This window comes from Streptomyces sp. NPDC001381, from assembly GCF_042895685.1.
Lineage (GTDB): Bacteria > Actinomycetota > Actinomycetes > Streptomycetales > Streptomycetaceae > Streptomyces.
Genome location: NZ_JBIAWO010000001.1, coordinates 1,159,997 through 1,388,177, shown reverse-complemented (window position 1 = coordinate 1,388,177; position 228,181 = coordinate 1,159,997). Strand labels below are relative to the sequence as shown.

The 228,181-nt window shown below is 72.0% G+C and carries 196 protein-coding genes, 2 tRNA genes and 4 pseudogenes (1 of these 202 only partly in view); 90 read left to right on the top strand and 112 right to left on the bottom strand.

What is annotated here, in order from left to right; translation table 11 throughout:
• Positions 1–153: the 5' portion of a phosphatase PAP2 family protein gene (locus tag ACFY2L_RS06125; protein WP_390660115.1), read on the bottom strand. The gene continues 849 nt to the left of window position 1, outside the view; the window shows 153 of its 1,002 coding nt (coding positions 1–153); the start codon lies at positions 151–153; its stop codon lies off the left edge, out of view.
• Positions 154–377: 224 nt separating this feature from the next.
• Here ACFY2L_RS06125 and ACFY2L_RS06120 point away from each other — a divergent pair, with 224 nt between their 5' ends.
• Positions 378–974, top strand: a complete 597-nt coding sequence (locus ACFY2L_RS06120; RefSeq protein ID WP_390660114.1) for a histidine phosphatase family protein — start codon at positions 378–380, stop codon at positions 972–974.
• Between the two features lie 240 nt (positions 975–1,214).
• On the opposite strand, the gene ACFY2L_RS06115 is transcribed toward ACFY2L_RS06120, so the two are convergent.
• Complete coding sequence (locus tag ACFY2L_RS06115) at positions 1,215–2,711, bottom strand: hypothetical protein (RefSeq protein ID WP_390821602.1); 1,497 nt, start codon at positions 2,709–2,711, stop codon at positions 1,215–1,217.
• Positions 2,712–2,977: 266 nt separating this feature from the next.
• Here ACFY2L_RS06115 and ACFY2L_RS06110 point away from each other — a divergent pair, with 266 nt between their 5' ends.
• Both ACFY2L_RS06110 and ACFY2L_RS06105 read left to right on the top strand, forming a co-directional pair.
• Positions 2,978–3,382 carry a hypothetical protein gene (locus tag ACFY2L_RS06110; protein ID WP_390821600.1) on the top strand — a complete coding sequence of 135 codons (405 nt, stop codon included), beginning with the start codon at positions 2,978–2,980 and terminating at the stop codon, positions 3,380–3,382.
• Positions 3,383–3,475: 93 nt separating this feature from the next.
• On the top strand, positions 3,476–4,348 hold the full coding sequence (locus ACFY2L_RS06105) for a spermidine synthase (RefSeq protein WP_390660111.1): 873 nt from the start codon (positions 3,476–3,478) through the stop codon (positions 4,346–4,348).
• Positions 4,349–4,456: 108 nt separating this feature from the next.
• Here the strand turns inward: ACFY2L_RS06105 and ACFY2L_RS06100 are convergent, their stop codons facing one another.
• Entirely contained in the window at positions 4,457–4,963 is a 507-nt protein-coding gene (locus ACFY2L_RS06100) for a hypothetical protein (RefSeq protein ID WP_390821599.1), read from the bottom strand.
• A gap of 121 nt (positions 4,964–5,084) precedes the next feature.
• On the opposite strand from ACFY2L_RS06100, the gene ACFY2L_RS06095 reads away from it, so the two are divergent.
• The 9 genes from ACFY2L_RS06095 (at position 5,085) to ACFY2L_RS06055 (ending at position 16,790) form a co-directional block, all read left to right on the top strand.
• Positions 5,085–5,792, top strand: coding sequence for a response regulator transcription factor (locus tag ACFY2L_RS06095; protein WP_390660109.1), 708 nt, complete (start codon positions 5,085–5,087; stop codon positions 5,790–5,792).
• Positions 5,789–7,159 (top strand): ATP-binding protein, encoded by a 1,371-nt coding sequence (locus ACFY2L_RS06090; RefSeq protein WP_390821598.1) that lies wholly within the window; start codon positions 5,789–5,791, stop codon positions 7,157–7,159. The genes ACFY2L_RS06095 and ACFY2L_RS06090 overlap by 4 nt, the downstream gene beginning before the upstream one ends.
• A 235-nt stretch (positions 7,160–7,394) precedes the next feature.
• The gene (locus tag ACFY2L_RS06085; protein WP_390821597.1) at positions 7,395–8,867 is read left to right on the top strand and encodes a cellulose binding domain-containing protein; all 1,473 of its coding nucleotides are present in this window, start codon (positions 7,395–7,397) and stop codon (positions 8,865–8,867) included.
• A gap of 207 nt (positions 8,868–9,074) precedes the next feature.
• Complete coding sequence (locus ACFY2L_RS06080) at positions 9,075–10,391, top strand: ABC transporter substrate-binding protein (protein ID WP_390660106.1); 1,317 nt, start codon at positions 9,075–9,077, stop codon at positions 10,389–10,391.
• 20 nt (positions 10,392–10,411) lie between these two features.
• Positions 10,412–11,389, top strand: a complete 978-nt coding sequence (locus ACFY2L_RS06075; RefSeq protein ID WP_390660105.1) for a carbohydrate ABC transporter permease — start codon at positions 10,412–10,414, stop codon at positions 11,387–11,389.
• On the top strand, positions 11,386–12,270 hold the full coding sequence (locus ACFY2L_RS06070) for a carbohydrate ABC transporter permease (RefSeq protein WP_390660104.1): 885 nt from the start codon (positions 11,386–11,388) through the stop codon (positions 12,268–12,270). The genes ACFY2L_RS06075 and ACFY2L_RS06070 overlap by 4 nt, the downstream gene beginning before the upstream one ends.
• A gap of 26 nt (positions 12,271–12,296) precedes the next feature.
• Positions 12,297–13,607 carry a glycoside hydrolase family 36 protein gene (locus tag ACFY2L_RS06065; RefSeq protein ID WP_390660103.1) on the top strand — a complete coding sequence of 437 codons (1,311 nt, stop codon included), beginning with the start codon at positions 12,297–12,299 and terminating at the stop codon, positions 13,605–13,607.
• Entirely contained in the window at positions 13,607–15,622 is a 2,016-nt protein-coding gene (locus tag ACFY2L_RS06060; protein ID WP_390821596.1) for a beta-galactosidase, read from the top strand. Before ACFY2L_RS06065 ends, ACFY2L_RS06060 begins: the two co-directional genes overlap by 1 nt.
• Before the next feature lie 88 nt (positions 15,623–15,710).
• Positions 15,711–16,790: a hypothetical protein gene (locus tag ACFY2L_RS06055; RefSeq protein WP_390660101.1), complete on the top strand. Its 1,080-nt coding sequence runs from the start codon at positions 15,711–15,713 to the stop codon at positions 16,788–16,790.
• 84 nt (positions 16,791–16,874) lie between these two features.
• On the opposite strand, the gene ACFY2L_RS06050 is transcribed toward ACFY2L_RS06055, so the two are convergent.
• From ACFY2L_RS06050 to ACFY2L_RS06035, 4 genes are all read right to left on the bottom strand, one after another.
• Positions 16,875–18,323, bottom strand: coding sequence for a GH1 family beta-glucosidase (locus ACFY2L_RS06050; RefSeq protein ID WP_390660100.1), 1,449 nt, complete (start codon positions 18,321–18,323; stop codon positions 16,875–16,877).
• A 129-nt stretch (positions 18,324–18,452) separates the two neighbouring features.
• Positions 18,453–19,364: a carbohydrate ABC transporter permease gene (locus ACFY2L_RS06045; RefSeq protein ID WP_390660099.1), complete on the bottom strand. Its 912-nt coding sequence runs from the start codon at positions 19,362–19,364 to the stop codon at positions 18,453–18,455.
• Between the two features lie 11 nt (positions 19,365–19,375).
• Entirely contained in the window at positions 19,376–20,386 is a 1,011-nt protein-coding gene (locus ACFY2L_RS06040) for a carbohydrate ABC transporter permease (RefSeq protein WP_390660279.1), read from the bottom strand.
• A gap of 5 nt (positions 20,387–20,391) precedes the next feature.
• Complete coding sequence (locus ACFY2L_RS06035) at positions 20,392–21,720, bottom strand: ABC transporter substrate-binding protein (protein WP_390660098.1); 1,329 nt, start codon at positions 21,718–21,720, stop codon at positions 20,392–20,394.
• 348 nt (positions 21,721–22,068) lie between these two features.
• On the opposite strand from ACFY2L_RS06035, the gene ACFY2L_RS06030 reads away from it, so the two are divergent.
• The gene (locus ACFY2L_RS06030) at positions 22,069–23,124 is read left to right on the top strand and encodes a LacI family DNA-binding transcriptional regulator (protein WP_390660097.1); all 1,056 of its coding nucleotides are present in this window, start codon (positions 22,069–22,071) and stop codon (positions 23,122–23,124) included.
• A gap of 65 nt (positions 23,125–23,189) precedes the next feature.
• Here the strand turns inward: ACFY2L_RS06030 and ACFY2L_RS06025 are convergent, their stop codons facing one another.
• From ACFY2L_RS06025 to ACFY2L_RS06005, 5 genes are all read right to left on the bottom strand, one after another.
• Positions 23,190–23,690 carry a GNAT family N-acetyltransferase gene (locus tag ACFY2L_RS06025; RefSeq protein ID WP_390821595.1) on the bottom strand — a complete coding sequence of 167 codons (501 nt, stop codon included), beginning with the start codon at positions 23,688–23,690 and terminating at the stop codon, positions 23,190–23,192.
• A 74-nt stretch (positions 23,691–23,764) separates the two neighbouring features.
• Positions 23,765–23,837 (bottom strand) — tRNA-His (locus ACFY2L_RS06020).
• 120 nt (positions 23,838–23,957) lie between these two features.
• Positions 23,958–24,560, bottom strand: coding sequence for an oligoribonuclease (gene orn / locus ACFY2L_RS06015; RefSeq protein ID WP_390660095.1), 603 nt, complete (start codon positions 24,558–24,560; stop codon positions 23,958–23,960).
• A 928-nt stretch (positions 24,561–25,488) separates the two neighbouring features.
• On the bottom strand, positions 25,489–26,727 hold the full coding sequence (locus ACFY2L_RS06010; protein WP_390660094.1) for a helix-turn-helix domain-containing protein: 1,239 nt from the start codon (positions 26,725–26,727) through the stop codon (positions 25,489–25,491).
• A 377-nt stretch (positions 26,728–27,104) separates the two neighbouring features.
• Positions 27,105–27,434, bottom strand: coding sequence for a hypothetical protein (locus ACFY2L_RS06005; protein ID WP_390821594.1), 330 nt, complete (start codon positions 27,432–27,434; stop codon positions 27,105–27,107).
• Positions 27,435–27,780: 346 nt separating this feature from the next.
• On the opposite strand from ACFY2L_RS06005, the gene ACFY2L_RS06000 reads away from it, so the two are divergent.
• Together ACFY2L_RS06000 and ACFY2L_RS05995 are read left to right on the top strand one after the other, a co-directional pair.
• Complete coding sequence (locus ACFY2L_RS06000; RefSeq protein ID WP_390660092.1) at positions 27,781–28,308, top strand: universal stress protein; 528 nt, start codon at positions 27,781–27,783, stop codon at positions 28,306–28,308.
• Between the two features lie 235 nt (positions 28,309–28,543).
• Complete coding sequence (locus ACFY2L_RS05995) at positions 28,544–29,107, top strand: GPR1/FUN34/YaaH family transporter (RefSeq protein ID WP_390660091.1); 564 nt, start codon at positions 28,544–28,546, stop codon at positions 29,105–29,107.
• Positions 29,108–29,246: 139 nt separating this feature from the next.
• On the opposite strand, the gene glmS is transcribed toward ACFY2L_RS05995, so the two are convergent.
• Positions 29,247–31,064 carry a glutamine--fructose-6-phosphate transaminase (isomerizing) gene (gene glmS / locus ACFY2L_RS05990; RefSeq protein ID WP_390660090.1) on the bottom strand — a complete coding sequence of 606 codons (1,818 nt, stop codon included), beginning with the start codon at positions 31,062–31,064 and terminating at the stop codon, positions 29,247–29,249.
• A gap of 24 nt (positions 31,065–31,088) precedes the next feature.
• The gene (locus ACFY2L_RS05985) at positions 31,089–31,346 is read right to left on the bottom strand and encodes a hypothetical protein (protein ID WP_390660278.1); all 258 of its coding nucleotides are present in this window, start codon (positions 31,344–31,346) and stop codon (positions 31,089–31,091) included.
• A gap of 186 nt (positions 31,347–31,532) precedes the next feature.
• On the opposite strand from ACFY2L_RS05985, the gene ACFY2L_RS05980 reads away from it, so the two are divergent.
• On the top strand, positions 31,533–33,095 hold the full coding sequence (locus ACFY2L_RS05980; protein ID WP_390660089.1) for a fibronectin type III domain-containing protein: 1,563 nt from the start codon (positions 31,533–31,535) through the stop codon (positions 33,093–33,095).
• A gap of 38 nt (positions 33,096–33,133) precedes the next feature.
• Here ACFY2L_RS05980 and ACFY2L_RS05975 read toward each other — a convergent pair whose 3' ends face one another.
• From ACFY2L_RS05975 to ACFY2L_RS05925, 11 genes and pseudogenes are all read right to left on the bottom strand, one after another.
• The gene (locus ACFY2L_RS05975; protein WP_390821593.1) at positions 33,134–34,021 is read right to left on the bottom strand and encodes a DUF4429 domain-containing protein; all 888 of its coding nucleotides are present in this window, start codon (positions 34,019–34,021) and stop codon (positions 33,134–33,136) included.
• Positions 34,022–34,138: 117 nt separating this feature from the next.
• The gene (locus tag ACFY2L_RS05970; RefSeq protein WP_390821592.1) at positions 34,139–35,908 is read right to left on the bottom strand and encodes an IucA/IucC family protein; all 1,770 of its coding nucleotides are present in this window, start codon (positions 35,906–35,908) and stop codon (positions 34,139–34,141) included.
• Entirely contained in the window at positions 35,905–36,435 is a 531-nt protein-coding gene (locus tag ACFY2L_RS05965; RefSeq protein ID WP_390821591.1) for a GNAT family N-acetyltransferase, read from the bottom strand. Before ACFY2L_RS05965 ends, ACFY2L_RS05970 begins: the two co-directional genes overlap by 4 nt.
• Positions 36,432–37,718 (bottom strand): lysine N(6)-hydroxylase/L-ornithine N(5)-oxygenase family protein, encoded by a 1,287-nt coding sequence (locus ACFY2L_RS05960; protein ID WP_390660085.1) that lies wholly within the window; start codon positions 37,716–37,718, stop codon positions 36,432–36,434. Before ACFY2L_RS05960 ends, ACFY2L_RS05965 begins: the two co-directional genes overlap by 4 nt.
• Entirely contained in the window at positions 37,702–39,144 is a 1,443-nt protein-coding gene (gene desA / locus ACFY2L_RS05955) for a lysine decarboxylase DesA (RefSeq protein WP_390821590.1), read from the bottom strand. The genes ACFY2L_RS05960 and desA overlap by 17 nt, the downstream gene beginning before the upstream one ends.
• Before the next feature lie 131 nt (positions 39,145–39,275).
• Positions 39,276–40,120 (bottom strand): annotated as a pseudogene (locus ACFY2L_RS05950) (siderophore-interacting protein).
• A 132-nt stretch (positions 40,121–40,252) separates the two neighbouring features.
• Entirely contained in the window at positions 40,253–41,302 is a 1,050-nt protein-coding gene (locus ACFY2L_RS05945; protein ID WP_390821589.1) for an ABC transporter substrate-binding protein, read from the bottom strand.
• A 191-nt stretch (positions 41,303–41,493) separates the two neighbouring features.
• Positions 41,494–42,654: an acyl-CoA dehydrogenase family protein gene (locus ACFY2L_RS05940; protein WP_390660081.1), complete on the bottom strand. Its 1,161-nt coding sequence runs from the start codon at positions 42,652–42,654 to the stop codon at positions 41,494–41,496.
• A gap of 6 nt (positions 42,655–42,660) precedes the next feature.
• Positions 42,661–43,581, bottom strand: coding sequence for a hydroxymethylglutaryl-CoA lyase (locus tag ACFY2L_RS05935; RefSeq protein WP_390660277.1), 921 nt, complete (start codon positions 43,579–43,581; stop codon positions 42,661–42,663).
• Positions 43,582–43,589: 8 nt separating this feature from the next.
• Positions 43,590–45,653 (bottom strand): acetyl/propionyl/methylcrotonyl-CoA carboxylase subunit alpha, encoded by a 2,064-nt coding sequence (locus ACFY2L_RS05930; protein ID WP_390660080.1) that lies wholly within the window; start codon positions 45,651–45,653, stop codon positions 43,590–43,592.
• A 14-nt stretch (positions 45,654–45,667) separates the two neighbouring features.
• Entirely contained in the window at positions 45,668–47,284 is a 1,617-nt protein-coding gene (locus tag ACFY2L_RS05925) for a carboxyl transferase domain-containing protein (protein ID WP_390660079.1), read from the bottom strand.
• A 96-nt stretch (positions 47,285–47,380) separates the two neighbouring features.
• Here ACFY2L_RS05925 and ACFY2L_RS05920 point away from each other — a divergent pair, with 96 nt between their 5' ends.
• From ACFY2L_RS05920 to ACFY2L_RS05910, 3 genes are all read left to right on the top strand, one after another.
• Positions 47,381–47,995: a TetR/AcrR family transcriptional regulator gene (locus ACFY2L_RS05920; protein ID WP_390660078.1), complete on the top strand. Its 615-nt coding sequence runs from the start codon at positions 47,381–47,383 to the stop codon at positions 47,993–47,995.
• A gap of 119 nt (positions 47,996–48,114) precedes the next feature.
• A complete protein-coding gene (locus ACFY2L_RS05915) occupies positions 48,115–49,272 on the top strand; it encodes an acyl-CoA dehydrogenase family protein (protein WP_390660276.1) in 1,158 nt (385 codons plus the stop codon).
• 36 nt (positions 49,273–49,308) lie between these two features.
• Entirely contained in the window at positions 49,309–50,190 is an 882-nt protein-coding gene (locus ACFY2L_RS05910) for an acyl-CoA thioesterase (RefSeq protein ID WP_390660077.1), read from the top strand.
• A 20-nt stretch (positions 50,191–50,210) separates the two neighbouring features.
• Here the strand turns inward: ACFY2L_RS05910 and ACFY2L_RS05905 are convergent, their stop codons facing one another.
• Together ACFY2L_RS05905 and ACFY2L_RS05900 are read right to left on the bottom strand one after the other, a co-directional pair.
• The gene (locus tag ACFY2L_RS05905) at positions 50,211–50,999 is read right to left on the bottom strand and encodes a phosphatase (protein WP_390660076.1); all 789 of its coding nucleotides are present in this window, start codon (positions 50,997–50,999) and stop codon (positions 50,211–50,213) included.
• Positions 51,000–51,061: 62 nt separating this feature from the next.
• Positions 51,062–53,041 carry a helix-turn-helix domain-containing protein gene (locus tag ACFY2L_RS05900; protein WP_390821588.1) on the bottom strand — a complete coding sequence of 660 codons (1,980 nt, stop codon included), beginning with the start codon at positions 53,039–53,041 and terminating at the stop codon, positions 51,062–51,064.
• 165 nt (positions 53,042–53,206) lie between these two features.
• Between ACFY2L_RS05900 and speB the strand changes: the two genes are divergently transcribed.
• Genes speB through ACFY2L_RS05885 form a run of 3 tightly spaced genes read left to right on the top strand, consistent with a single transcriptional unit; the run spans position 53,207 to position 56,732 of the window.
• Positions 53,207–54,175: an agmatinase gene (speB, locus tag ACFY2L_RS05895; protein WP_390660074.1), complete on the top strand. Its 969-nt coding sequence runs from the start codon at positions 53,207–53,209 to the stop codon at positions 54,173–54,175.
• Complete coding sequence (locus tag ACFY2L_RS05890; RefSeq protein ID WP_390821587.1) at positions 54,172–55,857, top strand: thiamine pyrophosphate-binding protein; 1,686 nt, start codon at positions 54,172–54,174, stop codon at positions 55,855–55,857. Before speB ends, ACFY2L_RS05890 begins: the two co-directional genes overlap by 4 nt.
• Before the next feature lie 14 nt (positions 55,858–55,871).
• Entirely contained in the window at positions 55,872–56,732 is an 861-nt protein-coding gene (locus ACFY2L_RS05885) for a GNAT family N-acetyltransferase (protein ID WP_390821586.1), read from the top strand.
• A 118-nt stretch (positions 56,733–56,850) separates the two neighbouring features.
• Here ACFY2L_RS05885 and ACFY2L_RS05880 read toward each other — a convergent pair whose 3' ends face one another.
• The 4 genes from ACFY2L_RS05880 to ACFY2L_RS05865 all read right to left on the bottom strand — a co-directional run bounded on the left by ACFY2L_RS05880 (position 56,851) and on the right by ACFY2L_RS05865 (position 61,561).
• Positions 56,851–57,201, bottom strand: a complete 351-nt coding sequence (locus ACFY2L_RS05880; RefSeq protein ID WP_390660071.1) for a peptidase inhibitor family I36 protein — start codon at positions 57,199–57,201, stop codon at positions 56,851–56,853.
• Between the two features lie 332 nt (positions 57,202–57,533).
• Positions 57,534–58,139 carry a hypothetical protein gene (locus ACFY2L_RS05875; protein ID WP_390660070.1) on the bottom strand — a complete coding sequence of 202 codons (606 nt, stop codon included), beginning with the start codon at positions 58,137–58,139 and terminating at the stop codon, positions 57,534–57,536.
• Positions 58,140–58,289: 150 nt separating this feature from the next.
• Positions 58,290–59,096 (bottom strand): endonuclease I family protein, encoded by an 807-nt coding sequence (locus ACFY2L_RS05870; RefSeq protein ID WP_390660069.1) that lies wholly within the window; start codon positions 59,094–59,096, stop codon positions 58,290–58,292.
• Between the two features lie 191 nt (positions 59,097–59,287).
• The gene (locus tag ACFY2L_RS05865; protein WP_390821585.1) at positions 59,288–61,561 is read right to left on the bottom strand and encodes a glycosyltransferase family 39 protein; all 2,274 of its coding nucleotides are present in this window, start codon (positions 61,559–61,561) and stop codon (positions 59,288–59,290) included.
• Positions 61,562–61,954: 393 nt separating this feature from the next.
• Here ACFY2L_RS05865 and ACFY2L_RS05860 point away from each other — a divergent pair, with 393 nt between their 5' ends.
• The 4 genes from ACFY2L_RS05860 (at position 61,955) to ACFY2L_RS05845 (ending at position 68,223) form a co-directional block, all read left to right on the top strand.
• Positions 61,955–62,809, top strand: a complete 855-nt coding sequence (locus tag ACFY2L_RS05860) for a serine hydrolase (protein WP_390660067.1) — start codon at positions 61,955–61,957, stop codon at positions 62,807–62,809.
• Between the two features lie 70 nt (positions 62,810–62,879).
• The gene (locus ACFY2L_RS05855) at positions 62,880–63,905 is read left to right on the top strand and encodes an esterase-like activity of phytase family protein (RefSeq protein ID WP_390821584.1); all 1,026 of its coding nucleotides are present in this window, start codon (positions 62,880–62,882) and stop codon (positions 63,903–63,905) included.
• Positions 63,906–64,000: 95 nt separating this feature from the next.
• Entirely contained in the window at positions 64,001–67,720 is a 3,720-nt protein-coding gene (locus tag ACFY2L_RS05850; RefSeq protein WP_390821583.1) for an ABC transporter ATP-binding protein, read from the top strand.
• A 95-nt stretch (positions 67,721–67,815) separates the two neighbouring features.
• The gene (locus ACFY2L_RS05845) at positions 67,816–68,223 is read left to right on the top strand and encodes a hypothetical protein (RefSeq protein ID WP_390660064.1); all 408 of its coding nucleotides are present in this window, start codon (positions 67,816–67,818) and stop codon (positions 68,221–68,223) included.
• Positions 68,224–68,808: 585 nt separating this feature from the next.
• Here ACFY2L_RS05845 and ACFY2L_RS05840 read toward each other — a convergent pair.
• The 4 genes from ACFY2L_RS05840 to ACFY2L_RS05825 all read right to left on the bottom strand — a co-directional run bounded on the left by ACFY2L_RS05840 (position 68,809) and on the right by ACFY2L_RS05825 (position 74,029).
• Complete coding sequence (locus ACFY2L_RS05840) at positions 68,809–69,429, bottom strand: hypothetical protein (RefSeq protein ID WP_390660063.1); 621 nt, start codon at positions 69,427–69,429, stop codon at positions 68,809–68,811.
• A gap of 457 nt (positions 69,430–69,886) precedes the next feature.
• The gene (locus tag ACFY2L_RS05835; protein WP_390821582.1) at positions 69,887–71,671 is read right to left on the bottom strand and encodes a glycoside hydrolase family 3 protein; all 1,785 of its coding nucleotides are present in this window, start codon (positions 71,669–71,671) and stop codon (positions 69,887–69,889) included.
• 432 nt (positions 71,672–72,103) lie between these two features.
• Positions 72,104–72,985 carry a haloalkane dehalogenase gene (locus ACFY2L_RS05830; RefSeq protein WP_390821581.1) on the bottom strand — a complete coding sequence of 294 codons (882 nt, stop codon included), beginning with the start codon at positions 72,983–72,985 and terminating at the stop codon, positions 72,104–72,106.
• 132 nt (positions 72,986–73,117) lie between these two features.
• Positions 73,118–74,029, bottom strand: a complete 912-nt coding sequence (locus tag ACFY2L_RS05825) for a LysR family transcriptional regulator (RefSeq protein WP_390660060.1) — start codon at positions 74,027–74,029, stop codon at positions 73,118–73,120.
• A 110-nt stretch (positions 74,030–74,139) separates the two neighbouring features.
• On the opposite strand from ACFY2L_RS05825, the gene ACFY2L_RS05820 reads away from it, so the two are divergent.
• From ACFY2L_RS05820 to ACFY2L_RS05810, 3 genes are all read left to right on the top strand, one after another.
• Positions 74,140–75,132 carry an EamA family transporter gene (locus ACFY2L_RS05820; protein WP_390821580.1) on the top strand — a complete coding sequence of 331 codons (993 nt, stop codon included), beginning with the start codon at positions 74,140–74,142 and terminating at the stop codon, positions 75,130–75,132.
• Between the two features lie 516 nt (positions 75,133–75,648).
• A complete protein-coding gene (gene aroA, locus ACFY2L_RS05815) occupies positions 75,649–76,884 on the top strand; it encodes a 3-phosphoshikimate 1-carboxyvinyltransferase (protein WP_390821579.1) in 1,236 nt (411 codons plus the stop codon).
• Entirely contained in the window at positions 76,881–77,516 is a 636-nt protein-coding gene (locus ACFY2L_RS05810; protein ID WP_390660057.1) for a GNAT family N-acetyltransferase, read from the top strand. The genes aroA and ACFY2L_RS05810 overlap by 4 nt, the downstream gene beginning before the upstream one ends.
• A gap of 206 nt (positions 77,517–77,722) precedes the next feature.
• Here ACFY2L_RS05810 and ACFY2L_RS05805 read toward each other — a convergent pair whose 3' ends face one another.
• The gene (locus ACFY2L_RS05805; protein ID WP_390660055.1) at positions 77,723–78,661 is read right to left on the bottom strand and encodes a LysR family transcriptional regulator; all 939 of its coding nucleotides are present in this window, start codon (positions 78,659–78,661) and stop codon (positions 77,723–77,725) included.
• Positions 78,662–78,711: 50 nt separating this feature from the next.
• Here ACFY2L_RS05805 and ACFY2L_RS05800 point away from each other — a divergent pair, with 50 nt between their 5' ends.
• Positions 78,712–79,308, top strand: coding sequence for an RBBP9/YdeN family alpha/beta hydrolase (locus tag ACFY2L_RS05800; RefSeq protein WP_390660054.1), 597 nt, complete (start codon positions 78,712–78,714; stop codon positions 79,306–79,308).
• Between the two features lie 39 nt (positions 79,309–79,347).
• On the opposite strand, the gene ACFY2L_RS05795 is transcribed toward ACFY2L_RS05800, so the two are convergent.
• Positions 79,348–80,148, bottom strand: coding sequence for a sugar phosphate isomerase/epimerase family protein (locus ACFY2L_RS05795; RefSeq protein ID WP_390660053.1), 801 nt, complete (start codon positions 80,146–80,148; stop codon positions 79,348–79,350).
• 265 nt (positions 80,149–80,413) lie between these two features.
• Complete coding sequence (locus tag ACFY2L_RS05790; RefSeq protein WP_390660052.1) at positions 80,414–81,460, bottom strand: LacI family DNA-binding transcriptional regulator; 1,047 nt, start codon at positions 81,458–81,460, stop codon at positions 80,414–80,416.
• 298 nt (positions 81,461–81,758) lie between these two features.
• Between ACFY2L_RS05790 and ACFY2L_RS05785 the strand changes: the two genes are divergently transcribed.
• The 5 genes from ACFY2L_RS05785 to ACFY2L_RS05765 all read left to right on the top strand — a co-directional run bounded on the left by ACFY2L_RS05785 (position 81,759) and on the right by ACFY2L_RS05765 (position 87,570).
• A complete protein-coding gene (locus ACFY2L_RS05785; protein ID WP_390821577.1) occupies positions 81,759–82,910 on the top strand; it encodes a Gfo/Idh/MocA family protein in 1,152 nt (383 codons plus the stop codon).
• Positions 82,907–84,061: a dihydrodipicolinate synthase family protein gene (locus ACFY2L_RS05780; protein WP_390821576.1), complete on the top strand. Its 1,155-nt coding sequence runs from the start codon at positions 82,907–82,909 to the stop codon at positions 84,059–84,061. The genes ACFY2L_RS05785 and ACFY2L_RS05780 overlap by 4 nt, the downstream gene beginning before the upstream one ends.
• A 32-nt stretch (positions 84,062–84,093) precedes the next feature.
• The gene (locus tag ACFY2L_RS05775; RefSeq protein ID WP_390660275.1) at positions 84,094–84,891 is read left to right on the top strand and encodes a sugar phosphate isomerase/epimerase family protein; all 798 of its coding nucleotides are present in this window, start codon (positions 84,094–84,096) and stop codon (positions 84,889–84,891) included.
• A 200-nt stretch (positions 84,892–85,091) separates the two neighbouring features.
• Positions 85,092–86,108 (top strand): hypothetical protein, encoded by a 1,017-nt coding sequence (locus ACFY2L_RS05770; protein WP_390660049.1) that lies wholly within the window; start codon positions 85,092–85,094, stop codon positions 86,106–86,108.
• 55 nt (positions 86,109–86,163) lie between these two features.
• Positions 86,164–87,570 carry a DUF6177 family protein gene (locus ACFY2L_RS05765; protein WP_390821575.1) on the top strand — a complete coding sequence of 469 codons (1,407 nt, stop codon included), beginning with the start codon at positions 86,164–86,166 and terminating at the stop codon, positions 87,568–87,570.
• A gap of 145 nt (positions 87,571–87,715) precedes the next feature.
• Here the strand turns inward: ACFY2L_RS05765 and ACFY2L_RS05760 are convergent, their stop codons facing one another.
• The 3 genes from ACFY2L_RS05760 to ACFY2L_RS05750 all read right to left on the bottom strand — a co-directional run bounded on the left by ACFY2L_RS05760 (position 87,716) and on the right by ACFY2L_RS05750 (position 89,992).
• Positions 87,716–89,386, bottom strand: a complete 1,671-nt coding sequence (locus ACFY2L_RS05760) for a DUF6895 family protein (protein WP_390821574.1) — start codon at positions 89,384–89,386, stop codon at positions 87,716–87,718.
• A gap of 34 nt (positions 89,387–89,420) precedes the next feature.
• Complete coding sequence (locus tag ACFY2L_RS05755) at positions 89,421–89,627, bottom strand: hypothetical protein (protein WP_390660046.1); 207 nt, start codon at positions 89,625–89,627, stop codon at positions 89,421–89,423.
• Between the two features lie 164 nt (positions 89,628–89,791).
• Positions 89,792–89,992, bottom strand: a complete 201-nt coding sequence (locus ACFY2L_RS05750) for a hypothetical protein (RefSeq protein WP_390821573.1) — start codon at positions 89,990–89,992, stop codon at positions 89,792–89,794.
• A 113-nt stretch (positions 89,993–90,105) separates the two neighbouring features.
• On the opposite strand from ACFY2L_RS05750, the pseudogene ACFY2L_RS05745 reads away from it, so the two are divergent.
• Positions 90,106–90,150, top strand: a pseudogene (locus ACFY2L_RS05745) (hypothetical protein); the annotation flags it as partial.
• 308 nt (positions 90,151–90,458) lie between these two features.
• On the opposite strand, the gene rbsD reads toward ACFY2L_RS05745, so the two are convergent.
• The 5 genes from rbsD to ACFY2L_RS05720 all read right to left on the bottom strand — a co-directional run bounded on the left by rbsD (position 90,459) and on the right by ACFY2L_RS05720 (position 96,439).
• Entirely contained in the window at positions 90,459–90,848 is a 390-nt protein-coding gene (gene rbsD, locus ACFY2L_RS05740; protein WP_390660043.1) for a D-ribose pyranase, read from the bottom strand.
• Positions 90,845–91,819 (bottom strand): ribokinase, encoded by a 975-nt coding sequence (locus tag ACFY2L_RS05735; RefSeq protein ID WP_390821572.1) that lies wholly within the window; start codon positions 91,817–91,819, stop codon positions 90,845–90,847. Before ACFY2L_RS05735 ends, rbsD begins: the two co-directional genes overlap by 4 nt.
• A gap of 105 nt (positions 91,820–91,924) precedes the next feature.
• Positions 91,925–93,877 (bottom strand): substrate-binding domain-containing protein, encoded by a 1,953-nt coding sequence (locus ACFY2L_RS05730; RefSeq protein WP_390821571.1) that lies wholly within the window; start codon positions 93,875–93,877, stop codon positions 91,925–91,927.
• Entirely contained in the window at positions 93,867–95,408 is a 1,542-nt protein-coding gene (locus tag ACFY2L_RS05725; RefSeq protein ID WP_390821570.1) for a sugar ABC transporter ATP-binding protein, read from the bottom strand. The genes ACFY2L_RS05730 and ACFY2L_RS05725 overlap by 11 nt, the downstream gene beginning before the upstream one ends.
• Entirely contained in the window at positions 95,405–96,439 is a 1,035-nt protein-coding gene (locus ACFY2L_RS05720) for a LacI family DNA-binding transcriptional regulator (protein WP_390660039.1), read from the bottom strand. Before ACFY2L_RS05720 ends, ACFY2L_RS05725 begins: the two co-directional genes overlap by 4 nt.
• 212 nt (positions 96,440–96,651) lie before the next feature.
• On the opposite strand from ACFY2L_RS05720, the gene ACFY2L_RS05715 reads away from it, so the two are divergent.
• The 3 genes from ACFY2L_RS05715 to ACFY2L_RS05705 all read left to right on the top strand — a co-directional run bounded on the left by ACFY2L_RS05715 (position 96,652) and on the right by ACFY2L_RS05705 (position 100,843).
• The gene (locus ACFY2L_RS05715; RefSeq protein ID WP_390660038.1) at positions 96,652–96,975 is read left to right on the top strand and encodes a hypothetical protein; all 324 of its coding nucleotides are present in this window, start codon (positions 96,652–96,654) and stop codon (positions 96,973–96,975) included.
• Positions 96,976–97,066: 91 nt separating this feature from the next.
• A complete protein-coding gene (locus tag ACFY2L_RS05710) occupies positions 97,067–99,322 on the top strand; it encodes an ATP-dependent RecD-like DNA helicase (protein ID WP_390660037.1) in 2,256 nt (751 codons plus the stop codon).
• 231 nt (positions 99,323–99,553) lie between these two features.
• Positions 99,554–100,843: a citrate synthase gene (locus tag ACFY2L_RS05705; protein ID WP_390660036.1), complete on the top strand. Its 1,290-nt coding sequence runs from the start codon at positions 99,554–99,556 to the stop codon at positions 100,841–100,843.
• Between the two features lie 624 nt (positions 100,844–101,467).
• On the opposite strand, the gene ACFY2L_RS05700 is transcribed toward ACFY2L_RS05705, so the two are convergent.
• From ACFY2L_RS05700 to ACFY2L_RS05685, 4 genes are all read right to left on the bottom strand, one after another.
• A complete protein-coding gene (locus tag ACFY2L_RS05700; RefSeq protein WP_390821569.1) occupies positions 101,468–103,711 on the bottom strand; it encodes a heavy metal translocating P-type ATPase in 2,244 nt (747 codons plus the stop codon).
• 19 nt (positions 103,712–103,730) lie between these two features.
• Positions 103,731–103,970 carry a heavy-metal-associated domain-containing protein gene (locus ACFY2L_RS05695; RefSeq protein WP_390660034.1) on the bottom strand — a complete coding sequence of 80 codons (240 nt, stop codon included), beginning with the start codon at positions 103,968–103,970 and terminating at the stop codon, positions 103,731–103,733.
• 72 nt (positions 103,971–104,042) lie between these two features.
• Positions 104,043–104,993, bottom strand: a complete 951-nt coding sequence (locus tag ACFY2L_RS05690; protein WP_390821568.1) for a PrsW family glutamic-type intramembrane protease — start codon at positions 104,991–104,993, stop codon at positions 104,043–104,045.
• Between the two features lie 212 nt (positions 104,994–105,205).
• Entirely contained in the window at positions 105,206–105,865 is a 660-nt protein-coding gene (locus ACFY2L_RS05685; RefSeq protein WP_390821567.1) for a TetR/AcrR family transcriptional regulator, read from the bottom strand.
• A gap of 141 nt (positions 105,866–106,006) precedes the next feature.
• On the opposite strand from ACFY2L_RS05685, the gene ACFY2L_RS05680 reads away from it, so the two are divergent.
• Together ACFY2L_RS05680 and ACFY2L_RS05675 are read left to right on the top strand one after the other, a co-directional pair.
• Positions 106,007–108,349: an MMPL family transporter gene (locus ACFY2L_RS05680; protein ID WP_390821566.1), complete on the top strand. Its 2,343-nt coding sequence runs from the start codon at positions 106,007–106,009 to the stop codon at positions 108,347–108,349.
• Complete coding sequence (locus ACFY2L_RS05675; RefSeq protein WP_390821565.1) at positions 108,309–109,352, top strand: zinc-dependent alcohol dehydrogenase family protein; 1,044 nt, start codon at positions 108,309–108,311, stop codon at positions 109,350–109,352. The genes ACFY2L_RS05680 and ACFY2L_RS05675 overlap by 41 nt, the downstream gene beginning before the upstream one ends.
• Positions 109,353–109,424: 72 nt before the next feature.
• On the opposite strand, the gene ACFY2L_RS05670 is transcribed toward ACFY2L_RS05675, so the two are convergent.
• From ACFY2L_RS05670 to ACFY2L_RS05660, 3 genes are all read right to left on the bottom strand, one after another.
• Positions 109,425–109,625 carry a helix-turn-helix transcriptional regulator gene (locus tag ACFY2L_RS05670; RefSeq protein WP_390660029.1) on the bottom strand — a complete coding sequence of 67 codons (201 nt, stop codon included), beginning with the start codon at positions 109,623–109,625 and terminating at the stop codon, positions 109,425–109,427.
• Positions 109,626–109,982: 357 nt separating this feature from the next.
• On the bottom strand, positions 109,983–110,816 hold the full coding sequence (locus ACFY2L_RS05665) for a helix-turn-helix domain-containing protein (RefSeq protein WP_390821706.1): 834 nt from the start codon (positions 110,814–110,816) through the stop codon (positions 109,983–109,985).
• Positions 110,817–111,079: 263 nt separating this feature from the next.
• Positions 111,080–111,997, bottom strand: coding sequence for a sugar phosphate isomerase/epimerase family protein (locus ACFY2L_RS05660; protein ID WP_390660028.1), 918 nt, complete (start codon positions 111,995–111,997; stop codon positions 111,080–111,082).
• Positions 111,998–112,198: 201 nt separating this feature from the next.
• Here ACFY2L_RS05660 and iolC point away from each other — a divergent pair, with 201 nt between their 5' ends.
• The 6 genes from iolC to ACFY2L_RS05630 all read left to right on the top strand — a co-directional run bounded on the left by iolC (position 112,199) and on the right by ACFY2L_RS05630 (position 119,934).
• Positions 112,199–113,149 (top strand): 5-dehydro-2-deoxygluconokinase, encoded by a 951-nt coding sequence (gene iolC, locus ACFY2L_RS05655; protein ID WP_390821564.1) that lies wholly within the window; start codon positions 112,199–112,201, stop codon positions 113,147–113,149.
• On the top strand, positions 113,146–114,027 hold the full coding sequence (locus ACFY2L_RS05650) for a deoxyribose-phosphate aldolase (protein WP_390821563.1): 882 nt from the start codon (positions 113,146–113,148) through the stop codon (positions 114,025–114,027). The genes iolC and ACFY2L_RS05650 overlap by 4 nt, the downstream gene beginning before the upstream one ends.
• Before the next feature lie 7 nt (positions 114,028–114,034).
• Positions 114,035–114,847 carry a 5-deoxy-glucuronate isomerase gene (gene iolB, locus ACFY2L_RS05645; protein WP_390821562.1) on the top strand — a complete coding sequence of 271 codons (813 nt, stop codon included), beginning with the start codon at positions 114,035–114,037 and terminating at the stop codon, positions 114,845–114,847.
• The gene (gene iolD / locus ACFY2L_RS05640) at positions 114,844–116,721 is read left to right on the top strand and encodes a 3D-(3,5/4)-trihydroxycyclohexane-1,2-dione acylhydrolase (decyclizing) (RefSeq protein WP_390821561.1); all 1,878 of its coding nucleotides are present in this window, start codon (positions 114,844–114,846) and stop codon (positions 116,719–116,721) included. The genes iolB and iolD overlap by 4 nt, the downstream gene beginning before the upstream one ends.
• A gap of 14 nt (positions 116,722–116,735) precedes the next feature.
• Complete coding sequence (gene mmsA, locus ACFY2L_RS05635; RefSeq protein WP_390660023.1) at positions 116,736–118,238, top strand: CoA-acylating methylmalonate-semialdehyde dehydrogenase; 1,503 nt, start codon at positions 116,736–116,738, stop codon at positions 118,236–118,238.
• A gap of 298 nt (positions 118,239–118,536) precedes the next feature.
• A complete protein-coding gene (locus tag ACFY2L_RS05630; RefSeq protein WP_390660022.1) occupies positions 118,537–119,934 on the top strand; it encodes an APC family permease in 1,398 nt (465 codons plus the stop codon).
• Between the two features lies 1 nt (position 119,935).
• Here ACFY2L_RS05630 and ACFY2L_RS05625 read toward each other — a convergent pair whose 3' ends face one another.
• The 3 genes and pseudogenes from ACFY2L_RS05625 to ACFY2L_RS05615 form a co-directional block, all read right to left on the bottom strand.
• Positions 119,936–120,763 (bottom strand): aminoglycoside N(3)-acetyltransferase, encoded by an 828-nt coding sequence (locus tag ACFY2L_RS05625; RefSeq protein WP_390660021.1) that lies wholly within the window; start codon positions 120,761–120,763, stop codon positions 119,936–119,938.
• Positions 120,764–120,791: 28 nt separating this feature from the next.
• Positions 120,792–121,952 (bottom strand): annotated as a pseudogene (locus ACFY2L_RS05620) (FxsB family cyclophane-forming radical SAM/SPASM peptide maturase); the annotation flags it as partial.
• Positions 121,953–122,041: 89 nt separating this feature from the next.
• Positions 122,042–122,797 (bottom strand): hypothetical protein, encoded by a 756-nt coding sequence (locus ACFY2L_RS05615; protein ID WP_390821560.1) that lies wholly within the window; start codon positions 122,795–122,797, stop codon positions 122,042–122,044.
• A 214-nt stretch (positions 122,798–123,011) separates the two neighbouring features.
• Between ACFY2L_RS05615 and ACFY2L_RS05610 the strand changes: the two genes are divergently transcribed.
• From ACFY2L_RS05610 to ACFY2L_RS05595, 4 genes are all read left to right on the top strand, one after another.
• A complete protein-coding gene (locus tag ACFY2L_RS05610) occupies positions 123,012–125,651 on the top strand; it encodes an alpha/beta fold hydrolase (RefSeq protein WP_390821559.1) in 2,640 nt (879 codons plus the stop codon).
• Complete coding sequence (locus ACFY2L_RS05605; protein ID WP_390660018.1) at positions 125,648–126,502, top strand: ABC transporter permease; 855 nt, start codon at positions 125,648–125,650, stop codon at positions 126,500–126,502. The genes ACFY2L_RS05610 and ACFY2L_RS05605 overlap by 4 nt, the downstream gene beginning before the upstream one ends.
• Before the next feature lie 141 nt (positions 126,503–126,643).
• Complete coding sequence (locus ACFY2L_RS05600) at positions 126,644–128,170, top strand: von Willebrand factor type A domain-containing protein (RefSeq protein WP_390821558.1); 1,527 nt, start codon at positions 126,644–126,646, stop codon at positions 128,168–128,170.
• Between the two features lie 110 nt (positions 128,171–128,280).
• On the top strand, positions 128,281–130,200 hold the full coding sequence (locus ACFY2L_RS05595) for an AMP-dependent synthetase/ligase (RefSeq protein WP_390821557.1): 1,920 nt from the start codon (positions 128,281–128,283) through the stop codon (positions 130,198–130,200).
• A gap of 67 nt (positions 130,201–130,267) precedes the next feature.
• On the opposite strand, the gene ACFY2L_RS05590 is transcribed toward ACFY2L_RS05595, so the two are convergent.
• The gene (locus ACFY2L_RS05590; RefSeq protein ID WP_390660015.1) at positions 130,268–130,672 is read right to left on the bottom strand and encodes a rodlin; all 405 of its coding nucleotides are present in this window, start codon (positions 130,670–130,672) and stop codon (positions 130,268–130,270) included.
• Positions 130,673–130,868: 196 nt separating this feature from the next.
• A complete protein-coding gene (locus tag ACFY2L_RS05585) occupies positions 130,869–131,276 on the bottom strand; it encodes a rodlin (RefSeq protein ID WP_390660014.1) in 408 nt (135 codons plus the stop codon).
• 294 nt (positions 131,277–131,570) lie between these two features.
• Here ACFY2L_RS05585 and ACFY2L_RS05580 point away from each other — a divergent pair, with 294 nt between their 5' ends.
• A complete protein-coding gene (locus ACFY2L_RS05580) occupies positions 131,571–131,822 on the top strand; it encodes a chaplin (RefSeq protein WP_390660013.1) in 252 nt (83 codons plus the stop codon).
• Positions 131,823–131,929: 107 nt separating this feature from the next.
• Positions 131,930–132,772: a hypothetical protein gene (locus tag ACFY2L_RS05575; protein WP_390821556.1), complete on the top strand. Its 843-nt coding sequence runs from the start codon at positions 131,930–131,932 to the stop codon at positions 132,770–132,772.
• A 51-nt stretch (positions 132,773–132,823) separates the two neighbouring features.
• Here the strand turns inward: ACFY2L_RS05575 and ACFY2L_RS05570 are convergent, their stop codons facing one another.
• A complete protein-coding gene (locus ACFY2L_RS05570; RefSeq protein ID WP_390660011.1) occupies positions 132,824–134,110 on the bottom strand; it encodes an ATP-grasp domain-containing protein in 1,287 nt (428 codons plus the stop codon).
• 172 nt (positions 134,111–134,282) lie between these two features.
• Between ACFY2L_RS05570 and ACFY2L_RS05565 the strand changes: the two genes are divergently transcribed.
• Complete coding sequence (locus tag ACFY2L_RS05565) at positions 134,283–135,809, top strand: glycosyl hydrolase (protein WP_390821555.1); 1,527 nt, start codon at positions 134,283–134,285, stop codon at positions 135,807–135,809.
• A 28-nt stretch (positions 135,810–135,837) separates the two neighbouring features.
• Here ACFY2L_RS05565 and ACFY2L_RS05560 read toward each other — a convergent pair whose 3' ends face one another.
• From ACFY2L_RS05560 to ACFY2L_RS05525, 8 genes and pseudogenes are all read right to left on the bottom strand, one after another.
• Complete coding sequence (locus ACFY2L_RS05560) at positions 135,838–136,953, bottom strand: GNAT family N-acetyltransferase (protein ID WP_390660009.1); 1,116 nt, start codon at positions 136,951–136,953, stop codon at positions 135,838–135,840.
• On the bottom strand, positions 136,950–137,594 hold the full coding sequence (locus ACFY2L_RS05555; protein WP_390821554.1) for a lipopolysaccharide biosynthesis protein: 645 nt from the start codon (positions 137,592–137,594) through the stop codon (positions 136,950–136,952). Before ACFY2L_RS05555 ends, ACFY2L_RS05560 begins: the two co-directional genes overlap by 4 nt.
• The gene (locus tag ACFY2L_RS05550) at positions 137,591–138,799 is read right to left on the bottom strand and encodes a glycosyltransferase (protein ID WP_390821553.1); all 1,209 of its coding nucleotides are present in this window, start codon (positions 138,797–138,799) and stop codon (positions 137,591–137,593) included. The genes ACFY2L_RS05555 and ACFY2L_RS05550 overlap by 4 nt, the downstream gene beginning before the upstream one ends.
• Entirely contained in the window at positions 138,796–139,527 is a 732-nt protein-coding gene (locus ACFY2L_RS05545) for a polysaccharide deacetylase family protein (protein WP_390821552.1), read from the bottom strand. Before ACFY2L_RS05545 ends, ACFY2L_RS05550 begins: the two co-directional genes overlap by 4 nt.
• Positions 139,514–141,202: a murein biosynthesis integral membrane protein MurJ gene (gene murJ, locus ACFY2L_RS05540; protein WP_390821551.1), complete on the bottom strand. Its 1,689-nt coding sequence runs from the start codon at positions 141,200–141,202 to the stop codon at positions 139,514–139,516. The genes ACFY2L_RS05545 and murJ overlap by 14 nt, the downstream gene beginning before the upstream one ends.
• Before the next feature lie 641 nt (positions 141,203–141,843).
• Positions 141,844–143,157, bottom strand: a pseudogene (locus ACFY2L_RS05535) (O-antigen ligase family protein); the annotation flags it as partial.
• Positions 143,158–143,165: 8 nt separating this feature from the next.
• Positions 143,166–144,596: an exopolysaccharide biosynthesis polyprenyl glycosylphosphotransferase gene (locus ACFY2L_RS05530; protein WP_390821550.1), complete on the bottom strand. Its 1,431-nt coding sequence runs from the start codon at positions 144,594–144,596 to the stop codon at positions 143,166–143,168.
• On the bottom strand, positions 144,593–145,768 hold the full coding sequence (locus ACFY2L_RS05525) for a glycosyltransferase (RefSeq protein WP_390821549.1): 1,176 nt from the start codon (positions 145,766–145,768) through the stop codon (positions 144,593–144,595). The genes ACFY2L_RS05530 and ACFY2L_RS05525 overlap by 4 nt, the downstream gene beginning before the upstream one ends.
• A gap of 450 nt (positions 145,769–146,218) precedes the next feature.
• Between ACFY2L_RS05525 and ACFY2L_RS05520 the strand changes: the two genes are divergently transcribed.
• The 7 genes from ACFY2L_RS05520 (at position 146,219) to ACFY2L_RS05490 (ending at position 150,614) form a co-directional block, all read left to right on the top strand.
• The gene (locus tag ACFY2L_RS05520) at positions 146,219–146,458 is read left to right on the top strand and encodes a chaplin (RefSeq protein WP_390660002.1); all 240 of its coding nucleotides are present in this window, start codon (positions 146,219–146,221) and stop codon (positions 146,456–146,458) included.
• Positions 146,459–146,654: 196 nt separating this feature from the next.
• Positions 146,655–147,443, top strand: coding sequence for a hypothetical protein (locus ACFY2L_RS05515; RefSeq protein WP_390821548.1), 789 nt, complete (start codon positions 146,655–146,657; stop codon positions 147,441–147,443).
• Between the two features lie 159 nt (positions 147,444–147,602).
• Positions 147,603–147,893, top strand: coding sequence for a hypothetical protein (locus ACFY2L_RS05510; protein ID WP_390660000.1), 291 nt, complete (start codon positions 147,603–147,605; stop codon positions 147,891–147,893).
• Between the two features lie 157 nt (positions 147,894–148,050).
• Positions 148,051–148,554, top strand: a complete 504-nt coding sequence (locus ACFY2L_RS05505) for a DUF5949 family protein (RefSeq protein WP_390659999.1) — start codon at positions 148,051–148,053, stop codon at positions 148,552–148,554.
• 5 nt (positions 148,555–148,559) lie between these two features.
• Complete coding sequence (locus tag ACFY2L_RS05500; protein ID WP_390821547.1) at positions 148,560–149,168, top strand: vitamin K epoxide reductase family protein; 609 nt, start codon at positions 148,560–148,562, stop codon at positions 149,166–149,168.
• Positions 149,169–149,290: 122 nt separating this feature from the next.
• Positions 149,291–149,764, top strand: coding sequence for a tyrosinase cofactor (locus ACFY2L_RS05495; RefSeq protein WP_390659997.1), 474 nt, complete (start codon positions 149,291–149,293; stop codon positions 149,762–149,764).
• Positions 149,748–150,614, top strand: a complete 867-nt coding sequence (locus tag ACFY2L_RS05490; RefSeq protein ID WP_390659996.1) for a tyrosinase family protein — start codon at positions 149,748–149,750, stop codon at positions 150,612–150,614. Before ACFY2L_RS05495 ends, ACFY2L_RS05490 begins: the two co-directional genes overlap by 17 nt.
• Before the next feature lie 117 nt (positions 150,615–150,731).
• Here the strand turns inward: ACFY2L_RS05490 and ACFY2L_RS05485 are convergent, their stop codons facing one another.
• The 4 genes from ACFY2L_RS05485 to ACFY2L_RS05470 form a co-directional block, all read right to left on the bottom strand.
• The gene (locus ACFY2L_RS05485) at positions 150,732–151,049 is read right to left on the bottom strand and encodes a chaplin (protein WP_390659995.1); all 318 of its coding nucleotides are present in this window, start codon (positions 151,047–151,049) and stop codon (positions 150,732–150,734) included.
• 152 nt (positions 151,050–151,201) lie between these two features.
• Positions 151,202–151,477, bottom strand: a complete 276-nt coding sequence (locus ACFY2L_RS05480; protein WP_390659994.1) for an acyl carrier protein — start codon at positions 151,475–151,477, stop codon at positions 151,202–151,204.
• On the bottom strand, positions 151,474–152,547 hold the full coding sequence (locus ACFY2L_RS05475) for an HAD-IIIC family phosphatase (protein WP_390821546.1): 1,074 nt from the start codon (positions 152,545–152,547) through the stop codon (positions 151,474–151,476). The genes ACFY2L_RS05480 and ACFY2L_RS05475 overlap by 4 nt, the downstream gene beginning before the upstream one ends.
• The gene (locus ACFY2L_RS05470) at positions 152,544–154,445 is read right to left on the bottom strand and encodes a GNAT family N-acetyltransferase (protein ID WP_390821545.1); all 1,902 of its coding nucleotides are present in this window, start codon (positions 154,443–154,445) and stop codon (positions 152,544–152,546) included. The genes ACFY2L_RS05475 and ACFY2L_RS05470 overlap by 4 nt, the downstream gene beginning before the upstream one ends.
• A 404-nt stretch (positions 154,446–154,849) precedes the next feature.
• Here ACFY2L_RS05470 and ACFY2L_RS05465 point away from each other — a divergent pair, with 404 nt between their 5' ends.
• Together ACFY2L_RS05465 and ACFY2L_RS05460 are read left to right on the top strand one after the other, a co-directional pair.
• Positions 154,850–155,230: an S-adenosylmethionine decarboxylase family protein gene (locus ACFY2L_RS05465; protein WP_133911411.1), complete on the top strand. Its 381-nt coding sequence runs from the start codon at positions 154,850–154,852 to the stop codon at positions 155,228–155,230.
• Between the two features lie 32 nt (positions 155,231–155,262).
• Positions 155,263–156,006 (top strand): 4'-phosphopantetheinyl transferase family protein, encoded by a 744-nt coding sequence (locus ACFY2L_RS05460; protein ID WP_390821544.1) that lies wholly within the window; start codon positions 155,263–155,265, stop codon positions 156,004–156,006.
• 109 nt (positions 156,007–156,115) lie between these two features.
• On the opposite strand, the gene ACFY2L_RS05455 is transcribed toward ACFY2L_RS05460, so the two are convergent.
• From ACFY2L_RS05455 to ACFY2L_RS05445, 3 genes are all read right to left on the bottom strand, one after another.
• A complete protein-coding gene (locus ACFY2L_RS05455) occupies positions 156,116–156,976 on the bottom strand; it encodes a hypothetical protein (RefSeq protein WP_390821543.1) in 861 nt (286 codons plus the stop codon).
• A 755-nt stretch (positions 156,977–157,731) separates the two neighbouring features.
• Positions 157,732–158,265: a TerD family protein gene (locus ACFY2L_RS05450; RefSeq protein ID WP_390821542.1), complete on the bottom strand. Its 534-nt coding sequence runs from the start codon at positions 158,263–158,265 to the stop codon at positions 157,732–157,734.
• Positions 158,266–158,428: 163 nt separating this feature from the next.
• Positions 158,429–158,501 (bottom strand) — tRNA-Arg (locus ACFY2L_RS05445).
• A gap of 320 nt (positions 158,502–158,821) precedes the next feature.
• Here ACFY2L_RS05445 and ACFY2L_RS05440 point away from each other — a divergent pair.
• The 6 genes from ACFY2L_RS05440 (at position 158,822) to ACFY2L_RS05415 (ending at position 165,618) form a co-directional block, all read left to right on the top strand.
• Positions 158,822–160,429 carry a dynamin family protein gene (locus tag ACFY2L_RS05440; RefSeq protein WP_390659988.1) on the top strand — a complete coding sequence of 536 codons (1,608 nt, stop codon included), beginning with the start codon at positions 158,822–158,824 and terminating at the stop codon, positions 160,427–160,429.
• A 3-nt stretch (positions 160,430–160,432) separates the two neighbouring features.
• Positions 160,433–162,541: a GTPase gene (locus ACFY2L_RS05435; protein WP_390821541.1), complete on the top strand. Its 2,109-nt coding sequence runs from the start codon at positions 160,433–160,435 to the stop codon at positions 162,539–162,541.
• 172 nt (positions 162,542–162,713) lie between these two features.
• On the top strand, positions 162,714–163,199 hold the full coding sequence (locus ACFY2L_RS05430) for a single-stranded DNA-binding protein (RefSeq protein ID WP_390821540.1): 486 nt from the start codon (positions 162,714–162,716) through the stop codon (positions 163,197–163,199).
• A gap of 274 nt (positions 163,200–163,473) precedes the next feature.
• Positions 163,474–164,889: a TQXA domain-containing protein gene (locus tag ACFY2L_RS05425; RefSeq protein WP_390821539.1), complete on the top strand. Its 1,416-nt coding sequence runs from the start codon at positions 163,474–163,476 to the stop codon at positions 164,887–164,889.
• Between the two features lie 55 nt (positions 164,890–164,944).
• The gene (locus tag ACFY2L_RS05420; protein WP_390659984.1) at positions 164,945–165,208 is read left to right on the top strand and encodes a CopG family transcriptional regulator; all 264 of its coding nucleotides are present in this window, start codon (positions 164,945–164,947) and stop codon (positions 165,206–165,208) included.
• A complete protein-coding gene (locus ACFY2L_RS05415) occupies positions 165,205–165,618 on the top strand; it encodes a DNA-binding protein (protein ID WP_390821538.1) in 414 nt (137 codons plus the stop codon). The genes ACFY2L_RS05420 and ACFY2L_RS05415 overlap by 4 nt, the downstream gene beginning before the upstream one ends.
• Positions 165,619–165,793: 175 nt before the next feature.
• Here ACFY2L_RS05415 and ACFY2L_RS05410 read toward each other — a convergent pair whose 3' ends face one another.
• The 10 genes from ACFY2L_RS05410 to ACFY2L_RS05365 form a co-directional block, all read right to left on the bottom strand.
• Positions 165,794–167,074: a tyrosine-type recombinase/integrase gene (locus ACFY2L_RS05410; RefSeq protein WP_390821537.1), complete on the bottom strand. Its 1,281-nt coding sequence runs from the start codon at positions 167,072–167,074 to the stop codon at positions 165,794–165,796.
• Entirely contained in the window at positions 167,074–167,313 is a 240-nt protein-coding gene (locus tag ACFY2L_RS05405) for a helix-turn-helix transcriptional regulator (RefSeq protein WP_390659981.1), read from the bottom strand. The genes ACFY2L_RS05410 and ACFY2L_RS05405 overlap by 1 nt, the downstream gene beginning before the upstream one ends.
• Complete coding sequence (locus tag ACFY2L_RS05400; RefSeq protein ID WP_390821536.1) at positions 167,306–168,727, bottom strand: replication initiator; 1,422 nt, start codon at positions 168,725–168,727, stop codon at positions 167,306–167,308. The genes ACFY2L_RS05405 and ACFY2L_RS05400 overlap by 8 nt, the downstream gene beginning before the upstream one ends.
• Before the next feature lie 25 nt (positions 168,728–168,752).
• Positions 168,753–169,001, bottom strand: coding sequence for a SpdD protein (locus ACFY2L_RS05395; RefSeq protein ID WP_390821535.1), 249 nt, complete (start codon positions 168,999–169,001; stop codon positions 168,753–168,755).
• A 23-nt stretch (positions 169,002–169,024) separates the two neighbouring features.
• Positions 169,025–169,219 (bottom strand): hypothetical protein, encoded by a 195-nt coding sequence (locus ACFY2L_RS05390; RefSeq protein WP_037684464.1) that lies wholly within the window; start codon positions 169,217–169,219, stop codon positions 169,025–169,027.
• A 16-nt stretch (positions 169,220–169,235) separates the two neighbouring features.
• Positions 169,236–169,427 carry a mobile element transfer protein gene (locus tag ACFY2L_RS05385; RefSeq protein WP_390821534.1) on the bottom strand — a complete coding sequence of 64 codons (192 nt, stop codon included), beginning with the start codon at positions 169,425–169,427 and terminating at the stop codon, positions 169,236–169,238.
• An 11-nt stretch (positions 169,428–169,438) separates the two neighbouring features.
• Entirely contained in the window at positions 169,439–170,059 is a 621-nt protein-coding gene (locus tag ACFY2L_RS05380; protein ID WP_390821533.1) for a DUF2637 domain-containing protein, read from the bottom strand.
• 83 nt (positions 170,060–170,142) lie between these two features.
• Positions 170,143–171,519: an FtsK/SpoIIIE domain-containing protein gene (locus ACFY2L_RS05375; protein WP_390821532.1), complete on the bottom strand. Its 1,377-nt coding sequence runs from the start codon at positions 171,517–171,519 to the stop codon at positions 170,143–170,145.
• Positions 171,519–171,875 carry a hypothetical protein gene (locus ACFY2L_RS05370; RefSeq protein WP_390659976.1) on the bottom strand — a complete coding sequence of 119 codons (357 nt, stop codon included), beginning with the start codon at positions 171,873–171,875 and terminating at the stop codon, positions 171,519–171,521. Before ACFY2L_RS05370 ends, ACFY2L_RS05375 begins: the two co-directional genes overlap by 1 nt.
• A 170-nt stretch (positions 171,876–172,045) precedes the next feature.
• Positions 172,046–172,837: a GntR family transcriptional regulator gene (locus ACFY2L_RS05365; protein WP_390821531.1), complete on the bottom strand. Its 792-nt coding sequence runs from the start codon at positions 172,835–172,837 to the stop codon at positions 172,046–172,048.
• A gap of 109 nt (positions 172,838–172,946) precedes the next feature.
• Here ACFY2L_RS05365 and ACFY2L_RS05360 point away from each other — a divergent pair, with 109 nt between their 5' ends.
• From ACFY2L_RS05360 to ACFY2L_RS05335, 6 genes are all read left to right on the top strand, one after another.
• Positions 172,947–173,354 carry an NUDIX hydrolase gene (locus ACFY2L_RS05360; RefSeq protein ID WP_390821705.1) on the top strand — a complete coding sequence of 136 codons (408 nt, stop codon included), beginning with the start codon at positions 172,947–172,949 and terminating at the stop codon, positions 173,352–173,354.
• 46 nt (positions 173,355–173,400) lie between these two features.
• Positions 173,401–173,829: an ATP-binding protein gene (locus ACFY2L_RS05355; RefSeq protein WP_390821704.1), complete on the top strand. Its 429-nt coding sequence runs from the start codon at positions 173,401–173,403 to the stop codon at positions 173,827–173,829.
• On the top strand, positions 173,823–174,206 hold the full coding sequence (locus ACFY2L_RS05350) for a hypothetical protein (protein WP_390821530.1): 384 nt from the start codon (positions 173,823–173,825) through the stop codon (positions 174,204–174,206). Before ACFY2L_RS05355 ends, ACFY2L_RS05350 begins: the two co-directional genes overlap by 7 nt.
• A gap of 1,275 nt (positions 174,207–175,481) precedes the next feature.
• The gene (locus ACFY2L_RS05345; protein ID WP_390821529.1) at positions 175,482–176,063 is read left to right on the top strand and encodes a type II toxin-antitoxin system VapC family toxin; all 582 of its coding nucleotides are present in this window, start codon (positions 175,482–175,484) and stop codon (positions 176,061–176,063) included.
• Between the two features lie 150 nt (positions 176,064–176,213).
• On the top strand, positions 176,214–176,471 hold the full coding sequence (locus ACFY2L_RS05340; RefSeq protein ID WP_390821528.1) for a hypothetical protein: 258 nt from the start codon (positions 176,214–176,216) through the stop codon (positions 176,469–176,471).
• A 143-nt stretch (positions 176,472–176,614) separates the two neighbouring features.
• Entirely contained in the window at positions 176,615–177,592 is a 978-nt protein-coding gene (locus tag ACFY2L_RS05335; RefSeq protein ID WP_390821527.1) for a hypothetical protein, read from the top strand.
• Positions 177,593–177,660: 68 nt separating this feature from the next.
• Here the strand turns inward: ACFY2L_RS05335 and ACFY2L_RS05330 are convergent, their stop codons facing one another.
• Both ACFY2L_RS05330 and ACFY2L_RS05325 read right to left on the bottom strand, forming a co-directional pair.
• Positions 177,661–177,975 (bottom strand): hypothetical protein, encoded by a 315-nt coding sequence (locus ACFY2L_RS05330; protein WP_390821526.1) that lies wholly within the window; start codon positions 177,973–177,975, stop codon positions 177,661–177,663.
• Between the two features lie 615 nt (positions 177,976–178,590).
• Positions 178,591–179,160: a hypothetical protein gene (locus tag ACFY2L_RS05325; RefSeq protein ID WP_390821525.1), complete on the bottom strand. Its 570-nt coding sequence runs from the start codon at positions 179,158–179,160 to the stop codon at positions 178,591–178,593.
• Positions 179,161–179,640: 480 nt separating this feature from the next.
• Between ACFY2L_RS05325 and ACFY2L_RS05320 the strand changes: the two genes are divergently transcribed.
• The 4 genes from ACFY2L_RS05320 (at position 179,641) to ACFY2L_RS05305 (ending at position 183,224) form a co-directional block, all read left to right on the top strand.
• Complete coding sequence (locus ACFY2L_RS05320) at positions 179,641–180,189, top strand: transposase (RefSeq protein ID WP_390821703.1); 549 nt, start codon at positions 179,641–179,643, stop codon at positions 180,187–180,189.
• A 261-nt stretch (positions 180,190–180,450) separates the two neighbouring features.
• Positions 180,451–182,115: an energy-dependent translational throttle protein EttA gene (gene ettA / locus ACFY2L_RS05315; RefSeq protein ID WP_390659970.1), complete on the top strand. Its 1,665-nt coding sequence runs from the start codon at positions 180,451–180,453 to the stop codon at positions 182,113–182,115.
• A gap of 6 nt (positions 182,116–182,121) precedes the next feature.
• The gene (locus tag ACFY2L_RS05310; RefSeq protein WP_390659969.1) at positions 182,122–182,532 is read left to right on the top strand and encodes an acyl-CoA thioesterase; all 411 of its coding nucleotides are present in this window, start codon (positions 182,122–182,124) and stop codon (positions 182,530–182,532) included.
• Complete coding sequence (locus ACFY2L_RS05305; RefSeq protein ID WP_390821524.1) at positions 182,529–183,224, top strand: hypothetical protein; 696 nt, start codon at positions 182,529–182,531, stop codon at positions 183,222–183,224. Before ACFY2L_RS05310 ends, ACFY2L_RS05305 begins: the two co-directional genes overlap by 4 nt.
• 112 nt (positions 183,225–183,336) lie before the next feature.
• Here ACFY2L_RS05305 and ACFY2L_RS05300 read toward each other — a convergent pair whose 3' ends face one another.
• Positions 183,337–183,741, bottom strand: a complete 405-nt coding sequence (locus ACFY2L_RS05300; protein WP_390659967.1) for a globin — start codon at positions 183,739–183,741, stop codon at positions 183,337–183,339.
• Positions 183,742–183,854: 113 nt separating this feature from the next.
• Here ACFY2L_RS05300 and ACFY2L_RS05295 point away from each other — a divergent pair, with 113 nt between their 5' ends.
• A complete protein-coding gene (locus ACFY2L_RS05295) occupies positions 183,855–184,865 on the top strand; it encodes a methyltransferase domain-containing protein (RefSeq protein WP_390821523.1) in 1,011 nt (336 codons plus the stop codon).
• A 29-nt stretch (positions 184,866–184,894) separates the two neighbouring features.
• On the opposite strand, the gene ACFY2L_RS05290 is transcribed toward ACFY2L_RS05295, so the two are convergent.
• The 15 genes from ACFY2L_RS05290 to ACFY2L_RS05220 form a co-directional block, all read right to left on the bottom strand.
• Positions 184,895–186,676: an FHA domain-containing protein gene (locus ACFY2L_RS05290; RefSeq protein WP_390821522.1), complete on the bottom strand. Its 1,782-nt coding sequence runs from the start codon at positions 186,674–186,676 to the stop codon at positions 184,895–184,897.
• A gap of 41 nt (positions 186,677–186,717) precedes the next feature.
• Positions 186,718–188,064 carry a VWA domain-containing protein gene (locus ACFY2L_RS05285; RefSeq protein WP_390821521.1) on the bottom strand — a complete coding sequence of 449 codons (1,347 nt, stop codon included), beginning with the start codon at positions 188,062–188,064 and terminating at the stop codon, positions 186,718–186,720.
• 84 nt (positions 188,065–188,148) lie between these two features.
• Positions 188,149–189,459, bottom strand: a complete 1,311-nt coding sequence (locus ACFY2L_RS05280; protein ID WP_390659963.1) for a PP2C family serine/threonine-protein phosphatase — start codon at positions 189,457–189,459, stop codon at positions 188,149–188,151.
• Positions 189,460–191,973 carry a tetratricopeptide repeat protein gene (locus ACFY2L_RS05275; protein WP_390821520.1) on the bottom strand — a complete coding sequence of 838 codons (2,514 nt, stop codon included), beginning with the start codon at positions 191,971–191,973 and terminating at the stop codon, positions 189,460–189,462.
• Between the two features lie 2 nt (positions 191,974–191,975).
• Entirely contained in the window at positions 191,976–193,301 is a 1,326-nt protein-coding gene (locus ACFY2L_RS05270; protein WP_390821519.1) for a hypothetical protein, read from the bottom strand.
• 57 nt (positions 193,302–193,358) lie between these two features.
• The gene (locus tag ACFY2L_RS05265; protein ID WP_390659960.1) at positions 193,359–194,390 is read right to left on the bottom strand and encodes a glutamate ABC transporter substrate-binding protein; all 1,032 of its coding nucleotides are present in this window, start codon (positions 194,388–194,390) and stop codon (positions 193,359–193,361) included.
• A gap of 14 nt (positions 194,391–194,404) precedes the next feature.
• Positions 194,405–195,766: a hypothetical protein gene (locus ACFY2L_RS05260; RefSeq protein WP_390821518.1), complete on the bottom strand. Its 1,362-nt coding sequence runs from the start codon at positions 195,764–195,766 to the stop codon at positions 194,405–194,407.
• A 167-nt stretch (positions 195,767–195,933) separates the two neighbouring features.
• Complete coding sequence (locus ACFY2L_RS05255; protein ID WP_390659958.1) at positions 195,934–196,908, bottom strand: N-acetylglucosamine kinase; 975 nt, start codon at positions 196,906–196,908, stop codon at positions 195,934–195,936.
• Complete coding sequence (locus tag ACFY2L_RS05250; protein ID WP_390821517.1) at positions 196,899–198,164, bottom strand: 6-phospho-beta-glucosidase; 1,266 nt, start codon at positions 198,162–198,164, stop codon at positions 196,899–196,901. Before ACFY2L_RS05250 ends, ACFY2L_RS05255 begins: the two co-directional genes overlap by 10 nt.
• 6 nt (positions 198,165–198,170) lie before the next feature.
• Positions 198,171–199,064: a carbohydrate ABC transporter permease gene (locus ACFY2L_RS05245; RefSeq protein ID WP_390659956.1), complete on the bottom strand. Its 894-nt coding sequence runs from the start codon at positions 199,062–199,064 to the stop codon at positions 198,171–198,173.
• 1 nt (position 199,065) lies between these two features.
• On the bottom strand, positions 199,066–200,007 hold the full coding sequence (locus tag ACFY2L_RS05240) for a carbohydrate ABC transporter permease (RefSeq protein WP_390821516.1): 942 nt from the start codon (positions 200,005–200,007) through the stop codon (positions 199,066–199,068).
• Entirely contained in the window at positions 200,004–201,362 is a 1,359-nt protein-coding gene (locus ACFY2L_RS05235) for an ABC transporter substrate-binding protein (RefSeq protein ID WP_390821515.1), read from the bottom strand. The genes ACFY2L_RS05240 and ACFY2L_RS05235 overlap by 4 nt, the downstream gene beginning before the upstream one ends.
• A gap of 80 nt (positions 201,363–201,442) precedes the next feature.
• Positions 201,443–202,654, bottom strand: coding sequence for an ROK family transcriptional regulator (locus tag ACFY2L_RS05230; RefSeq protein WP_390659953.1), 1,212 nt, complete (start codon positions 202,652–202,654; stop codon positions 201,443–201,445).
• Between the two features lie 250 nt (positions 202,655–202,904).
• Complete coding sequence (locus ACFY2L_RS05225) at positions 202,905–203,738, bottom strand: hypothetical protein (RefSeq protein WP_390659952.1); 834 nt, start codon at positions 203,736–203,738, stop codon at positions 202,905–202,907.
• 203 nt (positions 203,739–203,941) lie between these two features.
• The gene (locus tag ACFY2L_RS05220; RefSeq protein WP_390660271.1) at positions 203,942–205,024 is read right to left on the bottom strand and encodes a mechanosensitive ion channel family protein; all 1,083 of its coding nucleotides are present in this window, start codon (positions 205,022–205,024) and stop codon (positions 203,942–203,944) included.
• A 335-nt stretch (positions 205,025–205,359) separates the two neighbouring features.
• On the opposite strand from ACFY2L_RS05220, the gene ACFY2L_RS05215 reads away from it, so the two are divergent.
• Positions 205,360–205,896 (top strand): HNH endonuclease, encoded by a 537-nt coding sequence (locus ACFY2L_RS05215; protein ID WP_067244152.1) that lies wholly within the window; start codon positions 205,360–205,362, stop codon positions 205,894–205,896.
• A gap of 45 nt (positions 205,897–205,941) precedes the next feature.
• Here ACFY2L_RS05215 and ACFY2L_RS05210 read toward each other — a convergent pair whose 3' ends face one another.
• From ACFY2L_RS05210 to ACFY2L_RS05190, 5 genes are read right to left on the bottom strand one after another with little or no spacing between them, the layout of a single operon-like run.
• Positions 205,942–206,550, bottom strand: a complete 609-nt coding sequence (locus ACFY2L_RS05210) for a hypothetical protein (protein WP_390821514.1) — start codon at positions 206,548–206,550, stop codon at positions 205,942–205,944.
• Positions 206,547–207,878 carry a hypothetical protein gene (locus ACFY2L_RS05205; protein ID WP_390821513.1) on the bottom strand — a complete coding sequence of 444 codons (1,332 nt, stop codon included), beginning with the start codon at positions 207,876–207,878 and terminating at the stop codon, positions 206,547–206,549. Before ACFY2L_RS05205 ends, ACFY2L_RS05210 begins: the two co-directional genes overlap by 4 nt.
• Entirely contained in the window at positions 207,875–208,651 is a 777-nt protein-coding gene (locus ACFY2L_RS05200) for an ABC transporter ATP-binding protein (RefSeq protein WP_390659949.1), read from the bottom strand. The genes ACFY2L_RS05205 and ACFY2L_RS05200 overlap by 4 nt, the downstream gene beginning before the upstream one ends.
• Positions 208,652–208,704: 53 nt before the next feature.
• On the bottom strand, positions 208,705–209,901 hold the full coding sequence (locus ACFY2L_RS05195; protein WP_390821512.1) for a zf-HC2 domain-containing protein: 1,197 nt from the start codon (positions 209,899–209,901) through the stop codon (positions 208,705–208,707).
• Complete coding sequence (locus tag ACFY2L_RS05190; RefSeq protein WP_390821511.1) at positions 209,898–210,500, bottom strand: RNA polymerase sigma factor; 603 nt, start codon at positions 210,498–210,500, stop codon at positions 209,898–209,900. Before ACFY2L_RS05190 ends, ACFY2L_RS05195 begins: the two co-directional genes overlap by 4 nt.
• A gap of 194 nt (positions 210,501–210,694) precedes the next feature.
• On the opposite strand from ACFY2L_RS05190, the gene ACFY2L_RS05185 reads away from it, so the two are divergent.
• Genes ACFY2L_RS05185 through ACFY2L_RS05175 form a run of 3 tightly spaced genes read left to right on the top strand, consistent with a single transcriptional unit; the run spans position 210,695 to position 213,328 of the window.
• The gene (locus tag ACFY2L_RS05185; RefSeq protein WP_390659946.1) at positions 210,695–210,892 is read left to right on the top strand and encodes a hypothetical protein; all 198 of its coding nucleotides are present in this window, start codon (positions 210,695–210,697) and stop codon (positions 210,890–210,892) included.
• Positions 210,893–213,007 carry a 4-alpha-glucanotransferase gene (gene malQ / locus ACFY2L_RS05180; protein WP_390821510.1) on the top strand — a complete coding sequence of 705 codons (2,115 nt, stop codon included), beginning with the start codon at positions 210,893–210,895 and terminating at the stop codon, positions 213,005–213,007.
• 60 nt (positions 213,008–213,067) lie between these two features.
• On the top strand, positions 213,068–213,328 hold the full coding sequence (locus ACFY2L_RS05175; RefSeq protein WP_390659944.1) for a hypothetical protein: 261 nt from the start codon (positions 213,068–213,070) through the stop codon (positions 213,326–213,328).
• 62 nt (positions 213,329–213,390) lie between these two features.
• Here the strand turns inward: ACFY2L_RS05175 and ACFY2L_RS05170 are convergent, their stop codons facing one another.
• A complete protein-coding gene (locus tag ACFY2L_RS05170) occupies positions 213,391–213,990 on the bottom strand; it encodes a TetR family transcriptional regulator (RefSeq protein ID WP_390821509.1) in 600 nt (199 codons plus the stop codon).
• Between the two features lie 295 nt (positions 213,991–214,285).
• Here ACFY2L_RS05170 and ACFY2L_RS05165 point away from each other — a divergent pair, with 295 nt between their 5' ends.
• Both ACFY2L_RS05165 and ACFY2L_RS05160 read left to right on the top strand, forming a co-directional pair.
• Entirely contained in the window at positions 214,286–215,761 is a 1,476-nt protein-coding gene (locus ACFY2L_RS05165; RefSeq protein WP_390821508.1) for an FAD-dependent monooxygenase, read from the top strand.
• A gap of 321 nt (positions 215,762–216,082) precedes the next feature.
• Entirely contained in the window at positions 216,083–216,712 is a 630-nt protein-coding gene (locus tag ACFY2L_RS05160) for a tetratricopeptide repeat protein (protein WP_390821702.1), read from the top strand.
• Here the strand turns inward: ACFY2L_RS05160 and ACFY2L_RS05155 are convergent.
• Positions 216,682–217,596: an SDR family oxidoreductase gene (locus ACFY2L_RS05155; protein ID WP_390659942.1), complete on the bottom strand. Its 915-nt coding sequence runs from the start codon at positions 217,594–217,596 to the stop codon at positions 216,682–216,684. The two genes, ACFY2L_RS05160 and ACFY2L_RS05155, sit on opposite strands and share 31 nt — an antisense overlap.
• A gap of 131 nt (positions 217,597–217,727) precedes the next feature.
• Between ACFY2L_RS05155 and ACFY2L_RS05150 the strand changes: the two genes are divergently transcribed.
• Positions 217,728–218,603, top strand: coding sequence for a LysR family transcriptional regulator (locus ACFY2L_RS05150; protein WP_390821507.1), 876 nt, complete (start codon positions 217,728–217,730; stop codon positions 218,601–218,603).
• Positions 218,604–218,663: 60 nt separating this feature from the next.
• Here the strand turns inward: ACFY2L_RS05150 and pepN are convergent, their stop codons facing one another.
• Together pepN and ACFY2L_RS05140 are read right to left on the bottom strand one after the other, a co-directional pair.
• Entirely contained in the window at positions 218,664–221,231 is a 2,568-nt protein-coding gene (gene pepN, locus ACFY2L_RS05145) for an aminopeptidase N (RefSeq protein ID WP_390821506.1), read from the bottom strand.
• A 129-nt stretch (positions 221,232–221,360) separates the two neighbouring features.
• Positions 221,361–222,380 (bottom strand): aspartate-semialdehyde dehydrogenase, encoded by a 1,020-nt coding sequence (locus tag ACFY2L_RS05140; protein WP_390659939.1) that lies wholly within the window; start codon positions 222,378–222,380, stop codon positions 221,361–221,363.
• Between the two features lie 329 nt (positions 222,381–222,709).
• Between ACFY2L_RS05140 and ACFY2L_RS05135 the strand changes: the two genes are divergently transcribed.
• Together ACFY2L_RS05135 and ACFY2L_RS05130 are read left to right on the top strand one after the other, a co-directional pair.
• Entirely contained in the window at positions 222,710–223,243 is a 534-nt protein-coding gene (locus ACFY2L_RS05135; RefSeq protein ID WP_390821505.1) for a sigma-70 family RNA polymerase sigma factor, read from the top strand.
• 1 nt (position 223,244) lies between these two features.
• Positions 223,245–223,985, top strand: coding sequence for a hypothetical protein (locus ACFY2L_RS05130; RefSeq protein ID WP_390659937.1), 741 nt, complete (start codon positions 223,245–223,247; stop codon positions 223,983–223,985).
• Positions 223,986–224,039: 54 nt separating this feature from the next.
• Here the strand turns inward: ACFY2L_RS05130 and ACFY2L_RS05125 are convergent, their stop codons facing one another.
• Positions 224,040–227,357 (bottom strand): S8 family serine peptidase, encoded by a 3,318-nt coding sequence (locus tag ACFY2L_RS05125; RefSeq protein ID WP_390821504.1) that lies wholly within the window; start codon positions 227,355–227,357, stop codon positions 224,040–224,042.
• A gap of 220 nt (positions 227,358–227,577) precedes the next feature.
• On the opposite strand from ACFY2L_RS05125, the gene ACFY2L_RS05120 reads away from it, so the two are divergent.
• Positions 227,578–228,042, top strand: coding sequence for an NUDIX hydrolase (locus ACFY2L_RS05120; RefSeq protein ID WP_390659935.1), 465 nt, complete (start codon positions 227,578–227,580; stop codon positions 228,040–228,042).
• Positions 228,043–228,181: the final 139 nt, after the last annotated feature.

The window sequence follows — 228,181 nt, the reverse complement described above, 5'->3', positions numbered from 1 at the left end:
GCCGTGGTCCACGGCGGTGCCGACGTCCCCGCGCGCGAGCAGCCGGCCCGCCGAGTAGCAGGCGTACACCAGCAGGATCAGGGGCAGCTCGGTCCACCACCGCAGCCGGATCCTCGGGGCCACCTCGGTGCCCGGTGTCTCGGTCTGCGGCATCCGATCGCCTCCCCCTTCGTGTCGCTGACTGGTCGCTGCGGTTCCCGTGGCGCGGGACGTGTCACTTTACGGCGTATGTGCGCGCCCTCTCGGGGCGCCCCCGGCCCTCAAAGACGCTGAGATCGCCCGCCGGGTTGCCCCGTCTCAGGGTGAGCGATGATGGAGGGGTTCCGCCTCTGTTTTCTCCCCTGATCCGTCCCAGGGTTTCCCCGGAAAGGTCCCCCATGGCACCGCGCATCCTGCTGGCCCGGCACGGACAGACGGAGTGGTCGCTGTCCGGAAAGCACACCGGCAGGACCGACGTTCCTCTCCTGGAGGAGGGGCGGCGGGGGGCGAAACTGCTCGGCGAGCGGCTGCACCGGACGCCGTTCGACGGGCTCCCGGACGTCGAGATACGCACCAGCCCGCTGGCACGCGCGCGCGAGACGTGCGAACTCGCCGGTTTCGGCGAGCGGGCCGAGCGCTGGGACACGCTCATGGAGTGGGACTACGGCGCGTACGAGGGCATGACCCCGGCCGGCATCCAGGAGGTCCGGCCGGGCTGGCTCATCTGGCGCGACGGCGTTCCCGAGGGGGAGTCCCTGGCCGAGGTGACCGCCCGCGCGGACGAGGTCGTCGCCTGGGCGCGGTCGGCCGACCGGGATGTGCTGGTCTTCGCGCACGGGCACATCCTCCGGTCCATCGGGGCGCGGTGGCTGGGGCTGCCGCTGGACTTCGCGGCGCGGATCCGGCTGAATCCGACCTCGCTGTCGGTGCTGGGGTGGGCCTACGGGGAGCCGGCCATCGAGAGCTGGAACGACCTGGGGCACTTGGCGGGCTAGTCCGCGGGGGTTGCTGTCGGTGTGGGGTCCGCTCGCCGCGCTCGCGGGGTGCCGCCTGCGCCCACCCGTGCCGCCCCAGCGGCACGACTGCCCGCAGGCTGGGGCGTTATCAGGCTGGGGCGTTCTGGGGACCGACCCGTGCCGCCCCAGTGGCACGACTGCCCGCAGGCTGGGGCGTTATCAGGCTGGGGCGTTATGGGGACCGACCCGTGCCGCCCCGGTGGCACGACTGCCCGCAGGCTAGGGCGTTCTGGGGACCGACGCGTGGCGGTCCAGGAACTCCTGCACCCCGCTCGCCCGCCGGTGCGGCGCCAGCACCCTCGCCGTGCCCGCCAGCATGCCCTGGATCCGCGAGGACTGGACCTGGCCCAGCAGGTCCAGCACCCGCATCCCGGCCACCGCGGCCTCGTCGGGCCGGCCGCCCCGGGCCAGGTCGTCCGCCAGCTCGGCGGTGTACAGCGCGATGTTGCGGGTGAAGTGCGGGTCCTGCAGATCCGCCGCCCGCCTGGCGTGCCGTGCCGCACGGGTCCAGTCGCCCAGGGTGGACCAGCACTGCGCCTCGAGACCCGCCAGCTCGGCCTCGCCGTAGAAGCTCATCCACTCGGGATCGGCGTCGGAGGAGCCCAGCTCGTAGAGGGCGTGCGCCCGGACCAGGGCCTGTTCGCAGCCGGCCCGGTCGGCGAGCCCGGCCCAGCCGCCGGCCTCGCGCAGCGCGAGCAGCGACATCAGACGCGGTGAGCCCAGGGGACGTGCGACGCGCTGGGCGGCCTGCGCGGCGCGCACCGCCTCGCGGGGGCGCCCCGCGTCGCGCGCGAGGAACGAGGTGTTGCAGAACGCGTGCGCCTCCAGCGCCTCGTCGCCGGTCACCCGCGCCGTGGCGAGGGCCTCCGCGTAGTGCGAGCGGGCGTCGTCGAAGCGGCCCGAGTCGTGCGCCAGCCAGCCCACGGAGATCGCGAGTTCCCCGGCCCCCGAGTGCAGCCGGTCGGCGGTGGCCTGCCGGGTGGTGCCGGCGTCAAGGAGTGCGTAGGCCGCGCGGAGCGGGGCGGCCGCACGCCGGTAGAGGCCGTCGGCGCCGTGCCGGTCGTCCAGCAGGCGGATCCTGCGGACCGCTTCTTCGAGGGCGCCCGCCTCGCTCGACCCGACGCGGCGCGCACGGCGCTCCGCCACCGGGGCGAGGGGCGTCTCCCCGCTCGAGCGGAGCCGGGAGTGGGGGAGCCCGAGCCCCAGGGGGCCCAGCGAGGCGGCGGCCACCGTGGCGCCTCCGCCGGTCATGAATGCGCGACGCAGCACGTCGCTCTCCTCGTGGTCGTGGTGCGTGTCGTACGGGTCCTGCGTGTCATACGGTTCGCACGCCCCGCGTGTCTCACCGGCCTCCCGCGCCTCACCGAGGGTGAGCGCCGGGGTCGTGAGGTGCGCGCAGGGCGCGTCGTCGGCGGCGCGGGCCCCGCGTCCGCGGACGGAGGCGCGGGGCGCGAACCCCAGGTCGGTGAGTGTCCGGCCGGGGAACATGTGCAGGAACACCCGCTCGTACGCGTAGTTGGGACAGCGGATCTCCCCCGCCTCGACCCGCCCGATGTAGCGCGCGTCGCAGCTGACCCGCTCGCCGATCTCGCGCGCGGCCCGTCGTACCAGTGCGGCGAACTCGGCCGGCGAGCGCTGTCCACGCAAGTGCCGGAAGGCGAGGTTGGGCCGTGGTGGCCGGTTGGGCCGGGGTGGGGTCACCGTTGACGACGCCATGGCCGGGTCCTCTCGTGCGAACCGTCGAACCATGCCGGGATCAGGATGAGTTCACCGCTTTTCGGCGGTGATCACCCTGATGTCCGGCGAGCAAGAACGTACCTGCTGCGTTCGGCCCGCCATGCTGTGTTTGGCTACAAACCGGATTTCTCATCCCGGATCTGCCATGAACTGCCATCCTTTGTGGCTGACTTCCGCCGTAGCCGTTGACGCGGTGGTGCGTTGAGTGCTGTGGACGACAAGCGGGCTGCGCGGTGGAGGCCGGGATGGACACCAGCCAGAGCAACGATCCTCGTACGCCGTCGGCGGCGGCGGTGCCGTCGGGCGCGGGGTGCGACCTCGTGACGGTGCCGACTCGGCAGGGGCTGGAGGCGGTCGACATCCTGCGCCGGGGCGCGGGGGAGACGGTGGGGCCGGTCCTGCACGACGACGGCGAGGACACCCTCGGCTTCCTGGTGCCGCCCGGCACCGCGGCCGCCTGGGACGTCCCGGGGAGCGTCTGCACGGAGACCGACGGGCACCGGCTGAGACCCGACCCCGGGCCCCCGGTGGCGAGCTCGGACTGGCTGGTGCCGCCCGGCGAGGCGGACCTCGCGACGGACCCGGCGGTGCTGCGGCGGGCGCTGGGCGAGGCGGCACGGATGATCGAGGCGGCGGACAGCTGCCGGTGAGCCCGCCCGCGGGCGGGCTCACCCGCGCACGCGGGGCGCCGGACCCCTGCCGGGGGTGCGCGCGGTGACCCCGCCGCCTGCGAAGATGCCCCCATGGCGAAGTCCAGGAACACCCGGCGTGAGCGCGGCGCCGACGCGGCCGCCGTCGTCGAGGCCGTCGACGGCGGACTCGCGCAGCTCCTGCCCGACCGGGACCGGGCGCGCGCCTTCACGCTGCTCATCGACGGGGCGCCGCAGTCGCACGTCGACCTCGACGACCCCGCGTACCTCTCCTTCGAGTACCAGCGCCGCCTCGGCCACGTCATCGACCTCGCCGCACCCCCCGGCCGGCCGCTGCACGTCGTCCACCTCGGGGGCGGCGCGTTCACGCTCGCCCGGTACGTGGCCGGCACCCGCCCCCGTTCCACCCAGCAGGTCGTCGAGCGGGACGCGGCCCTCGTCCGGCTGGTGCGCCGGGAACTGCCCCTGGACCCGGGGGCGCGGATCAGGGTCCGGTCGACCGACGCGCGGGAAGGACTCGGCAAGGTGCCGGACGGATGGGCGGACCTCGTCGTCGCCGACGTCTTCAGCGGCGCCCGCACCCCCGCCCACCTCACCTCGGCCGAGTTCCTCGACGACGTCCGCAGGGCGCTGAAGCCCGGCGGTTTCTACGCCGCCAACATCGCCGACGGCCCGCCCCTGGCCCATCTGCGCGGCCAGATCGCCACCGCCGCCGCCCGCTTCGCCGAGCTCGCCCTGGTCGCCGACCCGGCCGTGCTCCGGGGGAAACGGTTCGGCAACGCCGTGCTCCTCGCCTCCGACCTCCCCCTGCCGATCGCCGAACTGACCCGCCGGGCCGCCTCCGACCCGCACCCCGGCCGGGTCGAGCACGGCAGGGCACTGACCGACTTCACCGGCGGTGCCGTCCCGGTGACGGACGCGGCCGCGGTCGCCTCCCCGGCGCCACCGCCGTCGGTCTTCCGCTAGGCCCTGTCCGGCGGATCGCACCGAGGACTGCCGGCGGATTCGCACCGAAGACGTGGGGCGGGCCCGGCCGGCGGCCCCGGCGTGGTGGGTTTTGTTGGATTCCGGCTGTCAGAACGTCTGTACGTCGACCCGGGGCGGACCGTCGTGCCAGGTGCAGAAGACCGACACCCGCTGCGCGCCCGAGGAGAAGTCCACCCGGATCCAGGACTCCGTCTTCCACACCTGGACCGACCAGCCGGCCGCCGGGGTGGCGGACACGAGGGTCGCGTAGGTCCGGTCCAGGTCGAGGACGACCCGGCCGCCCTCGGTCTCGTAGCTCTTGACGGTGCCGGAGGAGGCGCTCTTCGACGGGGCCGGGGCGACGGGCGTGCGGCTCGGCTTCGGGGACGGGGCCGACCGGGACGGGGTGGGCGAGGAGGACGGGCGGGCGCTGGGGGAGGGCAGAGGTCCGGAGTTCCGGGTGGCCGAGGTCGCGTCCCCCGCCGTCAGCGGCAGGGCCCGCGGAGGGTCGTAGGCCGTGCCCGCCATCACCGTGTGGACACCCCACCACGACAGCGTGACCGCCGCGCCGGTGGCGAGCGTCCAGGCCAGTACGTGTACGAGTCCTCTGCGCATCGCGGCCATCTTGCCCCACCCGCCCCACGGGTGTCGCACGGGCGGCCCACCGGTTGTCCACAGAAGGGGAGTTGTCCACAGGCCCCGGCCGGTCTCCTCCGCATGGCGTACGGTGCGGCGCATGGCAAGTGTGCTCGTGGTCGAGGACGACCAGTTCGTCCGCTCGGCGCTCATCCGGCATCTGACCGACGCCTCGCATCTGGTGCGCAGCGTCGGGACGGCGCTGGAGGCGCTGCGCGAGGTCGCCCATTTCCGGTTCGACGTGGTGATCCTGGACCTCGGACTGCCCGATCTGGACGGCTCCGAGGCCCTGAAGATGCTGCGCGGCCTCACCGACGTGCCGGTCATCATCGCCACCGCACGCGACGACGAGACGGAGATCGTCCGCCTGCTGAACGCGGGCGCGGACGACTACCTGACCAAGCCGTTCTCGGTGGAGCACCTGTCGGCGCGGATGGCGGCGGTCCTGCGGCGGTCTCGGTCCGGCGCCGCGGAGGCCGCGCCCTCCAGCGTCATCCGGGTCGGCGGCCTGACCGTCGACCCGCTGCGCCGCCAGGCCGACCTGGACGGCGTACGCCTCGACCTGACCCGCCGTGAGTTCGACCTGCTGGCCTTCCTGGCGGGCCGGCCGGGGGTCGTCGTCCCGCGCCGCGAGCTGCTCGCCGAGGTGTGGCAGCAGTCCTACGGCGACGACCAGACCATCGACGTCCATCTGTCCTGGCTGCGGCGGAAGCTGGGGGAGACCGCGGCCCGGCCCCGCTATCTGCACACCCTGCGGGGCGTCGGCGTGAAGCTCGAACCACCGGGGGAAGCGGGGCCCGCGCGATGAGATGGGCACTGGTCAAGGTCTGTCTGGCGGTCACCACGATGGTCGTGGTCGCCTTCGCCGTCCCCCTCGGTCTCGTCGTCAAGGAGATGGCCCGCGACCGCGCGTTCTCCAACGCCGAGCGGGAGGCCGCCGTGGTGGTCCCTGCCCTGTCCATCACCACCGACCGGGACCAGCTGGAGCGGGTGGTCGCCTCCGCCGGCTCGGACGACGGGATGGCCGTGCACCTGCCGGCGGGCGACGGCCGGACCGCCGTCGACCTGGGCCGGCAGCGTGCCGCCGACGCCGACATCGCCGCCGTACGGAAGCTGGGCCGCGCCTCCACCGCCGAGGTGCCCGGCGGCTCCGCGTTGCTCCAGCCGGTCGCGCTGAGCCTGGGGACCGTGGTCATCGAGGTGTATGTCCCCGAGTCCGAGGTCACCAACGGGGTCGGCACCGCGTGGGCGGTACTGGCGGCCGTGGGTGTCGCGCTGGTCGTCGGCTCGGTCGCGGTCGCCGACCGGCTGGGCGTCCGGATGGTGCAGCCGGCGCGACGACTGGTCGAGGGGGCGTACGAGTTGGGGGAGGGGAAGCTGGGATCCCGGGTCCCGGAGGAGGGCCCGAACGAACTGCGCCTGGCGGCGGTGGCGTTCAACGCGATGGCCAACCAGGTGGTGCAACTCCTGGCGAACGAGCGTGAGCTGGCGGCCGATCTGTCCCACCGCCTGCGCACCCCCCTGACGGTGCTCCGGCTCAACGCGGCCTCACTCGGCGACTCCCCGGCGGCCGAGCAGACCCGGACGGCGGTGGCCCAGCTGGAGCGCGAGGTCGACACGATCATCCGCACGGCGCGGGAGGCCAAGCCGCAGACGACGGCCCTCGGGCCCGGGGCCGGCTGTGACGCGGCCGAAGTGGTCCGGGAGCGGATGGCGTTCTGGTCGGCGCTCGCGGAGGACGAGGGCCGCAAGGTCCGCACGGCCGGTGTCGACCGTCCGGTCCGCATACCCGTGGCCCGCGCCGACCTGGCCGCCGCCCTGGACGCCCTCCTCGGCAACGTCTTCCGCCACACCCCCGAGGGCACCGCCTTCGCGGTCGACGTGCACAACGGCGAGGACGCGGTCATCGTCCTGGTCTCCGACGCGGGCCCCGGCATCCCCGACCCCGAGGCGGCGATGGCCCGCGGCCGCGGTTCGGGCAGCGAGGGCTCGACCGGCCTCGGCCTGGACATCGTCCGCCGCCTCGCGGAGTCCACCGGCGGGGACGTGCGCATCGGCTCGTCGGTGCTGGGCGGCACCGAGGTGCGGATCTGGATACAGCTGGACGGCCGCGAGCCCGTGCGCAGAGGACACCGGGGCACCGTCCGCCGCCGCAGACGGGTACTGGCCCGGTGACGCCGGCCAGCGGCGCGGGGAGATCGACTTCGATGCCGATGCGCGTGAACTCCAGGGGCAGGAGCGGCGGGACGTCCGAGGACGCCTGACGGGGCGCGACCTTTAACCGCCCCCGATGCCTTGCTTAAGCGCACCCTAAGATCCCCAACTCCCGCCCGTATCAGGCGCTTTGCCCCATTCGGGCTCGCTAGCGTGCTGCCGCACCCCACCCCTGAGCAGTGAAGGCAGGCACGTCATGAGCACGCATCGGCGCAAGATCAGTGGCAGGAACAAGGTCATCGGGGGTGCCGTCGCCGCGGCCGTCGTGGGCGGCGGGGCCGTCCTCGTCACCGGGACCGCGCAGGCGGCCGGGGTCGGCGCCGCGTACACCCGGACCAGCGACTGGTCCACGGGGTACACCGCGCAGTACGTCGTCACCAACAACAGCGGCCGGGCGAAGGCGGACTGGAAGCTGGAGTTCGATCTGCCGTCGGGCTCCGGGCTCGGCTCTCTCTGGAACGGCGAGTCACGGGTGAGCGGCCGGCACGTCACGGTGACCCCGCCGAAGTGGGACACCGACGGCCTGGCCGCGGGGGAGTCGGTCACCGTCGGCTTCGTGGTCGACGGGGCCGGGGATCCGGTGGGTTGTCGGGTCGACGGGGCCGCGTGCTCGGCGGACCAGGGGGCCACGCCCGAGCCGAGCGGGCGGCCCACGCGGCCCGCGACGCCCACGCCCGGCGGGACGGTCACCGCCTCTCCCGCGCCGGGCACGAGCACGAGCGCCGACCCCAGCCCCAGCACCAGCACCAGCGCCGGGCCCGGCACGGGCACCACCGCCTCCGCCGGCTTCGCGCCCTACGTCGACACCTCCCTCTACCCCGCCTTCGACCTCCTCGCGAGCGCCGCCGCGACCGGCGTCAAGGACTACAACCTGGCCTTCGTGACCGACGGCGGCGGCTGTACGCCGAAGTGGGGCGGGGTGACCGACCTCGCGTCCGACGGGGTGGCGTCGCAGATCGGCGCGCTCCGGGCCAAGGGCGGCGACGTCCGCGTCTCCTTCGGCGGCGCCAGCGGCTCGGAGCTGGCCACCACCTGCTCCTCGGCCGACGCGCTGGCGGCGGCGTACGGGAAGGTCGTGGACGCCTACCGGCTCACCAAGGTCGACTTCGACGTCGAGGGCGGGGCGCTGCCGAACGCCGCGGCGAACACACGCCGGGCGCAGGCCGTCGCCAAGCTCCAGCAGCAGCACCCGGGGCTGGACGTCTCCTTCACACTCCCCGTCATGCCCGAGGGCCTGACCCAGGACGGAGTGAGTTTGCTCTCCGCCGCAAAGGCCAACGGTGTGAAGGTCGCCACTGTGAATGTGATGGCCATGGACTACGGTCCGGCTTACAGCGGCGATATGGGCACATATGCCGAACAGGCGGCCACCGCGACGCAGGCACAGGTCAAGAGCGTGTTCGGGCTGAGTGACAGCGCTGCCTGGAAGGCGGTCGCGGTCACCCCCATGATCGGGGTGAACGACGTCGCCTCCGAGGTCTTCAAGGTCGAGGACGCCACTCAGCTCGTCGCCTTCGCGAAGTCGAAGGGGCTCGCGTGGCTGTCGATGTGGTCGGCGACGCGGGACAGGCAGTGCCCCGGCGGGGCCAAGAACCAGGCCGACGCCACCTGCAGCTCGATCGTCCAGGACGACTCCGCGTTCTCGAAGGCGTTCGCGGCCCTCAAGTGATCAAGGAAGACGGCCGTAGGTGATCAATCGGACGATCAAGGTGTGTCGATTACGTTTCGACAAATGAAGCCGACGGCTCTTGACGCATGACCGGACATACGGCTGTTATTGCGCCACCCGATGTTCGGTCAAGTTGATTTCTGGTCGATTAAGACCGGAAGTCTTCAGCCAGCCCTCATGGCCGAACCTTGCTGTCAGGAGCCGCACATGCACGACCTCTCCCCCTCCGGCCGCCTCGCCCTCCCCTCCCCGAGCCGCCGCACCCTCCTGCGCGGCATAGGCGGCGCGGCCGTCCTCGGCGCCGGCATACCGCTGCTGTCCGCCTGTGGCGGCAGCGGCACCTCCTCCGACCCGAAGACCGTCACCCTCGGCTCCAACGCGTCCGACGCGGTCCCGAAGAAGGCCTTCGCCGAGATCTACGCGGCCTTCAAGAAGCAGTCGGGGATCACGGTCGACGTGAACACCAAGGACCACAACACGTTCCAGGAGCAGATCAACTCCTACCTCCAGGGCACCCCGGACGACGTGTTCAACTGGTTCGCCGGCTACCGCATGCAGTTCTTCGCGGCCAAGGGCCTCACCAGCGCCGTCGACGACGTGTGGGCGAAGATCGGGGACAACTTCCCCGACGCGATGAAGAAGCTCAGCAAGGGCGCGGACGGCAAGTACTACTTCGTGCCGCTGTACACGTACCCCTGGGCGCTCTTCTACCGCAAGAGCGTCTTCGAGCAGCACGGCTACACCGTCCCCACCACCTGGGACCAGCTCGTCGCCCTGTGCAAGCAGATGAAGAAGGACGGGCTCACCCCGATCGCGTTCGGCGACAAGGACGCCTGGCCGGCGATGGGCACCTTCGACCAGATCAACTTCCGGCTCAACGGCTACGACTTCCACGTCGAGCTGATGGCGGGCAAGGCCTCCTGGACCGACGCCAAGGTGAAGGCCGCCTTCGACCACTGGGCCGAGCTGCTGCCGTACCACCAGGAGGGCTCGCTCGGCCGCACCTGGCAGGACGCCGCCCAGACGCTGGTGTCGAAGAAGGCGGGCATGTACCTGCTGGGCTCCTTCGTGGCGCAGCAGTTCACGAACAAGGCCGACCTGGACGACCTCGACTTCTTCGCCTTCCCGGAGATCAACTCGGAGTTCGGCCAGGACACCGTCGAGGCGCCCACCGACGGCTTCATGGTCAGCAAGAGCCCGAAGAACAAGGAGGGCGTCGCCAAGCTCCTGGAGTACCTGGGCACCCCGGAGGCCGAGTCGATCTACCTCAAGGCCGACTCCAGCGTCGTCGCCGCCTCCAGCAAGGCCGACACCTCCTCGTACACCGCCCTGCAGAAGAAGGCGTACGACATGATCAGCGGGGCGAAGAGCCTCACGCAGTTCATGGACCGCGACAGCCGCCCGGACTTCACCTCCACGGTGATGCAGCCGGCCCTGCAGAAGTTCGTCCGCGACCCCAAGGGGATCGACAGCCTGCTCACCTCGATCGAGCGCCAGAAGAAGACGATCTTCGCGTCCTCGTGAGCGAGGGTCCTTCCAGCGACATGAGCATCGACACCACGAAGACCCGGGAGGCGGCCGCCGTGCCGCCTCCGGGCGCCGCATCCCCGAAGAAGCGGGTCGCGCAGGGCCACCGGCGCCTGCTGACCCGCCGCGACCGGCTCACGCTCGGCCTGATGGCCGGCGTGCCGACGATCCTGCACGTGACCCTCGTCTGGGTCACGGCCCTCGCCTCCATCGCCCTTGCCTTCACCACCTGGGACGGCATCGGCTTCGACTCCATCACGTGGGTGGGGCTGGACAACTTCAAGGAGCTGTTCACCAACAACCCGCAGTTCTGGCCCGCCGTCCAGCACAACGTCGTCTGGTTCGTCGTGCTGATCCTGATCCCGACCCCGCTCGGGCTCTTCCTCGCCGTCCAGCTGGACAAGAAGATCCGCTTCAGCCGCGTCTACCAGACCGCGTTCTTCCTGCCCGTCGTGGTCTCGCTGGCGGTCACCGGGTTCGTCTGGCAGCTGGTCTACAACCCCGACACCGGCCTGATCAACAGCATCATCGGGGCCAACCAGCCCGGCCACTACATCGACTGGATCGGCGACCCGAACCTCAACCTGTGGGCCGTCCTGGTCGCCGCCTGCTGGCGGCACACCGGCTACATGATGATCCTCTACCTGGCCGGCCTGAAGGGCGTCGACCCGTCCCTGCGCGAGGCCTCCTCGCTGGACGGCGCCAACGAGTGGCAGACGTTCAAGAACGTCATCTTCCCGACCCTGCGCCCCACGAACACCGTGGTGCTCGTGGTGACGATCATCGAGGCGCTGCGCGCCTTCGACCTCGTCTTCGTCTTCAACAAGGGCGCCCAGGGCACCGAACTGCTCTCGATCCTGGTCACCAACAACATCATCGGCGAGTCCAGCCGCATCGGATACGGCTCCGCGATCGCCGTGGTCCTGCTGGTGATCTCCCTCGCCGTGATCATCCCCTACCTGATCTCGACCTTCCGGAAGGAGCGGAGCGCATGAGCACCACCGTGACCCTGACCAAGCGCACGCCCGTGCGCCCCGCCCGGATCCTGCTGCACGCCTTCCTCGTCGTGACGGCCCTGGCCTGGCTGGCCCCGCTGCTGTGGGCGCTGTTCGCGGCCCTGCGCCCCTACGCCGAGACCAGCGAGAAGGGCTACGTCTCCTGGCCCGACAAGCTGAGCCCGGACAACTTCACCAACGCCTTCCAGCAGTCCGACATGCTGCACTACTTCGGGAACACGCTGCTCATCGCGGTCCCGGCGGTGCTGCTGACGCTGCTGCTGTCGTCGATGGTCGCCTTCTACGTCAGCCGCTTCGACTTCCGGGTCAACCTCTTCCTGCTGCTGGTCTTCACGGCCGGCAACCTCCTCCCGCAGCAGGTGATCATCACCCCGCTGTACCGCATGTACCTGCTCATCGACCTGCCCGGCATCACCATGAGCGGCAAGCTCTACGACTCCGCGCTCGGCCTGGTCCTCATCCACGTGGCGTTCCAGTCCGGCTTCTGCGCCTTCGTGCTGAGCAACTACATGCGCATGCTCCCGCACGAGCTGACCGAGGCCGCCCTCGTCGACGGCGCCTCCGTGTGGCGCCTGTACTGGCAGATCGTGCTGCCGCTGTGCAAGCCGGCGATGGCCGCCCTGGCGACGCTGCTGTCCATCTGGATCTACAACGACTTCTTCTGGGCGATCGTGCTGATCTCCACCGGCGAGAACATGCCGATCACCTCGGCCCTCAACAACCTCTCCGGTCAGTACTTCACCGACCCCAACCTGGTCGCCGCCGGTGCCCTGCTCACCGCGATCCCCACCCTGATCGTGTACTTCGCGCTCCAGCGCCAGTTCGTCAGCGGCCTCACCCTCGGCGCCAACAAGGGCTGACGCCCCCCTTCGCGAAAGAGACCCCCGTGCACCACCCCTTCACCCCGGTGGCCTCCGTCCCCGTGGACCCGCGGCGTGCCCGTGTCCACGAGGAAGGCTGGCAGTCCTGGAGCCCGAGCGGCGCGTACGCCCTCGACGCGCGCCCCCACCGCCCGGCCGACGCCAACCGGGCGACCGTCTGCTACCGCCCCGGCGTCACCGTGCCCGCCGGGGTCTTCCAGGGGGAGGGCCTGCTCGCCCTCGACCCCGGCGACGGCTCACCGGTCCGCCTGTGGGCCGCCCCGGACCCGGTGCGCGCGGTGCCGTCGATCCGCCTCGTGCCGGCCGGACCGGTGGCGGAGATCAGCGCCGACGGCCCGGTGAAGGAGTACACGGGCACGGACATCCAGGCGCTGCTCGCCGACTGGGCCACCGGTCTCGGCCTCGCGGCCCCCCGCCCGGCGCCCACCGTCTGGTGCTCCTGGTACGAGTACTTCACCGAGGTCACCGAGGACGACATCCACGAGAACCTCCGCGCGATGGACACCCTCGACCTGCCCGTCGACGTGGTCCAGATCGACGACGGCCACCAGAAGGCGCTCGGCGACTGGCTCACCCTCTCGGGCCGCTTCCGCTCCCGGAAGCAGATCGCGGACGCCATCCGCGCCCGGGGCCGCCGCGCCGGCATCTGGACGGCACCCTTCCTGGTCGACCCGGGCAGCGAACTCGCCGCCGGACACCCCGACTGGCTGGTCCGCTCGGCCGACGGCGGCTTCGCGCACGCCGGCCGCAACTGGGGTCACGACCTGCGCGTCCTCGACACCACCCACCCCGGGGCGGCGGCGTACCTGACGGACGTCTTCCGCACCCTGCGCGCCGAGGGCTACGACTACTTCAAGGTCGACTTCCTCTACGCGGGCGCGCTGGACGGCGTACGGCACGCGTCCGTCGACGCGCTCACCGCGTACCGCGAGGGCATCGCGCTGATCCGGGAGGCCATCGGCCCGGACTCCTACCTCCTGGGCTGCGGCGCCCCGATCCTCCCCTCGCTCGGCCTGTTCGACGCCATGCGGGTCAGCCCCGACACGGCACCGCACCGCCGCCCCGAGGCCGGCGATCACAGCCGGCCCGGCCAGGACGCCGCCGAGTTCACCGGTGCCGCCCGCCAGTGGCAGCACGGCCGTCTCTGGATCAACGACCCCGACTGCCTGATGGCCCGTCCGGCGGTGGAGACCCGGGAGCGGTGGGCGGCGCACGTGGAGGCGACGGGCGGCCTGATGGCGTCCAGCGACCGGCTGCTCTCCCTGGACCTGTGGGGCGTGGACACCACGCGCCGTCTGCTGTCGGGAGGCGAGTGATGGAGCGCGCGCTGAAGGTCCCCGGTATCGCGTACGGCGGTGACTACAACCCCGAGCAGTGGCCCGAGGAGGTCTGGGCCGAGGACGTGCGCCTCATGGCCGAGGCCGGGGTGAACATGGTCAGCGTCAACATCTTCTCCTGGGCGCTGCTGGAGCCCGCCGAGGGCGAGTACGACTTCTCGCGCCTCGACCGCATCCTCGACATGCTGTACGCCCACGGCATCGCCGCAGACCTGGCCACCCCGACGGCGGCCCCGCCGGCCTGGTTCTTCAAGGCCCACCCCGAGGCACTGCCGGTGGACCGGGACGGCCGCGGACTGTCGTACGGCAGCCGGCAGACGTTCTGCCCGTCGAGCCCCGCCTACCGCGAGGCCGTCCTGCGGATCGTCCGCGCGCTCGGCGAGCGCTACGCCGGCCATCCCGCCGTCGTCATGTGGCACATCCACAACGAGTACGGCTGCCACAACGCGGAGTGCCACTGCGACACCAGCGCGGAGGCGTTCCGCCGCTGGCTGCGGGCCAGGTACGGCGACGACCTGGCGGCGCTCAACGACGCCTGGGGCACCACCTTCTGGAGCCAGTGGTACTACGACTGGGACGAGATCGTCCCGCCGCGCGCCACGGGCGCGGTGCCGAACCCGACCCACCGGCTGGACTGGCGCCGCTTCTGCAGCGACGAGCTGCTGTCGCTGTACAAGGCCGAGCGGGAGATCCTGGCGGAGGCGGCACCGGCCGTCCCGGCCACGACCAACTTCATGGTGATGTACAACTTCGACGCGCTGGACTACTGGCGCTGGGCGCCGGAGCTGGACATCGTCTCGAACGACCACTACCTGCGGTCGACCGACCCGGAGTCGGAGATCGACATCGCGATGAGCGGTGACCTCGTGCGCTCCCTCGCCGGCGGCCCCTGGCTGCTGATGGAGCACTCGACGGGCGCGGTGAACTGGCAGCCCGTCAACCGGGCGAAGACACCGGGCGAGTTGCGGCGCAACGCGCTCGCCCATGTGGCGCGCGGCGCCGACGGCATCGCGTACTTCCAGTGGCGGGCGGCGAAGGCGGGCGCCGAGCAGTGGCACTCGGCGATGCTGCCGCACGCGGGCACCGACAGCGCGATCTGGCGGGACGTGGTGGCGCTGGGCGCGGACCTGCGGGCCCTGGCCGAGGTGCGCGGCAGCACGGGCACCGCCGAGACGGCGATCGTGTGGGACTGGGACGCGAAGTGGGCGCTGGAGATGCCCTCGCAGCCCAGCGAGCGGGTGCGGTACCTGGAGCTCGTCCGCTCCTGGTACGAGCCGCTGTGGCGGGCGGGCGTCGCCGTGGACTTCGTACGCCCGGACGCGGACCTGTCGGCGTACCGCCTGGTCCTGGCCCCGAGCCTGTACCTGGTGGACGACGCGGGAGCGGCGAACCTCACCGGTTTCGCCGAGCGCGGCGGCACGCTGGCGGTGGGCTTCCACAGCGGGGCGGTGGACGAGAACTGCCATGTGCGGCTGGGGGGTTACCCGGGCGCGTTCCGGGAGGCGCTGGGCGTGCGGACGGACGAGCTGTTCCCGCTGCTGCCCGGCGAGACGGTCGGCCTGGACGCCGGCGGCAGCGGTTCGCTGTGGTCGGAGCGGGTCCGGCCGGCCGGTGCGCAGGTCGTGTCCTCGTACACCGAGGGCCCCCTGGCGGGCGGCCCGGCGATCACCCGTCACGGCTACGGCACGGGCACCGCCTGGTACGTGGCCACCCTGCCGGACCCGGAGACCCTGGCCGCGCTGCTGGACCGGATCAGGGCCGAGTCGGGCGTGCGGCCGGTGGTGGACGCCGTGCTGCCGCCGGGTGTCGAGGCGGTGCGGCGGCGGGGCGCCGACGCCGACTACCTCTTCCTGATCGACCACGGCGGGGCGGGAGCGCAGGTCGCCGTCGCCGACCAGGCGGTGGAACTCCTCGGCGGCACACCGGTGGCGGACGGCTCGGTCCCGGTGCCCCCGGGCGGCGTCGCGGTCGTCCGGGAGCCGCGCGGCCGGTAGGCGGACCGAGGCCCCCTTGTCGTCGGCCGGGGGGCCTCCTACCCTGCTCTTCCCACGTGTGTCACCCGTCGGCGAGGGGGGAGCTGCGTTGGCCACGGCGCCGTCCGACGAAGAGGTGCTCCGGGCCGTCGAACGGCGCGTGTCCCGGCCCGGCGTCACCACCCGGCTCACCGTGCCGGGCGGCGCGGCGCTGTCCTGGCAGTCGGTGTTCGCGTGCCGGATCGTGCGGTCGATCGAGCGGCGGGTGGAGCGCGGGCGGCGGGTCAAGGGCCGGCCGAGCGGCCTGGCGAACCGGCCGACGTACACCGATCTCGGCGCGTACCCGGTGAAGCCGCCCGCCGATCCGGCGACCCCCCGGCGGCTGGAGCTCGTCCGGGAGGATTCCCTCACGGAGGAGCCGTGCGGTGACTGCGTGGACGGCAGGAAGGACTGCGCGGCCTGCGCCGGCCGGGGCGGCCGTGCCTGCCCCCGTCACATCGAGTGCGACGCGTGCCACGGCGGCCCCGACGCGTGCTGGGAGTGCGACGGTACGGGCCATCCGCGCACCCGCCGCCCCCGGACGACCCGCGCCCGCCCCGAGGACGGCCGGGAACGGGCCGCCTGCAAACGCTGCCGGCGACCGGACGTGGCCTGCCCGAAGTGCCTGGGGGAACGGCAGATCACCTGCACCGTCTGCAAGGGGACCGGGGTCGCCGGGTGCGGCGCGTGCAAGGGCGCGAAACGCCTGAGGCACGAGGAGTGCGGCGGCACCGGTCGCTTCACCGTGTGGACCGAGGGCGTCGTGACCCACACCCCCTCCGTCGACGAGATCCCGCCGGTGTACCCGCCGTTCAGCAAGCTGAAGAAAGGGCTGTGGCGCACCGCGGAGCTGACCGGCGCCGACGCCGCCCTCCCGGACTTCCTGGAGGACGTCCACCTCGAGCGGGCCGCGCCCCTCCTCGCGGTCGAGGAGGGGGAGGTCGCCCGCCGTGTGACGCTGCGCCACCTCCCTCTCGCCCGCGTCGAACTCACCAGTGACCCGGACCGTGTCTACTACGCCTTCCCCGACCTCACCGGCGGGATCGAGGTCATCGGCCGCCCCAGCAGACAGCGCCTGACGGCCCTGGCGTGGGCGGCCTTCGCGCTCGCCGCCCTCGCGGCCGTGGTGACGCTGACCGTGCTCCGCTGACGCGGGAGGACCGACCGCGTCCCGGACACGCCGGGGCGCGGCAGGCCCCCTCAGCCTGCCGCGCCCCTCCCCTTCCCCCCCGGGTCAGGCGGTCTCGGTCGACGGCAGTGTGCCCGTGCGGGCCGCCTCGCCGTACCAGTGCGCGCTCGACTTCGGCGTGCGGGTCAGCGTCGCGTAGTCCACGTACACCGCCCCGAACCGCTTGCCGTAGCCGTACGCCCACTCGAAGTTGTCCAGCAGGGACCACAGGTAGTAGCCCCGTACGTCCGCGCCGTCGGCGATCGCGCGGCGCACCGCCGAGAGGTGGCCGTGCAGATAGGCGACCCGCTCGGGGTCGTGGACCCGGCCGTCGGAGTCGGGCTTGTCGTCGTAGGCCGCGCCGTTCTCGGTGATGTAGAGCGGCAGGCCCGGCGCCTCCCGCGTGTAGCGCATGATCAGCTCGTGCAGGCCCGACGGGTCGATCGTCCAGCCCATCTCCGTGCGGTCGCCCGGGGTCTGGTGGAAGGCGACGTCGTCGGCGCCCGGCCACGGGGAGTGGTCGCTCGCGCCGTGCCCGTCGGAGCGCGGGCCCGTCACGGACACGTCCGCCGCCGACACCAGCGTCGGCGTGTAGTAGTTCAGGCCCAGCGCGTCCAGCGGCTGGTTGATCGTCTGCAGGTCGCCGTCGAGGACGTACGACCAGTCCGTCAGCGAGGACGTCGCCGCGAGCAGGGTCTCCGGGTACGCGCCCCGCAGGATCGGGCCGTGGAAGACGCCGTTGGCGAGGTCGTCGATCTTCCGCACCGCCGCCAGGTCCGCCGGGTCGCCCGGCGAGAGCGGGCGGACCACCGAGGAGTTGAGGCTGATCGCCACGGTGTTGCGGGCCGGCATCGCCGACCTCAGCGCCGTGGTGCCGAGGCCGTGCGCCAGGTTCAGATGGTGGGCGGCCCGCAGGGAGGCCACCGGCTCCGTACGGCCCGGCGCGTGCACCCCCGAGGCGTACCCCAGGAACGCGCTGCACCAGGGCTCGTTCAGCGTGATCCAGTTCTCCACGCGGTCGCCGAGCGCCTCCCCGACGATCTGCGCGTACTCGGCGAACCGGTACGCCGTGTCCCGCTCCGGCCAGCCGCCCGCGTCCTCCAGCTCCTGCGGGAGGTCCCAGTGGTACAGGGTGACGGCGGGCTTGATGCCCTTCGCCAGCAGCTCGTCGACCAGCCGGCGGTAGAAGTCCAGGCCCACCTGGACCGCCGGACCGCGGCCGGTCGGCTGGACCCGGGACCAGGAGATCGAGAAGCGGTACGCCGACAGGCCCAGCTCCGCCATCAGCGCGACGTCCTCGCGGTAGCGGTGGTAGTGGTCGACAGCGATGTCACCGTGCTCGCCGCCGGCCGTCTTGCCCGGCGTATGGCTGAAGGTGTCCCAGATCGAGGGGGTGCGGCCGTCCTCCCGCACCGCCCCCTCGATCTGGTACGCGGAGGTCGCGGCGCCCCAGAGGAAGGCGGGAGGAAAGGTCACCGGGGTCACCGGGACGGCCTGCTGTACGGACTCGGGCATGGAAGCGCTCCCATGGATGGTCGTCGAGGTCGTCGAGACCGACCGACGAGGTTGGGGGGATGAGTGGGGGGTGCGAAAGGGGCCGGGGCGGCGGTGACCCGGCCCCCTGAAGTCACGGGGCGGGAGACGTCAGCCCTTCACCGCGCCCTGCATGATGCCGCCCACGATCTGCTTGCCGAAGATCGCGAAGACCACCAGCAGCGGCAGCGTGCCCAGCAGCGCACCCGCCATGATCAGAGACTGGTCGGGCGTGTACCCGCGGCCCAGACCCGCGATCGCGACCTGCACGGTCGGGTTGCCGGTCTGGCTGAGGACCAGGAAGGGCCACAGGAAGTCGTTCCACGTCTGGACGAACATCAGCATGCCGAGCACCGCCATCGCGGGGCGCGCCGCGGGGAACACCACGTGCCACACCACGCGCCAGCTGCTCGCGCCGTCCACCCGGGCCGCCTCGATGATCTCGTCGGGCAGCGCCTGGATGAGGTACTGCCGCATGAAGAACACACCGAACGCGCTCACCAGCGAGGGCAGGATCACCGCCTGCAGCTGGTCGGTCCACTCCAGCTTGGCGACCATCATGTACAGCGGGATGACGCTCAGCTGCGGCGGCACCATCATCGTGCCGATCACGATCAGCATCAGCGCGCCCTTGCCCTTGAACCGCAGCTTGGCGAAGGCGAAGCCGGCGATCGTCGACAGGAAGACGATCGTCACCGCCGAGGTCCCGGCCACGATCGTCGTGTTGACGAAGGCCTTGCCGAGGTTGGCGTCGGTCCAGGCGAGCTCCAGCTTGTCGAAGAGGTTCGCGCCGAACCAGAACGGCGGGGGCGTCTGCGCCAGCCGCTGGTTGTCGCGGGAGGCGGCGATCGCCGTCCACACCAGCGGGAACAGCGAGCCGATCGTGAACAGGATCAGGATGGCGTACGCGACCGGGCCGCCGTGCATCTGGCCGCCCGCCCGCGCGGACTTCGGTCGGCGCACCCGGCGGGCCGCCGGTACGGCGTCCTCGGGCTCGCCTTTGATCAGGGTCGTCGTCGTCACGGCCGGTACTCCTAACTACTGGCGCGCAGCCGGCGCGAGATGACGTAGTTGACGATGCCGACCACGATCAGGATCAGGAACATCGTCCAGGCGATCGCCGAGGCACGGCCCAGGTGCTGGTTCACCCAGCCCTGCTCGTACAGGTACAGGCCGAGCGTCTGGAACTGGTGCTCCGCGCCGCCCGACGCGCCCTTGTTCGCGTCGAACAGGAGCGGCTCGCCGAACACCTGGCTGGCGCCGATCGTGGAGACGACGACCGTGAAGAGGATCGTGGGCCGCAGCGACGGCAGCGTCACATGGAAGAACTGCTGCCAGCGGTTGGCCCCGTCCAGCGCCGCCGACTCGTAGAGGTCCGACGGGATCGCCTGCATCGCGGCCAGGTAGATCAGCGCGTTGTAGCCGGTCCACCGCCAGATGATGATCGAGGAGACCGCGATCTGGGACGGCCACTTGTCGTTCTGCCAGTCGACGGCGTCGATGCCGACGAAGTGCAGCGCCCAGTTGATCATGCCGTAGTCGCGGCCGAAGAGCAGCACGAACACCAGGGAGGCGGCGGCGATCGAGGTCGCGTACGGGGCGAGCATGGCGACCCGGTAGAAGGTCGAGGCGCGCAGCCGGTAGTTGAGGATGTGCGCGAGGCCCATGGCCATCAGCAGCTGCGGGACGGTCGAGATGATGCCGATGGTCAGGGTGTTCTTCGCCGCGTTCCAGAAGAAGTCGTCGTCGAAGATGCGGGTGTAGTTGCGCAGCCCCACCCAGGTCATGTCGGTGGGCGCGGTCATCTCCACCTGGTGCAGCGACGCCCAGCCCGTGTAGATCAGCGGGAACAGGCCGAAGGCGAGGAACAGCAGGAAGAACGGCGAGACGAAGGCGTACGGGCTCCAGCGGATGTCCCGCTGCCAGCGGCGGGAGAGCCGGGCGCGGTGCCGCTTCTCCGCCTCCGTGGCTTCCGCGGGCGGGCGGCCCGGGGCCGCGCCCCCCTCCTTCACGGGGGGCGCGGCGGTGTCGTGGCGGGTGGCCATACGGGTCACTTGTCCAGGTTGTTGTCGATGGTCTTCGTCGCCGTCTTCCAGGCCTCCTCCGGCGACTTGCCCTTCGTCACGAGGATCACGCCGTTGTCGGTCAGACCCTGCTGGATGATCTGGTCCTTCGGGCCGATCACCTGGACCGGGGCGGCCTTGGCGGCCTCGGAGAAGATGGTGCCGATCGGAGCGTCACCGGTCATCTCGTTCTTGGCGGAGGTCACCTCCGACATGGTGTACGTGCTCGGCGCGCTCGGGAAGGAGCCCTGCACCTTGAACAGCTTCGCCTGCTGCTCGGGAGCGGTCAGCCAGGTGATGAACGCCTCGGCCTCCTTCACGTGCTTGCCGCTCTTCGGCACGCCCAGGAAGGAACCGCCCCAGTTGCCGGACTTGGGCGCGACGGCCACGTCCCACTTGCCGGCCGTGTCGGCCTTCGACTTGCCCTTGATGTAGCCGAGCATCCACGGCGGGCAGGCCATCGCGGCGAACTTGCTGTTGGCGATGGTCTGGTCCCAGGTCGGCTGGAACTGGGTCTGGGCCTGGACCAGCCCCTCCTCGGCGGCCTTCGCGGTGAGGTCGAAGGCGTCCTTCACGGCGGGGTTCGTCTTGTAGATGATCTCGCCGGAGGAGTCGTAGAACTTCTCCGTCTCACTGCTGAGGATCGCGTTCAGCAGGCCGCCGGGGGAGTCCATGAAGGTGGTGCCGGACTTGGCCTTCTTCTTGTACTGCTCGCCCACGTCGACGAACTTGTTCCAGTCGCCGGCCCACAGCTTGGCCACCTCCGCGCGGTCGGTGGGCAGACCGGCCGCCTCGAAGAGGTCCTTGCGGTAGCAGATGGCCATCGGGCCGATGTCGGTGCCCAGACCGATCGTCTGGCCGTCCTTGGTGGTGCCCTGCGACCACTTCCAGTCCAGCCAGTTGCCCTTGTTCACGCCCGAAACCTTGGACAGGTCCTCGAACTTGGCCGCCTGCGTGGCCACGACCTCGGCGATGTTGCCCACCTCGATGGCCTGGACGTCCATCAGGCCGCTGTTGGTGGTGAGGTGGTTGATCAGCGCCGGGTAGTAGTTCTCGTTCCGCTCGGTGACGTTCTCCTGGATCTTGATCTCCGGGTGGAGCTTCTCGTACTCGGCGTAGAGGCCGGCCTCCTTGAAGCCCATCGTGCCGAAAAGACCCAGCGTGATCGTGGTCTTGCCTTTGCCCGTGCCGGACGACGAACCGTCGGATGCGTCGTCGCCGCCGTCGTCGGCACAGCCGGCCAGCAGCCCGGCGCCCAGCGACGCGACGGCCGCGAGGACTACCGCCCGGCGGGCGGTTCGGGTACGTGCTCGCATTGCGTCCTCCTGTTGCCCTGACGTGCCGACCCCCCGGCCAACTGCATGGTTGGGCCCGTTTGTTTCTCGCTGCGGCTCGGGCGGGGAACGTGCGGGATGTGTATGTGTCAGGTACCGTGGGAGCGCTCCCACCGGTGATGTGTTGAAGAGTCGTCGGTTCGGGCGGGGGTGTCAAGGGCGGAAGCGCGGAGAGGTGCGTTCAGTTATCCGGCTGTTAGCTAACCCCGGAGAGTGATGCGCATTGCGCCCAGTTCGGCACAGAACGACCGTTGGGCCAGGAGAGGGGCGGAGGGCCGGGACTGTTAGATTCCAGGCCAGCGTGATGACGACGGCGGGAAGGCGGAGCCCATGGCAAGCCACGGAGCGCGAGGGCGGAGTGGCGGTCGGCCCACCCTCGAGGAGGTGGCCGCCCGCGCCGGAGTCGGCCGCGGCACGGTCTCCCGGGTGATCAATGGCTCCCCGAGGGTCAGCGACGCGACCCGCGCGGCCGTGGAGGCGGCGGTCGCGGAACTCGGCTACGTGCCCAACACGGCCGCCCGCGCCCTCGCCGCCAATCGCACGGACGCGATCGCGCTCGTCGTCCCCGAGCCGGAGACGCGGTTCTTCGCCGAGCCGTACTTCTCCGACATGCTGCGCGGGGTGGGCGCCGAACTCTCCGACACCGAGATGCAGTTGCTGCTGATCTTCGCGGGTAGCGACCGCGAACGCCGCCGGCTGGCCCAGTACCTGGCGGCGCACCGGGTGGACGGCGTCCTGCTGGTGTCCGTCCACGCGGACGATCCCCTGCCCGACCTCCTGGCCCAGCTGGAGATCCCGGCGGTGATCAGCGGCCCGCGGTCCGCCGGGGAGACGCTTCCCTCGGTGGACTCCGACAACTACGGCGGGGGCCGCTCGGCCGTGGAGCACCTCCTCGCCCGCGGCCGCACCCGCATCGCCCACATCACCGGCCGCCTCGACGTCTACGGCGCCCAGCGCCGCGTCGACGGCTACCGCGACGCCCTGCGGGACGCCGGGTACGCGGTGGACGAGGGGCTCATCGAACCCGGTGACTTCACCGAGGAGGGCGGTCACCGCGCGATGACGGCACTGCTCGCCCGTACTCCCGCGCTCGACGCGGTCTTCGCCGGCTCGGACGTCATGGCGGCCGGCGCCCGCCAGGCGCTGCGCGAGGCGGGCCGCCGCATACCGCAGGACGTGGCCCTGGTCGGCTACGACGACTCCGCCATCGCCCGCCACATGGACCCGCCCCTGACGAGCGTGCGCCAGCCGATCGAGGAGATGGGGCGGCGGATGCTGGACCTCCTCCTCACGGAGATCGCGGACCGCCGTCCCGCGGTGTCGCGGGGGCTGGAGCGGCGGCAGGTGGTGCTGGCGACGGATCTGGTGGAGCGGGCGTCCTCGTGACGTGACGTGCCGGGGCATGACCTGCCGGCGCACGGCGTGACGTGACGGGGGCGGCCGGCGGCGGCCTACGGTGTGCCGAGCCGCCATCGCAGCTCGCCGTCCTGTGTGTCCTCCGTCGGCACCAGCCCGGCCGCCCGGGCCACCGCGGCCGAGGCCAGGTGGTCGGGATGGACATGGGCGACGACCGTACGGACGCCATGCTCGCGCAGCCACGCCACGAGCCCCGTCGCCGCCTCGGACGCCAGGCCGCGGCGCTGCCACGGGGTACCGAGCACCCAGGCGATCTCGGCGGTGCGGCCGTGGCCGGTGACGGTGGCCTGGACGGTGCCGGTCAGACGGCCGGTGTCCCGGAGCCGCAGCACCCAGTTGAGCCAGGAGACGGCCGGGTCGGGGGAGCCGGCGACCAGGCGCGCGTAACGGGTGCGAAGGGTGTCCGGGGAGCTGGGGGCGCCGCCGGTGAAGGTGTGGAGGGCGGGGTCGTCCAGGACCGCGGCCATCTCCTCCGCGTGCTCGACCTGGAGCGGGAGGAGGTCGAGGCGGGGCGTGGTGATCGGTTCCCTGCGCATGGCCGACTCCGTTGGTCCCGGAAACGCGTCAGCCGGTGACCTCCCTCGCGGGAAGTCACCGGCTGATGACTCAGGGTGAGTGACGGGACTCGAACCCGCGACATCCTGGACCACAACCAGGTGCTCTACCAGCTGAGCTACACCCACCACGACCGGCGGTTGACTTTGTGTCGTTTCCCCGACCGGCCGAGAAAAAGTGTACAGGGTCCGAAGGGGTGCTCGCGCACGGCTTTCCCGGGGGCGGCCCGAGGGCCGTTTCCGGGGCGGCTACGTGGCGGGCAGGACGTGCTTGGCGGCGATCGTCTTCGCGGTGTCCGAGTCGGGGCCGGGCTGCGGGACGAAGACGGCCTCGCGGTAGTAGCGCAGTTCCGCGATCGACTCGCGGATGTCGGCGAGGGCGCGGTGGTTGCCGTTCTTCTCGGGGCTGTTGAAGTAGGCGCGCGGGTACCAGCGCCGGGCCAGCTCCTTGATCGAGGAGACGTCGACGATGCGGTAGTGGAGGTAGTTCTCCAGGGTCGGCATGTCGCGGACGAGGAAGCCGCGGTCGGTGCCGACGGAGTTCCCGCAGAGAGGAGCCTTGCCGGGCTCCTTCACGTGCTCCCGTACGTACGCCAGCACCTGCTCCTCGGCCTCCGCGAGCGTCGTGCCGCCGGCCAGCTCGTCCAGCAGGCCGGACGTGGTGTGCATCTGGCGCACCACCTCCGGCATCGTCTCCAGCGCCTTGGCCGGCGGCCGGATGACGATGTCGACCCCCTCGCCGAGGATGTTCAGCTCGGAGTCGGTGACGAGGGCGGCAACCTCGATGAGCGCGTCGTCGGACAGCGAGAGGCCGGTCATCTCGCAGTCGATCCACACCATGCGATCGTTCATGCGACCACCCTAAAGCTGACGTCCCCCTTTGTGGCGCCCCGCGTCGACGCAGGCGCCCCCCGGCGGGGCTCCGCCCCCCGCCCCCCGTCCTCCGCCCACCCACCCCCCGACTCGCTTGCGAGAAGGGTCACCCCCTCCGCCCCCTCCGCCGCTCGAAGGCGCCGCCCCGCTCCCGGCCGAGGCGGGGTCGAAGGCGCGGCCCTCGCCGGGGCGCGCGAACGCGGCCCCGCGGGTGCGGGGGCGCGAGGGCGCGGCCAGGCCGGAGTTCATGGGCCCGGAGCCTCGGCTGGGGGCTCCGGGGCGGAGGCACGGTGGGTTCATGGGGGTGGGGTTGGCCGTGGGGCGCGGGGTGGAGTCTCGCCGGGGTGCGTGGCCGGAGCCTCGGCTGGGGGCTCCGGGGCGGAGGCCCTGTGGGGTTCATGGGGGTGGGGCTGGCCGTGGGGCGCGGGGTGGAGCCTCGCCGGGGTGCGTGGCCGGAGCCTCGGCTGGGGTCTCGGGGCGGAGGCCCGGTGGGGTTCATGGGGGTGGGGCCGGCCGTGGGGCGCGGGGTGGAGTCTCGCCGGGGTTGGCGGCCGGAGCCTCGGCTGGGGGGCTCGGGGGCCGAGATCGGCGGGGTTGATGGTGGAGTCCATCGTGGGGCGCGGGGCGAAGTCTCGCCAGGGTTCGCGGCCGGAGCCTCTGCCGGGGTTCGCGGCCGGAGCCTCTGCCGGCGGGGGCTCGGGGGCCGAGATCGGCGGGGTTGATGGTGGAGTCCATCGTGGGGCGCGGGGTGATGTCTCGCCGGGGTGTGTGGCCCGGGGCTCGGGGGTGGAGGCTAGGCGGGGTTCCTGGGCGGGCCCCGCTGGGGGGCAGGGCCTCAGGGGCCGGAGCCTCTTATGTGGGGACGGGGCAGGGCGGCCGGGGTGTGGATCGACCCGGCCGCCCTGGTTCACATGCCGCTGCGCTGGCCCGGCAGGCTCGCGCGGGAGGTCGCGTAGGCCTCACGCGCGTGGTCCGCCGAGAGGCCCCCCGGTGATCCCATCGCGCCGGACGTCGCCGCCGTGCGCCTGATCTGCGGAGGCACCGGACCCGGCCCGTCCGGATGCAGTGCCGGGGGCGGGCCCGTCGGCACCGGCGCCGACGGTTCGGCCTCCAGCGGACGTTCGCCCTGCGGCCTGCGCGCCCGGTACGCCGCCCGGTAGGCGGCCGGGGACGAGCCCAGCTGCCGGCGGAAGTGCCCGCGCAGTGCCACCGGCGAGCGGAACCCGCAGCGGCCCGCGACCTCGTCCACCGAGTAGTCCGACGTCTCCAGCAGACGCTGCGCCTGCAGCACCCGCTGGGTGATCAGCCACTGCAGCGGCGCGCTTCCGGTCAGTGAGCGGAAGCGGCGGTCGAAGGTGCGCCGGCTCATGTAGGCGCGCGCCGCGAGCGTCTCCACGTCGAACTGCTCGTGGAGGTGTTCCAGCGCCCAGGCGACGACCTCGGCGAGCGGGTCGGCGCCGATCTCCTCCGGTAAAGACCGGTCGAGGTAGCGCTCCTGGCCGCCCGACCGGCGCGGGGGGACCACCAGGCGGCGGGCCAGCGCCCCGGCCGCCTCGTTGCCGTGGTCCGTCCGCACGATGTGAAGACAGAGATCGATTCCGGCCGCCGTGCCCGCCGACGTCAGCACGTCGCCGTCGTCCACGAAGAGTTCTCGTGGATCCACGTGCACCGACGGGTAGCGCTTGGCCAGCGTCGGTGCGTACATCCAGTGGGTGGTGGCCGGGCGGCCGTCCAGCAGGCCTGCTGCCGCCAGCACGAACGCGCCGGTGCACAGGCCCACGATGCGTGCGCCCTCTTCGTGCGCCCGGCGCAGCGCGTCGAGCGCTTCCTCCGGTGGCGGAGAAGTGATCGAACGCCAGGCCGGCACGACGACCGTGCCCGCCCGCGAGATCGCTTCCAGGCCATGCGGCGCGGTGAGTTCCAGGCCCCCTGTGGTCCGCAGCGGGCCTTCTTCGCCGCCGCACACCAGCAAGCGATAGCGCGGCACGCCGGCGTCCTGGCGGTCAATCCCGAACACCGACAGCGGAATGGAACTCTCGAAGATGGGGCCGCCGCTGAACAGCAGCACCGCGACGATCTCCTTGCGGCGTCGCCCGGAAAGCTTCCGGGCCGCGGCTTCCGGCGCGGCAGTGGAGTCGTGGCTCATCCTGCTAAGCCCCCCTCGGTGGTCGCGGCTCCTCGGTTGTGTCGCTCCTGCACGTTTCCCCTCGGTCCTGCACGAGTCCCCCGCCGTAGACAGTCAAGATCGAATCTACTGTGTCGCGTGATGCCGGCGTGGCCAGTTCAGCACCCGGCAGATTGTCGACTTGGCAACTTGGCGTGAAGCATTCGATCACGAAGCGTTGCACTCGTGGAGCGTGCAGGGAAGTGCGCCTCGTCGTAGTGGCCAATCCCCGTAGGGTGCGCAAGGCTCCCGAGGGCTTATCCGCGCAGGTGGCACGGGGGGTGGGGGGTGGTTACGGCAAGAGATGCGCAGGAAGCGGAAGTTGGCTGAAAAGCAACGTCCTGGTGCGTGAAAACCGGTCAACCGACCGGTGAGTTTCCACCGGAGTGACGACCGCCACGGTGCGCCCCCGTTCCGGTGCGCTGATGGCGCCCCCGGTGGTGCGCGGGCGGTGGGTGATTCCCGGGCAGCGACCGGGCCGCGCCCCGCTCGGACTGGCGCAGGAGCAGCCGGCAGACGGCCGTGACGGCGGCGAGGCCGAGGGCGGTGCCGGCGGCGCCGGCCAGGGAGGTGCCGTACCAGAGGAGGACCACCGGGACGAGGACGCAGGAGAAGGCCGCCCAGCGGATCAGGTCGGTGGTGCGCTCGTCGCCGGGGCGGGAGGGGGAGGGCGTGCGGGACGAGGGCATGGGGCGGGCTCCTCCCTGGGTCGGCGTACACGTGCTCAACGCCGCTGCGGGCGGTCGGTCACTCCCGTCCCGCCGCCGACGGCGAGGGAATCCCGTGCAAACCGCCTGTACGGGGCAGCAACCATTGCGTTACGGGCGCCTGCTCGTGCATGCTCCCTGGAACCCCCACCGAGGGTGCGCGGGGAACTGGGCGTAGGAGGCGTGCCGCCGTACCCTTGGGGGTATGGGGTTGGGAAGATGATTCCCGGACACAGCTCCGCCGCTCACTGCCGTCCCACCCGTAAGCAGGCACCCACGACAAGGACTGTCGTCCCTCCCGTATAAGGATCGATACGCCGAGACAGCCATGGCCGGTCACGAATTCTTCGAACCCGCGGACCGCAAGCGGCCCGTCGCCGACCCCACGGCGGCCGAGCCCCTGGCGGCGGAAGAGGCACGCCCCACCTGCGATCCCGCCTTCAAGCACGGCGTCGTCGTCGGCTTCGACGGCTCGACCTCCAGTGAGCGCGCCCTCGCGTACGCGATCGGCGTGGCCCACCGCTCCCGTGCGGGCCTGATCATCGTCCATGTCGCCAACCGGCTGCCCACGACCGTGTGGGCGGGCTGCGAGCCGCCGGTCTTCGTCGACGTGCCGGACCACCGCACCGAGGTGCTCGGGCTGGAGCTGGCCTGCGCGGACTACCTCGCCGAGGTGCCCTGGATCCTGGTCGAGCGCGGCGGCGACATCTGCCACGAACTCGAAGAGGTGGGGCGGGAGTACGAGGCCGACGCGATCGTCGTCGGCTCGACGCACGGCATCGTGGGCCGGATCTTCGGTTCGGTCGCGGGGCGGCTCGCCAAGCGGGCGAAGCGGCCCGTCATCGTGATCCCCTAGGTCCTGTCGCCAGAATCCCGTCCTGGTCCCGCAGAGCTCGTCCTGATCCCCTGGAGCTCGTCCGGTTCGGCGGAGCGGTCCGCCGGCTCTCGCGTCCCACGCGGCTCTCCTGTCTCCCTCCCGTCAACTCCCTTGTGCGGCGCATGAATCCGTTCACATGCGGAGGTGTTTGTGCCTTTGTGAAGGGCATATATCGGTCACCGTGCATCGCACCACCGCATGAAGGGAGCCCGCCGTGGACAATGACGTCTCCGCGGGAAGCACCACCACGATCGTCGGCCGACTCGCCCTGGGCATCACCCTGTTGGCGTTCGGCCTCGGGTACACCGACCTGATCGACGGCGTGACGGCGGCGGACGCCGTGTCCGTCGCCCACTACGTCGGCGGCGTCGCGCTGTTCGTCGTCGGCCTGCTGGCCCTCCGGGACCGCGACACGGCCGACGGTACGGCCTTCACCGTCCTCGGCGCCCTGTGGTTCACCTGGGCCGTCTCCGCCGGCGCACAGGTCTCCGACAACGCCGCCGGACTCTTCCTGCTCCTGTTCGCCCTCGTGGCGCTCTCCCTGACCGCGGCGGGCGGGGACCAACTCACCCGGGGCACCTACGGGTTGTTCCTGGTCGCGCTCGTCCTGATGGCCGTCGCGCGGTTCGCCGACAGCGACTCGCTCACCCGGGCCGGCGGCTGGTTCGCGGTCGTCGCGGGCGCGGTGGCGTGGTACGCGGCGACAGCGGCGATGGCCCACTGGCCCACGGCGCTTCCACGGCGGGCTGCCGGCCGGGGTGTGACGGCCACCGGCTGAACGGGCAGCCGACGCCGGGGAGCAGGGCCTCCCCGGCGACCTGGACGGACCCCGTGACCGGAGGCGGCACGCGGGGTCCGTTCCCCGTCCGGACAGAACCGAGGCCCCGCAGAACCGACGGTCGTCCGGACGGTCGTGACTACTCGACCGTGACCGACTTCGCCAGGTTCCTCGGCTTGTCGATGTCCCGGCCGAGGGCCTTCGCCGTGTAGTACGCCAGCAGCTGGAGCGGGATGCCCATCAGGATCGGGTCGAGCTCGTCCTCGTTCTTGGGGACGACGATCGTCTGGTCGGCCTTCTCCTGGCACTCGTGGGCCACGGCGAGGATCCTGCCGCTGCGGGCCTTGATCTCCTCCAGGGCCGCGCGGTTCTTCTCCAGCAGGTCGTCGTCCGGGACGATCGCGACGGTCGGCAGGGCGGGCTCGATCAGGGCCAGCGGTCCGTGCTTCAGCTCGGAGGCCGGGTAGGCCTCGGCGTGGATGTAGGAGACCTCCTTGAGCTTCAGGGAGGCCTCACGGGCGACCGGGTAGCCCCGGACGCGGCCGATGAAGAGCATCGAGCGGGCCTCGGCGAACTCCGCGGCCAGCTTCTTGATCTCGTCCTCGTAGGAGAGGATCTCCGCGATCTGGCCGGGCAGCTTGCGCAGCCCCTCGATGATCCGCTTGCCGTCGCGGACCGAGAGGTCACGGGTGCGGCCGAGGTGCAGGGCGAGGAGGGCGAAGGCCACCGTGGTGTTGGTGAAGCACTTGGTGGAGACCACGCACACCTCGGGGCCGGCGTGCACGTAGATGCCGCCGTCGGCCTCGCGGGCGATCGCCGAGCCTACGACGTTCACCACACCGAGGACGCGCGCGCCCTTGCGCTTCAGCTCCTGGACGGCGGCGAGGACGTCGTACGTCTCACCGGACTGGGAGACGGCGATGTAGAGGGTGTCGGGGTCGACGACCGCGTTGCGGTAGCGGAACTCGGACGCGGGCTCGGCGTCGGCCGGGATGCGGGCGAGCTCCTCGATCATCTGGGCGCCGATCATGCCGGCGTGGTACGAGGTGCCGCAGCCGAGGATCTTCACGCGGCGGATCTGGCGGGCCTCGCGGGCGTCCAGGTTGAGGCCGCCGAGGTGCACGGTGGAGAAGCGGTCGTCGATGCGGCCGCGCAGCACGCGGTCCACGGCGTCGGCCTGCTCGTGGATCTCCTTGTGCATGTAGGTGTCGTGGCCGCCCATGTCGTACGACGCGGCCTCCCACTCCACCGTGGTCGGCTCGGCCGTCGTACGGGTGCCCTCCGTGGTGTACGTCCGGAAGTCGTCCGCCTTCAGGGTGGCCATCTCGCCGTCGTCCAGGGTGACGACCTGGCGGGTGTGGGCGACCAGGGCGGCGATGTCCGAGGCGACGAACATCTCCTTCTCGCCGATGCCGAGGACGACCGGGGAGCCGTTGCGGGCGACGACGATACGGTCCGAGAAGTCGGCGTGCATGACGGCGACGCCGTACGTGCCCTCGACCAGCCGGAGGGCCTGGCGGACCTTCTCCTCCAGGGTCTCCGCCTGGGAGCGGGCGACGAGGTGGGTGAGCACCTCGGTGTCCGTCTCGGAGAGGAACTCGACGCCGTCCGCCTCCAGCTTGCGGCGCAGGTCGGCGGCGTTGTCGATGATGCCGTTGTGGACGACGGCGACCTTGTTGTCGGCCGACATGTGCGGGTGGGCGTTCACGTCGGAGGGGGCGCCGTGGGTGGCCCAGCGGGTGTGGGCGATGCCGGTGGTGCCCTTGAAGCGCGCCGGGACCTTGGCCTCCAGGTCACGGACCCGGCCCTTGGCCTTGACCATCTTCAGACCGGCGGTCTTCGGGGAGGTCACGACGATGCCCGCCGAGTCGTAGCCGCGGTACTCCAGCCGCTGCAGGCCTTCCAGCAGCAGCGGGGCCACGTCACGCCTGCCGATGTATCCGACGATTCCGCACATGTATAGGTATCCCCAAGCTTTCGATCACCCGTAGACGATGCGCCGCAGCTGCCTCAGCGAGAGCTCCGGCGGCGCGACCGCCCGGTATTGCAGGTCCGCCCCGATCCGTTCGAAGATCTCCGCGTTCACCAGGCCCTGGGCCTGGAGCTCGCGGTGGCGGCGACGGACGTAATCCTCGGTCGTCTCGTCGAAATAGGCGAGCACGTCCTGGATCACCCGCAGCGCCTCGCCCCGCTGGAGGGGCGTGGACCGCGTCAGGTGATCAACAAGTTCGTCGTGCACCCGGTAGATCCTGAGGTACGCGAGCGGGTTTCGCAAGGAACCTGCCCGAATTCGGGCAGGAGCCTGTTAAGAGGCCTTGGCCGAACCTTGAATGTGTTATGAGCGCCCGTTCGTGAACCGTCCATGTGGCGTCCGGCGAACCGTCGCCCGGGGCGACGAGTTTCAGGCGTCATGGACACTCCTCGCATGGGCGTACCCGAGCAGCTCGCCGGGCGCATGAGCATGGCCGAGCAGCACGAGTACCTGCGCGCACGGTTCTCCCGGCGCACGATGATCAGGGGCGGCGCGGTCACTCTCGGCGCCGTCACCGGTGGCGCCTTCGTGACCGGCGCCACGGCCCGGGCCGCCACACCCACGCAGCCCCTCACCCGCACCGAGCCGGTCGACGGCTCCCTGGTCGCCCCCTTCGGCCGGCACCTGGCCTGGGGCAACGACCCGCGCACCGAGGTCACCGTCTCCTGGCAGGTCCCGGTCGCGGTGCGGAAACCCTTCCTGCGCATCGGTGCCCACCCGTGGGACCTCTCCCGCAGGATCGAGGCCGAGGTGCGCACCCTGTACACCCCGGCCGGGGTCGGCGCGTCCGGCGACCACACCCAGTACTACCTGCACGCCAAGCTCACCCGCCTGCGGCCCGGCAGGACGTACTACTACGGTGTCGGTCACGCCGGCTTCGACCCGGCCGAGCCGCACCTGCTGGGCACCCTGGGCACCTTCACCACCGCCCCCACGCACAAGGCGCCGTTCACCTTCACCGCCTTCGGCGACCAGGGCGTCAGCTACCACGCGCTGGCCAACGACAGCCTGATCCTCGGCCAGAACCCGGCCTTCCACCTGCACGCCGGCGACATCGCCTACGGCGACCCGGCCGGCCAGGGCAAGACCTCCGACACGGGCTTCGACGCGCGCACCTGGGACCAGTTCCTCGCCCAGACCGAGTCCGTCGCCAAGTCCGTCCCGTGGATGGTGTCGTACGGCAACCACGACATGGAGGCCTGGTACTCGCCCAACGGCTACGGCGGCGAGGAAGCCCGCTGGAGCCTCCCCGACAACGGCCCCGACAGGAAGAACCTCCCGGGCGTCTACTCCTTCGTCTACGGCAACACGGCGGTCGTCTCGCTGGACCCCAACGACGTCTCCTTCGAGATCCCGGCCAACCTCGGCATCTCCGGCGGCACCCAGACCACGTGGTTCGAGGCGCAGCTGAAGAAGTTCCGGGCCGACGAGGACATCGACTTCGTCGTCGTGTTCTTCCACCACTGCGCGTACTGCACCTCCACCGCGCACGCCTCGGAGGGGGGTGTGCGCCAGGAGTGGGTGCCGCTGTTCGACAAGTACCAGGTGGACCTCGTCATCAACGGCCACAACCACCAGTACGAGCGCACGGACGTCATCAAGGGCGGCGCGGTCACCAAGAAGCTCCCGATCGGCGGCACCGCCTACCCCGAGACCGAGGGCGTGGTGTACGTGACGGCGGGCGCGGCGGGCCGCAGCCTGTACGCCTTCACCGCCCCGGACTCCTACGAGGGCCACGAGCACGAGGCCGACTCCGTGGCCTCCTTCGTCAACGTCGAGGGCGGCAGGCAGAACGAGACCGTCACCTGGTCGCGCGTGCGCTACCTGGACTACTCCTTCCTGCGGGTGGACGTCACCCCCGCGCCGAAGGGCCGCTTCACCACCCTGAAGGTCCAGGGCATCGCCGAGACCGGGGAGCGGATCGACCACTTCACGGTGGCCCGCAGGGCGAAATAGCCCCGGGCGGCGCGCCCGGCAGGCGGTCCTCGCCCGCGTCACATGCGCCTGAGGACCGCCTGTTTGGCCATCGTGAACTCGTCGTCCGTCAGGACCCCGGCCCGGTGCAGTTCGCCGAGCTCGCGCAGCCGGCGCAGCAGCGCGTCGTGGTCGGGGCCGGCCGCCGGGACGTCCGGCTCGGGCCCGGAGGGCCGCGGAGCGGGCCGTACGGAGTCCTCGGGGGCGGCCGCCGGATGCGGCAGCCGGGCCTGCACCGCCGCCGCGACCAGCGCCATCAGCGGGTCCTTCTTGAAGCCCCACAGCTCGACGGCGTTGGGGTCGTACTTCGGCGGGGCCTTGGTGGGCGCGTGGCGCACCCGGAACCGCAGATGGCCGTTCTCCAGGCCGGCGGCCGGATGCCACTCGACGCCCACGATGTCCTCGACGCTGATCGTGCGGGCCCCGGCGGAGGCCTTGGCGTCCTCCGTCTTCCAGTTCCACTCCAGGCGCACCTGGTCGCCGTCGAAGCTCGCGGTGCCGTCCCCGGCGGAGCAGGACAGCGGCACGGACGGTCCGGGCAGCAGGTACGCGTCCACCGGACCGGCCGGCACCTGGTCCAGGGTGAGGGCGTCGCGGACCTCGTCCACGAAGTACTCGGCGACGCCGTACCGGTCGGACTCGACGATCAGCTGGTACGGGTCGTGCGGCTCGGTCAGCCGGCCCCCGGTCGCGTGCAGCAGCGGATCGGCGCCGTCCCGCAGCCGCAGCCTCAGCCGCCCGCTCCGCTTCCCCTGCTCGAACGAGATTCCCGCCAACGCCCCCAGCGGGACGACCACTTCACCGAGTTCCCGGCGCAGCAGCCCGACTCCCTTGTCCCGCCCCGGGGTCAGCCGCAGCGCGTCGCCGTCGAAGACCCACGTACCGTCCTTCTGAAGGATTTCCGCCATGGGGAGATTCTGGCACCGGGCCGTTCCGGCCCCGGCGGGACCCGGGCCCGGCCCGCGGACGCCGGAGCCGACGACGGGCTCCCCGAGGACCGTACTCGGGGAGCCCGTGCGTCTTGATCAGAACCCTGCGACGGGATTCTTCAGGGTGCCGATCAGCTGGAGGGCGCCCGAGGGGTCCGCCAGGTCCACCATCTGCCGGTTGTTGCGCAGCTGGAGCCGGTTGAGGCAGGACAGGGCGAACTCGGGGGCGAACATGTCGTACTGGCGGAACCTGTCGGCGAGTTCGGGGTTCGCGTCCTGGTAGGCGCGGGTGACCTCGGCGACCGTGCGCCAGAAGTCGTCCTCCGCCAGGATCCCCTCGTCGGCCAGGCCGGCGGCGAGGAAGCGGAAGAAGCAGTCGAAGACGTCCGTGAAGAGGGACAGCAGCTTCTTGTCCTCGGGCACCTCCACCCGGATGCGCCGCACCTCCGGCGGCAGCACGGCGTCCGGGTCCATCACCGCGATCTCCTCGGCGATGTCCTTGTAGACCGCCCGCTGCACGACCCCGTCCCGCAGCACGAGGATGGTGTTCTCGCCGTGCGGCATGAAGACCAGGTCGTAGGCGTAGAAGCTGTGGAGCAGGGGCGTGTAGTACGCCTGGAGGTAGTGGCGCAGCCACTCCACCGGGGCCAGGCCCGACTGCTCGATCAGCGCGCCCGCCACGGACTTGCCCTCGTGGTCCACATGGATCAGGGACGCCATGGTCGCGAGCGACTCGCCGTCCTGGAGCGCCGGCACCGGGCTCTCCCGCCACAGCGCGGCGAGCATCTTGCGGTACGGCGAGTGGCGGTCCGTCGCCGCCTCGTACTCCAGGTGCCGGTAGCCCACGGCCGCCCGCTCCCGGATGATCGACAGGCCGGTCGACTTCAGCACCGGGTCGTTGTCGATGAGCTGGGCCAGCCAGTCGTTGATCGCGGGCGTGGCCTCCATGTACGCCGCCGAGAGGCCGCGCATGAAGCCCATGTTGAGGACGGACAGGGCGGTCTTGACGTAGTGCTTCTCCGGGTGGGTCCGGTTGAAGAAGGTCCGGATGGACTGCTGGGCCAGGTACTCGTCGTCGCCCTCGCCCAGGCACACCAGGTTCTTCCGCGCTACCTCGGCCGCGAAGGTGACGGTGAGTTTGTTCCACCACTGCCAGGGGTGGACGGGGACGAGGAGGTAGTCGGCCGGGTCGAGGTTCTGCTCGCGCAGGATCCCGTCGAAGCGTGCGACGGTCTCCTCGCCCAGCTCCTGCCGTACGAAGGTCTCGTACTCGATCCCGACGCCCGCCGTGAACGCGGCGCGCGAGCGGTGGGCGGCCAGCCACACCAGCCGGACCGGGCTCGCCGTCTCGGGGGCGTAGGACAGGTACTCGTGGACGCCGAAACCGAGCCGCCCGTTGTTGGCGACGAAGCAGGGGTGGCCCTCGGTCATGCCGGTCTCGATGGCCTGGAACCCGCTCCGCACCAGCTCCGCCGAGGTGATCCGCGGTTTGGCGAGCTTGTAGCAGGTGCCGGAGAGGGTGGAGGAGATCTCCTCCAGGTAGACCGGCAGGATCTCGTCGCTCAGCCCGAGGGCCTGCCGGAGCTCGATGAAGAAGTCCAGCGCGGCGAGCGGGAGTTCGGCGCCGTCGCGGGTGCGGATGATCGAGTCGGCGTCCACCTGCCAGTGGTCGAGGGCGCGGCGTACGGCGGTGAAGCGGTAGTACGTCAGACCGTCGTCGCTGCGGACGACGTAGCGCCCGTCCCGCCACTCGGGGGTGAGGAGCCGCTCGTGGGCGAACTCGGCGAGGGCCTTGCGGACCAGCAGGCGGTTGGCCTTCTCCCAGCGTTCGGGGGAGAGATGGGCCACGGAGCCGGCGAGGGTCATGCGTGCACCCCCGTCGCGGCGAGGAACTGTTCCCGGGTGCAGAAGCTCAGCAGGGCCTTCTTCTCCGGCTTCCGGATCTCGCGCTCGGGCACGAAACCGACGGCTTCGTTGAGGGCGTGGACGGCCTTGTTGGACACGTCCGGCTCGACGACGACGCGGTGGACCGCCGGGTCCTCGAAGAGGTGCGTCATCACGGCGGTGATGACGGACCGGGTGAAGCCGTGGACGGGCCTGTCGGTGGGCGGCGTGAGGAAGTGCATGCCGATGTCGCCCGGCCGCGGCTCGTACAGGCCGACCAGCTCGCGGTGGGCGGGGTCGTACTTCTCCATCAGGAAGGCGGGGACGCCGTCCCGCAGCCCGAGCAGCGCGTGGTGGTACTCGTCGGCCGCGATCTCCATGTACGCGCGCTCGACGTCCTCCAGTCCGGCGTCCTGCATCATCCAGAAGGCCGCCTTGGGATGCGTCACCCAGCCGTGCAGCAGCTCGGCGTCCTTGAGGGGGTCGAGGGGGCGGAAGGTGAAGGTCATACCGAGAACTCCTGGAACGCGATGGTCTTCTCGACCGGGTAGTGCTCGCCGCCGAGCAGCTCGCGGATGATGCAGCTGTTGCGGTACGGGCCCATGCCGAGGTCGGGGGACGTGATGCTGTGCGTGTGCACGCCGGCGTTCTGCAGGAAGATGCCGTGGCCCGTGACGTCGATGGAGTAGTTGCGGGCGACGTCGAAGCGGCCGTGGCCGTCGAAGCGTATGCGGTCGCGGACCGGTTCGAGGAAGGCCGGCGGTTCGTAGTGGTAGCCGGTGGCCAGCACCAGGCCCTCGGTGACGATCTCGTAGTCCTTGCCCTGCTCGTCCTGGCGGAGGCCGAGCGTGTACGCGCCGTCGTCGTACCGGGCGCTGTGCAGGGTGGAGTTGGTGAGCAGCCGGGTCGGCACGGGCCGGTCGCCGCTCTCCACGTTCTTCTGGTAGAGCAGGTCGAAGATCGCGTCGATGAGGTCCGAGTTGATGCCCTTGAACAGGCCCTTCTGCTGCTTCTCCAGCCGGTAGCGGGTCTCTTCCGGCAGCGCGCGGAAGTAGTCGATGTAGTCCGGGGAGGTCATCTCCAGGGTCAGCTTGGTGTACTCCAGCGGGAAGAACCGCGGGGAGCGGGTGACCCAGTTGAGCTGGTAGCCGTGGACGTCGATCTCGGCGAGCAGCTCGTGGTAGATCTCCGCGGCGCTCTGGCCGCTGCCGACGACGGTGATGGACTTCTTCGTCTGCAGTTCCGCCTTGCGCCGCATGTACTGCGCGGTGTGGAAGAGGCCGCCGTCCAGTCCGCGGCAGGGCTCGGGGACGAAGGGGACCGTGCCGGTGCCGAGGACGAGGTGACGGGCGCGGTACACGTCCCCGTCCGTGGTCCGCACGGCGTAGAGCTCGTCCTCGTACGTCACCTCGGCGACGGTCGTCGAGAAGCGGACGCTGCTGAGCTTGCCGGCCGCCCAGCGGCAGTAGTCGTCGTACTCGACGCGCAGGGGGTAGAAGTTCTCGCGGATGTAGAACGAGTACAGCCGCCCCTTCTCCTTCAGGTAGTTGAGGAAGGAGTACGGCGAGGTCGGGTCGGCCAGGGTGACCAGGTCCGACATGAACGGGGTCTGCAGGTGGGCGCCGTCGAGGAACATGCCGGCGTGCCACTCGAAGTCGGGCTTGGACTCCAGGAAGACGCCGTCGAGCGCGTCGATCGGCTCGGTGAGGCAGGCGAGGCCGAGGTTGAAGGGGCCGAGCCCGATGCCCACGAAGTCGTGGGTCTTTGCCGTGGTGTCAGGAAGCGCGGTCAAGGGACTCTCCCAGGTACTGCTCGGCGTGGCCGGCGATCAGATCGAGGACGGCGGCGATGTCGGCCGCGGTGGTCTCGGGATTGAGCAGGGTGAACTTCAGGTAGTGGCGGCCGCCCACCTTGGTGCCCGCGACCACGGCGTCGCCGGAGGCGAACAGGGCTTTGCGGGCGTACAGGTTGGCGCGGTCGATCTCGGCCGGGTCGGTGACGGCCCCCGGGACGTAGCGGAAGACGAGGGTGGAGAGGGAGGGCTGCACGACGACGTCGAAGCGGGGGTCGGCGGCCAGCAGGTCCCAGCCCTCGACGGCCAGGTCGCAGACCTCGTCGAAGAGCTGCCCGATGCCGTCGGCGCCCATCGTGCGCAGGGTCATCCACAGTTTGAGCGCGTCGAACCGGCGCGTGGTCTGCAGGGACTTGTCCACCTGGTTGGGGATGCGTTCCCGCACCATGCGGCGCGGGTTGAGGTATTCGGCGTGGTAGGTCGCGTGGCGCAGCGTGGCCGCGTCCCTGACCAGCACGGCGGACGAACTCACCGGCTGGAAGAAGGACTTGTGGTAGTCGACGGTGACGGAGTCGGCGCGCTCGATGCCGTCGATCCGGTCCCGGTACTTGAGGGAGGCGAGCAGTCCGCAGCCGTAGGCCGCGTCGACGTGCATCCAGGTGTCGTACTGGGCGCACAGCTCGGCGATCTCGGGCAGCGGGTCGATGGAGCCGAAGTCGGTGGTGCCGGCGGTGGCGACGACGGCCATGGGGACGAGGCCGTCCTTCGCGCAGCGCTCCAGCTCATGGGCGAGGGCGACCGTCTGCATCCGCTTGTCGTGGTCGACGGGGACGGAGACCACGGAGTCCTGGCCCAGACCGAGCAGTTTCGCGGACTTCCGCACGCTGAAGTGGCTCACCTCGGAGGCGAGGATGCGCAGTTTCGCCGGTGCGTCGCTCTTCGCCTCCTCGCGGGCCAGCAGCAGGGCCTGGAGGTTGGACTGGGTGCCGCCGGAGGTGAACACGCCGTCGGCGGCCGGGCCGAGGCCGATGCGCTCGGCCGTCCAGTCGATCAGTTTCCGCTCGATGAGGGTGCCGCCGGCCGACTGGTCCCAGGTGTCCAGGGAGGAGTTGACGGCGGACAGGACGGCCTCGCCGAGGACGGCCGGGATGACCACCGGGCAGTTGAGGTGGGCGAGGTAGCGGGGGTGGTGGAAGTAGACCGCGTCGCGGAGGTAGACCTCCTCCAGCTCGTCGAGCACCGCGGTGGTGTCGTGCAGGGGCCGGTCCAGGTCGATCCCGTCGATGCGGGGCGCGAGGGCGTCGACCGTGACGCCGGTGAACGGACGGTCGGTGGCGGCGAGTTTGGCGGCCACCCGCTCGACTCCTTCGGTCACGGAGCGGCGGTACCGCTCCGCGGTCGTGTCATTGAGCAGGTGCGAGCGCATGGGGGGCCCTCCGGGGGTGGGGACGGGTCCGGGACGGACTCAGGGGCGGAGCCTCGGTTTCAACTTAGGTAAGCCTAACCTAATTTAACCCTGGTGAAACTCCGCCCCCGCCGTGACCGGGGTCACGTCGCTCACCCGCACTCGCGAAGCTGTTCCTCCGTCAACCCACGGCGCCAGTAACCGCGAAGGTGACCCGCCGCCGGTCGATCCCGCGCTCGTGCACGAAGTGACGGCGCAGCGTCCTCACGGATCCCGACTCGCCCGCGATCCAGGCGTACGGCTGCGCGGACGACGGGAGGCGGGCGGCCCGGACGGCATCGAGGGAGCGTCCGGCGTCCACCCAGGTGATCTCGGCGTCCGCCAGGGTCATCAGGTCCTGGACGTTCCCGGGGTCGCCCACCTCGATCCAGGCGCGCACCCGCTGCCCGGACGGCAGGGACTCCAGGATCGAGGAGATCGCGGGGAGCGCGGTCTCGTCGCCCCACAGCAGCACCGGACCGGTGTCCTCGGGCGGCCGGAAGCGGATGGCCCGGTTGTCGGCGATCGCGGGGCCCAGCAGGACCACCCGGTCCCCGGCGGCGGCCCGGGCGGCCCACGCGGAGGCGGGCCCGGCGGGCGTGTGCAGCACGAAGTCGATGTCGATCTCGTCGGGATCGCGCCGCAGCGCGCGGAGCGTGTACGACCGCATCACGGCCCGTACGTCATCGGGCAGTTCACGCCAGCCCTGCCACCACCCTCCCCCACTCTCGGCTTCGCTCGAGCGGGGGGACCCCCATCCGAGTTCGAAGGGGACGGCGGGCTCTTCCTGCCCCGGACGCGGCAGGAAGAGGGAGAGCGACTGGTCCCGTCCGTCGGAGGAGAAGTGACGCAGGTCCTCCCCGGTGAAGCTCACCCGGACCAGGGACGGGCCGAGCCGCCTCGTCCGCGTGACCTGAAGGGAGAAGAAGCGGAACGGGGCGGCGACGGCCGTGGTCATGGGGCGCTCCTGAAAGACGGGGCGGGGCAGGGCTCTTCAGGGGCGCGGGGCCGCATCGGCGTGCGGCCCCGCCGCTGGGCGCGACCGGCCGCTGACGGCCCGCGGCTCACCCGCGCCCCGGGTCACCCTGTTTCAGCTGACCTTCTTCGCCTTCTCGAGAGCCTCGGCAAGGGTCTCGAGCAGCGGCACACACTTGTCGTACGAAAGGATCGGCTCCGGCGACCGGGCGATGACCTGTCCCGCCTTCACCGCGGGCAGCTTCTTCCACGTCGCCTCGGTGATGGCCGAAGGCTGCAGCGCCGAGGACCGGTCGTCCATCATGATGATGTCCGCCGCGTACTTGTCGACGTTCTCCCAGGACAGCGACTCGTACCAGCCGCCACCCTCCTTCTTCGCGCTCTCCGGCGGCTCGACGAAGTTCACGCCGAGGGCCTTGAAGTACTCCAGGTCGATGGAGAGGTTGCTGCCGGAGACGTAGAACAGCTCGGCGCTGGCGGAACCCGCCATGACCTTGATGTCGGGCTTGGCCTTGGCGGCGGCGCGCAGCCGGGTCGCGGCGGCCTCGAACCGCTTCTTCGCGTCGGTGACCTTGGCCGCGGTCATGTCCGCGCCGAGGGACTCGGCCAGCTCCCACAGGCGCTCCAGCGGGGCGGTGAGCTGACGGTCGTAGACGGATATGCCGACGCTCGGGGCGAGCTTGGCGATCTTGTCCTTGGACGCCTCGGGGACGTACCAGAGGGTGCCGGCGTCGTCGAACATCGTGGAGATGAGGACGTCGGGCGCGAGGGCCGCGTACTTCTCGACGTTGAACTCGTCCCAGACGTTGCCCAGGACCTCGACCTTGGAGACCTCCATGTCGCCGGCCTGGACGTCGGCCTTGCCGTCGGTGGTCCTGGTCGGGCCGAAGACGCCCTTGACCTGGATGCCGTAGTCGTACAGGGCGGCGCCGACGCCGGTGAACGCGACGATGTTCGCCGGGATCTCGTCCAGCTTCACGGTGGTGCCGCGGTCGTCCTTGAAGGTCCAGGGGCCGGACTTGGCGGAGGTGTTCGCCGACGACTCCGAGCCACTGCTTTTCGCGTCGTCGTCCCCGCAGGCGGCGAGCACGGCACCGAGGCCGAGGGCGCCACCGGCGGCGAGAACGCCGCGGCGGGAGAGGTGGTTGGCGCTGGCGTTGGGCATGAGAGTGGCTGCTTTCGAACGTGCGGATCACCGCCGGACAATTCGAAGATAGGTTAGCCTAACCTCAGATCTTGTCCAGGGGGCGGTGCGCTGTGATCCTGCACCCGTGCGCTGTCCATGACCGCACCCGCGCCGTCAACCTGCCTGACGTGCAGGCAGGTTGACGGGGTGAATCGCCACTCGCTCCGGGGTCAGCCGGCCAGGCCCAGCTCCCGGGCGATCAGCATCCGCTGGACCTCGCTCGTGCCCTCGCCGATCTCCAGGATCTTGGAGTCGCGCCACATACGGGCCACCGGATACTCGTTCATGAAGCCGTAGCCGCCGTGCACCTGGGTGGCGTCGCGGGCGTTGTCGACGGCGATCGTGGACGAGTACAGCTTGGCCAGAGCCGCCTCCTTCTTGAAGGGCTCGCCCGCCACCAGCCGGGAGGCGGCGTCACGCCAGGCCAGCCGGGCCGTGTGGGCCTTCATCTCCATGTCGGCGATCTTGAACTGGATGGCCTGGTTGGCGCCGATCGGGCGCCCGAAGGCATGCCGCTCCCGCGCGTACTTCACCGACTCGTCCACGCACCCCTGCGCCAGCCCGGTCGCCAGCGCGGCGATCGCGATCCGGCCCTCGTCGAGGATCCGCAGGAACTGCGCGTACCCGCGCCCCTCCTCGCCCAGCAGGTTCGCCGCCGGCACCCGCACGTCGGTGAAGGACAGTTCCCGGGTGTCCGAGGCGTTCCAGCCGACCTTCGAGTAGGGCTGCGCGACCGTGAAGCCCGGCGTGCCGGACGGGACGATGATCGCGGAGATCAGCGGTCTGCCGTCCGGCTTGCGGCCGGTGACCGCCGTGACCGTCACCAGGCCCGTGATGTCCGTGCCCGAGTTGGTGATGAAGCACTTGGTGCCGTTGATCACCCATTCGCCGGTGTCCGGGTCGAGGCGGGCCGTCGTGCGCGTCGCCCCCGCGTCCGACCCGCCGTCGGGCTCGGTCAGACCGAACGCGCCCAGGACCTCGCCGGAGCACAGCCGGGGCAGCCACTCCCGCTTCTGCGCCTCGGTACCGAACAGATGGATCGGCATGGCGCCCAGCGAGACGCCGGCCTCCAGGGTGATCGCCACGGACGAGTCGACGCGCGCGAGCTCCTCCAGGGCGATGCCCAGCGCCAGGTAGTCGCCGCCCATGCCGCCGTACTCCTCCGGGAACGGCAGTCCGAACAGGCCCATGCGGCCCATCTCGCGGACGATCTCGTACGGGAACTCGTGCCGCTCGTAGAAGTCGCCGATCTTCGGCGCGACGACGTCGTGGGCGAACTCCGCGACCGTACGGCGGAGTTCTTCCAGCTCGGGGGAGAGACGGTGGTCCATGTCGGGTCACTGCTCCTTGTGGGACAGGGCTCGGACGGTGCGGGAGGGGCTGGGTCGGCCCAGTTGGCCGGCCATCCACTCGCTCGTGGCGACGAGACGGCCGAGGTCGACCCCGGTGTCGATGCCGAGGCCCTGCAGCATCCACACGAGGTCTTCGGTGGCGAGGTTTCCGGTGGCGGACTTCGCGTACGGGCAGCCGCCGAGGCCGCCCGCGGAGGCGTCGACGGTGGTGACACCGTGCTGGAGCGCGGCCAGGGTGTTGGCGAGCGCCTGTCCGTAGGTGTCGTGGAAGTGCACGCCCAGGACGGAGGTGGGCACCCGCTGTTCGTTCAGCGCGGCGAGAAGCTCCAGGACGTGACCCGGCGTCGCGACGCCGATGGTGTCGCCCAGGCTCAGCTCGTCGCAGCCCAGGTCGAGCAGGGCGCGGCAGACCCGGACGACCTGGGGGAGGGGGACCGCGCCCTCCCACGGGTCGCCGAAGCACATGGAGAGGTATCCGCGCACGTGCGCGCCCTCCGCCTTCGCCCGGGACACCACCGGCTCGAACATCGCCAGCGCCTCGTCGACCGTGCGGTTGAGGTTGGCCTTGGCGAAGGACTCGGTGGCGCTCGCGAAGACGGCGACGCGCCGCGCTCCCAGCGCCAGTGCCCGGTCCAGCCCGCGCTCGTTCGGCACCAGGACCGGCAGCGCCACGTCCAGATCGCTCACCAGCGGGAACAACTGCTCCGCGTCGGCGAGCTGGGGCACCCACTTCGGGTGCACGAAGCTGGTGGCCTCGACGGTGGTGAGGCCCGCGGCGGCCAGGCGGCGCACGAACTCCGCCTTGACCCCGGTCGGCACGGCCGTCTTCTCGTTCTGCAGTCCGTCGCGCGGGCCCACCTCGTGGATCCTGACCCGGTCGGGCAGGTCCGGGGCCGGTACGACCATGGGAAGTGTCACCGGACCTCCTCCGCCGAAGCCTCCGCCGAAGCCTTCGTGGATGCCTCCGTCGATGTCTCGGCCGGGGTGATGACGGCCAGCACCTGGTCCATGGCGACCGTCGTCCCCGGTGTCACGTCCAGCTCGGCGACCGTGCCGGCGTGCGGGGCGGAGATGACGTGCTCCATCTTCATCGCCTCCACCACCAGCAGGCTCTGACCGGCCGTCACCTCGTCGCCGACGGCGACCTTCACGACCGTCACCGTCCCGGGCATGGGCGCGGTGAGCGAGTCGGCGCCGGAGTGCGCGGCGCCGGTCAGGGAGGCGGCCACCGGGTCGTGGTCGCGGACGTGCCACGCGTCGCCGTCCCGGCCGAGCCAGGTGCCGTCCGGAAGGGCGGCGAAGGTGTGGCGGACACCGTCGAGCCGGAAGGTGAACAGGTCCCCGGCACCGGGCCGCGGCGGCGGACCCCCGGCCCCGCGGAGGGGCTGCTCCGCCCCGGGCAGCAGCAGCTCCGTCGCGCCGTCCGGTGTGCGCCGCACGCGTACGGTGACCGGTTCGTGGCCCGGCACCCGGAGGTGGTGAGGGGTCCACGCCCGCTCGCCGCCCAGGCGCCAGCCGTCGCGGGCCGCGAACGGGTCGGTCCAGCCCGGGCCTTCGGCGGGCCCGAGCAGGGCGTGGCGCAGCAGAGCCGCCGCCGCGTAGACCTCCGCGGGCACGTCGTCCACGACGAGCGTGTCCACCTCCCGCTCGACCAGCCCCGTGTCCAGCTCGCCCGCCACGACCGCCGGATGGGCGAGGAGCCGCCGCAGGAACCCGGCGTTGGTCGGCACGCCCAGCGTGACCGTCCCGGCGAGGGCGGCCCGCAGTTTCCTGAGCGCCGTCGCGCGGTCCGGCCCGTACGCGATCACCTTGGACAGCATCGGGTCGTACAGGCTGCCGACCTCGGTGCCCTCGCTGAGCCCGGAGTCGGTGCGCACGCCGTCGCCCTGCGGCTCGCGCAGGGCGACGACGGTCCCGCCGGACGGCAGGAAGCCGCGCGAGGGGTCCTCCGCGCAGATGCGCGCCTCGACCGCGTGCCCGGTGAGGCGCACGTCCCGCTGCCCGAAGGACAGGGCCTCGCCCGCCGCCACCCGCAGCTGCCACTCCACCAGGTCGAGCCCGGTGACGAGTTCGGTGACCGGGTGCTCCACCTGCAGCCGGGTGTTCATCTCCATGAAGTAGTACGACGAGGGATCCCCGCCCGGGACGATGAACTCCACGGTGCCCGCGCCCCGGTACCCGCAGGAGCGCGCCGCCTGCACGGCCGCCTCGCCCATGGCCGCGCGCGTCTCCTCGTCGAGCAGCACGCTCGGCGCCTCCTCGACCACCTTCTGGTGCCGGCGCTGCAGGGAGCACTCGCGCTCGCCCAGATGGACGACGTTGCCGTGGCCGTCGGCCAGGACCTGGATCTCGATGTGCCGGGGGCGGTCGACCCACCGCTCGACCAGGAGCGTGTCGTCGCCGAACGAGGCGCGGGCCTCGCGGCGGGCGGCGGCGATCTCGTCGGCCAGCCGGTCCGCGTCCCGCACCAGCCGCATGCCCTTGCCGCCCCCGCCGGCCGACGGTTTCAGCAGCACGGGTACGCCGATCTCCCGGGCGGCGGCGACGAGCTGCGCGTCCGTCAGACCGCTGCCGCTCGAACCGGGCACCACCGGCACCCCGGCGGCCCGCACGGTCTCCTTGGCCCGGATCTTGTCGCCCATGAGCGCGATGGCGTCGGCGGGCGGCCCGATGAACACCAGGCCCGCGTCGGCGCACGCGCGCGCGAAGGCGGCGTTCTCCGCCAGGAAGCCGTACCCCGGGTGGACGGCCTGGGCGCCGGTCCGGGCGGCGGCCTCCAGCAGCCGCTCCACCGACAGATAGCTCTCGGCGGCCGGCGCCGGACCGATCCGTACGGCGGTGTCGGCCTCCCGGACGTGCCGGGCGTCCGCGTCGGCGTCGGAGAAGACGGCGGCCGAGCGCACACCCAGGGAGCGCAGGGTGCGGATGACGCGGACGGCGATCTCGCCCCGGTTGGCCACGAGCACGGTGTCGAACATCGTCGGCAAGCCCCTCACATCCGGAAGACGCCGAACTGGGGGTCACCCAGCGGCGCGTTGGCACAGGCGGTCAGCGCGAGGCCCAGCACCTGGCGGGTCTCCAGCGGGTCGATGACCCCGTCGTCCCACAGCCGGGCGGTCGCGTAGTAGGCGTTGCCCTGACGCTCGTACTGCGCCCGGATGGGGTCCTTGAAGGCCTCCTCCTCGGCCACGGGCCACTCCTCGCCCCGGGCCTCCAGCTGGTCGCGCTTGACCGTGGCGAGGACGGAGGCGGCCTGCTCGCCGCCCATCACGGAGATCTTGGCGCTCGGCCACATCCACAGGAAGCGGGGGGAGTAGGCCCGGCCGCACATGGAGTAGTTCCCGGCGCCGTACGACCCGCCGACGACGACGGTCAGTTTCGGGACCCGCGTACAGGCGACGGCGGTGACCATCTTGGCGCCGTGCTTGGCGATGCCGCCGGCCTCGTAGTCCCTGCCCACCATGAACCCGGAGATGTTCTGCAGGAACACCAGCGGGATCCCGCGCTGGTCGCAGAGCTCGATGAAGTGGGCGCCCTTCTGGGCGGACTCGGAGAACAGGATGCCGTTGTTGGCGACGATCCCCACCGGGTGACCGTGGATCCGGGCGAAGCCGGTGACCAGGGTCTGCCCGAACTCGGCCTTGAACTCGGCGAACCGGGAACCGTCGGTCACGCGCGCGATGATCTCCCGTACGTCGTAGGGGGTACGGGAGTCGACCGGGACGGCGCCGTACAGCCCGTAGGGGTCGACCTTGGGTTCCACGACGGGTGCGACCTCCCAGGGGAGGGGCCCGCGCGCGGGGAGCGTGGCGGCGATGGTCCGCACGATCCGCAGGGCGTGCGCGTCGTCCTCGGCGAGGTGGTCGGTGACGCCGGAGATCCGGGAGTGCACCTCCCCGCCGCCCAGCTCCTCCGCGGTGACGACCTCACCGGTGGCGGCCTTCACGAGCGGGGGACCGCCGAGGAAGATCGTGCCCTGATTGCGGACGATGACGGCCTCGTCGCTCATGGCCGGGACGTACGCCCCGCCGGCCGTGCACGAGCCGAGGACGGCCGCGATCTGCGGGATGCGGGCCGCGGACATCCGGGCCTGGTTGTAGAAGATCCGCCCGAAGTGCTCGCGGTCCGGGAACACCTCGTCCTGCATGGGCAGGAACGCGCCGCCGGAGTCGACCAGGTACAGACACGGCAGGCGGTTCTCCAGGGCCACCTCCTGCGCCCGCAGGTGCTTCTTCACCGTCATCGGGTAGTACGTGCCGCCCTTGACGGTGGCGTCGTTGGCGACGATCACGCACTCACGTCCGGCGACCCGGCCGATCCCGGCGATGACCCCGGCGGCCGGCGCCTGTCCCTCGTACATCCCGTCGGCGGCCAGGGGCGCGAGCTCCAGGAAGGGCGAGCCGGGGTCGAGGAGACCGTCCACCCGGTCCCGGGGCAGCAGCTTCCCGCGCGCGGTGTGCCGCGCCCGCGCCTTCTCCCCGCCTCCCAGCCGGGCGGCGGCCAGCTTGCCGCGCAGTTCCTCCACGAGGGCGCGGTGCGCCTCCTCGTTGGCCCGCCAGGCCTCCGACGCGGGATCGGCCGCGCTCGTCAGCTCCGGTGCCTGTTCCATCCTGCGGTTCCCCTCACCCAGTGATCGCCTGTTAATGAGCGTTAACCATTTCTCACAGGTTAACGACCGCTAACCTCCCTGTCTAGAATTGCCGTCATGGCCACCAGAACCGACGCCCCCACCCGCCGCGAGCAGATCCTCAAGGAGGCCGCGCGGCTGTTCGCCGAGCGCGGTTTCCACGGCGTCGGAGTCGACGAGATAGGAGCCGCGGTCGGTATCAGCGGCCCGGGCCTGTACCGGCACTTCCCGGGCAAGGACGCGATGCTCGCCGAGCTGCTGGTGGGGATCAGCGGCCAGCTCCTGACCGGCGCGAAGCGCCGCCTGGCGGAGGCCGACGGAGGTCCGGCGGAGGTGGTCCTCGACTCGCTCATCGAGGGGCACATCGACTTCGCGATCGACGACCGCCCCCTGATCACCCTGCACGACCGCGAGCTGGACCGCCTCCGCGACAGCGACCGCAAGCTGGTCCGCCAGCTCCAGCGGCAGTACGTCGAGCTGTGGGTGGAGGTGGTCCGGGAGATCTACCCCTCCCTCACCGAACCGGCGGCCCGTTCGGCGGTCCACTCGGTCTTCGGCCTGCTCAACTCCACCCCGCACCTGGCCCGGCCGGGCTCCCTGCCGGGCCGCGCGGCCACCGCGGCGCTGCTGCACCGGATGGCGCGGGGGGCCTTCGAGGCCGCCGGGGCGCAGGGTCCGGCCGCCCGGGCGTGACGAGCGTTACGGCCGCTGCCGCCCGGAGCCTCTGGACGCCTCTCGCTACCCACCGGTACGGTAATGATCTGAGCAAGCGCTTAGACATGGACCCTTTGAGCCAGGTGGAGGTGGCGGCGGTGCGCCGTACGGTGTTCAACGAGGATCACGAGGCGTTCCGGGAGACCCTCCGGGCCTTCATCGAGGCCGAGGTCGTCCCCGTGTACGACGAGTGGTTCGCCGCCGGCCAGGCGCCGCGCGACTTCTACTACAAGCTGGCAGAGCTGGGCCTCTTCGGCATCACCGTGCCGGAGGAGTACGGCGGCGCCGGCATCGACTCGTACAAGTTCGAGGCCGTGATGTACGAGGAGACGGCCCGCGCGGGCGTCCACTTCGGCGGCTCCGGCGTGCACGTGCTGCTCGGCCTGCCGTACATCAAGATGCTCGCCACCGACGAGCAGAAGAAGCGGTTCCTGCCGAAGTTCGTCTCCGCCGAGGAGATGTGGGCCCTCGCGATGACCGAGCCGGGCACCGGCTCCGACCTCGCGGGCATGAAGACCACGGCCAAGCTGAGCGAGGACGGCACGCACTACGTCCTCAACGGCTCCAAGACCTTCATCACCGGCGGTGTCCACGCCGACCGCGTCATCGTCTGCGCCCGCACCGCCGCGCCCACCGCCGAGGACCGCCGCCACGGCATCTCCCTGTTCGCCGTGGACACCAAGTCCGAGGGCTACTCCATCGGCCGCAAGCTGGACAAGCTGGGCCTGCGCACCTCCGACACCGCCGAGCTGGCGTTCGTCGACGTCAAGGTGCCCGTCGAGGACCTCCTCGGCGAGGAGAACAAGGGCTTCTACTACCTCGGCCACAACCTCGCCTCCGAGCGCTGGGGCATCGCCTTCGGCGCCTACGCGCAGGCCAAGGCCGCCGTCCGGTTCGCCAAGCAGTACGTCCAGGAGCGCACCGTCTTCGGCAAGCCGGTCGCCCACTTCCAGAACACCAAGTTCGAGCTGGCCGCCTGCCAGGCCGAGGTCGACGCGGCCGAGGCCGTCGCCGACCGCGCCCTGGAGGCCCTCGACGCCGGCGAGCTGACCCCGGCCGAGGCCGCCAGCGCCAAGCTGTTCTGCACCGAGGTCGCCCACCGCGTCATCGACCGCTGCCTCCAGCTGCACGGCGGCTACGGCTTCATGAACGAGTACCCGATCGCCCGCCTGTACGCGGACAACCGCGTCAACCGGATCTACGGCGGCACCAGCGAGATCATGAAGACGATCATCGCCAAGGACATGGGTCTGTAAGGTCCCGGCAATTACTGGCCGGTACAACTAGACGCCATGAGCCAGGCACTTCAGGATCTCCTCGATCTGCTCGACCTCGAGCAGATCGAGGAGAACATCTTCCGCGGCCAGTCCCGCTCCGCCGTCGTCCCCCGCGTCTTCGGGGGACAGGTGGCGGCGCAGGCACTGGTCGCCGCCGGGCGTACGGTCCCCGCCGACCGGCACGCCCACTCCCTGCACGCGTACTTCCTGCGCATGGGCGACCCGGGCGCCCCCATCGTCTACAACGTCGAGCGGATCCGCGACGGCCGCTCCTTCACCACCCGCCGCGCCGTCGCCGTCCAGCACGGCCGGCCGATCTTCGCGCTGTCGGCGTCCTTCCAGACCTACGAGGAAGGGCTCGACCACCAGGCCCCCATGCCGCCCGCCCCCGACCCGGAGACGGTCCCCACCGGCCAGGAACGCCTGCGCGGTTACGACCACCTCGACCCCCGGGTCGTCGAGCGCTTCCTGGAGGCCCGCGAGGCGATCGACCTGCGGTACGTGGACGACCCGCCGTACGGCAGGTTCGGCGAGCCCCGCGAACCGCACAGCCAGGTCTGGTTCCGCACCAACGGCAAACTGGACGGCGCCGTCGACGAACCCCTGCTGCACGTCGTCCTCGCCACGTACGTCTCCGACATGACGCTCCTCGACTCGATCCTCCTCGCGCACGGGCGCGGCGGCTGGGCGGTCGGGGACGTGGTCGGGGCCTCCCTGGACCACGCGATGTGGTTCCACCGCCCGTTCCGCGCCGACGAGTGGCTGCTGTACGACCAGGAGTCGCCGTCCGCGTCCGGCGGGCGCGGCCTCGGCCAGGCCCGCATCTACACGCGGGACGGACGGCTCGCGGTCTCGGTCATCCAGGAGGGCGTGGTCCGCGTCCCCCGCGAGGACTGAGGGACGCGGAGGGGCGCGGCCTACTCCAGACCGGCCGCCGCCAGCAGGTACGCGATCATCGGGTCGTAGTGGCGCGGGGTGACGACATGGTCGTCGAGCGGGACCGCCACCTGCACGGTCCCCTCCGCCTCCGCGATGAACAGCGCCGGGTCGTTGCAGTCGGCGTACCCGACGGAGTCGATGCCGTGCTGCCCCGCGTACCCCGCCCAGCCGTGGTCGGCGACGACGAGGTCGGGCAGCGGCCGGCCCGCGCGCTCCAGCGCCGTGAGGATGGCCTTCATCGGCTCGCCCGAGTGCGTGTGCCACAGCGTGGCGCCGTGCTCGAGCACCGCCACGTCCGCGACCTGCCACACGTACCCCTCGTCCGTCTGCAGACCGTCGGGGATCACGACGATCTCGCAGCCGGCCGTGCGCAGCGCGGCGGCGGTGGAGCGGTGCACGTCGAGCAGACCGCCCGGGTGACCGGTGGCCAGCAGCACCCGCTGGCGCCCCTCGGCGGCCTTGCGCAGCCGCGCCGCGAGCCGGTCCAGGCCGTCCACGGTCAGCTCGGGATCGATGGTGTCCTGGCCGTACCGGTACTCCGGGTCGTCGTTGACGCCCACCCGCTCCGCCATCACCGCGAGCACGTCCTGCTCGTCGGTCCAGCGGTCGCCGAGTTCCAGGCCCAGCCAGTAGTTGCGGACGCCGTTGGCGAGCTGGCGGTAGTGGGAGAGGTTGTTCTCGCGCGGGGTCGCGACCTGACCCGCGATACGGGTCCTGACGAGGTGATCGACGAGTTCGGCGCGGCTGGGGGTCCCGGGTATCGGCATGGTCTCCATTGTGGGGCAGCGGCCGGTGCCCGTCGCCGCGGTTCCGGGCGCTGGGACGTGCGTCACTGGTCGGTCACGCGCAGCGCGAACCACAGTTCCATCCGGACGTCCGGGTCGTCCAGATCCGTCCCCAGCAGCGCCGCGCACCGCGCGATCCGCTGCCGCACGGTGTTGCGGTGCACGGCCAGGGCCACCGCCGTCCGGTCCCAACTGCCGTGCAGCGACAGCCAGGTGCGCAGGGTCTCGGTGAGGGCGGGGGTGGCGGCGACGGGCGCGAGGAGCGTACGGGCGTGCTCCGCGGCCGCGTCGGGCGGCAGCAGGTCGGCGAGGCCCGCCGGGCCGCCGTGCCGGACGAGGGCCGCGCGGGTCGCCCGGGCGCGGGCCAGGGCGCGGGCCGCCTGGGCGTCGGCGACGGGCCACTGCCCGGGTTCGGCGACGGCGCTGACCCCCAGGGTCCAGCCCGGCTGCGGCCCGGGCTCCCGCTCGGCCGGCACGAGCACCCGTACGACCTCGGAGGCGAGGTCGACCAGCGGTGACCCGAGGGCGGCGCCGAGCGCGGCGGCGGCGACGGGGTCGGGGGCGGCCGACTCGGGCCGCGCGTGCACGACGATCCACCGCTCGTCACCCAGCAGCGGGGCCACCTCCTCCGGCGGACTGCCCAGCAGCAGGCGCACGAGCGCGCAGGAGCGGGCCGCGTCCGAGCCGCTCTGGTGCTCGCCGGTGAGGAGCGAGAGGAGGACGGCGGCGACGGACGCGATGGTGTGGTCACCGGCCTCGCGCCGCGGTGTCGCCACCCCGAGCACGAAACCCCGGCCGGCCCCGAGCGCGTAGGCGGCGAGGTGGGTCCCGGAGGGATCGACGTCACTGGCGGACGCGGACCCCCGCTCGACGAGAACCCGTGCAAGCCGGGCGAGCGGGTCCTCGCCCGGCCCCTCGGAGACCGCCCCTGGCCCGCCCTCCGGGGACGCCGCGACCGGGGCTGCGGTGGACTGGGGGCCGGCGGCTGGGGGTGCGGGGGCCGGGTGGGGGTCGGCGGCCGGGAGTGCCGGGGCGGGGTGGGAGGCGGCGCCTGCGGCTGCTGAGGGCTGGTGGGGCTGGTCGGGCCGGGGGGCCGGAGTCGGGCCGGGCTGGCTGGGCGGGGGTGCCGGGGCCGGGTGGAGCTCGGTGGCTGCGGCTGCTGGGGGCTGGTGGGCCTGGTCGGGGTGGGGGTCCGGGGGCGCGGGGGGCCGGCCGGGCGGGGTCCCCTGGGTTGGGTGGGGCTGGCCGGGTGGGGGTGTCGGGGCCGGGCGGGCTTCGGTTGAGGGGGTTACCGGGGCTGCTGGGGTTCCGTGGGGCTGGTCGGGCTGGGGCGCCGGGGGTGCGGGGGGCCGGCCCGGCGGGGTTGCCGGGGTCGGGTGGGGCCGGGTGGGCCGGGTCTCCGGGGGCGTCCGGGGTGGGGTGGCCGGGGGTGGTCCCGCTGTCGTGATCTCCGTGCCGTCCGGCGCGTACAGCACCGCGCGGCCGCCGAGGCGGTGGGCCAGTCGGCGCAGGACGGAGCGGACCGGGTCCGGGCGGGCGGCGGCGGAGGCGAGGCTCTGCTGGGCCTCCGTCACCCGGCGCAGCTCGGCCGTGCGGGCCCGCTCCATCAGCTGCCAGACCGCGCGGGCCACCGTCGCGAAGGTCGTCTGCGGCGGCACCTCGATCAGCGGCAGCCCGTGCGCCTCGCAGGCCGCGACCAGCGCGCGCGGCACCGTGTCGTGCACCGGCGCCACCCCGAACCCGAGCGCGGCACCGCCCGCCGCCACGATCCGCGCGACGTAGTCGTCGAAGTAGCTCCCCGCCCCCGCCGCCTGCGGAATGTGCACCCCGGCCGTCAGCAGCAGCTCACCGCCCAGCAGATACGGGTAGGGATCGGCCATCTCCGAGGTGTGCGCCCCGTGCAGGACCGTCCCCGCGCCGGCGGGCCCGGCGATCTGCCGCAGCGCCAGCTCCTCGCGGGCCAGCAGCGCGGCGAGCGGGACCGGCGGAGTGAGCGGAACGGCGGGCTGCCCCGACGGCGTCATGTGCACACCCTCCACTCGACAGCCGGTCAATGGATGAAACGTACACTTCGCAGTCGCCGTCCGGCCACCTAAGGTCGTGTCCATCCCCCCCGTCCCGGCTCCCCAGTAGGGTCGAACCGGAAGCAGTGCATACGCGATGAAGCGTAGGAAAGAAGGCATAGGACCATGAGCGGCAACGAGACGCCCCGCGGCCCCGTCGACTCCTCCCGCATCCCCCGCTACGCCGGCCCCGCCACCTTCGCCCGCCTGCCCCGCCTGGACGAGGTGGGCCGCGCGGACGTCGCCGTCGTGGGCGTGCCGTTCGACTCGGGCGTCTCCTACCGTCCGGGCGCCCGCTTCGGCGGCAACGCGATCCGTGAGGCCTCCCGGCTGCTGCGCCCGTACAACCCGGCCCAGGACGCGTCCCCCTTCGCCCTCGCGCAGGTCGCGGACGCCGGCGACATCGCCGTGAACCCGTTCAACATCAACGAGGCGGTCGAGACCGTCGAGGCCGCCGCGGACGATCTGCTCGGCACCGGGGCCCGTCTGATGACCCTGGGCGGCGACCACACCATCGCGCTGCCCCTGCTGAGGTCCGTGGCGAAGAAGCACGGCCCCGTCGCCCTCCTCCACTTCGACGCCCACCTCGACACCTGGGACACCTACTTCGGCGCCGAGTACACGCACGGGACGCCGTTCCGCCGGGCGGTGGAGGAGGGCATCCTCGACACCGAGGCCCTCTCCCACGTCGGCACGCGCGGCCCCCTGTACGGCAAGCAGGACCTCACCGACGACGAGAAGATGGGCTTCGGCATCGTCACGTCGGCGGACATCTACCGGCGCGGCGCCGACGAGGTCGCCGACCAGCTGCGGCAGCGCATCGGCGACCGCCCCCTGTACATCTCCATCGACATCGACTGCCTGGACCCCGCGCACGCCCCCGGCACCGGCACGCCCGAGGCCGGCGGCATGACCTCCCGCGAGCTCCTCGAGATCCTGCGCGGCCTGGCGTCGTGCAACCTGGTCTCGGCGGACGTCGTGGAGGTGGCCCCCGCGTACGATCACGCGGAGATCACGTCGGTGGCCGCGTCGCACACCGCGTACGAACTGACCACGATCATGTCCCGTCAGATTGCCGAGGCCCGCTCGAAGTGACCCACGACCACGACCTGGTGCTCCGCCCGACGGCCGCGCAGACGGAGGCCGCGCTCAGCCCTCCTCCCGGCCGGATCGGCGGAGACCTCGTCGTGGAGACCCTGGCCGCGCTCGGCGCGACCACGGTCTTCGGCCTGCCCGGCCAGCACGCGCTGGGCATGTTCGACGCGCTGCGCCGCTCCTCCCTGCGGTACGTCGGCCTGCGGATGGAGAACAACGCGGGCTTCGCGGCGGACGCCTACGGCCGGATCACCGGGGAGGCCGCCCCCCTGTTCCTGTCGACCGGCCCCGGCGCGCTGATGTCGCTGGCGGCCCTCCAGGAGGCGGCGGCGGCCTCCGCCCCCGTCCTGGCGGTCGCGAGCCAGGTCCCGACGGCGGGCCTGGGCGGCGGCCGGCACGGCTATCTGCACGAACTGCCCGACCAGCCGGCCTCCTTCAGGGGCGTGGTGAAGTCGGTCCACACCGTCCGCACCCAGTCCCAGATCCCCTCGGCGATCGCGGAGGCCTGGACGTCGGCGCTGACCGCCCCGCACGGACCGGTGTGGGTGGAGATCCCGCAGGACGTCCTCCTGGCGGAGACGGCGATCCCGGTGGTGACGGGCGTCGACGCCTTCCCCGACGAGCTGCCGCCCCGCCCCGAACTGACCGCCGTGGCCGCCGACCTGCTCTCCCGGGCGGCCCGCCCGGCGATCATCGCGGGCGGGGGAGTCGTACGGGCGGACGCGTCGGGCAAGCTGCGGCAGCTGGCCGAGAAGCTGAGGGCCCCCGTCGTCACCACCTTCGGCGGCAAGGGCGCGTTCCCCTGGGAGCACGAGCTGTCGTTGCGGTCCTGGCTGGAGGACCGCCACACGACGGAGTTCCTGGAGGACGCGGACGTCCTGCTGGTGGTCGGCTCGGGCCTCGGTGAACTCTCCTCGAACTACCACACCTTCGCGCCGCGCGGCCGGGTCGTCCAGATCGAGGCCGACCTCGGCAAACTGGAGTCCAACCACCCGGCCCTGGGCATCCACGCGGACGCCCGCCTGGCCCTCCAGGCCCTGCTGGAGACGGTGACCCCCCGTGAGGACCCGCAGGCCCCGTCCCGCGTACGTACGCTGCTGTCCCGCGTGTCGGAACGCCTGGCCGCACAGGAACTCACCCTGGAACAGGGCCTGCTGGCGTCGATCCGGCAGGCGCTCCCGTCGGACTCCCCGTCCTTCTGGGACATGACGATCCTCTCCTACTGGGCCTGGTCGGCCTTCGACCCCGGGTCCGCGAACACCATGCACTCCGCCCAGGGCGCCGGCGGCCTCGGCTACGCCTTCCCGGCCGCCCTCGGCGCGGCCGTCGCGGACCCGGCCCGCCCGGTCCTCGCGGTCTCCGGCGACGGCGGGGCCCTCTACTCGATCGCCGAACTCGCGACGGCCAGGCAGTACGACCTCCCGGTCACCTGGCTCATCGTCGACGACGGCGGTTACGGCATCCTCCGGGAGTACATGACGGACTCCTTCGGCGCGACCACGGGGACGGAACTGACCCGGCCGGACTACGTGGCCCTCGCGGAGTCGTTCGGCGTGCCGGGAACCCTGACGTCCCCGGAGACCCTGGCGGCGGACCTGTCGAAGTCCCTGGCGTCACCGGGCCCTTCGGTGCTCGTCCTCCCGGCGCTGTTGCGGATGTTCGCGCCCACGCATCTCGGCTGAGGCATCCTGAGCGCGTGGAATGGGCTGAACTCTCGGGGGCGGACGTACCGGCCGTCGTGGACCTCGCCGTGCGGTGCGCGGCCGTCGACGGCGGGCTGCCGGTCACCGCGTCACCCGGCTTCCTAGGGAGCCGGTACGCGGGTGAGGGCGTCGTGGCCGTCGGTGTCCTCCGCGACGGCGCGCTGGTCGCGTCGGGCTCCGTCCGCGAGGCGCGGGGGGTGACGGTGGTGACCGGCCAGGTCGACCCGTCCCGGCGGGGCCGGGGGCTCGGCGGCGCGCTGCTGGACCGGCTGCTGGAGACGGGCCGGCGGCGGCCCGGCGGCCTCCGGGTGGAGACGGAGTCGCTGACGCCCGAGGCCCACGCCCTGTTCACCGCGCGGGGCCTGCGCCGCACGTTCGCGGAGGATGTCATGCGCCGCGACCTGGCAGGGGCCCTCCCCGAGGCGGTCCTCCCGGCCGGGGTCGCCGTCGAGGAGTGGGACGCCCGGAACAAGGCGGACTTCTTCGCGGCCTACCAGGCGTCGTTCGCCGACCGCCCCGGTTTCCCCGGCTGGTCCGAGGCCCGGTGGACCGAATGGACGGCCGGGGACGACGACTTCCGCCCGGGGTACTCCCTCCTGGCCCGCTCGGCCGACGGCTCGGCGGCCGGCTTCGTCACCTGCGCGCGGGACTTCCTCATCCAGGTGGGCACGGTCCCGGCCCGGCGCCACCGCGGCCTCGGCCGCGCGCTCGCCCTCGCCGCCCTGACCCGCATGCGGGCCGCCGGGGAGCCCGAGGTCTTCCTCGACGTCAACGTGAACAACCCCGCCTCCACCGCCCTCTTCGGCGGCCTGGGCTTCCGCGCCCTCGCCCGCAGGGCCCGCTACGAGCCCTGAACTCCCCGCCCGGCCAACTCGGCCGCGCACGGCCGCCGGAGGCCTGCGGGGGGCTGCCGGCCGCCGTGGTGCGGACGCCGCCCGCGACGGTTCCCCGAGGCCCCGGCCGGCGACGGCGTCAGCAGCCGCCCGCGCCCACGCCGTCGATCCGCCCGCCGAAGTCGCCCAGGTAGCGGGAGCGCCAGTCGCCGTTGAAGACGTCCCGCTTCTCGACCGGACCCCAGTTCACGAAGCAGGCGCGGGTCGAGGCGACGAAGGAGCCCACGTGGTCGTGGAGATACGGCGGCATGTCGCGGTAGCCGCTGCGGGAGGTCCACTCCCAGCTGCTGCCGCTGAAGTTCTCGCCGCTGTAGAAACAGACCGAGCCGTCGCTGCAGGAGGGGGCCGCGGCGGCGGTGGCGCTCTGGGCGGGCAGCGCGAGGGCGGTCAGGGCCAGGGCGGCGGCGAAGGACCAGGCACGAAGCTTCATCAGGATCTCCGGGAAGGGAAGGCGTGATCGACCCGGCGGAGCCGCCGGGTGCGGTCCTCATGCTTCCGGCCGGGCCGCCCGACATGCCCGGCCGGAAGATCCACGTCACCGGTGTGAGGTAACTAGGGGGTGTTTCGAAAGTCCCGCACAGCACCCGCGGCGCCCGGCACGCACCCTCGCCGCACCGGCCGAAGACCCAAGTAGCTCCGCTACGAGGGCCTTCGTCCGGCACGCCGAGGGCACGCACCGAACACCGCGGGCACCGCACAGGACTTTCGAAACACCCCCTAGTCGTTCCATAGGAAACGGCCCTGCCCGTAGCCGGGCCGCGGTCAGCCGAACCAGAAGAAGATCGTGTCGTCCGTGCGTCCCAGCTGCCGCGCCGTCTCCCACTCCTGCGCCTCGTACCGCATCAGCTCGGCGAACCTCCCCGCGGTCTCGGTGAATTCGCGGTCCAGCCGGTTCAGCACCCCCTCGTAGGCCGCCGCCAGCGCCCCCGCCCGCTGTGCCGGCAGCACGCCGATCTGCGGCAGCGCGTCGCCGGGGTGCGGCAGCCGCAGCGGCGGACCGCTGAAGAGGTAGGTCACCGGCCGGACGTCCGACGGGACCCCGTGCCGGGCGAGTTCGCTGTCCAGCGCGAAGAACCAGGACGGCCGGCGCCACACCCCGAGGTCCGTCGGGTCGGAGAAGTAGGGGGCCACGGCCTCGTGGAAGGCGTACGTGTACGAGGGGCAGAGCTCCACGCTGGGCGGGACGCCCTCGACCAGTTCCTCCAGCGCCCGGACCACCGGCACCGCCAGGCCGATGCCCTCCTCCCGCAGCCGTGCGTCGGTCTTCTCGCACCGCTCGCGCACGATGGCGAACATCCGCTCCTGCTCCTGCGTCCGCTCCACCGCCGTGAGCAGCCGGATCACGCTGCGCATGTCACCGGTGCTCATCTCCAGGCAGTAGCCCACTGGTTCGTCCTCCCCGCTCCGACGCCGGCCCTGGCGATCATCATGACCATGATCCACCACGGCGCCCATGCCGCAGGGCCCTCCCGGAAACACTCCGGGAGAGCCCTGTCGTGGGGTATGCGGTACCGCGTCCTACCAGATGGCCTCGACCCACTCGGGGTGGTCGATGAACGGGTTGCGGTTGTGCTGGTAGGTGTCGTAGATGACCTGGTTGCGCTTCTCCTCGAAGGCGCTCGGCGGGTCCTCGTCGTTCCACTGCTTGAGGACGGAGAGCTTGCCCATGTACGGGTTGCTGCCGTTGTTGACCTTCTCGTTGGGCTCCAGGTCGGCGAAGCCGTCGTCGCCGTCGTAGCGGACCGCCATGTAGAGGATCATGCGGGCCACGTCGCCCTTGTCGGCGTCGCGCGGCTCGAAGGAGTCGGAGTCGACGAGGCTGCCGCCGCCGCCCGTGACCGTGCTGCCGCCGTTGTCGAAGTCCAGGTTGCCGCGGATGCTGTTGACCTGTACGTCCGCGGGGCGCAGGTGGTGCAGGTCCGTGCCGGGACCGGTGACCTCGCCGAAGTCGCCGTGGGACTTGGCCCACACGTGCTCGCGGTTCCAGTCGCCGACGTCGCCGCCGTTGAGGGACTTGCTGCGCGAGACGCCGCTGTACAGCAGGATCACGTTGCTGCTGTTGTTCGGGTCCTGGTCGGTGACCTTCAGGGCGTTCCAGACCGCGGAGTACGAGATCTTCGTGACGTTGGCGCTGATGATCGTGTGGAGGGACGACTTCAGACTCGTACCCGTCTTGCCGACCGCGTTCTTGTAGTACGTCGAGTCGTAGGCCGTCGTGGTCGCCGCGGCGGGCGTCGCCGTGAGCGCGGGCGCGGTGAGGCCGGCCAGGACGGCAGCGGTGGCAAGCGCCACCGGCTTCCATCGGCGGATGCGTGTCGCCAGCATGTGGGGTGTCCGATCTACGCGGGTTGATTGAAGGCGGCAATCGGGAGAGTGACATGCACATGCGGTCATGGCAATGAATCTGACATGTCGATCAGATGACGGGATCCGGCAAATCGCCCCGTGTCTACGCGAGTTGACATGCCGAAACGGCCCCCGACAGGAGAGTCGGGGGCCGTGGGGGGCTGTACCGGTCAGCTCACGTCGGACGGGTCCAGACGGTAGACGGTGGAGCTGGTGGACTGGGACGAGGTGTCCGACTCCGAGGACGAGGCGTCCGACTCCGAGGACGAGCCCGACGCGGAGCTGTACTCGCTCTCCTTCACCGCCGTCCCGTTCTTCTGCACCCAGGCGGTGATCTCCTGGTTCAGGCTGCTGTTGCCGCCCATACCGCCGCCGCCGAGCTGGATGTAGTGCAACTCGCCCTTCTTCACCAGCTCCTTGAGCCTGGCGAGCGTCATCGCCTGGTCGGAGCCGGTGAAACCCCACATGGAGATGACGGGCTCGCCGGTGCTGAGGATCAGCTGGCCCGCGCTCTGCGAGTTGGACACGGCGATCAGCCACGTGGCGCCGTCCTGGTGCTTCTCCAGGTACGAGACCAGCTCGCTGTCGGCGCCGCCGTCCATGCCGCCACCGGGTGCGCCGCCGGTCCCGCCGGGTGCGCCGCCGGTCCCGCCCGGAGCCGTGCCGTTCTCGCCGCCGCCCTGCGTGCCGCCGCCGGGGAACTCCCCGTTCATGCCGCCTTGTCGGCCGTCCGGCGCACCGCTCGGAGCTCCGCCGCCCTGCGGGAGTCCGCCGCTGCCGCCGCCGGGGAACTCGCCGCCGGCCTGGCCGCCCTGCTGGGTGCCGCCCGGCATCTGGCCGCCGGGACCGCCCTCGCCGCCGCCGAAGCCGCCCCGGCCCCCGCCGGGACCGCCCATGCCGCTCCCGGTGGACGGGCCGGCGGTGGGGTTGGTGCCGCCCATGCCGCCGACGGCGGAGGAACCGAAGGCGGGCGAGGCGGCGTACGCCGTCGGACCCGCGAGGGCCGCCACGACCGCCGCGGCCACGGACACCCCGAGCAGCCGGACCCTCGTGCCGGAGCCCGCGGTCCGGAACACGAACAGGCCCGCGATCGCCAGGACCATGACCACGCCGACGGCCGGCCACAGCCAGGTGTTCCAGCCGGTGGCCCGGCGCAGCAGCACGATCGCCCAGACGCCGGTGACCGCGAGCCCCGCGGGCAGCACCCAGGACCAGCGGGCGTCGCCGCCGCGGAAGGCGCGCCACAGCAGGACGCCGCCACCCCCGCACAGCGCCGCGATGCCCGGGGCGAGCGCGGTCGTGTAGTACGGGTGCATGGTGCCCTCGGCCAGGGCGAAGGTCAGGTAGTGCAGCACCGTCCAGCCGCCCCACAGGATCAGCGCGGCGCGGGTGAGATCGGTGCGCGGGGCGCGCCCGCACCGCACCAGCCCGGCCACGAGCGCGATGCCCGCGAAGGGGATCAGCCAGGAGATCTGGCCGCCGAGGACGTCGTTGAACATCCGGCCGATGCCCGCGGTCCCGGCGAACGTGCCGCCTCCGCCGCCCCCGCCCCCGCCGTTGCCCTCGCCGCCGAGGACCCGGCCGAGGCCGTTGTAGCCCATGATCAGGTCCCAGGCGCTGCCGTCGGTCGAACCGCCGATGTAGGGGCGGTCCCCGGCGGGCACCAGCGACACGGCCGTCGCCCACCAGAAGCTGGAGACGGCCAGCGCCACGGCGGCCAGCGCCAGGTTCACGGCCTTCTTCCGCCAGCCGAGCCGGGACGCGTACACGTACACGGCGAAGACGGCCGGCAGGGCGATGTACCCCTGGAGCATCTTGGTGTTGAAGGCCAGCCCGAAGCACACCGCGGAGCCGATGAGCGGCAGCAGCCGGTCGTCACGGGTGGCGCGCAGGGCGAGGGCCGCGCCGGCCACCATCAGCAGGACGAGGACGGTGTCGGGGTTGTTGTCGCGGTTGATGGCGACCGTGATCGGCGTCAGCGCGAGCACGAGCGCCGCGATCGCGGCCGCCGCGTGCCCGAACACCCGCTTCACGGAGGAGTGCAGGATCCAGATCGTGCCCAGCGCCGCCGCGATCTGCGGCGCCATCATCTGCCAGGTGCCGAAGCCGAGGATCCGGCAGGACAGGCCCATGATCATGAGCGCGAACGGCGGCTTGTCGACGGTGATGAAGTTGCCGGCGTCGAGCGAGCCGAAGAACCACGCCTTCCAGCTCTGCGTACCGCTGTAGACCGCGGCGCTGTAGAAGCTGTTGAGGCTGCCGGAGGAGAGGTTCCAGCCGTAGAGCACCGTCGCCAGGATCATGATCGCGATCAGCGCTGGCAGCGACCAGCGCGGCGCCCTGTCCGGCGGCGGCGCGGCCGGGGCCGTCTCGGAGACGGCCGGCGGCGGCCGGTCGGGGGACGCGGGCGGGGGCGTGGGGAGTGGATCGGTGGCAGATGTCACCAGTGCACCGTGCATACGGCCGATGGGTGAGCGCTGTGCTCAGCCTGGGGGCAGCCTGTGAGTGGGTGAGAGACGGGTAAGAGCGCGGTCCCGGTGTCCACCGCCCCGGTCGACCGCGGCGGTGGGCACCGGCCGCGTCACCCCAGGAGCACTCCGCTCAGGAGGTTGGCGGGCACCTTCTTCCCGAGGAACTCGTCTCTTCCCGGCGCCTGTCCTTCGGCCGTGGCGAGGTGGTGCAGCACCCACAGCGCCGCACGCAACTGCCCTGCCGCGAAACGTCCGTTCGGTGTCCCGGTCGGCGTGCTTCATGCATGCCCGCCGCGCCGGGGCCTCACGGACGTGATCCGTGGAACGTGTGTACAACTATCGGTCGCACAGGTGAGTCAACGTGGCATGACTCACCGGACCACCAGACGCAGGAGGGGACTGGTCGCCACGGCACTCGGCACCGGAGTCCTCATAACCGGCGTGGCCGCGGCCGCACCCGCCGCCGCCACCACCCCCACCGTCAGCTGTACGTCGAACACGACCGGCCTCGCCGCCAAGTTGAAGACGGACATCACCGCCGCCCTCGCCAACCGCAAGGGCACGATCGCGGTCGGCCTCTACGACCGCAGCACCAGCACCACCTGCACCCTGCGCGCCTCGACCGCCTACGACTCCGCCAGCGTCGTCAAGGTGACCGTGCTCGCCGCGCTGCTGTGGGACGCGCAGAAGACGAACCGGGCGCTCACCAGCACCGAGAAGTCGCTCGCCACCAAGATGATCACCCAGTCGGACAACGCCTCCACCTCCACCCTGTGGCGGCAGCTCGGCATGACGAAGATCAAGGGATTCCTGGCGGCGGCCAGGATGACCCAGACCACGCCGGGCGCCAACGGCTACTGGGGCCTGACCCAGATCACCGTGACCGACGAGCAGAAGCTGCTCAAGCTGCTCACGGCGCACAACACGGTCCTCACCGACGACTCGCGCTACTACATCCGCAAGCTGATGGGGCAGGTCATCTCCTCGCAGCGCTGGGGCACCCCGTACGGCCGGCCCGCCGACGTCTCCTGGCACGTCAAGAACGGCTGGCTGTCGCGTGCCACCAACGGCTGGCGCGTGCACAGCGTCGGCACTTTCAAGGGCGGCGGCCACGACTACGTGATCACCGTCCTGACCCACGGCAACAGCACCATGGACTACGGCATCACGACCATCCAGGGCGTCGCCAAGGTCATCCACAGGGATCTCGCGGCCTCCTGACCGCATCCGGGCGGGACGGTCTTCACGAGCCGTCCCACCGGACGTCACCGGCCCGCCCTACGGTGACACCATGCGCCTGCGAACCGTACTCGCCACCTTCACCGCCGGCCTGGCGGCGGCCGCTTCCCTGACCGCCGCCGGTCCCGCGCACGCGGACACCCGGGTGGACCACGCCTGTTCCCCGGCCGTCTCGCTCGACGGTTTCTCCGACGCCCTCGACAAGACGGCCTTCGACGGCACCTTCGTCGGCAACTTCTCCGCCCTCGCCGTGGACCGGGACGGCTCCCTCGCGGCCCTCTCCGACCGCTCCTCCCTCTTCGGCCTCGACCCGGCGACCCTCGCGCCGCGGTCGGTCGTGCCGCTCGCCGACGAGAACGGCGCCCCGCTCGACAGCGAGGGCCTCGTCATCGACCGGGACGGCACCCGCCTCGTCACCTCCGAGACCGAGCCGTCCGTCCGCCGCCACAGCGCCGACGGCCGGATCCTCGACCGCCTCCCGGTCCCCTCCTCGCTCCTCGTGACCCCCGCCGGACGCGCCACCGCCAACCAGACCTTCGAGGGCCTGACCCTCCTGCCCGGCGGCCGCACCCTCCTCGCGTCGATGGAGTACGCCCTCTCCGGCGACAGCGCGGGCGTCGTCCGCTTCCAGACCTGGACCCGGACCGGGGGCGGCCGCTTCCGCCTCGCGGCCCAGTACGCCTACCGCACCGACGCCGGCCTCGGCGTCCCGGAGGTCCAGGCCCTCCCCGACGGCCGCCTGCTCGTCCTGGAGCGCGGCTTCACCTCCGGGGTCGGCAACACGGTCCGCCTCTACCTGGCCGACCCGCGGCACGCGACGGACACCACCGGCATCGAGAACCTCACCGGGCAGGACGGTGTGCGCCTGGTCGGGAAGACGCTCCTCACCGACATCGCGGCCTGCCCGTCACTGGGAGCGACCGCGAAGCAGCCCCAGCCCAACCCCGTGCTCGACAACATCGAGGGCATGGTGGTCACGGGCCACCGCCCGGGCCGTCTGAAGGTGCTGCTGGTCAGCGACGACAACCAGAACGCCGTGCAGACCACGCGCTTCTACCACCTGCGGGTGCGTGTCTGATCCCACGCCCCCGGAATGTCGCGGAGGGATGAAATCCGCTTCCGTGGGTGTTGGTGCCTTCCGGTAGAGCAGGCCGAACAGCGGAGGGCACCGGCGTGGGCGAGAAACGGGGATGGGCGCGGCGACTGGCGGGGTACGCCTGGCGGTACCCCAGGGACGTCGTCCTGGCCCTCGGCTCCTCCCTCGCCGGCATGGCCGTGATGGCGCTGGTCCCGCTGGTCACCAAGGTGATCATCGACGACGTCATCGGCGCCCACACCCGGGACATGGCCCCCTGGGCGGGCGCCCTGATCGGCGCCGCCGTCCTCGTCTACGCCTTCACCTACGTGCGCCGCTACTACGGCGGCCGGCTCGCCCTCGACGTCCAGCACGACCTGCGCACGGAGATGTTCGGGACGATCACCCGCCTCGACGGCCGCCGCCAGGACGAGCTGTCCACCGGCCAGGTCGTCGGCCGCGCCACCAGCGACCTCCAGCTGATCCAGGGCCTGCTGTTCATGCTCCCGATGACCATCGGGAACATCGCCCTCTTCGTGATCTCCCTCGTCGTGATGGCGTGGCTGTCCCTGCCGCTCACCCTGGTCGCCCTCGCGGTCGCCCCCGCCCTGTGGTGGATCGCCAGGCGCAGCCGCAGCAGGCTCCACCCCGCCACCTGGTACGCCCAGGCCCAGGCGGCGGCCGTCGCGGGCGTGGTCGACGGCGCCGTCAGCGGCGTACGCGTGGTGAAGGGCTTCGGACAGGAGGACCAGGAGACCGGGAAGCTCAGGGAGGTCGGCCGCCGGCTCTTCGCCGGACGGCTGCGCACCATCCGGCTGAACGCGAAGTACACCCCCGCCCTCCAGGCCGTCCCCGCCCTCGGCCAGGTCGCCATGCTGGCGCTGGGCGGCTGGCTCGCCGTGGGCGGCCACATCACGCTCGGCACCTTCGTCGCCTTCTCCACCTACCTCGCCCAGCTCGTCGGCCCGGTCCGGATGCTCGCCGTGGTCCTCACGGTCGGCCAGCAGGCCCGCGCCGGCACCGAACGCGTCCTGGAGCTGATCGACACCGAGCCGTCGATGACCGACGGCACCAAGGAACTGCCCGCCGACGCCCCCGCCACCGTCGAGTTCGACGACGTCTCCTTCGGCTACGACGCCGACCACCCCGTCCTGGACGGGCTGAGCTTCGAGATCCGCCCCGGCGAGACCCTCGCCGTCGTCGGCTCCTCCGGCTCCGGCAAGTCCACGGTCTCCCTGCTCCTCCCGCGCTTCTACGACGTCACCCGCGGCGCCGTCCTCGTCGGCGGCCACGACGTCCGCGAGCTCACCCTCGACTCGCTGCGGGCCGCGATCGGCCTGGTCCCCGAGGACTCCTTCCTCTTCTCCGACACGATCCGCGCCAACATCGCGTACGGCCGTCCCGACGCGACCGACGAGCAGATCGAGGCCGCCGCCCGCGCCGCGCAGGCCGACCGTTTCGTCGCCGAGCTGCCCGAGGGGTACGCCACGAAGGTCGGCGAGCACGGCCTGACCCTCTCCGGCGGCCAGCGCCAGCGCGTCGCCCTCGCCCGCGCGATCCTCACCGACCCCCGCCTGCTGGTCCTCGACGACGCCACCTCGGCCGTGGACGCGGCCGTCGAGCACGAGATCCACGAGGCGCTCAAGCAGGTCATGGAGGGCCGGACGACCCTGCTGATCGCCCACCGCCGCTCCACCCTCAACCTCGCCGACCGCATCGCCGTCCTGGACGCCGGCCGTCTCGCCGACCTCGGCACCCACGAGGAGCTCCAGGAACGCTCGGCGCTGTACCGCAGGCTGCTCACCGACCCGGACGAGCTGGGCGGCGTCTCGCCCGGCCACGCCCAGCCCGCGGCCGCCGCCGAGGACACCTCCGTACGCGACGAACTGGACGCCGAGTACGACGCCGAGCGCGGAGTCACCCCCCGGCTGTGGACCGGCGACCGTGAGCCGAAGGACACCGCCCTGACGGGCATGCCGGCCACGCCCGACCTCCTCGCCCAGGTGGAGGCGCTGCCGCCGGCCACCGACATCCCCGACGTGGACGAGGCCCGCGCGGTCACCCCCGAGGAGTCGTACGGCCTGCGCCGGCTGCTGCGCGGCTTCCGCACCCCGCTGCTGATCAGCCTCGGCCTGGTCGCCGTGGACGCCGGCATGAGCCTGTTCCTGCCGATCATGATCCGGCACGGCATCGACGACGGCGTCAGCCGTCTGGCACTGGGCGCCGTCTGGACGGCCTCGCTGCTCGCCCTGCTCGCCGTCGCCGTCCAGTGGGCGGCCCAGACGGGCGAGACCCGGATGACCGGCCGCACCGGCGAACGCGTCCTCTACTCCCTCCGCCTGAAGATCTTCGCCCAGCTCCAGCGCCTCGGGCTCGACTACTACGAGCGGGAGCTGACCGGCCGGATCATGACGAGGATGACCACGGACGTCGACGCGCTGTCGACGTTCCTGCAGACCGGCCTGGTCACGGCCTTCGTCTCCCTCGTCACCTTCTTCGGCATCATGGCCGCCCTGCTGGTGATCGACGTCCAGCTGGCGCTGGTCGTCTTCGCCACGCTCCCGCCCCTGATCGTCGCCACCTACTTCTTCCGCCGGGCGAGCGTGAAGGCGTACGAACTGGCGCGTGAGCGGGTGTCGGTGGTCAACGCCGACCTCCAGGAGTCCGTGTCCGGGCTGCGGATCGTGCAGGCCTTCCGGCGCGAGCGGGACGGCGGGGCACGCTTCGCGGAGCGCAGCGACAGCTACCGCCAGGCGCGGATCCGGGGCCAGTGGCTGATCTCGGTCTACTTCCCGTTCGTGCAGCTGCTGTCGTCGGTGGCGGCGGCGGCCGTGCTGGTCGCGGGCGCGGGACGGGTGGACGAGGCCACCCTCACGACCGGCGCGCTGGTCGCGTACCTCCTCTACATCGACCTGTTCTTCGCCCCGGTCCAGCAGCTCTCCCAGGTCTTCGACGGCTACCAGCAGGCGACGGTCTCGCTGGGCCGCATCCAGGAGCTGCTCCGTGAGCCGACGTCCACGAAGGCGGCCGACGAACCCCTCGAAGTCCGCTCCCTGCGCGGCGAGATCGCCTTCGAGGACGTGCACTTCGCGTACGGCGAGGAGGAGGAGGCGCTCACCGGGATCGACCTGCGCGTCCCCGCCGGCCAGACGGTCGCGTTCGTCGGCGAGACCGGCGCCGGCAAGTCCACGCTGGTCAAGCTGGTGGCCCGGTTCTACGACCCGACGGCGGGCCGGGTGACGGTCGACGGCACGGACCTGCGCTCCCTGGACCTCACCTCCTACCGCCACCGGCTGGGCGTGGTCCCGCAGGAGGCGTACCTGTTCCCCGGCACCGTCCGCGACGCGATCGCCTACGGCCGCCCGGACGCCACGGACGCCGAGGTCGAGGCGGCGGCGCGGGCGGTCGGCGCCCACGAGATGATCGCGACCCTCGACGGCGGCTACCTCCACGAGGTGGCCGAGCGCGGCCGCAACCTCTCCGCCGGCCAGCGCCAGCTGATCGCCCTGGCCCGGGCGGAGCTGGTCGATCCCGACGTCCTGCTCCTCGACGAGGCGACGGCGGCCCTGGACCTCGCGACGGAGGCCCAGGTCAACCAGGCCACCGACCGTCTGTCGGGCCGCCGCACGACGCTCGTCGTCGCCCACCGCCTCACCACGGCGGCCCGCGCGGACCGCGTCGTGGTCATGGACCACGGCAAGGTCGTGGAGGACGGCACGCACGACGAGCTGCTCGCGCTCGGCGGACGCTACGCCCGCCTGTGGCGGACCTTCGTCGGGGCGGCCGAGCCGGAGGAGCCGGTCGGCGCGTCGCGGTGACGGCCGCGCAACCATCCGACATATGTCGTGCGTCCGTACATCAGTACGGGAATCGCGTACGGTCACGTACGGCGCATGCGGGAGGGGTCGGGACCGTGGGGAGAGACGCGCGGGGTGTGCCGGGTGCGCTGCGGCGACGGCTGGCGGTCGTCCTGGCCGTCCTGACCGCCGCCGGGGTGCTCGCGCTCGCGGCACCGGGCGCCGCACAGGCCGCGTCCGCGCCGTGCGCGGGCCGCAAGGTGCGGACCCTGTCGTTCGCCACCGGTTCCGTGCTGGTCTACCGCAGCGGCGACTGGCTCTGCGCCTACACCGTCCAGCGCAGCCCCGGCACCGAGCGGAAGATCTCGGTCAGTCTGCAGGTGCGCGGCCATGTCGCCGTGCGCAAGACGAGGAAGCACACCCACCGGTCCGAGACGGTGCGCGTGTACACCGGACACCGCCATGTACGGGTGAAGGGCTCGGTCGGCCGGGGCGAGGGCAGCTGGAGCTGGGCCCGCTACTGAGCCCCGCCGTCGGCACTACTCCTCCGCCGGAAAAACGAAGGCGCCACGCTGCCTGCCGCAGAGGACGGCAGGCAGCGTGGCGCCCATGCAGTCACTGCTCGAGTGTCAGGGCCCATCGAACCGTGGACGAGGCCGTGATACGGACCAGTGCCTCAGCTCGGGCACGCTTGAGGGACACCTCGTTGTAGGTACTGCTGACCTCGCCTTCCACGCACTTCAGCGGAAAACTGATGTTTGCGGGCTCGAGAGCGACTTCGAGGGTTCCAGCCCCTTGACAGTTGACCTGGATGCTGAGCGGCCCGGAACTCGTTCCATGCGTCAATGCAAGAGTTGCATTGCCGTGACGTGAGGCGGTACTGATGAGCACCTCACCAGTGTTGACCGGCTTGGGGGCGGCGGTGACGGACTCCCCCTCGACATGCTCTGATCTGTTGGTCCCCGGACTGGCAGACTGGGTCACCGAGGGGGTGGTGTGCTGGGGCCCGGGTGGCTTTTGGTCATCCTCAGTGCAACCCGCGAAACTCGCGATCAGCAAGGTTACCCCGACGACGGTCTTGACGCTTTGCCGCCAGCGTGAGTGCTTGGTTAGTCTTCCCACAGGTACCAGCCAACCCTCCAGGGTGTATAGCTGGTAATGGTCTTCTTGGCGCTGGTTTGGCAGTTACTGTAGATGACGTAGCTGGTGCCGGTATTTTTCATCCGATAAACACCGTACTTAGCATTGGTGGTCTTTTTCGACGGGGTGTCGACCGCGATGGAATTTCCCAGTTTCGCGGTCAACTTCAGAGAGAGGTTGACCTCGTACTTGGACTCAATCTTGGCGACCATCACGTCAACGCTCGTGGACAGCCCACCGGTTAGGCTGATGCCCACCTCGCCAGTGACTTCCGAGGTGAAGGTGGACCGTGCCGTGCGTGTACTTCCATTGTAGTTCGACAAGGTCGGCCCCACCCCCTTGTGCTTCCTGCCGCGGTTCGCCGTGGGAATGTAAACGTGCGACTTGTCGCAGTACTCGCTGGGGAGCTTTCCGGTGGGTGGTATGTCCGGAATGTTCGGCTCGCCTTCGATGGGATCTGCCAGGTCGGTTTCCTGGGGCTCTTCGGGTGGAGCTGTTCCGATTTCGACGACCGGCTCGGCGGGATCGGTATCCGCCGCGGACGCGGGTAAGGACATGCTGGCGAGAGCCGCGAGTGCGATGGCGGACACTGTGAGACCTCGGGTCTTTCTGATTCCCATGGTAGCCCTTCGTTTCTGTCGCCCCCGTGGGCAACTTGGATCCCCATAAAATCATGCACATGCCACGCCGGGTAGGGGTGGACTCGAATTCTGAGCCAGACTTGAGGTTGCGGCGGTGCGAAATTCAGCACGAAGTAGATTCGAGTGGCTGCTTGCCGACCGTGTAGCTTTTTCGCCAGGCGAGTGGAAGGTGACCGAAAATGCTCCTATCCGGCTTCTTGGCTCTCTTTGGTGAACCTGGGGTTTGGCCGACGCCGACGAGAGCGCATCTCGCGAACCACGAAGGTCCAGCTGCGCACAGTCCACGGGCTGGTTGCTGGGCCGGATGCGAGAGGGCCGTGGACACCGGGCACTTCACCCGGCCGTCCACGGCCCTTTCCGTGTGCACGGCACCGTCGGCGGTGCGTCAGCTCGCGCGGGCCCGGCGTCAGTACGTCAGTCCGTGGCCGACGGGATACAGCACGCGTGCCGGGTCGTCCGCCCGCTGGACCGGCACCGGGAGCCGTCCTTGAGGCCGTACCGTTCCGGCGATCACCCGGGCGGCGGCCCGCAGTTCGGGGTCGGACCAGGAGTAGGTCGCCAGGCAGGCCCGTACGGACGGCAGTTGGGCCACGTCGTACGGGTTGCGGAGGGCCACCGCCACCACCGGGCGGCCGGTCGCCGTCAGCCGGTCCACCAGTGTGCGCTGCGCGCTCGCGGCGGTGACGTTGCAGGTCGTCACCACGACGGCGTCGGCCTCGCCCGCCGCCGCCACCGCCCGGGCGATCGTCTCGGCCGACGGGTCCGTGCCCGTGGGCAGGGCCGTCGCGCTGAAGCCGAGCCCGCTGAGGGTGGCCGCCAGGACGCCGGTGGGCGGGCCGGTGGTGCCGGAGGGGGAGGCCGGGTCGGCGCCCACGACGAGGAGCCGGCGGTGCGCGTGGGGGGAGAGGGGGAGCAGCGGGCCCTCGTCGACCAGCAGGGTCGTGGTCCGTTCGGCGATCCGTTCCGCCTCGGCGAGATGTTCGGGCCGGCCGACCACCCGGCCCACGGCGGAGGGGTCGGTGTACGGCTCGGCGAGCAGCCCCAGCTTCTCCTTCAGCCGCAGGATCCGCAGCACCGAGGTGTCGAGCCGCTCCTCGGTGAGTTCCCCGTCCCGCACGGCCCTCAGGACCGCGTTCCGGGCCACCGCGAGGTCGGGCGGGTCGAGGAGCTGGTCCACCCCCGCCCTCAGCGCGAGCACCGGCACCCGCTCGTCGCCGTACTTGGTGCGCACCCCCGCCATGCCGAGCGCGTCGGTGACCACGACCCCGTCGTAACCGAGGTCCTCACGCAGGATGCCGGTGAGGATGGGGCGGGAGAGGGTGGCCGGGTCGCCGGAGGCGTCGAGGGCGGGGACCAGGAGGTGCCCGGTCATGATCGAGTCCACGCCGGCCGCGATCGCCGCCCGGAAGGGGGCCGCGTCCAGCCGTTCCCACTCCGCGCGCGTGTGGGTGATCACCGGGAAGCCGGTGTGGCTGTCGACCGCCGTGTCGCCGTGCCCGGGGAAGTGCTTGGCGGTGGCCGCGACCCCGGCGGCCTGGTACCCCCTGATCTCCTCGGCGACCAGGGCCGCCACGGCCTCGGGATCGGCGCCGAACGAGCGCACGCCGATCACCGGGTTGGCCGGGTTCACGTTCACGTCGGCCACGGGGGAGTAGTTCTGACGGACACCCGTCGCGCGCAGTTCTCGGCCCGTGATCCGGCCGAGGGTGCGGGCGTCCCGCCCCGATCCGCCGGCCCCGAGGGCCATCGCGCCGGGGAACAGGGTGGCCGGCCTGCCGATCCGGCAGACGACGCCGTGTTCCTGGTCGGTGGAGATCAGCACCGGCAGACCCCGCGGCTGCTCCAGGGAGGCGCGCTGGATGCCGTCGGAGAGCTCCGCGATCTGGCGCGGGTCGCGTGTGTTGTGGGCCCAGGCGAAGTAGATGACGCCGCCCGGCCGGTGACGGGCGATCAGCTCGGCGGCCGTGCGGACCCCGAGCTCCTTCAGGTTGGCGTCGACGTCGGCCTGGTCGGGCGCGGTCGCCGAATGGCCGTACACCCGCGCGACGAAGAGCTGGCCGACCTTCTCCTCCAGGGTCATCCGGGAGAGGAGGGCGGCCGGGCGGGCGTCGTCCGCGTGGGCCGCACCGCCGACGGCGAGGGCCGCGGTGACGCCCGCGCCGGCGGCGAGGACGGTACGTCGGGAGGGCATGCGCGCTCCTTCCGGAGGGAGCCGGTGACGGAGGGTCCGGGGACGGAAAAGGGTCCGCTGACCGGGGAATCCGTCGCCGGAGGGATCCGTGGCGCACGCTACCCGCGAGGGGGCCGCCATCGGCGCATTGGAGGGGGGCGCGCCGATGACGGCATGACCGCCGGCCGCGGTGCGGCGGAGAGGGTGGGTCAGCGATCGCAGCCAGCAGCGAGGGCCGACACCGCACCGAGGTGACTCGTCCGGCGGCTCGCGGGTTGGACGGGCGGGGAGGGTGACGGGTTCCCCCGGGTGCACGGATTTCCGGGAGCCGGGGCAGGAGGGGCACGAAGGGTATGAGGGGTACGAGGGGCACGGATGTGCTCGTGGGGCGGTCGGTCCGGCTGCTCCGGCTGCTCCCTGTGGGTTCCGGCTGCTCCCTGTGGGCCCCGGCGGTCAGCCGGTGCTGCGCAGGCCGTGCCGGTCGGCCCACGCGGAGATCGCCGCCGCGATCTCGGCCGGCCGGTCCTCCGTCGCGTGGTGTCCGGCGGACCCGCACGGCACCGTCTCCAGCGAGGCGATGTGCGTGGCGCACCAGTCCGCCGTGTCCGGCCCGATCAGCAGGGTGGGCGAGCCCTCGAAGGTCAGCAGCAGCTTGGGTACGTCCTCGCTCTTCGCGAGCCAGGCGTCGTACGCCTCGATACGGGCGACCAGCGCGGCAGGTTCGCCACCGAGCGGCATCTGGCGGGCCCAGGACAGCAGCGGGCGGCGGCTCTCCCGGGTCGGGTACGGCGCGAGGTAGGCCGCCAGGTCGGCGTCGGAGGCCGGGGTGAGGACACCGCCGGTGTAGGCCTGCCGTACGAAGAGGTTCTCGTCGAGCATCGCCTCGCCCGCCTCCGACCGGATCGCCTCCGAGCGCGCCCGGGCCTGGGGGGTCAGCTCCTCCCAGGCCAGCGGCTTGACGATGGATTCGAAGAACGCGAGGCCGCGCACCCGCTCCGGGTGCCGTGCGGCCCAGTCGAAGGCGAGGGCGCCGCCCCAGTCGTGCCCGACCAGCACCACCCGGTCCAGGCCGAGCGCGTCGCACCAGGCGTCCAGGTGACGGGCGTGGTCGTCGAAGGTGTAGGCGAGGTCGGGCTTGCCGGAGCGCCCCATGCCGATGAGGTCGGGCGCGAGGAGGCGGCCCGCGCCGATGCCGGGGAGGACATGACGCCAGGTGTGCGAGGAGGAGGGGTTGCCGTGAAGGAACACGAAGGCCGTCGCGCCGGCTCCCTCACCGGTTTCCTCGCCGACCTCCTCGTGGTGGAGGAACGAGCCGAGCACGGGTGTCGTAGGCATGCTCAGTACGGTACATGGATATTATGTCCATGGCTACTATCGAGTGCTGCTGGGGGCGCGGAGCCGCCCGGTGCCGGGCCGGATCGGGCCGGGGCGGGCTGGATCGGCACCGGGCCGGCACCGGGCGGCCGGTCAGTGGGTGGACGACACCCTGTCCCACTGCTCCCGCAGCACCCGCACGGTCTCGGTGATCGAGGGGCGCCCCGCGGCGCCCGCGCGCCACAGGGCGTACAGCCGCCGCACCGGCGTCGGGTCGAGGGCCACCTCGACCACGCCCTCGGGCAGCGGACCGCGGCCGAGGCGGGGGACGAGGCAGATGCCCAGTCCGGCGGCGACCAGGGCGACCAGGGTCGGGTTCTCGTCGGCCTGGTGGATGATGTCCGGCTCCTGACCGGCCGCGCGCAGGGTCCGTACGAGCCATTCGTGGCAGACCCGTCCCGGCGGCTGGCACACCCAGCGCTCACCGCCGAGATCCTCGCGCCGCACCGACGGCCGCCCGGCGAAGGGATGCCCCTCCGGGACGAGCAGCGTGCACCGGTCGTCCCCGATCGCCGCCTGCTCGACCCCGGGCGGCACGGGCAGCGGCGCGATGTCCCAGTCGTGCACGACCGCCATGTCGAACGCGCCCTTGGCCACCAGGTCGATGGACAGGTGCGGGTCGATCTCCGAGAGCCGGATGTCGAGAGCCGGGTGCCGCCGGGCGAGGTCGGCCAGCACGCCGGGCATGAGACCCCGCGCCGCCGAGGCGAACGCGGCCACCGTCAGCCGCCCCGCCGGCACCCCGCGCCGCTCCTCCAGTTCGGTCTCGGCCCGCTCCACGAGGGCGAACAGTTCCTGTGCGGTGTCGACGAGCCGGAGCGCCTCCGCGGTGAGCCGTACGCCCCGCCCGGCCCGCTCCAGCAGGACGGTCCTGGTCTCCCGCTCCAGCTTGGCGATCTGCTGCGACACCGCGGAGGGTGTGTAGCCGAGCGCGGTGGCGGCGGCGCCTACGGTGCCGTGCACGGACACGGCGTGCAGGGCACGCAGGCGTTGCAGATCGAGCACGGGATCCTCCCTCGCTGGGACACGGCGTGGTCAATGCTTAGCTCTGCTACATCCAACCGTGCAGCAATCATCGCTGGTGCTTCACGGTCGGTGCGGGTGATCCTCGACGCATGCGCCCCGCCCATCTCGCCCTCGCCGTCCTCGTCGCCGCCGTCTGGGGCGTGAACTTCACCGTCATCGAGATCGGCCTCGGCCACTTCCCGCCCCTGCTCTTCTCGGCCCTGCGCTTCCTGGTGGCGGCCGTGCCCGCGGTCTTCCTCGTGGGCCGCCCCAAGGTGGCGTGGAAGTGGATCGTGGCGGTGGGCCTGGTACTGGGGGTGGCGAAGTTCGGCCTGCTCTTCGTCGGGATGGACGCGGGCATGCCCGCCGGACTGGCGTCCCTGGTCCTGCAGATCCAGGCGGTGTTCACGGCGGTCATCGCCTTCGCCGTCCTCGGTGAACGGCCGTCCCGCGTACGGGCGCTGGGCATGCTGACCGCCCTCGCCGGGATCGGGGTCGCGGCGGTGGACGAGGGCTCGTCGGGCCCGCTCGGCGCCTTCGCCCTGTGCGTCGCGGCAGCGGCCTGCTGGGGGGCGTCGAACGTCCTCACCCGCAAGGCGTCCCCGCCGGACCCGCTGAACTTCATGGTCTGGGTGAGCACGGTCCCGGTCCTGCCCCTGCTGGGCCTGTCCCTCCTGACGGAGGGCGCGGACAGGGACTACGAGGCCCTGCGCGCCCTGGACCGGCAGGGCGCCGGCACGGTCGTCTACGTCGCCTGGGTCACGACGGTCTTCGGCTTCGGGGCATGGGGCTGGCTCCTGCGCCGCCATCCCGCCTCCACGGTCGCGCCCTTCTCCCTCCTGGTCCCCGTCTTCGGCATGTCGTCGGCGGCCCTCTTCCTCGGCGAGCCGGTGAGCGCCCTGCGCTGGTGCGCCGCGGCCCTCCTGGTCGGCGGCGTCGCCCTGACCTCCCTGTCCCCGGTACGAGCCACACCCCCGTCCCCGCCCCCGACCGACACACCCGCCACGCCGGCCGGCGCGTCCACGGCGCCCGCCGATCCTTCCCGCGCGCCGGCCGATCCGCCCCCGTCTCCCGTCGCCGCCCCGTCTTCCGGCGCCGGCTGATCAGTCACCGGCCCCTGCCGGCCCTCCTCGGCGCCAACTGGTCAGTCTCCGGCCCCTGCCGGCCCTCCTCGGCGCCGGCTGATCAGTCCTTGGCGCGCGAGGGTCTCCCCGTGCCGGCCGGCGCGTCCTTGGCGGCCGTCGCGCCGTGCCCTGGCGCCGGCCGATGCGTCCCAGGCCCGCTCCGGTCCTTCCCGCGTACCGCCCGATGCGTCCTCCGCTCCCGTGGCCGCCCGTCTCCCGGCGCCGACTGACTCGCCACTGGCGCGCGCCGATCCGTGTCCCCCGCCGACCGATCAGCCCTCGGCGCCCCCGCCCCTTCCCGCACGCCCGCCGACTCGTCCTGGCACCCGCCGATCGGTTCGCCTCGGTCCCGCCGATTTCCCGCCGATCGGTCTCCTCCTGCCCGCCGATCCGTCTCCCGCGCCCATCGATCCGTCTCCCGCGCCCGACGATCAGTCCTCGTCCATCTCGTGGACTTGCCCACATCCGAGGGGGCGCGCGCGGGATCATGAGCGCATGGCCCTCGTCGACATTCCCGGTTCCAAGTCCATCACCGCCCGTGCCCTCTTCCTCGCGGCGGCCGCCGACGGTGTCACCACCCTGCAGCGGCCCCTGCGTTCGGACGACACGGAGGGCTTCGCCGAGGGGCTGACCCGGCTCGGGTACCGCGTCGGCCGTACCCCGGACAGCTGGCAGGTCGACGGCCGCCCGCAGGGACCCGCCGTCGCCGAGGCCGACGTGTACTGCCGGGACGGCGCGACGACCGCCCGCTTCCTGCCCGCCCTCGCCGCCGCCGGCCACGGCACCTACCGCTTCGACGCCTCGCCCCAGATGCGCCGCCGCCCCCTGCTCCCGCTCACCCGCGCCCTGCGCGACCTCGGCGTGGACCTGCGGCACGAGGAGGCGGAGGGCCACCACCCGCTGACCGTGACCGCGGCGGGCGTGGAGGGCGGCGAGGTGGTGCTGGACGCCGGCCAGTCCTCCCAGTACCTGACGGCCCTGCTGATGCTCGGCCCGCTCACCCGCACCGGCCTGCGCATCACCGTCACGGACCTGGTCTCGGTGCCGTACGTGGAGATCACCCTCGCGATGATGCGGGCGTTCGGGGTGGAGGTCGGCCGGGAGGGCGACACGTTCGTGGTCCCGCCGGGCGGCTACCGTGCCACCACGTACGCGATCGAACCCGACGCCTCCACCTCCAGCTACTTCTTCGCGGCCGCCGCGCTCACCGGCGGCGAGGTCACCGTGCCCGGCCTCGGCGAGGGGGCGCTCCAGGGCGACCTCGGCTTCGTGGAGGTCCTGCGGCGGATGGGCGCGCTGGTGGACGTCGGCATGGACCGTACGACGGTGAAGGGCACCGGCGAACTGCACGGCGTCACCGTCAACATGCGGGACATCTCCGACACCATGCCGACCCTCGCCGCGATCGCCCCCTTCGCCTCGGGGCCGGTGCGCATCGAGGACGTCGCGAACACCCGCGTGAAGGAGTGCGACCGCCTGGAGGCCTGCGCCGAGAACCTCCGTCGGCTGGGCGTGGACGTGGCGACGGGCGAGGACTGGATCGAGATCCGCCCCGGCACCCCCACGGGCGCGGAGATCAGGACCCACGGCGACCACCGCATCGTCATGTCCTTCGCGGTGACCGGCCTGCGCACCCCCGGAATCTCGTTCGACGACCCCGGCTGCGTCCGCAAGACTTTCCCCGGTTTCCACGAGGCGTTCGCCGAGCTGCGGAGGAGTCTGATCGGGTGAGCTCGATACCGGAGGGGACGGTTCTCGAGGGCGCGCTGGTGCGTCTGGAGCCGCTGGAGCACCGGCACGCCGCCGAGCTGGCGGTGGCGGCGGAGGAGGACCGGGAGACGTACGGCTACACCCAGGTCCCGGCGGCCCGGGAGATCGGCGGCTACATCGACGACAAGCTCGCCGGAGCGGCCTCCGGCCTGATCACGGCGTACGCCCAGGTGTCCCTGGTCACCGGACGGGCGGTCGGCGTCACCGGCTACTGCGAGCCGCGCAGCTGGCGGGGCGACGGCAGGCTGGACGCCGTCGAGGTCGGTTTCACCTGGCTGGCCGCCTCCGCCCAGGGCACGGGCGTGAACCCCGAGGCCAAACTGCTCCTCTTCCGGCAGGCCTTCGAGACCTGGGCCGTGTCCCGGGTGGACCTGAAGACCGACGCCCGCAACAACCGCTCCCGCGCGGCCATCGCGAGTGTGGGCGCCCGTTTCGAGGGCGTGCTGCGCAACTGGTCCATCTCGAGGGCACCGGGGGAGGAGGGCCGGCTGCGCGACTCCGCGATGTTCGCGATCACGGCGTCCGAGTGGCCGGAGCGGAGGGAACGGCTGGAGCAGCGGGTGGCCCGATACCTGCCGGGCACGGCCGCGTGACACCTGCCGGGTAGGACTGCGTGGCACCCGCCGGGTGCCGCCGCAGGACACCGGCCGGGGCGACGACGAGGACGTACCCCGTGGACGTACACGAGGCCGTACCGCCAAGACGTACGGGGACCGGCTGTGGTGCAGGCCGGCGCTGTCGGCCGCGCTGGAGACGGCCCTCACGGGCGGGCCTGAGCCGCCGCGCTCGCGGGAGGCCGTCACGCGGGTGTGAGCGCAGCCGCGGCGGCCCGCAGCTCCTCCCGTACCGCCCCCAGCACCGGATCCCCCTCCGCCCCCGCCCGTACGGCGACGAAGACGTTCCGCGACGGCGGCTCGCCCTCGGCCGGGCGCAGCGCCAGCGCGCGGTGGACGTGCAGCGGGCGCACCAGGCGCGGGACGAGGGCGACTCCGGCCCCCGCCTCGACCAGCGCGGCCAGCGCCGCCCAGTCGCCGACGTCGTGCCGGATGTCGGGGGTGAAGCCGGCCGCGGCGCAGACCGAGCGGGTCACCGCCCCGCAGCAGCTCGTCGCGCCGCCCACGATCCAGGGCTCCGCGGCCAGTTCCCGCAAGGGCACCTCGGCACGGTCCGCGAGGGGATGACCGGGCGGGAGGGCGACGTCCAGTACGTCGGTGAGGAGGTTCTCGCGGGTGTAGCGGCGGTCGGTGTGCGGGGGAGCGGCGGCGAAGTCCACGGCGACGGCCACGTCCACCTGCCCGCCGTCCAGCGCGGTGAACAGGTCCGGCGGCTCGGCCTCCACGACGTCCACCCGCAGCCGCGGCAGCCGCTCGCGCAACGCCCGCAGCGTGGCCGGCAGCAGGCCCAGGATGCCGCTGGAGAAGCAGCCGACGGTCACCGTGCCCCGGCCGCCCTCCGTGTACGCCGCGAGATCGGCGCGGGCCCGCTCCAACTGGGCGGCGATGACGTCGGCGTGCGCGAGCAGGACCCGGGCCTGGCCGGTGAGCCGTACGCCTCTTCCGTCGCGTTCGGTGAGCGGGACGCCCAGCTCGCGGGCGAGGGCGGCGAGCTGCTGGGAGACGGCGGAAGGGGTGAGGTGCAGGGCCTGGGCGGTCCGCGCGAGGCTGCCCCGGCGCTGGAGCTCGCGCAGGACGGTGAGGCGGCGCAGATCGATGGTGAAGGCGGCGCTTAACGGTTCCACCGCAGAAGATTAACTGGACCTGGTGAGTCGCGGTCGGAAATCATCGGGCCATGCCCACCTCACCCTCCTTCCTCATCCTGCACGGCTGGCAGAACCACCGCCCCGGGGCCCACTGGCAGCACTGGCTCGCCGACCGCCTCACCGCGCTCGGCCACCCCGTCACCTACCCCCAGCTGCCGGACCCCGACGACCCGTCCCTGGAGGTCTGGCTGGGCGAACTGGAGCGGCACCTCGCCGGGTTCGACGGCGGCCGGGAGCGGGTCGTCCTCGCCCACAGCCTCTCCGCGGTCCTCTGGCTGCACGCCGTGGCCCGGGAGGTGCCCGGGGTGGCGGAGGCCGACCGGGTGCTGCTGGTGTCCCCGCCCTCCGGCACCGTCCTCGCACGCCACCCGGAGGTCGCGGAGTTCGGGCCGCCGCCGCTCGACGGGCTCCGGCTCCCCCACCCCACCCGGCTCGTCGCCGGCGACGACGACCCGTACCTCCCCGAGGGCGCCCAGCGGGCCTACGGCGACCCGCTGGGCCTCACCGCCGAACTCCTCCCCGGCGCGGCCCACCTCGACCTGGACGCCGGCTACGGCTCCTGGCCCGCCGTGCTGGAGTGGTGCCTGCACCCGGACACGAAGCTCGCGCCCCGGCCGCGGACCTGACGCGGACCTGAGCGGATCTGAGCGGACCTGACGGACCGTTCAGGCCGAGTCGTTGAGCAGCCGGCCCAGGTGCTCCCGCCCGGGGCCGAGCAGGCCCTCCAGCGGCTCGGCGTCCGCGTACCACCGCTTCTCGTACTCCCAGCACAGCCACCCGTCCCAGCCGTGCCGTGACAGCACCTCCACGCAGTCCGCGAGGGGCAGCACGCCGGCGCCCAGGGCCAGCGGGGTGGTGTCCTCGGCCGAGGCGATGTCCTTGACCTGCACGTATCCGAGATACGGCGACAGCGCCGCGAAGGTCTCCTGCGGCTGCTCGCCGCCCAGCCAGGTGTGCATCACGTCCCACAGGGCGCCCACCTGACGGTGCCCGACCAGGCCGAGGACGCGCATGGCGTCGGCGCCGGTGCGATGGGAGTCGTGGGTCTCCAGCAGGATGCGTACGCCGAGGTCGGCGGCGTGCTCGGCGGCGGTGCCGAGCCGGCGCGCTGCCACGGCGTCGGCCTCGGCGGGGGTCTGGCCGTCGACCCCGCCGGGGAAGACCCGGACGAAGGGCGCCCCGAGGTCACGGGCGAGACCGACGAGCCCCCGGACCTCCTCGATCACGGGCTCGTCGTCCCCCGGCGCGGCCATGCGCGTGTACCCGGCCACGCCCAGGACCTCGACGCCCGCAGTTTTGAACGCGGCGGCGGCGTCGGCCCGTTCGGCGGCCCCCAGACCCGGATGAACCGGCTCCTCCGGATGGGCGCGCAGCTCCACACCGTGGAAGCCGTGAGAGGACGCGAGCCGCAGCACGTCGGAGAGCGGCAGCCCGGGAACACCGAGGGTGGAGAAGGCGAGCTTCATAGTCACTACTGTCACCCGTACACGACCGATCAGGCCACATCTGAGCACCGGCCAGCGATTTCCGGCCACACCCCGGCGGTCCCTCCCCCGCACCCGGCCCATCGATGGCCTGCGGGGACCGGCCCTTCCAGGCCCCGGCCGCCACCCATCAGCCCGTCCGGCGTTCGAGGACGAGGCCCGTTCAGGGCCGAAGCGGGGGTCGGGGGGCTGCAAGCCCCCGGGCCGTCCACCCCGCGCAAGGGCGCGTCGCCGGAACGACGGCGCCCTACCCCCGCGGCACCCCGGAGGACCCCCGCACCATCAGCTCCCCCCGAACCGTCGCGATCCCGCCCGGCGGCGGCTCCTCACGCCCCATCGCGATACGCCCCGCCCGCGCCCCCGCCTCCGCCAGCGGCAGCCGCACCGTCGTCAGCGAAGGCACCGCGTCGATGCTGAACGGCAGGTCGTCGAAGCCCGCGACGGACACGTCCTCCGGGATCCGCAGCCCCGAGTCCCGCAGCGCCGCGCACGCGCCGAGCGCCACGGAGTCGTTCGCGGCGACGACGGCCGTCAGCGTCGGGTCCCGGCGCAGCAACTCCAGCGTCGCCTCGTACCCCGCCCGCCGGTCGTACCGCCCGTGCACGGTCCACCGGGGATCCTCCTCGATCCCCGCCGCCGCCAGCGCCGCCCGGTGCCCCTCCAGCCGGTGCCGGGTCGTCGTCCGCTCCTCGGGACCGGCGATGTACCCCAGCCGCCGGTGCCCGAGCCCGATCAGGTGCTCGGTCAGCTCCCGCCCGCCCCCGCGGTTGTCGAAGGTGAGCGCGATCGCCGAGGTGTCCGGCGCCGGCGGCCGCCCGCACAGCACGATCCGGGTCCCCGCCTCGCCGAGCTTGCGCAGCTTCGCCGCCACCGCCGTCGCGTGCGGCTCGTTCTCCATGGCCCCGCCGGTCAGCACCACGGCCGCGGCCCGCTGCCGCTGCAGCAGGGTGAGGTAGGTCAGCTCGCGCTCCGGCGAGCCCCCGGTGTTGCAGACCACCGCCAGCCGCTCGCCCCCGGCCCGTCCGCCCGGCCCCCCGATCTCCGACTGGATCGCGCTCGCCATGATCCCGAAGAAGGGGTCGGCGATGTCGTTGACCAGGATGCCCACCAGGTCGGAAGTCGCCGCCGCCAGGGCGCTGGCGGGTCCGTTCAGCACATAGTCCAGCTCGTCCACCGCCCGCAGCACCCGTTCCCGGGTGGAGGCGGCGACGGGGTAGTTCCCGTTCAGCACGCGCGACACCGTCGCGGGCGAGACCTGCGCGCGGGCCGCCACGTCCGCCAGGGTCACCGTCATCTCGTCGTCCTCCGGTCGCGCATCTCGTCGTACGTCCTCATACGTCCACGTAGACAGGCCGGCCGCGGTCACGGTTCCGGGTTCGCCGAGCGGACCGGTCCGGGCATGTCGAGCAGACCCTAAGGCCACAGGCCCCCTCTGTTCGCCCCCTCGAACAACTCGGGATGGACACGGTCTTGTCCGGACCACTGGTCAGAGGCTAGCTTCTTCTTGGATAGAAAGCGCTTGCTGTAACGCTGATCAGGAAGAGGCGTACGCGGCGCGCACAACCGCGTACAACGCCTACGAAGGGACCGACGTGACCCGCAAGACGGTGCGAATCGCCATGAACGGCGTGACCGGGCGCATGGGCTACCGCCAGCACCTCGTCCGCTCCATCCTCGCCCTCCGCGAGCAGGGCGGCCTCGACCTCGGCGACGGCACCGTGCTGTGGCCGGAACCGATCCTCGTCGGCCGCCGCGAGCACGTGCTGAAGGCGCTTGCCGAGCAGCACGGCCTGGAGCACGTCTCCACGGACGTCGACGCCGTCCTCGCCGACCCCACGGTCGACATCTACTTCGACGCCCAGGTCACCTCGGCCCGCGAGGAGGCGATCAAGAAGGCGATCGCGGCGGGCAAGCACATCTACACGGAGAAGCCGACGGCCACCGGTCTGGAGGGCGCCCTGGAGCTGGCGAAGCTCGCGGGCGCGGCCGGCGTCAAGCACGGCGTCGTCCAGGACAAGCTCTTCCTCCCCGGCCTGCTCAAGCTGAAGCGGCTGATCGACGGCGGCTTCTTCGGCCGGATCCTGTCCGTCCGCGGCGAGTTCGGCTACTGGGTCTTCGAGGGCGACTGGCAGGCCGCCCAGCGCCCGTCGTGGAACTACCGCGCCGAGGACGGCGGCGGCATCGTCGTCGACATGTTCCCGCACTGGGAGTACGTGCTCCACGAGCTGTTCGGCCGGGTGAAGTCCGTCCAGGCCATCGCCACCACCCACATCGCGCAGCGCTGGGACGAGAACGGCAAGCCCTACGACGCCACCGCCGACGACGCCGCGTACGGCATCTTCGAGCTCGAGGGCGGCGCCATCGCCCAGATCAACTCCTCCTGGGCCGTCCGCGTCAACCGCGACGAACTGGTGGAGTTCCAGGTCGACGGCACGGAGGGCTCGGCCGTCGCGGGCCTGCGCAACTGCCGCGTCCAGCACCGCTCGGCCACCCCCAAGCCCGTCTGGAACCCGGACATCCCCGCCACCGAGGTCTTCCGCGACCAGTGGCAGGAGGTCCCGGACAACGGCGACTTCGACAACGGCTTCAAGGCCCAGTGGGAGCTGTTCCTCAAGCACGTCTACGCCGGCGCCCCGTACCACTGGGACCTCCTCGCCGGCGCCCGTGGCGTCCAGCTCGCCGAGCTGGGCCTGAAGTCCTCGGCCGAGGGCCGCCGCCTCGACGTCCCGGAGATCGCGCTGTGACCGTCCGACTGCCCTACACGAACGGCGGCCTGAGGACGTACGAACCCCGCACGGAACCCCTCATCGTCACCACCGGCGCCCCCTTCACCTCCCGTACGGTCTTCTCGGCGGCGCACGTGGTCGCCGACCCCTTCGCGGACACCACCCCCGATGCGCCCGCCGCGATCGACTGGGACGCCACCCTCGCCTTCCGCCGTCACCTGTGGTCGCACGGACTCGGTGTCGCCGAGGCGATGGACACCGCCCAGCGCGGCATGGGCCTGGACTGGGCGGGCGCGGCCGAGCTGATCCGCAGGTCGGCGGCGGAGGCGAAGGCGGTGGGCGGCCTTATCGCCTGCGGCGTCGGCACCGACCAGCTCACCGGCCCGGCCTCCCTCGCCGAGGTCCGGGCGGCGTACGAGGAGCAGCTCGCGCTCGTCGAGGCATCCGGCTCCCAGGCGATCCTGATGGCCTCCCGCGCCCTGGCCGCGGCCGCCTCCGGCCCGGAGGACTACCTGGAGGTCTACGGCCATCTCCTGCGCCAGGCCGCCGACCCGGTGATCCTGCACTGGCTGGGCCCGATGTTCGACCCGGCGCTGGAGGGCTACTGGGGCTCGTCCGACCTGGACGCGGCGACGGACACCTTCCTGGAGGTCATCGCCGCGCACCCCGACAAGGTCGACGGCATCAAGGTCTCCCTGCTGGACGCCGAGCGGGAGATCGACATCCGCCGCAGGCTCCCGCAGGGCGTCCGCTGCTACACCGGCGACGACTTCAACTACCCCGAGCTGATCGCGGGCGACGAGCAGGGCTTCAGCCACGCCCTGCTCGGCATCTTCGACCCGCTGGGCCCGCTGGCGGCGGAGGCCGTCCGCGTCCTGGACACGGGGAACACGGCCGGCTTCAGGGGGTTGCTGGACCCCACGGTCGAGCTCTCCCGCCACCTCTTCCAGACCCCCACCCGTTTCTACAAGACGGGCGTGGTCTTCCTGGCCTGGCTGGCCGGCCACCAGTCGCACTTCACGATGGTCGGCGGCCTGCAGTCGGCCCGTTCCCTGCCGCACTTCGCCCGCGCCTACGAACTCGCCGACGGCCTGGGCCTGTTCCCCGACCCGAAGCTGGCCGAGGACCGTATGAAGACCCTCCTCGCCCTGTACGGAGTGACCCAGTGACCGGCTCCCTGTCCCGCTTCTCCCTCAACCAGATGACGGTGAAGCAGCTGTCGATGCCCGAACTGGTCGCCGCGTGCGACGACTTGGGCGTCACGAACGTCGGCCTGTGGCGCGAGCCGGTCCAGACGTACGGCCTCGAGGCGACCGCCAAGCTGGTCCGCGACGCGGGCCTGACGGTGACGACCCTGTGCCGGGGCGGCTTCTTCACGGCGATCGACCCGGCCGAACGCACCAAGGCCCTGGACGACAACCGCCGGGCGGTCGAGGAGGCGGCGGTCCTCGGCACCGAGGTGCTGGTCCTGGTCTCGGGCGGCCTCCCGCCGGGCTCCAAGGACCTGCACGGCGCCCGCGAACGCATCGCGGACGCCCTGTCGGTCCTGGGCCCCTACGCCGAGGACCACGGAGTGAAGCTGGCGATCGAACCCCTCCACCCCATGTACGCCTCCGACCGCTGCGTGGTCTCCACCCTCACCCAGGCCCTGGACCTCGCGGAACGCTTCCCGGCCCACCAGGTCGGCGTCACGGTCGACACGTACCACATCTGGTGGGACGACCAGGCCCCCGCCCAGATCGCCCGCGCGGGTGCCTCCGGCCGTATCCACACCTTCCAACTGGCGGACTGGACGACCCCGTTGCCCGAGGGCGTCCTCAACGGCCGCGGCCAGATCGGCGACGGCGCGATCGACATGCGCGAGTGGCTGGGGTACGTGGAGGCAGCCGGCTACACCGGCTCCATCGAGGTCGAACTGTTCAACGACGGGCTGTGGGCCCGGGACGGCCGCGAGGTGCTGGCGGAGACGGCGGAGAGGTTCGTCCAGCACGTTCTCTGACCCTGCAACCGGGCGAACACACGGACGGCCGCCGGATGTCGGAAAACATCCGGCGGCCGTCTGACACCCCGTCGCTTTGCAACTGCTCATGCGATAATACGTTCGATGCTCTGTGGGGCGCACAGACAACGGGGGAGCGGTGTGACGGGCTGGGACATCGACGTGGTCGGTGTGCGCGGTGTTCTGCGGAAGGGCATGCTGTGATCACCACGGATCCCATCGGTGACTGGACCTGGGAGATCGCTCCTGGCGACCAAGGGGTTGCGCCCTCGCGTGCGGCGGAACCGGCTGTGGCGGTTTGGAGCATCCTCGCCAAGGTAGGCATCGCGGCACCTGGCGCCGAGGCAAGTCTCTCCGCACGCTCCATGGGGGACAAGCGTGGGCTTCTTTTCCAAGAGGTCGGTATTCCCTTGGGGGAGGACCCGCTCGCGCCTGCGACCGCACTGTCTTCAGCCGCGGCACATGCCGACTCCCTGTACGGCGATGCCGCTGTTGGTGTCCGTGTGCGTGTTCCTGGCCTGTGGTCCGTACAGGGGGCCTGGCACCGTGCTGAACAACTCTTCTCGATCCAGGCGGACGTCTGGAGGCGTGGTCTCCTGACGGTGACGCTGGAGACCTATTCCGACGCCTGGCTGACCGTGGACACCCGGGGACGCGAACAGATCGCCGTGCATGACGAGAACGCCCCGCGTCTCGCGCTCGCCTTGAAAGAGATCACGGAGCTTCTCGGCTGTGTCCCTACACCGGGCGACGAGAACCGCTATGCGACCCCCACGGCGCACGGCTTCGAGGACGTCAGGATCGAGGGGCCCGCGTACGACGACGCATGGGGGACGTTCGAGGTCCCTGTTCGATCCCGACGGCTCCGGTCCGCGTTGCCACCCTCCGAAGAGGAGTACCACGAGACCACCGACCAGCCTGTGCGCTACTTCACGGTCCAGGACAAGGGGGAGACCCTCGGCTATGTGTGGGCCAGTCCTGAGGACAATGCGGCGGGCTACGAGCCGCGGACTGCGGCGGGCGAGCGGGCCTTCGAGGCTGGACGAGAGTGGCTTCTGAAATTGCGCGAGGCTCATGGCCTTGGCCTTTCAGCAGCGAGTGTCCTGCCTTGGCTTGCACAGCAGTCCATTTCCCCTGGAATCGGCAGCATTGCCGAGCAGGAGCCACGGGAATGTGCCTCTCTCGATGCCCTGGAAGAGTGGTCGGGATGCTGGTGACCATGGCTGCCTCACACCGTGACGACCGCTTGCGCCGGAAACACGGCAGCCTTGTATGACCGAAGACGTCATCGCCCTCACCCCGAAGATGCCCGACCAGGCGTCGCTGCTGGCCGCTCTGCACGCCGGTGGTCCTGACCTGGAACTGACGGCCACGGATGACGGTGCGGTCGTCCAACTGTGCACGGCTGAGGGCCGCCCGCTGGTGTCGGTGGAGGCTCCGCTGCTCGTCCACGTGCCGGGTGAGGCAGGGCGCCTTCTGGGTGCCCAGACCGCCGCTCCGCAGGCGCCGTACTGGTGGACCGAGGTACGCGCCTCCACGGCGGCCCCCGAGGCGGAGCCACTGGCGGGATCCGTGTGCGGACGCCTGACCATGCTCCTCGGTGGAACCACCTGGCCGCCCGGAACAGCCCACACCACCCGAGTCACCGTCCCCGACGAGCCTCACGGAACCCAGGACTTCCCGATCGTCGACGCGCTGACCGACTCGACCGCCGTCGTCCTGGCCGACCGCCCGGTCCTGCCGCTCACCGCCTGGTTCTCCGACGTCCTCCGCGCCACGGCACAGTCGAACCGCGCCCTCCACCTCGTCACGCCCCCACGCGTATGCCTCACCCTCCCCCTGCGCACCGCACTCGGTGGGGCGCCCAATCGCTGGGTCGTGCAGGATCCGCAGGGCGGCTACTACGACGGGCTGTCCGGGGCGCGACTTGGCTGGCGGGACGGTACGTTCGCGCCGATCGACGGCACCCTCGCCGACGCCTTCACCGCGGAAGCCGCTCCCACCGAGCACCGGCAGCTCACCCTCGCGTTCCGCACGGTGCACGTGCCCGGCGAGCGGCTTGTTTTCGGCCGTGCGCTGGAGGCGGCGTGGCGGCACCTCACCGGCTCCCCGCCCGTCGGCTGGGGCACGGCCGAGCCGGTCAACCTGCCCTGGTCACCGCACCAGTTGACCGACCTCGCCCGGGACCGGGCCCCCGCCCCCACCCAACTCGTCGCCGTGGGCGCCCCCGACCGTCCGGCCATCGCCACGCAGCGCGTCGCCCGTACGACGGCCGGCGTCGCCGAGGAGGTCAACCTCACCCTCGGCTACGAGCGACCTCAGGACGTCCCTCTCGACGCCCTGGAATCCCTCGCCGCGACCCTTGTCACGGAACACGGCCTGACGACGATGCTCACCACCGTCCGCGCGGCCCGCGCCGACCTGACCCTGCCGCCGCAGGTGGAGGGCCCGCCCCTCCCGGTCTCGTTCACCCTGGGATCACGCGACGTGGAAAGGATCGGCCTTCCCCGCGCGGGCCGCCCACCCATCGCCACACAGCCGCGCCCACTCGGCTCACCACCGTCCCCGGCCCTCCACTATCCCCTCGGAGACGGCACCGACCCGAAGGCCTGGAACGCCCTCCAGACCCTCGGCGCGTACCTCAGGACTGCTGGGGGAAGCACGGTTCTCCGTCCCTGACAGCCTTCACCGGCTCGAGCAGAGCCGGTGAAGGCCAGGGACGGGGACCGGGACAGTTCCTCAGCGGCTCCCGGCGCGACCGTGCCCCTGCGCCGGATCAACGGCACAGCGCGGAGACGACCGGACCATCGCTCTGAGACAGCACTCACCGATGCAGGGCTGGAGGATCTGCGGCGGCGGCGAGGGCTGTTACTGCGCTTCGGCTCCAGGCGTACCGGGCTTGGTCGCGTGTCGTCCGGTCGTCGCAGGCGGGGTATCCGAACGCCCCTGTCGTGTGCTGCTGGGCGATGAGGAAGGAGACGGCGTCCCGGGTGATGCGGTGACGACCCCATCCGTCTCGGGCAAGGGTGCGGATGGTGGCTGCGATCTGGCCGAGGTGGTAGGTCTTTCTCGCTTCGCACAGGGAGACAGCGGCCTGGAGCGGGTAGCCGTGTCGTTCGTGCGGCACGGTCTGGCGAGGGATGGCGGCGGCCGACGGGCTGAGGAAGCCGAGGCTGATCAGCCGGTGCACATTGTCCGAGACATCGGCTGGGATTCTGTCGAGTGAGCTGACCACGTCGGCTGTGGCTTTGAGGAAGTGTTCCAGGGAGGGACAACCGACGCCCGCCGCGCGGAGGGCCAAGGCGAACTCTCCCGCGACTTCCATGCCCTGTTCCTGCCAGAAGGCAGGGGGCCAGTCGGTGACGCTCGCTGCGTAGTGCTCGAGCGCAGGCCGGACGACGTGGTGTTCGCGGATCGCGGCGGCCCCGACAGCGGCGGCCGTGATTCCGGCCAGCCCCAGGCGTGCGTCCTTCCTCATGCTTTCGTCGCACAGCCACAGAACAGCGCGCCTGAGGGGCACCGTCAGGGAGACATCCGCAGGTGGCAGGTCAGGGCGAGGCCTGTCGAGGCGTCGGGGGCTTCGCCCGAGAAGGCCGGCCAGGGCGGCGACGACGGTGGTGTGGTATCCCTCTGCCCAGTGGCGGAAGTCGTCGTCGTCACTGTCCAGTCCGGGGTGGAGGATCCCCTCGGGCCCGTTCACGCGCCCGTTGTCCTCCTGGACGGATTCCAGGAACTCCCAGGCCCGGTGTGCCGCTTGCGATTCGGTGATGCCGAGGCAGTACAGGCAGCACAACAGCTCCCCGACCAAGTCGGCGTTCGCATGTGCCTCGGCCAGGGCGAGGAGTGCTTCGAGGAGTTCGACGGCCTCGCCAGGGTTGTAGCCGCGGGGCCATACAGGCTCACGCATGCCGAAGTCCGTGACGTAGAACAGCGTGTGAGTGATGGCGTAGACGTCACGGTCGGCCAGTTTGAGGACATTCGGACGCCGGCACAGAATGCTGAACGGCAGAACCGTGTCCAAGGCGGACAGATCGTGTTCGATCCCGCACAGGTACAGGGTGTGCAGCAGATCCAGTTGCCGATAGGGAACTCGCTCGAACGCCGCCGCGTACCCGCCGCTCGTGGCCTGCTGGATGAGGTGCCGGAATTCCAGGTCCTCACGGCCACAGAGCCGCAGTGCGGCGTACGTCCCCGCATACAGCAGGAGGGCTTTTTCGTCCCGCGCGACCATTTCTCGGTAAGAGGGTTGCCGCGCGACGTCCTGAACCTGTTCAAGAATTTCCGCATAGTCACCGGAAAGAGGTGTGCCGTCGAGGCGGGCACGCAACCCCACCAAAAAGGCCGTCTCGATCAGAGCTTTGCGGGTGAACAGTACCGTTCCCGGCTGGGCGTTGCGTGGGTCCAGCATGGCCCGGCGCGCAGCGAGCCAGGCAACAGCCCGGTCCTCCACCGCGCGCCTTCGAGATGACCGGACGCCGGGTTCTCCTTCTTCCACCGTGTTCCTCCCGGCAGTCACCTTGTTCAGCAGGTCAGACGTCTGCAGGCGCTGCGACGTCGGCTACGTCGCTGGCGACGACCAGCACGTAGCGTTCCCAGGCCAGTACGTAGCCTGCGACATCGTCCAGCTGGCTGACCTGACCGACGACACGCTCCAGGGGCATGCTGAGATCGACCAGACCACTGGATCTGAGGAAATCCAGTGCTTTGCGCGCGTCGATCGGCGGTGGAGAGGACATGGCGAACCTCCTGTTCGGAGTCCAGTATTTTCCCCTCTACTGTCGTCCCATTCTCCATGGCAATGGAATACGCGGACCGTAACTCATACAGTCACACTCAAATGTCTGAGGGGCCCTGACCGCCGTGACACCTCCGGAGCCCGGCGGTCGGTGGGCCCTCTGTGTCACCGCTCTCCGTCCGCCGCCATGATGCCGACGCACTCCTCGAGCGCCGCGTGCAACGCCGGTACGAAGGCGGCGAGTTCGGTGTCCGAGGATCTGCCTCCCTCCAGGACGACGCCGACGACCGTCACGAGGACGGCGGCGGCCTTCAGGGCGTGCGCGTCGGCCAGCTCCTCGAGGAGACCGCCGGGCCGTGCGTCCACGAACGCCTCTTCGCCGGTGACGGGGTCGACACCGACGCTGCGGAATCTCCTGACGCCGGAAGACTCGTTCCGGCGCGTACCCTCCGGGCACCCGGCTGCCTGGCGAACTGACCATGACGCACGAGTACAAAGTCGGTCCGGGCACAGTCCGCCGTGCCTTGGACATCCTTCGGGACCGGGGGCTGGTGGTGACCGTGAGGGCACGGGGATCGTTCGTCTCCGACCCCCTGCCGCCCGCCCCCGAGGCCGAGGCCGCCGTGCCCTCCGCCTAGGAGAGGACCGCCCCGCCGGCGACCGGAAAAATCTTCGGACGCCGCGCAACCCTCCCCACCCCCCGCGTGTCTCACATGGCGTCAGGACTTCTGGAGGGGGATCTGGGGGGATCACGGGGGTTCTGATGGAGGGGGTGAGCCGAGGGGCCTGGTCGACGGACCGGGCCCCTCGAAGTATGCCGACGGGTGAGCGGTCAGAAGAACACGCCGCAGCGGAGCAGCACGTTCGCGTACGGGCGCGCCTCTCCCGTCCGGACCACCAGCCGCGCCCCCGCCGACAGTTCCTTCAGCCGCTCGTGGGAGACGTAGACCAGCTCGCTGAAGTGGCCCGCCAGCAGCCCCGCCGCCCCGGGGTTCGCCTCCCGTACCTCCGAGGCCGCCGTGGCGCCCTCCACGACCAGTTCCTCCAGCAGGCCCTCCACCACCTCCGCGAACGACGGCACCCCCGCCCTGAACGCGAGGTCGACCACCCGCGGGCCGTGCGGGATCGGCATGCCGGCGTCGCACACCAGCACCCCGTCCCCGTGGCCCAGTTCGGCCAGCGCCCCGGAGAGATGACGGTTGAGGATCCCGGCCTTCTTCACAGGGCCTCGCCTCGCAGGGGCACTCCGGCCGCGCCGCCCGGTCCGCTCTCCCCGCCGGCCCGGTGCAGCGCCTCGACCTCCTCCGCCGTCGGGAACGACTCCTGCGCGCCGGGCCGGGTCACCGCCACCGCGCCGACCCGCGCCGCGTACGCCGCCGCCTCGGCCAGGGAGGCACCCGTGCCCAGCTTCCACGCAAGCGCCGCGGTGAAGGAGTCGCCCGCGCCCGTCGTGTCCACGGCGTCCACCTTCACCGACGGCACGCGCTCCACACCGCCCTCCGCCGACGCCACCAGCGCGCCCTCCGCGCCCAGCGTCACCACCACCGACCGCGGCCCCTTCGCGAGCAGGATCCGCGCCCAGTCCTCGGGCCCGGACGCCGTGTCGTAGGCCTCGCCCAGCAGCACCTTGGCCTCGTGCTCGTTGACGATCAGCGGGTCGCAGGCCGCGAGCAGTACGGCGGGCAGCGGGCGCGGCGGGGAGGGGTTCAGTACGAAACGGCTGTCCGGCGCCAGGCTCGCCGCCACCGCCACGACCGTCTCCAGCGGGATCTCCAGCTGCGCCGACACCACCCGGGAGGTCTGGAAGAGGCAGGCGGCCGCCCGCACGTCCTCCGGCGTCAGCCGCCCGTTCGCGCCCGGTGACACCACGATGCTGTTGTCGCCCGACGGGTCCACGGTGATCAGCGCGACCCCCGTCGGCGCACCGCCCACCAGCACGCCCACCGTGTCGACCCCGGCCGCCCGCTGCGAGTCGAGCAGCAGCCGGCCGTACGCGTCGTCGCCGACCCGGGCCAGCAGGGCCGTACGGGCGCCGAGGCGGGCGGCCGCGACGGCCTGGTTCGCGCCCTTGCCGCCGGGGTGGACGGCCAGGTCGGAACCGAGGACCGTCTCGCCGGCCGCGGGCCTGCGCTCGACGCCGATCACCAGGTCGGCGTTGGCCGACCCTACGACCAGGAGGTCGTAGTCGTACATGAGAGAACTCCCCTGCTATGTGACGTGAGACGGGGCGGTCCCCACCGGGCGGGGCCCCACCGCAGTGAGGCCCCGCCGGGGCGACCGCCCGCTCTCGCGCCGTTGTCAGCCGCTGAAGCCGGCCACGTTCTCCTTCGTGACCACCTTCACCGGCACCTTCACCGTCTCCTCGACCTTCTTGCCCTGCAGCGCCCTGAGCGCGTTGTCCACGGCGATCCTGCCCAGCTCGGACGGCTGCTGCGCCACGGACGCGTACAGCGTGCCCTGTTCAACGGCCGTGAGGCCGTCGGGGGTACCGTCGAAGCCGACGACCTGGACGGACCTGCCGGCCTTGGCGCCCAGCGCCTTGATCGCGCCGAGCGCCATCTCGTCGTTGGCGGCGATGACGCCCTGGACGTCCGGATGGGCCTGGAGCAGGTTCGACATCACGTCGAGGCCCTTGGTGCGGTCGAAGTCGGCGGGCTGCTGGGCCAGCACCTGGATGCCGGGGTAGGCCTTGAGTCCCTTGGCGAAACCTTCCGCCCGCTCCCGGGCGGCGGAGGTGCCGGCCTGGCCCTGCAGGATCACGATCTTGCCGGTGCCGCCCAGCTTCTCGGCGACCGTCTTCGCGGCCAGCTCACCGCCGGCCACGTTGTCGGAGGCGACCAGCGCGTCCACGGTGGCCTTGTTGACGCCCCGGTCCACCGCGATGACCGGGATCTCCGCCTTCCCGGCGGCCTTGACGGAGTTGCCGGCCGCGTCCGAGTCGACCGGGTTCACGATGATCGAGTCGAAGCCGGAACTGGTGAAGTTCTGCAGCTGGTTGGCCTGCTGCGAGGCGTCGTTCTGCGCGTCCGTGACCGTCAGGTCCACGCCCAGCTTCTTCGCCTCGGCCCTGGCACCCGCCTGGATCTGCACGAAGAACGGGTTGTTGAGGGTGGACAGGGCGAGGCCGACCTTCGGGTCGGCCGCCGGGGAGCTGCCGCCGTGCAGGAAGGAGGTCGCGCCGACGATCGCCACGGTCACCACGGCCGCGAGACCGTACGTCGCGGCCTGCCGGCCCTTGCCCCCGCCGAGTCCGGCACCGGCCGCCGCCGGGGTCGCCCCGGCCTTGCGGCGGACCGTGTCCAGGAGCACCGCCAGCGCGATGACGACACCGATGACGACCTGCTGCCAGAAGGCGGAGACGTTCAGCAGGTTGAGCCCGTTGCGCAGCACCGCCAGGATCAGCGCGCCGACCAGGGTGCCCGAGGCCTTGCCCGTGCCGCCCGCGAGGGAGGCGCCGCCGATGACGACCGCGGCGATCGCGTCCAGCTCGTAGCCGTCGGCGGCCTGCGGCTGCGCGGAGGACAGCCGGGCGGCGAGCACGACGCCGGCGGCGGCCGCGAACACACCGGACAGGGCGTAGATCGCGAGCTTCTGCCTCTTCACCCGCAGCCCGGACAGCCGGGCCGCCTCCTCGTTGCCGCCGATGGCGTACATCGAGCGGCCGATGTACGTCCGGCCGAGCACGAACGCCGCGACGAGCCCCATGACGACCATGACCAGCACCGGCACCGGCAGCCAGCCGCCGAGGGTGTCCCCGAGGTGCGAGACCGAGCCGGGGAAGGCGATCGGGGAGCCCTCGGAGATCACCAGCGACAGACCGCGGGCCACCGACAGCATCGCGAGCGTCGCGATGAACGGCGGCAGCTTGCCGTAGGCGATGAGGAAACCGTTCACCAGCCCGGCGGCGATGCCGGTGCCGACGGCGAGGACCACGGCCAGGGCGACCGGTACGCCGTGCTGGGTGGCGCTCCACGCCAGCACGGTGGCCGACAGCGCGGCCACGGAACCGACCGACAGGTCGATGCCCGCCGAGACGATCACGAAGGTCACGCCGAAGGCGAGGATGGCGGTCACGGCCGCCTGGACACCCACGTTCAGCAGGTTGTCCGTGGTCAGGAAGTCGCCCGACAGCGCCGACATGGCGACGACGAGGACGATCAGCGCGGTGAGCGCGCCGTTGTCGAGGAGCAGACGGCGGACCGCCGCGGCGCCACCGGCGCCCGTGGTGCTCTTGAGCGTGTCAGCGGCCACGGCCGGCCTCCACTTCAGTGGTCGTAGGGGTGGTGGGAGTGGTGGGGGTGCTGACGGCGAGGGCCATCACCGCGTCCTGGGTGGCTTCCTCCGCCGGGAGTTCACCGGCGATCCGGCCCTGGGCCATCACCAGCACCCGGTCGCTCATGCCGAGCACCTCGGGAAGGTCGCTGGAGATCATCAGGACGGCGGCTCCGGCGGCCGTCAGCTCGTTGACGAGCTGGTAGATCTCGACCTTGGCGCCGACGTCGATGCCGCGCGTGGGCTCGTCGAGGATCAGCACCTTGGTGTCGGCGAGCAGCCACTTGCCGATGACGACCTTCTGCTGGTTGCCGCCGGACAGCGTGCGCACGTGCTGGTGGAGTCCGGCCATCCGTACCCCGAGCTGCCCGGCGATCCGGGCGGCCGCCTCGCGCTGGGCCTTCAGGTCCACCAGCCCGCCGCGGGTCGCGGCCCGCATGGTCACCAGGCCGAGGTTCTCCTCGACCGACTGGTCGAGCACCAGCCCCTGACCCTTGCGGTCCTCGGGCACCAGGCCGATGCCCGCGGTCATCGCGGCGTTGACGTCGGACCCGGGGACGGGGACGCCGGAGACCTTCACGGCCCCCTGGTCGTAGGGGTCCGCCCCGAAGACCGCCCGGACGACCTCCGTACGACCGGCGCCGACGAGCCCGGCGACGCCGACGACCTCACCGGCGTGCACCTCGAAACTGACGTCGTGGAAGACGCCGTCGCGGGTGAGCCCCTCGACGGACAGCAGGGCGGCGCCCCTGGCGGCGCGCTCGCGCGGGTACTGCTGCTCGATGGAACGGCCCACCATGAGGCGTACGAGCTCGTCCTCGGGCGTGGAAGCGGGGACCTGGCCCACCGACCTGCCGTCACGGATGACCGTGACCCGGTCGCCGAGGGCGGCGATCTCCTCCAGGTGGTGCGTGATGAAGACGATCCCCACGCCGTCCTCGCGCAGCCTGCGCACGATGGCGAAGAGCTTGTCGACCTCCTCGGAGGTCAGCACGGCGGTCGGCTCGTCCATGATCAGCACACGCGCGTCCAGGCTCAGCGCCTTGGCGATCTCGACCATCTGCAGCCGCGCGATGCCGAGTTCACGCACGCGCGCGCGGGGCGACACGTTCACCCCGACCCGCTCCAGCAGGACGGCCGCGTCGGCCTCCATCTTCTTGCGGTCGATCATCCCGAAGCGGCGTGGCTGCCGCCCGAGGAAGATGTTCTCGGCGACCGTCAGATCGGGGACGAGGTTGAACTCCTGGTAGATGGTGGCGATCCCGAGGCGCTCGGAGTCCTGTGCGCCGTGGATGCGCACCTCCTCGCCGCCCGCCAGGATCCGCCCGGCGTCGGGGCGGTAGGCGCCGGAGAGCATCTTGATGAGGGTGCTCTTGCCCGCGCCGTTCTCACCGAGCAGCACATGCACCTCGCCCCGGCGCAGGTCGAAGTCGACGCCGTCGAGCGCGACCACCCCGGGGAAGGTCTTGCGTATGCCTTCGATGCGCAGCAACTCGTCCGCGTTGCTCACGTCTGGCTCCTGTTCGTTGCGGGTGACTGCGAGGACGCCGGCGACTCGCCGCAGGACCGGCGTACGACGAGACGGGCGGCGAGGGTGACGGACTGCGGGGGCCGTCCCTCGATGCGGTCGACCAGGGCCCGTACGGCGGCCCGGCCCAGCTCGCCCGTGGGCTGGGCGATCGCGGTGATCGGCGGATCGGTGTGCACGAACCAGCGGATGTCGTCGAACGCGGCCAGCGCGATGTCGTCGGGCACCCGCAGGCCACGCGCGCGTACGGCGTCCAGCGCGCCGAGCGCCATCAGGTTGTCGGCGGCGAAGACGGCCTCGGGCGGCTCGGGCAGGTCGAGGAAGCCGTCGGTGACCCGGAGCCCGCTCTCGGCCTGGAAGTCGCCCTGGCCGATGTAGGCGTCGGGCAGGGGAAGGCCGTACTCGGCCAGGGCGGCCCGGAAGGCCTCGACGCGCTCGCTGCCGGTGGTGGTGGCGGCCGGGCCCGCGATGATGGCGAGCCTGCGGTGCCCCAGCCCGTGCAGATGCGCGACGAGGTCCCGGATCGCCGCCCGCCCGTCGGCGCGCACCACCGGCACGTCGACACCCGGGATCCACCGGTCGACGAACACCATGGGCGTGCCCGCGCGCGCGGCGTCGAGCATCAGCGGCGAGCCGCCGTCGGTGGGGGAGACGAGCAGGCCGTCGATCCGGCGGTCCAGCAGGGTCCGTACGTGGTGGTCCTGGAGGTCGGGCCGTTCGTCGGCGTTGCCGATGATCACGCTGTAGCCGAGCGCGCGGGCCTCCTCCTCCACGGAGCGGGCCAGCTCGGTGAAGTACGGGTTCATGACGTCGCTGATGACCAGGCCGAGGGTGCGGGTCTGGTCGGTGCGCAGCGACCGGGCGACGGCGTTCGGGCGGTAGCCCAGCGTCTCGACGGCGGCCAGCACGCGGGTGCGTGCGTCCTCGCTGACCGACGGATGGTCGTTCAGGACGCGTGACACCGTGGCGACGGAGACCCCCGCCTCGGCAGCGACGTCCTTGATGCTCGCCATCGCCGCTCCACCTCCTCGTGGATTCGGTTCATGAACGGCGTGGAATCGATTACATCCACGCGCCAGGAAGGATTGGAATCGATTACACGGGGGTGAATCAAGACTCCGGAGTGGCCGAAACCGGATCGTGATGAATCGCGGGGGGAAGCGATCTAGGCTGCCTCCGACCGTGCGGGTGGCATGCCCGCGCCAAACAAACAGGGGAGAGCGTCATGCGCGCAGATCGGATTCTCGGTGCGGCCCTGGGGGCCGCCGCCCTCGTCGGGACCTCGTTCGTCGTCGCCACTCCGGCGGCCGCGGCCGGCTGTACGGCGAAGGCCCTGGAAACCGTGATCATCCGTTCCACGACGAGCACCGGCGGCACCGCCCTCGCCCAGCTCAACAGGGGCCAGAGCGCGTCGGCGTCCTGCACGATGTACTACGGCACCTCCTCGTACGAGAAGTGCGACATCGTCAGCAAGCGCTGGGTGAAGGTCACCAGGAGCGGCGTCACCGGCTATGTGGTCGGCACCTGTGTGACGGTCACGGAGAACTGACCCGGAATCGCGGCGCCGGACCCTCCGGCACCGGCAGGACCGACCGGACCGGCCGGGCGGCTCTGTCGGTGCCGGGCGGTACCGTCGGATCATGACCGATCAGGCGGGGGCCTCCCAGGCGGGAGAGCGGCGACTTGCCACCCTGGAAGGCGTGCTCGAACGCATCACGTACGCGAACGAGGAGAACGGCTACACGGTCGCCCGCGTCGACACCGGCAGAGGCGCCTCAGACCTGCTGACGGTCGTCGGCGCGCTGCTCGGCGCCCAGGTCGGCGAGTCGCTGCGCATGGAGGGCCGCTGGGGCTCCCACCCCCAGTACGGCAAGCAGTTCACCGTCGAGAACTACACGACGGTGCTGCCCGCCACGGTCCAGGGCATCCGCCGCTACCTGGGATCCGGCCTGGTCAAGGGCATCGGCCCGGTCTTCGCCGACCGCATCACCCAGCACTTCGGCGTCGACACCCTGAGGATCATCGAGGAGGAGCCGAAGCGCCTCGTCGAGGTGCCCGGGCTCGGCCCGAAGCGCACGAAGAAGATCGCCGACGCCTGGGAGGAGCAGAAGGCGATCAAGGAGGTCATGCTCTTCCTCCAGACCGTCGAGGTGTCCACCTCCATCGCCGTGCGCATCTACAAGAAGTACGGTGACGCCTCCATCTCCGTCGTGAAGAACCAGCCCTACCGGCTGGCCGCCGACGTCTGGGGCATCGGCTTCCTCACCGCCGACCGGATCGCCCGGTCCGTCGGCATCCCGCACGACAGCCCGGAGCGCGTCAAAGCGGGCCTGCAGTACGCGCTGTCCCAGTCCACCGACCAGGGCCACTGCTATCTGCCCGAGGAGCGGCTGATCGCCGACGCGGTGAAGCTGCTGCAGGTCGACACGGGCCTGGTCATCGAGTGCCTCGCCGAACTCGCGGCGCCCCCGGAGGAGGGCGAGGACCCCGGCGTCGTACGGGAGAAGGTCCCCGGCCCGGACGGCGGGGACCCCGTGACGGCCGTCTACCTCGTCCCCTTCCACCGCGCCGAACTGTCCCTCTCCGCACAGGTGTTGCGCCTGCTGCGCACCGAGGAGGACCGGATGCCGGGCTTCCGCGAGGTGGCCTGGGACAAGGCGCTGGGCTGGCTCCGGCAGCGCACCGGCGCCGACCTCGCCCCCGAGCAGGAGGCCGCCGTCCGGCTCGCGCTCACCGAGAAGGTCGCCGTCCTCACCGGCGGCCCCGGCTGCGGCAAGTCCTTCACGGTGCGCTCGATCGTGGAGCTGGCCCGCGCCAAGAAGGCCAAGGTGGTGCTGGCCGCTCCCACCGGCCGCGCCGCCAAGCGCCTGGCCGAGCTGACCGGGGCCGAGGCCTCCACCGTCCACCGGCTGCTGGAGCTCAAGCCCGGCGGTGACGCGGCCTACGACCGGGACCGCCCGCTGGACGCCGACCTGGTGGTCGTCGACGAGGCCTCGATGCTGGACCTGCTCCTCGCCAACAAGCTGGTGAAGGCCGTACCGCCGGGCGCCCACCTGCTCTTCGTCGGGGACGTCGACCAGCTCCCCAGCGTCGGCGCGGGCGAGGTGCTGCGCGATCTGCTCGCCGACGGCGGCCCGGTCCCCGCCGTCCGCCTCACGCGCGTGTTCCGCCAGGCCCAGCAGTCCGGCGTGGTGACGAACGCGCACCGGATCAACGCCGGACAGCATCCGGTCACCGACGGCATGAAGGACTTCTTCCTCTTCGTCGAGGACGACACGGAGGAGGCCGGCCGGCTCACCGTGGACGTCGCCGCCCGCCGCGTCCCCGCCCGCTTCGGCCTCGACCCGCGCCGCGACGTCCAGGTGCTCGCCCCCATGCACCGCGGCCCGGCCGGGGCCGGCACGCTCAACGGGCTGCTCCAGCAGGCCATCACCCCGGGCCGCCCCGACCTGCCCGAGAAGCGGTTCGGCGGTCGGGTCTTCCGCGTCGGCGACAAGGTCACCCAGATCCGCAACAATTACGAGAAGGGGAAGAACGGTGTCTTCAACGGCACCGTGGGCGTGGTCACCTCGCTCGATCCGGTGGACCAGCGCCTCACGGTGCTGACGGACGAGGACGAGGAGGTGCCGTACGAGTTCGACGAACTGGACGAACTGGCGCACGCGTACGCGGTGACCATCCACCGTTCACAGGGAAGTGAATATCCCGCCGTGGTGATCCCCGTCACCACGGGAGCATGGATGATGCTCCAGCGGAACCTTTTGTATACGGCCGTCACCCGCGCCAAGCAGTTGGTCGTCCTCGTCGGCTCGCGCAAGGCGATCGGTCAGGCGGTGCGCACGGTCTCGGCCGGCCGCCGCTGCACGGCCCTAGACTTCCGGCTCGCGGGCCGCTGACCGCCCCGTTCCCGGCCGGGTCGTAAAAAATGATCGATCAAATGAGTCACGAAGGTCACAGAGCACTTCCCCAACCGTGATGAAGACGGCAGGATGAGCAAGTTGGCGGCACTGAGTGCCGCCGATAAGCCCAATGGTCGACCCCGAGTGCACTCTCCTGCGCCAAATGGGGGATGGTAGAGACAGTCAGGGCAACCTCGAAGAAGAGGCACAACGTCGGTGAGGGATGACGTGAGCGACAACTCTGTAGTACTGCGGTACGGCGACGGCGAGTACACCTACCCGGTGATCGACAGCACCGTCGGCGACAAGGGCTTCGACATCGGGAAGCTCCGCGCCCAGACCGGTCTGGTGACCCTGGACAGCGGCTACGGCAACACCGCCGCCTATAAATCCGCCATCACCTACCTTGACGGCGAGCAGGGCATCCTCCGGTACCGCGGCTACCCGATCGAGCAGCTCGCGGAGCGGTCGACCTTCCTCGAGGTCGCCTACCTGCTGATCAACGGCGAGCTGCCGACGGTCGACGAGCTGAGCGTCTTCAAGAACGACATCACACAGCACACCCTGCTGCACGAGGACGTCAAGAACTTCTACAAGGGCTTCCCGCGCGACGCCCACCCGATGGCCATGCTGTCGTCGGTCGTCTCGGCGCTGTCCACCTTCTACCAGGACAGCCACAACCCGTTCGACGAGAAGCAGCGCAACCTCTCCACGATCCGGCTGCTCGCCAAGCTCCCGACGATCGCCGCGTACGCGTACAAGAAGTCGATCGGTCACCCGTTCGTCTACCCGCGCAACGACCTCGGCTACGTCGAGAACTTCCTGCGCATGACCTTCTCGGTCCCCGCCCAGGAGTACGAGCTCGACCCGGTCGTCGTCTCCGCGCTCGACAAGCTGCTCATCCTGCACGCGGACCACGAGCAGAACTGTTCGACGTCCACGGTCCGCCTCGTCGGCTCCTCCCAGGCGAACATGTTCGCCTCGATCTCGGCCGGCATCAACGCCCTGTGGGGCCCGCTGCACGGCGGCGCCAACCAGTCCGTCCTGGAGATGCTCGAGGGCATCCAGGCCAACGGCGGCGACGTGGACTCCTTCATCCGCAAGGTGAAGAACAAGGAGGACGGCGTCCGCCTGATGGGCTTCGGCCACCGGGTGTACAAGTCCTTCGACCCCCGCGCCAAGATCATCAAGGCGGCGGCGCACGACGTCCTCTCGGCCCTCGGCAAGTCCGACGAGCTGCTGGACATCGCCCTGAAGCTGGAGGAGCACGCGCTCTCCGACGACTACTTCGTCTCGCGCAACCTCTACCCGAACGTGGACTTCTACACCGGCCTGATCTACCGGGCCATGGGCTTCCCGACCGAGATGTTCACGGTCCTGTTCGCCCTCGGCCGCCTGCCGGGCTGGATCGCCCAGTGGCACGAGATGATCAAGGAGCCGGGTTCCCGCATCGGCCGCCCGCGCCAGATCTACACGGGCGTGGTCCTGCGCGACTTCGTTCCGGTCGAGGAGCGCTGACACCTGCCGGTGGGGCGCCGGGTGGCTGGTGCCGGTCCGTTGCGGCCGGTCGCACAGTTCCCCGCGCCCCTTGGTCGGCTGCGCCGAGCCGGCTGGAGAAGCTGGGCACAAAGCGGAAGGCGCCCTGACGTCAGTCCCCCCACGGGCCGACGACCAGGGCGCCTTCCCATGTCCCGGTGCGGATTCCCCCCACGGGATCCGGCCGGGCGTTTGTGAGGACAGCGCCTGAATTCGCTGTGTCGATATGCGGTTGTCGTGCGGGCGGTTGAGCAGAACGAGCAGAACTCGCCGTACTACCGCTGTGTGCGATCTGCCGGGACGCGCACGCAGGGAGGGCCGCTCAAAGCTTCCCGGTGTACGTGCCCCGGCAACGCATCTCTGAGGAAGTCCCCCAAGACATTCCCCAGATGCCGGTCCGCGCCCCCCAAGACGCTTTCCGACACCGTCAACTTAGACCTTCGAACCCCTTCGGTGGTTACGTTGACATCACTGTGATCTGTGTCTCTTGCATATGTCCGTTAGATGCGCAAGAGCCCGGATACGGCGATCGAGGCCCCAGCGTAAGGATGATGCGCGAGCCTTGTGAAGAGCTTATGTGAGGCTCGCGCAGGACTCCAGGGGGTCTCAGTCAAAGGTGCGCAACCTGAGACTGTTCGTCACGACGAACACCGACGAGAAGGCCATCGTCGCCCCCGCGATCATCGGGTTGAGGAGCCCGGCGGCGGCCAGCGGCAGCGCGGCCACGTTGTATCCGAAGGCCCACACCAGGTTGCCCTTGATCGTGGCCAGGGTCCGCCGGGACAGCCGGATGGCGTCCGCGGCGACTCGCAGATCCCCGCGCACCAGCGTCAGATCGCTCGCCTCGATCGCCGCGTCCGTCCCGGTCCCCATGGCCAGCCCCAGGTCGGCCGTGGCGAGTGCGGCCGCGTCGTTCACGCCGTCCCCGACCATGGCGACGACCCGCCCCTCGGCCTGCAACCGCCGTACGACGTCGACCTTGTCCTCGGGCATGACCTCGGCGATCACCTCGTCGATCCCGACCGCCGCCGCCACCGCCTCGGCGACCGCCCGGTTGTCCCCGGTCAGCAGCACCGGCGTGAGTCCCAGGGCACGCAGTTCCCGCACGGCCTCGGCGCTGGTCTCCTTGACCGCGTCGGCGACCGCGAGCACCCCGCGCGCCGCGCCGTCCCACCCGACGACGACAGCCGTACGACCGTCCCGCTCGGCCTTGTCCCTGGCGCGGGCCAGCTCGGCGGGCAGGTCGGCGAAGAGCCGCCCGACGGCCACCTCGCGCCCCTCCACGCGCCCCCGCACGCCCTGCCCCGGCACGTTCTCGAAGTGTTCGGCCGCCGGCAGTTCCCCGGTCCGTTCCTGCGCGCCCGCGGCCACCGCCCGCGCCACCGGATGCTCGGAGGCGTGCTCCAGGGCGCCCGCGAGCCGCAGCAGCTCCGCCTCGTCCGTGCCGTCGGCGACGTACACGTCCTGCAGGGTCATCCGGCCGGTGGTGACCGTGCCCGTCTTGTCGAGGACGACGGTGTCGACGCGGCGGGTGGACTCCAGGACCTCGGGCCCCTTGATGAGGATGCCGAGCTGGGCGCCGCGGCCCGTGCCGACCAGGAGGGCCGTCGGCGTGGCGAGACCCAGCGCGCACGGGCAGGCGATGATCAGTACGGCGACGGCCGCGGTGAACGCGGCGACGGTGTCCCCGGTGGCGCCGAGCCAGCCGCCGAAGGTGGCCGCCGCGATCAGCAGGACGACCGGCACGAACACCCCGGCGATCCGGTCGGCGAGCCTTTGCACCTCGGCCTTGCCGTTCTGCGCGTCCTCGACGAGCCGCGCCATGCGCGCGAGCCGGGTGTCGGCGCCGACCCGGGTGGCCTCGACGACGAGCCGCCCGCCGGCGTTGACGGTCGCGCCGGTGACGGTGTTGCCCGGTCCGACGTCCACCGGGACGGACTCGCCGGTGAGCATGGACGCGTCGACCGCGGACAGGCCCTCGACGACCGTGCCGTCGGTGGCGATCTTCTCTCCGGGGCGGACGACGAACCGGTCCCCGACCGCCAGCCGGTCGGCCGGGATCCGGGTCTCCCGTCCGTCGCGCAGGACGGCGACGTCCTTGGCGCCCAGTTCCATCAGCGCCCGCAGAGCCGCCCCCGCGCTCCGCTTGGAGCGGGCCTCCAGATAGCGGCCCAGCAGGATGAAGGCGGTGACACCGGCGGCGACCTCCAGATAGATCGTGGAGGCGCCGTCCGTGCGGGAGACGGTGAACTCGAAGGGGTGCCGCATCCCGGGCATGCCCGCGTCACCGAGGAACAGCGCCCACAGCGACCAGCCGAACGCGGCCAGCGTGCCGACCGAGACGAGCGTGTCCATGGTGGCGCTGCCGTGCCGCAGGTTCGTCCAGGCGGCCCGGTGGAAGGGGGCTCCGCCCCAGACGACGACGGGCGCGGCGAGCGTCAGCGAGAGCCACTGCCAGGAGTCGAACTGCAGGGAGGGCACCATCGCGAGCAGGACGACCGGCGCGGAGAGCAGGACGGTGACGAGGAGCCGGTGGCGGAGGGCCGAGAGCTCGGGGTCGCTCTCGTCCGCCGTCCCGGACTCCTCGCGGGGCTCCTCACGGGCGGGTTCCTCGGCCGTGTATCCCGTCTTCACGACCGTCGCGATCAGGTCGGCGACCTCGGTCCCCGCCGGATAGCTGATCTTCGCCTTCTCCGTCGCGTAGTTGACCGTCGCGGTGACGCCGTCCATGCGGTTGAGCTTCTTCTCCACACGGGAGGCGCAGGAGGCACAGGTCATTCCGCCGATGAGCAGTTCGACCTCGGAGGCCGGGGCGGCTATCGGCGCGTCGGTGGCGGTGCTGCTCGTCATGGCCGTGGTGACGGGCGGGTCAGGCCCGGCCGGTCAGCTCGAAGCCGGCCTCGTCGACGGCGGCACGGACGGCCTCGTCGTCGAGGGGAGCGGCGGAGACGACGGTGACCTCGCCGGTGGCGGCGACCGCCTTGACCGAGGTGACGCCGGGGAGCTCGGAGATCTCGCCCGAGACGGCGCCCTCGCAGTGGCCGCAGCTCATGCCGCTCACCGTGTAGACGGTGGTGACGGAGTCCGTGGTGTCGATCTGGGCGGTCATGTCGTTCTCCTCCTGGAGACGGATGGGCCGACGGGGACCAGAGAGGTCTCCCTGTCATCCCAGACTATACCCCTAGGGGGTATTTCTCCAAGCAGGGTCCTGACGGGCCAGCGAGCGCACCCAGGCCGCCCCGGCCAGGGTCACGAGGACCAGCCCGCCGGCCGAGAACAACGCGAACAGGTGCTGCCGGCCCTCGGCCGCCCCCGGCAGGTACCCCTCGGCGAACAGCCGCCCGGCCGGGCCGGCGGCGGTCAGCCGGGCCGTCAGCCAGAGCGCGATCCCGTGGGTGGAGTCCCCCAGGGCGTGCAGCAGCGCCACGCCGGCCCAGGTGCCGACGACGGGCGCGGCGAGCGGGAAGCGCCCGCCGGGGCGGCGGTACTCGAGCAGGACGCCGCCCGCGACCGCCGTCCACAGCCCGTGCCCGAGGGGAGCGAGTACCCCGCGCAGGATCTCGGTCTCCACCAGCGCCCTGAGGCCGACACCGTCCGTCGAGACGGCCGCGTCGAAGGCGTACGCGGCGCTCTCCGGCGCCGCGAAGCCGAAACCCACCGCCGCGCCCAGCACCACTCCGGCCCGCAGCCCCCGCAGCCGGGTCTGCCGGCGCAGCACGAACATCAGCGCGCCGAGCTTCGCGGCCTCCGCGACGAGTGCGGCCCCGACGAACATCCACAGGGACGGACGCAGCAGGTGGTACTCCATCACCGACGCGCCGAGCGCGCCCAGCGTGCCGCCGGCCAGGAAACAGCTCAGGATCACCCCCACGCCCAGGTCGCGGCCGTGCCGCTCGTACGCCCACAGCACGAAGGAGACCGGCACGAGGAAGCCGCCGAGCAGGATCAGGGTCGGCAGCGGGGCGGTGCTCTCCGTGGCGTACGTGACCAGCGCGGTGAGCGCCCACAGCAGCAGCCCGCCGGCCAGGCAGCGCTTCCACAGCCCGGCCGGTGTCCGCGGGGACGACGGAGGCGGCTGCTGCGGTCCGGGGATACGGGCCCGGGGCGCGCCGGGCGGCGGGGAGTGGGTCACGGCGGATCCCCTCGTCGTCAAGGGCTGCTCGGACAGGCCGAGGCGCCCGGAGATTTACGGGCACCTTATGTAGCTACGTCCCGTATCGCAGTCCGGGACGCTCGTCCGGAGGAGCCCGCCGCCGCCGGGGGGGCGGGGCCGAGGGGTGCTTCGGCGTGGTGACGGCCGCCGGGTCGAAGGGCGCTCGCGGGGTCGCGGTGGCCGCGGGGTGCTCAGGAGGTCGCGGTGGCCGCGGGGCTCCTGCCCAGGCGGTCGCCGACCAGCGGCTGCAGATAGCGGATCAGGACGCTCTTCAGCTCCTCGACGTAGGCGGCGCGCTCGGCGCCCTCGTGGGCCAGGATCAGCTCCAGGCCCGCCTTGTACAGGCCGAGACACATGTGCGAGGTGCGCGTCAGGTCGGCGGGTGGCGCGTCGGGCAGGAACGAGGAGAGCAGGCCCTCGATGCGGGAGACCAGCGTCGCGTGCAGCGCCTCGTGGTCCTCGGTGAAGCGGCCCGGCACGTCGGAGCCGTGCATCAGGGCGAAGAACACCGGGTGGTCGCAGTTGAAGGCGATGAACCGGTCGACGGCCGCGCCGACCGCCTCCTCCAGCGAGGTCTCCGGGTCCACCGGGGCGAGCGCCTCGCCGTAGGTCTCGCGCATCCGGTGCATGAGCCGGTCGCCCAGCTCGATGGCGATCGCTTCCTTGTTCGGGAAGAACTGGTACAGCGTGCCCGGTGAGACGCCGGCCTCGCGGGCGATGGCGTTGGTGCTCGCGGCGGTGTAGCCGCTGCTGGTGAAGACGGTGGCCGCGGCCTCCAGCAGCTGTGCGATACGCCGCTCGCCGCGCGCCTGACGGCGGCGCGGCTGCTCCTTCTCCTGGTTCTCGGGCACGCGTCATCCCCAGCTCTTCGAACGCGGTTGACAAACGCGAGAGGTCGCTCGCATTCTGGAACCCAGAAACGCGAGCGCTATCTCGTGTTCGCCATTTTACGGTTTTCACGACTGCTTGCAGGGTGAAGGGGACACCGCACCATGACCGAAGTCAACAGCCCACCCCGTCCCGGCGGGTGGACCCGGTTCGTGACCGCCCGGCCCAGGCTGACCCTGCTCGCGGCCCTGGTGCTCACCCTGCTCGCGGTGCTGGCCGGCAGCGGTGTCGCCGACCGGCTCGGCAGCGGCGGCTGGGAGGACCCGGCCGCGCAGTCCACCTACGCGACCAAGGCGCTGGAGCGCGAGTTCCCCGGCTCCCAGCCCAATCTGCTGCTGCTCGTCGACTCGGGCGGTGCCTCGGTGGACGACCCGGCGGTCAGGGCCGAGGCCGACCGGCTGACCGCCCGCCTCGCCGCCCAGAAGGGGATCGTGGGCGTCGGCTCCTACTGGCGGGCGGACGCCACGCAGGCTCCCGCCCTGCGCGCCGAGGACGGACACGAGGCGCTGATCGCGGCCCGCATCACCGGCGACGAGAAGACCATGGGGGAGACCCTCGACCGCATCGCCCCCTCCTTCCGGGGCGAGCACGGCCCGGTGAAGGTCAGGATCGGCGGCATCGTCGCGGTGCGGCACGAAATGCAGAAGACCATCCAGGAGGACCTGACCCGCGCCGAGATGATCGCCCTGCCGATCACGCTGGTGCTGCTGGTGATGGTCTTCGGCAGCGCGATCGCCGCCCTGCTGCCGCTCGGCATCGGCATCGTCGCGATCCTGGGCACCAACGCGATCCTCAGCGGCCTCACCGCGTTCACCGACGTCTCCATCTTCGCGATGAACCTGACCACGGCCCTCGGACTGGGGCTCGCCATCGACTACGCGCTGTTCATCGTCCGCCGCTTCCGCGAGGAACTGGCCACCGGCGCCGCGCCGCGCACCGCGATCGGCACCACCCTGCGCACGGCCGGGCGCACGGTCCTGTTCTCCGCTCTCACGGTCGCCGTGTCCCTGGCGGCGATGCTCGTCTTCCCCCAGTACTTCCTGCGCTCCTTCGCCTACGCCGGTATGGCGGTGGTCCTGCTGGCCGCGGGGGCCGCCCTGATCCTGCTCCCGGCCGCACTCGTCCTGCTCGGCGAGCGGGTCAACTCCCTCGATCTGCGCCGGGCGTTCCGCAGAAGGCGGAAGGAGTCCGGCTCCGCGGGCGCGGAGGGCCGCACGGCCGAGGGTGCGGCCCCGTCGGAAGGCGGAAGGGGCTGGGCCCGCACGGCGGACCTGGTCATGCGCCGGGCCCCCTTCTTCGCCCTGGGGACGACCGCCGTGCTCGTCCTGCTCGGCCTGCCCTTCACGGGCGTGAAGTTCGGCACGGCGGACGACCGCCAGCTGCCGTCCTCCGCCGAGTCCCACGTGGTGCAGCAGCACATCAGGGACGGCTTCCCGGGCAGCCCGGGCGGCGGCCTGGAGATCCTCGCCGAGGGCGGCGCGACCGGGCCGCAGTACGCCGCCTACAAGGAACGGATCGCGGCGCTCCCCGAGGTGGCCCGGGTCGACGGCCCGCTGGTGCACGGCGACGCGGCGTACTTCACGGTGCAGCCCGAGGGCGAGGCCGTCGACGACGCGGCACAGGACCTGGTCGGAGACCTGCGCGCCCTGAAGGCCCCCTTCGACACCAAGGTCACCGGCACGGCGGCCGTCCTGGTCGACTCCCGGCACGCCATAGGCGCCCAGCTGCCCTGGGCCGGGGCCTTCGTCGCCGTCGTCACCCTCCTCCTGGTCTTCCTCCTCACCGGCAGCGTGCTCATCCCGCTCCAGGCGGTGCTGCTCAACGCGCTCAGCCTGACGGCGATGTTCGGCGCGGTGGTCTGGGTCTTCCAGGACGGCCACCTCTCCGGGCCGCTCGGCTTCACCGGCACCGGCTCCATAGAGACCACCCTCCCGGTCCTGATGTTCTGCGTGGCCTTCGGTCTCTCCATGGACTACGGCGTGTTCCTGCTCTCCCGCATCAAGGAGGAGTACGACCGCACCGGCGACCACGAGCGCGCGGTCCGCCTCGGCCTGCAGCGCACGGGCGGGCTGATCACGGCGGCGGCGGTCATCCTGGCCGTGGTGATGGTCGCGATAGGCACCTCGCGGGTCACCAACACCAAGATGCTCGGCCTGGGCATCGCCCTGGCGGTGCTGATGGACGCGATGGTGGTCCGCAGCCTCCTGGTCCCGGCGATCATGCGGCTCACGGGCCGGGCCACCTGGTGGGCGCCGGCGCCCCTGCGGCGCCTCCACGAGCGGTTCGGACTGAGCGAGGGGGGCGGGGAACCCTCCTCGGACGCGGGACGTGACAGGATGCGGCTCCGCCCCGTGGACCCGACCGGCCACGATGAGCCGGCGGACGGAGACGGTGAGGAGAGCACGGATGCGAGCGGTGGTCTTCGAGCGGTTCAGCGCACCCGCTGAGGTACGCGAGCTGCCCGACCCCCGGCCGGCCCCCGGGGGAGTGGTCGTCCGCGTGGAGGCCACCGGCCTCTGCCGGAGCGACTGGCACGGCTGGATGGGGCACGACCCCGACATCACCCTCCCGCACGTCCCCGGCCATGAACTCGCCGGAACCGTCGAGGAGGTCGGCGACCGGGTCACCAGGTGGCGTCCCGGCGACCGGGTCACCGTCCCCTTCGTGTGCGCCTGCGGGAACTGCCCGTCCTGCGCGGCCGGCGACCACCAGGTGTGCGAGCGGCAGACCCAGCCCGGCTTCACGCACTGGGGCTCCTTCGCCCAGTACGTGGCCCTGGACCACGCCGACGTGAACCTGGTCGCGATCCCGGACGGTCTGTCCGGCGCCACCGCCGCCTCCCTGGGCTGCCGGTTCGCCACCGCGTTCCGGGCGGTCGTGCAGCAGGGCCGGGTCGCGGCGGGGGAGTGGGTGGCGGTGCACGGCTGCGGCGGCGTCGGCCTGTCCGCGGTGATGATCGCGGCGGCGAGCGGGGCCCGGGTGGTGGCGGTGGACGTGTCGCCGAGAGCCCTGGACCTCGCGCGGACGTTCGGCGCGGCGGAGTGTGTGGACGCGACGGGCGTACCGGACACGGCGGAGGCGGTCCGCGAGCTCACCGGTGGCGGCGCCCACCTCTCGCTCGACGCCCTCGGCTCGCCCGCCACCTGCGCCGCCTCGGTCAACGGCCTGCGCCGCCGCGGCCGCCACATCCAGGTCGGACTGCTGCCCTCGGCGGACGGCACGACCCCCGTCCCGCTGGCCCGTGCCATCGCCCTGGAGCTGGAGATCCTCGGCAGCCACGGCATGGCCGCGCACACCTACCCGCGGATGCTGGAGGCGGTCCGGGCCGGCGTCCTGCGTCCCGACCTGCTCGTGACCTCGACGATCGCACTGGACGCCGTACCGGAGGCGCTGGCGGCGCTGGGGACGGCCCCGGGAGCGGGGGTCACCGTCATCGAGCCGTGGGCCTGAGCGCCGGCCTCCGCGCGGACGCCGCCGTGCCCGCCCCGCCGCGGGCACGGCGCCGTGGTGCCGGCCGGGGGATCAGGCGGGTCTGCGTCCCCGGTTGCCCGGCCGGGAGGCGACCCAGGTGCGGACGGTGTCGGCGTACCAGTAGGGCTTGCCGCCCTCGACGTGGTCGGGTGCGGGCAGCAGTCCGTGCTTGCGGTAGGACCGCACGGTGTCCGGCTGCACCTTGATGTGCGCCGCGATCTCCTTGTAGGACCAGAGCCTTCGGTCGGTCATGAGTCGCACCTCCCTGCGCGCGCGGGGGCGGCGGCCGGGAGGCCGCCCGGGGGAGCCCGGCGCTGCGCTGGCGATCACCAGCCTGTGTCCGGTGAACGACGTGGAGCGACCATGCGCAAGCGGCTGTCGAGTGCGTGTGACGGGAAACCCGCGTACTCGCGACATGTGTGACAGGAAGCGGGTGTTTGTGACAGAAGTGACGCAAACGAATGCGCGGGATCTGCGGCGGGCTCCTTGACAGGTGCCGCCGGAGGTGTCGGCAGGGCGGGCCGGGCCCGCTGCGACGGGCCCGGCCCGGCCCCGATCCCCGCCGTCCCCCGGAGCAACCGGATCAACTGGCAGGACTCCAGCCTGTATTCAGCCGAAGCGCCGGGTCTTGGAGAAATGCGCACCCGGTCCGGACCCGTCGTACGGCCGGGCCGGCAGCACCAGGCTCGTGGCTTCCCCCGCCATCCGGTCCATCGCCGGTGACACCGGCACCGGAAGCCTCCTGGCCCGGGTGAACTCCATCGGCGTACAGCCCGTCATCGCCTTGAACTCACCGCTGAGATGGGCCTGGTCGTAGAAGCCGCAGAGGGCCGCGGTCTCCGCCGCGCTCCGGCCCGCCGTCAGCAGCCGTCGGGCGCGCTGCAGCCGCAGGACACGGGCCGCCGCCTTCGGGCCGAGCCCGATCTGCTCACGGAAACGGTTCTCCAGCTGCCGCACGCTCCAGCCGACCTCCGCGGCCAGCCGGGGCACCGGTATCGCGCCGTCCGTCCGCACCAGCAGCGACCAGGCCCGCACCACCCGCTCCGAACTCGGCGTACCGGCCTCCCGCCACCGGGTGAACACCTCGTCGAGCAGCCCGAAGCGCTCCGCCCAGCCCGGCAGCGCGGCCAGCGCGGCGGCGAGTTCACGCAGCGGCGTGGCCAGGGCGTGCGGGAGGTCGTCGGGGTCGACGGTGCGGTTGACGAGTTCGTGCTGGGGCGTGCCGAACAGGGTGAAGGCGGCCCAGGGCGCGAGCAGCACCTCGACGCCCGAGATCCGTCCGCCGTGCTCCCCGACGGCCGGCGTGGTGGTGGGCCCGCAGTACACGGACACCAGGGTGTCCGGATCCCGGCCCGCCCGGGTGATGCGGACCGGCTGGTCGAACCCCAGCAGCAGCGTCGTGGCCCCGATGGGTGTCTCCAGCCGTCGCCGGGGCCGCGTCATGGCGAGCCTGATCCCGCGATAGCCGATCACCCCCGGCCGCAGCCGGGGATGGGCGGCCGCCGTGGCGAACTCCCAGGATCCCCCGGGTCCCCGCCCGGACCGGGTGCGTACCGCGCTCGGCGTCATGGGCACCCATGGTGCTACGGCACGGCGGCGCCGTTAAGGGGTGTTCCGAAAGTCCCGCCTGCGCCGCGACCGTCCCGTCTCCGTTGGCGGCCGGCCCGCCTCCGCCGCCGGACGGCATGCGGCGGGCGGTGTGCGGCCTACGCCCCGCAGGACCTCAGGAACGCCCGCGTCCGCTGGGCGATGGGCAGCGGCTTGTCCGGCTCGCAGGGGTACATGTCCTGCTCGACGATCGCGAACAGGTCCACGTCCAGCTTCCCGGCGGCCTCCAGCACCGGCCCCAGCGCGGGCACCCCCGCGGGCGGCTCGCACATGACGCCCTGCGCCACGGCCGGCCCGAACGGCGTCCCCTTGGCCCGCACGTCGGCGAGGATCTCCGGGTCCACCTGCTTGAGGTGCAGATACCCGATCCGCTCACCGTAGGTCTCGATCAGCTTGACGCTGTCGCCGCCGCAGTACGCGTAGTGCCCGGTGTCCAGGCACAGCGAGACGAGGTCGGAGTCGGTGCCGTCGAGGAACCGGGTGACGTTCTCCTCGCTGTCGATGTGGGTGTCGGCGTGCGGGTGGACGACGATCCGCAGCCCGTACCGCTCCCGCACCTCCTTGCCGAGCCGCTCGGTCAGCGAGGTGAGGTTGCGCCACTGCTCGGGCGTGAGCGTGTCGGGCTCCAGCACCTCGCCGGTCTTGTCGTCCCGCCAGAAGGACGGGATGACGACCAGGTGCTTGGCGCCCATCGCCTGGGCGAGCACGGCGTTGTCCGCGACGTGCGCCCAGGTCTTGTCCCAGACGGCCTCGCCGTGGTGCAGGCCGGTGAACACCGTGCCGGCCGACACCTTCAGACCGCGCTTCGCCGTTTCCTCGGTGAGCACGGCCGGGTCGGTCGGCAGATAGCCGTAGGGGCCCAGCTCGATCCACTCGTAGCCGGACTGCGCGACCTCGTCGAGGAAGCGCTGCCAGGGGACCTGGGCGGGGTCGTCCGGGAACCAGACGCCCCAGCTGTCGGGGGCCGATCCGATCCGGATGCGGGAAAGTGAGGACTGAGGTGACAACGACGTCATGGGCGCCAGCGTGGGGGCTCCCCGGAGGGGTGTCAAGGGCTGGTCCGAATGTCTGGACAAACTATTGACAGGGTGGCGCGGACGGGACTACAAAGCCGTGGAGAGCCGACACGGGGACAGCCGCCAGGCGGCCGCCGACCGGTGGCACACACCGGACGGGGCCGAGCCGCACGGGCCGGAGCCGACACTGAAGGGAACTCGATGGCGTACGACCTGATCACCATGGGGCGGATCGGGGTGGACCTCTATCCGCTGCAGACGGGTGTGCCGCTCCCGCAGGTCACGTCCTTCGGGAAGTTCCTGGGCGGCTCGGCGACGAACGTCGCGGTGGCCGCGGCCCGTCTCGGCCGGTCCACCGCGGTGATCACCCGCACCGGTGACGACCCCTTCGGCACCTATCTGCACGAGGCCCTGCGCGGCTTCGGCGTCGACGACCGCTGGGTCACCCCGGTCCCCGGACTGCCGACCCCGGTCACCTTCTGCGAGGTCTTCCCGCCGGACGACTTCCCGCTCTACTTCTACCGCAGGCCCAAGGCGCCCGACCTGGAGATCGACGCCCACGAGCTGGACCTCGACGCCGTCCGCGAGACCCGTATCTTCTGGGTCACCGGCACCGGCCTGAGCGAGGAGCCCAGCCGTACGGCGACCCTCGCCGCCCTCGCCCACCGCGCCAAGGCCGGCACCACCGTCTTCGACCTCGACTGGCGGCCGATGTTCTGGAGCGACCCGGACGCGGCCCGCCCCTTCTACACCGAGGCCCTGAAGCACACCACCGTCGCCGTCGGCAACCTCGACGAGGTGGAGGTCGCCACCGGGGTGCGCGAACCGCGGGCCGCCGCCCAGGCGCTGCTGGACGCCGGCGTCGAGCTCGCCGTCGTCAAGCAGGGGCCCAAGGGTGTCCTCGCCGTCCACAGCGGGGGCGAGTCCGCCGAGGTCCCGCCGCTGCCGGTGAACGTCCTCAACGGGCTCGGCGCCGGCGACGCCTTCGGCGGCTCCCTCTGCCACGGCCTGCTCGCCGGCTGGGACCTGGAGAAGACCATGCGCCACGCCAACGCCGCGGGCGCGATCGTCGCCTCCCGGCTGGAGTGCTCCTCCGCGATGCCGACGGCGGACGAAGTGGCGGCGGCGATCGAGGCGGGAGCCGTCCTGTGACCGTCGACATCCCCGAACTCGTCCGGCTGCGCGCGCGGCACCCCGAGGCGATCGCCGAGGCCGCCGCCCGCCGTCCCCGCAGACCGCTGCTGGGCGACAACGGCCGGCTGATGATCGTCGCCGCCGACCACCCCGCCCGGGGCGCGCTCGGCGTCGGAGACCGCAAGCTGGCCATGGCCAACCGCGCCGACCTGCTCGAACGTCTCGTGCTCGCGCTGTCCCGGCCCGGCGTGGACGGTGTCCTCGCGACCGCCGACATCCTGGACGACCTGCTCCTCCTCGGCGCCCTCGAAGGCAAGGTCGTCATGGGCTCCCTGAACCGCGGGGGCCTCCAGGGCGCCGTCTTCGAACTGGACGACCGCTTCACCGGCCACCGCCCCGAGGACATCGAGCGCCTGAACTTCGACGCGGGCAAGCTGCTCCTGCGGATCGACTACGACGACCCGGGCTCCCTCACCACCATGGAGTCCACGGCCCGCGCGATCGACGACATGGCCGCCCGCGGACTGCCCCTGTTCGTCGAGCCGTTCATCAGCCGCCGCACCCCCGAGGGCAAGGTGCGCAACGACCTCTCCGCCGAGGCCGTCACCCGGTCGATCGCCATCGCCTCCGGCCTGGGCGGCACCTCCGCCTACACCTGGCTGAAGGTCCCGGTCACCGACAACCCCGACGACATGGCCGAGGTCATGGAGACCTCCACCCTCCCGGCCGTGCTGCTCGGCGGCGAGGTCGGCGACGACCAGGACGGGGCGTACGAGAAGTGGCGCGGGGCGCTGCAACTGCCCACCGTCCGGGGCCTGGTGGTCGGCCGGTCGCTGCTGTACCCGGCGGACGGGGACGTCGCCGGCGCCGTGGACACCGCCGTAGGACTGCTGTGAGGGCCGCATGAGCAACGACCTGTACCTCGCGCGCGGTACGACCGCCGACGCGGACCATGTTCTCGACATCGGCCCCGAGAGGGCCGGCTGGACCTATAGCAGCCTGCGGATCGTCGCGCTCGAACCGGGCGGCACCCACACCCTCACCACCGGTGAGAGCGAGTGGATCGTGCTTCCCCTCGAAGGCGGATGTACCGTGCAAACAGACGGAAAAGAGTTCCAACTCCTGGGCAGGGAAAGCGTGTTCGCGTCGGTCTCCGACTTCGCGTACGTTCCCCGCGACGCCCGGGTCACGATCGCCTCCGGCGCGGGAGGCCGCTTCGCCCTGGCAGGAGCGAAGTGCGAGCGACGACTCCCCGCCCGCTACGGCCCCGCGCCGGAGGTCCCCGTCGAGGAACGCGGCAGCGGCACCTGCGCCCGTCTGGTGCGCAACTTCGCCTCCGCCGACGCCTTCGACTGCGACAGGCTGATCGCCGTCGAGGTGATCACCCCCGGCGGCAACTGGTCCTCGTACCCGCCGCACAAGCACGACGAGCACCGGCCGGGCGAGGAGGCCGAGCTCGAGGAGATCTACTACTTCGAGATCGACGGACCGAACGGCTTCGGATACCAGCGCGTGTCCCCCTCGCGTGAGGGCGGCTCCGACGTCCTCGCCGAGGTCCGCTCCGGCGACGCCGTCCTCGTCCCCGACGGCTGGCACGGCCCGTCGATCGCCCAGCCCGGCCACGCCATGTACTACCTGAACGTCATGGCGGGCCCCGGAGAGAACCGCGAGTGGCGGATCTGCTTCCACCCGGACCACACGGAGGGTTACCGATGACCATCAGGCTCACAGTGGCCCAGGCGCTGGTGCGCTTCCTCGCCGCCCAGTACACCGAGCGCGACGGCGTACGGCAGCGGCTGATCGGCGCGACCTGGGGCATCTTCGGCCACGGCAATGTCGCCGGCCTCGGCCAGGCGCTGATCGAGTACGGCGACGACATGCCGTTCCACCAGGGCCGCAACGAGCAGTCGATGGTGCACGCCGCGGTCGGCTACGCCCGCCAGTCCAACCGGCTCTCCACCCACGCGGTGACGACGTCCATCGGCCCCGGCGCGACCAACCTGGTCACCGGCGCCGCCCTGGCCACCGTCAACCACCTCCCGGTCCTGCTGCTGCCCGGCGACATCTTCGCGACCCGCGTCGCCGACCCGGTGCTCCAGCAGCTCGAAGTCCCGTACGCGGGCGACGTGTCGGTCAACGACTCGCTGCGCCCGGTGTCGAAGTACTTCGACCGGGTCACCCGGCCGGAGGCCCTGATCCCGGCGGCCCTCCAGGCCATGCGGGTCCTCACCGACCCGGTGGAGACCGGCGCGGTCACCCTCGCGATGCCGCAGGACGTCCAGGCCGAGGCCTACGACTGGCCCGAGGAGTTCTTCGCCGAGCGCACCTGGGTCGTACGCCGTCCGGGCGCCGATCCGAACGAGCTGGCCGAGGCCGTCCGCACGATCCGCTCGGCGAAGCGGCCCCTCCTCATCGCGGGCGGCGGTGTCCACCACAGCCGCGCCGAGGAGGCCCTCGCCGAGTTCGCCGAGACCACCGGCATCCCGGTCGCCTCCACCCAGGCCGGCAAGGGCTCCCTGCGCCACGACCACCCCCAGGACGTCGGCGGGGTGGGCCACACCGGCACCGCGACCGCCGACGAGCTGGCCCGCACCGCGGACCTGATCATCGGCGTCGGCACCCGCTACACCGACTTCACCACGGCCTCGGGCACCCTGTTCCAGGGCGAGGGCGTCCGCTTCCTCAACCTCAACATCGCCCCCTACGACGGCCACAAGCTCGCCGGACAGCCGCTGATCGCGGACGCCAGCAGCGGCCTGGCGGAGCTGACGGCGGCCCTGCGCACGCACGGCCACCGGGTCGCGGACGCGTACGTCAGCGAGTACAGCGAGGACAAGGAGCGCTGGGAGCAGCGCGTCGACGCCTGCTACGAGGCCGACGAGCCCGACGTACGCCCGACGCAGCCGCAGGTGCTCGGCGCCCTCGACGCCCTGGCCGACGAGTCGGACGTGATCATCAACGCGGCCGGTTCGCTCCCCGGCGATCTGCACAAGCTGTGGCGGGCACGCTCGAAGGACCAGTACCACCTGGAGTACGGCTACTCCTGCATGGGGTACGAGATCCCGGCGGCCATCGGGGTGAAGATGGCCGCGCCCGAGCGGAACGTCTGGGCGCTGGTCGGCGACGGCACGTATCTGATGATGCCGACGGAGATCGTGACGGCCGTGCAGGAGGGGATCGCGATCAAGATCCTGCTCGTGCAGAACCACGGCTACGCCTCGATCGGCGGCCTCTCGGAGTCCGTCGGCGGTGAGCGGTTCGGCACCGCCTACCGCTTCACCTCGGAGGACGGCACCTTCACGGGCGCGCCGCTCCCCGTCGACCTGGCCGCCAACGTGGCGAGCCTGGGCATGCGCGTGCTGCGCGCGAAGACCGTCCGCGAGCTGCGCGAGGCCCTCGCCGAGGCGCGCGCCGCCGACACTCCCACTTGTGTCTACGTCGAGACCGAAACGGCCGACACTGTGTCGGGCCCGCCGCCGGCGCAGGCCTGGTGGGATGTACCTGTGGCCGAGACCGCGACCCGACCGTCCGCGGTGAAGGCACGAGAGCTGTACGAACGGCACGTCTCCACCCGACGCCGCCATCTGTGAAGGAGTACTCGGTCATGACGAAGATCGTCAACCACTGGATCGGCGGCAAGACCGTCGAAGGCGCGTCGGGTACGTACGGGCCGGTCACCGACCCGGCGACCGGCGCGGTCACCACCAAGGTCGCGTTCGCCTCCGTCGACGAGGTCGACGCGGCGGTGGCGGCCGCCAAGGACGCCTACGTCACCTGGGGCCAGTCCTCGCTGGCCAAGCGCACGGAGATCCTCTTCCGCTTCCGCGCGCTGCTGGACGCCAACCGTGACGCGATCGCTGAGCTGATCACCGCCGAGCACGGCAAGGTGCACAGCGACGCGCTGGGCGAGGTGGCCCGCGGTCTGGAGATCGTGGACCTGGCCTGCGGGATCAGCGTGCAGCTGAAGGGCGAGCTGTCGACGCAGGTCGCGAGCCGGGTGGACGTGTCGTCCATCCGCCAGCCGCTCGGGGTCGTCGCGGGCATCACGCCGTTCAACTTCCCGGCGATGGTCCCGATGTGGATGTTCCCGATGGCCATCGCGTGCGGCAACACCTTCGTGCTGAAGCCGAGCGAGAAGGACCCGTCGGCGTCCATCAAGATCGCCGAGCTGCTGGCCGAGGCGGGTCTCCCGGACGGCGTCTTCAACGTCGTCCACGGCGACAAGGTGGCCGTCGACCGGCTCCTGGAGCACCCGGACGTCAAGGCCGTCTCCTTCGTCGGCTCGACCCCGATCGCCCGCTACATCCACACCACGGCCTCCGCCAACCACAAGCGCGTCCAGGCGCTGGGCGGCGCCAAGAACCACATGCTGGTCCTGCCGGACGCGGACCTGGACGCGGCCGCCGACGCGGCCGTCTCCGCCGCCTACGGCTCGGCCGGAGAGCGCTGCATGGCGATCTCCGCGGTCGTGGCGGTGGGCGCGATCGGCGACGAACTGGTGGAGAAGATCCGCGAGCGCGCCGAGAAGATCAAGATCGGCCCCGGCAACGACCCGGCCTCCGAGATGGGCCCGCTGATCACGAAGGTGCACCGCGACAAGGTCGCCTCCTACGTCACCGACGCGGCCTCCGAGGGCGCCGAGGTGGTGCTGGACGGCACCGGCTTCACGGTGGACGGCTTCGAGGACGGCCACTGGATCGGCATCTCGCTGCTGGACAAGGTGCCCACGACGGCGAAGGCCTACCAGGACGAGATCTTCGGCCCGGTGCTGTGCGTGCTGCGCGTCGACACCTACGAAGAGGGCGTGGCGCTGATCAACAGCTCCCCGTTCGGCAACGGCACCGCGATCTTCACCCGGGACGGCGGCGCCGCCCGCCGCTTCCAGCTGGAGATCGAGGCCGGCATGGTCGGCGTGAACGTCCCGATCCCGGTCCCCGTCGGCTACCACAGCTTCGGCGGCTGGAAGGACTCCCTCTTCGGCGACCACCACATCTACGGCAACGACGGCACGCACTTCTACACCCGCGGCAAGGTCGTGACCACCCGCTGGCCCGACCCGGCCGACGCCCCCGCGGGCGTGGACCTGGGCTTCCCGCGCAACCACTGAGCCCCACCCACCAGGCGTCAGGCCGTCCGGATTCCGGACGGCCTGACGTTTTTTTGCCGCCCGGGGTGCGGTTCCCGTATGGCCCGCCAGGGCTGACAGGCTTAGCCGGAGTGCCGTAAACGCGTGTCAGGCCCTCTTTGATCTACGGATTCCGTAGGCAAACACCTATTGACGCAGCGGTTTCCGTCGGGATTCCATGCAGCCGCCGGGAGCGGACGAAGCACGTACGACCGAAGCCGCCGGAGGCGATAGCGCTCCCGCCCCTCACCCCGCCGCACGAGTCGATCGGAACCGCCGCATGACCGACACGCTCCGCCCTGTCGAGACCGCCCTCCCTCAGGCGCCCGACAGTCCCCAGAAGCTCAAGCGCTCCATCGGAGTCGTCGGCGGCACCCTCCTCACGCTGTCCTGCGTGACCCCCGCCTCCACCCTCTTCGTCGTCGTCCCGGACCTGTTCGGCTCGCTCGGCACCGCGACCGCCCTCACGATCGCGATCGGCTCGCTCCTCTGTATCGCCGTGGCGTTCTGCTACTCGGAGCTGGGCACCCTCATCCCCAGCGCGGGCGGCGAGTACGCCATGGTGTCGACGATGGCCGGACGCCTCGCCGGCTGGCTGGTCTTCGTCCTGTCCCTCCTGGTCGTCATGATCGTCCCGCCGGTGATCGCGATGGGCACGGCCGACTACCTCGCCCCGATCGTCCACCTCGACCCCTCCCTCGCGGGCGCCGGCGTCATGCTGCTCGCCACCCTGGCCGGCCTGCTGGACCTGCGCGCCAACGCCTGGATCACCGGCGTCTTCCTGGTCCTGGAGGTCATCGCCGCCGCGGTCGTCGCGGTCCTGGGCTTCGCCCACGGCCACCGCGGCCCCGGCAGCCTGGTCTCGATGCAGGTCGCGGGCGCCGACGGGGGCACCGACACCGTCACCGCCCTGCTGGTCGTCTCCGGCCTCGCCATCGCCCTCTTCGTCACCCAGGGCTTCTCGACCGCCGTCTACCTCTCCGAGGAACTGGAGCACCCGCGCCGCAACGTCGCCCGCACGGTCCTCGCCACCCTCGCCATCTCCTCGGTGATCATCCTGGTCCCGGTCGTCGCCATCACCTTCGGCGCCTCCGACCTCGCCGAACTCACCGGCGGCGACATCGGCTCCATGGTCACCGCCTGGTCCAACTCCGCCGTCGGCACCTTCGTCAGCCTCTGCGTCGCCCTCGCGATCATCAACGCCGGCATCGTGATGGTCATCCAGAACTCCCGCGTCCTGTTCGCCTCCGCCCGCGACAAGGCCTGGCCCGAGCCCGTCAACAACGTCTTCGCCAAGCTCGGCCGCTTCGGCTCCCCCTGGGTCGCCACCCTCGCCGTCGGCGTCCCCGGCGCCGCGCTCTGCTTCGTGAACCTGGACACCCTCTACGGCGTCACCGGCGTCTCCGTCACCGGCATGTACCTGCTCGTCGCGGTGGCCGCCCTGCTCTCCCGCCGCGGCCACCACCGGCACGTCCCGGCCTGGCGCATGCCCCTGTGGCCCGTCGTACCGGTCCTGCTGATCGTCGTCCTCGGCTACATCCTCACCCAGCAGGAGACGAGCTACCTCGTGTGGACCGGCGGCATCACCGCCGCCGCCACCCTCTACTGGGTCCTCTACCTCCGCCCCCGCCCCGACACCCGCTGGCTGGTGACCCTCCCGGAGGACGCGCGGGTCTGAGTCACGTGCCGCGGCCCGGGCGGCGGGAGGGCAGCCACGTCACCGCGTGGTCGACGGCCTCCCGGATGCCGAACACCCGGGCCGTGGTGCGCCCCGCTGGGCCGGTCCTGACCAAGGCCCCGCTGCGCTCGAACGACAGACCAAGCTCCGCGAAGTCGCTGTCGTCCAGCGCCACGTCCGTATAGCTCCACCAGGTCCGTTCGCCGCCGATCCGGATCACGCAGTGGTACTCCTGCGTGGGCCGGTCCGGCACCCGGTACTCGGCCAGGTGGAACGCGGTGCAGGAGGCGAATCCCACCCCCAGGAGCAGTACCTGGGCGCCCTCGTCGTACAGCCGGGCCAGGGGCGAGCACTCGCCGAGGTGACACCCCGGCGAGTGCCCGGAGACGATCTTCCGGGCCAGCGGACCGACAGCCGCGAACGACGTCTGCGGATGAGCGCTGCGCAACGCCTCGGGATGCGTGCGCACCTCCTCGGCGAGCCGTCCCGTCGACAGGGCCGGGGTGCGCCGGCGGTCGAAGGCGGGCATGCGCTCCCGCAGCTCCGCCACCTGCTCGGGGGTCAGCCCTCGCACGCGCCGCCGGTAGACGCGGGACGTGTCGGAGTTCTCCGGGGTGAAGGTGGGCACCACGAGAGTGCCTTCGGGCCCCAGCGCGGCACGGAGCGCTCGCAGCACCGTCCGGCTGTTGCCCCGCACCGGCCCCAGGCTGCGCAGCGAGGCGTGCGCGATGACGACTCCGCCGGGACCGATGCCGAGGGCGCGGAACTCCTCGGTGAGCGTCGCCTCGTCGACGGCCGGCCGGTACGGAGGACTGCCGAGCTTCCGCATGAGGACCTCTCCCGCGTCAGTGCTGGAAACGCTGCTGGAAGTGGGTGATCAGTTCGGTCAGGTCGCGGCAGTAGACCGACGGGTTGTCGAAGCCGTGGCCGGAGCGGAAGCGGTGGGCGTAGAGTCCGCCGCCGCAGACCTGAACCAACGGGCACGATCGGCACGTGGCGCACAGATCCGGGAGTCCCCGTCTGCGTTCCCGGAGACCGGGATGGTCGGAGACGTCGTCGAGACTGTGCGAGAAGACGTCCATCCCCGTCTCCGGCGCCCCTTCGTAGGCCGTCTTGAGGGAGTCCGCCTGTTCGATGGTGCCGTCCGTCTCGATCACCACGTGGTCGACGGAGGTCGTCCCCGTGGACTCCACGAAACTCGGGCCGCCCGCGAGCAGACTGAGGATGGATTCGAAGAGCCGCACCGGCACCGGGCGGCCGGTCGTGAACCATTCGTCGGCGATCGCGATCAGCCAGTCGGCATAGGGAGCCGGTCGGCCGTCGTGACGAGCGGGAGGCTGGTCCCAGGTGGCGTGCGGGAACAGGAAGTCCACCCGGGGAGGGGCCGCCGCCAGCAGGGCCGAGTAGACCCGCAGCGGGTCGTTCCGCGTGTCCACGGTGCACAGCAGGCCCGCGAAGAGATGCCGGTAGCGCGGCTCGTCGAGCAGCCGCAACCCCCGCAGGACGTGGTGATGGCTGCCGCGGCCGTCCCGGAACCGGCGGTGGCGGTCGTGCGCCGACCGGTCGCCGTCCAGTGACACACCGACCTTGATGTCGTGTTCCAGGAAGAGCTCGCAGAAACGCTCGTCGAGGCGTACGGCGTTCGTCTGGAGGCGCAGGTCGAGTCGGCAGTGGCCGGACAGCGCGGAACGGAACTCCGCCGCGATGGCGTGCAACCGCGCCGGTCCGGCCAACAGCGGTTCGCCTCCGTGCAGGACGACGTGCACGGTGTCCAGCCCGTGTGCGGCGGCGTGCTCGGCGATCCTCTCGGCGGTCCGGGCGACGACGGGGAAGGGAATGACCGACGGTCGGCCGCGCCAGCTGCTGTCGGCGTGCTCGTAGATGTAGCAGTGGTCGCACGCGAGATCGCAGCGGCTGTGCACCTTGACCACGAACTGGCGCAGGGCCTGGGTGACAGGAGCAGTGCCGCGGTCCTCAGATGCAGGAATTGAAGGTGACGACCCAGTGCCTTCCGTCATCCCCGGCCTCCGTTCCGCTTCCCGGCCCGCTCGCCGCGGTGAGCGGCGCCCGCCTCGAGCGGCCCCGTTCGGGCGGGGACGGCACCTCGTCACGATCCTTCTGCGGCGGCCACGGCGCTGCGGATTTCGACCTCGGCTGCCCGGAGGCAGTGGAGGATTCGCTCATGGGTGTCTCCTACGGCGTCGGTCACTCGTATGCGGATGTATAAGTTGTCGAGCAGGGAGAGCGCCGGTACGGAAAGGCGGACGGCGTACAGACCGTCGCGGTCGGTGGTGACACCGATCGGCGTTCCGGCGCCGAGAGCGTTGAGATCGAAATCCTTCCCGAGGCGCAGGCCCAGCGCTTCGAGTTCGGTGACGGTGGCTTCGTATCCCTGCCATTGAATGTCCGCGGCGGGGGTCATTTCGCCTTTGGGCTGCACATGGTATTCGAGGCTCTCCAGGGCGCCGCTGTGCATTCCGCCGTTCCGGATTCCCACGACCCAAACGAACCTGCCGTTCATGGTGGGCAGGTCGCTGCTGACATAGCCGTTCCAGCCGATGATCGGCCGTACCGCCCGGGCGAACTGGGCGCGAGCGAACACGAAGCCCAGGGAGACCGCGAGCAGGCTCGACAGAGCCTCCTGGTCGAGGAGCGCGAGTCGCCACGGCCAATGGTTTCCGGAAGGCCCCGTGATATTTCCCCTGATCGTTTCCCAGAGCGCCATGACGGTCAATACGGCGAGCAGAACGACCGGTGTGGTGAAGAGAACCGGACTTCGGTGTACGCGGCGCTGGCGGTCGTCCAGATGTCCGGACCCAGGTATGGGAGTGCCACCTGTCATTGAGTCGGTCTCCGCCTTCATCGGCAGGTGCTCAGGTGCCGGACAGTATGGCAGGGAGGGAAATTCTCCACCAGAAGCACTTCTGGACTGCGCATCACTGGGACGTGTGGGACGGAAGAGCGGGTGTGTACCGCGGCTGGTGTACGCGCGGGGGGTCACGTACGCCCCGGGGAGGGCGTCGAGTTCGGTCTTCGGTCGACAACTCCCCGACAGGTTGACCCCGTACCGTTGAAGCATGGATCTTCGACTGCCCGGTCTGCGAGGACCGCGGCGGCCGCGGCGGATCGTCTCCGCGGCGGCCGCCGTCGTCGTACTCGCCGGTGCCGGTACGTGGGCGGCCGCGGCCTCCTCCGACGACACGCGGACCGTGCGCCGCGCCGACCGGGTCATGGACGTCGACGGAGTGCGGCTCGACACCTCGTACTACACCTCCGCCGACGCCGGCCGCCGCCCCGCCGTCCTCCTCGGCCACGGCTTCGGCGGCACCAAGGACGACCTGCGGCAGCAGGCCGAGGACCTCGCCCGCGACGGGTACGCGGTCCTGACCTGGTCGGCGCGCGGCTTCGGCAGGTCCACCGGCAAGATCGGCCTGAACGATCCCGAGGGCGAGGTGGCCGACGTCTCCCGGCTGATCGACTGGCTCGCCGGGCAGCCCCTGGTCCAGCTGGACGAGAAGGGCGACCCGCGCGTCGGCGTGGCCGGCGGCTCCTACGGCGGCGCGATCTCCCTGCTCGCCGCCGGGTACGACGACCGCGTCGACGCCATCGCCCCGTCGATCACGTACTGGAACCTCGCGGACGCCCTGTTCCCCGACGACGTGTTCAAGAAGCTGTGGACCGGCATCTTCTTCAACACCGCCGGCGGCTGCGACAAGTTCGAGCCCGCGCTGTGCGCGATGTACAACCGGGTCGCCGAGTCCGGCACCCCGGACGCCGCCGCCCGTGAACTCCTCGAGGAGCGCTCGCCCTCCGCCGTCGCCGACCGCATCAAGGTGCCCACCCTGCTCGTGCAGGGCCAGGCCGACTCCCTCTTCACCCTCGCCCAGGCCGACGCGGCGGCGAAGGCGATCCGCGCCAACGGCGCGCCCGTGGACGTCGACTGGATCGCGGGCGGCCACGACGGCGGCAACCTGGAGACCAGCCGTGTGCAGGCCCGGGTGACCACGTGGTTCGACCGCTACCTCAAGGGCGACAAGGGCGTCGACACCGGCCCGGCCTTCCGCGTCACCCGCACCGGAGGCGTCGACTCCACCGACGGCACGATCCCGCTGCGCGGCGCGAGCGCGGACTCCTACGCGGGTCTGGCGAACGACCGCAGGACGATCAGGCTGACCGGCCGCGAGCAGAGCTTCGACAACCCCGCCGGAGCCAGCCCGCCCGCCCTCTCCGCCCTGCCCGGCCTGGGCGGCTCCAGTCTCGGCCGGCTTTCGGCGTTCGGCGTCGGCGTCTCGCTCGACTTCCCCGGCCAGTACGCGGCCTTCCAGTCGGCGCCGGTCACCGGCGACCTGCGGATCACCGGATCCCCCACCGTCACCGTCCACGTGAAGTCCACGAGCGACGACGCCGTGCTCTTCGCCAAGGTGTACGACGTCGGACCCGGCGGCAGCCGGCAACTGCCCTCCCAGCTGGTCTCGCCGGTCCGCGTCGAGGGCGCCAGGAGCGGCAAGGACGTCACGATCACCCTCCCGGCGATCGACCACGACATCGAGGACGGCCACCGGCTGAGCCTGGTCCTCGCCTCCACCGACCTCGGCTACGCCTCCCCGGTGGCGCCGGCGACGTACACGGTCTCCCTGAAGAGCGACCTGAAGGTGCCCACCGCCCCCGCCGTGACCACCGCGGCCGCCCCCCTCCCGTCCTGGGTCTGGTGGCTGCCCCTCGCCGGCGCGGGCCTCGCCCTGGCGCTGCTCCTGACCGGCCGCCGCCGTACCGTCACCCCCGCCCCCGACCCGGAGCTGGCCGAGGTCCCGCTCCAGATCAGCGGCCTGAGCAAGAAGTACGCGGGCGGCGACCGCTACAGCGTCCGCGACCTCTCCTTCCGCGTGGACAAGGGCCAGGTGCTCGGTCTCCTCGGCCCCAACGGGGCCGGCAAGACGACCACCCTGCGCATGCTGATGGGCCTCATCAAGCCCGACGACGGCGAGATCCGCGTCTTCGGCCACGCCATCCGCCCGGGCGCCCCCGTCCTCTCCCGGGTCGGCGCCTTCGTCGAGGGCGCGGGCTTCCTGCCGCACCTCACCGGCCGGGAGAACCTGGAGCTGTACTGGCAGGCCACCGGCCGCCCGGCCGAGGACGCCCACCTCGACGAGGCCCTGGAGATCGCCGGCCTCGGCGACGCCCTCGCCCGCGCGGTGCGCACCTACTCCCAGGGCATGCGCCAGCGCCTGGCCATCGCCCAGGCCATGCTCGGCCTGCCCGACCTGCTGATCCTCGACGAGCCGACCAACGGCCTCGACCCGCCGCAGATCCGCGAGATGCGCGAGGTGATGATCCGGTACGCGGCGGCCGGACGCACGGTGATCGTCTCCAGCCACCTGCTGGCGGAGGTCGAGCAGTCCTGCACCCACCTCGTGGTCATGGACCGGGGACGACTGGTCCAGGCCGGTCCGGTCGGCGAGATCGTCGGCTCCGGCGACACCCTCCTCGTCGGCACCGCCGCACCCGTGGAGGAGCCGGTCGTGGAGAAGGTGGCCGCGCTGCCCGGCGTCGCCTCCGCCGTACGCACCGACGAAGGCCTGCTGGTACGGCTCGGCGCGGACGGCACCGCCCGGCGCCTGGTCGCCGACCTCGTACGGCTCGACGTGCCCGTGCAGTCGGTCGGCCCGCACCGCCGCCTGGAGGACGCCTTCCTCACCCTGATCGGAGGTTCCGCATGAGCACGCTCACCGAGGTCGCCTCCGGCTACCAGGCAGGCCGCACCCTGCCCCTGCGCGTCGAACTGGTCCGCCAGCTCAAGCGCCGCCGCACGCTCGTCATGGGCGGCATCCTCGCCGCCCTGCCGTTCGTCCTGCTCGTCGCCTTCGCCATCGGCGGCGAGCCGGGCGGCCGCAACGACCAGCTGACCCTGATGGACACGGCGACCGCCTCGGGCGCCAACTTCGCCGCGGTCAACCTGTTCGTCTCGGCGGGCTTCCTGCTGGTCATCCCCGTCGCCCTGTTCTGCGGGGACACGGTGGCCTCGGAGGCCGGCTGGTCCTCCCTGCGCTACCTCCTCGCGGCACCCGTGCCCCGGGCCCGGCTCCTGTGGTCCAAGCTCGTCGTCGGCCTGGGCCTCAGCCTGGCCGCGATGGTCCTGCTGCCGGTCGTCGCCCTCGCCGTCGGCACCGCCGCCTACGGCTGGGGGCCGCTGGAACTCCCCACCGGCGGCTCGCTCGACTCGGGGACGGCGGCACAGCGGCTGGTGATCGTCGTCGGGTACGTCTTCGTCTCCCAACTGGTCACCGCAGGACTCGCGTTCTGGCTGTCGACGAGGACCGACGCGCCCCTCGGCGCGGTGGGCGGCGCGGTCGGCCTCACCATCGTCGGCAACGTCCTGGACGCCGTCACCGCCCTCGGCGACTGGCGCGACTTCCTGCCCGCGCACTGGCAGTTCGCCTGGGCCGACGCCGTCCAGCCCGCCCCGGAGTGGTCCGGCATGCTCCAGGGCACGGCGGTCTCCGTGACATACGCCCTCGTGCTGTTCGCCCTGGCCTTCCGGGGATTCGCCCGCAAGGACGTGGTGTCGTAGGCCGACGGAGGATCACCCTCCGGTCTCGGCGCCCCGCCCTCGTGGCCTGTTCGAGACCCATCCGCAACCCCCCGTGCCGCACGTTCCGGCCTCCTGTCCCGTCACCGTCACATACATCGACGGACACAGGGGGCCCGGCACATGAAGACCCGACGGACACCGGCACTGCTCGCCTGCGCGGCGGTCACCGCGCTCCTCCTCACCGGCTGCGGCGCCGGGGACTCCTCCGGCGGTGAGGCGAGCGACGGCGCGGCCCGCCGCAGCGACGCCTTCCCCGCCCCGAGCGCGCCCCGCACGGACGAGGACGGCCGGACGGCGGCCCCGGACCACCTCTCCACCTTCGCCCTCGACGTCGACACGGCCTCCTACGGCTACGCCCGCCGCACCCTCGCCGACGGCGCGCTGCCCGACCCGTCGACGATCCGCCCCGAGGAGTTCGTCAACAGCTTCCGCCAGGACTACGAACGCCCCGACGGCGACGGCTTCTCGGTCACCGTCGACGGCGCCCGCACCGGCGCCGGGGACTGGTCCCTGGTCCGCGTCGGCCTCGCCACACGCAGCGCCACCGAGGAGTCCGAACGCCCGCCCGCCGCCCTCACCTTCGTGATCGACGTCTCCGGCTCGATGGGCGAGCCGGGCCGGCTGGACCTCGCCCGGCACTCCCTCGGCACGATGACCGACCGCCTCCGCGACGACGACTCCGTCGCCGTCGTCACCTTCAGCGACAAGGCCGAGACCGTCCTGCCGATGACCCGCCTCGGCGGCCACCGCGGCCGCGTCCACGACGCCGTCGACAGCCTGGAGCCGACCGACTCCACCAACCTCGGAGCCGGCGTCGAGACCGGCTACGCCACCGCCGTCGACGGCCTGCGCGAGGGCGCCACCAACCGGGTCGTCCTGGTCTCCGACGCCCTCGCCAACACCGGTGACACGGACGCCGACGCGATCCTGGAACGCATCGGCACCGCCCGCCGCGAACACGGCATCACCCTGTTCGGCGTCGGCGTCGGCAGCGACTACGGCGACGCCCTGATGGAACGCCTCGCCGACAAGGGCGACGGCCACACCACCTACGTGTCGACCGAGCAGGACGCCCGCGAGGTCTTCTGCGCGGAACTCCCGCGGAACATCGAGCTGACCGCCCGCGACGCCAAGGCCCAGGTCGCCTTCGACCCCGAGACGGTCGCCGACTTCCGCCTCGTCGGCTACGACGACCGCGCGGTCGCCGACGACGACTTCCGCGACGACCGCGTCGACGGCGGCGAGGTCGGCCCCGGCCACACCGTCACCGCCCTGTACGCCGTCCGCACCAGGCCCGGTGCCCAGGGCCCGCTCGCCACCGCCACCGTCCGCTGGCTCGACCCCGACACGCGCACCCCGCACGAGACCTCCGGCCGGCTGGCGACCGGGGCCCTGCACGACGGCCTCGCCGACGCACCGGTCCGCTTCCAGGTCACGGCGACGGCCGCCTACTTCGCCGATGTCCTGCGCCGCGCGGAGACCCCCCTGCCGGCCGCCCCGTCCCTGGCCGAACTGTCCGAGCGGGCCCACGCCCTGGCGGACCGGACGGAGGACGAGGACGTCCGTGAGCTCGCGGCCGCCATCGACCAGGCAGCGCGGGCGGGCTCCGCGGACGGCGGCGACGAGCCGGCCCCGGCGAGCGGCTGAGTCCCGCCCGCCCCGGTCCGCATGGCCCGGACACAGCGGTTGAATTTTTCTTACCTGCGAGTAAGTTGACTGCCCAGCACCTGCCAGCCGCACCGCGACCGGGAGCCGTCATGGGCGTACGCAAGGATCTGAAACGGGCGAAGCAGCGCACCGACCTGGCCGCCCGCACCCGGGTCGAAATCGTCAGGGACGCCTCCGGCACCGTACGCGAGGCACGGACCGCGCCCCTGGTGGAGCCGCCCACCACCGGCAGCACCGCCGACCTTCCCTTCACCAACGCGGCCGAGGCCCCCGACGCGGTGGTCCTGCGCCGCAGACGGGCCGACGGCTGGCACCCGGTCACTGCCGCCGCGTTCGCCGCCGAGGTCACCGCCACCGCCAAGGGCCTGATCGCCCACGGGCTCGAACCGGGCGGCCGGGTCGCGGTGATGTCCCGCACCCGCTACGAGTGGACCCTGCTGGACTTCGCCGTCTGGGCGGCCGGCGGCCAGACCGTCCCGGTCTACGCCACCTCCTCCGCCGACCAGGTCGACTGGATCGTCCGGGACTCGGGCGCCGGCCTCGTCGTCGTCGAGAACGCCGAGAACGCGGCCACCGTGCGGACCGGCACGGCCCACCACCCCCTGCCCCCGCGGATCCTCGAACTCGACGCCGACGCCGTCACCGAGCTCACCGCCCTCGGCCGGGACCTCCCCGACGAGGAGGTGACCAAGCGCCGCGAGGCGCTCACCCCCGACACCACCGCCACCCTCTGCTACACCTCCGGTACCACCGGCCGCCCCAAGGGCTGTGTGCTCACCCACGCCAACCTGCACGCCGAGGCCGGGAACCTCCTCGAACTGCTGTACCCGATCTTCAAGGAGGTCACCGACGAGACCGCCTCCACCCTTCTCTTCCTCCCGCTCGCCCACATCATGGGCCGCACCCTCCAGATCGCCTGTCTCACGGGCCGTATCGAGGTCGGCCACTTCCCCAGCGTCAAGCCCGACGAACTCCGCCCCGCCCTCAAGGAGTTCCGGCCCACCTTCCTGGTCGGCGTCCCCTACCTCTTCGAGCGCATCCACGACACCGGCCGCGCCACCGCCGAGAAGATCGGCCGCGGCGCCTCCTTCGACCGCGCCGAACGCGTCGGCGTGCGCTTCGCGGAGGCGTACCTGGAGAAGTTCGTCGGCCGGGGCAAGGGCCCCGGCCCCGGCCTCTACGCCGCCTGGGCCCTGTACGACCTGCTGGTCTACCGCCGTGTCCGCAACGAACTCGGCGGCCGCATGCGCTACGCCATCAGCGGCGGCTCCCCCCTCGACCGGACCCTCAACCTCTTCTTCGCCGCCGCCGGCATCATCGTCTACGAGGGCTACGGCCTCACCGAGACCACCGCCGCCGCCACCCTCGTCCCCCCTCTGGAACCCCGGCCCGGCACCGTCGGCCGGCCCGTCCCCGGCACCGCCGTCCGCATCGCCGACGACGGCGAGGTGCTGATCAAGGGCCGGGTCGTCTTCCACTCCTACTGGAACAACCCCGCCGCCACGGCCGAGGTCCTCACCGACGGCTGGTTCGCCACGGGAGACCTCGGCGCCCTCGACGAGGACGGCTACCTCACCATCACCGGCCGCAAGAAGGACCTGCTGATCACCTCCGGCGGCAAGAACGTCTCCCCGGCCGTCCTGGAGGACCGGCTGCGCAGCCGCGCCCCGGTCGGCCAGTGCCTGGTCGTCGGCGACAAGCGTCCCTTCGTCGCCGCCCTGATCACCCTGGAACCCGACGCCGTCGCCCACTGGCTGTCCGTGCGCGGGCTGCCCGCCGACACCCCGCTGTCCGAGCTCGCCCGCGACCCCCGGATGCGCGCAGACGTGCAAAGGGCCGTCGACTACGCCAACGAGGCCGTCTCGCGCGCCGAGTCGATCCGGGCCTTCGCCCTGGTCGACGGCGAGTTCAGCGAGGCCAACGGGCTGCTCACACCGTCCCTGAAGGTGAAACGGCACGCGGTGACGGCCCGGTACGCGCGGGAGATCGAGGACCTCTACCGCGCGTGACGCACGGGAACGGCGGGCCACCGGAATTCCGGTGACCCGCCGTTCGCGGACTGTCAGAGGCGGCGGCTCAGCCGTTCTGCGCGCCGTTGGCCGAGAGCAGCGAGATGTCGTCCAGGATGTGCGACAGCGCGTCGTCGCCCTTGGCCTGGGTGGAGTTCTCGACGCACTGCTGGTTCTGCGACGAGGACAGGATCGGGGCGTCCTGGAGCAGCGCGCCGGGGCCGGGGCTCGCAGCGGTGTTGAGCTTGGCCGGCAGGCCGATGCAGGGCTTGTTCAGCGAACCCTGGACCAGCGAGAGCTGGGGGCTCATGTCACCGAACGTGGCCGAGTTGCCGAACTCCTGCGAGGCGCCGTTGCCGCTGGCGGAGGTGGTGCCGCTGTCGTCGCCGAGGGCCAGGGCCTGGGGGGCGGAGGCGATCGCGAGACCGGCCAGGGACGCGGCGACAGCCGCGGTTGCCCACAGCTTCTTCATGTTCTTTCCCTTCGAAAAAGCGGACTCCGGGGGAGGAGCTGCGTGATCGTCAACGCGCCGGCGCAGGCGGAGGTTGCGGCCTTTGCTCCGTTTGGAGCAGCGCGTGGGGCGCCACGGTCACGCGCCCCTCACCCGCATGCCGAACAGCGGGCCGCCGGTGACCGGCGACCCGCTGTTGGGTGAGGGGAGGCGTGGCTCAGTGGTTGCCGGCGCCGTTGCCCGTGAAGAGCGAGAGGTCGTCCAGGATGTGCGACAGCGCGTCGTCGCCCTTGGCCTGGGTGGAGTTCTCGACGCACTGCTGGTTCTGCGACGACGACAGGATCGGGGTGTCCTGGAGCAGCGCGCCGGGGCCCGGGGTCACAGCGTCGTTGATCTTGAGCGGCAGACCGATGCACGGCTTGTTCAGCGAGCCCTGGATGAGCGCCATCTGCGGGCTCATGTTGCCGAAGGTGGCCGAGTTGCCGAACGACTGGCTGGCGCCGTTGCCGCTGGCGGAGGTGGTGCCACTGTCGTTGCCGATGGCGAGGGCCGGGGCCGCCGCGGCGGCGGAGACGCCGAGGATGGAAGCGGCGACCGCGGCGGTGGCCAGTACCTTCTTGATCACGTGTAAGTCCCTTTCGTGTGAAACCCCGTCCACCGGAGCGTTCTGACCAACATCTCTCCGAGCCGTTTGGTTGCTCCGCTTCACTCCGATGGACCATTGGCACATTTTCCGCTGTTCAGGTGAAGTGCTTTTCCTGTGTGGGCAATACGTGTCAATAGTATGAAGACATTCGAGTGAATAACCCGGCGGTGGGCGTTCGCCGCATTCCGTGCCGTCAATCTCTCGTGTGCAGCCTGCTGGTCATGGTGCGAGCCGATCCGATAGCGCTCGCTCGGTTCCGACCGTCAACGAGGCATGGCCGCAGAGAAGGGACAATTCATGAAGAAGAGCGCTGCCGTCGTCGCGGGTCTGGTTCTGGCCTTGGGAGGTGCCGCCACACCGGCCTTCGCCGACGCCGAGGCGCATGGCGTCGCCATCGGTTCGCCGGGCTTCCTTTCCGGGAATGTGATCCAGAATCCTCTTCACTTCCAGCTGAACGCGTGCGGCAACACGTTCGGGTCCGGATTCCTGTCCCCGGCCTTCGGCAACATCTGCGTCAACGACTGACGACACGTCACTCCAGCCGCACGGCTGGGCCGAGGCCGGCCCTGGGACAGCTTCAACGCGTTCCGGGGCCGGCTTTTCCCACTTCTTCAAGCAGGAAGACAACGAGATTGCGACAGACCCTGAGCAAGGGAATGGTCGCGGCCGCAGCCGCGACCAGCCTCCTGTATCTGTGCGGGGGCGCCGCCCTGGCGAACTCGCACGACACCGGTACGGCCACGGCTTCGCCCGAGGTGGTGTCGACCACCACCGGCGCGACCCCCACGGACAAGGAGACGACCGGCCCGTACGGCACGTGGTCGTACGGTGACGAGGACGCCGGTTACGGCGGCCAGGACGACGAGGAACCCGGATACGGGGACCACGGCACCAAGGAACCCGGATACGGGGACCACGGCACCAAGGAACCCGGGGCCGGCAGCCACGGCGACAAGGACTCCGGTTACGGGGCCAAGGGCCCCGAGGAGCACGGCGACAAGGGCTCCGGATACGGGGACCACGGCGACAAGGAACCCGGTCACGGGGACCATGGCACCAAGGACCCCGGTTACGGCGGCCACGGCCACGAGGGCTCCGGTTACGGCAACGGCAACGGCAACGGCCACGGCAACGGCTACGGCCACGGCGACGGCCACGGGGACGACGACTCCAGCCACGGCACGCACCCGCCGCACACCAAGCCCCCGCACACGACCCCACCCCCCACCACGAAGCCCCCGCACACCGAGCCACCCCACACCATGCCCCCGCACACCCATCCGCCGCACACGACCCCGCCCCCCTACACCCACCCCCCGCACACCCGTCCGCCGCACACCACCCCGCCCCACGAGCCGCCGCAGCTGTCCCACACCGGCAGTGAGGCCATGCTGGCCGCCTCGGGCGTCAGCGCCGTGCTGATCGCGGGTGGCGTCATCCTGTACCGCCGGGGCCGGACCGCGCCCCGACGCTGATCGCGCCGGGTGCCGGACGCGCCCACGTCCGGCACCCGCGCGGACCGCGCCTCAGCGGCTGCCCGCCCTCTCGTCGTCGGTCTGCTCCGCCGCGGGCACCGGCGAGGGCGCGGGCACCCGGGGGACCGCACCGCCCGGCCGGGGGGCCGGTAAGGCCGGCCGGGGCAGCCGGTCCCGCAGACGCCGGGTGACATGAGCGCACCACAGGCGCCGCATCGCACGTCCGGGGGCGGGATCGTCACTCGCGTACCAGGCCAGTTCACGGCCCTGCGGCGCCGGGCGCAGCGCGGCGAGCGGCGCGTAGTTCTCGACGACGAACGTCCGTCCGGGCAAAGGCGCTTCGGCCGGCAGCGGACGGTGGGTCAGGTCCAGGTGCTGCGCCCGTACGACGTCCAGGCCCGCGGCGTCGGCGAAGAGCCGGAACTGGGCGCCGGGACGCGGGTTGAAGTCGAGCAGGTGGTAGGCGCCGGTGCCGCCGCAGCGGCGGAAGTCGAGATCGAGGATGCCCCGGTAGCCGAGTGCCTCCGTGAGCCGTTCGGCGTGCGCGCGGACCCGCGGGTTCTCGGTCCACTCGCCCACCGCCGTCAGCCCCGCGCCGCGCGGCCAGGCGCACAGCTTGCGGCCCGGGCCGCCGCCGCGCAGGGCGCCGGACCGGTCGGCGTACCCGTGGAAGAACCAGTCGCGCCCGGGACCCGGCGGCAGGAACGCCTGGAGCAGCAGCGGGCTGCCCGCCTCCTCGCCGCGCAGGAACAGCTCGCGCGCGTCGCGGGCGGAGCGCACGACGACCGTGCTGCGCAGTCCGGTGCCGGCCGGCAGCAGCCAGGGCCTGCTCCACTTCGCCACCAGCGGCAGCCCGAGCCTGCGGGCGACGGAGGCGGCCTGCGCGGCGCTGTCGGGGATCACCGTCCGCGGATACGGCACGTCCGCCGCCGCGCACAGCCCGGCCAGTTCGGCCTTGTCGGCGACCCGTCCGGGTACCGCGCCGGGCTGCTGGGGCAGCAGATAGGCGGGCGCCAGCTCCTCACGCAGCCGGCCCACCGCGACCGCGCCCGCGTCGTCCATCGGGATCAGCACGGCGGGCCGTTCGATCCGGGCGGCCACCCTCAGCAGGACGGCGGCGATGTCGGCGGGTGCGGCGCCGGGCGGCGGCGGGGGATGCAGCTGGCGTACGAAACGGGACCGGCCCACGGGGCTGCCGGTCGCGTCGGCGACCACGTGCACGTCGATCCCGGCGCGGCCGAGCGAGCGCACGGCTCCCAGCGTGCCGTGGTGGAAGGGGTTCCGGTCGATCCGCAGCAGTACGGCGGGGACACGGGTGTCGAGCTGTGACTCGGGCATCTCTCTTCTCTCCCAGTGCTTCTTCTGCCGGGTCACCGGCACGGACCAGCGGGGCGACCCGAAAGCCGTAACGCCGGTGGCGGCGTCAGGTTCTGTGTGCCTCTCATATGACTACGTGTCAGTAATGCGTCCGCATCCCCCGTGACACCGTGAGAGTGAAAGAGGAGCAGGCATGGCCCCACAGCAGCGACGGGTCCGCACCCGGCGGCCGGCCCTCGTCGTCGCCACGGCGGCGGCCGCGGTGTCGGCGGTACTGGCGTCCGGACCGGGACCCGCCGTGGCCTCGCCCGTGCCGGTGCCGAGCGCGACGCCGGCGTGGACACCCGGCGCCCCGCCCACGCACGCCCCGAGCGCGATGCCCGCCCCGACGTCCGGCACGACGTCCGCCCACCCGGCCGGCGGGACATCCAGTGAGGCGTCGGCCCAGCCGGCCGCCCCCACCTCCACCCCCGCGCTCGCGCCCTCGGCCCCCGTTCCCGGGACCCCCGCGCCTTCGGCCCCCGCTCCCACGACCTCCGTGTCCACCGTCCCCGCCCCCGCTGTCGCCGCCCCCGCGACCACGGCCCCCGCCGCCGAGACTCCCGCACCGGCCGCCGCCCCCGCCTCCACCCCCCGCGACACCTCCACCCCCGCGTTCGGCGCCTACCTCGACTACGGCGCCCTGGGCGTGGCCCGGATCGCCCAGTTCAGCGACTGGCTGGGCGGCGCCGAGCTGCGGGTCGGGCACACCTACCTGCCGGGTGACCAGTGGCGGAACATCGAGGGCGCGCCCGGCTTCCTCGACGTGTGGGCGGACTGGCGGCGGGAGAAGGACGACCGGATGCTCGTCCTCAACGTGCCCATGCTGGAGCGCAACGAGGAGGGCGTCTCCGACGCCGAGGTGCGCCATCTGCTCCAGCGGGGCGCGGCCGGGGAGTACGACCACCACTTCCGCGCCCTCGCCGAGCGACTGGTCGCGCTGCGGGTGCCGGACACGGTGATCGTGCTCGGCTGGGAGATGAACGGCACCACGTACACCCACCGCTGCGGACCCGATCCGCAGGCCTGGAAGACGTACTGGAACCGGATCGTCACCGCCATGCGCGCGGTGCCCGGGCAGAGGTTCCGGTTCGACTTCACGCCGACCCGGGGCAAGGACGCCGTTCCGTGGACGGAGTGCTATCCCGGGGACGACACGGTCGACATCATCGGCATGGACTCCTACGACCAGCCGACCGGCCTGTCCTTCGACGAACAGGTGACGGAGCCTCTCGGGCTCAGGGAGCACGTCGACTTCGCCAAGGCCCACGGCAAGCCCGTCTCGTATCCCGAGTGGGGGCTCTTCCGCAACGGCGACAACACGGAGTACATGCGGCGCATGCTCGCGTGGATGGACGAGCACAAACCCCTCTACCACACGCTGACCGACTACTGCCCGCACGGCGTGTGGCTGTGCCGGGAGAACCCGCGGGCGTCCGAGGTCTACCGCTCGCTCCTGTACGGCCGTACGGACGACCGGACGCCGCTGCCGGCGCTCCCGCTGCCCGCCGTGCCGCCGGCCGGCTCCACGGCACCCGTGACGACACCCACCACGCCCACGACGCCCACGGCCCCGCGGGTTCCGGCGGGCTGCTCGCCGCTCGGCCTCGGCGGCTGGTTCGGGAGCGGGCTCGGCGGCGGGTCGTGCGCGGGCCTCGACCGGTGGCCGCGCCACCGGTGACCCCCGGGGCACGGGCGGTGGGACCGCGTCAGGTCCCGCCGCCATCGGGACGCTCCTTCCGCTGCTCCCGGCGCAGCAGCAGCTCCTTGCCCCGCCGCCGCGCCGCCACGTCGCAGACGACCGCCGACAGCAGCGGGGCGGTGCGCCGGCGGGCCAGCAACAGCCGCTGGTTGACGACCGGTTCGGGCCGCCAGTGGTGCTTGTACGGCTCGTTGCCGCGCAGCAGGCTCAGCGCGGCCCGTCCGCCGTCCCGGGTGTGCTCGGCGCACGCGTCGAGCAGCATCACCGCCACGTCCGCCTTGCGTTCCCGCAACCGCGGATGGGCGCCGTAGAGGTAGCCGCCCGCCAGCCGGCGCGACAGCAGGGTCAGGTCAACGGCCACCACGTCGTCGTCCAGCCGGAACTCGGTGACCACCGCGTTCCCGGAGCGCACCATCGGCCCGACCGAGCGCACCAGGTGCTCGCAGAAGCGCGGGCGCAGGTGCTCGCCCGTCACCTTGCGGCCCTGCCACTGCAGCCGGTGCAGCTCCAGGAGCCGGCGCAGCGCCCCGTCCACCTCCTCGGGCCGTACGGCCTGCCGCTCCACGCCCAGCGCGGTCAGCTTGCGCAGCTTGGCGCGCACCCGCTGGGCCTTCGCCGAGGGGAGCCGGGCGACCAGCTCGTCCATGGGCACGGCCGGCAGCTCCAGGCACACCGAGTCGCCCACCCGGCGCCGGGGCCCGCCCCAGCGTTCGTAGACCTGCTCGACCGCGCCGCCCGGCCGCACCTCGCGGAAGTCGATCAGCGCGGTGCGGGCGGCCGCCGCGAGCCCCTCGGTGAGCGCGGCGACGGCCCGCTCGGCGTGTCCGTCGTCGACCAGCACGTCACCGTAGTCGGAGATCGCCCCGCCGAGCGGGACCAGCGCGGGCACCGGCCGGCGGACGGCCGCCAGCGGGGCGACCGCGACCAGTTCGGCGCCGTCGCGGACCACGAGCAGCCGCAGCCGGCCGCGTCTGCCGTAGGACAGCCACCACGAGTGCAGCCAGGCGTGGGTCTGGAACGGGGTGGCCGTGGCGCACCGCCGGTAGAGGCGGTCCCAGGCGGGGGCGAGGCCGGCGAAGGCCTGCTCGTCGGTGACGAGTTCCGTGCTGTACGGCGGTTTCACAGTGCTCCATGGAGGTCCGCGGCGAGGGCCTGACCCGGTACGGCGGCGGTGGCGGCCGGCGTCTCCCGGTCCCGCCTCGGCCGCACCAGCAGCACCAGGCCCCCGAGCAGCCCGCCCGCGCTCGCCCCGACCAGACCGGTCAGCGCCGGGGAGGCCGAGGACGGGTCGGTGGGCCGCACCGCGCGGGCGAACTGCTGGAGTTCGACGTTGGTGGTCCTCCGGCTGCTCCGGGCGTGCTCGGTCAGGGACAGGGAGACCGCGTTGGCCATGTCGGCGGCCAGGCCGGCGCTCGGGGCGGTGGCCGTGATGGAGACCATCGGGGCGTCCGGCGAGGTCGCCGTCCGCACACTGCGCTGGAGCGTGCGCACCGGCACCCCCGCCGCCCCCTGGGCGTCCCCGAGCACCGCGAGCTGGGTCGCGACCCGCCCGTAGGCCTGTGCGAAGCCCAGCGCGGACGCCGGGTCGGACTTCTCGGTGGGGACGGCGACGACATAGGCGGTGGCCGTGTACGCGGGCGGCTGGAGGGCGCCGTACGCACCGCCGAGGAGGCCGCCCGCGACGGCACCGGCGGCCAGCAGGGACCAGGGCGGGAGGGACCTGACGCGGCGCAGGGCGGCGGGACGGCGGGGGTGCTCGGTCATGGGGACGTGACTCCCTGGGGTGTCGGGGAAGCGGACGGGGAGGCGGCGGCGGAAGCGGCGGCGGAGGAATCGGCGTGAGGGACGGCGGACGGCAGGGGGCGCCCGGAGACGACCGCCGCGTACACCTCCATGAGCCGGTCGGCGCTGCGGGCGATGTCGTAACGGCGGGCCGCGTCGGGCGCGCTGCGCGGGCCGGGGGGTGCGGCGCGGGCCTCGGTGAGCGCGCGGACGAACGCGTCGGTGCCGCCGGTCACCCGGCGGGCGCCGGGCGCGGGGATGCCCTCGAGCGCGGGGCAGGAGGCGTAGAGGACGGGCAGTCCGCAGGCCAGCGCCTCCACCACCGCCAGACCGAAGGTCTCCTCGGGGGAGGGGGAGGCGAGCACGTCCATCGCGCAGGTGAGGGACGGCAGGTCGGGTCCGGGGGTGCCGTCGCCCGCGCAGGGGCGTTCGCCGGTGAGGAGCACGCGGTCCGCGACCCCCGCCTCCCGTGCGGTGCGCCGCAGCGCCTCCTCCTCGGGGCCGCCCCCGACCAGCAACAGGCGGCAGTCGGCGGGGAGCGCGGCGAGGGCCCGGACGACGACGTCGAAGCGCTTGCCGGCGGTGAGGCGGCCGATGCCGCCGATGACGTACGCGTCGTCCGGGAGGCCGAGCCGCCGCCGGGTGCGCAGACGGGCGGCCGGGTCGAAGCGGAAGCGGTCCGGCTCGATGCCGTTGGGCACGACCTCGATCCGGGGCGCCGGGACGCCCCAGGCCCGCAGCCGGTCGGCGACGGCGGGGGAGACGGCGACCGTGGCGCGGCCCAGACGCTCACTGGCCAGGTAGAGCGCGCGGACCCCCGCGGACAGCCGGCGGCCCTCCACCTGCGTACCGCCCAGGGAGTGTTCGGTGGCCACGATCGCCCGGATCCCGGCGAGGCGTGCGGCGGGGCGGCCGTAGACGCAGGCGCGGTAGAGGTGGGTGTGGACGAGGTCGTAGCCGCCGGCGCGGATGATCCGCACCAGGCGGGGGAGTGCGGCCGGGTCGCGGTTGCCGCGCATGCCGAGGTCGACGACCCGGACGCCGTCGGCCCTCAGCCCGTCGGCCACCGCGCCCGCGTTCGTCAGGGTCACGACGTCGCAGGTGACCGGCAGATGCCGCAGCAGCAGGCGCAGTTGCTGCTCGGCGCCGCCCACGCCGAGCCCCGTGATGATGTGCAGGACCTTCACCGCGCCACCCCGACGGGACGGCGGCGCAGCGGGTGCAGCCGGTACTTGAGGAAGAGCCGGGCGGCGGTGTCGTTCTGGCCGACGTGCACCCGGGGGAAGGCGTGCGGGCCGGTCAGCGGGCCGGGGTCGATCGCGCAGGCGTACGTGTATCCGGCGTCCCGTACGGCGTCCGCGGCCCGCCGGTCGACCGTCCCGTAGGGGTAGCAGAAGCCGGCGGGTGCCGGGCCCAGCAGCTCGGCGAGGGCGGCGCGGCTGCCGGCGGTCTCCGCCCGCAGGGCGCGGTCGTCGGCGCGGGTGAGGTCGACGTGGGTGAGGCCGTGCGAGCCGATCTCGACGCCCTCGGCGGCGGCCTGCCGGATGCCGTCGGCGGTGAGCAGCGGCTTGCGCGGGCCGAGCGGGTCCCAGGCGTTGTCGCCGCCGAGCCGGCCGGGCAGCACGAACAGGGTGGCCGTGCAGCGGTGGCGGCGCAGCACGGGCAGGGCGTGGGTGAGGAAGTCGGCGTACCCGTCGTCGAAGGTGAGGCCGACGAGACCCCGGGGGGCCGGCGCGGCGAGCAGTTCGGCCATGGAGACGCCCCTGAGGCCCCGGCGGGCCAGCCAGGCCAGCTGCCGGTCCAGCCGCTCGGGCGTGACCGTGACGCGGTACGGGTCGTCGGTGCAGTCGGCCACGGAGTGGTACATCGCCACCCAGGGGACAAAGCTGCGTCTGCTGGTGTCAGGAGCGGCCATGGGAGAGCCTTCGGGTCGCGGAACGTAGGGAACGGAGTGCGCGGGTGACGCCCTGGACGTCCAGGGCCCAGCCCAGCAGGGCGAAGACGGCGGTCACGGTGAGCCCGCCGGCGACGAGCCCGGCGAGGGCGCCGTCGAACCGGTCGACGACGAGGAGCCCGGCCAGGGCGGCCGCCAGGGCCGCCCACCCGGGCCGGCCGAGTTCGAGCAGCACGCCCCGGGTGTGCAGCGGGACGCTGCGGGGGCCCGTCCCGGCCAGCAGGGCCAGCGCGGTGACGGTGATGCCGGCCGCGTTGGCGGCGGCGATCCCGTACACGCCCCAGGGGCCGACGGCCAGCGCGCCGAGGCAGGACGTCACCACGATCCCGGCGGCCATCGCGCCCACCGGGTACCAGCGGCCGCGGCCCGCCGAGAAGTAGGAGCGGACGAGGACGCCCGTCAGCGTCTGGCCCAGCAGCCCCAGCGCGTACACCCGCATCACACCGGCCGTCGCCGCGGTGTCCTCGGCGGTGAACGCGCCCCGCTGGAAGAGGAGTTCGATGATCTGCGGGGCGCAGGCCACCACGGCGGCCGTGCCGGGCAGCACGATGCAGGCGGCCAGCGACAGGTCCCGCTCCACCCGGTTGCGGGCCCGCTCGGTGTCCCCCTCGGCGAGCGCCCGCGCGACCACCGGGAAGGTGACCGTGCAGACCATCACCGACAGGATCATCGGCATCTGGGCGACCTTCTGCGCGTAGTTGAGGTGCGAGATCGCCCCGGCGGGCAGGTTCGAGGCCAGGAACCGCTCGATGAGCACCTGCGACTGCCGGCACAGCGCGAAGAGCAGCACGGTCACCAGGAGGGCGGTGTCGAGCGGCCGCGCCTCTTCCCCGGCCGCCTCCCCGTCCGGTGTGCGCCTGCGCAACTGCCGCAGCAGCGAGGGCAGTTGTACGACGACCATCAGGCAGCCGCCGACCGCCACCCCGGCCGCCGCCGACCGCACCCCCCACAGCCCGCCGAGCGCGAACATCCCGGTGACGATGCCGACGTTGTACGCCACGTAGATCGCCGCGGGCGCCACGAACCGCCGGTGCGCGCGCAGGGCGGCGCTGCAGTACCCGGCGAGCCCGAAGCTCACCACGCAGGTCGCGGTGAGCCGGGTGCAGTCGACGGCGAGCGCCGGATCGGGCAGACCGGGGGCGAGGACCCCGACCAGCTGGGGGGCGACGGCGGCGAGCAGGGCGCCGATCGCGGCGAACGCCAGCGTCAGGCGCGGCAGCGTCCCGGCGACCAGGGCGCGGACCGGATCGCCGGGGGCGCCCTGGGCACGGCGGGCCAGCGCCATGCTGAACGCCGGGATCAGCGCGAACGCCAGCCCGTCCTCGATGAGGAGCGTGGCCGCGAACTCCGGCACGGTCCACGCGACGAGGAAGGCGTCCGTGTCGCTGCCCGCCCCGAACAGCCGGGCGAGCGCCTGGTCACGGACCAGCCCGAGCAGCGACCCGGCGACGGAGAGCGCGGCGGTGACGAGGGCGGCCCTGGCGAGGAACCCCCGGGAGGCCGGGGGGAGTTCGGCGGGCTCTTCGCCGCCGGGCTCCTGCTCGGCCCGACCGGCCGACCGCGCCGACGGCACCACCACCCCACCGCCGCCGCCGCGCGGGACCCGCCGAGGCGTCCGCAAAGCCGCCCACCTCATACCGCCCGGACCTCCCCGACCTCCCGGACCTGCCCAGCCTCCCGGGCGTGTCCGGCGTCCCGTCCGGCGTCCCGGGCCGCTCCGGCGTTCCGCCCGGCCTGCTCGGCCTGCCGGGCGTGTCCGGGGTCCCGGGTCGCTCCGGCGTCCCGTCCGGCCTGCTCGGCCTGCCGGGCGTGTCCTGCGTCCCGGGCCGCTCCGGCGTCCCGCCCGGCCTGCCCGGCCTCCCGGACGTGTCCTGCGTCCCGGGCCGCTCCGGCGTCCCGTCCGGCCTGCTCGGCCTGCCGGGCGTGTCCGGCGTCCCGGGTCGCTCCGGCGTCCCGCTCGGCCTGTCCGGCGTCCCGGGCCGCTCCGGCGTTCCGCCCGGCCCGCCCGGCCTCCCGGACCTGTCCTGCGTCCCGGGCCGCCCCGGCGTTCCGCTCGGCCTGCCCGGCCTCCCGGACCTGTGCAGCTTCCCGGGCCGCTCCGGCGTCCAACCCGGCCTGCCGCCCCTGCCGGACGTGTCCGGCGGCCCCCTCGCCCTGCCCGCCCCGCCCGGCCTGCCGGACCTGTCCGGCGTCCCTGGCCGCTCCGGCGGCCTGCTTGCCCCGCCCGCCCCGCCCGGCCTGCCGGGCCGCCTGTCCGCCTCGCCCGGCCTGCCGGGCCGCCGCCCCGCCCCGCCCGGCCGCCTCCCCGCCGATCAGCGCCCACCAGGCCGCTGTGCCGAGGACGACGGCGGTCAGTACGGTCGAGGGGCCGCCGATGTCGGCGTACAGGAAGTCGGTGAGCTGCCAGAGCAGCAGCCCGCAGGCGACGAGCGCGCAGTCGAGCCCGGCGCCGGACCCGCGGACCCGCGAGAGGCCCCGCAGTCCGCACACCAGCAGCGCCAGCCAGCCCCCCGCGAGGGCGAGCAGCCCGAACAGCCCCTGCTCGCTCAGGACCAGCAGATACATGTTGTGCGGGGACAACAGCGGCTGCCGGACGAAGCCGGAACCCGCGCCGTCGGTGTCGCTGCCGGAGGACAGCGCGAGAGAGGCGTGCGCGTCGCGGTGCTCGGGGAAACCCTTCAGCCCGACGCCCGTCAGCGGCTGTTCGCGCCACATGCCGACCGCGGCCGCCCACATCGTGTACCGGTCGGTGACCGACTGGTCGGGGGCGTCCGTGACCTGCGTGATGCTGCTGATCCGTTCCTGGAGCATCGCCGAGCCCACACCGAGGCCGCCGACCAGGACCACCCCGGCCGCGCCCGCCACCGCGGCAGCCTTGAGCGCCCGCCGCGGCCCGGCCAGGACCAGCTGCGCCGAGCAGGTCACCGCGGTCGCGATCCAGGCGCCCCGGCTGAAGGACAGGGCGAGCGGCACGAGGAGGGCGAGGGCGGCGACGGCGGCGGCCGTCCGCTGCCGCCCCGGGGTCCGGCCGAGGGCCAGCCCCACCGCGCAGACCAGACCGAAGGAGACGACCGTGGCCATGCCCATCACGTCCTGCGGCCCGAAGGTGCCGACCGCGCGGATCATCTCGCCCTGGTACGAGGCGCCCGTCCCGGTGACGTACTGGTGGACGCCGACCGCGCCCTGCCAGCCCGCCAGCCCGACGAACGACCAGGCCAGGATCCGCAGGTCGCAGCGGTCCCGGACGAGCAGCAGCACGGCGGCCGGGACCAGCACGAACACCTGGAGATAGCGGCCCAGCCCGGTCAGTGCCTCCCCCGGCGAGGACGCCCCCGCCGCCGCGAGCGCCAGCCCGGCCACCGGCAGCCCCAGGACCACCGCGGCCGTCCGGGACAGCGGGCGTCGCCGCTGCCGCAGCAGCCGGACCGCGCAGAACAGGACGACCAGCGCGGAGAGCGCGTCGGCCGGTCCGGCACCGGCCTCGCCGCCGGGGGAGACGGGCAGGGCGAGCAGCGCCGCCACGGCGGCCACCGGCAGCACCGGCGACAGGATCCGGGCGCGGGGCAGCCGCAGGGCCAGGGGCGGGGTCATCGGTCGGTTCAGCTCCCGGTCGGTCGCACGAGGGCCGCCGCCGTGCGCAGCAGGATGCACACGTCCTGCCACAGCGACCAGTTGTCGATGTACGCGTTGTCGAAGCGGGCCCGGTCCTCGATCGAGGTGTCCCCGCGCAGCCCGTGGACCTGGGCGAGCCCGGTGATGCCGGCACGCATCCGGTGGCGGGCCGCGTAGCCCGGATAGGTCTGGCTGAACTGACCGACGAAGAAGGGGCGTTCGGGACGCGGTCCGACCAGGCTCATGTCGCCCCTGAGGACGTTCCACAGCTGGAGCAGCTCGTCCAGCGAACTCCGGCGCAGGAAACGGCAGAAGGGGTTCATCCGCACCTCGCCGGCCACGCTCCAGCGGGTCGCGGACTCGTGCTCGTCGACCGGGCGGTGGGTGCGGAACTTCAGCAGCGTGAACGGCCGCCCGTCCTTGCCGATGCGCTCCTGCCGGAAGACGATCCCCGGCCCCTCGCTGAGCCGCAGCACGGCCGCGAACACCAGCAGCAGCGGGCTGATCAACAGCAGCAGCGTCCCGGAGACGGCGACGTCGAGGAGCCGTTTGCCGTGGCTCTCCCGATGTCCGAGCCCCACGTCCAGACGCCGGCAGGCGAACCCGGCGAGCTGCTCCCGGCTCGCGTACGAGGGCGAGTCGGCGTCGACCTCCCACACCGTGCAGCCCGAGGCGGCGAGCGCCCGCAGCAGCGGGCTCTGCCGGGAGCGGACGGCGGGGTGGACGCACAGGACGTCCTGGACGCCGTTCTGGATGAGGGCCCGCTGCACCTCCTGGCCCGTGGTCAGCACGGGCAGCCCGTCGGTGCCGTCCGGCCGCTCGGCGACCACCCCCACCGGCCGCACCCCGCAGCGCGGATGGCGCAGGACGGCGGCGGCCACCCGCTGGGCGGTCGCGGCGGGCCCGATGACGAGCGCGGCGCGCGGACGCCGGGTCAGCTCCCGGCGGCGACGCAGATGGACCAGCGCGCGTCCGGCGCAGGCGGCCAGGGTCTGCGCGGCGCAGCCGGCCAGAAGGGTGCGCGCCGACAGCGCGTGCGCCGGGTGCCAGGCCGCGGCGAGCGCGCCGAGCGCCAGCCAGGCCACCGCGATCCGGCCGCAGACGGAGGGCAGTTCGTCCAGCACGCCCGTCACCGCCCGCCGCCCCCGGGGACGCACCGCCGACGTCACCGCCGCCAGCACGGGCACCAGCGCCGGATGGTGGCCCACCACGAGCAGCGCCGCCGCGCCCGCCAGCGCGGCGAGGCCGTCGGCGAGCAGCAGCAGCGGCGGCTCCGGCGGCCGGGCCGGGGGACGGCGGGCGGGGAACCGGAAGCCCGTGCCGCCGCTCTCCCGCCGGGTGATGACCGACAGGGGCGGGTAACCGGGCTGCGCGCCGGGGGAGGTGACGGTGCTTTCCGCAGTGCTTTCCGCAGTCACGGGTGGATGGACTCCCTGGACTCGGTGGGCACGACGCGTGGCGCGGGCACCGCGCGGAGCAGTTCGCGGTACACGTCCGCGACCGCCGCGGCCGTACGCCGCACGTCGTGCGTGGACAGGACGTAACGGCGCCCCTGCGCCCCGAGCGAGGCCCGCAGCGGCGCGTCGGCCAGCAGACCGGCGACGGCCCCGGCCAGCGCCGCGGGGTCGCCGGCGGGCACCAGACAGCGGGGCGCGAGCGCCTCGGGCAGGCTCTCCCGGGCGCCGTCCACCTCGGTCGCCACCACCGGCCGCCCGCAGGCCAGCGCCTCCAGCGGGGCGAGCGCCATGCCCTCCCAGCGCGAGGGCAGCGCCACCAGGTCGGCGGCCCGGTACCAGGGGACGGTGTCGTCGACGGCCCCCGCGAACAGCACGGACCCGGGCGCCGCGGCGCGCAGCAGCTCCCGGTCCGGCCCGTCCCCGACCAGGACCAGCCGCGCCCCGGGCACCTTCCGTACGACGTCCGGCCACGCGTCGAGCAGCACGTCCTGGCCCTTCTGCCGGCACAGCCGCCCCACGCACACCACCAGCGGGGCGGCCGGGTCGAGATCCGGGAGCAGGGCCTTGCGCGCGGCGAGGGCGGGGGCGGGACGGAAACGCCCGGTGTCGACGCCGTTGGGGACGACGCTCCACCGGCCACGGATCCCGGCGCCCGTTCCGGTCGCCCGTTCCGCCTCGCTCACGCACACCAGCCGGGCGGCCCAGCGCGCCGCGAACCGCTCCCACCTGAGGGCGAGGGCGGCGGTGGCCCCGCCGACCGCCTCGAACGACCAGGCGTGCGGCTGGAACACCGTCGGGATCCGCCCGCGCACGGCGAGCCGCCCGGCCAGTCCCGCCTTGGCGCTGTGGGCGTGCACCAGTGCGGGGTGTGTCTCGTCGATCAGGCGTGCGAGCCGCCGGACCTCGCCCGGGAGCGAGGGCCCCGGGGACCGGGTCGCCTCCCACCGCCGTACGTCGGCGCCCAGGGCGCGCAGTTCCTCGGCGAGGGCACTGTCGGGGCAGGCCACGGTGACGTGCAGGCCGGCCGCGAGCTGGGCCCGCGCCAGGTCGGTGACGACTCGGGCGACACCGCCGTCCACGGGCTGGGAGAGATGCAGGACCCGGGTTCCGACGTCGGGTTCTGGCTGGTGCATCGCGCGGTTTCCTTGCTCACGGTGGCGCTCGGGACGGGCGGGAACGCGCCGACTGCTTCGTCCTGGTGCCGGCGGCGACGAGGAGCGCCCCGGCCCACGCCGCGTCCCGGTGGGGAACGAGACGGAACCTCGGCTGGTCACCGCCGCGCCGCAAACCCGCGCCGAGATCGAACATCTCGTCGCCGTTGCCCGGGGGCGGCGGAGTGCGCCGGGACACGCGCCGCCGGAGCCGCCCCGGCCCGCTGATCACGGATTTCAACGGATCGTCAGATGGACAGACCGGGTCGCCGGGTGCGGAGGCGGCCGGGAGCCCGTCCGGGGCGCGGTCGATCGCGCGAGCGAATCAGTTCACCCCTTTGGCGGCACAACCCCCGGCTGTGCGGCGCGTTGACAGAGCGCCGGGCATCCCCGCCCGGGTGTTTGTGTCAAAACCCCAAGGAGCACCTCTCCATGTCGCGTATCGCGAAGGGCCTGGTCCTGACCTCCGTTGCCGCCGCGGCTGTCGCCGGCGCCTCCGGCATCGCCGTCGCCGACAGCGGCGCAAGCGGGATCGCCGAGCACTCCCCGGGTGTGCTGTCGGGCAACGTCGTCCAGGTCCCCGTGCACGTGCCGCTCAACGTCTGCGGCAACACCTTCGACGCCGGCGGTCTGCTGAGCCCCGCTTTCGGCAACACCTGCGTCAACAGCTGACGTCACGCCACGTCCTCGTCGCACGGCCGCCCTTCCGCCAGGAGCGCGGCCGTTCGGCTTGCCCGGCCGGTCCGTTCCGTACGGGCGCCGGGGTGCGGGTTCCTCGAACGGGTCACGGAAGGTGACCATTGATTGCGGAGCGTGAGTACTCCTTTCAGGGTGGACTCAGGACCCGACGCACATCGAAAGGAACCCCATGCGTTGCCTGCCCGCACGGCGTATCGCTTCCACCGTTCTCTGCTCCGGCCTCCTCCTCGGTCTCGCCGCTCCCGCCGCCGTCGCGGCCGACGCGGCCCGTGAACGCACCGCCACGACCCACCGTGCGCCCGTTCCCGGCGCGGACGCGCTGCGCGCCCAGGTCAGGGGGATGGGGGAGATGGGGACCGTCTTCACACCGGTCGCCGATCTGCTCGACACCGTCCTCAGGGCCGAGAACAGCCGGCTCACGGCCGAGCAGGCGACCCGGCTCGGCGCCGCCGTCGAGTCGGCCGTCGCCCGGCACGCCGGGGCGAGCGCGGGGGCGGCCCCGTCGCTGCCCGCGGGACCGGCGAAGGGCGACGGCGGCACACGACGGCGGACCGACGCCCCCGATCCGGTGGCCGACGCGCTCGCCGCGCTGCGGGCCGCGGTGACCAAGCTCCTCGAGGCCGCCACCTCCGGCAGCCCCGCCGACACCGCCTCGGCCGCCACGGGTGTCGTGACCGCCGCGGTCGGCCTGCTCCTGGCCACCCTGACCGCCTCCGGCCTGCCGCTGCCGAGCGCCTCCGGCCAGTCGGCGACGACCACCGAACCCCCGGCCGCCACGTCCTCGCTCCCGGCCGCCACGTCCTCGCAGCCCACGTCCTCGCAGCCCACCTCGGTCCCGTCGCTCCCGGCCGCCGCGTCCTCGCAGCCGGTCTCCGCCCCGTCGCAGTCGGCGGCCGTGCCGCAGCTTCCGCCCGCCGCCCCGGCCCTGACGGCCGGAAACCTGCTGCCCACCCCCTGACGGACCGTCGGCGTTCCGTCGTCCCGGTTCCGCGCCCCGGTGTGGGCCTGCCCGCGGCCGGCCTTCCCACCGGGGCGCGGAAACTTTCCGCGCACGGGGTTTCCGCATCCGACGGGGATCGTTGTACACGGCGTCACCATTCCCCTGGAAAGGAACCCGATGAAGTCCCTGAAGGCCGCCGCCGTCGTCGCCGGGTCCGTCGCCCTCGCCGGAGTCGCAGCGCCCGCGTTCGCCTACGACACCGCGGACCTCACCCCCACCAGCCTCAACGGCGCGGTGAACACGCTCACCAAGGAGGGCATCACCGCGCGGGACGTGATGCCGCTGCAGCAGCAGTCGCACGCGCTCGACACCCAGAACAAGGACTCCGCGCTGCACACCGTCCAGGGTGCCGCCGACGCGCTCAACCAGCACAACCCGCTCCTCGGCGGACTGCCCCTGCACGGCTGACGCGCGCCATCCGGAGGGCCGGTTCCGAGCCGACGGAACCGGCCCTCGGCGCTGTCGGGGCGCGGGTTCCCTCGTTCGTGTGGAGCGCCCCCCGGGCGTCCCCCGGTCGGGTGAGAACGCGCCCGGCCGCCCGCCGGGGCGCCGATAGGGTCACGCGGTGACCTCAACCCCAAGCACAACCCGCCCCTTCAGCGTGGCCGACCTGGGCACCCTCGTCGTGATGCCGTGGAGCGGCGAGGCCCCCGACGGCAGCGACATGCCCTACCTGCTCGCCTACTCCCTCGGCGACGCTCCCGACGGCGGCGCCGAGACGACCGCCGCCGCGATCGAGCGCCTGCTCACCGACAACGGCCTGCCCGTCGGCGGCGATCTCGTGGACGGCACCGAACGGCCCAGCCTGCCGGTCACCCTGCTCGTCACGGCCGGCGCGGCCGTCCTGAACATGCCGAGCCTCAACGCCCAGTGCGTGCCGCCGCCCGAGTGGCTCGCGGCCGTGGAGAGCCGCGGCTTCGCCTACCTCGTCTTCACCACCCGCGCGTGGCCCGAGGCCGTCCCCGGCAAGGCCGTCGAACCCGAGGCGCTGGCCGCGTTCGCGGGCGCCGAGGAGACCCTCACCGCGGCGGCGCACGTCGTCCTGCCCGCCCGCAGCCTGCGCGGCTGACGCCCGTGCCGAGGGCGGCCGGCCCGGGTCCCGGGACGGCGGCGGGCGGCAGCCGCGCCTTCGCCCTGCTGCTCGTCCTCACCGGCGCGGCCGGGCTGCTGGCCTCCTGGGTCATCACCCTCGACAAGTTCAAGCTGCTGGAGGACCCGGGCTTCACCCCGGGCTGCAGCCTGAACCCGGTGGTGTCCTGCGGCAGCGTCATGGAGAGCGACCAGGCCTCGGTGTTCGGGTTCCCCAACCCGATGCTGGGCCTGGTGGCCTACGGCATCGTCGTCTGCGTCGGCATGAGCCTGCTGGCCGGCGCCGCCCTCCCCCGCTGGTACTGGCTCACGTTCACCGCCGGCTGCCTCTTCGGCGTCGGGTTCGTGTCCTGGCTGCAGTTCGAGTCCCTGTACCGGATCAACGCGCTGTGCCTGTGGTGCTGTCTGGCCTGGATCGCCACGATCGTGCTGTTCTGGTACGTCGTCTCCTTCGACGTACGCCACGGCTTCCTGCCCGCCCCGGACGGCCTGCGCGTGTTCTTCGCGGAGTTCACCTGGGTACCGCCCCTGCTGCACCTCGGCATCGTCGGCATGCTGGTCCTGACCCGCTGGTGGGACTTCTGGACCGGCTGAGGCCGCTTCTCCCGACGGGCCCGGACCCCTCGTCCGGGCCCGTCCGTGTGCTTCGTGGTGACCCGGCGGGCCGCCGGGCGGTTACCGCTACGGACGAACCGCACTTGTACGAGGAGCACACGATGGTGGCCCATGTGAACGGAGTACCCGTATCCGCACGGCACTCGGGATCCGCGAGAGCCGGTACCCGACGGGAGGCCCTGCGCGGGCTGCTCGGCGTCGTCGCCGGCCTCGCGCTGGTCCCGGTCGTCGCCGCCTCCTGGCCGCCGGACCCGCTGGACGACTCGGCGGGCATCGGATTCGACGAGGTGTACCGCGGCCGGCGCATCCAGGGTTTCCCCGCCCCGGCCGGCCGTTCGGTCCTCGGGGGAGCCGAGTGGGAGGTCACGGTCGACGGGCGCCCGCTGCACCTGATGCGCCGGGCCGACGGCACCTGGCTGAGCATGATCGACCACTACCGCTCGTACCGCACCCCGCTGGAGGCCGCCCGCGCCGCCGTGGACGAGCTCGGGCCGGGGGAGAGCCTGCGCCAGGGCTCCCCGGCCCACGGTGGCCACGCGCACGACCTGGGAGGACGGCATGGTCTATACGCGTAAGGACGTCAGCACGCTGACCGCCGGCGAGCGAAGGCGGTTCGTGAAGGCGATGCTGGAGATCAAACGGCGCGGAGAATACGACGAGTTCGTACGGCTGCACATCGACTTCTACGTCTCCGACGGCGAGGGCGGCCTGCGCACGGCCCACATGGCGCCCTCCTTCCTGGCCTGGCACCGGCAGTTCCTGCTGGAGCTGGAGAAGGCGCTGCGCCGGGTCGACTCCTCGGTGACCGTGCCGTACTGGGACTGGACGCGCAGCCGCGGCACGACCTCGGCGCCCTGGACCAAGGACCTCCTCGGCGGCAACGGACGGCGCTCCGACCGCCAGGTGACCACCGGGCCGTTCGCCTACGCCACCGGCAACTGGACGCTCAACGAGAACATCACGGACGGCGAGTTCCTCACCCGCGACCTCGGCCGGGCCGCCAACCCCATCGAGCTGCCCACCAGGGCGGAACTGGAGTGGGCCCTGCGGGACCCGGTCTACGACACCGCGCCCTGGGACTCGACGGTCACCGAGGGCTTCCGCAACAAACTGGAGGGCTGGGGGACCGGCCGGGGCAGCTCCGCCTGGCGCAACCACAACCGGGTCCACCGGTGGGTGGGCGGAGAGATGCTGGGCGGCGCCTCGGTGAACGACCCCGTCTTCTGGCTGCACCACGCCTTCATCGACCTGGTGTGGACCCGCTGGCAGGCCCGTCACCGCAACCACCGCTACCAGCCCGCCGTACCCCCCGGTCCGCAGAGCCGGCAGCACCGCCGGGTCGTCGCCCGTCACGAGAAACTGCCCCCCTGGGACGTGACACCGGACCAGTTGGAGGACGTGTCCCGGATCTACCGGTACGCCTGACACCCCGTCCGCGGGGGTGCACACGGGGAGAGCCCCGGCGCTCGAGGTGCCGGGGCTCTCCGGTGGTCCGTACCAGGGGTACGACCGGGGTGTACGGGTGGGACGTACCGACCGCGGTCAGCCGCCGTAGCCCTTGGCACCGCCGTGCTTGTCGTAGCCGTGGTGGCTGTGCTTGTCGCCACCCTTGTCGTGGTGGTCGACGTTGGCGCAGGTGTTGCCGAAGGCCGGGTTCAGCAGACCGCCGCCGTTGACCGTGTTGCCGCAGAAGTTGATCGGCACGTGGAGCGGGGCCTGGATGAGGTTGCCCGACAGGAAACCCGGCGAGTGAACGGCCGCACCCTGCGCACCCGCGTCCGCCATGGCCAGGCCGGCCCCGCTGACCACCACGGCGCCGGTGCCGAGGGCAACGGCGGCCACCTTCGCGATGCGAGACATCACGTTCTCCTTAAGTGACTCGGTTCGTGCGACGGCAGGACGCGCCGTCGCACTCCCCGTTCAACGCGGCCACCCGGGGCGGGTCACGGCACTTCCGCCCGGATCACCCTTTTTCAACAGGAGAGACGTACGGATGGGTGCCCGGACACGACCTAGGGCGTCCGGTGGGCCGCCACGAAGTCGGCGAGCGTGGCGATGGACTGGAGACTGTCCAGGCTCAGGTCCAGCGCCGCGACGTCCACGCCGAACCGGGCGTCGACCGCGCCCAGCAGGGTCACGCCGGCCAGCGAGGTGAGGGCGATCTCCGGACCGAACAGCTCGGTGTCGGCGGGGAGTGCCTGGACCAGGTCCGGGTCCAGGCGGGCGGCCTCGGCGATCATCGAGCGCAGTTCCCGCTCCACGGCGGTGCGGTCCTGGGTGTCCGTCACGCCTCGGCGTCCTCTCGGTCGGATACGTGCAGATAGGGGGGTGCCTTCGGGAGGTCGCCGTGCAGCGACCGGGCGAGGACGGCCGCGTCGGGAGCGGCGCCGGGGGTGTCGTCCGCACGGCGCAGACCCGCCTGGCGCAGCAGGATGCGCATCTCCAGGTTGGCGTCCGTCGGACGCAGGGTCACCCGGAACTCCTCGGCGCCGGCCTGCCGGGCCCGTTCCATCAGCCAGAACAGGAAGGCGGCCGCCGCGCCCCGGCCGGCGACCCGGCAGGAGAGGGCGAGCAGCGGGACGGACCAGGCGCCGGGGGCGGTGCGGTCGACGAGGGCGGCGCCGATGATGCCGTACGCGCCGAACCGGTCGGTCATCCGCGCGGTGTACAGCTCGTGCCCGGCCGAGGCGGTCAGCTCGCGCAGCCGGTCCGGGGTGAGGCCGGAGGAGTTCAGGCGGTGGGTGCGGGCGGCGAGCTCCAGGGCGCGGGGGATCTCGTCGGGGGAGGCCGCGCCGACCATGAGCCGCATGGCGCACCAGCGCAGGAACTCCTCGCGGGTCCCCTGGAAGCGTTCGCCCTCGGCCCGGCGGGTCTCCTCGGTGCGGTAGCGGTGCACCCGCTCACGGGACTCGGGGGTGACCTCCCGGCCCTCGAACGCCGCCAGCAACTCGGGTACGTCCGTGGGGGCGAGGGTGCGGACCCCCGGCAGCAGGGCCTCGACCTCGGCGCGTTCGTAGGGCGAGTCGTCGACCAGGACCAGGGCCTGAACGGCGATGCCGAGGTCCTTCGCGATCCTGCGCAGCGACTCGCTCTTGTCCTGCCAGGACACCTGCGGGGCGAGGAACCGCTCGCGCACCTCCGGGCGGCCGCCGGTGAGCCGGTCGAGCACCGCGGGCGCGCTGCGGCTCGCGATGCTGCTGAGCACGCCGCGGGCCGCCAGCGCGTCGATCGCGGCCAGCATCTCGGGCCGCGGGGTGGGCAGTTCGTCGGTGGCGGACTCGACGGCGACGTCGTCCCACAGGGTGCCGTCGAGGTCCCAGACGACGCACTTGACGCCCTCGGGGTCGAAGCCGGTCATCGGTCCCCCCGGGGCAGGAACAGCTTCATCGCCAGACTGGTGGGGTCGAAGCCGAACTTGCGGTAGACGGTGCGCATCGGAACGTTGCCGACGTGCACCCGGCCGGTGACCTCGGTGATGCCGTTGGCCAGGCAGAACTCCAGCCCCGCGGTGAGGAGGAGTTCGGCCACGTCGCTGCGGTTGTCCACCGGGGAGACCGCGAGGGAGCGGAAGTTGGCGTAGCGGTCGCCGGTCATCGCGTTCTGGTTGATGCTCACCCAGCACCAGCCGACGGGCTCCTCGCCCGGACGGTGGGCGACGATCATGCCCTCCTTCGACTTCTCCATGGCGCGCCCCAGCCGGGACGCCCAGCGGGCGGGGTCGTCGATGGCGTCCTCGCCGAAGGAGACCCGGGCGATCTCGGCCTCGAACGCGCCGATGGCCGGGAGGTCACGTTCGTCGGCCTGCCGGGTGACATAGGGGTACGCCCGCTTCTCGAGGGCGGCGCGGTCCTCGGGGGCCGGGGGGCGCCAGCCGACGGTCCGGCCGGCGGGGGCCGGGGCGGAGGCGGGCTGTGCGGGCTGTGCCACGGGGGCCTGAGTTGTCTCCCGGGCCTCCCGGGCCGCCGGGGCCGTCTCACGGGCGGGAGCCGCCTCCCGCACGGATGCCGGAGCCGATTCCTGAGCGGGTGCCGGAGCCGGAGCGGGACCCGCAGCCGCTGCCGGTGACTCCTCGGCCGCGACCAGGCGGCCCGGTCGGAAGGGGCCCTTTCCGCAGTTCGGGCAGCCGTCGGCGCGCAGGGCGGCGACCGAGGCCCACCGCGCGCCGGGGCCGACGCGGATCTGCGTGTCGCACGCCACGCACGTGTACTCGCGCTGCCGGGTCCGCTTGTCGCCCGTGTACAGGGGACCGCCGTACTCGCCCTGCCGGGAGGCGGTGGAGCTGGTGGTGAGGAGGTGCTGGAAGAAGCCGACACCGCCGAGGATGCCGCTGCCCTCGTACTCGTTGAAGTTGCGGATGTAGCCGTTGGTGACCAGGCCGAGGGCCATGATCTCGCGCTGGACCTCCAGCATCTCGTCCGGGCTCTTGCCGCCGAAGGAGAAGAAGACGCTGTGCGCGGGGCCGGGCCGCAGGCCCTCCACCGCACGGGAGAGGAAGAGCCGCGCGCCCTCGGCGGTGTACGGCGGGTCGGTCATGGCCACGTCGTGCTGTCCGTGCAGCTGCGCGGGCAGCGGCTGCCGCAGATCGTGCCGCACGGTCTCGACGCGGGTGCCGAGTCCGGCCGCCGTCTTCTGGATGTGGTCGAGGATCTCGGCGGAGATGTCGACCACGGTCACCCGCTCGACGAGGGGCCCGCCCAGCACGTCCCCCACGACGGCCACGGCCAGCGACACGAGGTCGTCGTCGCCGATGAGCAGCAGGGAGCCGCCCGGCAGCGCGCCCGCCGTCAGCAGCGCGAGCACCCGGCGCACCTTGGTCTCGGCCGTGCAGTGCGACTGGTCGATCGCCATGTCGGCGGCGGGACCCGACTCCATGAGCGCCCGCAGCCGGCGTACGGCCTCGTCCAGCACCTCGGGGATCACGAGCTCACGGCCGTCGCAGGTGCGGCAGGTGGCGTCGAGGGTGAGGTCCATGCCGAGCTGCGCGACGAGGTCCTGGCCGGCCTCGGTCAGCCGCGACGGGCGCTCCTTGGTGACCAGGCCCCGGCGGCGCAGTTCGTTCCCCAGCGCGGCCACGATCGGGACCGGCAGGCCCGTGGCGCGGCTGAGGTCCTTCGTGGAGGCGGGGGCCAGGCGGCGCAGGGAGCGCAGCACGGACCGCACTCCGGGCGGACCCTCCTGGAGCCGGACGGCGTCCGCGACTTCCGTGAGCAGTTGATCGGCGGTGGTACTCCGCGGGTGCCGACGCGCGTTCGTCACAATGCTGCTCCAGGGAAGCTGATGGATTCCGGGGGTATCGAGTATACGGGCTGGTAGGCGCGCCGATCGGACACGGTGCGACGGCCCGGAATATGAATCGGAAAAGGGAATTCCGGAGGCGTTCCGGCGGCCTTTCGGCGGAAAGCGCTTTTCACCCTCTCCCCGTGCCGTCGACCGGGCGGATTCCACGGGATTTCCCGGACGGTTTTCCGTCCGAATGTGCCCCCGGCCTTCCCGCCCCCTTGACGCGTTGTGCTCGCGAGCCCCTGAGCGCCCCTGATGCTAGGCTTGGCCCCACCGAGAGCCAGTCACCGGCCTCGTGACCTTCCTCATTCAGCCGCGCGGACCAGCGCAGATCTATCTGAAAGGAGACGGGGGCGGCGGTTCGCCACCCCCGGTTCCCCATGACCAACTCCGCCAACCTCGCCACCGAGGGTATAAACGTCGACGATCTGTGCTCTTATGCCGTCGACGTGTGGGTGAGCGACCACAGCATCCTGACCGACGAGGAGCGCCTGCTCCAGGTGCTGCGCACGGCCGCCGAAAAGGGAAACGCCACGGTACTCGGTGAGGCCTCGCACGTTTTCCCGAATGGCGCCGTCACCGCCATTCTGCTGCTTTCCGCCTCGCATCTGAGCATTCACACCTGGCCCGAATTCAGCCTGGCCAACGTCGACCTGCTCGCCTACGGCCGGCTGAACGGCGAGCGGATGATGCAGAGCGTGGAACTCGGCCTCTCGCCGACGAAGATCAACGTGACGCGCATGCTGCGCGCGGTGCACTAGCCGTTCCCTTGTCGGCCGCGTGTGCCGGTCCGGTGCCGGTGGAGGTCTCGTGGGCGCGCCTGAGCGACGCCCACGCCGGTCTGCTGCCGCTGCTCGACCCCGTGGAACGCGCCCGCCACGACGCCCTCGCCGACCCCGCCACCCGGGGTCGTTTTCTCGTCGGCTGCGCCCTGAGCCGTCTGCTCCTGGGGGAGCTGCTCGGGCTGCCTCCCGCCGCCGTCCCGCTGCGGCGCGTGTGTCCACGCTGCGGCGGCCCGCACGGCAAGGTCCGGCTTGATCCGCCGGGCCGGCCCGCGGCGTACGACTTCTCCGTCACCCACAGCGGCGCGCTCGTCGGCGTGGCCGTCTGCCGGGGCGCGGAGGTGGGCCTGGACGTCGAGGAGGCCGACGCCGCCCTGGACGTCGGTTCCGCCGCCCGCGTCGCGCTCTCGGCCCGCGAGTCGGCCGCCCTGGAATCCCTTCCCCCCGCCGAGCGAGAGCGCGCCTTCCTGCGGATCTGGACGCGCAAGGAAGCGGTGCTGAAAGCGCTCGGGGTCGGCCTCCGCATGCCGCTGCGCGGGCTGGAGGTGTCGGCTCCCGACGCCCCGCCGGCCGTACTGGCCTGGCCGGACGAGTCGGACCGACCGGCCGCGCGGCCCGTCCCGCACCTCGTGGACCTGGTGGTCGACGGCGTCCATCCGGCGGCGGTCGCGGTGACGGGGGCGGGCGTGACGGGCGTACGGATCGCGGAGCGCGACCGGTCCGGAGCGGTGTCGGCGTACGGCCGTACGGCGTGACGGTCGCCCCGCGCGAGGTCCGGCGTGGCGGTCGCCCCGCCGGGCTCCGTCGTGACGGTCGGCGGACGGCGGGGCGCCGTGGGTGGCCGGCGCCCCGTCGCCCGCTGCGTCAGGAGCGACGCGTGCGGGTGGTGGCGTAGACCGCCGCGGCCCCGATGGCGACCGCGAGAGCCGCACCGCCGGCGATCAGGCCGACGGGTGCGCTGGAACCGGTCTCCGCCAGCGGCGGCGTGCTGCCGCTGGGCGAGGGCTTCGGCGTGGCGGGCGGTGTGGACTCCAGCGGAGGCACGTCCGAGGTCGTGGTCGGGGTGGTGGAGGACGGCTCGGGGGTGGTCGGCGGGGTCGTCTCCTCGGCGGGAGGCGTGCTGTCGGCCGGGCTGGTCGGGGTGCTGGGGGTGGCCGGCGTGGAACCGGAGGGGCTCGGGGCGGGCGTGCCGGGCTCCTCGGGGGTGCAGGGCTTGTCGCCGCCGTTCCACGCGGCGATGAGGTGGTACGGCGTGATGACGCCGTCGGGCTCGTACGGGGCGGGGCCGTGTCCGTCCTCGGACTTGCCGTCGTAGATGACGTCGTCGCCGTAGAGGTCTATCTGCCCGTAGCAGTCGGGCGTCTTCACGGTCAGTTTCTGCCAGGTCCGCCTGGCGTCCTTCGCGTCGGCGACGTCCGCGGCGGTCAGGTGGACCGTGGCCTTGTCGACGAGTGTCTGGTGGCCCGAGGTGTACCAGCTGGAGCCCTCGGTGGTGTATTCGGCCAGGGAGACCGGGTACGTGCAGCCGTCGCCTATCTTCTGGCCGGGGGCCAGGCGTACTTCGACGGCGCCGGGGGCGGTGTCCCACAGGTGGAACCCGCCCTGTGAGGTCCAGTCGGCGCCCACGGGGTTTCCGTCGGTGTCGACGATGCGGTACTGGACGGTGGCGGACTGGCAGCCCGCGCTCGTCGTGGCGCTCGCCGCGGTTGCTCCGAGGACGGGCACGGCGGCAGCGGTGAAAGCGGTTGCGGCGAGCGCAGCCAGCGTTCTGGTGCGTTGCGAACGCGACAAGTTTGCCTCTGGGGGAGTCGAGTGGGTGGGGGGTGGCCGAGTGTGTGGACGGCACGTGCGGGCGCCCTTGGGCGGCGCCGCTGCCGTCACTCGTGTCACTTCGCTCACTTCAGGCACAGCGAAGTGAGGCGCATTCTTGCCACCTTTCACAACTCCCGTCAATTCTTCGCGAGTTCCTCACGCATCGGGCCGGGGCGGGGGCCGGTCGAGGGCTGGGAGGGCCTGGGCGGCCAGTTCGGCAGCCGGGCTGCCAGGGGTGGTCCGGAGGTGGACCGCTCGTCGGGGAGCGCGGGGTCGTAGCAGGTCGGCGTGCGGACCCGCGCGCTCGGCGTCTGCGGCCGGCAGGCCGGGAGCAGGTCGGCGTGCGGACCCGCGCGCTCGGCGTCTGCGGCCGGCAGGCCGGGAGCCGGCTTCAGGGTGAGCGCCCTGGTGAGGCCGCCGGCCGGGGGTGTCCTCGGCGTCGAAGGTGCCGCCCATCGCCCCGGCGAAGCCGCGCGCGACGGCGGGGCCGAGGCCCACTCCCGCGCCAGGACCGCTCGCCGGGGCCACTTGCTTTTGATCCCGGACTCCGCACCGCGCGCCGCGCTCCCGGCCCGGAGGATCGGTTGCACACACGCCCGACGGGTGCTGATGGAGGTTGCCGGAGGGGTACGGAAACCACCGCGGCCCCCCTTCGTGCCGTCGCGCGCTCAGAGCCGCGGGGCGGAACCCATCTCCGCGCTGAAGACCACCGGTTCGCTGTCGAATCCCCGGAGCATCTCGTGGAACTCCCACGTTCCGGAGGCGTCCTTGACGAACTCCGCGACCGTCCCCGCGGTGGATCCGGCGATCTGCGCGAAGTCGTCCTTCATCAGTTCCGTGTACCCGTCGACGACCAGAACTCCGGCGTTCGACAGGTCCCCGAAGAACTTGGCCCCGGCGTTCTGATGGATGGCCACCCCCACGACCACCCGGGCGAAGGAGGGCGCGAGGCGGTCGAGTTCCAGGGTCATCGCCTCGACGTAGCCGAAGCCCTGCCCGGTCAGGCTGTGCCGGCTCATGTTGATGGTGCCGTCCGGCGAGCGGCTGTCGAAATGCACGATGTACACCGGCGGCCCGTAGGGCGCGTCCGCCGAGTAGGTCGCGGCGATGATGTCGAGGTGATGCGGCGGCCGGCCCAAGGGGCTCGGGTCCCACTTCAGTCGCACGTCGACCTTTTCCAGCCCCTTGCTGCCGCCGCTCATGGGATTGCCGCCTCTCCCGCTCCGGGTCCCCCACGGGATGCCTTCCCGCATGGCGAGTATGGCTCCACGAGCGGGCTCCACCGCTCCCGTGCCCCCTGACGAGCCCCGCTGAATGGCCTCTGACCAGCAAAAAAGCCCTCCCGGAGGGGAGGGCGGAGACTTGCGCCCCCGGCAGGACTCGAACCTGCGGCCAAGCGCTTAGAAGGCGCCTGCTCTATCCACTGAGCTACGGGGGCCGGTGTGGTGGCCTCGTACGTGCTGCCCGGGTGTGGGCTGATCCGTGACGTTGCCGGGGACAAGGATAGGGCTCCCGGTTCCTTGTCCTGGTTGCTTCGCCTCCGTGGCTCAATGTGGAGGTTCGGTGAAGCGGTCCTGATAATCGCAGGCAGGTGCGAATCGTGCATCGCTTTTGGCGTCTCGGACCCCGGGTGTTGTGCACTCGTTATGCCTGGGCTGTGCCTGTGTCCCAGTCGTCCCCTCCGCCCCTTGTGTCCTGTCGGCGCGCAGACATGCCCATATGCTTCATAAATCCCCTGAAATTGGGCATTCTTCGCATGTGGTGACCTTGGACGTACGGCCTCAGCTGCTCGACGCACTCTCCGCCCTGCGCGACCGTGTCGCCGCCGCACGCTTTCCGCTGCCCGTGGCGGGGGCGCCACGCGCGCGTGCCAACCGCGACGAACTCCTCGCCCAACTGGACGACTATCTGGTGCCCCGGCTCAGACAGCCCGAAGCGCCGCTTCTGGCCGTCATCGGCGGCTCCACCGGCGCGGGCAAGTCGACGCTCGTCAACTCCCTCGTGGGACGGCGCGTCAGCGAGGCGGGCGTGCTGCGGCCGACGACCCGGACCCCGGTGCTGGTCTGCCATCCGGAGGACCATCACTGGTTCAGCGGTATGCGGGTCCTGCCCGGCCTCACCCGCATGTGGGTACCCCAACAGGACGCGGCGGACGACCTCCTGCCGCCCGGCGGGGACAGCCGGCGCGTCCTGCGCATCGAGACCGCCGAGACCCTCCCGCCCGGCCTCGCGCTCCTCGACGCGCCCGACATCGACTCCCTCATCGCCGACAACCGCGTCCTCGCCGCCGAACTGATCTGCGCCGCCGACATCTGGGTGATGGTCACCACGGCCGCCCGCTACGCCGACGCCGTGCCCTGGCATCTGCTGCGCACCGCCAAGGAGTACAACGCCACCCTCGTCACCGTCCTGGACCGCGTGCCCCACCAGGTCGTCGCCGAGGTGTCCCGGCAGTACGGCGCCCTCCTCACCAAGGCGGGCCTCGGCGACGTACCCCGCTTCACCGTGCCCGAACTGCCCGAGTCCGCCTGGGGCGGTGGACTGCTCCCGGCGACCGCCGTGGCACCGCTGCGGACCTGGCTCGTCCACCACGCCCAGGACCCCGCCGCCCGCCACCATGTGCTGGCCCGCACCGCCCACGGTGTCCTCGACTCCCTCAAGTCCCGGATGCCCGAACTCGCCGGCGCCGCCGCCGCGCAGTACGCGGCCGCCCTGCGGCTCACCTCCGCGGTGGAGAAGGCGTACGACAGTGAGTACGCGCGCGTACGGGGCCGGCTGCAGAACGGCGCCGTCCTCGCCGGGGACGCGCTCAAGCGCTGGCGGGCCTTCCCGCTGGACTGCACCGCCGGCGAACTCCTGGACGCCCTCGTGGAGAGTCTGGGCGCCCTGCTGCTGTGCGCCGTCACCGCCGCCGACGAACGCGTCGACGAGGCCTGGCGCCGTGAACCGGCCTCCGCCGCCCCGGCCCTGACGGACACCGACTCCTCACCGGAGAACGCCGAACACCGCATCGGACTGGCCGTACGGCGGTGGCGGCGCGAGCTGGAGGAGTACGCGGAGGAAGAGGTGCGCGCCCTGGAACGCGGGACCGCGCCCGAACCCGAGACGGTCGCCGCCCTCGTCGCCACGGTCCTGCTGGGCGGCCGCCGCGCCCGCACCGCGGGCGAGGGCCTCGCCGAACGGCTCGGCGCGCACGGCGCGCTGCGGCTGCGCGACCGCGGCGGACGGCTGCTCACCGAGCACCTGGACCGCGTCCTGCACGCCGAACGCGAGCGTCGCCTCGCCCCCCTCGACGGACTCGACGTCCACGCCGAACCCCAGGCCGAACTCATCGCCGCGCTGTCCGTACTGCAGAAGGAGAGGTGACCGGTGACCGCCGTCACTGACGAGGACCACACGGACCACTCGGGCCACACTGACAACACGGGTCGCGAGGACGGCGGCCGGGCCGCCCAGGACACGTCCGGCGGGGACCCGTCGGCGGAGGCCGCGCCCCCGAAGACCACGGACCAGGCGCAGGTGCAGGGACAGCCCGTCGGCGACGGCCCGGCCGGCCACGCGCGCGTGAGCGACCGCGGCGGTGAGGACACCACGGGCCGTGCGGAATCCCGTACGGAACGCCGTGGCGGATCCGATGGCGAAGCCGGCACCGGATCCGGTGCCGCACCCCGCGCCGGATCCGGTACGGCACCCCGTACCGAATCACGCGCGGAAGCCCGTCCGGAATCTCCCGCCGACGCCCGCGCCGACGCCCCCGCGGACCCGCCCGGTGTCTGGGACGACGGGCTCATCGCGCGCCGGGTGAACGAAGGGTCCGCCGCTCAGCCGTCCGCCGCCGAGCAGCCCGCCGTGGCGGAGAGCAGGGGCGCCGCCGCGCCGCCCGCGGCCCCGCTCCTCTACGACGGCCGGCTGCGCTCCCGGCTCGACTCGCTGCGCGAACTCGTGGGCCTCTCCCGCACCCGCCTCGACAGCAGGACGCTCGCGGAGGCCGGGCAGGTCCTCGACGAGGCGACGGCCCGGCGCAAGCTCTCCGGGCAGCACACCGTCGTCGCCATCGCGGGCGCCACGGGCAGCGGCAAGTCCCAGCTGTTCAACACGCTCGCCGGGGTCCCCATCTCGGAGACCGGCGTGCGGCGGCCCACCACCGCCGCGCCCATCGCGTGCACCTGGAGCGACGGCGCCGCGAGCCTCATCGACCGCCTCGGCATCCCGGGCCGGCTGCGCAGGCGGCCGGTGCAGAGCCCGGAGGCGGAGGCGCAACTGCGCGGACTCGTCCTGATCGACCTGCCCGACCACGACTCCGCGGCCGTCCAGCACCGCGAACAGGTCGACCGCATCCTCAAACTCGTCGACGCCGTCGTCTGGGTCGTCGACCCGGAGAAGTACGCCGACGCCGTCCTCCACGAGCGCTATCTGCGGCCCCTCGCGGGCCACGCCGAGGTGATGTTCGTCGTCCTCAACCAGGTCGACCGGCTGCCCGGCGAGGCCGCGGAACTCGTCCTCGACGATCTGCGCCGGCTGCTCGACGAGGACGGCATCGCGCTCGGCGAGTACGGCGAACCGGGTGCCACCGTGCTCGCGATGTCCGCGCTCACCGGGGACGGCGTCGGTGAACTGCGCGAACTGCTGGGCCAGTTCGTCGCGGAGCGGGGTGCGGCCGGTCGCCGCGTCTCGGCCGACGTGGACGCCGCCGCGGGCCGGCTGCGGCCCGTCTACGTCACCGGGCTGCGCACCGGGCTCAGCGAGGAGGCGCGGGACGAGTTCGCCGACCGGCTCGCGGACGCGGTGGGCGCCACCGCGGCGGGCGAGGCCGCCGAACGGGCCTGGCTGCGCAACGCCAACCGCGCCTGCGGGACACCCTGGCTGCGGCTGTGGCGGTGGTGCCAGGACAGCGGCGACTCGCCCACGGGCCGGCTTCCGGTCCGTACCCAGGCCGACGAGGAGGCCACGGCACGGCAGCGCGTCGAACAGGCGGTGCGGACCGTGTCCGAGCGGGCCTCGGCCGGGCTGCCCGCGCCGTGGGCGCAGGCGGTGCGGGAGGCGGCCGTACGCGGTTCCCAGGGGCTGCCCGAGGCGCTGGACGAACTGGCCGCCCGGGCCGCGCTGCCGACCGGGCGTCCGCCGCGGCCGGGGTGGTGGCCGGTGGCCGTGATGGCCCAGGCGGCCATGACGCTCCTTCAGATCGTCGGCGGACTGTGGCTGGTGGGGCAGATCGCCGGAATCATGGCACCGAACCTGGGCGTTCCGGTGCTGCTGATGGTGGCCGGGATCATCGGCGGGCCGCTCGTGGAGGGGAGTTGCCGGATGGCGGCACGCGGCCCGGCCCGGCGGTACGGGCAGGACGCGGAACGGCGGCTGCGGGAGGCGGCCGCCGGGTGCGGCCGGGCCCGGGTCCTGGATCCCCTGGCGGCGGAACTGCTGCGGTACCGGGAGGTGCGGGAGCAGTACGGGAAGGTGGTGGGGGCGGGGGTGCGCTGACCTGCGCGGATCCCCTGGCTCACCCGTCCGGGTGGCGGACTTGTCCACAGGCCGGTGGTGATCCACAGGGCTCGGCGGGCCCGGCCCGGCGGAGGCAGTCTGGCTCCACGGCGATCGCGACGGACGCGGTCGCCGTGGCAGACGCAGCCGTACGAACGGGAGGGACCCGAGCATGAACGAGACGATGGTGTGCGCGGTCGGCAACGTGGCGACGCAGCCGGTCTACCGGGAGCTGGCGGCGGGGCCGTCGGCGAGGTTCCGGCTGGCGGTGACCGCGCGCTACTGGGACCGGGAGAAGAGCGCCTGGACCGACGGGCACACCAACTTCTTCACGGTGTGGGCCAACCGCCAGCTCGCCACGAACACGGTCGCCTCGCTGAGCGTGGGTGATCCGGTGATCGTGCAGGGCAGGCTGAAGGTGCGCACGGAGACGCGCGAGGGGCAGCAGGGCTGGACGTCGGCCGACATCGACGCGGTGGCGATCGGTCACGACATCGCGCGCGGTACGTCGGCCTTCCGCCGCTCGGGCAGGCCGGAACCGGCAGCCGCCGCCGACGCGACCGCGCAGCCGGAACCCCGGTGGGAGACACCCGCGCCAGCGGTGGACGCCGGCGCGACGGAGGACCGGCCACGACGTGAGCCGGTGGCGGTGACGTGATGTCACACAGTGCTCCGAGCTGACCGGACCACGGCTTATCGACGGGTAAATACCCTCTCGCGCGGTGGATTTGTCGATAAGCCCCGATCCCGCGCCGCCGTCGGACGATCTTGGCGATAACGATTACGAGTCGGATCGTCCATCCGATGACATCCCCGCGAAACGGGGTGCGCGGGCGTCTCTAGGATGCCTCCACGTGGCTCACGGGGCTTCTGATTCGGCTGGTGGGACCGTACCCCCCACGTCAACGGGTCCTGCTCGAAGGGGAATTGCGTTGATTTCTTCGTTCTCCGCGCCGTTCGCGCGCCGGCCGGGCATCGCCCGGCTCGCCGTGGCGACGCTGGTGTCCGGACTCGCCGCCGCCGGTGTGATCGCCTCCGCGGGCACGGCCGTCGCCGACGGGACCACGCAGACCCAGGGCGGAGCCACCGCGACCATAGGCGGCCTCAAGACGTACGGCGCCGCCGTGATCCACGACGACAGCGGGGACCAGGAGGTCTCGGCGGGCCTGTTCGAGATGTCCGTCGAGGGCGGCGGCACCCTGCAGACCTACTGCGTCGACCTGCACAACCCCACCCAGGGCGGCGCCAAGTACCACGAGACGCCGTGGAGCGGCACCTCGCTGGGCGCCAACGACGACGCGGGCAGGATCCGCTGGATCCTGCAGAACTCCTACCCCCAGGTCAACGACCTCGCCTCGCTGGCGAGCAGGGCCGGCATCGACGGCGGACTCACCGAACAGGACGCGGCGGCCGGCACCCAGGTGGCCATCTGGCGCTACTCGGACGACGCGGACGTCGACGCCGTCGACCCGCAGGCCGAGCAGCTCGCGGACTACCTCCAGAAGGCCGCCCGGGACACCGCCGAGCCGGAGGCGTCCCTGACCCTCGACGCGCCGGCCGTCTCCGGGCACCCGGGCGAACGGGTCGGACCGGTGACGGTGCACACCGACGCGAGCGCGGTGACGGTGACGCCGCCCATGGACGCCGACATCAGCGGGGTGCGGATCGTCGGCAGGGACGGCCGGCCGGTCACCTCCGCGCAGGACGGCACCCAGCTGTTCTTCGACGTCCCCGCGGACGCCGAGGCCGGCTCCGCCGAACTGACGGTCACGGCCTCCACCACCGTCCCCGTCGGCCGCGCCTTCACCTCCGAGAGCCGCAGCCAGTCCCAGATCCTGGCCGGCTCCAGCGAGTCGACGGTGTCGGCGACGGCGAGCGCGACCTGGGCGGAGCAGGGAGCCGTACCGGCGCTGTCCGCGGCGAAGAACTGCGCCAGGAGCGGCGTGGACATCACCGTGGCCAACCAGGGCGACGAGGCCTTCACCTTCGAGCTGCTGGGCGCCGAGCACGCCATCCCGGCGGGCACGTCCCGGACGGTGACGGTCCCGCTCCAGGAGGACCAGCCCTACGACTTCACGATCACCGGCCTGCAGGGCACCGACAGCCGCTTCACCGGGGTCCTCGACTGCAAGACCCAGACCGCGGAAATCGCCGGCCTGACCACCCAGACCCTCAGCGAACCGAGCCCGGCCACCGTCGGCGGCACCACCGCCACCGACACCAACCTCGCCGAAACGGGCTCCTCCAGCACCACCCCGATCATCGCCGGCACAGCCATCGGCCTGGTGGTGATCGGCGGAGCGGCACTCCTCCTGGCGGGACGGAAGGAGAACCGGACGCGGGGCTGAGGGGCACCCTTCGGCACTCCACGGCGACGGTAGCACCCGCGGTAGCATAAGGAGTATGAGCGAGCCCACCCAGAAGTACTCGATCACGATGCCCCGGGACATCGCCGAAGCCGCTCGCGCCCGGAGCGGACCCTCCGGGCTGTCCGCCTACGTGGCGGCCGCCGTCGCCCGGCAGATCGAGCGCGACAACCTCAACGAGCTCATCCAGGTCGCGGAGGCCGAGCACGGCCCCGTGACCGAGGAAGAGGTGCAGGCCCTGCGCGATCAGCTGCACCAGGCACGCGCCCGGCAGACCGGTGACGGGGCGCACGCGGCGTGACACGCTCGCCCGCCGCCCCGGGCGGCACGCTCGTGCTCGACAGCCAAGGGCTGGCCAAGGCCGTGCTGCGCGACCGGACGGTCACCGCCTGGCTCGCCCTCGCCCGTGCCGACGACCTGCGCGTGGTCACCTCCGCGGCCACCTTGGTGGAGGTGGTGCACCCCCGCATCAACCGCCCCGCACTCGAATGGACGCTCTCCCGCCTCGTCCTGGAGCCGGTGACCGAACCGATCGCGCGCCATGCCGCCGCCCTTCTGGCCGACGCCGGCCTGCACGGCCACAAGCACGCGATCGACGCCATGCTGACCGCGACAGCCCTCGCCGCTCCCGGCCCCGTCACCATCCTCACGTCCGACCCGGAAGACCTCGCCGCCCTCTGCGGGTCCCGGGCGACCGTCATCAAGGTCTGAGCACCCCGGGGTGACGCTGTCCCTCCAGCCGCGGCACCGAAACCCCAGGTCAGCCGCCCCCGACCATTCGGGTTACCACCCGAGGGTGGCGGTCAGGCAAGATGGGGTGTTACTTACCGTGCGAGGGCACAAAAAGGCCCCTCACCAGCACTTTTCCTGCCGATGAGGGGCCGTGTCAGGCCGCGTGGGCCGTCTCTGGGCCGTCATGCGTCCCGGGGCCGTCGTGAGCGTGTCCGGCGGCCCGGTACATCGCGGAGACGGCGTTACGGGTCCGGGTCTCGCTGGACGGCATCAGGTGCGTGTACACGCGGAGGGTGAACCCCGGATCGCTGTGACCGAGGTAGAGGCTCAGTGCCTTGATGTTCTCCCCGGCGTCCAGGAGCACGGAGGCGTAGAAGTGCCGTAGGGCGTGCATGCCGTGTTCGCGGGCTGGTGCGTACCGCTGCCCCTGCTCGGGGACGGGGATGATGCCGGCGGAAGCCAGCGCAGGCTTCCACGCCTGATCGTTGAAGCCCTGACTCCAGATGGCCGCGCCGATACCGCTCGTGAAGACGAGGCGATGAGTCACCTTCGGCCCGGTCGGAGCCAGCCAGGGCAAAGTCACCTCGACGGGCGGGAAGCGCTCCATGTGGTCGCGGAGTGCGGCCGACACCTCGGGGTCGAGGGGTACGTCACGGAGCTTGCCGCGCTTGGGCGGGGCGAAGACGAGCGTGCCGCGCACCTTCTTCACCTGCTGGCGGACGTAGATCCAGCCGAGGTCCCCGATGTTGTCGACGGCCAGGCCGAAGATCTCACCCTGTCGCAGCCCGCAACCGGCGCCGACGTCGACCATGGCCCGGTAGCGCTCGGGCAGCCCGGCCCGGACTCCGAAGACCTGGTCTGCGGACCATGGACGTACGCGTGTCGGCGCAGGACGAGGCGCCTTGACCGATCGGACTCGGCAGGGGTTCGAGGCCAGCAGACGGTCATCTACAGCCGCGTTGAGGACAGAGGAGACGGCGTCGAAGATCAGGCGCCGGTATTGGGCCGAGGACACGGAGTCTTCGAGTTGGCGGTTCCAGTCCCGGATGTGCTCAGGTTGGAAAGAGCCGATGGGGCGGGTGCCGAGGTAGGGGAGTGCGTGGAGACGCAACCGGCCCTCCACGGCGGCCCGACTGGTGAGGTCCGTGGTGAGCGCGCCGAGCCAGCGTTCCGTGTACTCCCGGAAGGTCGTCCGCGCCGCCCTGGGGTCGATGTACTGGCCGCGCGCCATGTCGGCCTCGATGTTGGTCAGCCAGGCGTCGGCCAACCGCTTCTGTTTGTCCGGGAAGCTTTTGCTCTTCTCCGTGCCGTCGGGGCCGATGTACCGGGCGCGGTAGCGCATGCCCGAGCCATAGCGCTCGGTCCTGACCTTGATGGTCTTGCCGTCCGGGCCGGTTTCGGCGCGGTACCACCGGTCTTGGATGTGCCCGGCCATCAGGCAGCAGCCCCCTCACGCTGGGAGTCCACCCAGGCGCGCACGTCGGCCGGGTCGAAGCGGAGATGCCGACCGACACGGAAGCCACGGGGGCCTGTGCGCTTGCGGCGCCACTGGTAGACCGTCTCGACGCTGGGCAGCTCGAACAGCTCCACCAGGTCTTCGGGGGTGAGGTAGCGCGAAGGCAGCGGGCGGGGTTCGGTGGCCACGTCGGCCACGGCGAGGCGCCGGTTAGCCACGGGTTGGTTCTCCTTCCGTTCCGGGGGCGGGTTCGATGGAGGCGGCCAGCCAGGCTTCGGCGTCGGAGAGGCCGGTGCCGGCGAAGACCCAGTGGGCGAGGACGTACGTCGTCTCGGGCCCGGTGTCGGGGGTGTTGGCTGCTGCTTGTGCGCGGCGCCATTCGGCGCGGGCGTCGCGGAGTGCGCCGAGGGTGGTGGAGTAGCGGCGGGACTTGGTGGAGAAGTGGCCGCGGAAGCCGAGCATGTGGGCCCAGGCGCGCAGGCGGAGGTGTTCGAGGTCCTTGCGTGCGCCGAGGGTCCATGCGGTTCGGATGAGGCGGCGGGCGTGGTCGCTGATGTCGAGCTGGGCGAGTTCGGCGGCGAACTTCAGGGGGCGGTCGAGAGCTCCCGTGGCCGTCTCGGCGCCCTTGGTCGCGTACTTGGCGATGTACGCCGCTACGGCCCGTTCGGTCAGCTCCTGGCCGTCGTTGAAGTCGGCGGAGCGGATGGTGCGGACGTCGAGTTGGCGGCCGAAGGTGAAGGTGTGCGCTCGGCCGTCGAGGGTCGGACCGTTCACACGGACCTTGGCGGCGGCAGCGCCGATGGCGTCGGTGAGCAGCTCGGCCGTTGCCCAGGCTGGGGGCGGGGAGTCACCGCCGGTCGGTCCGTCGATGCGGATCACCGCGTGGAAGTGGACCGCCCCACGCTTCTGGTACTCGGCGACCTTGGCGAAGGAGACGCGGGCGTGGTCGCGAAGTCGGCGCTGCGACAGGCCCGCGCGCTTGGCGACCTCTCGGCGCAGGTGGATGGAGAAGCGCCGCCAGAGGGACCCGGCGTGCGCGTTCCAGAGCACGGCCCCCTCGTAGTCGTAGGTGTCCGGGTCCAGCGGGGTTCCAAGCGCCACGTCGTCCTGATTGTGGTGGCTTCCGCAGCGGCAGGGGCGGCCGGTGGACGGGCGGTTGTGGACGGGGCCGAAGCCGGGGGCGGTGAAGGTGGCGAAGACGCGGGGGTGGGTGGCGACCTGTTCGGGAGTGCCCTTGCCGCCCCGCAGACCGGCGGTGATCAGCTGGAAGGTGTCGCGGCGGTAGACCTCGGCACAGGCGGGGCAACGGGTGGTGCGGCGGTTGTTGCAGCGGACGAGGAGTTGGCCCGCCGGGAGGGTGGACGAGTCGAGGTGCTGGAGGATGCGGCCGATCTCACCGGTGGTGGTGTCGACGTCGTACTCGGTGCGATGGCCGTCCAGGCGGATCGGGTGGGTGCAGCCGCCGAGCCCGGAGAGTTGGCGGAGGATACCGGGCAAGGTGCCGTCTGCGGCGAGCTTGCCGAGTTCCGGGAGTGGGGGCGGGGTGGGGCGGGCGAAGATGGCGGTCTCCTTCTGACGGGCACTGGTCGGGAGGGGTGGGCCACCGGGGCGGCGGATGCTTGGGCGTGTCATGCCGCCCCGGAGGCCGGACCGCTGATCAGCGGCGGTGGTGGTCGCGGAGCAGGGAGCGCAGGACCACGGCGGCGACGGCCACGGAGATGGCCGTGACGGCGACGGCGGCCAGGAGCGCGGTGAGGACGACTCCGCCGACGAGGACGGCCGCGACGGTCTTCTGATCGATGGAGATCGAGGGGAGCGCGGGGCGCCGGACGGGGGCCGGGTCGGTGGGGGCGTGGGTGTGGGTGGGCTGCGGTGTGGGGTTGACCGGGTACTTGGGCAGGAACACGGCCAGATCTCCTGTCTACTCGTCTAGATGTGTTGGCCGTTTATGACGGTCACGCCGGAGCGCGTGCCGGACTCGATCGCGGGGGCGAGGAAGGTGTGCGAGAGCCAGAAGCCGAAGAGGGCGATCAGGACGACGATCCAGGTACGGACGCCGAGGTATTTGACCGCCGCCCAGGCGAAGAAGCCGAGGACGACGACGAGGGGGAGGTTGAGGGTCACGGGGTGCGGGGTCCTTTCAGCGGACGGGGCAGCGGTGGGTGCGGGCGGCCAGCTCGGCGGCGGCGCGGCTGTCGTAGTCGGCGGAGAAGTTGCAGCGTGGGGCGGTGCAGGCGGCGGTGTGCTTCTCGCGGCCGCGGTGGTCGTAGGCGGTGCCGACCTGGACGTGGCCGATGCGGGTGACGTTGCGGAAGCGGCGGTTGGCAGGCATCGGGCTTCCTTTCAGAGGTGGGCGGCGATGGCTTCGGCCATGAGTGCCGGGACGCCGAGGCGGGCTCGGAGGGTCGGGGTGTCGATCGGGGCGCCGGTGCGGGTGTGGTGCTCGGCGGCGACCTTGCGGGCGTGGTGGATGAGGGCGGCCGGGACCGGGACGGGAGGGGGTTCCGGCGGTGCCTCGATGGCTGGTGGGGTGGCGGTCTCGGGGGTGGGTTCGGGGCCGTCCTCCTGGTCGTCGATGACCTCGGCGACTGCGGCAGCCTGGGGTGTCGAATGGGCGAGGAGGGTGCCACCGAGGAAAGCGACGGCGGGCCAGCCCGCGACGAGGATGCGCAGCCAGGCCGGTACGTCGGCGAGGTCGAGCAGGCCGGCGGTGACGACGTTGGCCCCGAGGGAGGCGGTGATAGCGATGACGAACCAGCACCAGGCCGCCGTCTTCCCTGTACCGGAGCGCAGTCGACGCCAGGCGGCGACGAGCAGCAGGTCTACGGACACCGGGTAGGCCCACGCCTTCCAGCCGTCTTGTCCGGCGGCCATGGCGATGTCGTGGATGTGGGCGAAGGACAGCGCGGCGGCGATGAGCGCCTGTACGAGCACCGCGTCTACGCGGGCCAGTTGGGCGCGCATGAAGCGGCTCCTTCCGGGTTTTGGCATGGGAGGGGTAGAGATATGGCGCGGGACGGTCACGTCGACCGGGGTGGAGGGGTGTGTCAGTCCGTGACGGGGTGCGGCTGGACGACAGGGGCCGGGGCTTTGACGGGCGGTACGGGGACGTCGGGCCGGAAGGGCTTCAGCGCGGGCAGGTCAGGCACCAGGTGGGCCGTCTCCCGGCAGATGTCGGCGGCGTCGCCGAGGGAGAGGTAGGGGGTGCGGATGCGGGACCAGCCGCCGGATGTGTCCCCCGCGACGGCGAGGCCGGGAAGCTCAGGGGCGATGGCGCAGGCAGCCATGACCGCTTCCGGGGCGATGTCGCCCAAGGCCATCTTGGCGGAGGCTTCGTCATTGACCCGGTGGCAGACGCGGCCGGTGAGCTGGGCCCGGAGCATGGTGGCACCCTTGCCGAGTTCGGCGCCGAAGCGCTGGCCGCAGACTTCCAGGTAGATGCCGGCCGCACGGCCGAGCTGGGCGAGGCGGATGAGCTGAGTGACCATCTCGTCGCGCCGTTCTTCGTCCTTCTTGGTGGCGACGAGGAAGAGTTCGGCGACCTCGTCGACGAACAGCACTACGGGAAACGGTCGCTGATGTTCCGGCAGGCCCCAGATGTCCGAGGTGATCTCCTCGTCCGGGGTGCCGGGGGCGATGCCCTGCCGGGCCCTTATCAGGTCGTATCGGTCCTCCATCTCTTTGACCAGGACAGGCAGCAGCTCAGCGACTTCATCCGGCTCCGTGGCGAGGGCGGACAGTCGCGGCGCGAACGGGGCCAGCTCGACACCGCGCTTGCAGTCGAAGCCGACCAGGGCGACGTTCTGACGGGCGAGCCCGGCGACGAGATGCCGCAGGTACATGGACTTGCCCGACAGCGTGGCGCCGAGGGTGAGTTGGTGGGGCACGGCCCGGTAGTCGCGTACGAAGGGCACGGCGTCCTCCCGCAGCGCGACCGGCACCCTGAGCAACCCGGCATCGAGCTTGCGCGGCATCCGCACCTTGCGCAGGACATCGAAGCCGACGAGCCGCAGTTCGACGACACCGGGCTTGACGGTGGTGACGTAGACGGCGTGGACGCCCCAGGCGTGCCGCAGCCGTTCGGCCGAGGCGGCGACGTCGGCGGGTTCCTGCCCCGGAGCGAGGCGGAGCCGGAGCCGCAGCCCGGTCGAGGTGGGCCGGATGATGCCCCGCCGGGGCGGCACGGGCCGGATCTCTCGCCGGGTGGTGGCCTTGACGGCGAGGACCCGCAGCCGGGACGGGGCCACGGTCAGGCCGCAGGCTTCCATGACAGAGGCGTACGAGCTGAGGAGGCGGACGGTGGATATGGGACCGCCGACCGCCGACCAGTACAGGGCCGGGTGGTTGGTCCGGGCGTAGGCGGCCCCGCCGCCGAGCGCGGCGAGGGGACCACCCACCTCCAGGAGCGTCGTCAGGTCGGTCATCAGGCGGTGGCCCCCATGTCGGCCGGGAAGGCGGCCGGGGTGACGGCGGCGGCGCGGTAGGCGATGCCGTGACGCTGCTGCCCGTTGAACACCGACTCCCACGGCCGGGCGATCAGCCCCGGCAGCGAGACGGGCGAGCCCAGGATCAGGCCCTCGGTGACGCCGCCCTCCGGGACGGTGACCTTGATGAGCGAGGACTCGCCGTCCTCGATGTACACCACGCCGATGGTCATCAGCGCCTCACCGCTGACGGCGTCCTTGGCGATCTCGCCGGTCTGCCGGTCACGGACCTTCGGTTCCGGGGCCTCCGTCAGGAGGATCGTCGCGGCGGAGGTCTCTACACGGATGGTGCGCACAGCCCACTCCCCTATCTACTCGTCTATACATGTAGCGATCTGTGAACCCGATCTCCCGGGCTCACGACCATCACCCTGCCACACAACTTGCCCACTCGTCTATACGAGTAAGCGTGTTGGGGTGTACGAGTTCGAGGAAGTGTCCCCGCGCACCACCACCGGTCACCCGCTCACGTGGCCGGGAGCTGGTACGACAGGACGTACGCGTCCGCCGCCATGACCGTGTCGCAGACCTCCACGGGCCGTCCCTCGGTGTCGAAGGCGGTGCGGATCAGGTGGATGACGGGCACGCCGGCCGCCAGGTGGAGCGTCTTGACCTCGGCGGGCGAGGGCATCCGGGCACGGATCTCCTCCTCGAAGTGGTCGAGACGGTGGCCCAGCTCTTCGAGGCGAGCGTAGATGCCGCCGGGGCCGGGGTTGGGTTCGGCGATCTGCGTACCGCGGGCGATGTCGAGCGGCAGGTAGGAGGTCGCGAACTCGACCGGCCGCCCATCAAGGAGGTACCTGCGCCGCCGGGCGAGCACCCGCCGCACGGAGCCGAGCCGGGTGGAGACGTCCTGACTGGCCCTTTCTTCCTTCACCTCAAGACTGTCGACCTGGGGGTGACTGCCGGCGGCATCCGCCTCCACGATGAACGCGGACTTCCCCTGCTCGCGGTGGCGCCGGGCGAACCGGTCCGAGGCGAGACGCCGCACCGGCGGACGCGGCCGGACAAAGACGCCCTTGCCGTGCTCGGCGTGCACCAGGCCCTCGCCCTGGAGGACGGAGAAGGAGTTGCGGACCGTCATCCGGGACACCCCGTAGTGGTCCACCAGCTCAGCCTCCGAAGGCAGCTTCTCGCCCTCCCGGAACCGCCCCCGGTCGATGGCTTCGCGCAGCTGGTCGGCGATCTGCCGGAAGACCGCACGATCGCTCGTGGGGTCGAGATCACCGAGCAGGCCCGAAGGAAGTGAAGGGCTCACGTGTGTACTCCTTTAGGTATCTAGACGAGTGGGCGAGTGTTGTTGCTACGGTGGAGAGCCTAGCCATCCGAGAGGGCCGAGGAACGTGAGCACAGAACGCCCGCACTCCGTGAGCGTGGCCGGGGTCGTCGTCGACTCCCAGGGCCGGGCCCTCCTGATCCAGCGCCGGGACAACGGCAAGTGGGAGCCCCCGGGCGGTGTCCTCGAACGCGAGGAGACCATCCCCGAAGCCCTCCAACGCGAAGTCCTCGAAGAGACCGGCATCAAGATCGCGCTTCCCGCGACCCTCACCGGCGTCTACAAGAACATGACGGGCCTGATCGTCTCGCTGGTCTTTCGATGCGAGGCCGCCGACGGCGTGCCCACCACCGGCGACGAGACCCGCGCACTGCGCTGGGCCACCCGTGAAGAAGTCTCCGAACTCGCCGACGAGGCGTACGCGATCCGCGTCACCGACGCATTGGACGCGGCGTCGCCGCCGGTCATCCGCGCCCACGACGGCGTGAAACTCGTCTAGCCCGAACCCGCTACACATGGCGGCCTACCAGCATGAAGGAACTTGTATGCACGAGTATACGAGTATGACGCGAGTCTGGGGACTGTCTTGCCCAGGTTTCCCGGAAGAGGTCAGCCGGGCCCGCCGCTGGACCCGTGACATCCTGCGCGGCTCCCCTTTTGCCGAAGACGCCGAACTGATCGTGAGCGAGCTGAGCGCGAACGCGATCCTCCACACGGCGAGCGGCCGAGACCAGGGCAGCTTTCACCTGGCCGTCGCGGTGTCTGCCCAGGTGATTGCGGTCTCGGTGACGGACGGCGGAGGCACAGGCACGGCTCCGAAAATCGAGCACCAGGACCAGGACGCCGAAGGCGGCCGCGGACTCGGCATGGTCAGCTCGATCGCCCACCGGGTCGTTGTCCACGACAGCGAGGCCGGCCACACGGTCACCGCGGAGCTCTTCACGGACGCACGACGAGGAGGGCACCCGTGCTGAGGACGACGACCAGCCCCGGATTCTGGTGCGAGTGCTGGACACAGGACCTGGACAGGCAGCAGGCGCCGGCACTCTTCGGTTCCTACGACGCGTTTGACGCCGTGGAGGCCAACAACTGGGTAGCGACGATCCTGCGCACCATCTCACCAGCCCTCGACACAGCGGCCTGCGCGGAAGCGTGGGAACGGCTCTACGACCACCGCATCGATACCCGCCGAGCGCTCTTACGACGCGAGCCGTGGACTGTGTCCGTCATCCACGCCAGCACACGCATCACATGGACCGTGCGACCGGTGCTCTTCCTGTCGCTCGCACACCGCCAGGGCGGCGAACTCCCCCTGTGCGCATACGACTTCAAGCCCACACATTCCAAGTGATGATCGACTGCGTTACAACCTTCTTTACGGGTTCAAGGCGGCTCGCTCCGCTCACCGCGCGCGGCCCGGCCCCCGGCCGGGCCTGCGCTCCTGTCTACGCCCCGCTCCAGCCCGGCCGGCACCCGTGCCGCGCTGATGGCATGCAGCCGCCTGATGCCAGAGAAGGAGTACGTCGTGGCTGGGGCGGTCGGCTCCACGGCTTTACGCAGCCACTTTGGCGCGAGCCTCGAAGATCATGGCCCCAACGTCGTGCTTTACCGGGCAGGTCCACAGACTGCCCGACGCGCCGGAAGCTTACGGGGCCATGATCACTCGCGCCAAAGCAGCTCCAGCCCAAAGCCGCTCCGCCGCCCTACTCTGACACCCTCGTGTAGTTGAATCGCTTCCACACCTACCGGGTAGACAGCAAGATAGGGCATCCTGATGAAATCGCAGCCGAGAGGGGGGAACTGTGATGCGCATGCAGGTACGGCTGACTGGTGATCTTGGGGCGATCTCAGTTCTGGCGCTACGAGACGTGCTGTCGAGCACAGTCTCGCTGCTCAACGAGTTAGACCCAAGCGCTGGACGTTCCGACCTCCACCGAGACTGGGTTGTCACTGGGCTAGCTGAGGGAAGCGCCTGCGTGGCGATTGCCGCAGCCCACTCAGAGGGAGAGTTGGCGTTGCCACGGGCGTTGGAAGCAGTCCGTGAGCTCCACGAGAGGCCAGCAATTCCGCTCGGAGCCAACGAATTTGCCGTCCGTAAGGTAATCAAGCTGCACCAATTGGCGGGGAAGCGCGGAGTTACTGGCATTGAACTCAGCGAGGTCGGCGACAAGCTGGCCCGGGTGACTCCAATTAACGCCCTGGTGGCCGCGCATGCTCGCGAGGCAATCAAGGAAGTCTCGCGCACTCGGAGCTCGTTTCGTGGCCGCCTGGATAAAATCAATCTTCGTGCGCGGTCACCAGAGTTTTCACTCTTCGACGAGAATCGCGGAATCGGACTACGGTGCCACTTGGGGAACCGCGACGATGCAGACCTACTGGAACAGGTCAAATCTAACGTAGGGGCTGTCGTGAGCGCTCGGGGGGACCTTAAAAGAAACTCAATGGGGCAACCAATCCATATGCGAGTGGATCGCCTTCGAGTGATCGAAGAGGCATCAGCACAGCCAACATTGCATAGCATTGCAGGAATTGCACCGGACTGGACTGACGGCTTGAGCTCCGTAGAGTTCGTCAGGATGCAGCGCCGGTCGTCAAATGAAGCGGTTGAGGGGGGCGAGGGGCAAGAGTGAGCCGACGTAGGGGGGGAGTCGCGCAACGTTGCTATATAGACTCCTGCGTTTACATTGAAGTCATCAAGGGACGCACAGGCGTCGGGATCGACCACGATGAGCAGGACTATGACCGCTGCCTTCAAGTGTTAGCTCAGTTCGAGAACGGCAATCTCGACGTGACGGCATCAACCATGGTCTACGTCGAAGTGTTCGGAAAAGGGGAAGCCAAACTCCACGACAAGCGAAAGAGCCAGCTTGCCGCAGGAAAGACTCAAGCCGCAGCGTCTGCCATCATTGACCCATGGTTCAAGTCCTCCCCAATTTCCTGGGTTGAGGTCCACCAAGACATAGCCGAAGACGCACGAGAGATGGCGAGGAAGTTTCATCTCGACTCACAAGACGCGGTGCACCTGGCGACAGCAGTTGACGAAGAGTGCGGGATCTTCTACACGCTTGATCGACGTCTGATCAGCCGTATCGAAGGCGGGGGCGGTATTCCCAATCTCCAATTGCTCCTCCCCGTCGCCATGGGACAACTGACTATCCCAAGCCAGGCACTCCACGGAGAGAAACTGTCGCCGCTTGAGCCCTCCTAATGGGCCTTGCAGCCGCAGTCTTCGATTACCGCTACGTCGTCTTCACGCGCGGATACTCCCTGGCCGCTCTCCATTCCGCCAGGGCAGACGATGCCGGCATCGTCGGGTTCCGAGCATAGGCAGGTGCCACACCTACGGGAGGCAAGAATCATGAGCACGCCCAAAGTTCTGACTGTGACTCTCGAGTTCGAGATGGGCGACCGTAAGATCCATGCTGCGAGAATCAAGGCGGCTTACGAGGCTGCAGTAAGCGCCGCCATAGAGGCAGCAAAGAAGGAGCTCCTTGACGGTAGCGTGACAACCGTACGCAGTCGTATGACATGGGACTACAGGTGGGCTGAGACGTCGGCTCAATACACAGATATCGACGTTGAGTGGTCTGAGGACGACGACGAGCCAGACGAGTGATACGGCTCGATTCCCACAGCGTGTAGCTGGATCCGCGGACCTGCTCGTTACTGCAACCGCCCAAAATCAGCTACCGCCCCAGCGTCAGAGCTGGCTGATGCCTTCACGGCCACTGTTTAACGCGAGGCCTTCAGGGAGAGAGAATGGCCGAATCCGTCGAGCATACTTTTCTGTCCGAGACAGCGCTCAACATCATGGAGGAGTCGTCAAACGCAAAGCTCTTCGCCTGCAAAGAATCCGGGCGCAAGCGATTCGACTTCTCGTGCGATATCACGAGAGACTGGACGCGTGCAGTTTCGGGACAGACGCTCTGGAAGCATGACCGAGACGGAATCGACAAAGACCTTAGAACTTTACTGACAGATGATGAAGCATCTGCTGCCGTATATGTCGCGAGAGACTCTGTGGCCACACGCGGCCGCATGGATGAGATCATTCGTGACTATAGAAATTCTCCCTTGCGGGCGAGTCTCTCCAAACTGAGGATTTTTTGGATCCCGGCCGACTTTGATGCTGATGACGAACGCGCTCGTGAAGTTGTACGCCATGGCCTCCGTCACGACATGTATCAAGACCTTCTGCTGCGGGTCGCACTGGGAGGTATTACATCACAAGACGTCAGGAACTTCGCCATCTCTGGGCGCCTGGGGTACCCGGTATGGATACTCACACAGATCAGCAGAGACGGCTTTCTTGACAACTACACGAAAGCCTCAAAGCGTTACCGGATGGGAATTCCGGCGCTGAAGGAAGAAGTCCTGAGGCTACAGCTCACCGGGATGGTCTCGCGCGAGGAAAATGAGCATGGGCTCATCCAGGTGACCGAGAAGGGGTATGCGATGCTGGACATTTGCGCGCACCTCTACAGGTACCTATCGGGCGAAAATGAGGAAAGTGAGGAGTTTCTGTATATCTGCAAACTCCTCGGAATGGAATTCCCCCTATTTGACCCCGACGGCCAGCGCGCTGACTTCAGGTTCTACGAGGCCAAAAGCGAGACGCCACCGTTCGGCCATCTGGCGAATAATGCACAACTGATGCTGACCTGCCTTTACTATTCATCTCAGCATGGAGAGATTGAATGGCGGCCACCCCGTTTCAAACTGCCCGGTAACCAATAGGCCATACCATGAAATTTGAACCCATGGCGGGGCGGAATGCCTCTGCCTCTCTCGCCTAACCTGGTGCCTCACCGAGCCCATATCCGCTGGAACTCTTCGGCGGGAATGGCCTCCAGCGGATCCTCTTCAGGATCGATCGCTTGGTCTGTCAAGCCGCCGCGCTCATCCTCCAAGTGCTCCCAGCTGTACCGGTGGAGTTGGTCGGCCGAAGTGAGCTCGGCTTGCTTGATGACGATCAGCTCGCCGCGGTCGGGTACGGCCTCGATGTACCACAAGCCGCCCTCCTCGTCAGCGTGGCGGAAGTGGTGCCGCAAAGTGGCGTTCTCATCGAGTGCTCGGAAGTAGGCCACGCTCTCTGCTTTGATGCGCTCCAGGTCGACCACGGGACCATCGTGCCAGCGAGCGCGCGGGGTTGCATTGTTCTGACATCCACGAGTGACATCAACGGCGCCGGACACCAGCACGCATAGACGGTCCGGCATGGCCAGTGTCGCCGGGTAGCTCCCCGGCAGTGCCGAGGCGTGATCGAACTCCTAAAGCGGGTATCGCAGGTTCGAATGCTGCCGACGTGCGGTCTGATGCCTCTGACATGAACGGGGTCGGTCACTGGCAACTGGGGCCCCTAGGGCGATCGACAACAGGAAATGTTGAGGCCCTGCCCGCAAGCACGGGCAGGGCCAGGTAGAGCTTGCTGGTTCGTCAGGTGGCGAACGTTGGGGTCAACGATTCGTCCACTTCTCCCAGGTCCAGGCAAGCGCGGTGACAACGAGATAACCCGTCAGTTGCTGGGCCTGGTTGCCGGCACCGGCTGCGTAGCCAGCCGAGTAACCCACGGCAGCTGCGGCTGCAAGCACTTCCAGTGGGGGAGGTCGCTCGCCTTCGGCAGTCCTAAAACGCATAATGGACAGGGTTCTCCTCCTTGATCGATGGGGTGGACCATCCGCCGGGGCCCCGAGGATCTGTGGTAGGTGACACGGGGTCCGGCGGAAGTATCTATCTCAGGCCAAGCCATCACTTCCAGACGGCTCAGCCTCATCAGTGATCTTGGAAACGACTAGTGCGCCCAGCTTGGCGGCCAGTTCGTTGCGGTCCTTGTCAGGCAGGCTACGCAGGGCGCGCCATGCCCGTTCAGCGGGTGAGCTCGGCCTGTGCCCAATAGCCATCCACGCCAGGATCAGCGATCGCTCGCTGTCGGTTAGCCCCTCCAGCAGCTCCCAGACCGTCTCGGGATCTACGTGTCGGGTTGGACGCGATGGCTCCGGGTAGTACGTCCTTGCTCGAGGAGCGACCCGCCGGGCACCCGGAACCCAAACAGGCGTCCCAGCCCGTACAAAGCGCGTTTCTCCAGACGAGATCGCCGGATCCTCCCGGTTGGTGTGGAGCACCCAACCTTGATCCCTCAGATCGCGCACCCTGCGATCGATCTGGGTCACTTCTGGAAACGCCGCGCGAAGGTCCTCCCGGGTGAAAACGTTTCCTTCGCCGACCTGGGTGACAAGCCACAGGGCTGCTCGCACCATCGTCCCCCTCTTGGGTTCCCTCCAGTCAGGTAGCTGCTCATCAGCCATGCCGCTCAACACCTCCCTCGCCGTTCGACACCTAGTAAAGCACAGTCGGCGGAGTTAGGCGCAGTTAGGCGAAGTTCGGCATGCCGAAGTTCGCCGATCGTCGCCAGGACAACGTCTCCGACGTGAGGGTCAGCGAGCTGCGGACTTTCCCCAAGGTGTTGGCGCAGGCGGAGTCGACCACCCGCACCAACTAGCCGACTGGGCTCCTCAAGCGCCTGAGGCATCGGAGGGGGAGAGTGAGGGTGTGGGGTGAGTGGAAGCAGGGGAAGGGCGGTTGACCAACAGCCCGAGGTATCTGACGCGACAAGGCGACGAAGGACACGTAGCGCTGTTACCTCTACCGAGGTGACTAGACGAAGCGCGGCCAGGCTGAGTGAAGAAGAGGGCAAGCAAGCGCCGCAAGAGGTAGGGCCTTGACCCCGGGTCTTGGACACCCGAGAGACTGGCTCTTGAGTCCAGGAGAACTGATGTCCCGTGGTCATGAAGCACTATCCGCCGCAGTTCAAGGCGGACGCGGTCGCGTTGTACGAGTCGCGGCCGGAGGCGACGATCAGGTCGGTCGCCGCTGATCTGGGGATCAACCCGGAGACGTTGCGCAACTGGGTCCGGGCGGCCGGGGTGAGCCGGCCGCGGGGGCGCCGGGGGCAGGCGTCCGCCGAGTCGCCCACGCTGCTGGAGGCAGAGAACGCGGCCCTGCGCAAGAAGGTTCGTGAGCTGGAGGAGGAACGCGAGATTCTGCGGAAGGCGGCGCCAGACGCGTGCCAGATCCTGCGGGGAACCGCAGGGAACAGCGGGGAACCCGTCGACCGTCCACCACGCGTCTGGGTCCCTCCGCCGCAGGTCAGGCCCGGAGCAAGCCCTAGACGCCCTAAGCTTCCCAAGCTGAGGGCGCAGTTCACGGTTCGGTCGGCGCGGCTTGCTCTGGTCGACGGCATGGCAGCGTGGCTGAGGCCGGTGGGGGTGCAGCGAGGCATACGCGTGCGTGGTCGGGCGGCGCGCCCGCCGTCGTGGCTGGCTGTCGTCGGCTGAGGTTCAGGCGCGGGCACCAGGGGGTCCGTCGTAGACCCACCGGCCGGATCGCGATGATCACCCCTGGGCCGTCCCTGGGCCGTCCGAGGTCCCCCGAGGCCACTCGACAGCGACCGGCGACGACAGGCGTCCCGCACCTGTCAACAGGGAAACCCCAGGTCACAGCCCCTCGACCGAACGGGTTTCCCCCCAGGGGTAGCAGTCCGGCAAGATGGGGTGTATCTGCCCACTGCCAGATTTCAAGCTGCCGGACGGTTTCTCTTGGCTGAGTACATCTACACCATGCGCAAGACGCGCAAGGCACACGGCGACAAGGTGATCCTTGACGACGTCTCGCTGAACTTCCTGCCCGGCGCGAAGATCGGTGTGGTCGGCCCGAACGGTGCCGGTAAGTCGACCGTTCTCAAGATCATGGCGGGGATCGAGCAGCCGTCGAACGGCGACGCGTTCCTCTCGCCCGGCTACAGCGTCGGCATCCTCATGCAGGAGCCCACGCTCAACGAGGAGAAGACCGTCCTGGAGAACGTCCAGGAGGGTGTCGCCGAGATCAAGGGCAAGCTCGACCGGTTCAACGAGATCGCCGAGCTGATGGCCACCGATTACAGCGACGCGCTGCTCGACGAGATGGGCAAGCTGCAGGAGGACCTCGACCACGCCAACGCGTGGGACCTGGACGCGCAGCTCGAGCAGGCCATGGACGCGCTCGGGTGCCCGCCCGGCGACTGGCCCGTGGTCAACCTCTCCGGTGGTGAGAAGCGCCGCGTCGCGCTCTGCAAGCTGCTGCTGGAGGCCCCCGACCTGCTGCTCCTCGACGAGCCCACCAACCACCTCGACGCCGAGTCGGTGAACTGGCTGGAGCAGCACCTCGCCAAGTACGCGGGCACCGTCGTGGCCATCACCCACGACCGGTACTTCCTCGACAACGTCGCCGAGTGGATCCTCGAGCTCGACCGCGGGCGCGCCTACCCGTACGAGGGCAACTACTCCACGTACCTGGAGACCAAGGCCACCCGGCTCAAGGTCGAGGGCCAGAAGGACGCCAAGCGGCAGAAGCGGCTCAAGGAAGAGCTCGAGTGGGTGCGGTCCAACGCCAAGGGGCGTCAGGCCAAGTCCAAGGCCCGCCTCGCCCGCTACGAGGAGATGGCCGCCGAGGCCGAGAAGATGCGGAAGCTGGACTTCGAGGAGATCCAGATTCCCCCGGGCCCGCGGCTCGGCAACGTCGTCGTCGAGGTCAGCAAGCTCAACAAGGCCTTCGGTGAGAAGGTCCTCATCGACGATCTCAGCTTCACCCTGCCGCGCAACGGCATCGTCGGGGTCATCGGGCCGAACGGCGCCGGCAAGACGACCCTGTTCAAGATGATCCAGGGTCTGGAGACCCCGGACTCCGGCGACATCAAGGTCGGCGACACCGTCAAGATCTCGTACGTCGACCAGAGCCGCGAGAACATCGACCCGAAGAAGACCCTCTGGGCGGTCGTCTCCGACGAGCTCGACTACATCAACGTCGGTCAGGTCGAGATGCCGAGCCGGGCGTACGTCTCGGCCTTCGGCTTCAAGGGTCCCGACCAGCAGAAGCCGGCCGGTGTGCTCTCCGGCGGTGAGCGCAACCGCCTGAACCTCGCGCTCACCCTCAAGCAGGGCGGCAACCTGCTGCTCCTCGACGAGCCGACCAACGACCTGGACGTGGAGACGCTCTCCAGCCTGGAGAACGCGCTGCTGGAGTTCCCCGGGTGCGCCGTGGTCGTCTCCCACGACCGGTGGTTCCTGGACCGGGTCGCCACGCACATCCTCGCCTACGAGGGTGACTCCAAGTGGTTCTGGTTCGAGGGCAACTTCGAGTCCTACGAGAAGAACAAGATCGAGCGTCTTGGCCCGGACGCGGCGCGTCCGCACCGTGCCACCTACAAGAAGCTGACCCGGGGCTGATCGATCTTGCGGCACATCTACCGCTGCCCGCTGCGCTGGGCGGACATGGACGCCTACGGCCACGTCAACAACGTGGTGTTCCTCCGCTACCTGGAGGAAGCCCGTATCGACTTCCTGTTCCGCCCGGAGAAGGACTTCAAGCAGGGGTCCGTGGTGGCGCGCCACGAGATCGACTACAAGCGCCAGCTCGTCCACCGGCACTCGCCCGTGGACATCGAGCTGTGGGTCACGCAGATAAGGGCGGCGTCCTTCACCATCACCTACGAGGTGAAGGACGGCGACCACGTCTACGTCACCGCGTCGACGGTCATCGTGCCGTTCGACTTCGAGGCGCAGCGCCCGCGGCGGCTCACCGCCGAGGAGCGTGAGTTCCTGGAGGAGTACCGGGACGACGCCGAGGAGGCCGTCGCCGCATGACGGTGCTCCACCTCGCCGACGAGGGGGAGGCGGCGGACCTCGCGGCCTTCCTCTCCCGGCTGCTCCACTACGACCGTGGAGCCGCGGTCCGGCTGCAGGCGGCCGGCACCGCGCTCGCCGTCTTCGGCCGGCCGCCCTCCTTCGAGGTGCTCGCGATCCGCGCCGTGCGGCTGGCCAAGCCGTACGAGGACGGACTCGAGGCCACCCTGGACGTCACCGTGTCCGCCGGCGAGCTGCTGGAGAGCGTGGACGAGGCCGGGGCGACGGCCGCCGTGCCCGGGGCGGTGACCGGGCCGCCGTGGGCCGGTGTGCTGCCGCCGCGCGGCGGCTGGCGTCCGCAGGAGGGACTGCCGGAGCCGGACGCGCTGCGCGCGACGGTCGCCGCGGCCGTCGGTGAGTTCCGGCGCCGCAGCGATGCGTTGCCGGCCGAGAGCCGTCAGCGGGCCGAGCTCGACCGGATCGGGCGGGAGATCTGGTCCCGGACGGTCGCGGACACCGGGCTTCCCGTACGGGCCGTGCACGCGGCCCAGTCGCTGGGCTTCCTGCGGGCCGCGGGGGCCGGGGCGGATCTCGCGCTGCTCTCGTCGGGTGCGTGGCTGCGGCTGCGCACGCCGTACGGGTCGATCGCCGTACGCCGGGCGGGGGCGGGACTCGGGACGCCGTCCCTCAGCGTCCGCCCCCGGCATCCCTGAGTGTCCCGCGCCGACGGACGCCAACGCACCCCCAGGGCGTCGGCCGACAGCACCCCCTGAGAGTCCGCCGACAGCGGCCCCCGACGCGGTCACCCCCAAGGACGCCCCGGAGTCACTCCGGGGCGTTCACCATCGACGCCGCCGCGTACGTCAGGTAGTTCCACAGGGTCTCCTCGTGCTCCTCGGAGAGCCCGAGCCCGTCCACCGCGTCCCGCATGTGCTTCAGCCAGGCGTCGTGCGCGGCCCGGTCGACCACGAAGGGCGCGTGCCGCATGCGCAGCCGCGGGTGGCCGCGATGGTCGCTGTAGGTCGTCGGGCCGCCCCAGTACTGCATGAGGAACAGCGCGAGGCGCTCCTCGGCCGGGCCCAGGTCCTCCTCGGGATACATGGGCCGCAGGACCGGGTCCTCGGCGACTCCCTCGTAGAAACGGTGGACCAGCCGGCGGAAGGTCTCCTCCCCACCGACCTGCTCGTAGAAGGTCTGCTCCTGAAGCGTGCCGCGCCGAATCTCTTTCACCTCCCCATGGTCTCAGACGGGGAGACCGAGGACTCCGGGCTTAGGACCACGAGGACGCCGGCCCCGGGACCACCAGGTTCGCCGCGGCGCGGGTTCGGCCGCACAGTGGAGGCATGAGCGCGCACGCCCTCGACCACGACCTGGAGGACCTCTCCGCCACGGCGCGGGCCGCGATGGTGCGCGCGGTCGCGGCGAGCGGCGCCTTCGCCGCCGACCCGCGCTGGCAGCAGGCCTTCGCGACGGTCCCGCGCCACCTCTTCGTGCCGTACTACTACGTCAGCGGCGTCGGCGGATACGAGCGGCGCTGGGGCGAGAGTCCCGACCCCCGCACCCGCGAGCGGTGGGTGCGCGGAGCCTACGAGGACACCCCGCTGGCCACCCGGCTGCGCGACGGCGAACTGCTCTCCTCCAGCAGCCAGCCCTCGCTGATGGCGCTGATGCTGGCCGAGCTGCGGGTCGAGGACGGCGACCGGGTGCTGGAGATCGGGGCCGGGACCGGCTACAACGCGGCGCTGCTGTCGTACCGGCTCGGCGACGACCACGTCACGACCGTGGACCTGGACCCGGAGATCACCGAGTCCGCGCGCCGGCACCTGACCGCCGCCGGTTACCACCCGGTGGTCGTCACCGGGGACGGGGCGCGCGGGGTGCCGGAGCGGGCGCCCTTCGACCGGATCATCGCGACCTGCCGGCTGGCGTCGGTGCCGCGCGCCTGGATCGCCCAGTGCCGGCCGGGCGCGATCGTCCTCACCCCGCTGGCCACGGGCCTGGTCGCGCTGACGGTACGGGACCGGGAGCACGCCGAGGGGCACTTCCTGCACACCCCCGCCTACTTCGTCCCCCTGCGCGGGCAGGGCCGGCCCGCGTCCGAGCCGGTCGCGCTCGGCGGCGTTCCGCGCCGGGCCAGGGAGAGCGATCTGTTCCGCTTCCTGCTGGACCTCACCCGGGGCACCCTCGACCCCCAGGAGGCGTACGCCCTGTGGGAGCGCGAGGGCATGCCGGACCGGCGGCGCTACGGCGTCACGGTCGGCGCGGAGCACGCGTGGGCGTGGCTGGACGAACCGGAGGGCCCGTACGCCTGGCCCCTGCCGGGGTCGACGGGGGCGCGGCTCGTCGAGCCGTGACCCCCGGCCCCGGACACCTCCGGGGTACGTCAGCCGCGGCGGATCGTGATCGTCGTCCAGGCGCCCACGTGGACCCGGTCGCCGTCCTGCAGCGGCACCGGGACGAACGGCTGGATCGGCTCCTCCCCGCCGTTGACCGTCGTGCCGTTCGTCGAGTTCTGGTCGACGACCGCCCAGGTGCCGTCCGGCTGCTGGACCAGGACCGCGTGCTGGTGCGAGACGCCCGGGTCCTCCGGCGGCACCGACAGGTCTATGTCGGGGGTCTCGCCGGTGGAGTGCCGGCGGCGGCCGATGGTGACCTGGTTGCCGGTGAGCGTGCGCTGCTGCTCGGGCGAGTACGCGGGCAGGTTGAGCCCCGCGGCCTCGGGACCCGAGCGCTGCATCATGGCCATGAAGTACGCGCGGTCCGGTCCGATCGTCGCCGTCCAGGTGGCCGGCTGCTGCGGGAACGCCGGGCCGGGCGGGGGCGGCGCCTGGGTGGAGCCGGGCTGCGGGTAGCCGTAGCCGCCGCCCTGGGGGGCGGAGCCGGGGCCACCGGGGCCCTGGCCCTGACCGTGGTGCGAGGGCGGGGAGATCACCCAGTCGTCGTCGCCACCGCCGAACGGCCCGGCGCCGGGCTGCGGCCGCCCCGTCTCCTGCGGGTAGCCGGACGGAGCGGACGGACCGGGGGGCTGGAAGGCCTGCGGTATCCCGGGACCACCAGGACCGCCGGGGCCACCCGGGCCGGGCGGCGGCGGGACGGGACGGGAGGGGTCGGCACCGAAGCCGGAGGGACCGCCCGGACCCCCGGGGGGGCCACCGGGGCCGGTGGGCTCACGTCGGAAGGGGTCCGCGGACGGACCCGAAGGCTCGCGCCCGAAGGGGTCGGCGGAGGGCCGGCGACCGCCACCGGGGCCGGAGGGCTCCCGCCCGAAGGCACCACCGGGAGGACCGGGAGGGTTCGGAGGACCGGAAGGCTCACGCCCGTAGGCGCCGGGGCCACCGGGACCGCCCGGGCCGCCCTGACCGCCGGGCTCGCGTCCGAACGCGCCGGGACCGCCGCCCTGACCGCCGGGCTCACGCCCGAAAGCACCCGGGCCGCCCGGGCCACCGGGGCCGCCGCCCTGACCGCCGGGCTCGCGTCCGAACGCGCCCGGACCGCCGCCCTGACCGCCGGGCTCACGCCCGAAAGCACCCGGGCCGCCCGGGCCACCGGGGCCGCCGCCCTGACCGCCGGGCTCGCGCCCGAACGCGCCGGGACCGCCGCCCGCACCCCCCGGCCCCGAGGGACCCTGCGGCTCGCTGCCGAAGGGCGGGCCCGGCGGGATCGGTTCGGCGGGACGGTTCACCTGCGACGGGCGGGAGCCCTGGTACTCGAAGGAGTCACCGCCGCCGAACGACGGGGGCGGTGCCGGGAAGCGCGCCCCGGGACCGCCCGGACCGCCCGCGCCGCCGGGACCGCCCGGGCCGGGGGCCGGCGGGCGCGGGGCGGCCGGGGTGTACGAGGTCGCGGTGTTGGTCAGGAAGTTCCACCGGCACTCCTCGCAGAAGGGCGCGCCGCCCTCGCGGGGCGTACGGCACTGCGGGCAGAGTTCCGGCTCGTGGCCAGGCGCGCCGGACAGGTGCGACCGGCCACCGGGCCGGCCACCCGGCTGGCCCGCGGGCTGACCTCCGCCCGGGCCGGGCTGGGTCGCCTGCGGGGGCGGGAAGCCGTAGCCGCCGGCCGTGGGCGGAGGCGGCGGGGGCGGGGGTACGGCACCGGCCATGCGGTGACCGCAGACCTCGCACCAGTCGTCGGAACCCGACTGGTGTCCGTTCGGGCAGGTCGGCATGTCGGCGCGTCCCCCTCTCCTTCGGTGACCTAGTGGTTACGTCACTTCTTTACACGAACAGTCTTTGTGGACCGGGTCTCGAGGGTCATCTCGTCCGCCTCGGCGACCTTCGCCTTCAGTCGCACAGTACCTGTCGGGGCATCGACCACGTCCACCACCTTCGCAAGCAGTTTCGCAGTATCGGCATTTCCCGAGACGCTCGCGAGCTGTACGGCACGGCCCAGTTTGGCCGTGGCTCCGTCCATGTCTCCCGCTTTGCGCAGGTCCAGGCCCTGTTGGATGACCTGTGCCAGTTCGGCCTGTCCCGTGTAGTGCGCGACCTGCGGGTTGATCGACGTCGAGGCGGCCATGTCGTCGGTCCACACGGCCCGTACGAGACCCTGTGCGCCGAGGTTGTGGACCGTACCGTCCGGCTGCGGAACGACCAGGGAGACCCGTGCGGCCAGCATCTCCTGGCCCACGTGCGCGGCCGGGACCTCGACGCACACGTGGTAGTCGCGGGACTCGTCGCCCCAGGAACCGGTGGGGTAGTCGCCCGCGCGCGGACCGGCCTCGGTGCGGCGGTCGGTCAGCTCCACGACGGTCGGCGCGACCTGCTTGACGAACTTGATGGTGGTGCCCACCGGCGTCCACAGCCGCAGCGCGACGTCCGCGACCTCCTTGCCCATCGCCGTCTCCATCATCTGCGTGAAGTCGGCGGCGAGACCGGACGGGTCGGCGACGATGTCGGCGGTGCCGAGCAGGGCCGAGGCGATCCCTGTGACTTCTTTCACTTCCCAGTCGGTGCCCACACCGCGGGCGTCACAGGTGAAACGGCCCGCGCAGTCGTCGAGGGCGGCCTTGAGGTCGGTCGGCGACTCGTGCTCGTTGCGGCCGTCGGTGAGCAGGATGCCGTGCCGGATGGCGACCTCGGCGGAGGACAGCAGCCGGTCGGCCAGCCGCAGCCAGGTGCCGATCGCGGTGCCGCCGCCCGCGCTCAGCCGGCGCAGGGCCTGCTTGGCCTGCTCCCGGGTGGTGGGGTCGGCGACCGCGAGGCGTCCGCCGCCCGGGTAGACCTCCTTGGCCACGTGCGTGCCGCCGACCACCGCGAAGTGCACGCCGTCGCGCAGGGTGTCGACGGCGGCGGCCGTGGCGTCACGGGCGTTGCGCATCTTGGCCGGCGGGTAGTCCATCGAGCCGGAGCAGTCCACCATGATCGCCACGGCCGCGGACGGGCTCTGGCCGGGCGCGTACAGGTGCGGAGCGGCGACCGCGCCGCCGACGGTGCCGCCGCCGGTCGCGGTCACCGTGACGATCGCGTTGACCTCGCGGCCGCCCTCCGGCAGGTACTCGTTCTGGTAGACGTCCACCGAGAACTGCGGCACGTTCGACTTCGAGAAATTGGCCATGCCTGATCGAATCCCCCTCGCTGGGTACGGACCGGTCCCCTCCGGCCCGCGGGCGTGTGACCCATGGTCTCCCCGTGTGCGCCCTCAGGCGTTTCCTGCCCCCTGCGGGGGTGCGGGGAACGGTACGACGGCCACTGTTACGTTGTCGTGGCCCCCGCCGTCCAGGGCGTGACCGACGAGGACCTGGGCGCAGTGCAGGGGCCGTACGGCGGCGTCGAGGGGGACGATCTCGGCCATCTCCTCGGCCGCCTCGGCGTAGTTCCACAGGCCGTCGGTGCACACCACCACCACACCCGGACGGTCGGGCTTGAAGGAAGCGGTGTGCGGCTCCAGTTCGTAGGCGTCCGCGCCGAGCCAGCCGGTGATCGCGTGGGCGCGTTCGTCGGCGTAGGCCTCCGCCTCGCTCATCAGGCCGGCGGCCACCATCTGGGCGGCCCAGGAGTCGTCCTCGGTGAGCCGGGCCGGGGGCGCGCCGCGGTCGGCCGGCACCCAGTAGACGCGGCTGTCGCCGACCCAGCCGACGACCAGCAGACCCGAGGTGACCACCGCGCCGACGAGGGTGCAGGCCGGGGAGTTCTGGTGCGGGGCGTGCTCGCGGGCCGTGGCGGGCTCGTCGGCCAGCGCGTTGACCGCGTGCGAGGCGGCGACGATCGCCTCGTGCATCGCCTGCTGCGGGTGGGCGCCCTGGGGGAGGGCAGCCAGCAGCGACTCGCTCGCCGCCCGCGAGGCGGCCATGGAGGCGTCGTCGGGGCGGGTCGCCGAGGAGACGCCGTCGCAGACGATCGCGACGAGCGCGGGGGAGCCGTCGGGCAGCGTGGCGTGGCCGAGGCCGAAGGCGTCCTCGTTGCGGTGGTGGCGCAGGCCGCGGTCGCTGACCGCGGCCACCGGGCCCGACTCCAGCTCCATGTGGTCGCGTTCGCGCGGCTGGGCGTGGCCGCAGTTCTCGCAGTACCCGTCGTCGTCGACCCGTCCGGCCCGGCAGGCCACACAGACCTTGGCCGGCCCGCTCACCGTGACGGCCTCGGCGGCGACCCGCGGATCCGGTGCCTGCAACGGATACTCCTCGGGCTCGGCGGGCCGGTCGAACCGCACCCCGGAGGCGGGGGAGACGGGAGAACCGGGGGAGGGCACGGAGCCGGCGGGACCGGCGGCCTCCGGCGGGGCCGGGGCGCCGGCGGCGGGCCGGGCCGGGGGCGTGGCCCAGCCGGCGAGCGCCTCCGGGGGAGCCGGCACGGCAGCGCCGTTCATCGTGAGGGTCGGGTGGTCCTGCGGGCGGGGCGGTACGACCGACAGGTCGTATCCGCACGCGCCGCAGAAACGGTCACCCGCGTCGAGCGGCTCCGCGCAGCTCGGACACGTCGGCAGGGCGGCCTGCCGGGGCATCTGGGACATCAACTACACCCACGTCCGGGGGCGGTAACGATTGGCACGTTCCACCAGGTCGATCCTCTCCTCACCGCCGGTCGCCAGCCGGGCCAGCGTGCGGTACGAGCGCTCCAGGCCGAACCGGAGCCCCCGTTCGTCGAGTTGGCTGCCGAGCAGCGCCCGCCGGGCGTCCGGGCCGGCACCCTGGCCACCGGAGAGTATCCAGTCCAGCGCGCAGCCGAGGACTTCCGCGGACAACTGCTCCCGCCGCGTGGGGTCGAGCCCGTACGCGTCCAGTGCCTCGACCTGCGCCGCCGCCGCGGTGAGGTCCTCCTGGAAGGGTACGTCGGCGGCGGCCGCGGTCCGCCGGCGGAGCCGGGCCCGCACCGCCGCCACGCGCGCGGCCGTGTAGTGGATGGACGACTCCGGCACCGATTCCAGCGTCCGTACGGCACTGCGGCGGTCCCCGGCCGCGAGCTGCACGCGCGCGAGGCCGAACGCGGCGCTCACATAGCTCGGATCGGTCGACCAGACGAGGCGGTAGTACTCCGCCGCGTTGTCCAACTGGCCCAGCACCTCGGCGCACAGGCCGAGCGCCAGCTTGGGCGCGGGCTCGCCCGGGAAGGCGTCGTAGATCGCGTCGAAGGCGAGCGCGGCGCCCTCGTGGTCGCCGGTGACCAGGGAGGCCACGCCTCTGTACCAGACGACCCGCCAGTCGTCGGGCCGTTCGTCCTCCAGCTTCTCCAGGGACTGCAGGGCGGCCTGGTGGTCGCCGTTCTCCAGCCAGGCGCGGACCTGCCGCAGCCGGGTCTCCACGGACGGCGCCGGCGCGGCCGCGAGGGCCGTGATCAGCTCGGACGGCGCGGAGGTCATCAGGCCCGCGAGGAAGCCCGCGTTGGGGTCGGTGGGGTCGACGTGCGGGACGGGCAGCGCGAGGCCGGCGGGGGACGCGGGGACGGTCCTCACCAGAGCGGGGGCGGTGGCGGCCGGGGCGGTGGGGGTGCCGGACACCGCCGCGGCCGGTGCGGAACTGCCGTTCCCCCGACGGGTCCTGACGACCCGTGCGCCCAGCCGTGACACCTCCCCGTCCAGCTTCGGGAACAGCTCGGTGTCGGTGACCTTCACCTCGGGTCCGAACAGCGTCGACAGGGCGGGCCGGGCCCGGCCGCTCTGCAGCGAGACGACCTCCCGCAGCACGCCCGTGAGCTGCTCGGCCATCTCCTGCGCGGAGCCGAACCGGCGGGCCGGGTCGGGGTCGGTGGCCCGGACCAGCAGCCGGTAGAAGGACTCGTACCGGCGGAAGACGTCGATGGTGTCCGGGTCGGGGAGCGAGTCGGCGAAGACGGTCGTGTAGCCCTGGAAGTCGAAGGTCAGGACCGCCAGGGTGCGGCCGACCGTGTACAGGTCGGACGCCACCGAGGGGCCGGCGTCCGCGACCTCCGGCGCCTGGTAGCCGACCGTGCCGTAGATGGCCGACTCCTCGTCGTCCATCCTGCGCACCGCGCCCATGTCGATCAGCTTGAGCTGGTCCTCGGTCTGGATCGCGTTGTCGACCTTGAAGTCGCAGTACAGCAGGTTGCGGCTGTGCAGGTGGCCGAGGGCCTCGAGCGCCTCGATGCCGTAGGCGCAGGCCTGCTCCACCGGCAGCGGGTCCCGCTTGCCGTCGGAGGTACGGCGGGCGTTGGCGATCTCCTTGAGGGACTTGCCGCCCACGTACTCCATGACGATGTAGCCGTCGAGCGAGCCGGTCCGCTGGTCGAGGTGCTCGACGAAGTTGTAGATCCGCACGATGTTGGCGTGCTCGATCTCGGCGAGGAAGCGCCGCTCCGAGATGGCCGCGGCCATGGCGTCCTGGTCGCCGGTGTCCAGGAGGCCCTTCAGCACCACCCAGCGGTCCGAGACCGCGCGGTCCACCGCCAGGTAGATCCAGCCCAGACCGCCGTGCGCCAGACAGCCCGCGACCTCGTACTGGCCGTGCACGACGTCGCCGGACTTCAGCTTCGGGACGAAGGAGTACGGGTGGCCGCACTTGGTGCAGAAGCCCTCGGTGCGCCCGGGCCGGTCCCCGCGCGCGCGGCCCACCGGCGCGCCGCAGTCGGAGCGCGAGCAGAACCGCTTGCGCTCGGGCACCTCGGGGTTCTCCAGCACCATCGCGCGCGGGTCGGGGCGCGGCACCTGCGGCACGGAGACCAGGCCCACGCCCAGCCGCGCCCGCCCGGAGGAACCGGCCGACGAGCCGGAGCTGCGCACCGACACCGAACGGCCCGTCGACCTGCCCGACAGGGAGCGCGAGAGCCGTCCCGAGACCGAGCGGCGCGACTTCGACGACTGCGACGACGTACGCGACGAGCCGGCGGGGGCGCTGGAGCTGCCGCGGGTCACCCCGGTCGGGGACGAGCCGACCAGGCCGTCCCCGGAGGAGGGACCCCCGGCGGAGACGACCGGGGCGAGCCCGCACGTGTCGCAGTACAGCTCGCCGCCGCCCACGTCCTCGTACGACCCCTCGCAGCCCGGCCGCTGACATGTCTGCCCTGCCTGACTCATGGCTACCGCTCCCCCCTGTGGTCCTCGGGCCCGCCCTGGTCCGGCACGCGCGGGGCGGACAGCAGTTCGGCGGCCGCCTGCTGGTAGCGCAGCACCGCCTGTTCGGCGACGCGCAGATCGCAGGGCGCGCTCCACAGCATGCGGCGCGCCGCGTCGTAGCGCTCGATGAGGAACGGGTCCTCGGCGAGGCCGTGCCGGGCCACCTTCGCCTTGTACGCGTCGAGCCGGCCGCGCAGCTCCGCGCGGACCGCCAGCGGCGCGGTGACCGCGGTCAACGACTCGCGGGCGCGCAGCAGTTCGTCCTCCGCCTTCTGCTCCAGGGACTCCAGGAGCGGGGACAGCCGGTGCCACTGCCCGTGTCTGCGGTACTCGGCGGCCGTCGCCAGCTGTTCCTGGAGCACGGTCGGCGGGCCGCTGACCACCGGCACCTCCGTCGCGGCGATCTTGGCGAGCACCTCACCGCGCGCGGTGCGCGCCTCGGCGAGCGTGCGGTCGGCGCGGCTGAGGACGTCCCGCAGCTTCACCAGCCGCTGCTCGGCGTCCTGACGGACCGTCAGCACGGCGTCGATCTCCCGCCGTACGTCCTCCAGCGCGCGGGCCTCGCGGTCGTACACCGTGGTGTCCGGGCGGCCGCCGCCGGGCGCCGAACTGCCCTGCGCGGGCACCCAGTACGCCAGCGGGTCGGACACCACCTCCTCGCGCAGCCGGGTCAGCGTGTCCGTGATGCGCTCCAGGTCGTCGCCCGCCGGGTGCTCGCCCGGGCGCACGCCCACGGAGTGCGCGAGCCGGCGGGTGCGCTGGAGCTCGGCGGCCAGTAAATCGATCCGCGCGGGCAGCGCCGACCACACCGCGTCGGCGGCGACGACCATGTCCAGCGACGCGGCGTACAGCTCGTTCATCCGGTCGACGAGGGTGGCGAGCGAGAAGCTCTGGCTGAGCTTGCCCGTGCCGTGCAGCGTGGGCGCGTTCGCCGTGGCGGCGGCCGAGCCGGCGACCGTGACGGACTCGCCGCGCAGCAGCTCCGTCAGCTCCACCAGGTCCTCGCGGCTGGACCAGCGGCGGCGCGAGCGGATCTCCCGCGCGGAGCGCAACGCGTCCGTGTACGCGTCGAAGTAGGTCCACAGCAGGGTGATCGACGCCTCCGCGGCCGCCCAGCGCTCCTTGGTCACCCCGGTCAGCCGGGCGCCTTCGAGGAGCCGGCGGCCCGCGTGGTCCTGCAGGGCGAGGAGCGAGGTCTCGATCGCCTCGTGCTCCGCGCCGAGCCGCGCCAGCGCACGGTCGACCTCGTCCCGGTCCATCACCGGCCCGGGCGGTCCCGTGACGCCCATCGATCACCTCTCCGCTGCTGTGTCGTTCGTCCGTTCGCTGCCCGCCCCGGTGGCCCGTCAGCTCTTGCGCAGGTACTGCGGCGGCGACGGCGGCTTCGACGTCGCCGCGTCCCTCCCCAGTGTGGCCGACAGCCAGCGGTCGTACGACGTCTGCCAGCCGCTCGCGCGGTAGTCCACCAGAATCTGATTGACCCGGCGTACCAGGTCGTCCGCCTTCACGTTCATCGCCACGCCGTAGTACTCGGTCGTGAACGGGGCGCCCTTGAGCGCCAGGGTCGGATCCTGGGCCGCCTGGCTCGCCGCGAGCGCGCCGTCCGTGACCACCGCGTCGACCTCGCCGAGCTGCAGCCGTACCAGGCAGTCCAGTTGGTTGGGGACGACGGTGCCGAGGTCGACGCTCCTGGGGATGACGCCCGCGTCGCGGTCCTTGGTCAGCTGCCCGTTGGCCGTGGAACTGGCCGCCGTGCAGATCTTCTTGTCCGCCAGGGTGTCGTCGTAGCCCTCGACCGGCGACGACTTGGGGGCGAGGACCTGCTGGCCGGTCTTGAAGTAGGGCGCGGAGAAGGCGACTTCCTTCAGACGGCTGCACGTGATGGTCATCGTGCGCACGACCATGTCGACCCGGCCCTCCTGGAGGGCCGGGATGCGCTGGTTGGTCGGGATGGCCTTGAACTGGACCGCCTCCGGGTCGCCGAGGATGTCCTGGGCGATCCGGTGGACCAGGTCGATGTCGAAGCCCTCCAGCTGGGCGCTGCTGTTGTTGGGGTCGCGGTAGCCCCAGCGGTAGCTGTTCTGGTCGACGCCGACGACCAGCTTGCGCTTCTCGCCCTGCCGGGCCTTGATCGCGGCGATCGTCGGACCGTCCGCGCCCGACGGCGACAGCGTCTGCTTCTCCGGGTCGGTGCAGTCGTCGTCGGCCGCCTGGGTGCCCGCGGCGACCCGCGGGCCGCCCAGGCCCGTGGAGCCGTCGCCCTGGCGCTGGGTCAGCGGCAGCAGCAGCACGAAGGCCAGCGCGAGGGCGCAGACGACCGCCATCGCCCCGACGCCGCCCCAGCCCTTCAGACCGTCCCGCACACGTCGCGCACGCATCGTCACGCCCCCTCTCACCGGTACTCCGACAGCCTGCGGCCGATGCCGAGGACCGCGCCCGCCGCGCCCAGCACGGCGAGGACGGCGGCGCCGACCGGGAGCCCGGTCATCGCGTCCAGACCGTCCCCGGCCGCCTGCTGGAACTCGGCCCGTTCGTGCCGGAGAGCGAGGTCCAGGTTCTTGTCCACGCTGTCGAAGCATTCGGCGGTCGCGCCCTTGGCGCCGATCACCAGGGCCAGCGCCTGCTCGTAGTTGCCGTTGTCGTCCTCGGCGCGGGCCGCGGTGTGGCGCTTCTTCCACACCGCCATGTTGCCCTCGGCGGAGGTCACCGGCTTCTCGCCGGCCCGGTCGTCGGCGTACTCGGCCGCCAGGGCGAGCCCGCTGCCGAGGTCGTCCATGTCCGCGGTGAAGTCGTGGTCGTACTTGTCGAGGGTCGTCGCGTCCGTGCCGCTGCCGACCTTCACCGTCTCCGCGCCGCGCGCCACCAGCGTGAGGTTCTCGTTGCCGCGCGCCTTGAGGGAGGCGATCCGCGCGTCGTGCAGCACGTTCAGCGAGCGCACGCCGTGGTCGTAGGAGTCGTTCAGGGCGGCGCGGGCCACGCTGTGGCCGACGACGAGCCACAGCAGCACGACGGTGGTGGTCGCCGTGGCCGCGACCAGCCCGTGGTTCAGGACCCGGTTCGTCCGGCGGTAGTTGCGGTGCTGGGCCCAGGCCAGGCCGGCCAGCGCGAGGACGCCCAGCGCGATCGCCGCCCACGGGTAGGGGGTGGCGTCGGCGTAGTCGTCCTCCAGGCGCTGGTTCTCCTTCTGGTAGAGGTCCTCCGCCGCCGGGAGCATGTCGTCCTGCATCTTCTGGTTCGCGTACCGCAGGTAGGCGCCGCCGACCGGGAAGCCCTGCCGGTTGTAGGTGCGCGCCCGCTCGACCAGGCCCTTGTACTCCGGCAGCAGCTTGTTCAGTTTGGTGATCGCCGCGGCGGAGGGGGAGCCCGGGTCGGAGTTGTTGGCGGCGGTGACGAGGTTGGCGGCGGCCTTGTCGATGTCGTCCTCGTAGCGCTGCCGGGAGGCGGCCGTCTCCTGGCCGCCCGCCAGGAAGCCGCTGGACGCCGCCGTGTTGGCGTCCGCGAGGGAGCGGTAGATGTCGGCCGCTGCGGCGCTGAGCGGCTGGCTCTGGTGCAGCACGTCGTCGGCCGCCGCCTCGCGGTCGGCCGTCTGCCAGGCGGTGACCGCCCCGAAGGCGACCACGAGGAGGGCGAGGAGGGCGCCGATGACCCGCAGCCGGCCCGGTTCCGTGGTCGCGGCGGCGCGCGCCTTGTCGACGCCCTCGGCGAAGGCCGTACGACGGGTCGGCGGTGGAGTGAGTGTTGCCGGTTCTGCCACGTTGTTGACCTCCCCCATGGTCATGCCTCGCCGCAAGTATCGCTGGCGGGAGTGACAATGCGAACCGGCATCCCTGGATCTTGATCAGATCGCAGTCACCCCTGCTCATCAATACGCTGCGGGTGTGTGTTCGGTTCCTTCGCCGGGGGCCGCGGCCGGGGGACGGGCTACCCCGCGTCGAAATGCGCGCGCACCCTCTCCTGTGCTCCGGCGCCCGCCTCCAGCCGGTCCAGGCCCAGGAGCGCCGCCCCCAGCACCGGGCGGGCGCGCACCACCCGCGCCACCGCCTTCGGCGCCCGTGCCGCCAGCCGTTCCCGCACCCCGTCGTCCAGCCGGCTGTGACCCGCCGTCAGGACACCTCCCCCCAGCAGCACCGGGGTCTCCTCCTCCAGCAGCTCCAGCCGGGTCAGGGCCACCGTCGCCATCGTCACCACCTCCTCCGCCAGGCGGTCGACGATCCCGCGGGCCACCGTGTCGCCCTCCGCCGCCGTCGCGAAGAGGACCGGCGTGAGTTCGTGCCGGCGGGCGTCCGGGATGCGGGCCAGGTGCAGTGCCTCGATCAGGGCGTACATGCCGGGCAGGCCGAAGTGGGCGGGCAGCGTGCGGGCCAGGGCCGTGTCGCCGCCCCTGCCGTCCTCGGCCCGGGCCGCGTGCCACAGCGCCTCCTCGGCCAGCCCCCAGCCGCCGCCCCAGTCGCCGGAGAGGCGGCCCAGGGCGGGGAAGCGGGCGGTGCGGCCGTCGGGGCGCATGCCGACGCAGTTGATGCCGGCGCCGCAGACGACGGCCACGCCCCGGGGGTCGGGCACGCCGGCGCGGAGGATGGCGAAGGTGTCGTTGCGGACCTCCACGGTCGTGCCCCACGCGCGTGCGTGCAGCGCGGCCGCCAGCTGCTCCTCCTCCACCGGCAGGTCGGCGTTGGCGAGGCAGGCGGAGACATGGGTCACCGAGGTGACACCGGCGGAGCCGTACGCGCGCGCGACGGTGCCGGCGAGCGTGTCCACGGCCGCCGTGACGCCGACCGCGGGCGGCCGGAAGCCGCCCCCGCGGGCGGTGGCGAGCACCTCCCCGTCGGCCGCCACCACCGCCACGTCGGTCTTGCTGTTGCCCGCGTCGATGGCGAGGACGCTTGCGGTCAGGCCCACGCGAGGTGCTCCCGGTTGTGTGCGATCAGACGGTCGGTCAGGGCATCGGCGTACTCGTACTGGGCGACCAGGGGGTGGGCGAGGAGGGCCTGGAAGACCCGGTCACGGCCGCCGCGCAGGGCCGCGTCCAGGGCGAGGGCCTCGTACGCCGTCACGTTCGCCATCAGGCCCGCGTAGAGCGGGTTCACGGGGGCCACCGGGAGCGGGGAGGGGCCCTTGGAGCCCACCGCCGCCTGGACCTCGATCACCGCGTCGTCCGGGAGGAAGGGCAGCGTGCCGTTGTTGTACGTGTTCACCACCTGGTACGGGCTGCCCGTCCCGGTGAGCAGCGACGCCGCCAGGTCCACCGCGGCCTCCGAGTAGTACGCGCCGCCGCGTTTCGCGAGCAGCCCGGGCTTCTCCGTCAGCGCCGGGTCGGCGTACAGCTCCAGCAGCTCCCGTTCCATGGCGGCCACTTCCGCCGCCCTGGAGGGCTTCGTCCGCAGCTCGCGTACGACCTCGTCGTGGGCGTAGTAGTAGCGCAGGTAGTAGGACGGGACCACGCCCAGGCCGTCGAGGAGGGGCCGGGGCAGGCGCAGTTCGGCGGCGATGGCGTCGCCGTGGCCGGCCAGCAGCCCCGGCAGGACGTCCTCGCCCTCCGGGCCGCCCAGGCGCACGCCGGTCTCCCAGGTGAGGTGGTTGAGGCCGACGTGGTCGAGGTGGACCTCCGGCGGGGAGACGTTCAGCAGCGCCGCGAACCTGCGCTGCAGGCCGATCGCCACGTTGCACAGGCCGACCGCCCGGTGGCCCTCCCGCAGCAGGGCGCGGGTGACGATGCCGACCGGGTTGGTGAAGTCGACGATCCAGGCGTCCGGATTCGTGCGGCGGACCCGTTCGGCGATGTCCAGGACCACCGGGACCGTCCGCAGCGCCTTGGCGAGGCCGCCGGCGCCGGTGGTCTCCTGGCCGACGCAGCCGCACTCCAGGGGCCAGGTCTCGTCCTGTTCGCGGGCCGCCTGGCCGCCGACGCGGAGCTGGAGCAGCACGGCGTCGGCGCCGTCGACGGCCCGGTCCAGGTCGGAGGTGGTGACGATGCGCCCGGGGTGGCCCTGGCGGGCGAAGATGCGCCTCGCCAACCCGCCCACCAGTTCCAGGCGTTCGGCCGCCGGGTCGACCAGGACCAGTTCCTCCAGCGGGAGGGTGCCGCGCAGCCGGGCGAACCCGTCGACGAGTTCGGGCGTGTAGGTCGAGCCGCCGCCGACCACGGTGAGTTTCATGGCTTGTTAACCCTTTACTCCGGTGAGGGTGACACCTTCGACGAACGCCTTCTGCGCGAAGAAGAACACGAGGATCACGGGGGCCATGACCAGCACGGTGGCCGCCATGGTGAGGTTCCAGTCGGTGTGGTGGGCGCCCTTGAAGGACTCCAGGCCGTAGGAGAGCGTCCAGGCGCCCGGGTTCTCCGAGGCGTAGATCTGCGGGCCGAAGTAGTCGTTCCAGGCGTTGAAGAACTGGAAGAGCGCCACGGCGGCGATGCCCGGCCTGGCCATGGGGAGGATGACCTTCAGCAGGGTGCGCAGGTCGCCGCAGCCGTCCACCTTCGCCGCGTCCACGTACTCGTTCGGGATGGTCATCAGGAACTGGCGCAGCAGGAAGATCGAGAACGCGTCGCCGAACGCCAGCGGGACGATCATCGGCCACAGCGTGCCCGACAGGTCCAGCTGCTTCGCCCAGAACAGGTACATCGGGATGACGACCACCTGCGGGGGCAGCATCATCATCGAGATCACCAGCATGAGCGTGAGACTGCGGCCCCGGAAGCGGAACTTGGCCAGGGCGTACGCCACGGGGACGGAGGACACGACGGTCAGCACCGTTCCCAGCCCGGCGTAGAGCAGCGTGTTCCGCCACCAGGTGAGGAAGCCGGGGGTGTCGAAGACCTTGCGGTAGTTGGCCCATTCCCAGGTGTGCGGGACCAGGTCCCGGCTGAGCGCCTGCGAGTCGCTCATCAGCGAGGTCAGGAACACGAACACGAAGGGAAGGGTGAAGAAGAGGGCCGCGGCCACGCCGAGGGAGTGGACCGCGATCCATTCCAGGACCGCCCTGCGGCGCGCGGTGCGCCCGGCGGGCGAGGCGGGGGTCCGCGCCTCCACCGGCCGGTCCAGTACCTGAGTCATGTCAGTCACCTGCCTGCATGAGACCGCCCCGGCGCCGCATCAGAAGCGCGGTGAACGCCATCGACAGGGCGAACAGGACCAGGGCGACGACACACGCGGAGCCGTAGTCGAAGCGCTGGAAGCCGAGGTTGTAGACGAGCTGGGGGAGGGTGAGCGTCGAGTGCTCCGGGTAGCCGGGCTCGAACAGGGTGCCCGCGCCCTGGATCACCCCCGAGGCGACCTTTCCGGCGACCAGGGGCTGGGTGTAGTACTGCATGGCCCCGATCACGCCGGTGACGACGGCGAACATGATGATCGGCGAGATGTTCGGCAGGGTCACGTACCGGAACCGCTGCCACGGCGACGCCCCGTCCAGCTCGGCCGCCTCGTACTGCTCCTTCGGCACGTCGAGGAGCGCGGCCATGAAGACGACCATCAGGTCGCCGACGCCCCACAGGGCCAGCAGGGTCAGCGCCGGCTTGGACCAGTCCGGGTCGTTGAACCAGCCCGGGGCGGGGATGCCGATCCTCCCCAGGATCGAGTTGACCGGGCCCGTACCGGGGTTGAGGAGGAAGGCGAAGGCCATCGTGGCCGCCACCGGCGGGGCCAGGTAGGGCAGGTAGAAGAGGGTGCGGAAGACACCGGTACCCGTCTTGATCTTCGTGATCAGCATCCCCACGCCGAGTCCGAACAGGACCCGCAGGGTCACCATGATCACGACCAGCCAGAGGGTGTTGCGCAGGGCGGGCCAGAAGAACGGGTAGGACTCGAAGACGTACGTCCAGTTCTTCGTCCCGCTCCAGGCCGGCGGCGTGAAGCCGTCGTAGTGCATGAACGAGAAGTAGACGGTCGAGATCATCGGGTACGCGAAGAAGACCGCGAAGCCGATCAGCCAGGGCGAGAGGAAGGCGAGGGTCCGAAGCGCCGACTTCCGGCGCTTCGCCCGCAAGGTGACCGTGCTCATGGCTGCTTCGCCTGCGCGATGTCCGTGTCGATCTGCGCGGCGGCCTTCTTCAGGCCGGCCTGCAGGTCGGTGAGCCTGCCGCTCTCGTAGTCGTAGCCGAGCTGCTGGATGGTGGTGAGGTAGACGCCGCCGTTGACCGAGGCCGGGGAGGTGGTCGAGTTCGGGTTCGCGGCGATGTCGAGGAAGGTCTTGAAGCGCGGGTCGTACTTCAGGTCGGGGGACTTGAGGGCGGCCAGCGTGGAGGGCACGTTGTGGATGGCGTTGGAGAAGCCGACCACCGCGTCGGTGTCCGTGGTGATGTACTTGACGAACTCCCAGGCCGCGTTCTGCTTCTTGCTGGTGGCGGCGATGCCGGCGATGGTGCCGGTGATGTAGCCCTTGCCGTACTGGTCGGCCCGGTCGTCGGGGACGGGCAGCGGGGCGACGCCGATCTCGAAGCCGGGCTTGGCGTCCAGGGCCATCCCGAGGCGCCATTCGCCGTCCAGCTGCATGGCCACCTGGCCGGTGTGGAAGGGGTGCTTGGGACCCCACTCGTCGCCGAGGCCGGCCCGGAACCTCTCCAGCTTCTTGAAGCCGCCGAGTTCGTCGACGAGCTTCTTCTGGAGGGTGAGGGCGTCGGCGACGGCCGGGTCGGTGGCGATCGTCGACTTGCCGGACTTGTTGAAGTAGGTCGGCGAGAACTGGCCCATGTAGTGCTCGGTCGTCGTCTCCCAGCCGTGGTAGTTCGGCATGAAGCCGAGCTGCTTGTACGTGTCGCCCTGGGGGATGGTCAGCTTCTTGGCGTCGGCCGCGAACTCCGACCAGGTCTTCGGCGGGCTGATGATGCCGGCCTTCTCGAACGCGGTCTTGTTGTAGTAGAGGCCGTAGGCGTCGCCCAGCAGCGGCACGGCGCAGCGGTCGAGGTCGTACCGGGTGTACTCGTTCATCGCCTTCGGGAAGGTGGTGTCCGGGTCGATGCCCGACTTCTCGAAGAACGGGTCGAGGTCGACCAGGGCGCCCGAGGAGCAGAACTTGCCGACGTTGTTGGTGGTGAAGGACGAGATGACGTCGGGCGCCTTGCTGCCGCCCGCCCGCAGCGCCTGGTTGATCTTGTCGTCGGTCATGTTGCCGACGACGCGGACGTGGATGTTGGGGTGGGCCTTCTCGAAGCCGGCGACCAGTGCCTCGACGCCCTTGACCTCGTTCGGCGCGCTCCAGGCGTGCCAGAAGGTGATGGTCTGCTCCTTGGAGGCGTCGTCGCCCGCGCCGGAGGACGACGCCTGTCCGGTGCAGGCGGTGGTGCTCAGCAGCAGGACCGTCGAGGCGGTCAGGGCGAAGGCCGCGTTTCGAGCGACTTCGGGTACACGTGTGGGCATGACGGAACCTCCTGGGGACAGGACGGGGTGAGGTGAGGGGCTGTGCGGGGTGAGGAGAGGGGCGCTGCGCGGGGGTGCGTCTAGCGCGAGGTGTCGAAGACCTCGTCGCGGGTGGCCGCCAGCGCGCTCTCCAGCGCGCCGCGCAGCACGGGCCGTTCGGTGACGTCGCCCACGACCAGCTTCGGCCGGGACGCGGCCAGCTCCTCCAGTTCGGCCTGGACGAGGGCGCGCAGCACCTCGCCGCCGGCGGTCAGGGAGGCGCCGCTGAGGACGACGAGTTCGGGGTCGAGGACGGAGACGAGCGAGGCGAGTCCGGTCGCGAGCCGGGTCGCGTACGTCTGGAGCAGCAGCCGGTGCAGGACGGTGTCCTCGGCCGCGGCGCGCTCCACGAGGGCGGCGGCGACCTCGGCGTAGGGCCCGTCCGGGATGCCGGTCATACCGAGTTCCCGGGCGAGCAGGGGGATGGCCTGGGAGCCGGCCAGCTCCTGGTAGCCGCCGCTGTTGGCCTTGGTCACCTGCCGGACCAGCGGTGCTCCCGGGACGGGCAGGAAACCCACCTCTCCCGCGCCGCCGGTCCAGCCGCGGTGCAGCCGCCCGCCGAGGACGAGGGCGGCGCCGAGACCGCCCTCGTTCCACAGCAGGACGAAGTCGTCGTGCCCCTGTGCCGCGCCGAGCCGTTGTTCGGCGACGGCGACGAGGTTGACGTCGTTCTCGTACTCGACCGGCATCGGCAGGGCTGCGGCGAGTTCGTCGAGCAGCGCGGGCGAGTGCCAGCCGGGCAGGTGGGAGGCGTAGCGCAGCCGGCCGGTGGTGGGGTCGAAGGCGCCGGGGGTGGCGACGACGAGCCGGCGCACGTCGTCCCGGGTGAGGCCGGCGGCCTTCACCGCGCCGTCGAGGGCCTCGGTGACCTGTCGTACGACGGCCTCCGGGGTCTTCCTGGGGGGTGCGGGCACCTCGTACGTGCCCACGGTCCGGCCGGTGACGTCGGCGACGGCGGCGAGGACGCGTTCGGGGGTGACGTCCAGTCCGGCGGCGTGGGCGGCGGTCGGGTTGACCTCGTACAGCTGGGCGTTGGGGCCGGGTCGTCCCTCGGTGGTGCCGGTGGCGAGGACCAGGCCCGCCGCCTCCAGCCGGGCGAGGAGCTGGGAGGCGGTCGGCTTGGACAGGCCGGTGAGCTTGCCGATGCGGGTGCGGGACAGGGGGCCGTGCGCCAGCAGGAGGTCGAGGGCGGCGCGGTCGTTCATGGCGCGCAGGACGCGCGGGGTGCCCGGCGTACCGGCGGTTCCTGCCATGGGTCGACACCTGCCTCTCTGAACTGCACAGCTTCCCAGTGACGTGGGAGGTGAGTCCACTTCCGGCCACTGTTAGGAAACTTTCCTATCGGCTGGAAGGGACGGTAAGCCCGTCGCGAAGCGGGCGTCAAGGCAGGAAAACGGAAACCGCCCCCGAGGCAACGCAGTCGTTACCTCGGGGGCGGTGCGGGGGCGGTGCGGGGGCGGTGCGGGGGCGCGCGAGGGCCGTGGGCCCGGGCGGCCCGGCGGGCTACTTCACGTCGACGAAGTCACCGGCGGCCGTTCTGGCCGCGGTGGTGGAGGTGCCGGCGAAGGTGAAGCGGTAGTAACCGTCCTTGCCCGCCTTCACGGTGGTGGAGAGGGCGCCGCCGGTGCCGGAGGTGATCGTCTTCACCGTGGTGTAGGCGGTCGCGCCCTTGGCCCTGAACTGGAGGGTGACCTTCTGGTTCGTGTAACCGCTGTACGTGCCGGTCTCCCAGTTGGCGCGGGTGAGCCTGCCCTTGACGGTGAGCGTCCGGCCCTTGACGACGGGCTCGGGCGTGGCGTTGACGGTCAGCCTGGCGGCGCGCTTGATCTTCGCGGTCGCCGGGTTGGCCCAGATGTCGTAGCCGAGCTCGAAGCTGATGTGGCCGTCGGAGTCGTCGAGGTCGGTGGCGCCGTGGCCGTAGAAGCCCGCGGCCTTCCAGGTGCCGGCGTCCGCGGCCTCGTAGAGGTGGTCCCACGGGTCGATGACCAGCGTCTCGGTGCACGACTCGATCACCCGGGTGTCGCTGGTGGCCGTCGTGGTGCAGGCCGGCGCCGTGTCCGGCTCGATCGAGTTGTCCTGCTCGGCCAGGGAGCCGCGGTAGAGCATGACGCCCGCGAAGTTCGTCTTGTAGTCGATCGCCAGGTCGGCCGGACGGGCCAGCGTGTACGTCACCGGCACCTTCACCTTGGCCGTGGTGCCCACCACGATCGCCTTGCCGTTGTTGACCTTGACGCCGGTGAACGTCAGGTCCGGCGAGTCCGCGGAGGCGGCGGGTGCGGTCAGAACCCCCAGGGCCAGGGCGCCGGACAGAGCGGTGCCTATGGCGAGTCTTCTCATGTATCCCCACATTCGAGCCGGGCCCCTGGGCGTTGCGCTCCAGAACAAGGGCCCGGTACCAGAGCGACGATATGGGGTGGTGTGACGCGGGGGAAGGGTGGGGCACCTGTGAAGATCATGGGGATGCGGACCGGCTGTGCACAGGTGCCCGGGGAGGGCGAGCCGCTCTCGCGAGCCGCCTTCGCGAGCCGCCTTCCTTCCGGCTACTTCGGCGCGGGTGCCGCCGCCCGCTGCGGAGTGAGCGGGGACGCCGCCATCGCCTGGGGCGAGTCCGTGTTGGCGAAGGCCGACGGGGCCGCGACCGTCGCCGTCGGATCGGCCGGGTCCTCCTCGGCGGGCGCCGTGGCGCCGCCGACGATGCGGATGTCCGCCGCGTCGAAGGCGCGCTTGATGCGCCAGCGCAGCTCGCGTTCGACGGTCAGGGACTTGCCCGGCATCGTCCTCGCCGAGACCCTCACCACCATCGAGTCGAGCAGCACGCTGTCCAGGCCCAGCACCTCGATCGGGCTCCACAGGAGCTCGTTCCAGGGCTCCTCCTTGCTCATCTTCTCGGCGACCTCGTCCAGCGTCGCCTTCAGCCGGTCGAGGTCCTCGGACGCCTTCACCGTGACGTCGACACCGGCCGTCGCCCAGCCCTGCGAGAGGTTGCCGATCCGCTTGACCTCGCCGTTGCGCACGTACCAGATCTCACCGTTGTCGCCGCGCAGCTTGGTCACGCGCAGCCCGACCTCGATGACCTCGCCGGTGGCCACACCCGCGTCGATCTGGTCGCCGACGCCGTACTGGTCCTCCAGGATCATGAAGACGCCGGAGAGGAAGTCCGTGACCAGGTTGCGCGCGCCGAAACCGATGGCCACGCCCGCGACACCGGCGGAGGCCAGCAGCGGGGCGAGGTTGATCTCGAAGGCGGACAGGGCCATCAGGGCCGCCGTGCCCAGGATCAGGAAGCTCGCCACCGAGCGCAGCACCGAACCGATCGCCTGCGACCGCTGCCGGCGCCGCTCGGCGTTGACCAGCAGACCGCCCAGCGTGGAGCCCTCGGTCGACTCGACCGACCGGGTCATCCGGTCGATGAGCTTGCTGATCGCCCGCAGCACGAACTTTCTCAGCACGGCCGCGATCACCAGGATCAGCAGGACCCTCAGCCCGATCGCGAGCCACGTCGACCAGTTCTGCTCGACCCAGCTGGCCGCGTTCGTGGCACTCTCCTGGGCGTCCTGGAGCGAGGGGACCGCCACGGTCGGCGACTCCGAGGGAGTCGGCGTCGGCGAGGAGCCGGCGGCCATGAGGACGGCGGGCAGGGACACGGCAGGTACCTCCAGGTGCAGCGGTCCGCCTCCGGTGCGATGGTCAAGGTCGTCAAGGTCACGGAACGGTCACCGGACAGGCAGAACCACCACACTAACGGGGCATTGTGTGTGGGTCCGCCCGATGCGGCAAGGAGAGACGGTGCTCACCTGCGCTTGAACAGGCCATGATCCTGGGGATGAATCAGGGTGTGGTCGAAAACACTCCCAGCCCGTTACCGGGACATGGTGGCGCGTCCACCAGGCCAGAGGAGAGACTGACTGCAGTTCGTCCCGGCGCGAGCCACGCGCCGCCGACGCCCAAGGAGGCATCCGTGCCGCATGTCCTGGTCCTCAACGCGTCGTACGAGCCGCTCGGCGTCGTACCGCTCCGCCGCGCGCTCGTCCTCGTCCTGGAGAACAAGGCCGTCTCCCTGGAAGAGTCAGGCGCCTTCCTGCACAGCGCGACCGTCACAGTCCCCGCACCCAGCGTGGTCCGGCTCAAGCGATTCGTCCGGGTTCCCTATCGGGGGCCCGTTCCTCTCACCCGTCGTGCGCTCTTCGCGCGGGACGGAGGCCGGTGCATGTACTGCGGTGGCGTCGCAACCAGCGTCGACCACGTCATCCCGCGCAGCCGCGGGGGCAAGCACGTGTGGGACAACGTCGTGGCGTCCTGCCGCCGCTGCAACCACGTCAAGGCCGACCGCCATCTCGTCGAGATCGGCTGGCGGCTGCGCCACAAACCCGCTCCGCCCACCGGCCTCGCCTGGCGCATCATCGGCACGGGCCACAGGGACCCGCGCTGGCTGCCCTATCTGCAGCCCTACGGCGCGGACGACGCCTTGGCCCGGATCGACGGCATCTCCGCCTGACGATCCGGGCTTCTTCGTGCCCCGTGGCACCGGCGCCGGGCCGGTTCAGCCACGGGGCCCTTCGGGGCGGGCACCCCGTACCGCGTACAGGGCCGTGCCCAGCAGGAACGCGACCGCGGCCGCCACCCACGCCGCCGTCACCTGCCCCGGCTGCACCGGCCAGGCCCACACCGTGACCGCCCGCCCGTGCACCCCGGCCGACGCCAGACAGACCGCGCCCACGTAGGCGCACCCCGGCAGCCAGCTCATCCGTGCGCCCAGCACCCCCGCCGCGGCGGCGGTCACCCCCGTGCAGCCCAGGACGTTGCGGAGCATCGCCGACGGGCCGAAACCGAGCCCGTCCCCGACCACGACGAGCGGCAGCAGGGCCGCCGCCACCGCCGTCAGACCGAGCAGGTGCGCCAGCCGGCGCGGCCACCAGGGGCGCACGGCCGTACGGTCCAGCTCGTCGGAGGCCGCGTACAGGCTCATGCCCAGCACCGAGACGGCCGGCAGCGGGGCCAGCGCCACCACCGCCGCCAGCCGGTCCGGGTCCGCTCCGGCGCCCGTCCGGGCGGCCCCCACGGCGAGCCCGGCGAGAACGGCGGTCCCGGCGAGAGCGGCGAGCGCGCCGGGCACGGCCCGGGACCGGGCGTACAGCAGCACACCGCTCACAGGGCCGGCACCTCGCCCGCGCCGCAGGCGCCCACCGACGCGAAGTACGCCGACAGCCACCTCCGGCGCTCGTCGTCGCCCATCGCGGCCAGCGCGGCACGGGCCGCCTTCCGCCGAGCGAACTCGCGCCGCCGCTCCTCGTCGCCCTGCGCGGCCAGCTCGTCGAACGTCCGCTCGGCCGGGCTCGGCGCCAGATAGTGCTGCACGGCGTCGTCCGCCAGGCGCAGGTCCGGGTCCAGCTCGCGGCAGTCCCCCCGGCCCTCCAGCATCATCACCGCCTCCCACGCGTACTGCTCCGGATCGGTCAGCCGCCCCCGCACCACCGACCAGCCGATCGGCGTCAGCATCGGCAGCTGGACCTCGCCGTCGCGCGGCTCGCCCCGGTGGTCCTCGAACCGCGCCGGCAGGTTCCGTACGCCCTCCAGCCGCCGGGTGACCCCCGACAGCGCGGCCGTGACCTGCGGCAGCAGCTCGCCGTAGCGGGCGTTCACACACACCTGGGGCGTGGTCGAGGTGTCGCACACCTGACGGCCGGCGGCCGGGTTCTCCCGCCACAGCCCGTCCCCGCTCCCCACCAGCAGCGCGCCCGCCGCCACGGCCGCCACCAGCGGCGGCAGCGCCGTCCACCGCCGCCGGGCCGCGTACGCCAGCACCGCGGCCGCCGTCAGCCCCACCGCCCACACCGCCATCGCCGCCGGCTGCCATCCGACCGGCACCAGGTGCTCGGCGACCGGGACCGCCGGGTCCAGCCGGCGGCCGGCGCCGGTCCCCGACCGCCCGGACAGGCCCAGGCCGGCATACCCGCCCGCCGCGACCAGCGGCGCCGCCACCCGCCAGGGAACCAGCCGCCCCACGACCTGACCGGCCACCCCGGCGGCCGTGAGCACCACCGCGTCCGCCGGCAGCAGGTCCAGGTACGGCCGGTCACCCGTGGCGTACGGCCAGGACGCGAGCATCGCCCCGGCCGCGGCCAGCAGGTAGCCCGCCGTCACCCACAGCGCCACCGGCAGCGCGGACGCCAGGAACCGGGCGAGCGGGCCGCGCACGGCCGTCCCCCACAGCTCCTCGGTGCCCCGCCGCCGCTCCCGGCCGCCCTGCCAGCAGCCCGCGGCCGCCGCGAGCGGCAGCAGGATCAGCAGCACACCGTGCAGCTCGGTACGGGTCTCGGCCCAGCCGCCCTGCCAGCGATCGGCCCCGGCGGCCGACGGCACGGCCGTGACGAGGAAGCCGGCGACTCCGGCCCAGGGCGCGAAGCCGCGCACGGCCTCGGCCCGCAGGGGGTGCCCGGGCGCGCGCCGCCCGGTCTCTCGCTCCGCCATCAGGGTCATCGCGCCGCCTCCAGACCGGTGCGGCCGGCGCGATGGGCGCGCAGGGCCGCCGTGTACCCGCGTTCGATCGGGTTGTCGCCCACGGCGTCCGCGCCCTCGCCCAGGGCGGTCAGGGACGCGGGAGTGCCCCGGTGGGCGACCCGGCCCGCGTCCAGGAGCGTGACCTCGGTGCAGGCGGCCGCCACGTCCTCCACCAGATGCGTGGAGACCACGACCGTGGACCGCGCGCCCAGTTCGCGCAGCAGTGCGCGGAACTCGACGCGCTGCTCGGGATCGAGGCCCGCGGTGGGCTCGTCGAGGAGCAGGACGTCCGGCTCGTTGACGAGGGCCTGCGCGATGCCGACCCGGCGGACCATGCCGCCGGACAGCGTCCGCACCTTCGCGTCGATCCGGTCCCCGAGACCGACCCGCTCGACGGCCCGCTCCACGGCGGCCGCGGTCCCGGCGGCCGGCATCTCCTTCAGCCACGCCACATACGCGACGAACTCGCGCACGGTGAAGCCCGGGTAGTGCCCGAACTCCTGCGGCAGATAGCCGAGCCGGGCGCGGACCGCGCCGCGCCGCCGGGCGTCGCCGGCATCCTCGCCCAGGATCTCCACCCGGCCGGCGTCCGGCCGCGCCACGGTGGCCAGCACCCGGATCAGGGAGGTCTTCCCGGCGCCGTTGGGGCCGAGCAGGCCGTGCACGCCGGGGCCGAGGTCCAGATCCACGGCGTCGAGGGCCACCGTCCTGCGGTGGCGGACGCGCAGTCCGCTCACGCGTATCGTGCTCACGTCTACTCCAGGCTGTGCGTGCGGGGACTGCGGGGCCGGCCGCGAGATCCGGTTCACCGGGCCGGCAGGTGGTCGTAGGCGGAACGGCGGGCGGCCAGCAGCGCGGAGCTCAGCACGGCCGCGGCCGCCCAGCCGCCCTGGGCCACGGGGCCGTCGAGACAGCGGCCGAGCTGCTCGGCCAGCCCGGCGAGCGCGGGGCCGCCGGAGGCGGTCAGCGCCGGGACGAGGACGGCACCCAGCCAGCCCCCGCCGATCACCGCGGTGGCGGCGCGGCAGCCGACGAAACCGGCGAGCACCAGCGAGGCCAGGGTCAGCGCGAGGCCCGGCAGCAGCCAGGCGGCCGCGCCCGGGGCGCCGGAGGCCGGCAGCAGCAGACCGGTGAGCGTGAGCAGCGGCAGGCTGACCCCGAGGACGGCCGCCGTCCGCGTCAGCACCAGCCGCAGCCCGCCGGAGGGCGTGGCCGCCGCGATCTCGTGCAGGGGATCGGCGTACGGCCCGTAGGACAGGGCGACCCCGGCGACCGGCACGACCGGCGCGAGGACGAGGAGCAGCGGCCGGGCGGCCTCGACGTCCGCCCCGTACGCCAGGCCGAGCGCCCCGAGCGCCACCAGCAGCACCGCGGGCAGCCAGGCACCGCGCACGGCGGGCCCGGCGGCCCACAGCGCCCGGGCGAGGAACGAGGACCAGAGGCGGGCACGGGGGGCGGGCGGGGCGGCGACGGGCGGGCGGGGCGCGGCGGTCTCCTGCTGCCGTACGCCGTCGTCGTCCGGTACGGCGTTCCCCAGCACCGCGGCTGCGCGCCGTCCGGCGTGGTGCGGGACGGCGTGGTGCGGGACGGCGTGGTGCGGGACGGCGTCGTGGGCGACGGCGCCGTGGGCGACGGCGCCCTCCGACGTGGCGCCCTTCGGCCAGGCGCCTGCCGGAGCAGTGCCTGCCGGAGCAGTGCCTGCCGGAGCGGCGGCTGCCGGTGCCGTGGCCGCCCCGGCGCTGTTCAGCGCGGTGCCGCGCGCCACGGCGACGCCACGGACGGCGTCCTTCTCCAGCGCGGCCTCGCCGAGTACGGTCTCCCGCACCTGCGCCAGGATCAGGGCGGCCGCGGGCACCTGCCCGACCGCCGCCGAGACGCGCCGCGCGCACCCCCCGCACCCCTCCAGATGCTTCTCCAGGGACCAGGCGTCGGCCTCCGGGAGCGTGCCGTCGGCGTACCGGGCGGCGTGGTCGTGGCTCACATGCCAGTGGTCGGTGCTCATGCCTGGCCTCCCGCCGGAGCGGCTGTCGGGGTCGGAGTCAACTGGGCAAGGGCGCACCGGAGTTCGGCGCGGGCCCGCATCGCGCGGGTCTTGACCGTGCCCTCGGGTATGCCGAGCAGCCGGGCCGCCTCCCGGGTGGTGAGCCCGTCGACGACGGTCGCGCGCAGCACCTCCCGCAGCTCCGGCGAGATCCGGGCGAGGGCGGTGCCGACGTCGCCGTACTCCAGCCCGGCCAGTACGCGTTCCTCGGCGGAGGGCGCCTCGGCCGTGACGGAACCGGCGACGGTGTCGAGGGGCGCCGTCTCGATCCTCCCGGCCCGCTCCCGCACCCGCCGCGCGTCCACGAGCCGCCGGGCGGCGATGGTCCACAGCCATCCGCCGGCCTCCCCGCCCCGGTGCCCGGCCGCCGACCGCCACACGGTCACGAAGGTGTCCTGCACCACCTCCCGCGCCACCTCGGCATCCGCGCACCGCCGGACCAGCCGGGCGTACAGCCACCCGGCGTGCCGGTCGTACAGCGTGCCCAGGGCCCCCGCGTCCCCGTCGGCCACGGCCCGCAGCAGCGCCGCGTCCGTGTCACTCTCCCCGTGGCCCCTCATGGGGCGGAACAGTCTCACACCCCCTCTATCGACCGGCTCCGCGGCGACGGTTCACGCCGCCGGGGCAACGGCACGCGCGCGTGCCGGGATCTTCCGCGGGGCGTGTGGCAGCGTGGGACGGGGCGGGGACGTCTGTCCTCGCGTCGGCTGGGTAGGCCTGCGATACCGGCACCGCACCCCACAAGGAGGCCCCCGTGATCGCACCGGCCCACTCCAAACGCCCGGCGGAACCCTCCGCCGACCCCCTAGAAGAGCCCCACCTGTGCGCTTTCAGCGCCGAAGGCGCCCGTGCCGAGGTCCCGCTGACCAGCGAGCCTCCGCTGCCCGACGCCGAACCCCTCACCAGCGAGCCGCCGCTCGCCGCCGCGGACTCCGACTCCACGAGGCCGTAGATGACCGCACCCCTCGGCGAGGAGCTCGCCCGGCTCGCCGGTCTGCACGGCGTCGCCGTGTCCTACCAGCCCGCACCGGACCGTACGGTCATGGCCTCGCCCGCCGCCGTCACCCGCGCGCTCACCGCGCTCGGTGTCGACGCGGACGGCCCGCGGGCCGTCCGGGCCGCGCTCGCCGCCCGGGAGCGCGAGCTGGCCGAGCGGCTGCTGCCGCCGACGGTGGTCCAGTGGAGCGGCAGCCCCTGCGAGGCGCTCACCGCCCTCCCCGAGGGCACCCGGCTGCGCGTCGAGACCGAGCAGGGCGGGACCCGGGACAGCGCGGAGCGACTGCCGCACGGGGTCCACCGGCTGACGGCCACCGCCCCCGACGGCCGTACCACCCGCGTCCACCTCGTCGTGGCCCCGCCCCGGCTGCCCGCGCCGCCGGGACGCTCGTACGGACTTCTCGTCCAGCTGTACTCCCTGCTCTCCCGCCGCTCCTGGGGCATGGGGGACCTCGGCGACCTCCGGGAGCTGGCCGACTGGGCCGGGCGGGTGCTCGGGGCCGGGTTCGTGCAGGTCAACCCGTTGCACGCGGCCGTACCCGGGGCGCCCACCGATCCGTCCCCGTACCGGCCGTCCTCGCGCCGCTTCCCCGACCCGGTGCATCTGCGCGTCGAGGACGTGCCCGAGTACGCGTACGTCGACGACGACCGGCTGCGCGCCCCGGCCGAGCGGGCGGCGCGGCTGCGGGAAGCCGTGCTGGAGAAGGGGGAGCTGATCGACCGGGACGCCGTGTGGGAGGCCAAGCGGCAGGCCCTGGAACTGGTCGCCGGGGTACCGCTCGGACCCGGACGGCGCGCCGCCTACTGCGACTTCCTCGCCGAACACGGCCAGGCCCTGGAGGACCACGCCACCTGGTGCGCGCTCGCCGAGGTGCACGGGGCGCAGTGGCACCGGTGGCCCGAGGGGCTCAGGGACCCCCGTTCCGCCGAGACCGCCCGTGCCCGGCGTGAGCTGATGCACCGCGTCGACTTCCACTCCCGCCTCGCCTGGCTCACCGACACCCAGCTCACCGCCGCCCAGCGCGCCGCGCGCGAGGCGGGCATGGCCGTGGGGATCGTCCACGATCTCGCGGTCGGCGTGCATCCGGAAGGCGCCGACGCCTGGGCGCAGCAGGACTTCTTCGCCGCCGGGATGTCGGTGGGCGCCCCGCCGGACGCCTTCAACGCGCGCGGCCAGGCCTGGGGGCTGCCGCCGTGGCGCCCCGACCGGCTGGCCGCGTCCGGCTACGCCCCCTACCGGCGGCTGCTCGCAGCCCTCTTCCGCTCCGCTGGCGCCCTGCGCATCGACCACGTCATGGGGCTGTTCCGGCTCTGGTGGGTGCCGCAGGGAGAGCCGCCCACGGAGGGTACCTACGTCCGGTACGACGCCGAGGCCATGCTCGCCGTCCTGGTGCTGGAGGCGTCCCGGGCCGGTGCCGTGGTGATCGGGGAGGACCTCGGCACCGTGGAGCCGGGGGTGCGCGAGGCGCTGCGGGAGCGCGGGGTGCTCGGGACGTCCGTCCTGTGGTTCGAACGGGACTGGGAGGGCGACGGGCGCCCCCTGCCGCCGGACCGCTGGCGCGCCGACTGCCTCGCCACCGCCACCACCCACGACCTGCCGTCCACGGCCGCCCGCCTCACCGGCGAGCACGTCGAACTCCGCGACCGGCTCGGTCTGCTGACCCGCCCCCTGGAGGAGGAGCGCGCCGAGGCCGCCGCCGACGCGGGGGAGTGGCTGGACCTGCTCACCCGGCTGGGGCTGCTGGCCGGGACGGGCGGCGGCGGTGACCGTTCCTCGGAGGAGGCGCAGGTCCAGGCGGTCCACCGGTTCCTGGTGCGCACCCCCGCCCGCATGATCGGCGTCTGGCTCCCGGACGGGGTCGGCGACCGCCGTCCCCAGAACCTCCCGGGCACCTGGGACCAGTACCCGAACTGGCGGCTGCCGATCGCCGACGGAGAGGGGCGGCCCGTGACCCTGGAGGAACTGGCGGCGTCACCGAGACTGCACGCGCTGATCGACGTCCTGCGGGAGGCCCCGGAGGCCCCGGAGGCCCCGGAGCCGCGGGAGGTCCCGGGGGTTCCGGAGGGTTAGGGCGTGCTCGTACGGCACCCCGGGCGCGCGGCCCTTCAGGGCGTTCGCTACGTTTGCTCTGTGGACAAGAAGAACGCCCTGCGCGCCGGCGCCCTGGCCGCCGGTACGACGCTGATGATGCTGCTCATGTCGTCCCCCGCGCTCGCGCTGACCCGCGACGACGGCGACGACCCCGGCACCGGCCTGAGCGTCGCCGAGACGCTGGGCCTTTACGTCGTGCTCCCGATCGCGCTGTTCGCGCTCATCACCGGCCTGGTGATGGTGCTCGACAAGTCCAAGACCGAGCACCGCGTGGTGAAGCCGGGGAAGGCCAAGGCCTGACCCGCCGGACCACCTACGACCTCTGAGGGCGCCGTCGCCGAGTACGGCGCCCTCGGTCGTTTCTACGGATGCGGCGCGGTCAGGTAGCGCTGGACCGTCGGTGCCAGCCAGGCCGTGATCTCCTCACGGTGCAGCGCCACCGTCGGCGGGAGCCGCAGCACGTAGCGGGTGAGGGCCAGGCCGAGCAGCTGGGTCGCGCAGAGCGCCGCGCGGGCCGGTACCTGCTCGGGGTCCGGGCACACCGCCACGGCCACCGGGAGCAGCTGGTCGCGGAAGATGCCGCGCATCCGCTCGGCGCCGGCCTGATGGGTGGCCCCGACCCGCAGCAGGGCCGTGAGCTCCTCGTTCTCCTCCCACAGGGCGAGGAAGTGGGTGACGAGGGCGTGGCCGACCTCCTCCCGGGGGAGCGCGGTGAGGTCCGGCAGCCGCAGATCGACGGCGACGGCCGCCGCGAACAGGCCCTCCTTGTTGCCGTAGTAGCGCATGACCATGGAGGGGTCGATGCCGGCGTCCTTGGCGATGGCCCGGATGGTCGTCCGCTCGTAGCCGTCTGCGGCGAAGCGCTCGCGGGCGGCGTCGAGGATCGCGGTGCGGGTGGCGTCGGAGCGTCGGCGGGCGGGGCCCGGAGCGGAATCCGTTTCGCTGATGTCGCTGCCGTTCATGCGCACGATCGTAGGCCAACGGGCGTGGGCAAATAAACGTTGGCCAACGGTCGTGGGCAGTCAAGCGTTAGTCAACAGGCTTGGTCAACATGCGTTGGCCAGCAGGTGTAGGCCAATGGGTGCGGGCCAATGGGTGCGGGGTAGAAGGCGCAGGTCGCCGAGGGGGTCAACAAGCGTTTGCCAACACTCGTTGACATCCCCCCGACGGCGGTCCTATGTTTGCCAACAAGCGTTGACCGGCAGGTGTTGACCAACACATGTTGGCCAACGACCGTTGGCACCCCAGGAGGCCCGCATGAACGGCACCACTGGCACCACCGACATCACCGGCACCACCCACAACGTGATCGTCGTCGGCTCCGGCCCCACCGGCCTCCTCCTCGCCGGCGACCTCGCCACCGCCGGCGTCCCGGTGACCCTCCTCGAAAAGCGCTCCGCCGACATCAGCAACCTCTCCCGCGCCTTCGTCCTGCACGCCCGCACCCTCGAGCAGCTCGACGCCCGCGGTCTCGCCGACGAGGTCGAGGAAGCCGGCCGCCCCCTCGACCGCCTCCGACTCTTCGGCCGTCTCACCGTCGCCCTCGACACCCTCCCCTCCCGCTTCAACCACCTCCTCGTCATCCCGCAGTACGAGGTGGAGAAGGCCCTGCGGCGGCGCGCGACCGAGGCCGGGGCCGAGTTCCGGTACGAGCACGAGGTGACCGGCGTCGAGCAGGACGCGGACGGTGTGACCGTCACCGTCCGCACCCCCGCCGGAGAGGCGGATGAGCTGCGCGCCGAGTACGTCGTGGGCACCGACGGCATGCGCAGTGCCGTACGGAACGCCCTCGGACTGGACTTCCCCGGCCGCTCCGTCATCCGCTCCGTCGTCCTCGCCGACGTCCGGCTCGCCGAGGAGCCCGAGACCCTGCTCACCGTCAACGCCGTCGGCGACGCCTTCGCCTTCCTCGCGCCCTTCGGCGACGGCTACCACCGGGTGATCGGCTGGAACCGCGCCCGCGACGTCCCCGACAGCGAGCCCCTCGACCTCGACGAGGTCAGGGAGGTCACCCGCCTCGCCCTCGGCCGTGACTTCGGGATGCACGACGCCCGCTGGATGTCCCGCTTCCACAGCGACGAACGCCAGGCGCCGGCCTACCGCGTCGGCCGCGTCTTCCTGGCCGGCGACGCCGCGCACGTGCACACCCCGGCCGGCGGCCAGGGCATGAACACCGGCTTGCAGGACGCGGCCAACCTGGGCTGGAAGCTCGCCCAGGTGATCCATGGCCACGCGCGCCCGGAGCTGCTCGACACCTACCAGGCCGAACGCCACCCGGTCGGCCGGTCCGTCCTGCGCAGCAGCGGCGGCATCGTCCGCCTGGCCATGGCCAAGCGCCCCTGGACCCTGGCCCTGCGCGCCGCCCTCACCGCCTTCCTCGGCACCGCCGCCCCGGCCCGCCGCAGGGCGGTCGGCCGACTCACCGGGATCGGCTACCGCTACCCCGCCCCCCGCGGCGCCCACCGCCTCACCGGCACCCGGGTCCCGGACGTCGCCCTGGCCGGCGGGGGCCGCCTCCACGAGGCCCTGCGCGGCGGCCGCTTCGTCCTGATCACCCCGGACGTGTACGACGACGAGCGGGGCGCCGCCCGCAAGGACCGGCTGACCGTGGAGCGCTGGGCGAGCGAGCGCCGTACGGCTCTCCTCGTGCGGCCCGACGGTTACGTGGCCTGGGCCTCCGACACGGCCGGCGCGAGCGCGGTGGAGGCCGCCCTGGCCGCCCACGTCGGCTGAGGTGCGCAGCGTGTTGCCCCCCGTACGGCACGCTGCCGCTCATGTCCCCGTGGCGGCGAGTGCCCTGCGTCTGTCCGCCGCGTAGCTCGCCACGGTCCTTCTGTCACGTGCCGTCAGCAGGCGCTTCTCGACGGCCCGTTGCACGTCCCGGACGGCTTCGGAGAGTCCGGTTTCGACCCGGCAGTCCGCGTCGGCGCGGGCCGTGCGGATCTCGTCGCGGCCGAGTGCGCGCAGGGCGTCCTCGTCCGCCGCGGCCTTCCGCAGCCGGGAGTCGACGTCCTCGCGCGGGGTGAGGCGATCGCCCTGAAGGACCTCGCCTCGGTGGAGCGGCAGCTCGGCCGCTACGGACAGGCCGCCGACCATCTCGAGCAGGCGCTGGCCCTGCTGCGCCGCACCGGCAACCGGTACCTGGACGCCCACGCGCTCAACGACCTCGGCCTGGTCGAGGCGCGGCTCGACCGGCTCGGGCCGGCCGCCCGCCACCAGGAGCAGGCCCTGGCCCTGCTCCGGGAGGTCGGCGACCGGTACGGCGAGGCCGGGGCGCTGGACAGCCTGGGCATGATCCACACACGGCTCGCCCAGCCCGAGCAGGCCGCCGCACACCACCGGCAGGCGATCACCATCTACCGCGAGAACGGCGACCGGGACGGCGAGGCCAGGGCGCTCAACGGGCTCGGCGAGGCCGCCCACGCCACCGGCCGCCACACCGACGCCCTCACCCATCACACCGGACGCGCTCACCATCGCCGAGGACATCGGCAACCCGGGCCAGCAGGCCCGCGCCCACAGCGGACTCGGCGACGCCCACCGGGCCCTCGACGACACCGGCCGGGCCGTTCGGTGCTACGAGCGGGCGCTGGCCCTCTACTCCGAGCTCGGCATGCCCGAGGCCGACGGGGTCAGGGCGAGCCTGTCGCTCCTCACGGGTTGCCGGCCGCAGCCGTGAAGTAGTGCCCCTCGTCGAGGTCCGCGAGCAGACCCGGACCCGTCGGCTCCCAGCCGAGCCACTTCCTCGTCAGCGCGTTCGACGCCGGGACGTCGAGAGCGGTGGCGATGGCGAACCAGCCGAAGTGCGCCGGTGCGTCCTCGGGGGCGACCGGGGCGACCGGCAGGCCGAGGTGACGGCCGATGGCGGCGGCGATGTCGCGCAGCGGTACGCCCTCCTCGCCGACGGCGTGCAGACGGCTGCCCGCCGGTGCCGACTCCAGTGCGAGCCGGACCAGCCGGGCCGCGTCCGAGACGTGCACGGCGGGCCACCGGTTGGCGCCGTCACCGATGTGGGCCGCGAAGCCCTTCTCCCGGGCGAGGGAGATGAACCGCGGGACGAAACCGAGGTGGTCGCCCCGGCCGTGCACGGCCGGCGCGAAACGGATGGACGCGGTCCGCACCCCGCGCCCGGCCATCTCCACGACCGCGGTCTCCGCCCGGGCCCGGAGCGCGCCGAACGACGAGGGATCCACGTCGTCCTCCTCCGTGCCGACCGTTCCCGGCGCGAGGCCCGCCGTCCCCGAGGAGATCACGAAGGGCTTCTCCGAGCCCTCCAGCGCCGCCCCGATCGCCTCCACGGCCCGCAGGTCGGTCGCGCAGGCCGCGGCGAAGTCCGAGAAGTCGTGGACGAAGGCGAGGTGGGCGACGCCGTCGGCCGCGACCGCCCCCTCGCGCAGACTGCCGAGGTCGGAGAGGTCCCCGCGGTGCACCCCGGCCCCGGCGGCCGCCAGCGCCGCCGCGGCCCTGTCCGAGCGGGCGAGCCCGGTGACCTGGTGACCCGCGTCGAGGAGTTCACGGACGACGGCGGAACCGATGAATCCGGTAGCACCAGTGACGAAGACACGCATGCTGAAGTCCTTCGAAGAGGTAACGAGTGGCGGTGCCTCCATCCTCGGGAGGAGCGGCCCCGCGCGTCCAAGGCCTGTCGGGTATGGCGCGATACGCTTCGGGCATCACGGCAGGTGGATAGGCTGGAGACATGGCCGACCTCGATCTCCGACTGGTCCGGTACTTCGCCGCCGTCGCCGAGCACCGCCACTTCGGCCGGGCCGCCGAGGCGCTGCACATCACCCAGCCCTCACTGAGCCGGCAGATCCGACGGCTCGAACGGCAACTGGGCGCCCGCCTCCTGGACCGCACCCCGCGGGGCACCCGGCTCACCGAGGCGGGCGAGGTGTTCCTGCCCGGGGCCCGGGCGCTGCTGCGCTCCGCCGCACGGGCCGCCGCGCAGGCCCGGGCGGCGGCCGAGCCCGGCCGGATCACCGTCGGGTTCTCCAGCGGGCTGATCGTCACCCCGGCGGTGCGCGAACTGCGGCGCCGGCACCCGGACGCGGACGTACGGTCCATGCACCTGGACTGGACCGAGGCACGCGCGGCCCTGCTCGACCGCACGGTGGACGCGGTGGTCGTCCGACTGCCCTTCGCCGGCGACCAGTTGGACATGACCGTCCTCTACGAGGAGCCCAGGGTGGTGGTCGTCCCGGTCGACCACCGGCTGGCCGGCAAGGAGTCCGTCACCGTCGACGACATCGCCGGCGAACCGCTGCCCCAGGTGACCGGAGCCGATCCGGAGTGGAGCGCCTTCTGGCGCATCGACCCCCGCCCGGACGGCCGCCCGGCGCCCGACGGCCCCTTCGTGCAGGCCCTGGAGGACAAGCTGGAGGTCGTCGCCGACGGCCGGGCCATCGTCATCACGGCCGGGATCCGCGGCCACCATCTGCGCCCCGACCTCACCACCGTCCCGCTGCACGGCGTCGCGCCCAGCCAGGTCGCCCTCGCCACCCGGGCCGGCGACCGGAGCCGCCTGGTGACCGCCTTCCGCGCGTGCGCGCGCAGCCACCTCACCGGGACATGAGCGAGGGCGCCCGGTGCGACACCGGGCGCCCTCACCACCGTGGGAACCACGCGCGAACGACTACCGGGCGTCGGCCGCCTGGGCCTTCAGCGCGCGCTCGACGCCCGAGCGGGACTCCGAGACGAGGCGGCGCAGGGCCGCGTTCGGCTCGGCGGCGGCCAGCCAGGCGTCCGTCCTGTCCAGGGTCTCCCGGGAGACCTGGATCGTCGGGTAGAGGCCGACCGCGATCTGCTGGGCGATCTCGTGCGAACGGGAGTCCCAGATGTCCTTGACGACCTCGAAGTACTTCTCCGTGTACGGGGCGAGCAGCTCGCGCTGGTCGGTCTGGACGAAACCGCCGATGACCGCCTCCTGGACGGCGTTGGGCAGCTTGTCGGACTCGACGACCGACGCCCAGGCCTCCGCCTTGGCCTCCGGCGTCGGACGGGCGGCCCGGGCCGTCGCCGCGTGCCGCTCACCGGCGGCCGTCCTGTCCCGCTCGTACTCGCCGGAGATCTCCGCCTCGTCGAACCGGCCGACCGCCGCGAGGCGCTGCACGAACGCCCAGCGCAGCTCGGTGTCTACGGCCAGGCCCTCGATCGTCTGCGAACCGTCGAGCAGCGACTCCAGGAGGTCCAGCTGCTCCGGCGTACGGGCCGTGGCCGCGAACGCGCGCGCCCACGCCAGCTGGTGGTCGCTGCCGGCGGCGGCCGCCCGCAGGTGGGCCAGGGTGGCGTCGGTCCAGCGGGTGAGCAGGGCCTCGCGGGCGGTGGGGTCGGCGTACAGGTCGATGGCGAGCTTGACCTGACGGTGCAGCGACTGGACCACGCCGATGTCGGACTCCTTGCCGATGCCGGACAGCACCAGGGACAGGTAGTCGCGGGCGGGCAGCTCGGCGTCCCGGGTCATGTCCCAGGCCGACGCCCAGCACAGGGCGCGGGGCAGCGAGGACTCGAAGTCGCCGAGGTGCTCGGTGACGAAGGCGAGGGACCGCTCGTCGAGGCGGACCTTCGCGTACGACAGGTCGTCGTCGTTGAGCAGGACCACGGCCGGACGGCGCGTGCCGGTCAGCTGCGGTACGGCGGTCAGCTCGCCGTCGACGTCCAGCTCGACGCGCTCGGAGCGCACCAGCTTGCCGGACCCGGCGTCGAGGTCGTACAGGCCGACGGCGATGCGGTGCGGACGCAGGGTGGGCTCGCCCTTCGCGCCCGCCGGGAGCGCCGGGGCCTCCTGGCGGATCGCGAAGGACGTGACGACCCCGTCGGCGTCCGTCTCGATCTCGGGGCGCAGGACGTTGATGCCGGCGGTCTCCAGCCAGGCCTTCGACCAGGCCTTCAGATCACGGCCGGAGGTCTTCTCCAGGGCGCCGAGCAGGTCGGAGAGGCGCGTGTTGCCGAAGGCGTGCGCCTTGAAGTACGCCTGCACGCCCTTGAAGAACTCGTCCATGCCGACGTAGGCGACGAGCTGCTTCAGGACGGACGCGCCCTTGGCGTAGGTGATGCCGTCGAAGTTGACGAGGACGTCGTCCAGGTCACGGATCTCGGCCATGATCGGGTGGGTGGACGGCAGCTGGTCCTGCCGGTAGGCCCACGTCTTCATGGAGTTGGCGAAGGTGGTCCAGGAGTGCGGCCACCGGGACTGCGGGTGGTACGCCTGGCAGGCGATGGAGGTGTAGGTGGCGAACGACTCGTTCAGCCACAGGTCGTTCCACCACTCCATGGTGACGAGGTCGCCGAACCACATGTGCGCCAGCTCGTGCAGGATGGTCTCGGCGCGCAGCTCGTACGCCGCGTCGGTCACCTTGGACCGGAAGACGTACTGGTCGCGGATGGTGACCGCGCCCGCGTTCTCCATCGCGCCCGCGTTGAACTCCGGCACGAACAGCTGGTCGTACTTCTGGAACGGGTACGCGTAGTCGAACTTCTCCTGGAACCAGTCGAAGCCCTGCCGCGTCACCTCGAAGATCGCGTCCGAGTCGAGGAACTCGGCGAGGGAGGGCCGGCAGTAGATGCCGAGCGGGACCGAGCGGCCGTCCTTCTCGTACACGCTGTGGACGGAGTGGTACGGCCCGACGATCAGCGCGGTGATGTAGGTGGAGATCCGCGGGGTCGGCTCGAACACCCAGACGTCGCCCTCGGGTTCGGGCGTCGGGGAGTTGGAGATGACGGTCCAGCCCGTCGGCGCCTTCACCGTGAACTGGAAGGTCGCCTTGAGGTCCGGCTGCTCGAACGAGGCGAAGACGCGACGGGCGTCCGGCACCTCGAACTGCGTGTACAGGTACGCCTGCTCGTCGACCGGGTCGACGAAGCGGTGCAGGCCCTCACCGGTGTTGGTGTAGGCGCAGTCGGCGACGACACGGAGGACGTTACGGCCCTCCAGCAGCCCCGGCAGCGCGATCCTCGAGTCCTTGAAGACCTCGGCCGCGTCCAGCGCGTCGCCGTTGAGCGTGACCTCGTGGACGGCCGGGGCCACCAGGTCGATGAAGGACTCCGCGCCGTTCTCCGCGACGTCGAAGCGCACCGTGGTCACGGACCGGTAGGTGCCGCCCTCCTGCGCGCCGGAGAGGTCGAGATCGATCTCGTACGAGTCAACGGTGAGCAGCTTCGCCCGCTGCTGCGCCTCTTCGCGAGTCAGGTTTGTGCCAGGCACGCGGTCATCTCCTCGTCATGGGTGGGTTGCGCCATCCTTCCACGTGAGGGGCGTGCGGGGCGACGACGTTCCCGACGCGCGAAAGGGGCGGCCACCACCGGGTGACCGCCCCCTGAACAGCCGGACGTCCTACTTCGCGGCGAGTTCCGCCGCCACCAGCTCCGCGATCTGCACCGCGTTCAGCGCCGCGCCCTTGCGCAGGTTGTCGTTGGAGACGAACAGCGCCAGGCCGTTGTCCACCGTCTCGTCACGGCGGATGCGGCCCACGTACGACGGGTCCTTGCCGGCCGCCTGGAGGGGCGTCGGGATGTCGGTGAGCACCACGCCCTCGGCGCCGGACAGCAGCTCGGTGGCGCGCTCCACCGACAGCGGACGCGCGAAGCGGGCGTTGACCTGGAGGGAGTGGCCGGAGAAGACCGGGACGCGCACACAGGTGCCGGAGACCTTCAGCCCGGGGATCTCCAGGATCTTGCGGGACTCGTTGCGGAGCTTCTGCTCCTCGTCGGTCTCGTTCAGGCCGTCGTCGACGATCGAGCCGGCGAGCGGGACCACGTTGAAGGCGATGGGGCGCTGGTAGACCTGCGGCTCGGGGTAGTCGACCGCCTCGCCGTCGTGGGTCAGCCGGTCCGCGTCGGCGACGACCTTCTGCGCCTGGCCGTGCAGCTCCGCCACGCCCGCGAGGCCGGAGCCGGACACCGCCTGGTAGGTGGCGACGACCAGCGCCTCCAGGCCGGCCTCCTCGTGCAGCGGCTTCAGGACCGGCATCGCGGCCATCGTCGTGCAGTTCGGGTTGGCGATGATGCCCTTGGGGCGGTTCGCGATCGCGTGCGGGTTCACCTCGGAGACCACCAGGGGCACCTCGGGGTCCTTGCGCCAGGCCGACGAGTTGTCGATCACGACCGCGCCCTGCGAGGCCACCTTCTCGGCCAGCGCCTTCGAGGTCGCGCCGCCCGCGGAGAACAGGACGATGTCCAGGCCGGTGTAGTCGGCCGTCGCCGCGTCCTCCACCGTGACCTCGTCCAGGACCGTCCCCGCCGAGCGGGCCGAGGCGAACAGGCGCAGCTCCGTGACCGGGAAGTTCCGCTCCTTGAGGATCCTGCGCATGACCGTGCCGACCTGACCGGTGGCTCCGACGATTCCGACCCTCACGGCGACTCCCTCTGTCTCGTTGCGTACGCATTGCCTGGCCGTGGCTTTTCCATCATGCGGCCGACCCCGGCCCGCCTGTCCAATTCTTTGCCCGGCATGCCCGAGGACTGGGACGCCCCAGGATGACCGCGGGTTGCGGAAATTCCTCCCACACCCCGCTGAACTGGAGAAATTCCCCCCGCCGGGGCCTCGCGCCGCAAGCTGTGCTGCCCCGCTCCGCGGTGTGACGTACGCCTCCGCGGCACGTCCCGGGATTTCCCACCGCCGCGCCGAACGTTTCCGCGCCCGCACGCGTCGTAGGAGAAACGCGGCTGGGGGAGGGGTGGCTGTTGCTGCGCAGAACGAGCCGCCGCGGCCAGGGGGACGGCACCGTGCACGGTGATCCCCTGGACGCGGCGCAGGAACGCCGGGTGCGGGCGGTGCTCGCGCTCGGCGGGGTGCCGCAGGCGGACCTGCCGGACGGGGTGCAGCAGGTCCGTCTGCGGCTGCTGGAGCGGGCCGCCAAGGGCTACGAGGCCCCGCGGGACGTCTCGGCGTGGGCGGCGGTCGTCGCCTCCAACCTCGCCATGGACTGGCACCGCGCCAAGCGCCGCCAGGAACGCCTCGGCGAGCGGCTGGCCTCGCTGCGCCAGCACGAGCACCCCTCAGGCGAGGAGACCAGCGTGCTCTCCCTGGCCGTCGCGCGGGGCCTGGACGACCTGCCCGACGCGCAGCGCCAGGTCGTCGTCCTGCGCTTCTTCGCCGACCTGCCGGTGCGCTCGATCGCCGAGGAGCTCGGCGTCCCGGAGGGCACGGTCAAGAGCCGCCTGCACACCGCGGTCCGGGCGCTGCGCGCCCGCCTGCACGAGGACGAGGTGGTGTGACATGCCCGCAGAGCGGCACGAGAAGCCCGAGGGGTACGACGGCACGGATCCCCTCATGGCCGCGATCACCGGCGACCCGCTGCCCGAGGAGATGCGCGCCGACCCCGCCCTCCTCGCCGCCCACCGCTCGGCCGCGGCCGACGTGGCGCTGCTGAGGGAGCAGCTGGGCCTGGTCGCGGAGGCGCTCACCCGGCCCGTCGAGGAGCCCGCGCCGGCACGCGCCCGGCCGCCGCGGCCGACCCGGCGCCGGCTGCGCCCCCTGGCCCTGCGTGCCGTGGGTGCGGCCGCCGCCGGAGCCCTGGTGTTCGGAGCCGGCTGGGTGGTGGTCCAGGTCGGGCAGGGGACGGCGGGCGTCGAGTCGAGCTCCGACAGCGGGGCGAAGGCCGCGTCGGGCGCGGAGGACGCCGGCAGCCCGCTCGGCGATCCCGGCTACCTCGCCTGCGTCCGCCTGGTCGTCGAGGGCGACGTGACGGCCGTGGACCCGGTGCCCGGCACGGACGAGGAGCGCGTCACCCTGCGCGTGACCCGCGCGTACACGCCGGAGAGGACACAGCGGGAGGTCCGCTTCGTGCTGGCGCGGGACATGGACCCGCTGGTGGCCGAGGGCGACCACGTCCTGGTCGCCCTCCCGAAGGGGTCCTCCTCCCCGGACGTGTGGGCGGTCGGCGAGGCCGGGATCGCCGCCGAGCGGGACGCGCTCGCCCGCGCCCTGCCGGACGCGGAGGGCGTGTCCTGCACATGACGAAGGGGCGGGTGTCCCCCCGGACACCCGCCCCTTCGCCCTCTCATACGCGTGCTACGGGGTGACCTTCTCGATCGCCACGTTGCCGAATCCCGTGACGGTGCCGCGGGCGTTCACCAGCTGGACCTGGCCGAAGAAGGCCCGGCCCTCCGGCGCGGCGGCCGCGGCGGTGACGGTCGCGGAGACCTGCGCCGAGGCGCCCGTGGCCAGCTTCACCGGCGCCGACTCGTCTACGGCGATGGTGCCGAGCGACGACGCGTAGAACACGTCGAAGTAGTCGTACTCCGTCGTCCCGGCCGGGACCGAGTAGCCCGAGACCACGATGGTGTAGGTGCCGGCGGCGGGCGACGGGATGGAGACCGCCTCCTCGGAGTCGCCGTCGGCGGAGCTCCCGACCTGCTTGCCGGTCGAGTCCAGGACCACCAGGTCGAGGTCGGCGGAGGCGTCGGAGACGTCGCCGATCGCCACGTCGAGCGACTTGGCGCCCGCGGGGACGTCGACCGTGGTGGTCTGGTCCTCGCCCTGCTTGATGGACGGGCGGGCCGTCTTGGACGAGCCGAGCGGGCCGCCCACCAGCTTGCCGTCGATCGCGGCGAAGCCGTTCGTCACCTTCCAGGAGGCGGCCGCCGGGGTGCCGACCTTCGCCTCGGGCACGGTCACGGTCGCCGGGTCGAACGCGGCGCCGTAGACGGTGACGTCCAGCTTGTAGGGGTTGTCGAGCAGCGGCGAGGTGCGGCGCGACTCGACCTCGATCTCCCAGACGCCCGGCTGCGGGTCGGCGTAGGAGCGGACGTCCGGCTTGCAGCCGTTGCCGTCGAGGTAGTTGTTGTAGCAGTAGATGGTGGCGCTGTCCTCGACCGCGACACCGTACGGGTGGATCGAGATGAACCGGGTCTGGCTCTTGTCCTTCAGCCCGCGGATCGCGACCTCGAGCGCCTTGGCGCCCTCGGGCACGGTCAGGAAGTAGTGCTGCGAGCTGTTGCGCTGCACGGTGTTCGACGCGTGGAACGCGTAGTGCACCGGGGTGGAGACGACGACCGTGTTGAGGATCTGCTTGTCGGTGCCCACGGTCTTCGGGTCGTCGACCTCGAGGATCGCGCTCTTGAGCCCGGCGGACTTCGGCGCGGCCTGGATCTTCACCGTCACCGGCTTGTTCAGCGGCAGCTTCACCGCGTCGGAGCCGAGGATCCGGAAGGTGCCGGCCGCGTTGTTCGCCAGACGCAGCGTGTGGCGGACCGCCTTGTCGGCGCCGGACGTACGGGTGATCGTGACCTTGTACGTCTTCTTCTGGCCGGCCTTGAGGCCGCCCTCACGGTCGTACACGCCGGTGCCGAAGCCCGGCGTCTTCAGGGCCTGGTCGAGCGCGGTGTCGACCGGGGCCTTGACGGTGTAGTCGTGGGCGGCGGCGCCCTTCCTGATGGACTTCCAGGCGTCCACGATGTTGATCGCGCCCGCGCCCTCCTCGTAGGCCTGCAGGCCCTTGATGTGGTCCGCGGTCGAGGTCAGGGCCGTGCGCAGGGTCGCCGGGGTGAGGGCGACGTGCTTCTGCTTGGCGGCCGAGATCAGCAGCGCCGAGGCGCCGGCGGCCTGCGGGGAGGACATCGACGTGCCCTGCAGCATCGAGTAGCCGGCCGGCAGCGTGTAGCCCGACTCGGCGACCGGGGCGCCCGGCAGCCAGGTCTGGGTGGTGTTGATGGCGGCGCCGGGCGCGACGAGCGTCGGCGTGAAGCCGCCGTCCTCACGCGGGCCGCGCGAGGAGAAGGGCAGCAGCGCGTACTTCTTGGTCACCTTCGAGCCGTAGTTGGCGGCCCAGGTCTCCTTGGAGATGGCCGCGCCGACCGAGATCACCTTGTCGGCCAGACCGGGGTCGCCGATGGTGTTGGCGCCCGGGCCCTCGTTGCCCGCGGAGATCACGAGCTGGACGCCGTAGGTGTCGATGAGGCGGGTGTACAGCTCGGCGCGCGCGTTGTTGCCGTCGTTCAGGCCCGGCAGACCGCCGATCGACATGTTGACGATGTCGACACCGCGGTTGACGACCAGGTCGATCATGCCCTCGGTGAGCGCGACGTTGGTGCAGCCGCCGGACCAGGTGCAGGCCCGCGAGGAGACGAGCTTCGCGCCGGGCGCGGCGCCGTTCATCTTTCCGCCGAACAGGCTGTTCGCGGCGGTGATGCCGGCGACGTGCGTGCCGTGCTCGGACTCGATGATGCCGATGTTGACGTAGTCGGCCTTCGCGCCGTCCGCGTTGTAGACGACGTCCTTGCGGGTCTCGACGACGAACGGGATGCGCTCGGCGACGTCGGTCGCCGGGTTGTCCGTCCCGAAGTAGCCGACCTGGTAGCCGTCCTTGTACGGCTTCATCGGCGCGTCGTCGGTGAAGTCGAGGTTGTCGTTCGCGTCGACGCGCACCGCGCCCGTGGCCGCGTCGTACAGCACACCGAAGGCGTCCGTGGTGTCGCCGTCGCGGTTGACGTCGCCCTTCTCGTCGCCGCCGGCGGTGATGGACTCGTAGAAGTAGTTGAACTTGTACGAGCCGGCCGGAGCGTTGAACGTCTCGGCGACGCCCGTACTGGCCGGGGTCGCGGAGAACTGCGGACCGCTCACCGAGGTGAGCATCCGGCGCCAGGTGGCGTCACCGTCGGCGACCGGGTCGGTGGCCGTCACCCAGTCGACGATCTTGCGCTCGCCGGTGGTGGTCTTCTGCAGCGCCGGGTGCGCCAGGTCCACGCCGGAGTCGAGGATGCCGATGGTCACCCCGCGGCCGTCCGCCTTCGGGTTCTTCTTCACGAAGTCGACGGCGCCCGTCTCGAAGGACGGGTTGTACGGGTTCTTGGCGGGGGTGTTCCTGCCGGGACCGGTGTAGGTCTTCGCCGTGGCCGGGGACGTGGCGCCCTTGGCGGTGTCGGCGCTCGGCGTCGGGTCGTCCAGGGCGATGTCCTGCCGCAGGTCGATGCCGTGCACGGAGGACAGCTTGGCGGCGGCGGAGATCGCGGCGTCCGCCTTGGCGGTGGGAACGGTGGCGCGCACGTAGCCGACCTTGTCGAAGGTCCGGCCGACGATCCCGCCGCTCACCGCGTCCAGCTGCTCGGCGACCTGCTCGGTCTTGCCCGGCGCGGTCGCGACCATCATCGTCACGGTCCGGTCGCCGTCGGCCTTCGCCTCGGCGAGCAGGCCGGCGTCGTCGGAGCCGAGCTTGTCGTGGGCGGACTTCACGCCCGGGTCGGCGGCGGCGGGAGCCTGGCCGGCGTCGGCGGAGAACGCCATCGGAATCGGTCCGGCCGCGGACAGCGCGGCCACCAGGCCCGCGGCCACGGCGATCCGGACCGCGCGTCTGGCGCCCGGTATCGGTTCGCGCTGGGGGGTGAAAGTCATCGGCATCCCTTGTAGGTAAAGGAACAGGCGACCGGGCTGGTCATGCCTGATCGCGAACGTCCGGAATGCGATCCCGGACGACCGCAAAGCTTTACGCAAGGGGCGGTTGTTTGGGGAGTGTTGACCGAATCGATATGGATGTATGGGGAAAACCCTCTACGAGAACCCTGTGTGAGAAATTTTCGTCCGCTGTGGACGATTCGCGGGCTAACGTGCCTGTGTGCGCAAGAGGTTGAGGGTGGCGGCCTACGCCGTCTGCGTCCGTGACGGCCGGATGCTGCTCGCCCGCTCACCGGCGGACGGCGGCGGCTTCGAATGGGTGCTGCCCGGCGGCGGCATGGAGCACGGCGAGGACCCGCTGGACACCGTCGTGCGCGAACTGGACGAGGAGACCGGCTACCGCGTCGAGGTGACGGGCCTGCTCGGGCTGGACTCCTCCCGCCACGTCTTCGGCCGCGAGGGCCTGCACGGCCCCGTCGACCACCACGGCCTCCGCATCGTCTACGAGGGCCGGATCGTCGGCGGTGAACTCCGCAACGAGGTGAACGGCTCCACCGACATGGCCGCCTGGCACGACCTCGACGCGGTGCCCGGCCTCACCCGGGTGCGACTGGTCGACGTGGCGCTCCGGCTGTGGCGCGAACGGCCCGTGGACGGAAGGGCGTTCGTCCCCACCGAGAGCTAGGTCGTGTCCGCAAGGTCCCGCCTGCTCGCGCGGGAGGGGCCCCCACGACGCCGCGAGGCCCGCCCTGCGGGCGAACGGCGGGACTTTGCGGACACGACCCAGGGCCCGTTGCGACTCTCCGGTTACCCCGACGGAAGAA

Excerpts from the sequence above, each read along its gene's own strand:
- ACFY2L_RS06120 (WP_390660114.1), top strand. The coding sequence starts at position 378 with ATGGCACCGCGCATCCTGCTGGCCCGGCACGGACAGACGGAGTGGTCG.
- ACFY2L_RS06115 (WP_390821602.1), bottom strand. The coding sequence starts at position 2,711 with ATGGCGTCGTCAACGGTGACCCCACCCCGGCCCAACCGGCCACCACGG.
- ACFY2L_RS06110 (WP_390821600.1), top strand. The coding sequence starts at position 2,978 with ATGGACACCAGCCAGAGCAACGATCCTCGTACGCCGTCGGCGGCGGCG.
- ACFY2L_RS06105 (WP_390660111.1), top strand. The coding sequence starts at position 3,476 with ATGGCGAAGTCCAGGAACACCCGGCGTGAGCGCGGCGCCGACGCGGCC.
- ACFY2L_RS06100 (WP_390821599.1), bottom strand. The coding sequence starts at position 4,963 with ATGCGCAGAGGACTCGTACACGTACTGGCCTGGACGCTCGCCACCGGC.
- ACFY2L_RS06095 (WP_390660109.1), top strand. The coding sequence starts at position 5,085 with ATGGCAAGTGTGCTCGTGGTCGAGGACGACCAGTTCGTCCGCTCGGCG.
- ACFY2L_RS06090 (WP_390821598.1), top strand. The coding sequence starts at position 5,789 with ATGAGATGGGCACTGGTCAAGGTCTGTCTGGCGGTCACCACGATGGTC.
- ACFY2L_RS06085 (WP_390821597.1), top strand. The coding sequence starts at position 7,395 with ATGAGCACGCATCGGCGCAAGATCAGTGGCAGGAACAAGGTCATCGGG.
- ACFY2L_RS06080 (WP_390660106.1), top strand. The coding sequence starts at position 9,075 with ATGCACGACCTCTCCCCCTCCGGCCGCCTCGCCCTCCCCTCCCCGAGC.
- ACFY2L_RS06075 (WP_390660105.1), top strand. The coding sequence starts at position 10,412 with ATGAGCATCGACACCACGAAGACCCGGGAGGCGGCCGCCGTGCCGCCT.
- ACFY2L_RS06070 (WP_390660104.1), top strand. The coding sequence starts at position 11,386 with ATGAGCACCACCGTGACCCTGACCAAGCGCACGCCCGTGCGCCCCGCC.
- ACFY2L_RS06060 (WP_390821596.1), top strand. The coding sequence starts at position 13,607 with ATGGAGCGCGCGCTGAAGGTCCCCGGTATCGCGTACGGCGGTGACTAC.
- ACFY2L_RS06050 (WP_390660100.1), bottom strand. The coding sequence starts at position 18,323 with ATGCCCGAGTCCGTACAGCAGGCCGTCCCGGTGACCCCGGTGACCTTT.
- ACFY2L_RS06040 (WP_390660279.1), bottom strand. The coding sequence starts at position 20,386 with ATGGCCACCCGCCACGACACCGCCGCGCCCCCCGTGAAGGAGGGGGGC.
- ACFY2L_RS06035 (WP_390660098.1), bottom strand. The coding sequence starts at position 21,720 with ATGCGAGCACGTACCCGAACCGCCCGCCGGGCGGTAGTCCTCGCGGCC.
- ACFY2L_RS06030 (WP_390660097.1), top strand. The coding sequence starts at position 22,069 with ATGGCAAGCCACGGAGCGCGAGGGCGGAGTGGCGGTCGGCCCACCCTC.
- ACFY2L_RS06025 (WP_390821595.1), bottom strand. The coding sequence starts at position 23,690 with ATGCGCAGGGAACCGATCACCACGCCCCGCCTCGACCTCCTCCCGCTC.
- orn (WP_390660095.1), bottom strand. The coding sequence starts at position 24,560 with ATGAACGATCGCATGGTGTGGATCGACTGCGAGATGACCGGCCTCTCG.
- ACFY2L_RS06010 (WP_390660094.1), bottom strand. The coding sequence starts at position 26,727 with ATGAGCCACGACTCCACTGCCGCGCCGGAAGCCGCGGCCCGGAAGCTT.
- ACFY2L_RS06005 (WP_390821594.1), bottom strand. The coding sequence starts at position 27,434 with ATGCCCTCGTCCCGCACGCCCTCCCCCTCCCGCCCCGGCGACGAGCGC.
- ACFY2L_RS06000 (WP_390660092.1), top strand. The coding sequence starts at position 27,781 with ATGGCCGGTCACGAATTCTTCGAACCCGCGGACCGCAAGCGGCCCGTC.
- glmS (WP_390660090.1), bottom strand. The coding sequence starts at position 31,064 with ATGTGCGGAATCGTCGGATACATCGGCAGGCGTGACGTGGCCCCGCTG.
- ACFY2L_RS05980 (WP_390660089.1), top strand. The coding sequence starts at position 31,533 with ATGGGCGTACCCGAGCAGCTCGCCGGGCGCATGAGCATGGCCGAGCAG.
- ACFY2L_RS05975 (WP_390821593.1), bottom strand. The coding sequence starts at position 34,021 with ATGGCGGAAATCCTTCAGAAGGACGGTACGTGGGTCTTCGACGGCGAC.
- ACFY2L_RS05970 (WP_390821592.1), bottom strand. The coding sequence starts at position 35,908 with ATGACCCTCGCCGGCTCCGTGGCCCATCTCTCCCCCGAACGCTGGGAG.
- ACFY2L_RS05965 (WP_390821591.1), bottom strand. The coding sequence starts at position 36,435 with ATGACCTTCACCTTCCGCCCCCTCGACCCCCTCAAGGACGCCGAGCTG.
- desA (WP_390821590.1), bottom strand. The coding sequence starts at position 39,144 with ATGCGCTCGCACCTGCTCAATGACACGACCGCGGAGCGGTACCGCCGC.
- ACFY2L_RS05945 (WP_390821589.1), bottom strand. The coding sequence starts at position 41,302 with ATGCCCAACGCCAGCGCCAACCACCTCTCCCGCCGCGGCGTTCTCGCC.
- ACFY2L_RS05940 (WP_390660081.1), bottom strand. The coding sequence starts at position 42,654 with ATGGACCACCGTCTCTCCCCCGAGCTGGAAGAACTCCGCCGTACGGTC.
- ACFY2L_RS05935 (WP_390660277.1), bottom strand. The coding sequence starts at position 43,581 with ATGGTCGTACCGGCCCCGGACCTGCCCGACCGGGTCAGGATCCACGAG.
- ACFY2L_RS05930 (WP_390660080.1), bottom strand. The coding sequence starts at position 45,653 with ATGTTCGACACCGTGCTCGTGGCCAACCGGGGCGAGATCGCCGTCCGC.
- ACFY2L_RS05925 (WP_390660079.1), bottom strand. The coding sequence starts at position 47,284 with ATGGAACAGGCACCGGAGCTGACGAGCGCGGCCGATCCCGCGTCGGAG.
- ACFY2L_RS05920 (WP_390660078.1), top strand. The coding sequence starts at position 47,381 with ATGGCCACCAGAACCGACGCCCCCACCCGCCGCGAGCAGATCCTCAAG.
- ACFY2L_RS05910 (WP_390660077.1), top strand. The coding sequence starts at position 49,309 with ATGAGCCAGGCACTTCAGGATCTCCTCGATCTGCTCGACCTCGAGCAG.
- ACFY2L_RS05905 (WP_390660076.1), bottom strand. The coding sequence starts at position 50,999 with ATGCCGATACCCGGGACCCCCAGCCGCGCCGAACTCGTCGATCACCTC.
- ACFY2L_RS05900 (WP_390821588.1), bottom strand. The coding sequence starts at position 53,041 with ATGACGCCGTCGGGGCAGCCCGCCGTTCCGCTCACTCCGCCGGTCCCG.
- speB (WP_390660074.1), top strand. The coding sequence starts at position 53,207 with ATGAGCGGCAACGAGACGCCCCGCGGCCCCGTCGACTCCTCCCGCATC.
- ACFY2L_RS05880 (WP_390660071.1), bottom strand. The coding sequence starts at position 57,201 with ATGAAGCTTCGTGCCTGGTCCTTCGCCGCCGCCCTGGCCCTGACCGCC.
- ACFY2L_RS05875 (WP_390660070.1), bottom strand. The coding sequence starts at position 58,139 with ATGAGCACCGGTGACATGCGCAGCGTGATCCGGCTGCTCACGGCGGTG.
- ACFY2L_RS05870 (WP_390660069.1), bottom strand. The coding sequence starts at position 59,096 with ATGCTGGCGACACGCATCCGCCGATGGAAGCCGGTGGCGCTTGCCACC.
- ACFY2L_RS05860 (WP_390660067.1), top strand. The coding sequence starts at position 61,955 with ATGACTCACCGGACCACCAGACGCAGGAGGGGACTGGTCGCCACGGCA.
- ACFY2L_RS05855 (WP_390821584.1), top strand. The coding sequence starts at position 62,880 with ATGCGCCTGCGAACCGTACTCGCCACCTTCACCGCCGGCCTGGCGGCG.
- ACFY2L_RS05835 (WP_390821582.1), bottom strand. The coding sequence starts at position 71,671 with ATGCCCTCCCGACGTACCGTCCTCGCCGCCGGCGCGGGCGTCACCGCG.
- ACFY2L_RS05830 (WP_390821581.1), bottom strand. The coding sequence starts at position 72,985 with ATGCCTACGACACCCGTGCTCGGCTCGTTCCTCCACCACGAGGAGGTC.
- ACFY2L_RS05820 (WP_390821580.1), top strand. The coding sequence starts at position 74,140 with ATGCGCCCCGCCCATCTCGCCCTCGCCGTCCTCGTCGCCGCCGTCTGG.
- aroA (WP_390821579.1), top strand. The coding sequence starts at position 75,649 with ATGGCCCTCGTCGACATTCCCGGTTCCAAGTCCATCACCGCCCGTGCC.
- ACFY2L_RS05800 (WP_390660054.1), top strand. The coding sequence starts at position 78,712 with ATGCCCACCTCACCCTCCTTCCTCATCCTGCACGGCTGGCAGAACCAC.
- ACFY2L_RS05795 (WP_390660053.1), bottom strand. The coding sequence starts at position 80,148 with ATGAAGCTCGCCTTCTCCACCCTCGGTGTTCCCGGGCTGCCGCTCTCC.
- ACFY2L_RS05790 (WP_390660052.1), bottom strand. The coding sequence starts at position 81,460 with ATGACGGTGACCCTGGCGGACGTGGCGGCCCGCGCGCAGGTCTCGCCC.
- ACFY2L_RS05775 (WP_390660275.1), top strand. The coding sequence starts at position 84,094 with ATGACGGTGAAGCAGCTGTCGATGCCCGAACTGGTCGCCGCGTGCGAC.
- ACFY2L_RS05765 (WP_390821575.1), top strand. The coding sequence starts at position 86,164 with ATGACCGAAGACGTCATCGCCCTCACCCCGAAGATGCCCGACCAGGCG.
- ACFY2L_RS05755 (WP_390660046.1), bottom strand. The coding sequence starts at position 89,627 with ATGTCCTCTCCACCGCCGATCGACGCGCGCAAAGCACTGGATTTCCTC.
- ACFY2L_RS05735 (WP_390821572.1), bottom strand. The coding sequence starts at position 91,819 with ATGTACGACTACGACCTCCTGGTCGTAGGGTCGGCCAACGCCGACCTG.
- ACFY2L_RS05720 (WP_390660039.1), bottom strand. The coding sequence starts at position 96,439 with ATGGCGAGCATCAAGGACGTCGCTGCCGAGGCGGGGGTCTCCGTCGCC.
- ACFY2L_RS05715 (WP_390660038.1), top strand. The coding sequence starts at position 96,652 with ATGCGCGCAGATCGGATTCTCGGTGCGGCCCTGGGGGCCGCCGCCCTC.
- ACFY2L_RS05710 (WP_390660037.1), top strand. The coding sequence starts at position 97,067 with ATGACCGATCAGGCGGGGGCCTCCCAGGCGGGAGAGCGGCGACTTGCC.
- ACFY2L_RS05700 (WP_390821569.1), bottom strand. The coding sequence starts at position 103,711 with ATGACGAGCAGCACCGCCACCGACGCGCCGATAGCCGCCCCGGCCTCC.
- ACFY2L_RS05695 (WP_390660034.1), bottom strand. The coding sequence starts at position 103,970 with ATGACCGCCCAGATCGACACCACGGACTCCGTCACCACCGTCTACACG.
- ACFY2L_RS05680 (WP_390821566.1), top strand. The coding sequence starts at position 106,007 with ATGACCGAAGTCAACAGCCCACCCCGTCCCGGCGGGTGGACCCGGTTC.
- ACFY2L_RS05675 (WP_390821565.1), top strand. The coding sequence starts at position 108,309 with ATGCGAGCGGTGGTCTTCGAGCGGTTCAGCGCACCCGCTGAGGTACGC.
- ACFY2L_RS05670 (WP_390660029.1), bottom strand. The coding sequence starts at position 109,625 with ATGACCGACCGAAGGCTCTGGTCCTACAAGGAGATCGCGGCGCACATC.
- ACFY2L_RS05665 (WP_390821706.1), bottom strand. The coding sequence starts at position 110,816 with ATGACGCGGCCCCGGCGACGGCTGGAGACACCCATCGGGGCCACGACG.
- ACFY2L_RS05660 (WP_390660028.1), bottom strand. The coding sequence starts at position 111,997 with ATGACGTCGTTGTCACCTCAGTCCTCACTTTCCCGCATCCGGATCGGA.
- iolC (WP_390821564.1), top strand. The coding sequence starts at position 112,199 with ATGGCGTACGACCTGATCACCATGGGGCGGATCGGGGTGGACCTCTAT.
- iolB (WP_390821562.1), top strand. The coding sequence starts at position 114,035 with ATGAGCAACGACCTGTACCTCGCGCGCGGTACGACCGCCGACGCGGAC.
- iolD (WP_390821561.1), top strand. The coding sequence starts at position 114,844 with ATGACCATCAGGCTCACAGTGGCCCAGGCGCTGGTGCGCTTCCTCGCC.
- mmsA (WP_390660023.1), top strand. The coding sequence starts at position 116,736 with ATGACGAAGATCGTCAACCACTGGATCGGCGGCAAGACCGTCGAAGGC.
- ACFY2L_RS05630 (WP_390660022.1), top strand. The coding sequence starts at position 118,537 with ATGACCGACACGCTCCGCCCTGTCGAGACCGCCCTCCCTCAGGCGCCC.
- ACFY2L_RS05625 (WP_390660021.1), bottom strand. The coding sequence starts at position 120,763 with ATGCGGAAGCTCGGCAGTCCTCCGTACCGGCCGGCCGTCGACGAGGCG.
- ACFY2L_RS05615 (WP_390821560.1), bottom strand. The coding sequence starts at position 122,797 with ATGAAGGCGGAGACCGACTCAATGACAGGTGGCACTCCCATACCTGGG.
- ACFY2L_RS05610 (WP_390821559.1), top strand. The coding sequence starts at position 123,012 with ATGGATCTTCGACTGCCCGGTCTGCGAGGACCGCGGCGGCCGCGGCGG.
- ACFY2L_RS05605 (WP_390660018.1), top strand. The coding sequence starts at position 125,648 with ATGAGCACGCTCACCGAGGTCGCCTCCGGCTACCAGGCAGGCCGCACC.
- ACFY2L_RS05600 (WP_390821558.1), top strand. The coding sequence starts at position 126,644 with ATGAAGACCCGACGGACACCGGCACTGCTCGCCTGCGCGGCGGTCACC.
- ACFY2L_RS05595 (WP_390821557.1), top strand. The coding sequence starts at position 128,281 with ATGGGCGTACGCAAGGATCTGAAACGGGCGAAGCAGCGCACCGACCTG.
- ACFY2L_RS05590 (WP_390660015.1), bottom strand. The coding sequence starts at position 130,672 with ATGAAGAAGCTGTGGGCAACCGCGGCTGTCGCCGCGTCCCTGGCCGGT.
- ACFY2L_RS05580 (WP_390660013.1), top strand. The coding sequence starts at position 131,571 with ATGGCCGCAGAGAAGGGACAATTCATGAAGAAGAGCGCTGCCGTCGTC.
- ACFY2L_RS05570 (WP_390660011.1), bottom strand. The coding sequence starts at position 134,110 with ATGCCCGAGTCACAGCTCGACACCCGTGTCCCCGCCGTACTGCTGCGG.
- ACFY2L_RS05565 (WP_390821555.1), top strand. The coding sequence starts at position 134,283 with ATGGCCCCACAGCAGCGACGGGTCCGCACCCGGCGGCCGGCCCTCGTC.
- ACFY2L_RS05555 (WP_390821554.1), bottom strand. The coding sequence starts at position 137,594 with ATGACCGAGCACCCCCGCCGTCCCGCCGCCCTGCGCCGCGTCAGGTCC.
- ACFY2L_RS05545 (WP_390821552.1), bottom strand. The coding sequence starts at position 139,527 with ATGGCCGCTCCTGACACCAGCAGACGCAGCTTTGTCCCCTGGGTGGCG.
- murJ (WP_390821551.1), bottom strand. The coding sequence starts at position 141,202 with ATGAGGTGGGCGGCTTTGCGGACGCCTCGGCGGGTCCCGCGCGGCGGC.
- ACFY2L_RS05525 (WP_390821549.1), bottom strand. The coding sequence starts at position 145,768 with ATGCACCAGCCAGAACCCGACGTCGGAACCCGGGTCCTGCATCTCTCC.
- ACFY2L_RS05520 (WP_390660002.1), top strand. The coding sequence starts at position 146,219 with ATGTCGCGTATCGCGAAGGGCCTGGTCCTGACCTCCGTTGCCGCCGCG.
- ACFY2L_RS05515 (WP_390821548.1), top strand. The coding sequence starts at position 146,655 with ATGCGTTGCCTGCCCGCACGGCGTATCGCTTCCACCGTTCTCTGCTCC.
- ACFY2L_RS05510 (WP_390660000.1), top strand. The coding sequence starts at position 147,603 with ATGAAGTCCCTGAAGGCCGCCGCCGTCGTCGCCGGGTCCGTCGCCCTC.
- ACFY2L_RS05495 (WP_390659997.1), top strand. The coding sequence starts at position 149,291 with ATGGTGGCCCATGTGAACGGAGTACCCGTATCCGCACGGCACTCGGGA.
- ACFY2L_RS05490 (WP_390659996.1), top strand. The coding sequence starts at position 149,748 with ATGGTCTATACGCGTAAGGACGTCAGCACGCTGACCGCCGGCGAGCGA.
- ACFY2L_RS05485 (WP_390659995.1), bottom strand. The coding sequence starts at position 151,049 with ATGTCTCGCATCGCGAAGGTGGCCGCCGTTGCCCTCGGCACCGGCGCC.
- ACFY2L_RS05475 (WP_390821546.1), bottom strand. The coding sequence starts at position 152,547 with ATGACCGGCTTCGACCCCGAGGGCGTCAAGTGCGTCGTCTGGGACCTC.
- ACFY2L_RS05465 (WP_133911411.1), top strand. The coding sequence starts at position 154,850 with ATGACCAACTCCGCCAACCTCGCCACCGAGGGTATAAACGTCGACGAT.
- ACFY2L_RS05450 (WP_390821542.1), bottom strand. The coding sequence starts at position 158,265 with ATGAGCGGCGGCAGCAAGGGGCTGGAAAAGGTCGACGTGCGACTGAAG.
- ACFY2L_RS05430 (WP_390821540.1), top strand. The coding sequence starts at position 162,714 with ATGAACGAGACGATGGTGTGCGCGGTCGGCAACGTGGCGACGCAGCCG.
- ACFY2L_RS05420 (WP_390659984.1), top strand. The coding sequence starts at position 164,945 with ATGAGCGAGCCCACCCAGAAGTACTCGATCACGATGCCCCGGGACATC.
- ACFY2L_RS05410 (WP_390821537.1), bottom strand. The coding sequence starts at position 167,074 with ATGGCCGGGCACATCCAAGACCGGTGGTACCGCGCCGAAACCGGCCCG.
- ACFY2L_RS05400 (WP_390821536.1), bottom strand. The coding sequence starts at position 168,727 with ATGACACGCCCAAGCATCCGCCGCCCCGGTGGCCCACCCCTCCCGACC.
- ACFY2L_RS05385 (WP_390821534.1), bottom strand. The coding sequence starts at position 169,427 with ATGCCTGCCAACCGCCGCTTCCGCAACGTCACCCGCATCGGCCACGTC.
- ACFY2L_RS05380 (WP_390821533.1), bottom strand. The coding sequence starts at position 170,059 with ATGCGCGCCCAACTGGCCCGCGTAGACGCGGTGCTCGTACAGGCGCTC.
- ACFY2L_RS05375 (WP_390821532.1), bottom strand. The coding sequence starts at position 171,519 with ATGACCGACCTGACGACGCTCCTGGAGGTGGGTGGTCCCCTCGCCGCG.
- ACFY2L_RS05355 (WP_390821704.1), top strand. The coding sequence starts at position 173,401 with ATGCACGAGTATACGAGTATGACGCGAGTCTGGGGACTGTCTTGCCCA.
- ACFY2L_RS05340 (WP_390821528.1), top strand. The coding sequence starts at position 176,214 with ATGAGCACGCCCAAAGTTCTGACTGTGACTCTCGAGTTCGAGATGGGC.
- ACFY2L_RS05335 (WP_390821527.1), top strand. The coding sequence starts at position 176,615 with ATGGCCGAATCCGTCGAGCATACTTTTCTGTCCGAGACAGCGCTCAAC.
- ACFY2L_RS05325 (WP_390821525.1), bottom strand. The coding sequence starts at position 179,160 with ATGGCTGATGAGCAGCTACCTGACTGGAGGGAACCCAAGAGGGGGACG.
- ACFY2L_RS05320 (WP_390821703.1), top strand. The coding sequence starts at position 179,641 with ATGAAGCACTATCCGCCGCAGTTCAAGGCGGACGCGGTCGCGTTGTAC.
- ACFY2L_RS05305 (WP_390821524.1), top strand. The coding sequence starts at position 182,529 with ATGACGGTGCTCCACCTCGCCGACGAGGGGGAGGCGGCGGACCTCGCG.
- ACFY2L_RS05295 (WP_390821523.1), top strand. The coding sequence starts at position 183,855 with ATGAGCGCGCACGCCCTCGACCACGACCTGGAGGACCTCTCCGCCACG.
- ACFY2L_RS05290 (WP_390821522.1), bottom strand. The coding sequence starts at position 186,676 with ATGCCGACCTGCCCGAACGGACACCAGTCGGGTTCCGACGACTGGTGC.
- ACFY2L_RS05285 (WP_390821521.1), bottom strand. The coding sequence starts at position 188,064 with ATGGCCAATTTCTCGAAGTCGAACGTGCCGCAGTTCTCGGTGGACGTC.
- ACFY2L_RS05275 (WP_390821520.1), bottom strand. The coding sequence starts at position 191,973 with ATGAGTCAGGCAGGGCAGACATGTCAGCGGCCGGGCTGCGAGGGGTCG.
- ACFY2L_RS05270 (WP_390821519.1), bottom strand. The coding sequence starts at position 193,301 with ATGGGCGTCACGGGACCGCCCGGGCCGGTGATGGACCGGGACGAGGTC.
- ACFY2L_RS05265 (WP_390659960.1), bottom strand. The coding sequence starts at position 194,390 with ATGCGTGCGCGACGTGTGCGGGACGGTCTGAAGGGCTGGGGCGGCGTC.
- ACFY2L_RS05250 (WP_390821517.1), bottom strand. The coding sequence starts at position 198,164 with ATGAAACTCACCGTGGTCGGCGGCGGCTCGACCTACACGCCCGAACTC.
- ACFY2L_RS05245 (WP_390659956.1), bottom strand. The coding sequence starts at position 199,064 with ATGACTCAGGTACTGGACCGGCCGGTGGAGGCGCGGACCCCCGCCTCG.
- ACFY2L_RS05240 (WP_390821516.1), bottom strand. The coding sequence starts at position 200,007 with ATGAGCACGGTCACCTTGCGGGCGAAGCGCCGGAAGTCGGCGCTTCGG.
- ACFY2L_RS05235 (WP_390821515.1), bottom strand. The coding sequence starts at position 201,362 with ATGCCCACACGTGTACCCGAAGTCGCTCGAAACGCGGCCTTCGCCCTG.
- ACFY2L_RS05230 (WP_390659953.1), bottom strand. The coding sequence starts at position 202,654 with ATGGCAGGAACCGCCGGTACGCCGGGCACCCCGCGCGTCCTGCGCGCC.
- ACFY2L_RS05225 (WP_390659952.1), bottom strand. The coding sequence starts at position 203,738 with ATGAGAAGACTCGCCATAGGCACCGCTCTGTCCGGCGCCCTGGCCCTG.
- ACFY2L_RS05220 (WP_390660271.1), bottom strand. The coding sequence starts at position 205,024 with ATGGCCGCCGGCTCCTCGCCGACGCCGACTCCCTCGGAGTCGCCGACC.
- ACFY2L_RS05205 (WP_390821513.1), bottom strand. The coding sequence starts at position 207,878 with ATGACCCTGATGGCGGAGCGAGAGACCGGGCGGCGCGCGCCCGGGCAC.
- ACFY2L_RS05195 (WP_390821512.1), bottom strand. The coding sequence starts at position 209,901 with ATGAGCACCGACCACTGGCATGTGAGCCACGACCACGCCGCCCGGTAC.
- ACFY2L_RS05190 (WP_390821511.1), bottom strand. The coding sequence starts at position 210,500 with ATGAGGGGCCACGGGGAGAGTGACACGGACGCGGCGCTGCTGCGGGCC.
- malQ (WP_390821510.1), top strand. The coding sequence starts at position 210,893 with ATGACCGCACCCCTCGGCGAGGAGCTCGCCCGGCTCGCCGGTCTGCAC.
- ACFY2L_RS05170 (WP_390821509.1), bottom strand. The coding sequence starts at position 213,990 with ATGAACGGCAGCGACATCAGCGAAACGGATTCCGCTCCGGGCCCCGCC.
- ACFY2L_RS05165 (WP_390821508.1), top strand. The coding sequence starts at position 214,286 with ATGAACGGCACCACTGGCACCACCGACATCACCGGCACCACCCACAAC.
- ACFY2L_RS05155 (WP_390659942.1), bottom strand. The coding sequence starts at position 217,596 with ATGCGTGTCTTCGTCACTGGTGCTACCGGATTCATCGGTTCCGCCGTC.
- ACFY2L_RS05150 (WP_390821507.1), top strand. The coding sequence starts at position 217,728 with ATGGCCGACCTCGATCTCCGACTGGTCCGGTACTTCGCCGCCGTCGCC.
- ACFY2L_RS05130 (WP_390659937.1), top strand. The coding sequence starts at position 223,245 with ATGCCCGCAGAGCGGCACGAGAAGCCCGAGGGGTACGACGGCACGGAT.
- ACFY2L_RS05125 (WP_390821504.1), bottom strand. The coding sequence starts at position 227,357 with ATGACTTTCACCCCCCAGCGCGAACCGATACCGGGCGCCAGACGCGCG.